The 229,678-nt window shown below is 49.0% G+C and carries 240 protein-coding genes, 2 tRNA genes, 2 pseudogenes and 1 riboswitch (1 of these 245 cut by a window edge); of the genes and pseudogenes, 115 read left to right on the plus strand and 129 right to left on the minus strand.

Annotated elements, in window-relative coordinates; genetic code table 11:
• The 62 genes from H8705_RS04155 to H8705_RS04465 form a co-directional block, all read right to left on the minus strand.
• Positions 1-152 (minus strand): type II toxin-antitoxin system HicB family antitoxin (locus H8705_RS04155; RefSeq protein WP_262394230.1); only part of this gene is annotated, 152 nt, incomplete at its 3' end.
• Positions 153-486: 334 nt separating this feature from the next.
• Complete coding sequence (locus tag H8705_RS04160; RefSeq protein WP_262394606.1) at positions 487-909, minus strand: hypothetical protein; 423 nt, start codon at positions 907-909, stop codon at positions 487-489.
• Positions 906-2,426, minus strand: a complete 1,521-nt coding sequence (locus H8705_RS04165; protein ID WP_262394607.1) for a Y-family DNA polymerase — start codon at positions 2,424-2,426, stop codon at positions 906-908. Before H8705_RS04165 ends, H8705_RS04160 begins: the two co-directional genes overlap by 4 nt.
• 144 nt (positions 2,427-2,570) lie before the next feature.
• Positions 2,571-3,317: a metallophosphoesterase family protein gene (locus tag H8705_RS04170; RefSeq protein WP_262394608.1), complete on the minus strand. Its 747-nt coding sequence runs from the start codon at positions 3,315-3,317 to the stop codon at positions 2,571-2,573.
• Entirely contained in the window at positions 3,314-4,963 is a 1,650-nt protein-coding gene (locus H8705_RS04175) for a recombinase family protein (protein ID WP_262394609.1), read from the minus strand. Before H8705_RS04175 ends, H8705_RS04170 begins: the two co-directional genes overlap by 4 nt.
• 15 nt (positions 4,964-4,978) lie before the next feature.
• Entirely contained in the window at positions 4,979-5,803 is an 825-nt protein-coding gene (locus H8705_RS04180) for a recombinase family protein (RefSeq protein ID WP_262394610.1), read from the minus strand.
• The gene (locus H8705_RS04185) at positions 5,804-7,393 is read right to left on the minus strand and encodes a recombinase family protein (RefSeq protein WP_262394611.1); all 1,590 of its coding nucleotides are present in this window, start codon (positions 7,391-7,393) and stop codon (positions 5,804-5,806) included.
• A gap of 122 nt (positions 7,394-7,515) precedes the next feature.
• A complete protein-coding gene (locus tag H8705_RS04190) occupies positions 7,516-7,671 on the minus strand; it encodes a hypothetical protein (RefSeq protein WP_253100729.1) in 156 nt (51 codons plus the stop codon).
• A 111-nt stretch (positions 7,672-7,782) separates the two neighbouring features.
• Positions 7,783-8,163, minus strand: a complete 381-nt coding sequence (locus tag H8705_RS04195; RefSeq protein WP_262394612.1) for a type II toxin-antitoxin system PemK/MazF family toxin — start codon at positions 8,161-8,163, stop codon at positions 7,783-7,785.
• A 704-nt stretch (positions 8,164-8,867) separates the two neighbouring features.
• Positions 8,868-9,290, minus strand: a complete 423-nt coding sequence (locus tag H8705_RS04200) for a sigma-70 family RNA polymerase sigma factor (protein WP_253100735.1) — start codon at positions 9,288-9,290, stop codon at positions 8,868-8,870.
• A gap of 321 nt (positions 9,291-9,611) precedes the next feature.
• Positions 9,612-10,148 (minus strand): hypothetical protein, encoded by a 537-nt coding sequence (locus H8705_RS04205; protein ID WP_193536902.1) that lies wholly within the window; start codon positions 10,146-10,148, stop codon positions 9,612-9,614.
• A 107-nt stretch (positions 10,149-10,255) separates the two neighbouring features.
• Positions 10,256-10,813, minus strand: coding sequence for an ImmA/IrrE family metallo-endopeptidase (locus H8705_RS04210; protein WP_449355433.1), 558 nt, complete (start codon positions 10,811-10,813; stop codon positions 10,256-10,258).
• A 69-nt stretch (positions 10,814-10,882) separates the two neighbouring features.
• Positions 10,883-11,242, minus strand: coding sequence for a helix-turn-helix domain-containing protein (locus H8705_RS04215; protein ID WP_193536904.1), 360 nt, complete (start codon positions 11,240-11,242; stop codon positions 10,883-10,885).
• A 144-nt stretch (positions 11,243-11,386) separates the two neighbouring features.
• Positions 11,387-12,343 carry a helix-turn-helix transcriptional regulator gene (locus H8705_RS04220; RefSeq protein ID WP_392392067.1) on the minus strand — a complete coding sequence of 319 codons (957 nt, stop codon included), beginning with the start codon at positions 12,341-12,343 and terminating at the stop codon, positions 11,387-11,389.
• A 56-nt stretch (positions 12,344-12,399) separates the two neighbouring features.
• Positions 12,400-13,278 (minus strand): DUF4261 domain-containing protein, encoded by an 879-nt coding sequence (locus H8705_RS04225; protein WP_262394614.1) that lies wholly within the window; start codon positions 13,276-13,278, stop codon positions 12,400-12,402.
• 28 nt (positions 13,279-13,306) lie between these two features.
• Positions 13,307-14,086 carry a hypothetical protein gene (locus H8705_RS04230; RefSeq protein ID WP_262394615.1) on the minus strand — a complete coding sequence of 260 codons (780 nt, stop codon included), beginning with the start codon at positions 14,084-14,086 and terminating at the stop codon, positions 13,307-13,309.
• 24 nt (positions 14,087-14,110) lie between these two features.
• The gene (locus tag H8705_RS04235; protein WP_262394616.1) at positions 14,111-14,416 is read right to left on the minus strand and encodes a barstar family protein; all 306 of its coding nucleotides are present in this window, start codon (positions 14,414-14,416) and stop codon (positions 14,111-14,113) included.
• Positions 14,407-14,760: a hypothetical protein gene (locus H8705_RS04240; RefSeq protein WP_087170149.1), complete on the minus strand. Its 354-nt coding sequence runs from the start codon at positions 14,758-14,760 to the stop codon at positions 14,407-14,409. The genes H8705_RS04235 and H8705_RS04240 overlap by 10 nt, the downstream gene beginning before the upstream one ends.
• Positions 14,761-14,778: 18 nt before the next feature.
• A complete protein-coding gene (locus H8705_RS04245; protein ID WP_262394617.1) occupies positions 14,779-15,987 on the minus strand; it encodes an RtcB family protein in 1,209 nt (402 codons plus the stop codon).
• Positions 15,988-16,022: 35 nt separating this feature from the next.
• Positions 16,023-16,382, minus strand: coding sequence for a hypothetical protein (locus H8705_RS04250; protein WP_262394618.1), 360 nt, complete (start codon positions 16,380-16,382; stop codon positions 16,023-16,025).
• Between the two features lie 18 nt (positions 16,383-16,400).
• Complete coding sequence (locus H8705_RS04255) at positions 16,401-16,913, minus strand: SF0329 family protein (protein WP_117546228.1); 513 nt, start codon at positions 16,911-16,913, stop codon at positions 16,401-16,403.
• Between the two features lie 74 nt (positions 16,914-16,987).
• Complete coding sequence (locus H8705_RS04260; protein ID WP_262394619.1) at positions 16,988-17,476, minus strand: DUF2262 domain-containing protein; 489 nt, start codon at positions 17,474-17,476, stop codon at positions 16,988-16,990.
• A gap of 71 nt (positions 17,477-17,547) precedes the next feature.
• Positions 17,548-18,297, minus strand: a complete 750-nt coding sequence (locus tag H8705_RS04265) for an SMI1/KNR4 family protein (protein WP_262394620.1) — start codon at positions 18,295-18,297, stop codon at positions 17,548-17,550.
• Positions 18,298-18,773: 476 nt separating this feature from the next.
• Positions 18,774-19,883 carry a hypothetical protein gene (locus H8705_RS04270; protein ID WP_262394621.1) on the minus strand — a complete coding sequence of 370 codons (1,110 nt, stop codon included), beginning with the start codon at positions 19,881-19,883 and terminating at the stop codon, positions 18,774-18,776.
• Between the two features lie 22 nt (positions 19,884-19,905).
• The gene (locus H8705_RS04275; RefSeq protein WP_262394622.1) at positions 19,906-20,220 is read right to left on the minus strand and encodes a hypothetical protein; all 315 of its coding nucleotides are present in this window, start codon (positions 20,218-20,220) and stop codon (positions 19,906-19,908) included.
• 15 nt (positions 20,221-20,235) lie between these two features.
• Positions 20,236-26,454, minus strand: coding sequence for an immunity protein Imm33 domain-containing protein (locus H8705_RS04280; RefSeq protein WP_262394623.1), 6,219 nt, complete (start codon positions 26,452-26,454; stop codon positions 20,236-20,238).
• 15 nt (positions 26,455-26,469) lie between these two features.
• Positions 26,470-26,820 (minus strand): DUF6547 family protein, encoded by a 351-nt coding sequence (locus H8705_RS04285; RefSeq protein ID WP_262394624.1) that lies wholly within the window; start codon positions 26,818-26,820, stop codon positions 26,470-26,472.
• 25 nt (positions 26,821-26,845) lie between these two features.
• Positions 26,846-27,694, minus strand: a complete 849-nt coding sequence (locus H8705_RS04290) for a hypothetical protein (RefSeq protein ID WP_262394625.1) — start codon at positions 27,692-27,694, stop codon at positions 26,846-26,848.
• Between the two features lie 29 nt (positions 27,695-27,723).
• A complete protein-coding gene (locus H8705_RS04295; RefSeq protein ID WP_262394626.1) occupies positions 27,724-28,293 on the minus strand; it encodes an RNA 2'-phosphotransferase in 570 nt (189 codons plus the stop codon).
• A gap of 17 nt (positions 28,294-28,310) precedes the next feature.
• A complete protein-coding gene (locus H8705_RS04300; RefSeq protein WP_262394627.1) occupies positions 28,311-28,859 on the minus strand; it encodes a hypothetical protein in 549 nt (182 codons plus the stop codon).
• Between the two features lie 17 nt (positions 28,860-28,876).
• Entirely contained in the window at positions 28,877-29,845 is a 969-nt protein-coding gene (locus H8705_RS04305) for a hypothetical protein (RefSeq protein ID WP_262394628.1), read from the minus strand.
• 11 nt (positions 29,846-29,856) lie between these two features.
• Positions 29,857-30,267, minus strand: a complete 411-nt coding sequence (locus tag H8705_RS04310) for a DUF6966 domain-containing protein (protein WP_262394629.1) — start codon at positions 30,265-30,267, stop codon at positions 29,857-29,859.
• 14 nt (positions 30,268-30,281) lie between these two features.
• On the minus strand, positions 30,282-30,968 hold the full coding sequence (locus tag H8705_RS04315) for a hypothetical protein (protein WP_262394630.1): 687 nt from the start codon (positions 30,966-30,968) through the stop codon (positions 30,282-30,284).
• Positions 30,969-30,984: 16 nt separating this feature from the next.
• A complete protein-coding gene (locus H8705_RS13780) occupies positions 30,985-31,722 on the minus strand; it encodes an Imm51 family immunity protein (RefSeq protein WP_449355332.1) in 738 nt (245 codons plus the stop codon).
• Positions 31,722-32,180 carry a C-GCAxxG-C-C family (seleno)protein gene (locus tag H8705_RS04330; protein ID WP_242972779.1) on the minus strand — a complete coding sequence of 153 codons (459 nt, stop codon included), beginning with the start codon at positions 32,178-32,180 and terminating at the stop codon, positions 31,722-31,724. Before H8705_RS04330 ends, H8705_RS13780 begins: the two co-directional genes overlap by 1 nt.
• Entirely contained in the window at positions 32,168-33,037 is an 870-nt protein-coding gene (locus tag H8705_RS04335; protein ID WP_262394631.1) for an NADAR family protein, read from the minus strand. Before H8705_RS04335 ends, H8705_RS04330 begins: the two co-directional genes overlap by 13 nt.
• Positions 33,038-33,047: 10 nt before the next feature.
• Complete coding sequence (locus H8705_RS04340; RefSeq protein WP_262394632.1) at positions 33,048-33,647, minus strand: hypothetical protein; 600 nt, start codon at positions 33,645-33,647, stop codon at positions 33,048-33,050.
• A gap of 63 nt (positions 33,648-33,710) precedes the next feature.
• A complete protein-coding gene (locus tag H8705_RS04345; protein WP_262394633.1) occupies positions 33,711-34,136 on the minus strand; it encodes a hypothetical protein in 426 nt (141 codons plus the stop codon).
• Between the two features lie 16 nt (positions 34,137-34,152).
• Positions 34,153-35,634, minus strand: a complete 1,482-nt coding sequence (locus H8705_RS04350) for a hypothetical protein (protein ID WP_316248642.1) — start codon at positions 35,632-35,634, stop codon at positions 34,153-34,155.
• A gap of 18 nt (positions 35,635-35,652) precedes the next feature.
• Positions 35,653-35,886: a hypothetical protein gene (locus H8705_RS04355; RefSeq protein ID WP_257340088.1), complete on the minus strand. Its 234-nt coding sequence runs from the start codon at positions 35,884-35,886 to the stop codon at positions 35,653-35,655.
• A gap of 44 nt (positions 35,887-35,930) precedes the next feature.
• A complete protein-coding gene (locus H8705_RS04360) occupies positions 35,931-36,386 on the minus strand; it encodes a DUF4259 domain-containing protein (RefSeq protein WP_117546241.1) in 456 nt (151 codons plus the stop codon).
• A gap of 33 nt (positions 36,387-36,419) precedes the next feature.
• Positions 36,420-37,379: a RhsIA family immunity protein gene (locus H8705_RS04365; RefSeq protein WP_262394635.1), complete on the minus strand. Its 960-nt coding sequence runs from the start codon at positions 37,377-37,379 to the stop codon at positions 36,420-36,422.
• 14 nt (positions 37,380-37,393) lie between these two features.
• A complete protein-coding gene (locus H8705_RS04370; RefSeq protein WP_430734559.1) occupies positions 37,394-38,125 on the minus strand; it encodes a DUF4241 domain-containing protein in 732 nt (243 codons plus the stop codon).
• Positions 38,126-38,161: 36 nt separating this feature from the next.
• Complete coding sequence (locus H8705_RS04375) at positions 38,162-38,509, minus strand: DUF6572 domain-containing protein (protein ID WP_087290225.1); 348 nt, start codon at positions 38,507-38,509, stop codon at positions 38,162-38,164.
• Positions 38,510-38,514: 5 nt separating this feature from the next.
• Positions 38,515-38,841: a DUF5713 family protein gene (locus H8705_RS04380; RefSeq protein WP_262394636.1), complete on the minus strand. Its 327-nt coding sequence runs from the start codon at positions 38,839-38,841 to the stop codon at positions 38,515-38,517.
• Between the two features lie 13 nt (positions 38,842-38,854).
• A complete protein-coding gene (locus H8705_RS04385) occupies positions 38,855-39,856 on the minus strand; it encodes a DKNYY domain-containing protein (protein ID WP_262394637.1) in 1,002 nt (333 codons plus the stop codon).
• Positions 39,853-40,407, minus strand: a complete 555-nt coding sequence (locus tag H8705_RS04390; protein ID WP_262394638.1) for an SUKH-3 domain-containing protein — start codon at positions 40,405-40,407, stop codon at positions 39,853-39,855. The genes H8705_RS04385 and H8705_RS04390 overlap by 4 nt, the downstream gene beginning before the upstream one ends.
• Before the next feature lie 32 nt (positions 40,408-40,439).
• The gene (locus tag H8705_RS04395; RefSeq protein ID WP_262394639.1) at positions 40,440-40,850 is read right to left on the minus strand and encodes a hypothetical protein; all 411 of its coding nucleotides are present in this window, start codon (positions 40,848-40,850) and stop codon (positions 40,440-40,442) included.
• A 16-nt stretch (positions 40,851-40,866) separates the two neighbouring features.
• Positions 40,867-41,370: a DUF2004 domain-containing protein gene (locus H8705_RS04400; RefSeq protein ID WP_262394640.1), complete on the minus strand. Its 504-nt coding sequence runs from the start codon at positions 41,368-41,370 to the stop codon at positions 40,867-40,869.
• Between the two features lie 13 nt (positions 41,371-41,383).
• Positions 41,384-42,223 carry a DUF2262 domain-containing protein gene (locus H8705_RS04405; protein ID WP_262394641.1) on the minus strand — a complete coding sequence of 280 codons (840 nt, stop codon included), beginning with the start codon at positions 42,221-42,223 and terminating at the stop codon, positions 41,384-41,386.
• Positions 42,224-42,237: 14 nt separating this feature from the next.
• Complete coding sequence (locus H8705_RS04410; protein ID WP_262394642.1) at positions 42,238-42,828, minus strand: hypothetical protein; 591 nt, start codon at positions 42,826-42,828, stop codon at positions 42,238-42,240.
• 13 nt (positions 42,829-42,841) lie between these two features.
• Positions 42,842-43,462: a hypothetical protein gene (locus tag H8705_RS04415; protein WP_262394643.1), complete on the minus strand. Its 621-nt coding sequence runs from the start codon at positions 43,460-43,462 to the stop codon at positions 42,842-42,844.
• 4 nt (positions 43,463-43,466) lie between these two features.
• Positions 43,467-44,546 carry an ankyrin repeat domain-containing protein gene (locus tag H8705_RS04420; RefSeq protein WP_262394928.1) on the minus strand — a complete coding sequence of 360 codons (1,080 nt, stop codon included), beginning with the start codon at positions 44,544-44,546 and terminating at the stop codon, positions 43,467-43,469.
• Between the two features lie 26 nt (positions 44,547-44,572).
• Entirely contained in the window at positions 44,573-45,715 is a 1,143-nt protein-coding gene (locus tag H8705_RS04425; protein ID WP_119979891.1) for a hypothetical protein, read from the minus strand.
• Positions 45,716-45,828: 113 nt separating this feature from the next.
• Complete coding sequence (locus H8705_RS04430) at positions 45,829-46,473, minus strand: hypothetical protein (RefSeq protein ID WP_262394644.1); 645 nt, start codon at positions 46,471-46,473, stop codon at positions 45,829-45,831.
• Positions 46,474-46,563: 90 nt separating this feature from the next.
• Complete coding sequence (locus H8705_RS04435) at positions 46,564-47,151, minus strand: hypothetical protein (RefSeq protein ID WP_262394645.1); 588 nt, start codon at positions 47,149-47,151, stop codon at positions 46,564-46,566.
• Positions 47,142-47,537, minus strand: coding sequence for a hypothetical protein (locus H8705_RS04440; RefSeq protein ID WP_262394646.1), 396 nt, complete (start codon positions 47,535-47,537; stop codon positions 47,142-47,144). Before H8705_RS04440 ends, H8705_RS04435 begins: the two co-directional genes overlap by 10 nt.
• Positions 47,534-48,073 (minus strand): hypothetical protein, encoded by a 540-nt coding sequence (locus H8705_RS04445; protein ID WP_262394647.1) that lies wholly within the window; start codon positions 48,071-48,073, stop codon positions 47,534-47,536. The genes H8705_RS04440 and H8705_RS04445 overlap by 4 nt, the downstream gene beginning before the upstream one ends.
• Positions 48,074-48,085: 12 nt before the next feature.
• Positions 48,086-48,310: an Imm17 family immunity protein gene (locus H8705_RS04450; protein ID WP_262394648.1), complete on the minus strand. Its 225-nt coding sequence runs from the start codon at positions 48,308-48,310 to the stop codon at positions 48,086-48,088.
• 18 nt (positions 48,311-48,328) lie between these two features.
• Positions 48,329-49,171 (minus strand): DUF2262 domain-containing protein, encoded by an 843-nt coding sequence (locus H8705_RS04455; protein ID WP_262394649.1) that lies wholly within the window; start codon positions 49,169-49,171, stop codon positions 48,329-48,331.
• A gap of 10 nt (positions 49,172-49,181) precedes the next feature.
• On the minus strand, positions 49,182-50,564 hold the full coding sequence (locus tag H8705_RS04460) for a DUF6138 family protein (RefSeq protein WP_262394650.1): 1,383 nt from the start codon (positions 50,562-50,564) through the stop codon (positions 49,182-49,184).
• A 14-nt stretch (positions 50,565-50,578) separates the two neighbouring features.
• A complete protein-coding gene (locus H8705_RS04465) occupies positions 50,579-51,694 on the minus strand; it encodes a hypothetical protein (protein ID WP_262394651.1) in 1,116 nt (371 codons plus the stop codon).
• A gap of 451 nt (positions 51,695-52,145) precedes the next feature.
• On the opposite strand from H8705_RS04465, the gene H8705_RS04470 reads away from it, so the two are divergent.
• The 3 genes from H8705_RS04470 (at position 52,146) to H8705_RS04480 (ending at position 53,670) form a co-directional block, all read left to right on the plus strand.
• A complete protein-coding gene (locus H8705_RS04470) occupies positions 52,146-52,481 on the plus strand; it encodes a helix-turn-helix domain-containing protein (protein ID WP_055270373.1) in 336 nt (111 codons plus the stop codon).
• A 127-nt stretch (positions 52,482-52,608) separates the two neighbouring features.
• Positions 52,609-53,166, plus strand: coding sequence for a DUF1273 domain-containing protein (locus tag H8705_RS04475; protein WP_262394652.1), 558 nt, complete (start codon positions 52,609-52,611; stop codon positions 53,164-53,166).
• A gap of 168 nt (positions 53,167-53,334) precedes the next feature.
• Positions 53,335-53,670, plus strand: a complete 336-nt coding sequence (locus H8705_RS04480; protein WP_055270369.1) for a helix-turn-helix domain-containing protein — start codon at positions 53,335-53,337, stop codon at positions 53,668-53,670.
• A gap of 148 nt (positions 53,671-53,818) precedes the next feature.
• On the opposite strand, the gene H8705_RS04485 is transcribed toward H8705_RS04480, so the two are convergent.
• Positions 53,819-54,073 carry a helix-turn-helix domain-containing protein gene (locus tag H8705_RS04485; protein WP_081029064.1) on the minus strand — a complete coding sequence of 85 codons (255 nt, stop codon included), beginning with the start codon at positions 54,071-54,073 and terminating at the stop codon, positions 53,819-53,821.
• An 18-nt stretch (positions 54,074-54,091) separates the two neighbouring features.
• The gene (locus tag H8705_RS04490) at positions 54,092-55,903 is read right to left on the minus strand and encodes a type IV secretory system conjugative DNA transfer family protein (RefSeq protein ID WP_055270367.1); all 1,812 of its coding nucleotides are present in this window, start codon (positions 55,901-55,903) and stop codon (positions 54,092-54,094) included.
• 88 nt (positions 55,904-55,991) lie between these two features.
• Between H8705_RS04490 and H8705_RS04495 the strand changes: the two genes are divergently transcribed.
• Positions 55,992-56,168 carry a hydrogenase maturation nickel metallochaperone HypA gene (locus tag H8705_RS04495; protein WP_262394653.1) on the plus strand — a complete coding sequence of 59 codons (177 nt, stop codon included), beginning with the start codon at positions 55,992-55,994 and terminating at the stop codon, positions 56,166-56,168.
• A 28-nt stretch (positions 56,169-56,196) separates the two neighbouring features.
• Here the strand turns inward: H8705_RS04495 and H8705_RS04500 are convergent, their stop codons facing one another.
• From H8705_RS04500 to H8705_RS04725, 46 genes and pseudogenes are all read right to left on the minus strand, one after another.
• Positions 56,197-57,642 carry a DUF3991 and toprim domain-containing protein gene (locus tag H8705_RS04500; RefSeq protein ID WP_262394654.1) on the minus strand — a complete coding sequence of 482 codons (1,446 nt, stop codon included), beginning with the start codon at positions 57,640-57,642 and terminating at the stop codon, positions 56,197-56,199.
• Between the two features lie 158 nt (positions 57,643-57,800).
• Positions 57,801-59,945, minus strand: coding sequence for a MobP3 family relaxase (gene mobP3, locus H8705_RS04505; protein ID WP_262394655.1), 2,145 nt, complete (start codon positions 59,943-59,945; stop codon positions 57,801-57,803).
• Positions 59,946-59,966: 21 nt separating this feature from the next.
• Positions 59,967-60,404, minus strand: a complete 438-nt coding sequence (locus H8705_RS04510) for a hypothetical protein (protein WP_262394656.1) — start codon at positions 60,402-60,404, stop codon at positions 59,967-59,969.
• A 407-nt stretch (positions 60,405-60,811) separates the two neighbouring features.
• Positions 60,812-61,855 carry a hypothetical protein gene (locus H8705_RS04515; RefSeq protein ID WP_055270357.1) on the minus strand — a complete coding sequence of 348 codons (1,044 nt, stop codon included), beginning with the start codon at positions 61,853-61,855 and terminating at the stop codon, positions 60,812-60,814.
• Positions 61,856-62,116, minus strand: a complete 261-nt coding sequence (locus H8705_RS04520; RefSeq protein WP_262394657.1) for a DUF6103 family protein — start codon at positions 62,114-62,116, stop codon at positions 61,856-61,858.
• A gap of 11 nt (positions 62,117-62,127) precedes the next feature.
• Positions 62,128-62,838 carry a hypothetical protein gene (locus H8705_RS04525; protein WP_172711398.1) on the minus strand — a complete coding sequence of 237 codons (711 nt, stop codon included), beginning with the start codon at positions 62,836-62,838 and terminating at the stop codon, positions 62,128-62,130.
• Between the two features lie 30 nt (positions 62,839-62,868).
• Complete coding sequence (locus H8705_RS04530) at positions 62,869-63,954, minus strand: M23 family metallopeptidase (RefSeq protein WP_262394658.1); 1,086 nt, start codon at positions 63,952-63,954, stop codon at positions 62,869-62,871.
• 12 nt (positions 63,955-63,966) lie between these two features.
• Entirely contained in the window at positions 63,967-65,781 is a 1,815-nt protein-coding gene (locus H8705_RS04535) for a VirB4 family type IV secretion system protein (RefSeq protein ID WP_449355345.1), read from the minus strand.
• Between the two features lie 132 nt (positions 65,782-65,913).
• Positions 65,914-66,504, minus strand: a complete 591-nt coding sequence (locus H8705_RS04540; protein WP_262394929.1) for a hypothetical protein — start codon at positions 66,502-66,504, stop codon at positions 65,914-65,916.
• An 8-nt stretch (positions 66,505-66,512) separates the two neighbouring features.
• Positions 66,513-66,794, minus strand: a complete 282-nt coding sequence (locus H8705_RS04545) for a hypothetical protein (RefSeq protein WP_262394660.1) — start codon at positions 66,792-66,794, stop codon at positions 66,513-66,515.
• 11 nt (positions 66,795-66,805) lie between these two features.
• Entirely contained in the window at positions 66,806-67,372 is a 567-nt protein-coding gene (locus H8705_RS04550; RefSeq protein WP_262394661.1) for a hypothetical protein, read from the minus strand.
• Between the two features lie 24 nt (positions 67,373-67,396).
• Positions 67,397-69,215, minus strand: a pseudogene (locus H8705_RS04555) (DNA cytosine methyltransferase).
• Positions 69,215-69,604 (minus strand): DUF7768 domain-containing protein, encoded by a 390-nt coding sequence (locus H8705_RS04560; RefSeq protein WP_262394662.1) that lies wholly within the window; start codon positions 69,602-69,604, stop codon positions 69,215-69,217. The pseudogene H8705_RS04555 and the gene H8705_RS04560 overlap by 1 nt, the downstream one beginning before the upstream one ends.
• Complete coding sequence (locus tag H8705_RS04565) at positions 69,601-70,509, minus strand: conjugal transfer protein TrbL family protein (protein ID WP_262394663.1); 909 nt, start codon at positions 70,507-70,509, stop codon at positions 69,601-69,603. Before H8705_RS04565 ends, H8705_RS04560 begins: the two co-directional genes overlap by 4 nt.
• A gap of 130 nt (positions 70,510-70,639) precedes the next feature.
• Entirely contained in the window at positions 70,640-71,068 is a 429-nt protein-coding gene (locus H8705_RS04570; RefSeq protein ID WP_262394664.1) for a hypothetical protein, read from the minus strand.
• Positions 71,069-71,134: 66 nt separating this feature from the next.
• Positions 71,135-71,476 (minus strand): DUF3852 domain-containing protein, encoded by a 342-nt coding sequence (locus tag H8705_RS04575; RefSeq protein WP_055270341.1) that lies wholly within the window; start codon positions 71,474-71,476, stop codon positions 71,135-71,137.
• Positions 71,477-71,688: 212 nt separating this feature from the next.
• Positions 71,689-72,162, minus strand: coding sequence for a DUF4433 domain-containing protein (locus H8705_RS04580; RefSeq protein WP_262394665.1), 474 nt, complete (start codon positions 72,160-72,162; stop codon positions 71,689-71,691).
• Between the two features lie 13 nt (positions 72,163-72,175).
• Entirely contained in the window at positions 72,176-73,873 is a 1,698-nt protein-coding gene (locus tag H8705_RS04585) for a hypothetical protein (protein ID WP_262394666.1), read from the minus strand.
• Between the two features lie 65 nt (positions 73,874-73,938).
• A complete protein-coding gene (locus H8705_RS04590) occupies positions 73,939-74,496 on the minus strand; it encodes a DUF6550 family protein (RefSeq protein WP_204738068.1) in 558 nt (185 codons plus the stop codon).
• A 192-nt stretch (positions 74,497-74,688) separates the two neighbouring features.
• Positions 74,689-75,234, minus strand: coding sequence for a hypothetical protein (locus H8705_RS04595; protein ID WP_055270334.1), 546 nt, complete (start codon positions 75,232-75,234; stop codon positions 74,689-74,691).
• The gene (locus H8705_RS04600) at positions 75,231-75,626 is read right to left on the minus strand and encodes a DUF4320 family protein (RefSeq protein WP_392392072.1); all 396 of its coding nucleotides are present in this window, start codon (positions 75,624-75,626) and stop codon (positions 75,231-75,233) included. Before H8705_RS04600 ends, H8705_RS04595 begins: the two co-directional genes overlap by 4 nt.
• Positions 75,623-76,219, minus strand: coding sequence for a hypothetical protein (locus H8705_RS04605; RefSeq protein ID WP_055270331.1), 597 nt, complete (start codon positions 76,217-76,219; stop codon positions 75,623-75,625). Before H8705_RS04605 ends, H8705_RS04600 begins: the two co-directional genes overlap by 4 nt.
• A gap of 16 nt (positions 76,220-76,235) precedes the next feature.
• Positions 76,236-77,108: a secretion protein F gene (locus tag H8705_RS04610; RefSeq protein WP_262394668.1), complete on the minus strand. Its 873-nt coding sequence runs from the start codon at positions 77,106-77,108 to the stop codon at positions 76,236-76,238.
• Positions 77,109-77,112: 4 nt separating this feature from the next.
• A complete protein-coding gene (locus H8705_RS04615; protein ID WP_055270327.1) occupies positions 77,113-78,042 on the minus strand; it encodes a type II secretion system F family protein in 930 nt (309 codons plus the stop codon).
• A 14-nt stretch (positions 78,043-78,056) separates the two neighbouring features.
• Entirely contained in the window at positions 78,057-79,463 is a 1,407-nt protein-coding gene (locus H8705_RS04620) for an ATPase, T2SS/T4P/T4SS family (RefSeq protein ID WP_449355350.1), read from the minus strand.
• Positions 79,464-79,750: 287 nt separating this feature from the next.
• Entirely contained in the window at positions 79,751-80,572 is an 822-nt protein-coding gene (locus H8705_RS04625) for a P-loop NTPase family protein (protein WP_193537027.1), read from the minus strand.
• A complete protein-coding gene (gene cpaB, locus H8705_RS04630) occupies positions 80,572-81,426 on the minus strand; it encodes a Flp pilus assembly protein CpaB (protein WP_193537029.1) in 855 nt (284 codons plus the stop codon). The genes H8705_RS04625 and cpaB overlap by 1 nt, the downstream gene beginning before the upstream one ends.
• A 40-nt stretch (positions 81,427-81,466) precedes the next feature.
• Positions 81,467-81,589, minus strand: a complete 123-nt coding sequence (locus tag H8705_RS04635) for a hypothetical protein (protein WP_262394669.1) — start codon at positions 81,587-81,589, stop codon at positions 81,467-81,469.
• Positions 81,586-82,041: a prepilin peptidase gene (locus tag H8705_RS04640; protein WP_193537031.1), complete on the minus strand. Its 456-nt coding sequence runs from the start codon at positions 82,039-82,041 to the stop codon at positions 81,586-81,588. The genes H8705_RS04635 and H8705_RS04640 overlap by 4 nt, the downstream gene beginning before the upstream one ends.
• Complete coding sequence (locus H8705_RS04645; protein WP_392392073.1) at positions 82,031-82,219, minus strand: DUF6133 family protein; 189 nt, start codon at positions 82,217-82,219, stop codon at positions 82,031-82,033. The genes H8705_RS04640 and H8705_RS04645 overlap by 11 nt, the downstream gene beginning before the upstream one ends.
• A gap of 153 nt (positions 82,220-82,372) precedes the next feature.
• A complete protein-coding gene (locus H8705_RS04650; RefSeq protein WP_055270319.1) occupies positions 82,373-82,762 on the minus strand; it encodes a SpoVG family protein in 390 nt (129 codons plus the stop codon).
• A 23-nt stretch (positions 82,763-82,785) separates the two neighbouring features.
• Complete coding sequence (locus H8705_RS04655; protein WP_262394670.1) at positions 82,786-83,340, minus strand: YodL domain-containing protein; 555 nt, start codon at positions 83,338-83,340, stop codon at positions 82,786-82,788.
• Positions 83,341-83,367: 27 nt separating this feature from the next.
• Complete coding sequence (locus H8705_RS04660; protein ID WP_262394671.1) at positions 83,368-84,093, minus strand: DUF3849 domain-containing protein; 726 nt, start codon at positions 84,091-84,093, stop codon at positions 83,368-83,370.
• Positions 84,094-84,105: 12 nt separating this feature from the next.
• Positions 84,106-84,525 (minus strand): AbrB/MazE/SpoVT family DNA-binding domain-containing protein, encoded by a 420-nt coding sequence (locus tag H8705_RS04665; RefSeq protein WP_119346906.1) that lies wholly within the window; start codon positions 84,523-84,525, stop codon positions 84,106-84,108.
• A complete protein-coding gene (locus H8705_RS04670) occupies positions 84,518-85,054 on the minus strand; it encodes a hypothetical protein (protein ID WP_055270313.1) in 537 nt (178 codons plus the stop codon). The genes H8705_RS04665 and H8705_RS04670 overlap by 8 nt, the downstream gene beginning before the upstream one ends.
• 17 nt (positions 85,055-85,071) lie before the next feature.
• On the minus strand, positions 85,072-85,473 hold the full coding sequence (locus tag H8705_RS04675) for a hypothetical protein (RefSeq protein WP_193537039.1): 402 nt from the start codon (positions 85,471-85,473) through the stop codon (positions 85,072-85,074).
• A complete protein-coding gene (locus H8705_RS04680) occupies positions 85,458-86,303 on the minus strand; it encodes a DNA adenine methylase (protein WP_055270477.1) in 846 nt (281 codons plus the stop codon). The genes H8705_RS04675 and H8705_RS04680 overlap by 16 nt, the downstream gene beginning before the upstream one ends.
• A 4-nt stretch (positions 86,304-86,307) precedes the next feature.
• Positions 86,308-86,643 (minus strand): hypothetical protein, encoded by a 336-nt coding sequence (locus H8705_RS04685; protein WP_055270309.1) that lies wholly within the window; start codon positions 86,641-86,643, stop codon positions 86,308-86,310.
• A gap of 152 nt (positions 86,644-86,795) precedes the next feature.
• Entirely contained in the window at positions 86,796-87,830 is a 1,035-nt protein-coding gene (locus H8705_RS04690) for a hypothetical protein (protein WP_262394672.1), read from the minus strand.
• Positions 87,827-88,375 (minus strand): hypothetical protein, encoded by a 549-nt coding sequence (locus tag H8705_RS04695; protein WP_207730448.1) that lies wholly within the window; start codon positions 88,373-88,375, stop codon positions 87,827-87,829. Before H8705_RS04695 ends, H8705_RS04690 begins: the two co-directional genes overlap by 4 nt.
• 120 nt (positions 88,376-88,495) lie before the next feature.
• Positions 88,496-89,713 carry a hypothetical protein gene (locus H8705_RS04700; RefSeq protein WP_262394673.1) on the minus strand — a complete coding sequence of 406 codons (1,218 nt, stop codon included), beginning with the start codon at positions 89,711-89,713 and terminating at the stop codon, positions 88,496-88,498.
• Positions 89,706-90,692 (minus strand): DUF4314 domain-containing protein, encoded by a 987-nt coding sequence (locus H8705_RS04705; protein WP_193537045.1) that lies wholly within the window; start codon positions 90,690-90,692, stop codon positions 89,706-89,708. Before H8705_RS04705 ends, H8705_RS04700 begins: the two co-directional genes overlap by 8 nt.
• Complete coding sequence (locus tag H8705_RS04710) at positions 90,689-91,984, minus strand: hypothetical protein (RefSeq protein ID WP_262394674.1); 1,296 nt, start codon at positions 91,982-91,984, stop codon at positions 90,689-90,691. The genes H8705_RS04705 and H8705_RS04710 overlap by 4 nt, the downstream gene beginning before the upstream one ends.
• A 351-nt stretch (positions 91,985-92,335) precedes the next feature.
• Entirely contained in the window at positions 92,336-93,529 is a 1,194-nt protein-coding gene (locus H8705_RS04715) for an antirestriction protein ArdA (protein WP_262394675.1), read from the minus strand.
• Between the two features lie 22 nt (positions 93,530-93,551).
• Positions 93,552-94,214, minus strand: coding sequence for a hypothetical protein (locus H8705_RS04720; RefSeq protein WP_253100756.1), 663 nt, complete (start codon positions 94,212-94,214; stop codon positions 93,552-93,554).
• Positions 94,215-94,490: 276 nt separating this feature from the next.
• A tRNA-Leu gene (locus H8705_RS04725) sits at positions 94,491-94,575 on the minus strand.
• A gap of 324 nt (positions 94,576-94,899) precedes the next feature.
• Here H8705_RS04725 and H8705_RS04730 point away from each other — a divergent pair.
• The 6 genes from H8705_RS04730 to H8705_RS04755 are packed head-to-tail and all read left to right on the plus strand — an operon-like array spanning position 94,900 to position 97,948.
• Positions 94,900-95,610 (plus strand): TlpA family protein disulfide reductase, encoded by a 711-nt coding sequence (locus tag H8705_RS04730; RefSeq protein WP_262394676.1) that lies wholly within the window; start codon positions 94,900-94,902, stop codon positions 95,608-95,610.
• Positions 95,607-96,206, plus strand: a complete 600-nt coding sequence (locus H8705_RS04735; protein WP_262394677.1) for a TlpA family protein disulfide reductase — start codon at positions 95,607-95,609, stop codon at positions 96,204-96,206. The genes H8705_RS04730 and H8705_RS04735 overlap by 4 nt, the downstream gene beginning before the upstream one ends.
• Positions 96,207-96,353: a CD1871A family CXXC motif-containing protein gene (locus tag H8705_RS04740; RefSeq protein WP_262394678.1), complete on the plus strand. Its 147-nt coding sequence runs from the start codon at positions 96,207-96,209 to the stop codon at positions 96,351-96,353.
• Complete coding sequence (locus tag H8705_RS04745; protein WP_392392068.1) at positions 96,346-97,230, plus strand: 4Fe-4S binding protein; 885 nt, start codon at positions 96,346-96,348, stop codon at positions 97,228-97,230. Before H8705_RS04740 ends, H8705_RS04745 begins: the two co-directional genes overlap by 8 nt.
• Entirely contained in the window at positions 97,230-97,538 is a 309-nt protein-coding gene (locus tag H8705_RS04750; protein ID WP_262394679.1) for a hypothetical protein, read from the plus strand. The genes H8705_RS04745 and H8705_RS04750 overlap by 1 nt, the downstream gene beginning before the upstream one ends.
• Positions 97,535-97,948 carry an RrF2 family transcriptional regulator gene (locus H8705_RS04755; RefSeq protein WP_262394680.1) on the plus strand — a complete coding sequence of 138 codons (414 nt, stop codon included), beginning with the start codon at positions 97,535-97,537 and terminating at the stop codon, positions 97,946-97,948. The genes H8705_RS04750 and H8705_RS04755 overlap by 4 nt, the downstream gene beginning before the upstream one ends.
• Before the next feature lie 38 nt (positions 97,949-97,986).
• On the opposite strand, the gene H8705_RS04760 is transcribed toward H8705_RS04755, so the two are convergent.
• On the minus strand, positions 97,987-98,505 hold the full coding sequence (locus H8705_RS04760) for a nitroreductase family protein (protein WP_262394681.1): 519 nt from the start codon (positions 98,503-98,505) through the stop codon (positions 97,987-97,989).
• 147 nt (positions 98,506-98,652) lie between these two features.
• On the opposite strand from H8705_RS04760, the gene H8705_RS04765 reads away from it, so the two are divergent.
• The 5 genes from H8705_RS04765 (at position 98,653) to H8705_RS04785 (ending at position 102,968) form a co-directional block, all read left to right on the plus strand.
• A complete protein-coding gene (locus H8705_RS04765; protein WP_262394682.1) occupies positions 98,653-99,417 on the plus strand; it encodes a DeoR/GlpR family DNA-binding transcription regulator in 765 nt (254 codons plus the stop codon).
• 170 nt (positions 99,418-99,587) lie between these two features.
• A complete protein-coding gene (locus H8705_RS04770) occupies positions 99,588-100,409 on the plus strand; it encodes a TIM barrel protein (protein ID WP_262394683.1) in 822 nt (273 codons plus the stop codon).
• A 16-nt stretch (positions 100,410-100,425) separates the two neighbouring features.
• Complete coding sequence (gene deoC, locus H8705_RS04775) at positions 100,426-101,073, plus strand: deoxyribose-phosphate aldolase (protein WP_262394684.1); 648 nt, start codon at positions 100,426-100,428, stop codon at positions 101,071-101,073.
• 15 nt (positions 101,074-101,088) lie between these two features.
• A complete protein-coding gene (locus H8705_RS04780) occupies positions 101,089-101,994 on the plus strand; it encodes a dihydrodipicolinate synthase family protein (RefSeq protein ID WP_262394685.1) in 906 nt (301 codons plus the stop codon).
• 20 nt (positions 101,995-102,014) lie between these two features.
• Positions 102,015-102,968 carry a ribokinase gene (locus H8705_RS04785; protein ID WP_262394686.1) on the plus strand — a complete coding sequence of 318 codons (954 nt, stop codon included), beginning with the start codon at positions 102,015-102,017 and terminating at the stop codon, positions 102,966-102,968.
• A gap of 50 nt (positions 102,969-103,018) precedes the next feature.
• Here the strand turns inward: H8705_RS04785 and H8705_RS04790 are convergent, their stop codons facing one another.
• Positions 103,019-103,213, minus strand: coding sequence for a hypothetical protein (locus H8705_RS04790; protein WP_262394687.1), 195 nt, complete (start codon positions 103,211-103,213; stop codon positions 103,019-103,021).
• Positions 103,214-103,317: 104 nt separating this feature from the next.
• Here H8705_RS04790 and H8705_RS04795 point away from each other — a divergent pair, with 104 nt between their 5' ends.
• Together H8705_RS04795 and H8705_RS04800 are read left to right on the plus strand one after the other, a co-directional pair.
• A complete protein-coding gene (locus H8705_RS04795; RefSeq protein WP_262394688.1) occupies positions 103,318-104,049 on the plus strand; it encodes a sensor histidine kinase in 732 nt (243 codons plus the stop codon).
• Positions 104,050-105,657 carry a response regulator transcription factor gene (locus H8705_RS04800; protein ID WP_262394689.1) on the plus strand — a complete coding sequence of 536 codons (1,608 nt, stop codon included), beginning with the start codon at positions 104,050-104,052 and terminating at the stop codon, positions 105,655-105,657.
• Positions 105,658-105,702: 45 nt separating this feature from the next.
• Here H8705_RS04800 and H8705_RS04805 read toward each other — a convergent pair whose 3' ends face one another.
• Positions 105,703-108,399 (minus strand): hypothetical protein, encoded by a 2,697-nt coding sequence (locus H8705_RS04805; RefSeq protein ID WP_262394690.1) that lies wholly within the window; start codon positions 108,397-108,399, stop codon positions 105,703-105,705.
• A 443-nt stretch (positions 108,400-108,842) separates the two neighbouring features.
• Between H8705_RS04805 and H8705_RS04810 the strand changes: the two genes are divergently transcribed.
• The 10 genes and pseudogenes from H8705_RS04810 to H8705_RS04855 all read left to right on the plus strand — a co-directional run bounded on the left by H8705_RS04810 (position 108,843) and on the right by H8705_RS04855 (position 118,191).
• Entirely contained in the window at positions 108,843-109,688 is an 846-nt protein-coding gene (locus tag H8705_RS04810) for a GDSL-type esterase/lipase family protein (RefSeq protein ID WP_262394691.1), read from the plus strand.
• A gap of 15 nt (positions 109,689-109,703) precedes the next feature.
• A complete protein-coding gene (locus tag H8705_RS04815; protein WP_262394692.1) occupies positions 109,704-110,186 on the plus strand; it encodes a DUF4358 domain-containing protein in 483 nt (160 codons plus the stop codon).
• Positions 110,187-110,552: 366 nt separating this feature from the next.
• A complete protein-coding gene (locus H8705_RS04820; RefSeq protein ID WP_262394693.1) occupies positions 110,553-111,491 on the plus strand; it encodes a magnesium transporter CorA family protein in 939 nt (312 codons plus the stop codon).
• A gap of 257 nt (positions 111,492-111,748) precedes the next feature.
• Positions 111,749-112,696 (plus strand): 3-hydroxyacyl-CoA dehydrogenase family protein, encoded by a 948-nt coding sequence (locus H8705_RS04825; RefSeq protein ID WP_262394694.1) that lies wholly within the window; start codon positions 111,749-111,751, stop codon positions 112,694-112,696.
• Entirely contained in the window at positions 112,696-113,793 is a 1,098-nt protein-coding gene (locus H8705_RS04830) for a zinc-dependent alcohol dehydrogenase (RefSeq protein WP_262394695.1), read from the plus strand. The genes H8705_RS04825 and H8705_RS04830 overlap by 1 nt, the downstream gene beginning before the upstream one ends.
• An 88-nt stretch (positions 113,794-113,881) precedes the next feature.
• Positions 113,882-114,346 (plus strand): annotated as a pseudogene (locus H8705_RS04835) (M24 family metallopeptidase); the annotation flags it as partial.
• Between the two features lie 43 nt (positions 114,347-114,389).
• Positions 114,390-115,562 (plus strand): lactonase family protein, encoded by a 1,173-nt coding sequence (locus H8705_RS04840; protein WP_262394696.1) that lies wholly within the window; start codon positions 114,390-114,392, stop codon positions 115,560-115,562.
• A gap of 94 nt (positions 115,563-115,656) precedes the next feature.
• Positions 115,657-116,676 carry a LacI family DNA-binding transcriptional regulator gene (locus tag H8705_RS04845; RefSeq protein WP_262394697.1) on the plus strand — a complete coding sequence of 340 codons (1,020 nt, stop codon included), beginning with the start codon at positions 115,657-115,659 and terminating at the stop codon, positions 116,674-116,676.
• A gap of 117 nt (positions 116,677-116,793) precedes the next feature.
• Positions 116,794-117,486 carry an L-ribulose-5-phosphate 4-epimerase gene (gene araD / locus H8705_RS04850; protein WP_262394698.1) on the plus strand — a complete coding sequence of 231 codons (693 nt, stop codon included), beginning with the start codon at positions 116,794-116,796 and terminating at the stop codon, positions 117,484-117,486.
• Between the two features lie 153 nt (positions 117,487-117,639).
• The gene (locus tag H8705_RS04855) at positions 117,640-118,191 is read left to right on the plus strand and encodes an iron-containing alcohol dehydrogenase (protein WP_262394699.1); all 552 of its coding nucleotides are present in this window, start codon (positions 117,640-117,642) and stop codon (positions 118,189-118,191) included.
• A gap of 45 nt (positions 118,192-118,236) precedes the next feature.
• Here the strand turns inward: H8705_RS04855 and nifU are convergent, their stop codons facing one another.
• From nifU to rnhA, 3 genes are all read right to left on the minus strand, one after another.
• Entirely contained in the window at positions 118,237-118,665 is a 429-nt protein-coding gene (gene nifU, locus H8705_RS04860; RefSeq protein ID WP_262394700.1) for a Fe-S cluster assembly scaffold protein NifU, read from the minus strand.
• A gap of 23 nt (positions 118,666-118,688) precedes the next feature.
• Positions 118,689-119,885, minus strand: a complete 1,197-nt coding sequence (nifS, locus tag H8705_RS04865; protein ID WP_262394701.1) for a cysteine desulfurase NifS — start codon at positions 119,883-119,885, stop codon at positions 118,689-118,691.
• A gap of 131 nt (positions 119,886-120,016) precedes the next feature.
• The gene (gene rnhA, locus H8705_RS04870) at positions 120,017-120,472 is read right to left on the minus strand and encodes a ribonuclease HI (protein WP_262394702.1); all 456 of its coding nucleotides are present in this window, start codon (positions 120,470-120,472) and stop codon (positions 120,017-120,019) included.
• 216 nt (positions 120,473-120,688) lie between these two features.
• Between rnhA and H8705_RS04875 the strand changes: the two genes are divergently transcribed.
• The 10 genes from H8705_RS04875 to H8705_RS04920 all read left to right on the plus strand — a co-directional run bounded on the left by H8705_RS04875 (position 120,689) and on the right by H8705_RS04920 (position 134,992).
• A complete protein-coding gene (locus tag H8705_RS04875; RefSeq protein WP_262394703.1) occupies positions 120,689-123,019 on the plus strand; it encodes a sugar phosphate nucleotidyltransferase in 2,331 nt (776 codons plus the stop codon).
• 346 nt (positions 123,020-123,365) lie between these two features.
• On the plus strand, positions 123,366-125,339 hold the full coding sequence (locus tag H8705_RS04880) for a ribonuclease J (protein ID WP_392392074.1): 1,974 nt from the start codon (positions 123,366-123,368) through the stop codon (positions 125,337-125,339).
• Between the two features lie 200 nt (positions 125,340-125,539).
• Positions 125,540-127,510 carry a DHH family phosphoesterase gene (locus tag H8705_RS04885; RefSeq protein ID WP_262394705.1) on the plus strand — a complete coding sequence of 657 codons (1,971 nt, stop codon included), beginning with the start codon at positions 125,540-125,542 and terminating at the stop codon, positions 127,508-127,510.
• A gap of 20 nt (positions 127,511-127,530) precedes the next feature.
• Positions 127,531-127,977 (plus strand): 50S ribosomal protein L9, encoded by a 447-nt coding sequence (gene rplI, locus H8705_RS04890; RefSeq protein ID WP_262394706.1) that lies wholly within the window; start codon positions 127,531-127,533, stop codon positions 127,975-127,977.
• 25 nt (positions 127,978-128,002) lie between these two features.
• Positions 128,003-129,361 (plus strand): replicative DNA helicase, encoded by a 1,359-nt coding sequence (dnaB, locus tag H8705_RS04895; protein ID WP_262394707.1) that lies wholly within the window; start codon positions 128,003-128,005, stop codon positions 129,359-129,361.
• Entirely contained in the window at positions 129,351-130,733 is a 1,383-nt protein-coding gene (tilS, locus tag H8705_RS04900) for a tRNA lysidine(34) synthetase TilS (protein ID WP_262394708.1), read from the plus strand. Before dnaB ends, tilS begins: the two co-directional genes overlap by 11 nt.
• The gene (gene hpt / locus H8705_RS04905; RefSeq protein ID WP_262394709.1) at positions 130,730-131,269 is read left to right on the plus strand and encodes a hypoxanthine phosphoribosyltransferase; all 540 of its coding nucleotides are present in this window, start codon (positions 130,730-130,732) and stop codon (positions 131,267-131,269) included. The genes tilS and hpt overlap by 4 nt, the downstream gene beginning before the upstream one ends.
• An 86-nt stretch (positions 131,270-131,355) precedes the next feature.
• Positions 131,356-133,281, plus strand: coding sequence for an ATP-dependent zinc metalloprotease FtsH (ftsH, locus tag H8705_RS04910; RefSeq protein WP_262394932.1), 1,926 nt, complete (start codon positions 131,356-131,358; stop codon positions 133,279-133,281).
• Positions 133,282-133,332: 51 nt separating this feature from the next.
• The gene (locus H8705_RS04915) at positions 133,333-134,274 is read left to right on the plus strand and encodes a 1-phosphofructokinase family hexose kinase (RefSeq protein WP_262394710.1); all 942 of its coding nucleotides are present in this window, start codon (positions 133,333-133,335) and stop codon (positions 134,272-134,274) included.
• Between the two features lie 505 nt (positions 134,275-134,779).
• Positions 134,780-134,992, plus strand: a complete 213-nt coding sequence (locus tag H8705_RS04920; protein WP_262394711.1) for a hypothetical protein — start codon at positions 134,780-134,782, stop codon at positions 134,990-134,992.
• Between the two features lie 36 nt (positions 134,993-135,028).
• Here H8705_RS04920 and H8705_RS04925 read toward each other — a convergent pair whose 3' ends face one another.
• The 3 genes from H8705_RS04925 to H8705_RS04935 form a co-directional block, all read right to left on the minus strand.
• Positions 135,029-136,123 (minus strand): hypothetical protein, encoded by a 1,095-nt coding sequence (locus tag H8705_RS04925; protein WP_262394712.1) that lies wholly within the window; start codon positions 136,121-136,123, stop codon positions 135,029-135,031.
• Between the two features lie 152 nt (positions 136,124-136,275).
• Positions 136,276-136,653: a helix-turn-helix domain-containing protein gene (locus tag H8705_RS04930; RefSeq protein WP_262394713.1), complete on the minus strand. Its 378-nt coding sequence runs from the start codon at positions 136,651-136,653 to the stop codon at positions 136,276-136,278.
• A 266-nt stretch (positions 136,654-136,919) separates the two neighbouring features.
• A tRNA-Val gene (locus H8705_RS04935) sits at positions 136,920-136,995 on the minus strand.
• 325 nt (positions 136,996-137,320) lie between these two features.
• On the opposite strand from H8705_RS04935, the gene ruvC reads away from it, so the two are divergent.
• The 13 genes from ruvC to H8705_RS05000 all read left to right on the plus strand — a co-directional run bounded on the left by ruvC (position 137,321) and on the right by H8705_RS05000 (position 150,505).
• Positions 137,321-137,812 carry a crossover junction endodeoxyribonuclease RuvC gene (ruvC, locus tag H8705_RS04940; RefSeq protein ID WP_262394714.1) on the plus strand — a complete coding sequence of 164 codons (492 nt, stop codon included), beginning with the start codon at positions 137,321-137,323 and terminating at the stop codon, positions 137,810-137,812.
• Between the two features lie 20 nt (positions 137,813-137,832).
• Complete coding sequence (ruvA, locus tag H8705_RS04945; RefSeq protein WP_262394715.1) at positions 137,833-138,435, plus strand: Holliday junction branch migration protein RuvA; 603 nt, start codon at positions 137,833-137,835, stop codon at positions 138,433-138,435.
• 23 nt (positions 138,436-138,458) lie between these two features.
• The gene (ruvB, locus tag H8705_RS04950) at positions 138,459-139,514 is read left to right on the plus strand and encodes a Holliday junction branch migration DNA helicase RuvB (protein ID WP_262394716.1); all 1,056 of its coding nucleotides are present in this window, start codon (positions 138,459-138,461) and stop codon (positions 139,512-139,514) included.
• A 36-nt stretch (positions 139,515-139,550) separates the two neighbouring features.
• Complete coding sequence (gene glmM / locus H8705_RS04955) at positions 139,551-140,897, plus strand: phosphoglucosamine mutase (protein WP_262394717.1); 1,347 nt, start codon at positions 139,551-139,553, stop codon at positions 140,895-140,897.
• 18 nt (positions 140,898-140,915) lie between these two features.
• A complete protein-coding gene (locus H8705_RS04960; RefSeq protein ID WP_262394718.1) occupies positions 140,916-141,779 on the plus strand; it encodes a class I SAM-dependent methyltransferase in 864 nt (287 codons plus the stop codon).
• A gap of 107 nt (positions 141,780-141,886) precedes the next feature.
• The gene (locus tag H8705_RS04965; protein ID WP_262394719.1) at positions 141,887-142,738 is read left to right on the plus strand and encodes an energy-coupling factor transporter ATPase; all 852 of its coding nucleotides are present in this window, start codon (positions 141,887-141,889) and stop codon (positions 142,736-142,738) included.
• Complete coding sequence (locus H8705_RS04970) at positions 142,735-143,595, plus strand: energy-coupling factor transporter ATPase (protein ID WP_262394720.1); 861 nt, start codon at positions 142,735-142,737, stop codon at positions 143,593-143,595. Before H8705_RS04965 ends, H8705_RS04970 begins: the two co-directional genes overlap by 4 nt.
• Before the next feature lie 3 nt (positions 143,596-143,598).
• Positions 143,599-144,417, plus strand: coding sequence for an energy-coupling factor transporter transmembrane component T family protein (locus tag H8705_RS04975; RefSeq protein ID WP_262394721.1), 819 nt, complete (start codon positions 143,599-143,601; stop codon positions 144,415-144,417).
• A gap of 10 nt (positions 144,418-144,427) precedes the next feature.
• Positions 144,428-145,177, plus strand: coding sequence for a tRNA pseudouridine(38-40) synthase TruA (truA, locus tag H8705_RS04980; protein WP_262394722.1), 750 nt, complete (start codon positions 144,428-144,430; stop codon positions 145,175-145,177).
• Between the two features lie 40 nt (positions 145,178-145,217).
• Positions 145,218-146,666, plus strand: a complete 1,449-nt coding sequence (locus H8705_RS04985; RefSeq protein WP_262394723.1) for a DUF5711 family protein — start codon at positions 145,218-145,220, stop codon at positions 146,664-146,666.
• Between the two features lie 135 nt (positions 146,667-146,801).
• On the plus strand, positions 146,802-147,485 hold the full coding sequence (locus H8705_RS04990) for a CvpA family protein (RefSeq protein WP_262394724.1): 684 nt from the start codon (positions 146,802-146,804) through the stop codon (positions 147,483-147,485).
• Between the two features lie 27 nt (positions 147,486-147,512).
• On the plus strand, positions 147,513-148,061 hold the full coding sequence (locus H8705_RS04995; RefSeq protein WP_262394725.1) for a CDP-alcohol phosphatidyltransferase family protein: 549 nt from the start codon (positions 147,513-147,515) through the stop codon (positions 148,059-148,061).
• A 143-nt stretch (positions 148,062-148,204) separates the two neighbouring features.
• On the plus strand, positions 148,205-150,505 hold the full coding sequence (locus H8705_RS05000) for an ATP-dependent Clp protease ATP-binding subunit (RefSeq protein ID WP_262394933.1): 2,301 nt from the start codon (positions 148,205-148,207) through the stop codon (positions 150,503-150,505).
• Positions 150,506-150,548: 43 nt separating this feature from the next.
• Here the strand turns inward: H8705_RS05000 and nth are convergent, their stop codons facing one another.
• From nth to H8705_RS05015, 3 genes are read right to left on the minus strand one after another with little or no spacing between them, the layout of a single operon-like run.
• Positions 150,549-151,187: an endonuclease III gene (nth, locus tag H8705_RS05005; protein ID WP_262394726.1), complete on the minus strand. Its 639-nt coding sequence runs from the start codon at positions 151,185-151,187 to the stop codon at positions 150,549-150,551.
• Between the two features lie 13 nt (positions 151,188-151,200).
• A complete protein-coding gene (locus H8705_RS05010) occupies positions 151,201-151,791 on the minus strand; it encodes a chromate transporter (protein ID WP_262394727.1) in 591 nt (196 codons plus the stop codon).
• Positions 151,784-152,371: a chromate transporter gene (locus tag H8705_RS05015; protein ID WP_262394728.1), complete on the minus strand. Its 588-nt coding sequence runs from the start codon at positions 152,369-152,371 to the stop codon at positions 151,784-151,786. The genes H8705_RS05010 and H8705_RS05015 overlap by 8 nt, the downstream gene beginning before the upstream one ends.
• A gap of 117 nt (positions 152,372-152,488) precedes the next feature.
• Between H8705_RS05015 and H8705_RS05020 the strand changes: the two genes are divergently transcribed.
• The 6 genes from H8705_RS05020 to H8705_RS05045 all read left to right on the plus strand — a co-directional run bounded on the left by H8705_RS05020 (position 152,489) and on the right by H8705_RS05045 (position 159,223).
• Positions 152,489-152,971, plus strand: a complete 483-nt coding sequence (locus H8705_RS05020) for a TspO/MBR family protein (RefSeq protein ID WP_262394729.1) — start codon at positions 152,489-152,491, stop codon at positions 152,969-152,971.
• A 104-nt stretch (positions 152,972-153,075) separates the two neighbouring features.
• Positions 153,076-154,404: an AI-2E family transporter gene (locus H8705_RS05025; protein ID WP_262394730.1), complete on the plus strand. Its 1,329-nt coding sequence runs from the start codon at positions 153,076-153,078 to the stop codon at positions 154,402-154,404.
• A 161-nt stretch (positions 154,405-154,565) separates the two neighbouring features.
• On the plus strand, positions 154,566-156,221 hold the full coding sequence (locus tag H8705_RS05030) for a hypothetical protein (RefSeq protein ID WP_262394731.1): 1,656 nt from the start codon (positions 154,566-154,568) through the stop codon (positions 156,219-156,221).
• Positions 156,222-156,434: 213 nt separating this feature from the next.
• A complete protein-coding gene (locus tag H8705_RS05035) occupies positions 156,435-156,692 on the plus strand; it encodes an HPr family phosphocarrier protein (RefSeq protein ID WP_262394732.1) in 258 nt (85 codons plus the stop codon).
• A gap of 30 nt (positions 156,693-156,722) precedes the next feature.
• Positions 156,723-158,387, plus strand: a complete 1,665-nt coding sequence (ptsP, locus tag H8705_RS05040; protein ID WP_262394733.1) for a phosphoenolpyruvate--protein phosphotransferase — start codon at positions 156,723-156,725, stop codon at positions 158,385-158,387.
• 92 nt (positions 158,388-158,479) lie between these two features.
• Positions 158,480-158,577: riboswitch (THF riboswitch) on the plus strand.
• Positions 158,578-158,641: 64 nt separating this feature from the next.
• On the plus strand, positions 158,642-159,223 hold the full coding sequence (locus tag H8705_RS05045; protein WP_262394734.1) for a folate family ECF transporter S component: 582 nt from the start codon (positions 158,642-158,644) through the stop codon (positions 159,221-159,223).
• An 86-nt stretch (positions 159,224-159,309) separates the two neighbouring features.
• Here the strand turns inward: H8705_RS05045 and H8705_RS05050 are convergent, their stop codons facing one another.
• Positions 159,310-160,266 (minus strand): D-2-hydroxyacid dehydrogenase, encoded by a 957-nt coding sequence (locus H8705_RS05050; protein WP_262394735.1) that lies wholly within the window; start codon positions 160,264-160,266, stop codon positions 159,310-159,312.
• 226 nt (positions 160,267-160,492) lie between these two features.
• On the opposite strand from H8705_RS05050, the gene H8705_RS05055 reads away from it, so the two are divergent.
• The 16 genes from H8705_RS05055 to H8705_RS05130 all read left to right on the plus strand — a co-directional run bounded on the left by H8705_RS05055 (position 160,493) and on the right by H8705_RS05130 (position 178,734).
• Positions 160,493-160,777, plus strand: coding sequence for a co-chaperone GroES (locus H8705_RS05055; RefSeq protein WP_262394736.1), 285 nt, complete (start codon positions 160,493-160,495; stop codon positions 160,775-160,777).
• A 33-nt stretch (positions 160,778-160,810) separates the two neighbouring features.
• Complete coding sequence (gene groL / locus H8705_RS05060) at positions 160,811-162,445, plus strand: chaperonin GroEL (RefSeq protein WP_262394737.1); 1,635 nt, start codon at positions 160,811-160,813, stop codon at positions 162,443-162,445.
• 417 nt (positions 162,446-162,862) lie between these two features.
• Positions 162,863-163,360: a 5-(carboxyamino)imidazole ribonucleotide mutase gene (purE, locus tag H8705_RS05065; RefSeq protein WP_262394738.1), complete on the plus strand. Its 498-nt coding sequence runs from the start codon at positions 162,863-162,865 to the stop codon at positions 163,358-163,360.
• Positions 163,361-163,394: 34 nt separating this feature from the next.
• Entirely contained in the window at positions 163,395-164,105 is a 711-nt protein-coding gene (purC, locus tag H8705_RS05070) for a phosphoribosylaminoimidazolesuccinocarboxamide synthase (protein ID WP_262394739.1), read from the plus strand.
• Between the two features lie 24 nt (positions 164,106-164,129).
• Positions 164,130-165,569: an amidophosphoribosyltransferase gene (gene purF, locus H8705_RS05075; protein ID WP_262394740.1), complete on the plus strand. Its 1,440-nt coding sequence runs from the start codon at positions 164,130-164,132 to the stop codon at positions 165,567-165,569.
• 11 nt (positions 165,570-165,580) lie between these two features.
• A complete protein-coding gene (purM, locus tag H8705_RS05080; protein WP_262394741.1) occupies positions 165,581-166,618 on the plus strand; it encodes a phosphoribosylformylglycinamidine cyclo-ligase in 1,038 nt (345 codons plus the stop codon).
• Entirely contained in the window at positions 166,612-167,217 is a 606-nt protein-coding gene (gene purN, locus H8705_RS05085) for a phosphoribosylglycinamide formyltransferase (protein WP_262394742.1), read from the plus strand. Before purM ends, purN begins: the two co-directional genes overlap by 7 nt.
• A gap of 36 nt (positions 167,218-167,253) precedes the next feature.
• A complete protein-coding gene (gene purH / locus H8705_RS05090) occupies positions 167,254-168,798 on the plus strand; it encodes a bifunctional phosphoribosylaminoimidazolecarboxamide formyltransferase/IMP cyclohydrolase (protein WP_262394934.1) in 1,545 nt (514 codons plus the stop codon).
• Between the two features lie 42 nt (positions 168,799-168,840).
• The gene (purD, locus tag H8705_RS05095) at positions 168,841-170,118 is read left to right on the plus strand and encodes a phosphoribosylamine--glycine ligase (protein ID WP_262394743.1); all 1,278 of its coding nucleotides are present in this window, start codon (positions 168,841-168,843) and stop codon (positions 170,116-170,118) included.
• A 244-nt stretch (positions 170,119-170,362) separates the two neighbouring features.
• Complete coding sequence (locus H8705_RS05100; RefSeq protein WP_262394744.1) at positions 170,363-171,325, plus strand: calcium/sodium antiporter; 963 nt, start codon at positions 170,363-170,365, stop codon at positions 171,323-171,325.
• A gap of 115 nt (positions 171,326-171,440) precedes the next feature.
• Entirely contained in the window at positions 171,441-172,460 is a 1,020-nt protein-coding gene (locus H8705_RS05105) for a PTS transporter subunit IIC (RefSeq protein ID WP_392392069.1), read from the plus strand.
• 69 nt (positions 172,461-172,529) lie between these two features.
• Entirely contained in the window at positions 172,530-172,874 is a 345-nt protein-coding gene (locus H8705_RS05110; RefSeq protein ID WP_262394746.1) for a hypothetical protein, read from the plus strand.
• 150 nt (positions 172,875-173,024) lie between these two features.
• The gene (locus H8705_RS05115) at positions 173,025-173,558 is read left to right on the plus strand and encodes an RNA polymerase sigma factor (RefSeq protein ID WP_262394747.1); all 534 of its coding nucleotides are present in this window, start codon (positions 173,025-173,027) and stop codon (positions 173,556-173,558) included.
• 27 nt (positions 173,559-173,585) lie between these two features.
• The gene (locus H8705_RS05120; RefSeq protein ID WP_262394748.1) at positions 173,586-175,862 is read left to right on the plus strand and encodes a beta-propeller domain-containing protein; all 2,277 of its coding nucleotides are present in this window, start codon (positions 173,586-173,588) and stop codon (positions 175,860-175,862) included.
• A 68-nt stretch (positions 175,863-175,930) separates the two neighbouring features.
• Complete coding sequence (locus tag H8705_RS05125) at positions 175,931-176,374, plus strand: YaiI/YqxD family protein (RefSeq protein ID WP_262394749.1); 444 nt, start codon at positions 175,931-175,933, stop codon at positions 176,372-176,374.
• Positions 176,375-176,460: 86 nt separating this feature from the next.
• Positions 176,461-178,734 carry a DUF4097 domain-containing protein gene (locus H8705_RS05130; protein WP_262394750.1) on the plus strand — a complete coding sequence of 758 codons (2,274 nt, stop codon included), beginning with the start codon at positions 176,461-176,463 and terminating at the stop codon, positions 178,732-178,734.
• Positions 178,735-178,836: 102 nt separating this feature from the next.
• Here the strand turns inward: H8705_RS05130 and rpsR are convergent, their stop codons facing one another.
• From rpsR to rpsF, 3 genes are all read right to left on the minus strand, one after another.
• Entirely contained in the window at positions 178,837-179,088 is a 252-nt protein-coding gene (gene rpsR / locus H8705_RS05135) for a 30S ribosomal protein S18 (protein WP_262394751.1), read from the minus strand.
• Positions 179,089-179,155: 67 nt separating this feature from the next.
• On the minus strand, positions 179,156-179,605 hold the full coding sequence (locus H8705_RS05140) for a single-stranded DNA-binding protein (RefSeq protein ID WP_262394752.1): 450 nt from the start codon (positions 179,603-179,605) through the stop codon (positions 179,156-179,158).
• Between the two features lie 16 nt (positions 179,606-179,621).
• Positions 179,622-179,924, minus strand: coding sequence for a 30S ribosomal protein S6 (gene rpsF / locus H8705_RS05145; RefSeq protein WP_262394753.1), 303 nt, complete (start codon positions 179,922-179,924; stop codon positions 179,622-179,624).
• A gap of 253 nt (positions 179,925-180,177) precedes the next feature.
• Between rpsF and H8705_RS05150 the strand changes: the two genes are divergently transcribed.
• From H8705_RS05150 to H8705_RS05185, 8 genes are all read left to right on the plus strand, one after another.
• Positions 180,178-181,716: an NAD(P)H-hydrate dehydratase gene (locus H8705_RS05150; protein WP_262394754.1), complete on the plus strand. Its 1,539-nt coding sequence runs from the start codon at positions 180,178-180,180 to the stop codon at positions 181,714-181,716.
• Between the two features lie 11 nt (positions 181,717-181,727).
• Positions 181,728-182,279 carry a hypothetical protein gene (locus H8705_RS05155; RefSeq protein WP_262394755.1) on the plus strand — a complete coding sequence of 184 codons (552 nt, stop codon included), beginning with the start codon at positions 181,728-181,730 and terminating at the stop codon, positions 182,277-182,279.
• Between the two features lie 216 nt (positions 182,280-182,495).
• Positions 182,496-182,882: a type II toxin-antitoxin system PemK/MazF family toxin gene (locus tag H8705_RS05160; RefSeq protein WP_262394756.1), complete on the plus strand. Its 387-nt coding sequence runs from the start codon at positions 182,496-182,498 to the stop codon at positions 182,880-182,882.
• A gap of 202 nt (positions 182,883-183,084) precedes the next feature.
• On the plus strand, positions 183,085-184,263 hold the full coding sequence (locus tag H8705_RS05165; RefSeq protein WP_262394757.1) for a hypothetical protein: 1,179 nt from the start codon (positions 183,085-183,087) through the stop codon (positions 184,261-184,263).
• A gap of 61 nt (positions 184,264-184,324) precedes the next feature.
• On the plus strand, positions 184,325-184,687 hold the full coding sequence (locus tag H8705_RS05170; protein ID WP_262394758.1) for a DUF4180 domain-containing protein: 363 nt from the start codon (positions 184,325-184,327) through the stop codon (positions 184,685-184,687).
• A 199-nt stretch (positions 184,688-184,886) separates the two neighbouring features.
• The gene (locus H8705_RS05175; protein ID WP_262394759.1) at positions 184,887-186,551 is read left to right on the plus strand and encodes an AMP-binding protein; all 1,665 of its coding nucleotides are present in this window, start codon (positions 184,887-184,889) and stop codon (positions 186,549-186,551) included.
• A gap of 36 nt (positions 186,552-186,587) precedes the next feature.
• Complete coding sequence (locus H8705_RS05180) at positions 186,588-188,573, plus strand: PASTA domain-containing protein (protein ID WP_262394760.1); 1,986 nt, start codon at positions 186,588-186,590, stop codon at positions 188,571-188,573.
• A 41-nt stretch (positions 188,574-188,614) separates the two neighbouring features.
• The gene (locus H8705_RS05185) at positions 188,615-189,427 is read left to right on the plus strand and encodes a sugar phosphate isomerase/epimerase family protein (protein WP_262394761.1); all 813 of its coding nucleotides are present in this window, start codon (positions 188,615-188,617) and stop codon (positions 189,425-189,427) included.
• Between the two features lie 154 nt (positions 189,428-189,581).
• On the opposite strand, the gene H8705_RS05190 is transcribed toward H8705_RS05185, so the two are convergent.
• Positions 189,582-190,568, minus strand: coding sequence for an ATP-binding protein (locus H8705_RS05190; protein ID WP_262394762.1), 987 nt, complete (start codon positions 190,566-190,568; stop codon positions 189,582-189,584).
• A 21-nt stretch (positions 190,569-190,589) separates the two neighbouring features.
• The gene (locus tag H8705_RS05195) at positions 190,590-191,627 is read right to left on the minus strand and encodes a DnaD domain protein (RefSeq protein WP_262394763.1); all 1,038 of its coding nucleotides are present in this window, start codon (positions 191,625-191,627) and stop codon (positions 190,590-190,592) included.
• Positions 191,628-191,831: 204 nt separating this feature from the next.
• Here H8705_RS05195 and H8705_RS05200 point away from each other — a divergent pair, with 204 nt between their 5' ends.
• The 24 genes from H8705_RS05200 to H8705_RS05315 all read left to right on the plus strand — a co-directional run bounded on the left by H8705_RS05200 (position 191,832) and on the right by H8705_RS05315 (position 221,051).
• Entirely contained in the window at positions 191,832-192,668 is an 837-nt protein-coding gene (locus tag H8705_RS05200) for a PHP domain-containing protein (protein WP_262394764.1), read from the plus strand.
• A 40-nt stretch (positions 192,669-192,708) separates the two neighbouring features.
• A complete protein-coding gene (locus H8705_RS05205) occupies positions 192,709-193,893 on the plus strand; it encodes an NAD(P)-dependent malic enzyme (protein WP_262394765.1) in 1,185 nt (394 codons plus the stop codon).
• A 15-nt stretch (positions 193,894-193,908) separates the two neighbouring features.
• Positions 193,909-194,157 (plus strand): TIGR03905 family TSCPD domain-containing protein, encoded by a 249-nt coding sequence (locus H8705_RS05210; RefSeq protein WP_262394766.1) that lies wholly within the window; start codon positions 193,909-193,911, stop codon positions 194,155-194,157.
• Positions 194,158-194,189: 32 nt separating this feature from the next.
• Entirely contained in the window at positions 194,190-194,744 is a 555-nt protein-coding gene (locus H8705_RS05215; RefSeq protein WP_262394767.1) for a hypothetical protein, read from the plus strand.
• Between the two features lie 112 nt (positions 194,745-194,856).
• Positions 194,857-195,981: an exonuclease SbcCD subunit D gene (locus H8705_RS05220; RefSeq protein WP_262394768.1), complete on the plus strand. Its 1,125-nt coding sequence runs from the start codon at positions 194,857-194,859 to the stop codon at positions 195,979-195,981.
• Complete coding sequence (locus H8705_RS05225; RefSeq protein ID WP_262394769.1) at positions 195,978-198,641, plus strand: AAA family ATPase; 2,664 nt, start codon at positions 195,978-195,980, stop codon at positions 198,639-198,641. Before H8705_RS05220 ends, H8705_RS05225 begins: the two co-directional genes overlap by 4 nt.
• A gap of 156 nt (positions 198,642-198,797) precedes the next feature.
• Entirely contained in the window at positions 198,798-201,416 is a 2,619-nt protein-coding gene (gene adhE, locus H8705_RS05230) for a bifunctional acetaldehyde-CoA/alcohol dehydrogenase (protein WP_262394770.1), read from the plus strand.
• 143 nt (positions 201,417-201,559) lie between these two features.
• Positions 201,560-201,805: a (2Fe-2S) ferredoxin domain-containing protein gene (locus H8705_RS05235; RefSeq protein WP_262394771.1), complete on the plus strand. Its 246-nt coding sequence runs from the start codon at positions 201,560-201,562 to the stop codon at positions 201,803-201,805.
• Positions 201,805-203,499 (plus strand): [Fe-Fe] hydrogenase large subunit C-terminal domain-containing protein, encoded by a 1,695-nt coding sequence (locus H8705_RS05240; RefSeq protein WP_262394772.1) that lies wholly within the window; start codon positions 201,805-201,807, stop codon positions 203,497-203,499. Before H8705_RS05235 ends, H8705_RS05240 begins: the two co-directional genes overlap by 1 nt.
• Positions 203,499-204,671: a serine/threonine-protein phosphatase gene (locus H8705_RS05245; RefSeq protein ID WP_262394935.1), complete on the plus strand. Its 1,173-nt coding sequence runs from the start codon at positions 203,499-203,501 to the stop codon at positions 204,669-204,671. The genes H8705_RS05240 and H8705_RS05245 overlap by 1 nt, the downstream gene beginning before the upstream one ends.
• A gap of 41 nt (positions 204,672-204,712) precedes the next feature.
• Complete coding sequence (locus H8705_RS05250; protein WP_262394773.1) at positions 204,713-206,140, plus strand: 4Fe-4S dicluster domain-containing protein; 1,428 nt, start codon at positions 204,713-204,715, stop codon at positions 206,138-206,140.
• A gap of 223 nt (positions 206,141-206,363) precedes the next feature.
• A complete protein-coding gene (gene rbsD, locus H8705_RS05255; protein ID WP_262394774.1) occupies positions 206,364-206,759 on the plus strand; it encodes a D-ribose pyranase in 396 nt (131 codons plus the stop codon).
• Between the two features lie 159 nt (positions 206,760-206,918).
• Positions 206,919-207,812 carry a MurR/RpiR family transcriptional regulator gene (locus H8705_RS05260; RefSeq protein WP_262394775.1) on the plus strand — a complete coding sequence of 298 codons (894 nt, stop codon included), beginning with the start codon at positions 206,919-206,921 and terminating at the stop codon, positions 207,810-207,812.
• Entirely contained in the window at positions 207,809-209,035 is a 1,227-nt protein-coding gene (locus tag H8705_RS05265) for a BaiN/RdsA family NAD(P)/FAD-dependent oxidoreductase (protein WP_262394776.1), read from the plus strand. Before H8705_RS05260 ends, H8705_RS05265 begins: the two co-directional genes overlap by 4 nt.
• A 20-nt stretch (positions 209,036-209,055) precedes the next feature.
• The gene (gene cmk, locus H8705_RS05270) at positions 209,056-209,730 is read left to right on the plus strand and encodes a (d)CMP kinase (RefSeq protein WP_262394777.1); all 675 of its coding nucleotides are present in this window, start codon (positions 209,056-209,058) and stop codon (positions 209,728-209,730) included.
• Positions 209,720-210,316, plus strand: a complete 597-nt coding sequence (locus H8705_RS05275) for a lysophospholipid acyltransferase family protein (protein WP_262394778.1) — start codon at positions 209,720-209,722, stop codon at positions 210,314-210,316. Before cmk ends, H8705_RS05275 begins: the two co-directional genes overlap by 11 nt.
• Complete coding sequence (locus tag H8705_RS05280; protein WP_262394779.1) at positions 210,313-212,361, plus strand: bifunctional 4-hydroxy-3-methylbut-2-enyl diphosphate reductase/30S ribosomal protein S1; 2,049 nt, start codon at positions 210,313-210,315, stop codon at positions 212,359-212,361. The genes H8705_RS05275 and H8705_RS05280 overlap by 4 nt, the downstream gene beginning before the upstream one ends.
• Before the next feature lie 150 nt (positions 212,362-212,511).
• Entirely contained in the window at positions 212,512-214,551 is a 2,040-nt protein-coding gene (gene recJ, locus H8705_RS05285) for a single-stranded-DNA-specific exonuclease RecJ (RefSeq protein ID WP_262394780.1), read from the plus strand.
• 67 nt (positions 214,552-214,618) lie between these two features.
• Entirely contained in the window at positions 214,619-216,814 is a 2,196-nt protein-coding gene (locus H8705_RS05290; protein ID WP_262394781.1) for a RelA/SpoT family protein, read from the plus strand.
• Positions 216,815-216,841: 27 nt separating this feature from the next.
• The gene (gene dtd, locus H8705_RS05295) at positions 216,842-217,303 is read left to right on the plus strand and encodes a D-aminoacyl-tRNA deacylase (protein ID WP_262394782.1); all 462 of its coding nucleotides are present in this window, start codon (positions 216,842-216,844) and stop codon (positions 217,301-217,303) included.
• A 16-nt stretch (positions 217,304-217,319) separates the two neighbouring features.
• Positions 217,320-217,964, plus strand: coding sequence for an MBL fold metallo-hydrolase (locus H8705_RS05300; RefSeq protein ID WP_262394783.1), 645 nt, complete (start codon positions 217,320-217,322; stop codon positions 217,962-217,964).
• On the plus strand, positions 217,948-219,420 hold the full coding sequence (gene hemZ / locus H8705_RS05305; RefSeq protein ID WP_262394784.1) for a coproporphyrinogen dehydrogenase HemZ: 1,473 nt from the start codon (positions 217,948-217,950) through the stop codon (positions 219,418-219,420). The genes H8705_RS05300 and hemZ overlap by 17 nt, the downstream gene beginning before the upstream one ends.
• A 61-nt stretch (positions 219,421-219,481) precedes the next feature.
• Entirely contained in the window at positions 219,482-219,967 is a 486-nt protein-coding gene (locus H8705_RS05310) for a zinc ribbon domain-containing protein (protein WP_262394785.1), read from the plus strand.
• 187 nt (positions 219,968-220,154) lie between these two features.
• Positions 220,155-221,051: a DMT family transporter gene (locus tag H8705_RS05315; protein ID WP_262394786.1), complete on the plus strand. Its 897-nt coding sequence runs from the start codon at positions 220,155-220,157 to the stop codon at positions 221,049-221,051.
• Between the two features lie 327 nt (positions 221,052-221,378).
• Here the strand turns inward: H8705_RS05315 and H8705_RS05320 are convergent, their stop codons facing one another.
• Positions 221,379-222,056: a 5'-methylthioadenosine/adenosylhomocysteine nucleosidase gene (locus tag H8705_RS05320; RefSeq protein WP_262394787.1), complete on the minus strand. Its 678-nt coding sequence runs from the start codon at positions 222,054-222,056 to the stop codon at positions 221,379-221,381.
• 139 nt (positions 222,057-222,195) lie between these two features.
• Between H8705_RS05320 and H8705_RS05325 the strand changes: the two genes are divergently transcribed.
• From H8705_RS05325 to hpf, 11 genes are all read left to right on the plus strand, one after another.
• Positions 222,196-223,941 (plus strand): putative polysaccharide biosynthesis protein, encoded by a 1,746-nt coding sequence (locus H8705_RS05325; protein WP_262394788.1) that lies wholly within the window; start codon positions 222,196-222,198, stop codon positions 223,939-223,941.
• Between the two features lie 40 nt (positions 223,942-223,981).
• A complete protein-coding gene (gene mazG, locus H8705_RS05330) occupies positions 223,982-224,782 on the plus strand; it encodes a nucleoside triphosphate pyrophosphohydrolase (protein ID WP_262394789.1) in 801 nt (266 codons plus the stop codon).
• A gap of 114 nt (positions 224,783-224,896) precedes the next feature.
• The gene (locus H8705_RS05335; RefSeq protein ID WP_262394790.1) at positions 224,897-225,175 is read left to right on the plus strand and encodes an HU family DNA-binding protein; all 279 of its coding nucleotides are present in this window, start codon (positions 224,897-224,899) and stop codon (positions 225,173-225,175) included.
• 73 nt (positions 225,176-225,248) lie between these two features.
• Positions 225,249-225,491, plus strand: coding sequence for an RNA-binding S4 domain-containing protein (locus tag H8705_RS05340; RefSeq protein ID WP_262394791.1), 243 nt, complete (start codon positions 225,249-225,251; stop codon positions 225,489-225,491).
• A gap of 111 nt (positions 225,492-225,602) precedes the next feature.
• A complete protein-coding gene (gene yabP, locus H8705_RS05345; RefSeq protein ID WP_316248643.1) occupies positions 225,603-225,896 on the plus strand; it encodes a sporulation protein YabP in 294 nt (97 codons plus the stop codon).
• 14 nt (positions 225,897-225,910) lie between these two features.
• Positions 225,911-226,456 carry a spore cortex biosynthesis protein YabQ gene (gene yabQ / locus H8705_RS05350; RefSeq protein WP_262394792.1) on the plus strand — a complete coding sequence of 182 codons (546 nt, stop codon included), beginning with the start codon at positions 225,911-225,913 and terminating at the stop codon, positions 226,454-226,456.
• A gap of 38 nt (positions 226,457-226,494) precedes the next feature.
• Positions 226,495-226,749: an FtsB family cell division protein gene (locus tag H8705_RS05355; protein WP_262394793.1), complete on the plus strand. Its 255-nt coding sequence runs from the start codon at positions 226,495-226,497 to the stop codon at positions 226,747-226,749.
• Between the two features lie 86 nt (positions 226,750-226,835).
• Positions 226,836-227,345: a S1 RNA-binding domain-containing protein gene (locus H8705_RS05360; protein WP_262394794.1), complete on the plus strand. Its 510-nt coding sequence runs from the start codon at positions 226,836-226,838 to the stop codon at positions 227,343-227,345.
• A gap of 52 nt (positions 227,346-227,397) precedes the next feature.
• On the plus strand, positions 227,398-228,552 hold the full coding sequence (locus H8705_RS05365) for an amidohydrolase (protein ID WP_262394795.1): 1,155 nt from the start codon (positions 227,398-227,400) through the stop codon (positions 228,550-228,552).
• Positions 228,553-229,392 (plus strand): fumarate hydratase, encoded by an 840-nt coding sequence (locus H8705_RS05370; protein ID WP_262394796.1) that lies wholly within the window; start codon positions 228,553-228,555, stop codon positions 229,390-229,392.
• A 175-nt stretch (positions 229,393-229,567) separates the two neighbouring features.
• Positions 229,568-229,678, plus strand: the beginning of a protein-coding gene (gene hpf, locus H8705_RS05375) for a ribosome hibernation-promoting factor, HPF/YfiA family (RefSeq protein WP_262394797.1). The gene runs 426 nt beyond the window's last position; 111 of the gene's 537 nt are visible here — the first part of the coding sequence; the start codon lies at positions 229,568-229,570; the stop codon falls past the right edge of the window.

The raw sequence follows: 229,678 nt of genomic DNA on the forward strand, positions 1-229,678 counted from the left end.
GCGTCACATAACCACATGGACATTGCGTCTCTAGCCATTTGGATTGCATCTGGCAAATTTTTTCCAAACGTTACACATCCTGGAAGATCAGGAACTACCACGTTATAATCTGTACCCTCTGGTGTAAAGATTACTGGATATACATATTTCATGACATACACCTCTCTAGTTTAGGATATTTCTTGCCGTTCCGATGGGGATATCGCCTTTATACCTATAGAAGATAATTTAATAAGTGGGTTAAAAAGTGGGTTATTAAAAAATAAAAATCCGCATAAACGAACTGTTTATGCGGATTTAGCATGCAAAGGACGGTTAAAATCGATATTTTTGTTTTTGGTGTAAAAGGGTCCACAGCTTATAAAACAGGACCAAGCTACTGGATGCCAGTTTCCTGTGCAGGGTTGATATTTAGTTCAGGCAAATCTTTCAGGCATCATACTTTATCGCTCTCAATTAAATATGAGACTACATCAACATATTGTTTCAAAAAAGACCTTCGAAATATGCGCTTTCCAGCCCGATGATATGGCTGATCGGTATGTTTGATCCGTCTTTCAAAAGCAGCATACACGCGGATTCATCAAACCTTTTCAGCCGTCCAGTAGTCGTAATATATTGGCCGCCATCCTTTTTCTCATCCGGCTGGAACCATGTCACCATGATCTCCGGGTGTTCATTGATATGCCCCAATAGGATGCGCTGCTTTTGATCGAGCACAGCCTTATCATCATCGCTCAACTCGATTTGCTGGTCCGTCAGCCGTGCTGTTTCGGCAAGTGCAGCACTATGGCCGGAGAGAGCGGCAAAGGGTGAAAATTGTGCCGCACGGTTTGAGAGGGACATCCTCGGATGTCTGGCCGAAGTGGGATGCGGCAGCTGGATGATATCATCGTATGGTCCGCTCATGCCTGGTGCCCTCCAATCGTCTGGTTTCGCTCTCTGGCGGTTGCCCCATCCTCCAGGTTCATACCTTTGAGGATGGCATTCTTTCCGAACTTCTTTTTGATCCTAAGCATGGTCTTCTGAATCTTCCGCTCCCGAGCGTGCTCAGCCTCATACTCCGCCTGTTGCTCCTCCCTCGCCACATAGTCGGTGAAAAGATCCAGCTGCTCGGTCTCGTCCTGCTTGGGCGCTTCATCTTCACGAAGCAGGCGATTGGCACTGATGCTGAGACGGCGGATCAGCAGAGTCCTATCCACGATTCGGTCATAGAGAGTAGTGACGGCTTCCAGCAGGTCGTTTGCCGAAGAGGTATAGGAGAAGTTCTCCGTCCCCACTGCATGCTTGGGGATCTTTCGTCCGTAGCAATCCGTGGTGACCGCTCCGGTATAAGCCGCGGTGCCCTGTGTGAATACCAGATTTTCAATATCATAGCCTACGGTCAGCACCAGCTGATTGGTGACCAGCCCCTTGTCCACCAGATCCAACGCCAGTGCATCCGCCATCTCCCGGACAACCAGTCGCGCCTTGTCAAAGGAATAGGGGCACTGGAGTACCTGGCCGGAAACAATGCTCTTATTTTCGGGCTTATATGCCTTCACATCCGCTATGGTACAGGGTTCCCAGCCCCAGGCATGATCAATGAGCAGCTCTGCGTTGACTCCAAAGAGCCGATAGAGCAGCTCCTCATTGTGATAGTCTGTCGGTTTCCCGATGGAGCAACGGGCAATATCACCCATGGTGTATAGGCCATGGGCTTCCAGCTTGGTGGCATAGCCTCTGCCAATCCTCCAAAAATCCGCAAGCGGACGATGGGTCCAGAGCAGTTGCCGATATGTCATCTCGTTAAGTTTGGCGATCCGTACCCCATCCTTGTCTGGATGGACATGCTTTGCCACAATATCCATGGCGATTTTAGCCAAATAGAGGTTGGGACCCATTCCAGCGGCAGCAGTGATCCCGGTGGTTTTTAAGATATCCAGAATAATTGTTCGTGCTAAATCCCTGGCAGTCATCTTGTAGGTATCCAAATAGTTGGTGACATCCATGAACACCTCATCGATGGAATACGGGAAAATATCCTCGGGCGCCAGATATTTCAGATACACACCATATATCTTGGTACTCCAGTCAATATAATGTGCCATCCGGGGCGGAGCGACAATATAGTCCAACGCCAGGGATGGATCGTTCTGTACCTCCGGATCGTTCCAGGACGAGCCGGTCAGCTGCCGGTCGGGGGCTGCCTGCCTGCGTCTGGCATTGACTTCCGCCACCTTCTGTACCACCTCAAAGAGCCGTGCCCGTCCCGAGATACCATAGGCTTTCAAGGATGGAGTGACCGCCAGGCAGATGGTCTTTTCCGTGCGGCGAAGATCTGCCACCACAAGATTGGTGGTCATTGGGTCCAATCCTCGCTCTACACACTCCACGCTTGCGTAAAAACTTTTCAGATCGCAGCAGATGTAGGTCCGTTCCTTCATACCTGGCTCACTTCCTTTCTCCGTATAGTCTTTCCTGCTTGTGCAAGGTTATTGTACCACATAAGAGATTTTCAGTCCATTTTGAATCTGGGAGTCTCCACTCAAAGCCAACAGCGGATGGTCATATACCACCCGCTGTTGATTTTAAAGCTCTAATCCGGAGATTTGCTCCCACTGGAGAATGTATCTATTATCGATGATCCGATTGTCGTGGTAGTGTCCGAAGAACCAGTATATAAACTGGCACCGCTGATTGACCATGTCCAGAAAATTGGTGAGTTGATCACTTCCATAGGAGGGGTCGATTTTCCGCACGATACTGCTGGGGCCGCAGTGGGTTAGGATGCAGTCTACTTTCCAATTCATTCGGTCCAAACTGCTCAGTGCGTCTGCGTATTCTTGACTGTTGGGCATTTCTTCCGCCCACCAGCTCACGCCCTTGACTCGGAACATGGCCCGCATTCGGCGCAGCAGCCAATACCGCTGTTCAAAGTCAGGCTCTTTGGGATCGAGGATGCCATCCCGAATATCGTGGGAGGACGCCCCGCCCATCGTGAACCAAGTGAGGCCACCGAAGGTGAATACCTGCCCCCGCATCAGATGGAGGATATTCTCCCTCACCTCGTGTACCCGGCCTCCATGCCATTCTTTTTCCGGCAGGGCATTCAGTAGGTCGAAATTCTCGTGGTTTCCATCCACAAACAGGGTGGTGAAGGGTTTGCCGGACAGCCAGTCCAGCCAATACCAGTCTTTTGGGCCTCCGTCCCACAGCCCTCCGAAATCGCCAGTGATGATGACATAGTCCTCGCGGCTCATGTGCTTTTGCGGCGGAAAATATTTGTTTCCGAACCTCTGGAATCCACCGTGGGTATCGCCAGTGATATAAATCATGCGGTCTGCCTCCTTTGCATGGCCTGGGTGATCTCCGTTCCGTCCTTGAAGCAGATGAGCAGGCTGTCCTTATCCAGCACCTTGATGTTGCTGACCAGCTGTCTGACCGTAAGTTCATCAAAGTCTGTGAGTGCGCCGCAACTTTGTTCCAGTTCCGCATCCAGTTCCGCCAGCCTTTCTTCGAAGGCTGCCGCGCCACGCTGTTCCTTTTCCAGCTCCGCTTTTTTTGCCATGAGTTTGGTCTTGGCCATGTTGACCTGTCGGAGCTCCTCATCGTAGTCGGTACAGTCGGCGCCGGCGCTGACGATCAGTTGGAACAGCTCCAGCTGGCGCTCCTGCAGGTTTCGGATCTGAAGCTCCACAGCGGGCAGGCTCAGTGTCTGTTCTTCTCCCGCCAGAACAGCCGAAATACTGGCTTTCACCGCATTTCTGGCTGCCTGCGTCCGGAATAATTCATTCATGGCGGAGATAACAGCGTCATGGATGTCTCCCTCATCCAGGGTAGGGGAATGTTTGCAGATCTTCCTGCCATGCTCCAAGCGGTTCTGACACCGCCAGACCACCCGCTTGACCCCTTTCTGGGTCCAGATCACCCGGCGGTAAGGGCTTCCGCATTCCCCGCAGACCAGCAGCTCGCTGAGTACATACTTTCCGCAGTATTTCCCCAGCTGCGTCTTGGCTTTGGAGGATGTTTTCTTGAGACTGGACCGGCGGGCCAGTTCCTCCTGCACCTTTTGGAAGGTTTCCCGGTCAATGATGGCCGGATGGCAGTCATGGACATAGTATTTGGGCAGTTCTCCGTTGTTGATCCGCTTTTCTCTGGTGAACAGGTCCGCGATGTAGGTTTTCTGGAGGAGGGCGTCACCGATGTATTTTTCATTGCAGAGCATCTTCTGGATCACGCTGTCATGCCATACCGTTTTTCCGGTCGCTGTTTTGATCCCGTCCGCCATCAGATCTGTGGTGATCTGCCGGACGCTGTGTCCCAGCAGAAACCGGGAGAAGATGCGCCGCACAACGGCCGCCTGTTCCGGGTCGATCTCCGGCTGGCCATCCGCTCCCCAGCGGTAGCCGAGGAAGTTTTTGCAGTGGTAGTAGACCTTGCCATCCTTGAAGTTTTTCCGGTGCCCCCACTTCACATTGCCGCTGAGGGATTCACTTTCCGCCTGGGCCTGGCTCATCATGAAGGTGAGGATCATCTCGTTATCCATGAAGAGGGTGTTCACATTCTCTTTCTCGAAGTAAACTCCCACGCCATGCCGTTTCAGGCGGCGGACATAGTTCAGGCCATCCAGAGTGTTGCGGCAGAACCGGGATACCGATTTGGTGATGACAAGATCAATTTTGCCACGCTCGCAGTCCCGGATCATTTGGAGAAAATCCTTTCGCTTCTTGGCCGATGTGCCGGTAATGCCCTCATCGGCGTAGAGGCGAACCATCGTCCAATCCGGATTGGCATCGATTTTTTCCGTATAGTATTCGATTTGGGCCTCGTAACTGGAGAGTTGCTCCTCCTTATCGGTCGATACCCGGCAGTAAGGCGCGACCCGCAGGTGCTTTTTTCGGAGATCCCGTTCCGCCATCTGAGGGTCAGCCGGGATCATGGTGACCAGTTTAGGGGTCGGGGCGGTTTGCTGTATGTTCATGAGGCACACTCCTTTTTATCGGTTTGGATATAAGCTGATCTCTCCGCCTTTGCCGATGGATACCTGGGCGATTACCGCCCCGAAAAGCTCCCACAGAGCTTCTTCATCCTCCGGATTCCGTTCCAGCTTTTGCCGAAGCAGCGCCAGCCTATGGGATGGTGTGGGGTCGCTCAGGCCGGCATAGCGCTCGGCAGCAGCGGCCATGATCAGTGTTTTCATATATTCTGCATTGATATCTGCCCTGTTAAAGCAGAGAGCCAGTTCATTCTCAATGCGGAGGGCATCCGTTGAAGCTGGGGCAGCTTGGGGTAGTTGGAAGCGCTCGGGGGATTTTGCCAGCTCTTTGAGTTTCTGAATCATCAGCTCCAGAATGACACTGTCATCAAGATATATGCTGCAACCACACTCCGGATTTTTACACCGCCAGCATGGGCGGCCATGGGATTTGGTATCCCGTGCCATCTTTTCCCCGCAGAGGGCGCAGACCGCTTTGTCACGTATGGGGAGGATCTCGCTTGGGCAGGGGGCATAGGTATTCTGTTCTCCCCGCCGCAGGCGGACGGCGAGGAATTCCTCGTCTGCTATCAGCCGAGGATATCCATCCAGCCCCAGATACCGCTCGTTCTCCAAGATCCGTTTGACCATGTGTTTATTCCACTGGGCAGTATGTTGATGGTAGCGCACACCTTGCTGGGCCATCTCGTCAGCGATTTGGTTGTAGGAACTGCCCAGCAGGTAGTGGGAGAAGATATACCTTACAGACTCTGCTTCCTCTGGGTGACAGGTGATTCTGCCATTCTGAATCTGGTACCCAAATGGTGTTTTTCTTTGCCACGCCATTTACCGCACCATCCTTTCTATGCTTTCCGACAGCTCCAGCCCATTCAGTAGGCGGAATTTTAACCGTGTCGGGCAGATAATAGTGATCCGCTCAATCAGTTCTCTGAACAGATCCGAGGTGACCTCATCCAGCCATTCTGGACTGTCTGTCAGATACTCCAGCATTCGCTCCGTTTCCTGGATCTGCCGGTCTTCACCGGCAGTCTCCAGAAGACGGCGACGGAGCTTTCTAAGCTCTCGCAGCTTGTGTTCGATCTCGTCCATCTGAGATAAATAGAGAGCAGAATCTACATATCCTTTCGACTTCAGCCGGACAAGGACGAGATTCTGCTCTGAGATACGGGCTATTTCATTGTCAATATCGCTGATTTTACGGTTGGAGCGTAGCTCCCGCTCCCGCAGTTCCTGAAGTTGGGTGAGGACGGGCCGAAGGACGGTTTCCTGTCCCAGCTTCAGCTTGTGATAGAGCCGCAGGATCGCCGCAGTGATTTCCAACTCGGGAATCTGAGAAATGGGGCAGTCTGCCTTGTCACTATCATGACGGCGGCAGACCCAGTATGTTTTCCCACCCGTGACCTTCTTGCGGCAGAGAGAGCCACATTCCCCACAGTAAATGCGCTTACTATAGAGGGTTTCCCGTCGCTGTGGGACAGTCCCTCGAAATTGCCCATTTCGGAAGGACATCAGCTTCTGTACACGCTGGAAATCCTCGCTACTTACAATGGCCGGGTGACTGTGCTCCACAAAATAACGAGGCTTTTGGCCGCGGTTTCGAACCTGCTGGAATGGTATCGTATCTGTGGCATAGCTCTTTTGCCAAATCATATTCCCGGTATACGAGATGTTTGTCAGAATGTAGGCCACCGTACTGGGATACCACTTTTCGCGGTTCCGCCCCCGATCCACTCCAAGCTGGTTCAGTTCTTTGGCGATGTCATCCTTTCCTTGGCCGCTCAAATAGGCCGAGAATATGCGGCGGACCACCTCGGCTTCCTCCGGCACGATCTCCAGATCCCTTCCAGCCAGCCGGTATCCATAGGGAACGGAGGGTGGGACGAACAGCCCATTTTCCATCCGCATACGGACGCTGAACCGCATATTACTGGAGTGGCTGGTGGATTCCATCTGGGCAAACGCTCCATAGATCTGGGCGATCTGTTCCGAGGTCATCTTCCCGGTATCGATGTTCTCCTTTTCAAAGTGGATGGAGATGCCCAGCCGGAGCAGTTCCCGCACAAACTGGATGTATTCCTGTGTGTTGCGGGCGAAGCGTGAAATGGACTTGCAGAGAACCCGGTCAATTTTTCCTTCCCGGCAGTCGGCCATCATCCGGTTAAACTCATCCCGGTTTCTGGCTTCCAACCCGGAGATGCCCTCGTCGGCGTAGATGTCCACCATCTCCCATTCCTCTTTTCCCGCGATGTGCTTAGAATAGAAGTCGACTTGGGCGATGTAGGAGTTTACCTGATCTTCAGAGTCACTGCTGACTCTGGCGTAGGCCGCTACCCTCAGCTTTGCTTTTTCAGGGGCTCGTGGATCGATCACGGTGACCCGCGGAGTATTTGTAGCGGTTATGTTTGTTGCGGTCATATCTTTTTTGACCTCCTTTCAGCAACACACACTACCACAGCCCTTCCGCAATAGCTATTACCAACACCAACGAAAAAGGAGCAGGAAAACTGGGTAATAAGCTATTCTCGTACAGAGCCTATTCATGCGAACAACAGCGTGGGGCGGAGTTTTCGTTCCAGCTCGGTGCGGGACTTCTCTGCCTCCTCCATGGTCAGCAGGCCCTTTTCGGTGAGCTGCCCCAGCAGCTTCAGTGCAGAAAGAAATACAAGGTTATCTCGAAGTTCTGTCTTGGTCATAAAACACCCTCCTGTTATGGGGTGCCGTTCACCGGAGCCGATGAACGGCCCCGGTAGTCTATCGTTTGGTCTATCTTCATGGGTATAAGTTGTCCAGAATACCGGGCAAACTCAAACTGTGTTATAGCTTGACAGAAGTCCAACACTGACCTCCAGTGCATGGTCGATCTTAAGCATTTGCGCTTTCCCCAATGAACCGACCTTATCCATCAGTCTGCTCTTGTCAAGTGTGCGAAGCTGCTCCAGCAGAATAATGGAATCGCGGTAGAGTCCAGGCACCGAACTATTCAGGCTTACATGAGTCGGGAGCCTGGGTTTGTGCCTCTGGCCGGTGATGGCGGCTACAATCACAGTGGGGCTGTGCCGGTTGCCAACATTGTTCTGCAAAATGAGCACTGGACGGATACCGCCTTGCTCAGACCCAATCACCGGCCGCAGGTCAGCATAGTAAATATCGCCGCGGCTGATCTCCTGACTGCAATATGTTTTCACGGGATACACCTCCTCAACATCTTTGGCTTAATACCACAAACATAGGGACCGCCTCTACATCTCCCGTATCTGGTCGGAACGGCTGCACACACGGCATATTCCTGTCAATAATGGGTTTTGGACAGAAGCGATCCCCATGGCTTCTGATATTAAGACTTTACATTTGTGTTGTCTTTCTGATGCGCTCGTATTCGACACTACTTCCCCAAGCGCAGAACCAGCGAATACAATGCTGGCTCATAGGGCGATTAGTCTGAACCACGGCTGGCTTCACCGTGTCATGGGAATCTCACCCCCGGCAGGATCTCTGTCGGCCGCCCTCCTTGCGTGATCCCCATTTGGGTGGGGGCTGGGACTGGACGGAAGTATCATTGTCCCTGACGGAATCATTGCGATACAGCTTGCCATCGGCTGTTTTATGAACGGATGGACCCGCTTGGCACCTTATTTGGCCGTCGTTGATAGGTGCTTTTGCAGTCGAGCTTTCGAACTCTTTTTCAGTAAACATTTTCTTCGAGTCGATCCGCAGCACCTACAGGTGGTCTTGGCGCATCCTCCAAAGTCGCTTGCCCCTGGTCAAGGGGCCCCGGCAGGAAAGTATTCAGACAATCGGATATTCAGTTTTCAAGGAGCGCGGGGGGGGCAGATAAATTGACCCCCTCACTACTAAGCCGAGTTCGTGAGAGGGTTGAGAACCAAATTTTTTATTTTGCTTTCATCATGCTCCTGAGTTTATCTAATACCTTCTGACGGCGCTTGTTGACACCCTTCTGAGAAATGCCAATCTGCTTCGCATATTCCCGCTCTGTCAGGCATTCAAAATATAGCGCCTGTATCAACTCCCTATCCTGGGCAGGAAGCATGGCAAGTTGATAATGCAGTTCTTCGCACAGAATACTGCAAATGGCGGAATCCTCAACTCGTTCAGCGTTCCTATCAGGGAGCACCTCCTCGCCCAGCAGCTCATCTGTGTCCAGATCGCTATATAAAACCTTGCCGTTGCGCGTATCCTTCTCGTCCAGGGTGCGAGTGTGGCGTTCGATGCTGTAATATGCGTGATACACTTCTTTGCTGACGTCCACCAAGATTCCATCTACCCGAATCCTGTATTTTCTTTCTTCTGCCATGTGGCAAACCTCCGTAGCTTCAAGATTTTGATTGGAAAATCAAAACCTTGGGGCTACGGGTACCTGGCAATGTACGCCTCCCAGCGCATGCCGGCCCTCCTAATGCCGGGCAGAAAAAAATCCGGGGGCGTTATAACGCCCTCCAGCTCATTCCTGCCGCCATATTTGCGGCAGGAATGAAAAAGGACCCGGTCACCGCGGAAAGCGGTGTCGAGTCCTTATGTTAAGTATTCAAATTTTAGAGCATACCTGCCACTGTAGCCAGTATAGCAGGTTCAAAATCGGAAGGGAGTAGGGATTCCGTCGGGGATGTATCGGGCTTTAGTCGGGATAAAGTCGGGGCACCCCATCCATCAATTCAGGGATAACATAGCCAAACAGACAGATAGAAAACAGATAAATCGCCTCCTTTTTTCGGTCATAAAACACGCTGCGCTCCATATTCAACTCATCCAGAAGCTCTTTTTCAGTACTGTTGAAACGGTAAATGAATTGCTTGCTGAGGATCTCATAGTACAACTCTCCTCGATCTGGATACCGCTTCAGGCGTAGTAATGCACGATTGATTACATCTACCAGCATTTGGCTTTGGATAACGCAGCAGACCTTCTCCTCAAAATCCTGCAAATCTATATCTGGAGCAAAGTTCTCCAGATAGCATAGTCCGGTACTCAGGTCCTGATCGCCCAATTCCCAGGCATACTCCTGGAGCTCTTGGGCTCTCTCACTCAACACCCAGACAACATCCCGATAAATTTTGAGAATCAACTTGCTCTTATGAAAAGCCACCGTGCTGTCCAGACCAAGTGATGAAAGTCTGCTGTGGCATTTGCGGATCGTTGCACTCTCTTTCCTCATGGTTTCCTCCTTCCTTGTTCGCTGGCCAGCGAACATTTTGGGCATAAAAACTTACAAGGGGCAGATATAGGGTCCTGGTGAGGACCCTATATCCAAGGCACCCTTATTTACATTAAATTGTGCGACTGCAAGCGAATTTGCATAGCTTGTTTGGAAACCTCAAATATCTGAGCCATCTCTGCAACTATTTGCTCCATAGTTCTTCCGGAGCGGAGACGATAAAAACACTTTTTGATTTGCGGAAGCGGCATCAGAAGGGCTGTGGCCAACGCATCCGCTTGTCTCTCTATCATTCCATCGCTCTCGTCAGTAGAGCACTGTCCATTGTATGCTGCAATATTCCCAGTCCCAGAATACAGATTCTTATGTAGCACCCAGTGGGCCAGCTCATGGGCACATGTGAAGCGAAGTCGCCCGATACTGCGAGTTTCACAAAGGCGTTCATCAATCAGAATCGTTCCTTTTCTGACAGCAATGATTTTATACGACCGTTCATCCATATCATATAGGATGACGGGGCCGTCATCAAAGATGGTTTCTCCCAATACAGCACCATTTTTGCGGAGAATGTGATACTCCAGAATCAGGTCGAACTTTACTTCGATGATAGCTTCGATAGGGATCGGTCTCGGTTCACCACTCAGAAGCGAGCTGTCATATTCCATCAGGATTTTGCGTGCAATAGCTTCAACTGTCTCCAAGCGAATTCGCGGAACTGACACCGTAGGCCCCCCTTATCGCGGTCGATTTTTCATTTGCTCAATGAATGCCTGCCATTCCTCGTCGGTGGCATTCACATCTTTAGAAACACGAAGTGCTGCACGAACGATATCCTTTTGCATGATATACTCTGGTAGATCGGCAGAAATCCTATTCCGAGACTTTGCAGCTAAGTCAAGCAGCCTTTCATGATCGGTTTTGCTGAGATCCAGATAGCGAGATATCCGTTCTACAAAATCACCTTCTGGTGCGGGACGACGGCTCTGCTCAACATCACTGAGATACCCACATGCAATACCAAGATGCTTTGCGGTTTCTCGCAGCGTTAGCCTAAGTTCTTTACGCTTTGCAGAGATAAACGCTCCAAAAGTCATGGTGACTTGCCTCCTGTTATTGAGGGTGTTCGCTGTGCAGCGAACTCTTAATTTCATTATAGTCAGAACAGGTGTTCTATTCAATGGCAAAAAAAAGAGTTCCCCGCAAGGTGTTAAAATTCTTTAACACCTTGCGGGGGGTTCTCATATAAATGTACGAGCGATATCCTGCATTTTATCTACACAGGATTGGGGTGACAAAATTCGTATTTTTCCCATAAACTTAAATACCCACCCATAAAAGGTTCCGCTGGGTTTGACTTCAATTATCACTGTAAAGTGGGTATCATCATATGGAGATATCTCGATGTCTTCACCATAATGGTCAATGATGACCCGCATCAGCTCATTGGAACAGAGAAGTTTGACCTGCTCTGCATGCTCTGCCGCAAACATATCAACCATTTTGTTCGTATAGGCGGCTACATCAAAATCAGGCATTGGCTGGAACTTGGAATCCAACGGCTCCACGCTGGTCAGACGATCCACACGAAAATGGGCAATTCCCTTATGCTTATGAGAGTATCCAATCAAATAATAATGGTCGTTCTTCCACTCCAAAGCATAGGGGTCCAGAATATAGCGATATCCATCGTGTTTCAGGATTATCTTTTTCTCTGGCGTGTACTCATAGTATTGGAAACTGATTTGGTGTTGATCCAAGATAGCAGTCTGAATGCTATCAATGATGTAATAGACCTTTTCGTTATGCGGCTTCACACGGCTGGAGAGGCTGGCCAACCTTTGGAGCTGTTCCGCCTGTTGGATGCTGGTCAACTGTCCCAGCTTTTGAATTAGTGCCTGAGATTTTTTCGCAGAAATCACCTTGGAGGATGCCACGGCATCTACAAGCATCTTCAACTCAGGATATTCAAAAATTCGGCTGCCAATGAAATATCTGTTTTGTGTGCTTTTGATTTGGACGATATCAATTCCTGCGGCGTCCAGCGCCTCCAAGTCAGTATAGACAGTTTGACGCACAGATGGAATCCCTTTGCTTTTGAGGTACTCTATCATCTCAGATACTGTAACCGTATGTGCTTCATCGGTTTGCTGATAAAGAAACCGCAGCAGCTCAATGATACGGATATTACTCTGCATTGTGATCACCTCCTAAATAGAGTTTTGTGCTCTCAAAATTATGCTCCTGCTGTTTCTCAGCGGCCTCCAGATGCATATTTTCCCATGTTGATGTCCAGCACTCCTCTGGGTGGCTGGATCAGAGCATCCTCATATTGGCACTTCCACTGGATTTCCCTGCTCATCTGACCATTCTCTACGCCGTCTATCGTTTCTCCATCCTGAATGGGGTTGTCATTGGCCAGAATATAGGACGCCACATTGTAGGCGTGGTTTACCACCCAGTTGGGGTCCATATCGTGGAAGTGGTACTGGAGATCCGGCAGAAACAGGGTGCCCATGCCCACCGTGTCAATGAGCATATCCTCAGTGCCCTCAATGTTGAAGAATCGGACATTGACGCCAAAGCGGATGAACCGATCCGGGCCCTCAATCTGATGGGAGCGCACATCCTCTGCCAGAAACAGCTTGCCGCAGTTCTGGAAATAGAATGCTTCGCATGAGGGGTACAGCTCCGCCAGAGCCTCCAAGAAGTTGGCGTCCAGGTTGGCCCGCTCCAGCGCCGGAAGCGCCGCAGCCAGCATATCGGTGGCCACCACCTGATACCGGCACTCCCGGAAAATCCGCTCTCGGTCTTCCTGGCAGTCCCACATCTGGCTCAGCAAAAAGGCATCAAAACCTTTGCCCTTGAACTTGTCGCATTTCATCACCATCAGCTGCACCGGGCATTTGCCGTCCTGAAATTCCGCGATATGATCCAGGGCGGCAAAGCCGGCCATTTTCTTATCATAACAGATGCACTCTGCTGATCCGATGTGTTTCCCCATTACGGCAGTCATTTTATCTTTGTCCGGCATGTCCACCGGCTCTTTGAACAGCATCTGAATGAGATAGGGGCCGCCGGGCTGGGGGCCCTTTTTGTCATCCAGGTTCTGCTGGAATACTTTATCGCTCATTTGGTCTCCACCTCCTGACAAATCCTCTTTAATAATCAAGCAGGATGGGCACCTGCTGTTCCTCGGCAAACCGCATGGCCCGCCAGAACATGGAAAAGGCGAACTTGGCCAGGGATTGGGTATCGTACTGGGTGTGTTCCGGGATGTCCGCTTTGCTGTACTGTCCGTCCGAGCCTATGGTGCCGTCCACCGGGTAGCCCTCGGTGTCGGCCCAATCGAGGATGGTGTCCTCATCCGCCTGCCATGCCAGCTGGTTCAGCTTCTCCAGTTCCTTCCGCAGACCGCCCAGGGTGGCGATCATAGCCTGATCGTCGGTGGGCAGAGGGGCCTGAAAGAAGAAGGCATCCGACAGAGGCAGCCACCAAGTGGCCCCACGGAACAGGGACCAGACCCGCTCCTCATCTGATGCAAGGCGGGAGATCAGAGGATGCTCCCCAAAGTCCCAGTTTTTCTCCACAGTAGGCGGCACCGGCTCTCCATATGTATGGCAGGCGGCCACCAGCAGCATGGCGCCGAAGGCGTCCCAGTCCGGCTTGTCGGTGTAGTAGGGTTTCTCATTGTCCTCCGGCCAGGGGGCGTAGGGCTCCTGCCCCGGCTGGGCGATGGCAGCCAGAATCTGGTCCCGCCAGTTCTCTACCGCCGCCTGAACCTCCGCCGGGGACAGCTCCTCCCCATCATCGGCAGGCTCTCCATCTGGGGTAATCCGGTTGAAGGTATATCCATTTTTCTCAGCCCACTGCTGGACAACGGTTTTCCAGTTGTGAGAGTAGTACCGGGTCAATGTTCCGGCGTAGATGTCAAGTCCCATAGTGATGCCTCCTTTTTTGCTTGGTCAAAGCCGTTCCAGGGTACAGTCGTGCCCGGAATGGTCGGTATCCAAAATGATTTCCACAATGGTGTCCATAGTCTCTTTCCCGAGATTACGGACGCCTTTTTCAAAGGCCAGCCACTGGATGTGGATGGGTTGTCCATACTCATGCCGCCCAAAACCGCCCCGGAGAATATCGTTAAAGGCGTTCAGGTTCCGACCGATCTTCCAGTCCAAACCGAAGGTAAATACCCGCTCCACCTCGTCATAAAAACCGGCCATGTTAGAAAAGCGGCGGCCGTCGATGGTGAACACCTCTCTCATATCCATATAAATGGCTCCTTTAAGTGGTATTTCTCCATGATCTTATTTTCCAAAGCTTCATAGGCATCCATATCCTCTGGCTGCGCCGGAATGCCTTTTTCCCACCAGTAACCGTTCCCATAGTAGAAAGACATAGCCCAGTAATAAGGCAGGTCATGGCTGAATACCGCCACTCCCAAGGCATCGGCCACTGGCGCTGCCAGCGGTGAGCGTTCCACTGTCTGGGAGGCTTCCGCATAGGAGATCCCCACCAGCTCCACCAGCAGATGCTTCACCAGTTCGCAGAAGCTGTACTGGTTGAATATGACCTGACCATCCTCATCTTTGAACACAAGTCCATCTCTCACCATGGTATTTCTCTCCGTTTTTTAATCCTCATCCCCGGCCTTGAAGTTGTAGATGGGGCGGATGATCTTCCTCACCTCCGCCGTGGGGCCGATGTTGTCCAGAATATCCTGCATCCCCTTGTAGGCCATGGGGCACTCATCCAAGGTAGCCTTGCTCACCGAGGTAGTGTAGACCTCTGCCATCTGCTTTTTGAATTCAGACACCGTGAATGACTGTTTAGCGTCCGCCCGGCTCATCAGGCGGCCGGCGCCGTGGGGAGCGGAGCAGTTCCAGTCCTCGTTACCCTTGCCCACACAGAGCAGGCTCCCGTCCCGCATATTGATGGGGATGAGCAGCTGCTCGCCCTCTTTGGCGGACACAGCCCCTTTCCGCAGGATCATGGCATCGGTGTCGATGTAGTTATGGATAGTGGTAAACTGTTCCTCCACATGGAGCTTCATGCCTTTGATGATCTCATCCATCATGGCCTGCCGGTTAAGCATGGCGAAGTGCTGGACGATCTTCATGTCGTGGATATACTGCTCAAACAATTCTCCGGACACATAAGCGAGAGCTTTGGGGATGTTAGTTTGCTTGATGTTTTTCAGTTTCTTCAGTTCTTTCTGGATTTCATTCTCCCGGCCCTCTGCCTTCATCTGAGCCACCAGCGCCTGCAGGGAGGCATCGTCGGTACGGTTGAGCACCTTGTAACCCGCCTCCTGATAGTAGGCGGCCACCTCTACGCCCAGATGACGGCTGCCGGAGTGGACCACGATGTAGAGATTCCCTTCGTCGTCCTTGTCCACCTCAATGAAGTGGTTCCCGCCGCCCAGGGTGCCGATGCTCTTTTCTGCCCGGAGCAGATCCACATGGCGGGCACAGCACAGTTCGCTCAAGTCGATCTGGCTGAGATAGCGGTGGGCCTTATCCCGGATGGAGAAGCCGGAGGGGATCTTCTCATAGATCAACTTGTCCAGTTTCTGAAGCTCCAGCCGTCCCTCCCGGATGCGGGTGGTTTCCATGCCGCACCCAATGTCCACACCCACCAGATTGGGTACCACCTTATCGGTGATGGTCATCGTCGTGCCGATGGTGCAGCCCGCCCCGGCGTGGATGTCGGGCATGAGCCGGATACGGCTGCCCGCCGTAAATTCTTGGTTGCACAGTTCCTGAACCTGTGCGATGGAGGCACTGTCCACCACATCGGTGAAGATCTTGGCCTGATTGTATTTTCCTTTAATTTCGATCATAATTTCCTCGCAATATTCTATGGGGCATGGCTCTGTCAAGTCATTTCGTACAGCAGGGCCGCGTCGCCCTGCACCAGTTCCAGATGGGAGCGCAGCGTTTCAAGTCCGCTTTGTACCGCCTGGGTGGTCAGATCCCAGTCCGGGGCTATTTTAGCGGCCAGTTCCGGGAGGTCCTGCTCCCGCAGAGCTGCCAGCAGTTTAGACGCTAACTCTCCCTCCAGCAGAGCACAGTCCAGGGTGTCCTCCGTCTGGGGAGCAGGAAAACGGACATCCAGATCAAGCTCGCTCTCACACCAGTCCCAGATGGCCATATAGACCGCGCCGGAGCAGTCGCCGTTGGACAGTTCCTGCCGCCGGCCGTCTTTGAGAAGATAAAAGGATGCGATCTGTGACATGGCAATTCCTCCTGAATGTTATTCTTTATCTATCAGCCCTTCTGCCTGCATCCGGATCACATAAAAGGTCCGTACCCAATCCAGCTCCTGCTCCATGGATTTCCCCAAAGCCAGCAGTCGGCGCTTTCCCAGCCTGCGGTCCAGGAGGGCAAAGATGCGGACAAGAGGATTCTCGCTGACAAGGCTTTTCTCGATGCTCTGGTTGTCAAATTCATGAAATGCCTGATAGAAAAAACCGTTGTCAAAACAGCCATCGTTCAGTGTTCCTTCATGGGCCAGCCGGAAAGGGGCCTTTGGATCGTCCTGGCCGATGCCCTCCCGCCGCAGGGCCTGATATCTGTTCCAGTAGTTCTGTTCATAGGCATAGTAGTTACTTCGCAGCACCTCCACGCCGTCCAGTCGAATGGCTGCCCGGCCTGTTTGGTCGTGGCTTTCCCAGTAGCTGGTGGCAAAATACTGGATGTGGCCCCGGAGCGCCGGGCACAGGTAGTCATTCTCCAGTTTGTTTCGGATTCCGCTCCAGGTTGACATAGGTACTTGTTTCCTTTCTGATGCCGTTGCGGGCGTTGCCCTTTCCGCAGAATTTGCCTTTTGTGTTTGAAGTGTTATCCGTTGAATCCGCCGACTTCAATTTTATATTTGCAGTCGACCTCGATACAAACTAAATGTCCCATGAAATAGTCGGGTTCCGCATCCAAATCGATGTAAAAGCCAGTTTCACTTCCATTTACAAATATTGTTACATTGTTTACGAATAGTGCTTTTACAAACTCATCTTCTGAAATCTTCCCATCCGCTTCCAGCGTTCCATCTTCGATCATTTCATTCACGACGTCTATGCAGTCATCGTTCTCATCCAAAAATGCTTGGATAATGGTATCTTTATGGTCATTGACCCAATTTACCTTTTCCAAAACGATATCGCCTATATTTCCCTCTGTGCTCTGAAACTCAAGGAGAATTTTAGTCTTTCTATCCCATACGGTCCATTCTCCAACATGAAAGCCGAGTTTGCGATCAAATACAAATTCCGTATTTCCCAAAATGATTTTATCCGGCATTTCGACCCTTTTCTTCTTTGAAAATAGTCCCATATATACCTCCATAACTTTACATGTATTACTGTGCCCGCCAGTCTCGATAGCGTTTTTCATGGGCGATGTTTTCAGTGTTCATTGAGATACCTCGCCAGTTTCTTCTCCAGCAGTTCTGTCATATCATTGCAGAGGCGCTTTACCTTGTCCTGCTCATGGGCGTAGTACCAGATGGTTTCCTCTCCGGGGCGGAGCAGGAGCTGGTCGCCGTCCGCTTCTTTCCAGAACTCGCCCAGCACACAATACCGCTCTCCATGGATGGTCAGATCAAACATCCCGGAAAGGGTAAGAATCACGCCAGTGGATACATTGATGCCTGCGGTCAGCAGGAAAAACTCCCGCACCTGGGACGGGAGCGTGAAGTCCAGCACGCTTTCTTGATCCCTGATCTGTTCCTCCGTGGCGGCAGGCTTGATCTCATCAGAGGTGTCCAGCACCTTTGCCAGCGCCTTGGAGAACTTGGGGTATCGGCCAAACAGCTCCGGGTGGCTGGCCTTGAATTCCTTTTGCTTTTCCCGCTGCACTCGCTCCTGCTCCTTGCAGAAAGCGTCCAGTTCGGCCAGATACCGCTCCTGGTAGAGATTGCTGGCTTCAAATGCTAAGCCGCTCTTTTCCAGAATGGCGATGGCTCCCTTTTGGCTGCCAAACACCGGGACCCACTGAAAACCGTGTCGGCAGGGCTTCAGTTTCAGAAATTCTCCCCGACTCAGCAGGGCTTCCAACTCCGTCTCATGTTCGTCCCACCAGTTCTGCCAGGTTTCAGGAGTTTCCCGCCCCTCGACCAAGTCCAGAAGTTTTTCAGTCAATGATTCTCTGTTCATAGGTGTCCACGCTCTTTCTCTGCCATCACGATACTTGTGATTCCATGACTTCACCATTATGGTTGATGTAAGTGTAATGAATAAAATCCTCGTCCACAAGCAACAGGTATGGACTGAAAACTTCCCATACATCATGATCGCTCATGATGTCAGAATATTTGCCAAATACATAAATCTCAAATAAGGCGTCTGTTCCCATTAAAAAGCATAAGTAGGCATTTCCATGGGGATATGGGCAAACTTCTTGGACTGCCAGCTGCCCCAGCTGCTCAAAATTGAGTTTTGAGATAAAGGTTTCAATTTTGAGTGCTTCCGTTTCATCCGCATATCGGTATTTTTGAGAAAAATATTCGATACCTTTTGTGAGACGGTCCTTATATTACTGTATCTCTGCTCTTTTCTGCTTTATTTTGAGCTGTGCTTTTTTCTGCTCCAAAAGCAATTTCCTATCATAATCCATCGTCCATTTCTCCGTTTCAGAGGTCGCAGGAATAGATGCTCATGGCCCCGTAATCGGTGTGCAGGACAAGCCCGCTTTGGGTAAAAGCAAAATTCACCTGCCGCACCACAAAGGGGTCATCAATGGTGGCCAACAGCTGGCCACTGCTGGTATCCCACAATTCTATGGGGGAGTTGCCCCGCTCCTGCTGGACAGCCATCAGGCTGCCCCTTGTCCGCACCATACAGGTGTCTGAAACACTCAGCCCCTGCCGGACGGAAAACGGGAAGGGATTGTCCATCTCTTCTCCGGTCTGGGTCAGATAGAACTTCCCGCCCACCGAGAAGCACTGGTCATCCGGAGAGAAGAAGGGATGCCAGCCCGCATTGGGGATCACGACTTTTTGGCCGGACTTCAGATCGACCAGCACATACTCCCCCTCGGTGACGCGGTAAGCCGCTTTGCTCTGCCGGGGAGAGAGCATCCCGAAGCAGTAATAGGCGAAATTCGGGTCTTTTGACTTCTTGCATTTCACCGTTTCCCGCCACACCTCTGCGTTGCTGACAAAGTCAAAGACGACGATCTCCTCTCCTGTGTACCACAAGGTCAGGCTAACGCTCTGGTCCAGCATAGTCCTCATGCTGTTTTTCTTGTTGGCAAAGGGCGTGATCTCATGGGTGCGGAGTGAAAACTGCTGGAGAAGATAGCTGTTGTTCAGCAGCAGGGTATCATTGGGGCAGAGGACCTGCTCATAGGTCATTCGCTTGGCGCCCAAGGAAACTGTTTCAAGGATCTCCCCGCTGCCATCGAAGTGATAAAGGATCTCGTCCTCGAAATCGCCGGCTATCCTTGTCAGGAAGAAGTCATCCCTCTCGGGAGATGTTGCCAGAGGCATGAAGCCGTTGCTGTCCTTTCCGACAAACCGATGGTACCGCGCCTGCCCAACAGCGGCGTCTGGATTCTGATAAACAAAGCCCTTCCGCATCTGGCCCATCATGGCGCTGGACGCCTTGCTCCTGACCTGGAAGGTGGAGTCGCACAGGATCTCCTTGACCTTCCCGCCGTTCAGACAGGTTCGGATGGTATGGCCGTCAAGTTCAATTTGCCACTGCTTGTTTGTGGCGGGGTTGAGAAAGGTTTTTCCCATTGGCGCAGGCACCTCCTTTTCCTCACTCAGAACAAAGCCCAAATCTCTGCATGATCCCCAGCAGCACCTCAGCTTCTCGAATTTCTTCATTGAGCAGATCATCATAGTCATGCTCCAGCTGCTCCGCCTGATCGGAGAGCCAGACAAACTGCTTCTGTGCCTGGTCATACTGCTGATGGACAAACCGGTATTCGCCCAAAAAGCAGCGGACCCGGGCCTCGCTGACGGTGTCTCCGTCCTGACAGGCAAGTGCCGCCGACAGGCTTTCCAGGGCTTTTTCTTCCAGTCCTCTTGCCATCTGCATTTCGGCTTTCTGGAGATATAACTGCGTTGTCATTGGAACCGCCTCCCATCAATCCCACCAGAAGTACCAGACGATGGACTGCCACAGGACATCTGCCAGTGCGCCCACTGTGGCGTCCTCCGGCTCCTGATCCACAATGTCTGGACAGAAACCGTACTGTTCCAATGCCACTTCCATGGCGTTCTTCTTGGAAATGGGCGCCGGAAGCAGGAACTCCAGCTCATCGTGGCTCATGGCGGCAGGCACCGCGCCGTACCGCTCGAACCAGTATTTGGCCGCTGCCATTAGTTGGGGTGTGTCGGGGCACTCGTTCCAGTTTCCGAAGGGCAGATACGCGAAGATCTCCCAGGGGTTCTTCACCGGAATTTTCGCCAGAATGAGAGGATGGGTCATATCGGTGTCGGAATCCCAGTAGCAGGAGATACGGTTATTCTCATAGCCGCCCTCCATCTCGCCCAGGATTTCCTCATCCCAGTCCATATCGTCATCCTCGGCTTCTTCCTTGCGCTGGCCGGTCAATTCCTCCAAAACCGCCTTTCCGTCTTTGACGGAGGTGGAGAGCATCTTCTTCCGGTACTCCGTTACAGTTTTGAGGTCAAATTCGTAAATGTCTGCATCATTCTTCGGGTCGGCGTTCATCACCAGACACTCCAACAGCGTTTCGTCATCCGCCTTGATGAGCACCGGCACAAAGCCTTCCTGGGCGCTGTCCCGCTTGGCATAGTTGTAGGCTGCCATGATGGGGTCATCGTCCTTCATGGAGGGAAAATAGGTGCATTCACAGTCCAGATACTCCATCAATGCCTTGGCCAGTTCAGAAGGCTCCAGCGTGTCCTCATCGAAGTCCTGTCCCTGCCAGTTGGTGAAGCGTTCCTCGATCACCTCTGCCATGGCCTGGTAGTAGTCCTCGTCAAAGGGGATGAACAGATAGGCTTCGTCCTGGATCTCGTCGGAATAATTGCGCTCTTGCCCAATGATGCCAATGGCATAGTCGTCGATGTCGCTGGGGAAATAGGGGCTGTCCGGCTCCCCATAGTAGTAGGAAGCAAAGGCTCGGCCGATCTTGTTGAACATCGGGCCCACCAGCTGCCCATCCAGCTCATCCCGGATAAACGCCCGCAGATCCACGCCGGCAGGATCAGCCTTGACCTTTTCTGCCACCTCTTTGTACTCCGCGAGGAATTCTTCACCCATCAGGTCGTGCTCCATGCACCAGCGCAGGTAAATGGCCATGTGGTTGTAGGCGCTCAGCTCATCCACCGGCAGATTCTTTTCCTGAATGGTTTCCAGGTGCCAGTCAGCGCAATCCATTTCCATCACGCCGCCGTCCTCCACACTGCCAAGTTTGCCCATAGTCATGGCGTTGGGACGGGTATTGTAAGTCACAAAGCTGATGCCGTCCATTTTGTCCAACAGAGCATCTGCGTCATGCTCCATCTTATATTCCAATTCCTCTCGGTAGAGGGGAATCACCTGATAGAAGTTGACCTCCTCGCCACTCGGCAGGATGCAGACCTCGCTGCCATCTTCGGTGTCCTGGGGACCGGTCAGAATGGCGGCGCACAGCTTTGTGCCCTTTGCGAAGTCCTCCTCATTGTCCATGGTATGGCCGAAGCCCAGCCAGGTATCGCTGGCAATGGGCAAGCGGGCCAGGGTTTTCAGCAGGCGGATAGGCCAGTACCACCGCTCATTCTTCGAATCCTCACGCTTCAGCTTCCAGTTCCCCGGCAGCGCGATGGCCAGCTCCGCCCGCTCCAGCTTATATTCCGCCAGTTCCTCCGGCACATTCATCCGGTGAGCGCCCATCCCCATGGTGACCAGAGTGTAGTAGTCCCGCTTCTCGGAGGGCGGCACCACGCAGATATCCACATGGATGTCCGGGGAAGAAAGCTCATGGAACACATTCTCGAACTCACCGAAATACTGCTGGATGTGCCCCTCGACGGCTTCCATTTCTTCCTCGGTGTAGACCTCGGGAACACCGGATTCCTCATCCTCGGGCGCTTCACCGTCCGGGTCATCGCCGTCATCGTCAGGGTCACCGTCCGATGACGCCCAGGAGATTTTCAGGGTCATCTGCTCCTCCGGCAGTCCGACGCCAGGGCTGCGGGTGATGGTGTGCTTATCATCCTCCGCAAAACCGATGGTCTCTCCATCGTGCAGTTCCACATCGTTCTCCAGCACATAGGAGGCAAGACTGGCCAAAAAGTCCCGCAGATCGCCCGGCTCGGCATCGGTGCCCAGCACCTCCATCTCGTCCTTGCCAAACGACGCCATGCCATAGGTGTAGCCGTTCATGCCATGCTCATCCCGCCAAAGACCGAACCAGATCCAGTTGAAGATGGGCAGTTCGTCCTCCTGCATCATATCGGCAAAGCCCTCATAGAACCGGGGCTCAAACACCACGCCGCTGGTGTAGATGCCGGTGGCATATTCCTGGCGGCAGCAGGCGGCTACCACCTTGGTGAACAACTTGCCCTTTTCCAGCAGATCTTCCTCTTTGCCCAGCACTGCTACCATGATGTGGGCGCGGTGCTCCCTGGCAACCTTGACCGCATCCTCCCACATATAGTTGTTTTCCGCGTTGCCCTCGGCCTCGCCGCCGGGGATAGGATAGTTATTCAGGCTGACGGCGGCCAGCATATCGCCTACTTCAAACACCAGCGCGTCGTCGTCCTTTTCCTCGCTGGCATCGTATTCATCCACGGCGATGTCCCACTTTTCTTTCATGTCCCGGATGAACTGCTCCTTATCCCATTTTCCCTTGGACAGCAGTACAAAGCCGGTGAAGATGCCGGTGCGGTCGGCGTCCGTTTCCTCGGAAGGTTCCGTTTCCTCGTCCGCATCTTCATCGAAGGCGGATTCCGGCTCCAGCCCACGGATAAACTCCTCGAAGCTGTCCGCCAGATGGGTGATCTTGTAGTCGTTTTCCTGATCCACATGGACCACCGCCGGCTCCCCCTGGGGGCCGCAGGCCCGGTAGTCCAGGAAGATCATGTCGTGCCCGGCGCTGGGGCAGTCGCAGATGGCCACGCCGATGGCCGGATACCCCCACTCATCGATCATAAACTGGCTCCCCAGTTCTCCGCAGAGGGAGCAACTCTTTTCCCGCCCGATGCCGAGGATGCCGGTGATGGCCACATGATCCTCTGCCCAGCTGGTGGGTTCGTCGGTGGGGTAGCAGTCGTTCACCGGGATGCCGCCGTTGTGCCGCTTCATGAGCCAGATATAGGAGGCGGGCAGCTTGTAGCCCAATTCTTCCTCCACACTGGTGATCAGCTCGTCAGAGGGAGGGTCGCTGACATATTCCTTCAGGGCGTACTCGTTATCGTCCCAGAAGTTTGTAAAGTCGAAGCCCTCAAAGGGAACGGCGCCGGGGACAAACTTGGCCTTCTTTTTCCGTCCGGCCCGGCGCCGGCGCTTTGCGATCTCCTCCTGGCACTCCTGAATCACCGCTGGGGCATTCTCGTCCTCCGGGTCCAGCTCCGCCCACCGCTGGGCGTAGGGGATGGCCTTTTCCTCCTGATGGTAGAGATACTGGTATCCATAAGCCATCCGCATATTCCACTGGGCCTTGTCCTGGCCTTCCTCCCGAACCGATTCCAGTAATTCAATGGCTCGGAGCAGGGCTTTTTCTGCCTTGTAGTAGGGTGGTTCCTCTTGATGGTCGCCCAGGATGGCGTAGTTTTCCAGCGCCTGGGCCATGGCATAGACGATGCGGTAGTTCCGCCAGTCCTCCGGGATGGCGTTCAATGCCTGGATGCAGCGGGTGTACTCGTCCTCGTCATTCCACTGCTCCAGCTGCTGGAAGAATTCTTCTTCGTTCTGCGGGGTGTAAGGGATATAGTCCATGCCCGTCAGCGTCTCGTCCAGTTCGGAGGCCTGATCCTCATCGTCCGGCTCCTCCTCGGACGGCGTTTTCAGGTTCACTGTGCCTGCTTCCCGACGGAAGGTGTGGAAGCTGGCCCAAGGGATGTCGCTGTCCTCGAAGAATTTCTTAGCCATCTGGAGCGCCGTTTGGATGTCCCAGGCGATGAAGTCCACATAGCCGCAGAAAAGGCCGGTGGCTCCACCAGTGAGGGTGAGGATCTCCGGGCCGTCGCCAGTGGTGAACACTTCCTCCAGCTTGTCCCGGAAGTCGAAGATCTTATCCGTTCCTTCCTCCTCCCGCAGGGTATCCAAAGGATAGCAGAAGAAGCCAGCCACCGCGCCGTCGGCATGGAGAGCGTCCATGAAGTCATTGTCGGCATCCAGATAGCCGTTGATGAGCGGCACGCAGTTGGTGGAGCCGGCCATCACATCCAGCCGCCAATCGGCATCCGGGTCCTTGTTGGGTTCCATTTTGTAGCCGAGGTAGCTGTTCAGATAGGCTTCCGGGTCGGTGGAGAGATTCGCTCCCTTTTCCTTCAGCTTGTCCGGCAGCTGGGACATGGGGATGGACGGCTCTGCCCTGGGGGCCTCCAGTACATCAAAGCTGCCTATGTATCTCATGTGGGGGATCTCGCCCAACACCTGGTCGGTGAGGGTGGTGAGCATCCACCAGACCCGGCCTTCTTCTTCCTCCAGCATGGGCAGCAGCTTTTCGCAGTAGGCGGAGAGGGCGAAACTGTTTTTGCCCTGCTGCTCCAGCCAAATCTGCACATCCTCCCCAGAGATGTCCCAGCCATCGTCGGTGCGAAAGCCGATGTTTCGGATGGGCTGACGGCCCACCAGGATGTTCCAGTGCTCCAGCACCTCCTTGGGGGCGTGCTTCTGGAAATAGACCAGCTCAAAGAGCTTGACCTTATCCCCCTCCGGGGTGAGGATCAGCTCGTACTTCTCGCCGCCCACGCCCATCTCGAAAGAGATTTCGTCAAACGCCTGGTTCAGAATCCCTTCCACCCGGTCCACCAGCTCCTGGCCCCGGGTGTGGTCCTTGTCCTCATCCATCATCCGGCGAAGCTGGGCTTCCTGCCGAGCAAAGTCCTTCCATGTAGATTCCGTCCGCTCCCGGAAGCACTCCCAGAACTGCGGCAGAGAAATACCCTTCTTGCACGAGTCAATTAGTTCCTCCATGTCCTGTCGGGTGTTGAGTTTCGGATCATCACCGGGATGCAGTTCCAGAGCTTTTTCAAAATGCCGCAGAGCGCGGCCCTCCTGATCCAGATAATAATAGGCATACCCCATACGGAAATTCCAGGAATAAGTATCTCCCAGTTCCTCCTCATGGGACTGCATCAGTTCCAGTGCCTGGTGAAGCAGCTTCCTTCCCTCCGGCTCGCTGGAGTCCGCCAGATTGTTGTAGGCGCGGGCCAGCTCCATATCCATTTCCGGGGTACGCTCCTCGGCAGAGATTGCCTCCAGTGCGTCAACGATTTTCTGGTGTTTGTCCTCCTCATGCCACTTCTGGCACTGTTTCAAAATGTCCATATCAGGGCCCTCCTCGTCCTCATCCGGTTTCCAGTCTTTGATCTGCTGGAACACGCCGTTCTCATCCCGCTCAAAGGCGCAGGGGGCGGGGGTGTTCAGCAGAGGAATGATGTCGGGATCGTCGTTGCAGATTGTGTTCAGCTTGTAAATCCCGGCATTGTTGGGATCGTCCATGTACGCCTCGCTCTCGTCACCAGCGGTGAAGCGCCAGCCGCTGTCCCAGCCGCCGTCCGGCTTCTCCCGGTAGCAGTAGCTCACCTTACAGCCCTCCACCGTGATGCGGTTGGTGGCGATACAGCCATCGGCGCCCTCCCAGTCGGGAAGCAGATGTTTCACATCTTCCGCCTTTACATGGTAGTCCCGGTTGCGGCCGGAGGCTTCGTACAGCTCTTTCCGCAGCGCCTCCACATCCCGAGCCATCTCCTGGATCTCCTCGTTGTCCATCATCTCACTGAGGTCATATTCCAGCGGATTCTGGGCAAAATCCGCCAGTGCCTTGTTCATGGCGTCATGCTCCTCTGGCGTGACGGTGATGCGGATGCGGCGGGTAGGGGTGTTGTACTCGTCCAGATCCTGAAGGTTTACACTGCCGCTGACGCTGCACTCCAGCAGGATGGCGGCCAGATCAGTGACCACATCGATGGCGAAGTGGAAGTCCATCTCCACGCCATCGGAGTGTGTAAACTCCAGATACTCCACGGTCTGGCGGAAGTCCCAGTTCTGCTTGTCCAGCCCAATCTTGGCAAAAATCTCGCTGAGGGGGATCTCCTCCTTCTTCTGATCTACCAAAAAGGCCACAAGGTTCAGGCTGTCGTCCGAGCCTCCGATAAAGTTGCCCCAGTATTTTTTGATATACATCCGTCACGCCTCCTTTTATTCCGGCCACTCATCTCCGTCACAACGGCTGATGAAGTCATAGTGCAGGCTCTCAAAATAGTCGTTGGGATAGGATTCACCGTCCTGATGAAGCTCCAGCCCCTCCAGATCCATCATCTCATTGATATATGCAAGGGTATCGTGGATACCCGCAATATGTTCGTCCTGAAGCATCTCGGCCAGCACATCTTTCTGCTCCGGTGTCAGTGCGGCGAGAAGATCATTCTTCGCCTTGTTGTCCTCCGTCTTGGGAAAGCCATCACCTTTGACCCACAGGGCCGTCATGCTGCCTTTCCGCTCCACAAGGCCGTCAATGAATGCTTTATACAGTTCCAGCTCCTTGCTCATAGCAGATCCTCCATTCCCAAGCAATTTACTTTCGGATCAAACTCCCGTTATCAATGAGGGCAGCCTCCCGGATGCGCCGGAGGGATTCCGGCTCCAGCAAAAACTCCCGCAGGTTCGGGTCCTCAAAGAAGGACATGGGACGCACCTGCGTCGGCCCGGCAACCGCCCAGAGCCGCGATGTTGCCAACCGCTCCGCTGTCTGGAGCGCCTTCTCCCGTTCGCCCAGATAGAGGTAGCGGGCGATTGCGTCCCGATAGGAGGAGTCAGCCATGGGCACGCCTTGAATCTCCTCAAAGAGATCTACGGCATCCCTGGCGGTTCCGAACATACAGCAGTGGTTATAGAACTTCCGCCTGGCATCGGGATCGTCCTGTGAGAGTTTCTTATTCTGTTCCACCAGCTTTGCCCAGAGCTGCTCCTTCGTCTGGGGCTCCTCCGGCTCATGGTAAGGGTAGTTCTTGTCATTGTCCGCAAAGGGCATCACGCCCCGCTTGAGGTAGTCCATAAGGATGTCACAGAACCGATCCCGCTGGGGGAGGCCGTTCTCAGCCCGGATGCGCGCCTGTTCCTTCGTCAGCGCCTCAATCAGTTCCTGCTCCCGGTGGAGCCGGATGGCCGCCACCGTCATGGCGATCATGTGTTCATCGCTCACATTGCTGTAATACCACTCCTCCAGCCAGGGAAGAATGGCCAGATCCAAAGCCAGGGCCTTTTCATAGTCCATGTTAAAATAGGCAACCTCAGCCTTAACCGCTGCTACCTGATGGGGGTATTTATCGGCAAAGGATTCCAGCGTGTCCAAGGCTTCTTCTTTGCCATCCATGATCTCATAGCAGACCATGCGGACTTTCTTGGGAAGTTTCACGACATCCATGTTGACGCCTCCTTCAGCCTTTTTTACGGTCAATGCTGTTTCAATTCATCCTCCAAGCGTTTCAGATAGGTCGCAGGAACCACTTTTGTCAGCCAGACTCCATTGGCGGACAAGTAAAAGCAATATCCGTCCCGGTGCATCTGGCCGGCATCCACCAGGTAGATCACAGGTTCTCCATGCCGGCGCCCAACTTTCTCCGCTGTTTCCTGATCCGGTGAAAGATGAACATACAGACGGCTCCTGGGGAGTAGTCCCTGGGCCTCGATAGAGGCGGCAAACCGCTGGGCTGTTCCGTGGTACAGCGTCTCCGGAGGTTCAGTCACGGGGAGTTCCACATCCACCTGGACGGAGTGGCCCTGGTTGGCCCGGATTTTTGTCCCGTCCTGGCTGAAGGAATATCGCTGCTTTTCATCACTCCGCACAATTTCATCCAGAATGTCCCGGTTGATGGGGTATTTTCTGCTGATACCCGCCAGCAGCGCATTGACATCCGCCCAGCCGTGGGCATCCAACTTGATCCCAATGACCTCCGGCTTGTGCCGAAGGATCAAACTGATATATTTGCTGATCCTTGTGAGATCGGGCGTTGTTTCTCTCATAAGTAACCTCTCGAAAATTATCTTTTAAGCCATCGTTCCAGCATATTGATTTCTTGAAATGGATGCCACAGCAATTCTGCCATTTGTATCGATTCCTGCTGCTCTGACTCCTCAGAAGGATTAGAGCAAGGCGTTAAGTGCAGTACCAATTCTTTCTCTGTTTGATTTTGGATGGCAATTTGATGACCATGTGTATCCATTGTCAACACCGTGAATTGCCGCTCATACAAATCCAGGAGAAGCAGAGGACACTCCACTCGATTTTGGTCGGATAAGTACACCTGTGACTTCAAACACATATACCGGCCATTCGCAGAAAACACAGGAGTTTGAGGAGGAAAATGGGCTTTGTATGCGTTCAGTAGCAGGAGGGGATGCTCTCGGTTTTCGAAAACGGCCAGACAGCCTACCTCGTTGCACATAGTGACTTCTGCAATGGAATAGATCAAGATGGCGTATTTACCAGTTACAGACTGGGTAAGTTGATCATAGACATAGGGAAAATGCTCCCTAATCCTCCAGTGAGGCAGGTTTTCAAAGAGATAATTCCAGCCGTTGATGTCCATTGTTTCCCTCTATTCTCTCAAGTCATCTCCACCCGGATAATAGGCCGGTAGAAGTCATAATCGCCGTTCAGTTCCTTGTCCTCCTGCACTTCCGGCTTGCAGTGGGGCGAACAGGGCAGAAAACCGAGAAAGATCCCCAGTCCGCCGCAGATGCTGCGCCCGCCATCACCGCCGCAGGTGGTAAACTGCTCGGCCTTCACCACCTCCCGCATATAGGGGTCATAGGCAATGGACAGGCCGAAGAAGTTGGGTTCCTCCATATCGAAGGGCTTGTCCTCATCCTCCGGGCTTTCGAAGTGGTGCAGGTGCATGGAGTAGTCCATTCCATCTCCCCAGGGGAACAGGGTGCGGCACCCACCGCCGCACAGATAGGCCCACTCGTCTGCCGCAGGCAGCGAAAGCCCCTGCTTTTCCAGCCCGGCAAGAAACGCATCGTAGTCTGTGCGGTTATAGATGCAGATCTGAAAGCCCTTTTCCGTCCGCTCAATGCGGGCTGACTGGTGCATAGTAAGGCTGTCAAGGTCACTCCAGGCAAACTCCCGGAACTTCTTCAGCCAGTCAGGATGGGCGGACAGTCTGGGATCGTCCATTGTGACCGGCTCCCAGCAGAGTTCCTCCAGCTCCCGGCCCACCAGCATAGGGCCAATAGCTGCCTGACGAACAGGAGCCATTCTTTCCCGGATCATCTCCTCCGGGTCCCGCTCCAACTCCCATTCCCGGAACAGGTACTCCAACTCATCCCGGCTCTCCTGATTCAGCCCTACAGCAAATTGTTCCCAGCCCAGGGTGATGGTATCACCGGGGACAAAGACGAACTCCCGGCCATCTTTCTCGAATATGCCGGTGGTACAGTTCTTGCCCCAGCGGTCAAAGGTATGCAGGCCAAGAAAGGTCATATCATAACGAGTAGCCAGGCTTTCCATCAGCGCCTGCTTCTCGGTGGTTTCCATTTGATTGAATTGGGTGCGAAATAGTCTTTCGTTCATAGCAAGTCCTCCTACAGCCTATCCAGATTTTCCTGTAGATCGCCTTGCCTCAAGTGTTGGGCAATGGCTTGGTTCAGTGCCTTATGGGGGTGATAGGCTGCCTGCTCTACATCGTGGAGGCACTCCTCCATCAATGCCTCCGGCAAAATGCCTTCCCGTTTGCCATAAAGATGGCCGAAGGCATAGCACACAGACTTTAGAAAGTCAAAAATGTAGTCGTGATTTCCGCGCATACTGGGCAGATCATTGAATGAGCCCATACCACCGTATGCCCGAAGATGATGGGCAACCTCCCGCCGCTGGTTCCAGTCCTGAATGTCCCGCTCCAACCAGTCGATCCAGTTCTTGAATTCCGGATGGTCTGCCTGAAGGATTGAGCGCAGACAGATCAGAGCCTCGGTATAAATATCTGTCTGTTTCATCAGATTCCTCCCAACTATTTTCCGAAATGCTCCAGATACAAATCCCGCACAGAATAAGGGCCTACAAGGTTCGTTTCCTGTCGGCCATCCCAGGAATACACATGAATTTTGCCCTCGTCCCCAATGTACTGTTGTTCCTCAAAGGATGCGGGGAATGGGAAACTTTCTACCATGTTCCAGTTGATCTTGGATTTCAGCTCATCAAACTCCTCGCGCTTGAGCCTTTTGAAGTTAAACACCAGTGCTGCCCCAATCCCATCGAACAGCAAGTCTGCGTATTCTCTGGGGGTGATGCTCTCGCTCACATTGGCGGCATCAATATTGACATCCAGAACCTTGTTGCCGCAGTTTGTCCAGATTTTATCGGGAGAGAACCAGGTGGTGCGTTCCTCAGAGTCTGCAAAGTCCTCACGGGGATACCATCCGTTTGCGCTGTCCGGCTTGACGCCTTCCCGAAGCGGCCCGTTGTACGGGGAAAGTGGATAATATTGGTGCCGCACCGGATCAAATCGGTCAAACGAAGTTTTCAGCAGATACCTATGCTTTTCGCTTCGCATGAGCTTATGGGGCTTCACGATATTTTCTTCGATCAAACTCCAAATGTACTCATCTACACGGATGGATACACGGGGACGGCTGAATAGTGTGATTTTGTTTGTGTCTGTATCCACATTGAGCCAGACACGATTGATTTCAACCATTGTCATTCCTCGCTTTTCAAAACGCTCCGCTATAAAATCGGCTCTCCCAGATGGCCTCAAATTCCGCTTTCTCTATTATACAGGCATGGAACTCCTCGCCCCAGACATGGGCGTTCAATTCCTCCACGGTGGGGATCGGCGTGATCTCGATGGCGCCGTCGTAAAGGTCAGGGATGTTGCGGGTGCGGCCATCCGCAGAGATGTCAATGGAGCGGAGGGCCAGCCGCTCATTTTCGGTATCCACTTCATAGAGGATGACCGATGGTTCACCCTCCGGTGCGCCCTCCCAAAAGAGCTTGATGTACTCGATCTTGCTAAGATAAGTCCGCATCGTTTTTTCATCGGCACAGGCCGCCCGGATCATTTTGGACAGTAGCATCAAATCGTCGATGTATTGGGAGTACACGCAGAACACATCCTCGTCAGAGTCGAAGTGAAACAGACCCACACCGCTGTTGTTTTCCTCGAACTCCCGTATCACGCCCCGGACCAGCCGCTCCCAGTCTCCGCTGCTTCCAGTCAGTCCCAGCCGACGGAATTCTTCCGTCCGGAATCCATCGTTGATTTTCAGCAGAAGGGAGATGGCATAGGGGTGGTGGGGAATGAGAAAGAATGGCGCGATCTGCTCCGGCTTCACCCAGATTTTGAAGGGCGGACGCGGATCGGGTATCCAGGGCAGCATCTCCCACTGGTCGTCCGGTCTGTTTCCGTATTGGGAAAAGTCTTTCATGTAATCCCTCGCTTCCCGGCACATCAGCAGCCCAGTTGTCCTCCGTTTACCGGGCGGAATATCCTTCGGCCCGCCAGCAGTTCCTCCAGCTTTTTGGCCAGCGCCTCCACAATGGCGTGGCAGGGATTCTCAACCCCCACGATCTCCAGCTTTTGCAGCTCGACGCAGTGGAGCGTTCCATAGAAGCCCAGCATGAAGTCCGTCAATTCAGCAATCATCCCATAGCCTTCCATGTTGCTCACATCCGTCTGACCTTCTTTTGCGGTCATCAGCCCAATGATCCCCACCGCCACGGTGAAAGCGCCGCAGCAGGAGTGCTCGGTCTGCATCCCAAGGCCCATGACGGAGAACATTTTCCGGGTCTCCTCGGACAAATTCAGATGGTAATATTCATTGCAGGCCATGAACATCGCCTCGGCACAGGTCAGTTCCGTGCCGATATGGTAGTGGTTGACCAGTTCATAGAGTTTCATTGTTGCCATACCATACTCCAATCGCAAAGCATTTCATTCTGTGTCACTCTGCGCAGCTCGTCCCGCACCTCCATCAGCGCAAAGCCCAGCAGGTTTTGTCCACGCCACTTCATGGGGTCCTGGGCCTCCGGCGAACTGGCCGCGAGGCGGATGCCCCAGATGGCATCGTAGGGGCTGGCCTCCACCAGCACGCTGTCCCCGGTGGAAAGGAGAAACTCCCGCAGTTCGCGGTTCTGGCTAAATTTGTGCCAGTTGCCAAGCAGCACAATGGCGTACTTGAACTTGTCCCATACCTTCTGGTCAAAGCCCCGCACCTTGCGGCCCAGAGACTTGATCTGCTTTTGGTCGCTGCATTTCAAAATCTGGTCCCGGATCTCTTTGTCGACGAACAGCTCGGCCTTAGCAGCCATCATATACTGCTCCATGCAGAGGTAGGAGTCAGCCGTCGTATAGAAGTCCTCCATCCACCACTGGCTGAGGCAGCTTTTTGTCAGCTGGCCGTCCTCGGATAGCTGATGGCCCCAGAACAGGCACAGCTCTCGTGGTTTCCCCGCAGTAAACTCCTGCTGGAGCCACTGGCGGGTGTACTTGGGCCTGCCCTCTGGCTGCCACGCCTCCACCAGGAAGTCGCCGTGTACCAGCACTTCACCAGTGTCCTCGTCCTCCCACCAGCCCTTCCAGGTCACCGGCTCAGGAAAGAGGGTGCGGTATTCCGCCCGCTCCTCCGGGGAGAGGGTGTCCAGCCAATGGCCGAACCGGTCTATGTAATCCTCCCCATAGCCCATGCGCCAGCCGATGGAGTATCGCTCGATCTCCCGGTGAGCCAGCCAAGGTGGAGGCATGATTTTCTGATCTTGTAGTGCCATATTGTTTTCCTCATTTCTCTTGCAGCTTCTTCAGCAGCTTCACGATCCGCTCCCGGTTTTTCGCGGTTTTCATGAAGACGGGGAGATGGTCGGCCTGGGTCATTTTCGCTCTTCCCGGCGGCTTTTCCCGCAGGCCGGCGCTGAGATAGCCGATCAGATAGGCCAGGTGCTCCCGGTTGAGGGCCCAGACCGGCTTCCCCTGGAAGGAGGTCAAAAACCACAGTTCCAGGCCGAACCAGGGGTCCTTGCCGCCCTGAATCTCTGCACCATAGGAGAAAGCCTCCGCCGTCTTGTGTACCGCGCCCGGCATGGTTGCCCCGCAATAGGGACAGGTCACATGGAGAACGGAATAGTGCTGCTTTGCCTCATCTTCAATATCCACCCGGTAGTATCTTCCGCAGTTTTTGCACTGGTTATGGACATCGTAGCGGTAGACCGTCCGATCCTGTGTCATCCGGTGGCCGCAGCTCAGGCACCGGAAATAGGCGTTATCATCGTCCGCTGTCACCACACCCGCCCCATGGCACTTGGGGCATTTTACCTGGATGCCGGTGGTGAAGGCGCTGTAGGCACTGTGGGTGAAATAGGGTTTATCGACAACTCGGCTCATGCGCCCACACACTCCTTTCGGGTAATTACTTTCACAGCCGAAACCGGAATGGGTTCAAATCTTTCACAGTTTCGCAATCTCATCCAACCAGAAAGTATCAATTTCAGAGGTGTAGTCAAGTGATTTTAACAGATGTTTGTATTCACTCAGATTGGGATTTTTCTTATCTGCAATGATGCGGAACATGAGAGCAATTGTGTATTCAGTTGGCTTTCTTTTCAGCGATGCGACCAATTCTTCCTCATAGCCTTCATGGTAAAACTTCTCCATAAAGCTACCCAACGGCCCAGGACCGCCAAAATCAATATTGGGAGAAGATTCAATCAGTTCCAAGATCGGTCTTACAGCATCAAAAGGTGTTTCGCACTGTTCCAGTTCATCAGTTAAATCAAAGACCGGATCTATAAACTGATATTTGTCGCCTGTGGTGGCAGCCTTGTCGATTGCCTTTTTTATCTCTTCCAACAGTTCTGTGATTCTTGTATCCATTGTTTTTTCAACCTCCTCAAAAATCTCGAAGCTCATCAAACTTCTCAATCAGGGAATCTTTCTGGAGTGTGTCGCCTGGCAGGGCATCCAGGATACCCCGCAGGGCCATATAGATTTCATCCCGCTCCTCGGTTTCGATAAAGCCCATCTTGTTGAAGGTCTGGGTGTAGGCGGCCACCGCCTCCAGCGCCTGGGCCTGGGCGTCCCCGCCCGGTTCCGCGGCCAGCTTCATCAGCTGGGCGCGGGTCTTACGGTATTGATTGGCTGCCTTTTTCGCAGCGGAGGCGGGAATATGCTCCGCGCCGTCCCAGCCCCGGAAGGGATTGTCCAAATTTTGCGCCAGCCACTCCGGTTTCCGGGGCTTGGTGATCCGCAGGTCCATGCCCGGCCTGCCCTTCCAGAACCGTTTAGCCGCCTTTGCCGCATCCTCTGGCAGGCTGGTCATCCAGAACCATCTGAGGTTTGGCATCGGCTCCGGGGTGGGGATGTCGTCCGCCCCGAAGCCGAACAGGTCATAGGTGGAGAGGTTCGTCAGTTCCCGGAACCCTCCCACGGCGAAGAAGTTCCCCAGGTTTCCCGGCGCGCCCCAGAGCCTCAGCTCTTTCAGGCGGGGATGGACAGCGGCCAGTCCGGTCAGATCAAAGTCCTTCAGCTGGATGCCATGCAGCCCCCATAGGTTCGGCAGTTCCGTGTGCGGGCGGTATTCCCCGATAAATTGGAGGGTCAAACCGCTGCCATCTTCGGGGGCATGGATGGTACAAGCGTCCGGCCCCTTGTTCTGGAATAGGAGCTGCTCCGTTCCCTCACACAGCCACAGTTCCTCCAGCCCGGTCATGTCCAGCATCAGCTTTCTGATGCTGGTGCCTCGCAGATCCAGGGTCCTCTGGCCGTGGTTTAGCAGGGTCAGCTCATCGAGGAAGGGGGTTCCCCGCAAAAACTCCAGCAGATCCGGGTGCCACCGCTGGCAGATAAGGGCGGAGAGGCAGGGCAGTGCCTCCAGTTCCAGCGCCGAATCGAATGGCTCGTACTGGTCCATGATCCGATGGCTGCTGACCTTCACCGGGATGCCGCCGATCTCCGTCACCCCGTCGCTCTCCATGGCCTCCTTGAAGGCCCGCCGCCGTTCCTCCGGGATGGCCTGCCACCGGATCTGGAGGTACACATCATAGCCGTCATTCCAGCCGCCGTAGGAGCGGCAGGGCTCATCGGTGAAGGGCGGCAGGGTCCCCACAAGCGTGTACTGGGGCGGGACCTCCACCGGCACCCGCAGCAGGTGGAGCTCCCGGGGCCAGTACATGAAGTCCTTGTAGAGCGGGCGGAGATGGGGCAGTTCCTCCGCAGTCAGAGGGGCGTCGCCCACCCAATCCAGAGAGAGGACCACTGCCCAAGATTCTTTGCTCACCGAGTCCGGCGGCGCAATATAGGCCACCTGGCAGGCGGTGTAGCGTTTCAGATATTGGTTATAGACTGTATAGACCTCTCCGGCGGTGGCTTTCATGGTATCACGCTCCTCTCATCAGTTCTTTTCCAGATAGAATCCCCATACGCAGTTGGAGAACTCCCCGGCAGCAAAGCGGTGAATCTGCCCGTTGATCTCCACCTGCCAGACCTCGAAGGTATGGTCTTGGTGATAGATTGGGTCTTTGACTTTTACTCGCTTGCCGGTGGTTTTCCAGTTGTAGTCAAAGATGTTCACACCGAACAATTTACATTGACCGTCTGGGCCAAAGGTTTCATATTCCCAAGCCATGTGATGCCTCACAATTCAACACACTTACCTACAAAGCAACGATTTTATTCCTGCTGTAAGAGTTCTATCAAAGAATCCAAATGCTTATCCCACGATTCCCAGTTATTACTTTCTTTCCAAAGTTCTACGATTTCTCTTTCGCCATCTTCATCAGGAACTTGATTTTTAATACTCCTCAATCGCCTAAGAAGGTCTTTTCGAGCAGTAGCTGAAGCTGAGAAATTCGTTATTGCTGACCAAACATTAGAATCCTCATCATCGTAGTTTAGCTTTCCTGTTTTCTGCCATTCAGAATAAAGTTCTGCGATAGCGATGGCGGTATTATCATAGAGAAAGTCAATTTCGTTCACTGTTTCTCCAAGAAAACCTTCCTCTTTCAGAAAGCCTATCAATCCACCCAAAGTCAGTTTCTTATGTTTGGGTAAATAATCTGTTTTCAAAAGGAAAATTAAGTCTAAGCCATTATCGCTTTCCAATGCTTTTACACCCCATGAACCCATCTTCCTACACCTCCAATCTGATTCTCATGAACTTCACAATCCCGTGCGCTGCCAGCCGTCCAGCCGCTCCTGAACCCCGTCGATCATCCAGTTATCGCCCACACGCCTCATGAGGAAGCGGCGGTCAAAGCCGGTGTTTTTCTCCCTGGTGTAGATGTAGAGTTTGTTCTTGGTGATCTGCTCCGCGTCAAGGAATTCTTCCCCGTTGTAGGTACCCTGGGCACTGTATGAGAGGCCCAGAGGCCGGTAGCCCGGACGGGGCTTTTCGCTCACATACTTTTCCCAGATCGCCAGCAGGCGGGGCACAGCCTCGGCATCTTCAAACCCGGCCTGCTCCATGTACTGCTCCCATTCTGTCATTTCCGAAAAGAAAGCGGACAACACCCTGCGGCATTCCGCCGCCGCCTGTTCGTCCAGCGGGACGGGCTTTTTGGCCTTTTCCCGCTGGAGCTGGGAGAAGTGTTCCATCTGCTCCTTGGTGAATTGCACATGGGCCACCGGCTCGATGCGGTTGTTGCCAGCGATGGCCAGCAGGCCCTCATAGGTAACGGCGGTATGGTCGATCTGGATGTGGGAGAGCTTGGGGATGGAGGCCGCCTGGAGCAGACCGGCATCATCCAGCCCGGTGCGGTTGAGTGTCAGAAGGTCCAGCTTGCAGCCTTGCAAGGCGGGCAGGCCGCTGCCGTGGATGGCGGCGTTGCCGTCCAGCAGCAGATAGCGCAGCTTGGGCATAGCGGAAAAAACGGGGAAACAGGCATCAGTGAGCGCACTGTCCTCTACGCCGAAGTTGGCCATGCTTTTATGCCCAGCAAAGGGGGCAAGCAGTTCATCGGTCACCGGATAGCCTTTCACATGAAAGCCCACCAGGGTGTAAGCGGCCAGCTGCTCCATGATCTCTGCGGTCAGCTCCGGGACTTCAAATTGCTTTTCTCCGTCTAAGGTCAGGACACCGCTCTCCCAGTTCACTGTCCGCGCCCGTTTTGGCCAATCCATCGCTGCTTCCCTCCTTACGCCTGCTCCTTGTAGCTGGCTTCAATGTCGATGAAGCGCACATACACGGCGCAGATTTCACCTTTCGCGTCATAGCCGAAGTAGACCGGATAGTAGCCGTCCCCCCAGCCAGAGGCAAAGATGGGCAGATTGCAGTCCGTGTCAGGCACCGTCCAGTTGAGCCAGTCGCCGCAGTCTCCCTGATATTTGGGGTAGGCTTTGGCGTTTTCCTCCAGGAGATCGCAGAACAGGTCGTTGTAGGGGTCAATGTCCGGGTCTTCTTCCAAACGCTTGGCCCAGTAGGTCTTGAAGGCCGCCTGGGTCTGGATGTCCGCAACACAGCCCATTCCAGCGTCTACGCCAAAGCCAAAATACTCGTCCTCGCCCAATTCCTCGTCCAGATCCTCTTTGCCGGTCATGCCCAGCTCATAGCGGACAGGCTTTTCCCGGCTAACTTCCACCTTGACACAGGCATAGCGGTCACCATATTTCTCACTGGGCACCACACAGATCTTTACAGGATAAGTCCCGGCGGGGATTGTCTGTATAAAGGGCGGTGTGTCCTCCAGCTCCACCAGCGGATCGCAGGCGAAAATTGTTCCGGTAGGAAAGAGGACGGCCCCGATGTCCAGCACATCCACGCCCATATTCCCAATCACTTTCTCAGTGAAATGAGCGTCCAGGTCCGTTTTGCAGGCCAGTTTGTCCTTAACGGATTCATATTTGTTCAGCCATTCTGTTGTCGGCATACTCGTTTCCTCCTGTTGATTTGGTTTGAGCATAGGTCAGCTCTCTACGATGCGAACCTGTTTTCCTCCAATTTCAAATTCCAGCTTTACGCCATAGTCCGCCGCCCAAGCAGGGCACTTGCTGAGCAGGGCCAGGATGTGCTCATCCGGCTCCCGGCCAAGGGTCACACGCAAGATTACGGGCCAGCCACCATATTCCTTTTGAAACTCCTCACTCTGGGTGTGGTTCAGATAGCCCTCCATCTTGTCGAGCAGGGCCTTCTGCGTTTCCGGGGAGCCGTCAATAAAGCCATTGCAGACCAAAACCATTACCACTTCTCCCGTTTTGGTTTCTGCCAGAATGTCGATCTTATCCAGGTCGCCAAACATATTTTCAATGGACATTGTTTTCACCAGTCCCTTTCTCGGATGGCCTCCTCAATATCAATCGGAATGCCGAACCACTCCAGAATGTAGGCCACAGTGACTCCAATACAATCCCGGGCCACCGTTTCGATTTCGCTGTCGTTCTCGTCAAACTCCTCCTGGAGATCATTGATGCCGCAGACCGCCTCGTCCAGCATCTCCTGCACCACTTCGATGTCGGTTTCGCCGCTCTCCAACAGGTCGATGACCTTCTGGAGCTCGTCCTTTACCTTATCCACCAGAAAAGCAGGATAGTAATCGTCCTGATACATCTCGTCCAGCAGTTTGTAATTGGGGTCAAATGTTTTCATGGAAGTGCTCCTTTCATTTTTCCTGTATTACTTGAAGCCTTTCCCGCCACAGCGGTTCTTCAATCATCTCATCGTTTTGGTAAAAATGTTCCTTGTCACGGGCCAGATGATCGGCAAGCGGTGGTGCGTCTGGCGGGGTGTATACCGTAAAACTGTCCCGATCCGCCCCCTTAATCTCCCGGTTGAGGTAGTACACCCGCTTGGCATCGCGGGAATACCAATGACCGAGCAATTCCCATGAGGGCAGATCCGCCTTGGGAAGCTGCTTACCGTAAGCATAGATTCGTTTCTCATCCCTGGCAAAATAGGTGTCGCCCAACGAGAGGAAAGAGGAAACTTCCGCGCCTTTGATGATCTTCACCTTGCCGTCTCCGTTGTGGAAGTAGACCTGCCGGCCGTCCTTTGCATATCCCTGGGGCGCACCAGAATCGTTCTGGCCGTTGTCCAACACCTGGAAGGCTGCCAGCTCTACATCCGGGATTCTCCCGCTGGTAGTGTAGACGGCTGTTTTGTCCATCGCGTAGGCATAGTTTAACACCCGAAACGATGCCGGATCTGCTCCACGCAGGCGAATCCCACCGAGAAAGCAGGCCGTAGAGGATTTGCCCCAGTAATGCCAGCAGCAGAAGTCTTTGGGCGAAACACCCTTCAACAAGCCGTTTTCATATAGGCCAGAGAAATATACGGCTCCATCCTGAAAGAAAAACTCATTGTCCACCGGCTCTATGTTTGTGATCGGCTGCAGCAGTTCCTCGTGATGATCTGTTATGCTCAGTTCGATTTCGTCGTCGCTATAAACTAAGTAGAGCCCATGAGGGGCCTTTCTATCGAAATGCAGTTCAATATCATGATATTTGAGGATCAAAGGTTTCCCGTCGCTTTTCATGGTGGAAACAGCATCGGGATTCCCGAAGATTTCTATGACCTCATCCTGCGATATTCCGAATTTCAGCGGTGAAATGTTCCGCGGATTCTGCAATATTTGATTGCGCCAAATAGTAAAGTCCTGTTTCATAGTTTTCCATCCAGTGCCTCAACCGTTTTCATGGCGGCGGAATCAAATTTGCACTGCCGCAGATCCCGTTCAATCAGGGCAAACACATCCGGAAAGCACTCGATCTCGTCCTGATACTCATATTTCGCATACAGTTTCCCATACTCGGAGATCCAGACCTCTGCCGGGTAGTAGTAGCCGATATGACCGATGGGCTGGCATTTTTCACCGGCAGCTTGTTCAATCTCTGCCAGTTCACAGCCGGACATATCCCGAAAATAGGCTTCTTCCAAATGGTTTTTGATCCCGTTGACCAGGTAAGGGAACAAAGCGAATTGGAAGTCAGCCGCCCAGTTCAGTTTTTTCTGTTCCAGGTACCACTCACAGCACAGGCCGAAATACTTGCGGTAAAACCGCTGGGTGGTCTTCATCATCGGGACACCATGATCGGCGTAATATTGCTCCGCAATGGAGATGTCCACTTTTCGTCCTTCCCGCCATCCGGCGTACTCCATCAGCTGCTTGACCTTGCTTTTAAGATCGCCGGAAATGGGGATGCGTTCTTTGATCATGGTGGTTACCTCCATTACCAGATTTCAGACAATTACAACTCTGCCACAAACTCATAGGAAACTGCAATGATGTTGTAAACATCATCGTATGTAAACAGCCGGTAGTGCCGATAGATGCCTTTGTCAAAGTCCTCCCGCACTGGCAGAGACTTCAGCCAGGTGCTGTCCTCAATTAAATCGAAGGAACTGCCATCCAGATACTCCGTCCCAGCCATATTTTCATAGGTGTCCAATTCACAGGTAAAATAGGCCAGCACCTGCCGGAAGGTGAGTGTGTAGGGAAACCAGTCTTTTTCATCCCTGTGCTGGGAGATTAGATGGCCATTGATGTCTCCCGTAAAGGTCAGATTGTTCAGAGCATCCTGTTTCACCTGATCCAGATAGATGCAGTCCCGTCCCTTCAAAACACCTAAGCAGGTATTAACAGCAGCCGCTTTTTCCATAGGCAATTCTCTTTCATCAGCTTTCATGGGTAATACAGAAAATCTCCTTGTTCAAGTCAAAGTAGATTACCATCAGCTCGTCGGTGATCTCCGGGTTGAAGGACAGATCCATAATGAAAACTTGTTGATCCATCTCGTCATCCACCAGGCTGCCGAACCGCTTGAGCTTCAAAAAGTCCACCATCTCGGCAAAGGACAGCTTGGATGGGTCGGTTCCCGGAAAAAGTTCCGCCGCAATATCCGGGCCTACATCGTCCCGGTGGAACTCCATGAAAAATGTCACAACGCTATGGTAGCGGCTGTCCTCGTCCGCCAGCGCCGCTTTGATGGCGGCTTTGGCCTTCTCCGCCAATTCCTCCGCCTCATCCAGCATTTCTCCCACCGCATCCATGGCAGCAGGATCGCCAGTCAGTTCTTCCTCTACATCGAAGAGAAAGGGCAGTCCCGATTCCTCGGGAAAGTTGAAGATTTCCTCGCCGGGTGTATATGTAAAATCAATGCGTTTACAGTTCAGTTTCATAATGTTATCCTCCTTACCCCTCAATGTTGGCAGTTTTGAGGCCCTTTTTCAAAGAGCCGTAGACCGTCACCGCATGGTCGGTGAAGATCTCGTCGCAGTCAAACCAGGCGGTGAAGCTGCCGCCGGAGGTGACGGACAGGCTCGTCATGCTGATCCGCCGGGCCAGTTCTCCCTCTGTGATGGGGTCGGTTTCCGGGTCACGGGGATTTTCTTCATCTTGGGAGAGCCAGTTGTTGGCCAGCTCGGTCAGGTTCTTGGCTGCAAGCTCCCGCATGGCTTTGTCCCAGGTGTCACAGTCGGCCAGCAGCTTCTTGGCGGCGCTGCGAGCGCGGGTCCAGGAGGGCTTGCTCTCGGCATTGACTTCCAGAGAAAGGCTCACATCCTTTCCGCACCACTGGATTTCGCCCTCGAAGGTATCATAGTCCTTGTCCAGTGTCAGTTCTCCCAGCACCTGGTCCTGGATCACCACTGGCTTGTGGTACTCGTCCAGAACGGCCTGGAGTTCCGGGCAGTCCTCGTGGGCCTTGACCACCTGGGAGATACACCAGGGGCGCACCACCAGATCCTTTGCCAATTCTTCTTTCATCCGGCGGATCTTCAGGCGGCAGATCTGTTCCTTTCCAAAGCGGCCCCAGCCCTTTTCGCTGTTGCGCTCCTCCTCGGTGACCGGCCATTCCAGCCGCTCCTCCTTGGTGGTGACCTCGCCGGTGTCACAGAACACCATGCCCAGGGTCACAACAGTCATTTCCCAAAAGCTGCCTTTCCAGTTATATCCGCCACCGATGCAGCGATTGATCAGAGCCACCACTTCCTGCTCCTCGGGCTCGTACATCTCATAGAATTCTTCAAACATCGGTGTAGCCTCCTTTACAGAAGTTCCAGCACTGCGGCGGCAGGCTCGGCAAACTCCGCCGGGGCTTGCTCCAATACGCTCCGATAGGCCAGCATCGCCTGCCAGGAGTAATAATAGAAACTGTAAAACTCGTCTGCTGGGAAGACCTCGTCCTCCTCGTAGCGCATCTCATCTTCTTCCTCGTCGTATTCCTCCGACCACAGGTATTCTTCCTTCAGCAGATCGGAGAACAGCGTCAGCGGCTCGGCGTGTTCCATCTCATCTCCATCACGGAAGCACTGGAGGATGCAGGAGAAGAAGTCCAGCAGCTCCCCGGCCAGGAAATGGGCTGCGGGGTTCTGCCCGCTGTCTGCGAGGGCCTTCTCCAGAATTCGGCTCAGGAACACCATGCCAAAGGGGGTGGCGTGCCAAAGGGTACTCTGGTGCTCCATGTTGGTGGTGAGCTCGTAGAGGGACTCTTTGACGGACGCCAAATCACGCATCTGCTCCAGCACTGTCAGGTGTGTGGGAAAATCCGTCCCCCGGCCATAGGCGGTGGTGAGCCGGTGCCACGGGACATCAGCGACCTTGAGATGGGTGATGTAGGTTCTGTTCTTCTCTGTCATGTTGCTGCCCTCCTTATCCCGCCGTCTGGCTGAGGTACTCCTTCTCCAGCGCGGTGTACCACCGTTTCAGCATGGTTTCCAGACTGCTTTTCCCGCCTCGATCTGTAAAAACAAGGAACTTTTGCATCAGTCTGGGGAAAAAATATTTGCCCGCTGTTGTCAGATCCTGATTGAGATAGACCATCCGCAGGATACGGCCCTGCCGGTCCAGAGGGTTCTTTTTCAGCAGCTCCTTTTCAAAGCAGAAGCGCAGGAATACCACATTCTCGTCGTAGAAGTCCTCCACCACAGCCGCGCCAATGCTGGTGTATGTGATGTCGTACACCAAACGGCTCCAGTCAAATTTCTCGGCATAGAGCAGTTTCAGCGCCTTTGCCCAGTGTTCCTCCGGGATCACCAGCATCCTGTGCTGGGCGGTACTGGAGTAGCCACGGTAGACGGGTTCCGGCTGCCCCAGGAGTTCACTCACACTGTCGGCGTAGACGAAGCACAACTCCTCATCGAACAGGCCACCGATGAAGTTGCCGTTGCAGTACAACATATAATTCTTGGACTTGGCTGGAGAATAAGAACGGCTATATTCCTGCGAGTCCAGGCTTTTATGTACCTTGTTCAGAAAGTCTATTGATGTCATGGCTTTACTCCTCAAACTCGCCCTCGATCATCCCGTTCAGATACCGACCGGGATCTGCGATGAAGTCATCCCATTTGGCCAGAGGGTGGAATTCCTCATGCTCGATGTCCAGATACCATAGTTTCTTGTCCCTGGGGCTCCACAGCAGCAGATAGTCGCTGTAGTTGTCCATCTGCACCATGAGGGAGAGCAGCTTCTTCCGTTTCCAGGTCATCTCCTGCACATCCATGAAGGAGTAGAGTTCCGCCCACTTCACCCATTCCTGATCCGGGAACTCCAGTCGCAGGGGGCCGGTCTTCAAGTATTCCACCAGCTTGGCGGGCAGCTTGTATGGCATAAGTTGCCGGATCTTTTCCTGCTCGTTGTGCCATTCCTCCGGTTCCAGGGCCTTCAGGTAGTCGGCCAACTCCTGATTTCTGTTCTGTACCGCCACGGTGTAAGGCCGGTCGCCGTATTTGTCAGCAATGGTGATGTCGGCTCCTTGCTCAATGAGCCAGCGCACCATGGGGAGATTTTTGTGTCGGACAGCTTCAGTGACAGCGGTGGAGGCGTTCGGAAACACCATGTCCGGCTTGTGGTAATTGATGTCTGCCCCTTTTTCCAGAAGCAGTCGGGCAAGTTTGGTATTGCCCTCGGACACAGCGGCCCGGAATGCCTCGCCGCCAAACTTTTCCACTGTGATCCCGGCTTGCTCCAGTACCTGGATATTCTCCGCTCGCTGTCCCCAGCGCACTTCCTGGAAGGCACGCTCTTTCTGCTTCGGAGTGAGTTTTGCGGCCTGTCCAGCAAAGAGCGCCACCACCTCCGGCCCACAACAGCGGGCGGCGGTGAGCAGCAGGGGCTGTTCCTCTGCCAGACCGGGATCGGCTCCATGCTCCAGTAGGAAGTGAATCATGGGCACATCATTCCGAAAAACCGCGATCTCCAATGGCATCAGCTTGATGTATTCGCTGAGCTGGATGGGAACATCCAAATCCAGACCGCCCTGAAGCAACGCCTCCAGCTTGGGAGTATCATGGTCACAGATGGCGGCAGCCGTTTCCGGGAGGGTCTCCCAGCGGCCAATATATGCAATTTGGTACATAAGGCACCTGCTTTCTCGACTTGTACTCATTCATCCCCGAACCGCTCAGCAGCGTCTTTGTAAACAGTGATGCTCTTAGCCACCTTCTTTTTCTGGCTACGGATGCGGAAATAGTCCCACAGAACGCGCTTCAGTTCCGGGTTCTCCACCTTGAGGGGTAGCAGGCTGATGAACATTTCGTCGTAGCTTCCATATAGCACACCGCCCCGGTTGTAGGTCTGCCATGTCACCGTAGGTTTGCGGCCCTCCGGGTCCTTGGCCAAATCAAAGAGCCACCGCTCATCCAGATCCACATAGCGTTCAATCATAAACCTTGTGTCATAGGTTCCATAGCTATAATCCCCCCAGAAAATCAGAGCGATCATTCCATCCGGGCCCAGGCGTTCATAGGTCCAGTCTTCCGGATAACAGCGGTAATGGAGCATTCCCAGCGCATGGAACAAATAGCCTTTTTGCGGCGTATCCAGAAGGGGTGAATAGGTCTCGTACACCTGCTCCTTGGGCTGGGTGATGATCGCCTTCATAAAGACCGGCATCAGCCAGCTGCCGCCATAGCGTTCATTCAGCTCATCAGCCAATGCTTGCAGTCGCTCATCCGGGTTGCGGATCAGGGAGGCGGTAAGTACCACAGCGGGAATTTTCTCTTTTTCCTTGGGGGTGGCATCCCAAATGCGAAGCCCGTCCGTGATCCACCAGGAGGTGCAGTCATCATCGGAATAAACAGGCGCGCGTTTCAGCTGGGCGATCCGCTGGGTGTTCTCCGCCAGGAAGCGGTAGACCTCCAGCATTTTAGGCGAGGCTTTCCCCAACATCAAATGGAAACAGAAGTTCAGTTGTTCTATATTCAGTGGCTTTGTGTCCCCCTCGTCCAGCAGCTGGGAGAGAGTCTTCAGAATAACTGGGGCAATCTGCTCCGATACACAGTCGGAACAGGCATCCGACATGATATTGCTGCCCATCCATTTGCCCTTGACCAGCTTGGCCCACAGTGGGGCAGCAGGGGCATACTCCAGCTGCGCCAAAGCCTTTTGAGCAGCCGTTTTGCATTTGCCCTTTTCTGTATTCACAAGCTGGAACAGCAGTTCGCCGTTTGCTTCATCCTTGCCCAGCTCCAAAATGGCCTGTTCTCGCTTTACGCCCTTGGGAGGCAGTTGTTCCAAAGTCATCATTCATTTTTCTCCTATCCCACAATGGTGGTTTCCTTGATGGTCAGATTGTCGTAATTCATGGCGATCAGTTTCCCGGCGGTCTCCGGCTCGGCCGAAGGAGCGACTGCATATACTTACTGCTTTTTCTGGCAAAACTCTTTCACATAATCGTATATGCTCTTTATCCCGCCATCGGTTACTGTATTAAATAGGCCATAAGGTTCGTTTTCCAGCTGCTTTTCTGCAAGGAGCATTGCCTGGCGGAAATTCCCTTCTGCGATTTCACACAGTACGACATTCAATCGTGCGGCCGGCGCAGTATCATGGAGAATCTCCGCTTTGAAGTCGGAGACTGTACTGCATCGGCTATGATGGTCTTGAATGGACTTGTTAAACCGACAAAACGCCTCATTCATGACCAAGGTTGCTGCGTCCACCGTGGGGACAGGTAGTTCCATTTCCTTGATGATATGAGCGGAAGGGGAATGTGCCGCTGTGATATGGAAACTAAATGATTTCTTCCGGGCTACCTCACCCATTTCATATACATCCCAAAAGACATTGTCAATGACGCATGGCTTTGTGGAAACGACTGCTCTTATGGCAGTACCACGCCGGACAGGGGGCGCAGATAGAAACACTTCATATAAGAAATCACCCAGGACCTTATAGGCGCAGTCTGCAACCACTTTGAAGCCATGTTCTCCGGCAACTACTTTTAGGTTTTTGGAAATCATCGCGCTTAATTCCTTGACTGTCTTCTGCTCCTGCCGTGTCATGCTATTTCCACCTTGCCCAGCTCCAAAATGGCATGTTCTCGCTTTACGCCCTTGGGAGGCAGTTGTTCCAAAGTCATCATTCTTTTTCTCCTATCCCACAATGGTGGTCTCCTTGACGACCAGATTGTCGTAATCCATGGCGATCAGTTTCCCGGCGGCTTCTGGGGTACACATGAACCAGGTGCTCACGCCCCAGGCATCCATCCTTGTGACGGTGAAGAAGTCGGTTTCGGCGGGAGAGGGATTTCTGGCGTCAAGATAGCGGTCGGAATAGAGGTAGACCAGATCCACCTCCCGGTCCGGTAGCCACTTGGCCCGGCGCGCACGCGGTTTACCATTTTTCAGAGTCTTTTCTCTGGGGTTCTCAAACCACGCCAGTTCCTTGATCTTCAGACCGGTGAAGGTATCCATGAGCCGCTGGGCAATCTCCCGGTGGGTAAATACTCCGCAGTCCCAGGAGCCCATCAGCCATGTCTGTATAAAGTCGCCCACCTTGCTGCCAGGAGCAGGCGGCCCATAGACGCTCTCGTCCGCCCACATGACCTCCATCTTTTCACATTGATCTGGCCGGGGACAGGACTTCTTGTTGCCGTATCGGTACATGATATTCACATAACCGAAGTCCTTGCCGGTTCGGTCATGACCAACGGCTTCCACTTTATAGGCAGTTATGGACATTGCAGTTCCACCTCCTGAGCCAGTACAAATCCGCACAGCCCAAGGGAAGAGTCGATGACAAATACCCGGATGTGCTCCCGTTCCATGCGCTTCCGCAGTTCCTCGATGCTGCAGCAGGCGGGAAAGCCGTAAGAGATGGTCCCGCCCAGCAGGTCTTTGTACTGCTGGAAAAACCCGTCCACGGTGATCTCGTCCATGCCGAAGAGGATGTTGTCCTGGATCACATTTTCAAACCAGTGGGCCAGCAGGCCGGTGAAGCGAACGGATACTTTCTCTCCGGTCTCGGACTGGGTATCCATGTGCAGTGTGTGGGCTTCAAAGTCAGCGCAGTAGCGAAGGACTCTGTTGTCGTGCAGATTGTCAAAAGATTGAATTACCATACTCATGCCAGCTCTGCGTCCAAAATCTGGACTTGTTTTCCTTCCTCGTTCACATAGTAAAGGGCGATATAGTCGATGCCGTCCCGCTTGATCTGCTCCCAGGGCATCCGCCCGCCGCTGATCAGCTCCACGGTATCGTTCTCGTCCGGCTCGAAGTCCTCTTTCTCATCCTCATAGTCAATGCTGTACCCCAGCTCCAGCACCAGCTTGGAGGCGGGGATCTCATACCGCTTGAGGGGACGGTGTTCCAGCTCGGATGGATCATGTTCTTCGCAGAACATATTGTCGTAGCCATGCCGCCCGCCATCAAAGATCACGAACTCCTCGCCGCTGGCCGGGTCACGGGCCGCCACCAGTCCGGGAGCCTCGTCGCCATCCACAATATAGGATTGGGGCTCTCCCTTCACCGTGAGCAAATCTCCGTAATACCAGACCTCCAGCAGTTCACTGCCGGTGGAAGAACACAATGTCACGGTGGGCAGGCGTTTCTGTGCATACTCCTTCACATGGCCGGTGAGCCAGGTAGGATATTTTTCACTCATCGTTCGTCCTCCTTACAGCACCCAGGACATGATGCTGGTCACAATCAGCACGATTCCCAGTAGGAAGAAGATCACCCGCCTGGAGCCGCGGCCATAGCGGTGAGAGTCCGGCTTGCCGGTGGGGTCACAGAGCCAGTTCCAGTTCATGATGGCCCCAATCAGCAGGACAGCGCCGATGATCAGGGTTACCCAGTTCCAATGTTCCTGTAAAAAAACCGTGATCTGCTCGCTGTTCATTTAGGTTTCCTCCTCTCTTTATCCCTGTATATCAGCGTCAACGGGGCCTTTTTTCAGCGTTCCATTCACCGTGACCACATGGCCCCAGAACATATCGTCGTCCTCATACCAGGCGGTAAAACGCCCACCCGGAGATACTGTAAACTCAGTGAGCAGGATACGCCGGGCGAACTCATCCTCGGTGATGGGGTCTTTCTCCGGGTCCCGGTTAGTCTGGTCATTGTCCGCCAGCCATTCGTTGGCCTGAGCAGTGAGCTTCTGGGCAGCCATCGCTCGCAGGGACTTATCCCAGGTTTCCTGGTCTGCCACCAGTTTCTTCATCACATTGGTGACACGGGGCCAGGACGCTTTCTTTTCAATCTCCACATCCAACGAGATCCGGACTTCTTTTCCCATCCACTTACAGGTCCCCTCGAATATGCTCATCTCACGATCCAGCGTGAGGGTTCCCAGCACTTCGTCCTCCAGAAGAATGGGCTTTGTGTATTCCGCCCAAATCTCCTCCAGTGCCGGACAGGGTACGCCTTCCTCCAGTACCTCCGTGACATACCACTGAGGTTCGTAGAGGGCATCACCTTTCCAGCCGCGGGCTTTGATCCGGTAGATCTGGCCCTTGGTAAACCGCTTGGAATAGTCGCCGGCATCCCGTTCCTTGTCCGTCAGCGGCCAGCTCAGGTAGCATCGACCGGAGATCGCCTGTCCGGTCTGGACATCCGCCATGGCGAGGGCATGGGTATGCGCCGCCCAGTAGGTATCCAGAAAGGTTTTGTCCGCGCTGACACCGTCCTGAATCAGTACCAGTTTTTCCTCATCTTCTGGGGCGTACAGGGCAATAAAGTCCTTGACCGTTCTCTTTTTCATGGCGTTCTCCTTACGCAAATACCTGCTGGTATTTCTCTTTCAGTTCCTTGGGCGCTGTCTTGATGACCTTGCTGCCGCCGTTTTCAGAGGCTGTGCCCCAGATGGCCCAGAGCAGGCTCTGCCAAGCGATGGCCCGGAATTTCGGGTCCTTGTCCTCTTCCGGCAGGAGATAAGCGGAAAAGCGGCGTTTGACTGTCAGCAGCGCATCCAGGCTTTCCGCATTGGCAATCAAGCTGCGGAATTCCTTGGCAGGCTTCAGCCACTGCATAGACAATGCGCCCCGTACCAATACGCCCAGTGTCCATGTTTGGAAACCAAACTTCCGGATCAAGGCATGAAGGAATTTCTCTTGCAGGGAGGAGTGCTCGTCGTCGCAGAGATCCAAATACTCCGCCACCAGCGGCGCCCACTGTTCTCCCTCCAGTCCCAGAGCGAACACAGCAAAAGAGCCGGGCATGGCGCAGGCTTCATCCGCAAGGTTTTGGTACCACTCATACTCCCGCATAGCCAGACGAGTGTATCGCTCTATAGCCGGATGCAGATCGGGGTGCTGCACAGCGCAGGCAAAGAGCTGATTGATGCCCTTCTTGGGCAAGCCGGGAATGGGCAGATAGATTTTCTGCTTTCCTCTGAATTCCACCGAGTAACTGCGGGGGAATTCCTCCTGCTCCAGCACCGCACACAGGTAGTCCAAGATCTCGGCATAGCACTCCTCGGTGGAGTCCTTGGCGGTGATTCGGATGGCAGCAAACGCATCATTGGCCGATGCGGTGAAATGCTCCGTCTTACGCTGCTGGATGTCCTTTGGTAATTTGCCGCTGCCGGCTGTTTTCAGTTGCTTCACCATATCTGGGCGAAGCTGGGAGACCAGGCCGAGGATGTGTTCGGTGGTGAGGGATTCAAAACTCTGCCCGTACACGGTATGGCAGATCGCCACATAGCAGGCAAAGCGCAGCAGACCTTCGTCCACATCCTCCGCTCGCAATTCCGGCAGTACTGTGCAGGGTGGAAAGACGGTAAAGCCATCATCCCGCTCTCCCACAAGGAAGAACCGCTCCTGCACCTGCTTTTCTATGTACTTCTCCAACTTATAGCGAATTTCTTGCCAGCCCACCAGCCGTCGCATGGCGTCGCAGAGAGAGACAGCATCCTCACAGGGAAATCCTTTCAACGGCAGCCTGGTCAGATACCGCTCCAGCAGCTGATCAGGGAGAAATGGCGTCCCGTTGTGGTTTCGCACCACGGTCGGGTAGGCGGAGTGATTTTCACGAGCGGTGCCGTTCAGCACATCCTGAATGCAGAGATCCGCCTCCGCCAGCACCTCCGGGGAAGTGTCCGGCTTGTGGATCAGATAGTAGCGGTTATGCACGCCATCACGCTTTGGCAAACTCATGGCAAGGTCTCCTCTCAGGTCTGCTGATGCTGCATGGATACGATATGGCAGTCCGGGCAGAATTCCACATAGAGCGTGCCCTCCGCACAGTCAAACACCGTATCCCACTGGATCTGCGCCAGATATTTCATAGGTTTCCCGCAGTGGGGGCAGGTCGTATATTCCGCGTCCTGTACCCAGTTGGCAAAGCCACCCACCGTGTTCACATCCTGGCAGGCCGCACCGTAAAACAGGGGCACAGGCGCTTCGCCCAGCACAAAGGGATTTTCCGTGAGGGCCTTGTAGTCCTCGGGACTGACATAGCAATCCGTCTTCTCCGCGCCGTCAAATAACTCAGAGGGAAAGACCTCCACGCCGCCATCCAGGGTAAACCGGTTGAAGGCGGGGCCTTTGAGGAATCCCACGCAGCTGGGGCAGCAGGTGGCAGTCAGGACACCATCCAGCCCCAGGAACCGGAGCCGCTCATCCCGGCCATCCAGCACCAGCATGTCCACCATGCGTCCGCCACAGTGGGGGCATGTGTCCTCCCGTGCCCGGCCAATGCGGACGGGAGATTTCTCGCCGGTGGTTCCTTTGACCATAGGATAGCAGGTATCGAAGTTGAGTTGGATTTTCTGGCCCTCCTTGTCGAAGGTCCAGCCGCCGATCTGTGCATAGCTGGATGGGTCCACATAGAGGCCCTTGCGCCAGGGCCGGGGATTTCGCTCCAGCTCCAGCAGCGTCTCCATTGCCTTGTCATCTCCCTGCATAGCAAGGCAACTCATCAGGTTAGAAGCCGCGCTGGAATATTCCGCAGACAACAGCGCATGAATCAGACCATCCCGCACATCGGCGGGAGCGTGATAATAGATTTCACACGGCCAGAACACCTCTGCGGCCAGTGCCGCCCGCTGAATCTCCGGGGTGATGGCATCATGGTACCCCAGCAGCTGCCAGAAGTCGGTGAACTCCGGGTCCTCCATATCAGCCAGCCGCTGGATGTTCTGAATCAGGTTTCTTTGCTTTTCTGTGATTTGTTCCGGTGTCCAAGCAAGAGCAGCCTTCCGCTCCTGTTCAGATTTGCATTTCCAGCACAATCCCTCATAGCCCAAGGGTGTCCCACAGCCGGGGCAGGTGTACTTCAGGCTCATATTCTTTGACTCCTTTCCAAAGATAGAAAAACGCCCTGCGACACGCTGTCACTTGGACAGGCTGACGCAGGGCGTGAAAAGGCCGCAAGAGAGGAGCCACATCTATTTGCCGATGTGGTTTCTTCAACAACTAAAATAATTCGTTCATATCTAAAAGCGACAAATGGCGCTATTCCATTCTGTGTGATCATACGACTACTCCACAATATTAACAGCCCATAAGATATAAGGGCATAAATTTAAATTTTATTATACCATAATCAGTTTCAAGTTTGATTCTTTTTTATGGAAATTGAGAAGATGTTTACATTTTGTTCACGGAATGTTTTTTATTTTTTTGCCTCAACTCTAACTCGCTAATACACACTCTGCGTATTAGCGTTTCTGTATTGATACCTCGCTAATCCTTATACTAATTTGTATCGACACAGAAAGGGGCGGTGAAAGTTGAATGATTGATAAGCGTATTGGAGAACGAATCAAGCAATGCCGCGAGCAATTAGGTTTGACACAAGAACAGTTTGCCGAGCGTCTTGGTTTGACAACAAACTATATTTCCACCGTTGAGAGAGGCGCCTCTTTTCCGCGCTGCGAAAAATTGATTGCCATCATCAACGGACTTGAAACATCTGCGGATGCGATTTTCTGCGATGTTATAACGCATACCAGTGAGTACCGCTCTGGCATTCTCTCCGAGGAGCTGAAAGAGCTTCCGGCTGAAGAGCAGCAACGGATACTGGAAATCGTAGAATTAATGATTAAACAAGCAAAAAAGAAGATGGATTGACTCATTTCGAGGGCTGCAAGGGTTTCTTGCGGCCCTTCGTTTTATTTCGACACATTTTGCGTAGTGTATGCTATACTATGTATTAGCGATATAGCTTAATATGCTAATACATAGGAGGAGCATCAGCATGAAAATCACAAATCTATTTCGTATGTCTTCTGATAAAGGCCGAGCCTGTGCTTTCACAGGCCACAGACCTCAGAACTTACCATTCCGTTTTAATGAGAATGATGATCGGTGCATTGCGTTAAAGCAAAAACTCCGCGATTGTATCGTGCAGTTGATTGAGCAAGAAGGTGTCCGGCACTTCATTTCGGGAATGGCTATTGGTGTGGACATGTACGCCGCTGAAATCGTTCTTGAACTGAAAGCAGAGTATCCTTTCATCACGCTGGAAGCTGCTATTCCTTGTGAAACACAGGCTGCAAAATGGTCCGAACCTTTGAGAGACCGATACTATAAAATCGCAGAGCTGTGTGATCATGAAACCATGCTCCAGAAACAATATACATCAGACTGCATGCAGAAAAGGAACCAATACATGGTAAATCATGCTGATATACTGCTTGCCGTTTGGGATGGATCATCGAGCGGAACCGGCTCCACTGTAAGATACGCCCGTACAAAAAATAAAGCAGTCTGGATTATTGATCCATGTTCCCTTGAGCTTACCCGTGCAGGTTGATTGTATATTGAGGTCAAAATGTAGTCTCTATTATTGGATATTATAAGATAAATTTCACCAACAATCAATACCATTAGAGTTTATGTCAACGCTAATGGAATGTGTATTCTTTCTTGGACTCAATCTATACTATTAGTGGTACTATATACACTCGCAGGAGGTATCACGATGGAACTTGAGTCCATAGGAAGAAATATACGCAAGTTCCGTTTGATGAGGAATCTGCGACAAGAAGACCTGGCAGAGATGGCTGGGTTGAGTATCAACTATGTCGGTGCGCTGGAGCGGGGAGAAAAAATACCATCACTCGAAACCTTCATTGTACTCTTGAACGCTTTGGAGGTATCATCCGATATGGTGCTGAGCAGTCTATTGGTGGAGAAGCATCAGGCTGATGCTTCTCGTCTGATGGACCGAATGCAAAATCTTCCAGCTTACGATATAGAACGCATTCTTGCGGTAGTTGATGTGCTTATACAGTATTCAAGTATGGATCAAGAGTAAGTTATTGTTTCTTTTCTGAATTAGTGCTTCTTAGAGTGGGCACTTCTGGTTGGTTCATCATGACCCTATCCTTGGTTCACCTAAAAAGCAGACTCTCCCCCTGGCGGGAAGAGTCTGCTTTTTTGCGTTTGATTTTTCAGTGACACACTTAGGTAATCTGGTACAGGTTAGAAGTGTAGCTGCCATTTTCTCGCCAACGAGGATCTTTTCGAAGCAGTCCAGCTCTAACGAGATCATCCAACGCTCGTTTGACAGTAGAACGGGAAAGCCCAAGTTCCAATGCAATGGTCTTAATGGCCGGCCAGCAGCGGCCTTCACTGTCTGCCCGGTCCTTGAGATACATATAGACGCTCTTGGCCCGATGGCTCAGATCCGAAGCATAGATACTGCGAAATCCATTCATGTTCCTATTTCACCTCCGTCAGGGGCGCAATATTGTTTTACGGGAATTTTTCTCAGCCTGCATACCATGATTCATACCGCCGACGGCCGCAGGCACATCCTGCGGCGGCTCCTCCTCAGCCACAGTTCCATAGTGGCGGCGGATGATGGATTCTTCCAACTCCTGCTTATCTGCATAAGCCACAGCCCGCTGTGCCTTCTCCGGCACCTCATAGGGCTCTCCAAACCGGATGCCCCAGTCGAGAAACAATCGCAGTTTGACCTTCATGGGATGAACACCGGTCTTGGCTACAATAAAGCTACCCTTGGGCATGGACTTAAGCTCATCTGGCGTCATGAGGGGGCGCTCTATCATCTGGAGGGACTGGCTGGGGTCATTCTTGCCGCGAGAGATACTTCCGCTCATCACTGTGCGGCTGCCAAGTGCTTTGGACAGCTCCACAGCTGTCTGGCTGGCCGGAGCGAAACCGCCGTAAAGGTTGACCTGGCAGTTATCCACAATCACTTCAGCGCCTTCCGCACCGTAGTTTTTCTTAAGCTGACCTGTGATACTCTGTACAATGGGTACCAGCATGAGTCCTCTGGAACGAGAGGCGGAGAACATCAGCTCCAACGACTGGATGGGAGGGCAGGTGCCCAGCTCATCTGCAAAGAAGACCACTCGATTCTTGAGTCGCCCACCGTTCTCGTCGGCCACGGTGAGGATCTCACGGTACAGATTCTGGAGAATCAGGGATACCATGAAATACTTGGTCTGATCCTCCTCGGGCAGTACGATAAAGATGGCAGATTTCTCATTACAGAATTTCTCAGCATCAATGGCGGTATCAAAGCAGAGAATCTGCTCCATCTCTGAATCGAGGAAGGCATTGAGCCTGGACAGCACTGTGGAGATTACAGAGGCCATGGCCTGTTCCGCAGTATTGAGAGCGGAACCTGCAAACCAGCGTGCCTTGTGGTTGGGCGGGAGTTTCTCCAGTAGAATCTGGAATTGGTTTTTCCCCTTTACCTTGGACGGGGCTAAAAGCTCCTGCACCAGCTTGAATACAGAAACGATGTGCCGTTTCTCAACCGGATTTCCATTCTCATCTTCAGTGGGCAGATATTCTGCCACCAGCAGAAACATGGCTGTCAACAGCCCCTCGGCACTGTCGTAGAAAAAGGCGTTTTGTCCATACTGGGCGCTGTCGCCGCCGCTGGTGTTGATCAGTGTCTTGGCCAGGATCTTGGAATACTTCTCCGCTTTTGCCTTTGCAGCCAAGTCGTTGGGATTGGCTTTGTAGATGTCCATATACTTGTTGATGAGATGGAGTAGGTTGTTACCATCTGACCGAGTGGGATTTCGGAGGTCCAACACAGCAATCTGATAACCATAGAAATCTTTTGCAATGCCTGCATAGTTGCGGTACAGATCTCCCTTGGTATCAGTGCAGAGAAAGGACATCCCAGACGCAAGGGCATATTCAATGTTGGGGTATAAAAAGAACGCTGTCTTACCAGCGCCGCTGGCAGCGGTGACCATGGCATGGATGTCATCAGTGTCCACCAGAGCAGTGACATGATTCTTGGGGCCTTCACATCCGAGGATGAGGCCCTGTTTTTCCGGCAGGTGCTCTCCTTTGCGCCATAGCTCCGGTTCAAAGGGAATGTGGGCGTAAGTCTGGCGAATCTCCTGCTTGGTAGCCCATCGTGCTGTCCCGTGCTGGCCATCGCCTACTGTTTTGGATTTGATTCCGTCCAGCGTATAATAGTGTGAGATAAATGCAAGTCCACCGATTACAAGAAACATGACGGCAGATACCGCAATCAGTGTGATTACTTGAGATGGCATGATTTCCTCCTTTGGTATCAGGAAGACTTAATACCAGAAGGGGGATGTTCAGGACATCATTTGTCTGCTATAATGAGAACATATCGAGGTGATTGATTTGATTTGCGCGTGTGACAACTGCCACTATCTGTTTGACGCACCGGAACTGCCGGAGCAGTGTCCGGACTGCGGGAAGTGGGAGACCCGCTTGGCTACTAAAGACGAACAATCGGAATTTATCAACCGTACCACAAGCGGCAGCGATAAAGAGGAGGAATGGATTTAATCCAGTCCTCCTCTTTGCTGTTTCAGGGTCAGGCCATTGCTTGGCTGGTCTCGCGCTGTGCCTTTTCTTCTTTCTGTTGCCGCTTAAGTTCATCGGCCTCATACTTGACCGGCACTTTGGCGCAGGAAATGGCCAGCTCCAGCCACGCACTGGCAGCGGCTTTCTTCTCCACATCGGTACGAATGCCTTCCATGCCATCTTTGGCCAGTATGCTCTGGAACTCCATGCCAATCTCAGTGGCGCGGGTTTTGAGCGAACCACGATTCTGGTGCGGATGAATACGGCTTTTCAAAAACAATGCGCCCTGTTCCTCTGTCAGTATACTTCCCATCTGCCGACACTCCCGCAGTACAACAGAGAGAGCTAATGCTGACATGGTTTCCATGCGTTCCATCGCTTGTTCAAAACGGCCCCAATGAAGGTTGTGCTGGTACTGCTGGAGCAGGCGCGGGATCTGGTAAGCCGCCTGCTCTGGCCGGACCTCTTTACACTTGGCACCTATCCGCTCACATATCATTCCTGCAACAATAAGCTGAGGGTGTTCCTCCGGTGGTTGAGCCTCCAGACCATGCTGTTCTTTCAAATCTTCGTCCCAATCCTTGTTGATAGAGCGCAGCGAAGCGACCTGTGTGTAACCATGCTCCCGCAGGATGTCTGTGAGCCGCCCCTCTGCCTCGATCCCAGCTGCATCATGATCCAGGCAGAGGATAATCTTTTGTAGCTTTGGATTCTGCTCCAGCATCCAGAGCATAGCGTGTTCCGCTGTACCGCAGAGAGCCACATAGCTGTGGCGTTGCCAATCCTCCGGATACAAGGTCAGAAAGGCCAACAGATCAATGGGGGCTTCGAACACATAGAGTCGGTCGCTGGCACCAACCCAGTGGAAACTGCACCGGGGATCACAGCCCTCCACATTGCCCCGGTAGCTCTTGCCCTGCGTATAGATGCCTCGCTTATGGGCATGACGGGCAACTCCATGCTCATCGGTTCCGACGAATACAGCATTGTGATACTCCTTGGTCTTATCCGTGGACAATTCCCGGCTTTCATAGATCAGCCCTTTCTGGGCAAAGGTATTGAGGATCTCCCGGCTGATATGCCGCTGCTGCAGCAGGTAGGCATACACACGGCGCATTGTCTGATTGGCGGGGGGCAGGGCAAATTCTTTCGGTTCCTCCTGCTCTTTTTTCTGTGCTGGTTGATACACCTCGCCTTTCTCACCGCCCAGCAGGCGTGTTACTGCCTCGGGGTAGCTCAGACCATAGAAGGTCTGCACAAAGGAGATGGGGCCGCCGCCCTCCTCGGCCTCATGGTCGTACCATTCGCTGCCGCGGACGGTGATGCTGTGATCGGAGGCAAGACGCTTATCCCGGCCGGAGGGGATGAGCTTTTCCCCTTGCCGCCGCAAGAACTCCACCAGATCAACGGAGTTTGCGCGAAGCTTTTGCTCATCAGTGAAGTGGATGTAGGGCATACTGCACCTCCTACCGGTTTCTTCCTCGCAGTTTTCGATGGAATAGGATGGGCCTACGGCGGATCGGTTTTTGTTCTTTCAATTTCTGACCATTCTCTTTCTGAGTCCGCCCAGCATGAAGCAGAAATTCATTCGTGCGTTTCAAAAAACAACCTCCTTTATTGCAGACCTATCTTTGGCTCATGGTCATCTGCCTTGTGTCCCTGAGCGATTTTCTTTGCTTTAATTTTTCGTAAAAGTTTTCGGTCGACTGCGACCACAATGCCGCTGGTGGGAAACTGGCTCTGCTCTCGGAAAATATTGGCCAGAGAGTGGAGCAATGTGATCACCGCTGCAGCGGTCGACTGCCCCACAGGGTCATCCATGTGTTTCAGAAAATATTGAGCGTATTCATTCCCCTGATCCGCTGCCATCTGAAACCATTTAGCTGCACTGTCCTTATCTTTCTCTACATCTTTTCCAAGCAGATAGAGTTTTCCAAGCGTGTACTGGGCATATTGGTTTCCATGCATAGCAGAGACAGTCAACCAGTGAACGGCAGTAGCTACATCCTTGGGGGCCTCCTCGCCTTGGAGCATCATTTTGCCCAACTGATATTGTGCGAATTGATTGTCTTGACTTGACGCATGCCGAAGTAGCTCCAGTGCTTTGAGAGCGTCCTTGGGAACAATTTTCCCCTTGAGGTAGGCCATAGCCAAAGCGTATTCCGCATACACATTGCCCTGATCTACTGAGGCACACAACCAACGGAGAGCGGCATTGGTATCTTGGGGGATACCATCTGCTCCCTTTAACAGAAGCTTGCCTAAGTAGCACTGTGCAAACTGATTCCCACGCTCTGATGCGTATGTGATCCAATTCAGAGCGGCAGCCTCGTCCCTGGGTAAAGAGGCGTCATTACTGAGAAACATCTTTCCAAGGGCAAAGGCGGCGAAGCTGTTTCCCTGCTTTGCCGCAAGAGTAAACAGCTCCACCGCCTTCTGGATGTTCCTTTCAACGCCCTGTCCGTCTCGATACTTTTTGCCAAGTGCGTATTGGGCGAAACCCTGCCCAGCATTCGACTCATCTGGCGAATGCCCCTTAGTCTGCTTGGCCTGTTCACCGGCAAATGACGATGCCGCTTCTGCTTGCTCCGCAGGATCGTCATCTTGGATATCATCTGGGTGGAACACCTGCTGGCGCTGTCCAAGCTTCACCGCTTCCTCAATGACGAGATTCTTGAGGCGCTTGAATTCCTTTTGTTCGGAGAGCGGCAGCCGCTCCGGCAAATCATCTTTGTAGGTGCGCAGCACATCTTCCCGCAGTTCATACCACAGATTGTATGCCGAAGCAACACGCGGATCTTTTGCAAGCTCGTCTACGATTTCATCCACAACGGCTTTGAGCGGGGCCTTGAGATAGCCGTATTGCTTTTTGCCGGACAAGAACCGAAGACGGTCGGCCAGATACTGCAGCCACTCCTCAATGTGTGCATTTTGAATGTTTCCGGACTGCATCTCCTCAATCACTCCACGGAGCGCCGCCTGAGCATCTGTATTGAGCTCATTTCGGCGCTGTGTCTGCTTTTGATAGAGTTCCGTCAGATCCTGCCGGAAGATTTCTTTTGCCAACCCCGACTTGATCTGTGCGATGCCTTGCTTGGTCAGAAATCCTTTGGACGGATCTGCACTGAAACAGACCATGTGGACATGGGGGTGGTGCGCCTCATCGTGAAAGGCGGCATACCATCGGAAGTCCTCCCAGGGTATCTTCATCGCCTCGGCCATATCCATGGCGTACTTGGAGAGCAACGCTTTCCATTCATCCGCCTTGTCATAACCGAGTCTGGCAGCATCCTCCCGGCGCAGGGAAATGATAGGCAGCCATACATTGCCGGGGTGCATCGCAACCACTTCCGCTATCTGCGCCAGCACAAGGCTGTCTTCTGCGCCGGTAAACAATCCGTGGGAGCCAATGCGCTGTGCGCGGGGACGAGTCGCAATGTAGTTCAGGTAGTTATCCATTTTTGCAATGCGGTCATAGTTGTCCTCCAGCGCGCGGGTGATAAATTCTGATGCATTGGAGCGGGTAGGTGTTACCAGATAATCTTCATACTCAAATATCCCGCGGCTGAGCGGAAAGTCACGGAGGATCTGTTTTATCATTTCCTTTTGCCGCTTTGTAGCTTGCCACCCATCGCGTCCTGGGTCGATCCGTTCAACGCCATTGCGAGTCGCCATATACTGCACATAGTTTTCCAGGTGTGCGCAAGCGGCAGATGTGCCGCCTTTGATATAGGGGCATTTGAAAATCAGTCGCGGCACAGGCTGTCACCTCGTTTTGATTTATTCATCGCCCCGCTGGTAATCAATTGCATCTTTGAAATTGATGCGGCCGTTGGTCTGCTTGACTTCGCGGATCGCTCGGGCGCGGAGCTGGCGCAGATCCTCATCACTGATCTCCATGCCCGCCGCCAGCACATTCATCATCATGTTGATCTCCACTGCCAGCTTGAAGAGCAGACGGGCGATTCGATTCTCACTGTCCTGCACCGTGCCGCGCATGGCCGCCACCAACGCGGGCGGCAGATAGGCAGTGGCCTCCTGGCCGGAAAGATAGCCCGCATAGAACTGCGCGGCTGTTTCCAGAAAATCACTGCGGCTCTTGCAGTTGTTCTCTTTGACCAATTTGTCGATGGTCTCCAGCGTGGAAGGGTACAGCCACGCTGGGATGCGCTCCTTGGCCTCCTCGCCCTTGGGGGCGGGTCTCCACTCATGTTTCATGTGCAATTCCCTCCAAAACCACCTGCCCCGGCCACCCAAACGCCGACCGAGGCAGGCTGATATTCCTGCTTCCTGTTCTTTTTCCGACCACCTGCCACAGCAAAAAAACGGGAAACCGACCACCTGTCAAAACGCTTCCCGACCCGCATTGCGGGGCGGTGTCAGGAGGCAGGTGGGCGCTTTGCGGCCACCTGCTTTATCCTGCACCGTTTTCAACCCCTTGGTTCACACCCCCAATACGGAGCAGAGCCCGGCCCGCATTTCAGGGCTGACTGCTATCCCTGTCGGCACACCGGCACAAAGCCCGCACACGGCGTTTCAAGCCGGTGGAGGGGTACGGATGCCAGCTCGGCGGCAAAACGCCCCACAGGGGCGCACAGCGGGTCAACAGGGCGTTATCAGGCCGGTCACATCTGCGGCGTTTCCATCGCTGTGATCTCCGATTCCATCTCTGCCGCAAACTCCAGCAGAGATTGCCCGTATTTTTCTCGGCAGTACTGGCCCATCTTGTCCAGGATCGCACTCTTTTCCTCGGCATTAAGCTGGTAAGCCATCTCGTAATCAAAGCCATCCTCACGGCAGAGGATGACTTTGAGAGCGTCGCATACCTGGCTGTTCTCCAGGTCATATTCGGCATAGATATTGAGCCAGTTGTTGTTGTCCGCCGAATCTACATGGGTTCCAAAGACCTCATCGGGATTGAAAGAGCAGTCCATGTAGAAGTTCAATCGGCCGTCGAGCTCGGAGATCTCGTCGGAGAAAATGATTTCCTCTGGACGCAATCTGCGTGAGCCGTGGAGCTCGACCGGGGCTTGCGTATGGCTGGTGAGCTGCTTGCCCTCCAGCCGGGAGAGGAAAATATTCCAGCGAACCTCCTTGTTCACATGGCCGCTCTTGTCCGCAAAGTAGGCGGCGGAGGACACATCTTTGAGCCGGAAGCTCTGCCAGCCATCCATAATATTGAGGGCGGAGAGAAGTCCTTTGTCAAAGTCGATCTCCACCAGACCGGTGACTTTGCCGAAATTCTCCAGCCTCCATGCGGCCAGCTGCTCAAACCGCTGAGGTGAAATCTCCTCTGCACCATAGATACACCGGGCGAATCCCTTTTCTTTGTCACCGAATGTGCCGCGCACATAGCGTCGCATGAGGATCGCCATATCCAAAAATTCCTGGCCGCTTTTGGTGGAGAGATAGTGTTCCTGCCCGTTCTCCGTGATGTGGAGTCCTGCATACCGGGCACTGGCTTCAGCGTTTCGCTGGCTTTCAAGCCGCTCGGCATCCAGCGCCTGTTGGATCTTCTCCTGCTGCTCCAGCGGAACACGCTGAGCGTAAAGTTCATTGAGCTGCTCCTGCATGGTTCTCTCGACGGTGGTTCCGTCTTCGGTCAGAGCCTGCTCCAGTGCGGCAAGCTGGCGCTTGTCCAGCCAGAGTTCGATAGAAACAGAGTCCAATTACACCACCACCTCGCTCACCGCAGTGGGCGTATCGACCGGAGTGCGGGGCTGGCGTTTGGTGCGGGGGCGTGGAGGTTCAGCAGGTTCCTCCATGCTCTCGATATATTCACGGGTCTGAGCCGGAACATACTTTTCGTAGAGCTTGGCGAGAAAATCCTCCAGCTCCGTTTCCAAAGTCGTTTCCTTCTTCTCTGTATAGAACCGGAGCGCCCGCAGCTTTTCCGCTTCCATGTCGATGCTGATACTTGTTTTTTTCATATACATCCTCCTCACATAAACATCTTCATGGCACTCTCTGCTCTGGCACAGTCCGCGATTGCCTGGTCATACTGGACCAACAACTGAGGGTCTACGCCAGCAAGAACCAGTTCTGTCCCGTAGGGACCGGGGCGTACAGCGGAAACCTTGGCATCCAGGAGTTCGGCAAACTGCTCCTTCCCACGGTCGCTCAGCTGGGTCAGTTCTGCCGCAGGCACCCATCCGACATCGGCAGTGGTGTGGACCAGATACACATCATGCTCCGGCAGGCCGAGTTCCAGCAGATTCCTCAGCCGGATGGCAGGCTCTTGCGCGAGTGCTTTCAGTTCCTGTTCGGGCAACGGTTTTGGAGCGAGGAACACCCTGGTCTGCGCGTGTTCGCCGCATTCGTAATCGATGCGCCGCCACTCACCGCCGCTGGCAACCTGCAACTCGCCCAGATGGCTGTACCGCCAATCACGACCAGTTTCCTTGCACCAGCGGATCACATGTTCGCTGACGCTGCCTTCCGTCCATTCAAAATTGAACAGAGTTTCACCCTGTTTTTTCAGTAGGTCCGTCCATTGGTTCCGGTCGGTAAACCCCAGACTATGCGCCACAATGGCCTGACACATGCGAATGGCCCAATCAGAAGGCTCGCTTTTGCTCTCATGTCTTTTTCTGAATTCCTCCAGCTGGGAGAGCAGTGCGAGCTGTTCAGGAGCTATATTTTTCACTTCCATCCTCCTTTCTCATTACTACGACTCGTGATTTTACCCTCCCGCTGTAGGTAGATAAGCACGAGGGTCAGTTTGTTCACCGTCCACACGAACCTCGAAATGCAGATGAGGCCCGGTGGAACGGCCGGTAGAGCCAGAGAGTGCGATGATATCTCCAGCCTCTACGGTCTGGCCTACCTGAACGAGCAGTCTGGAGTTATGACCGTAGAGCGTCGAGAGCCCATTACCGTGATCAATCATCACATAGTACCCATAGCCTCCTGCGTTGTACTGTGATACGGTGACAGTTCCCGGCAGGGCTGCCCGGATAGGTGTGCCAGTGGGAACGGCCAGATCCATGCCGCTGTGTCCTCTTGTTTCTCCGGTAAAGGGATCTCGGCGGTACCCGAACTCTGATGTCACGATGCTTTCCCAGTTTGCACCCACTGGTGAGCAGAATCCGTCTACACTGATAAACGGCACATCCGCACCAGGAAACCAATCGCCGGTCCCAGTGGCTGTGCCGTACAAAACGATGTTGTAAATGCTGTCGGCGTTACTCTGATTCTCCGGGGTGACTGTGATCCCCATAGCCGCCTCGATCCGAGCGTAGACTTCGTTCATATCAGTAACAGGAATGGCCACCGTATAGGTTTCCTCAACCTCCACTTCGTTGCCTTCCTCATCAGTGGTAGTCACTGTGCGAGTCCGCTCCTCGTAGTCTACAAAACAATCTGTAAACGCACGAATGCCACTGTCATCAGGGTGTTCTGCCGCAAAATACAGAGCATAAAAAACAGCCTTGACGCACGTATCATCAAGGCTGTTTCCGTCCTCGCACTGGGCGTTAATTTCCTCTATTGCTCTATCCAGCTGGGCAAAGCTGCCTCTCATATCTTCGATATAGCCTCGGTACTCTGGAGTAGCACTGGAGGAAATTGTACCGCCTTGGAAACATAATTCCACGGCTGATACATTGTGCTGCGACGAGCCGGAGAGAACGGCGCAGATCAAAACCACCAGCACGATCAGCGGAGAGAGTATTGCAACAATGACCCACCCCAATGCCTTGCGGGTCTTCTCGTTTGAGAGGACTGCGACGGCTGCCTTGGCAATGGCAGCAACAGTCGCTGCGCTCATGCCGCCACCTCCTTACCGGCCGCCGGCGGAGCCGTACAGAGCTTCCTTGTAGGCAGGCGCATGCACCTCCAACAGATACCGCTCGTTGCCGCACTTGAATAGGCACACGCCGCGCTGGGGGAAACGGATGAGATTGTATTCCGCCTCCTCCAGCTGAAGCAAGTCCATATAAAACCGCTTGTTGATAGACCCGCAGTTGAAGATGAACTGGTGGGGCGGAATCGCAAACAGGGGCTTGGTCAGCTCTCGGATACCCTCTCGGTCGAAGTCCTCCAGATTCTGTGAGGCCATGATGAGGTTGGACTCTTTCTTTCGCACCCGCTTGAGGATGTTGCGGATATACTCGATGATGGTGGTTCCCACCGTGATGTTATCTGAGAGCCAGACATAGAGTTCGTCCAGCACCGCAGTGGTGTTGCCGATGGTCAGCAGGCGGTCGGACATAAAGGACAGGATATTGAAAAGCATGGCCCCGCGAACGCTGCGATTGGCCTGCAGGAGTCCTTTGACGCCGAAGACAATGAATCGGGACGAGGTCACATTGGTGTGGCCGTTGAAGAATTTCGCCTCCGCGCCCTTACACATGGAGTGAAGACCGAGGAGGATCTCCTGCAGAAGTTCTGCCGTGTACAGCTGGTGAGCGTCTGCATCATACCCCTGATACTCCTCCTCAATAAGGTCATAGAGGTCGGAGAGGATGGGGTAATCCTCCGGCTTTAGGCGGCCAAAGTCGGTAGTATCACTGATGCCCCATTTTTCATACAGACGGCTGACCATAATCTCAATGGCATCGATGTGCCGGTCACTGAAATCTTTATAGGCCCGGAAGAAGTCCTTGAGGAAGGAGATGTGCTGGCTCAGGCGTGTGGATTTGCGGAACGCCTCGGGGGCGTCGGTGTCCTCCGGATCGCCGCCCTCGTCCCAGCACTTGGGTTCCAGCGGATTGATGCGGTACACGCCGCCCATCAGATCCATGAAGCAGCCACCGACCCTCTCGCACATATCCTGCTGCTCATGCTCCACATCCAGCGATATAACGGACTTTCCTGCCTCCAAAAAATTGAGCAGGAGCAGTTTGAGCAGATAGCTCTTGCCCTGGCCGGAGTTACCCAGGATCAGGATGCTGGCGGAAGTTTTGTCGTCGTCCCGCTTATCGAAATCCACCAGAATGTTGGCGCCGTACTTGTCCTTGCCAATATAAAAGCCGTGGGGATCTGTCTTTCCGCTGTAGTTGAACGGGTACAGGTTAGCCACCGAGCTTGCCGGGAGGACTCGTTCAAACTGCTCACCGAAGTGGTTCCAGCCGGACGGCATGACAGAAACAAAGCCCTCCCGCTGGCGGAGAAGCAGCCGATCCACATTGAGCTTGCTCCGCACCAGCTCCGTCAGCACATCTGTCTGTAAAAGTTTCAGTGCATCGTAGCTGGATGCGGTCAATTCCAGAAACACAGCACAGTGGAGGAGCGGCTCACGGTTTCTGTGCATGGTAGAGACCAGGGTGACCACATCCTGTAGGTTGGCCTCGGCGGTGACTGTCTGCTGGAGATCCTCCGTGCTGGAGCGGGACATTCTGTTTCGATTGGCCGCATTATGGATGATGCGTTTTTCCTCGCTGGCAGTGACCTGCCGGGTGTAGATTCGGATGGTCACGCCGTCCATCTCACCCAGATGACGGAGAATGGCCTGTTCGTCGGTCGAGGTGGGATATTCCCGGAGAGCCCAGACGCAGCGGTAGGTGTTGCCGCAGAGGAAGTGATCGACCTTGAAATCAATGACGGAGGGAGCGATCATATCGAGGAAGTCTTTGATACCGCCCGAGTCCGTCATGGGTGCGGGACTTCTTTTCTTTCTGGATTTATTCATGAGATACCTCCTGTCTGCGACCGTGGGAGGTATCCGCTTCCGCCAGATGGCCGTCTAAGGGACTACTCCCACGGCCAATAGGCGTTTATATAAGCGTCAGTCGTTCAGCACGATCCAACGCTCCCCATCAAAATCTTCATACTTTTCGGTGGTGGCATTTTGCTCGAAGTACACCCCCAGCATGCGCTTGGCGTCCTCTTTACCAGCAAGGCGCACCTTGAAGCCTTGGTCTTCCAGGCTTTTCTGAACCCGTGAGAGTTGGGTGTGGAAGTCGGCGTCCTGATCATCCCGGAAGCGGATCAGGACAAAAAACTCACGGGCAGTCGCCATTTGCACCTGCAGCCGGTCCAGGGAACGGGCATCCGCCTCCAGCAGTCGGCTGATCACGGGAAGTTCCTCCATAGCCGCGCGTTCCCGATAGTAACGCTTGTTGTCCTCGAAGGACTCCTTAGAGTTGAGGGCCAGCATCTCGATCTCCGTCTGGCCCTTGAGGACAGTCATCAGGGCATAGATCCGTCCGCCCACCGCCTCCGGCGGCTGCACAGAGAGGTTTGTAGGCTTCACGGAAAAGAAGGCCAGCATACCGCGGGATGTCTTGAGTCCGTAATCGCTGATGTCGTTAATCCCAATCAGCTGGCGGGTTGTTTCTTTTTTCTGTGCCGCTACCTTTTCTTTTTTTCTGCTCATACTCATAATCACCTCTGATTCTGAATTGTCTTGGTCATCCCCCAAGAATAGCTTTGCTGCTGGAGGAGAAAGTAGCGAACCGCATAACGCAGAAAGTCCAGAATGCTGGTGTCGTCCATACGAATGGAAAGGAATGCGTATCCGGCAGTCAGCACGATAGGGACAAAAAAGCCAAGTTGTGAGAGCGCAAAGACAGAGATCAAACTGCCGATTCCGATGATGGCGAGATCCCGCAGCGTCCACAGCCAGAGCATGGCTTTGGATTTCAAGTTATCCGGATAGATATACACTTGCGCTCACCTCACATCGTCATGCTCATCCCGAAGCCCTGTTCATCCTGCTCCGGGTCAAGCTCTTGATCTTGCGTTCCGTCCTGCTCCTGCGCTTCGCCCTGGTATTGTTCCAGTTCCCAGGATCGGAGTTCCTGCGACACCAAGCCCACGACGAAGGCCCGCTTGGATACGCCATTACGCGCCCCGAGATACTGCTCAACGCGCTGGAAAAGAGTCTCAGGCATGGCGATTGCCAGCGTTCGCTCTTTCTTGTTGTCCTGAAGCGTGGCATCCTGAAGCGGCTCCTCGCCCTGCTCCCACTGATCCAGCGCATGGTTCAGAAGGTCCTGGATCAGCGCCTTTTGGGTCATAGGCGCATGGGCGTCCAGGTAGGACTTCAGCTGCTGAAACATGTCCTCTGATATCTGAACGGCCAGGGTGCGCAGTTCCGGCTTCGCTGTGGCAGGCTGGTCCAGATAGGCGGTGAGTATCTTAGTGAGGTACTCACCGTTTGTCATTTCAGGGTCCTTGCCCTCCATCAGCCGCTTATGAAGCGACTCGGGGATCAAGCCACAGAGGTTTTTCATCGGTTCCATGATCGTATCTCCCTTCATAATATTTCAAGCTGTCTGCGCTGTGATGGCCCATGCGATCCCTTGTAAAACATAGTCGACACAAGGAATCGCCACAGAGTTGCCCAGCGCTTTATAGCGAGCGGAATCGGAGGCGCCCTCGATATCCGTCCAGTTATCCGGGAAACCTTGAAGTCTCTCACATTCCAAAGGTGTAAGACGACGAATTAGTGATGGTGATTCAACGACGCACTTATCTTGGCTTACATATTGGTTTCCTGTTCCCTTCTCGTCTCCTTTACATAGAGCGCCAACTACTGTTTGGTATGGTTTGCATATGGCATGATGATCGGTGGCGGTAAGGGTGTAGGCAATGCCTTGCTGATATCCAATTCCATTTCCTCCATTCATAGGTTGACGGTCTATCGCATTACCAGTAATGCAGAAGGTATCATCTCCCTGCGTAACCAGCGGAACATTGTTTCCGCCCGTACCGTAGCGTGCAGACATTGTTGGTGCAACCTTATGGGGACCAGTATATCGAGCGTCAATCCCATGGTTTTCAAATACCAGCGGTTGATGGCCGTGTTCCTGTGCGCGAAGTGTTCCAGCGACATCCTCACTGCAGCCCATCGCACTGCCGCCCTGGTCGTTGAGGCAGAGGATCGAGGGCATACAGTTTCCGCTGGCGGTTCCTTTTAAGGTTGGGGCTACTTCCTCGCCATATCCGATGCTTCCCGCTGAGGAGCCTGCGCCCGCAGAAAAACCAGCTGTCAGAACACATGGATAGCCCTGTCCAGCCTGACCGCCACCGCCGCTGAGTGAGGTATGGCGTTCCGGTGAGAGAAAGCAATCTCCGTTGCCCTTGGCGGTTATGCCTGCAACAAAGGTCTGCTGTTTCATCCCCGGCTGAGCACCAAGTGCTGCGGCCACATCATGGAGGTCGCGCACCTCATCTCTCTGGTTTGCGGCAAAGGCGACTACAGGTCCGCCTGTGACAAAAGTTTGCATTTGCATATTTGTAGTCGCCATGAGTGCGCCGGAAATGCCATGCAAATCAATGCCTTCATCTCTTTGGTTAATGTGATAGGCTTTTAAATCAGACGCTTCCTGATTTGCTGTCATCACTCCTGCCTGTACCTGCAAAGCCTGCTTGAGTTGGGATGGAAGTTCCTTCCCTCTGGCATCCGCTCGGCGCAGGATTCCCAAGCAGGCTGTCCTGCTCAAATAGTATTTGTGGGGCGGATTGTCCTGCAAAATCTGCGACAAGGAAGATTCTTTTGCGACGCTGGGCGACACCCCAGTACTGAGCGTCCAGGACACGCCAAGCCAGGCTGAATTGATCTCCCAGAATGATTGCCCCAGCAGATTCCCATGTCCCGGAGTCAGGTCGAGGCACTGAACAGGTACTGTCTTTAACTCTAACAATTTCCTCCAAGACAATACGGAAGTCCTCGCCTTTGGGGGTTCCGCTGGAGAAGGCTCCAGGTACATTCTCCCAGCACATATATCGAGGTCGAACAGCGTGAGCTGTTCTACCGCGTCGCTCATCTGCATCCCTCATTTCTTTTACAATTCTGATCTGCTCCATAAACAGGCCGGACCGAGCCCCGGCAAGACCGGCTCTGGTCCCCGCCACGCTGAGATCCTGGCAGGGCGAGCCGCCAGTGATGATGTCCACCGGTGGCAGGTCGGCACCATTAAGTTTTGTGATATCCCCGACATGGATCATGTCCGGGAATCTCAACCGAGTGACTTCGATGGGAAACGGTTCGATCTCGCTTGCCCACAGCGGGGTGATGCCGTTATGGATCGCTGCCAAAGGAAAACCGCCGATCCCATCAAAGAGACTCCCCATGGTGGGCATCAGATTATTCCAAGCACCTGCCCTGAAGCAGTGACCTGCTCCATCTCAGCGGGCAGTTGCTTTTTCTGAATGTCGTGAGCGTCGATGTTCTTTACTGGGATGCTCAGCTGATTGGCTTCGGAAATTTCCCGGGCCATGCCGGAACTGATCCTGTCACCGCACACCCACAGTTCATCACACCGCCGCAGAAGCTGTTGTCCAAGCCGGAGCCCAAGCTCTCGCTCGGCGGGATCACCATCGTCCAGCATCTGCGGGTACAGAAGGTGGACCGCAATTGGAACATATCCCTGGTGGATCGCATAGCGGCAGGCTCTCTGTGCGAAGGCTACATTTTTTTCGATATCCCCGGCATAAGGCGAGGCAATATAGATCAACTTGCTTTCTTTCATTTTGCCGCCGCCCCCACTGTTTGAACAACTGTCCGAGTGGTGTTGACTGCTGTCTGCGCGGCATAAACTGCCGACATGATGTTGGCTCGGGTCGAGGTATCCAAGCCAAACGCACCACAGATCCGAGGCACCTCACCGGCAGAAAGCATGAGTCCCAAGCCGAGGAGCGCGTGGTCTTTCAGGACCATAAGCCCGGCAGTGAGGATCGTTGCCTGGAGGAAGGTTGTCAGGCACAGGCCAATGATCTGCTTGCACCACTGCACAAACCCATCCATGTAACCGCGAGGTACAGAGAACATATAGAGTGACCCGACCGCAATCTGGATGAGCAGGATGCCGCCGCGCTTGAGGTTAGAGAAAAAGCACTTGATGATAGCGTAGCCCATCATGATAATGATAAAGATGACCATGATAGGGCTGGTGATGCTTCCGATCCCGCCGAAGACACCAGAGGATGCTGCCGAGCCAATATCAACTCCCTGCAAAGAAGTGATGATATTAGTGGAGAGTACATCAAATCCCTCGCCATATCCCGTGATCCCAGCGGTTAGGCTGGCCTGCAAGGTGACAGAGAGTTTATAAAGCTCCACTGGCACCAGTGTAAAACAGCCCACAGCCATAAATCCCTTGATGGCATTGAGGGCGGCGTCTTTCACATTTGCTCGGCCGGTTTGACACTCGATTCCCACTTCGAATACAGCGACAACCAGACCGACGCCATACAATGCCCAGCCCAGATAAGAAAAGAAGAGAACGATGGACTGCACCCACTCCATATCAAAGAGTTCCACGCCCATGTTTCCCATGGCTGCAAAGAAATTGCCAAAAAAGCCTACGAGCTGACTGTAGATCCAGTCAATGAGTTGGTCCATCAGTCCGCCAAGGAAAAAGTCCAAAATAAACATCTGGTCGTATCACCTCTTTCTGAAAAAGGAGAGGCCGTGCCAGTGGTGATTTTTGACTCCTGACCAAAAGGCGCAGGGGCCGTGACTGAGCACGGCCCCTGTTTTTGTTTACTTCCCGGAGTTTTAGTGGTCAGCACATCTGAGGAATATTCTCCTGCACTTCCTCCTGGTTCTGAAATATCTGTAGATACTCATCCACATCGCCAGCCAGAAGTTTGTAATCTGCCTGTTCCGGCTGGTACACATACCAGCTAACTTTCCCATAATCGTCCCAAAGATGAGGGATCACCCCATCCGAAAAGTTAGGGTTGCTGACCATTTTCTTTCCCAGCAAATCACCAAAACGGAGAATGTTGATATCTACTGCACCGTCAATCCGGTTTAACACGGTCAGTTTGAGCGCGTTGTACTGGTTGGCGATGTTCAGAGAAACAAATTCCAGCTTGGCTCGCAGCTCTGGGGCAACCTGAATATATGCGGCCCTGCCCACATAGGTGGTATGCGCTGCTTCCTTACTCTGCGAAAGGATTTTTTTCAGTTCCATCTCAAATGCATTCATGGTTTGCTTGACACCTCCACATTCCTTTTCGACCATGTCATACCGTTTTCGGACCACCTCATTGACTCACATCCCCAGAATGGTCCACACATAGGTAGGGGCGGTCAGCGTGAACAAGAGGCAGGCAAAGAGGATTGCGGGTGCTGTCCATTCGAACTGGCCATGCTTGCGGTAGTCGAAGTAGGCCATACCCAGCTTGGCGAAGAAGAATACTGCAAGGATCAGATCAATGACCGGGAAAACGACATTGTTTACAACCGTCTTGATCTGATCCGATGCATCGTTCCAGGTACCTTCAATAGCACCCGCCACATCGCCGGTGCCGGCGGCAAAGGCCGTGGTACTGAGCAGGCAAACTGCCAGCAGGAGGATCAGAAACATGCAGAAGAACTTTTTGTACTTGGACATAAAAAACCACCTTTCTTTTGGGAAGAAAGGCCGTAGAATGCAATCCAAGACATTAAATTAAGGCAGGCTGTGGAGCTGCATCCCACGGCCCGCTTTACGGAATTACATGGATATCGACATATCTTTTTCTATTTCATTCACAGCATTTTGCGTATCCTCCTTCTGATTCTGATCCTCAATCTCGGCAATCAAGTAAGTCAGCCAAACTCAGTTTACATAGAAATGGAAAGATTGACGCTCTGAATTTCTTCCGGTGCAAGTAAGGCTTTGACTTCAATGATTTCTGGCTCGGGCCAGGACTTCAGGTCGCCTCGAAATCCCAGCTTGAGATTACTGAAATTCTCGGCGGCCTTTAACAATTCCGGCGGGGTGCCAGGGGGCATTTCCTGCATCCAGCGGACCCACTCGCCGTTCTGATATCGCGGCTTCAAACGAAGAATTACATAGTCCTCCGGCTGAAATTTAGGATATCTGCCAATACTTCCGCCCAGTTTCACATAGGGTTTTCCCTCGACCATAACGGTGGCCCGCATGAGCTCCAGTGTATCGTTCAGCGTTGAACAGAACCAACACTCCGCATCTCCCATGCGTTTGATCCTGCCATCTCGAAGAATGGAGGCAAGGTTATCCCGCCGGGTGTAATGGAACAGTTCCTCGGGCCTGTCAGTTATACGGACATATCCCATGCGGCACCTCCTGTTATCGCATCGGCGCTATATGCCAGTCATCCCAGAGATTCCCGCTGATCGTGAGCGTGTCACTGAGATTGACAGAGAGCATCCCCACCGGCGTCCAGCAGTCGATTACCCATGTGTTGACGGTATAGGCACCGTCCGGATACCAGATAGGTGTAAAATGAGTGCGCCGGTTGTAGGTACTATATTCGTTTGTCTGGAATTCCAAGCGAGAGGAGGATGAGCTGATTGAGACACGATCCAGCAGCCGCCAGAACGAGTCGTAGTTAAATTCCGGGAAGTAGCTGACCGCATTCTGAAGGGCAGTAGTTGCCGAGCGTTGGGAGCTGCTGACTCTGGCGGTGACCACTTCATTGATTCCGTAGCCGGATTTCATTGTGGTTCCGCTGGCAGTGGGATTCATTGTATCGGGGGTAATAGTCATGGAGGCACTCAGACTGGCGCTGTAGCGGTCCAGGTCAAATTCCCACCATCCGTGGTCACACCAGTATCCGCTATCCTTGCCAGTGCTGTGCCACACCCAGTACGCATACCACCACGGTCGCCATATGCTCCACTGGGCTGATGTCTTTTCTGCTCTGGATGGTACTGCAGACGGTGAAAAGGAATCATTGCGGTCATCCGCCACTGGGTTGGGTGGTGGATTCTCATCAAGGTCAACAATCTTGCATTGGATGGTGCCTTGTGCAGATCCTGGACCGGATACGCTTACTGTAATGGTTACATCCTGCGGCGTATCAGGCGTTGTCCACCGCACCCATGCCAATTGGGAATCTCCGTCCGGGTAATAGACATTGCTGACGGTATAAGTCGTTCCGAGAATGTTGAACCGAACGGTAACAGGATTATCGGGATCGCTCTGCCCACCACTGACTTCCACGGCTGTGATGACTTCGGTATTGGTCCGATACTCATAATCGTAGGTGGTGACGGTCGGTTCTTCAGGCTGTTCTTCAAATCGAACAATGCCAAGCCCCAATGAAGATTTGATGGCCGAATTGGTGGCATGCTGGGTTGTAGAGCCGGACCATGCGGGGTACCCCAGGTCTGCCGTTTCCAAAAACATCGAGAGTGGCAGGTTCTTGTGCGTCAGGCTGCCCATCCATGTTCGCAGGTGACCACTGACGACTTCGTCATACATCGCTGCCTCAGTAGCCGTTGTTGCGATCATGACGCCTTCATATTTGTAGTAGGCAATGGGTTCAAGGAGAATTTTATACTCACCGCCAATGAGCGTCTCGTAATCCATTCCTGTCTGTTCGGCAATCAGCTTCACAGCATACTCGGAGCAAAAATACCGTTTGATTGCTTCAATGTTATTGTTTCCATTGGTGCTGATGATTCTGGGAATTGGCTGAGCAGGGTTCTTGTAGGAATATCCACCTTGAACAGGTGACAAAGCTGCTCCACCGTTATACTGGATTTTGCTTACTTTTCCAAAATGATAAATACCTGCAGCTGGTTGCTTATTCGTTAGATCGAAAGGCGTGGTCACAACCGCATGATCACTTGCTCGGACAACGGTAATCCGGACGCCTTCATTGCCGGGATTCCAACTGCCATGGCTCGTTGCATTGCCCATGCTCCCGCCGCCACCGTCTATATTGCCAGATCCACCGGTTCCACCTTCGGCAAATGCCGGGACACAAAGGGCAGTCAACATGATGGCAAACGACAGCAGGACACTGATAATTCGTTTCATTTTGCCTCCTTTCAGGCAATAAAAAAGCACAGCCGAAGCTGTGCTTTTCTGCCATATTGATTGGATCAGCCCATTGTGCCGACCTGTTTGTTGATATCGCCATCGCTGTCGATTGTTCCGCCCTGGTTCCCACCGGCGTTGGGGACATTCTCGAAACCGGGCAACCCACCCCCAGTATTGGTGGACGGCTGCTGGGGCGGCTGGTAGTTGTCGTGGTCCTCAGGAGTAGGGGTTCCCTCGACCGGAGTGCCGTCAGGTTTTTGGCTGGGGTCGGTCAGTGTCTCCTCGTCAGGCTTCTCCGGCACCTCGGGATCTGCTTGGATGGTTTGCTCCGTTCCGCTTGAGATTGCACCGTTTCCAGCATTTGTGCCGGTGTCATTGGGCGAGGTCTGGGGATTGATGGTGAGATCATCTTCACTGATGTCAGAAGAGGCATCAGGATCGGTAGTGGGATTGCTGCCGTCCGGATCAACCACCACCTCACCCTGTTGGGAGCTACTGGTGGGAGGTAAAGCGTCAGTAGCCTTTTCTTTCGTGAACTGCTGGGCAATCACGAACACCAGGATTGCACAGATCACAAGACCGCCAGTAATGGTCAGCCACTTTTTTGTACTGTCTTTCATGGGTATCCTCCTTTTCTGTGAGTCGGCTCTCAGGCCGATTGTTTCATCGGCTAACTTGGTATAGCGGCTGATTGATACACTTGGTATCATTTTCCTACACCGTATACCTCTTGTCAACTCGAACCCTACCACAAAAGAGTGCGGAAGTCTATAATTGCATCGGTTACAAAAGAGAGATTTTTAACCGCCTGGTCAAAAGCGGGGTGTGTACCCGGCGCTTACTTTTACGGTCATCCGCATGGGCGGTAAAAGCCTGCCACCAAAGGAAACTGGCACCTCCAGCTCGATTTCACAGTCAGCAATCAGCCGGTTGCCAGCACTGTCGGCCGATGCGAAGGATGCGTTCTGAAGGTCGACACTTAGATCCCACACGCGAAACTCCATTTTGCCATCCTCTGTATATTGCACATGGTAGCCGCTCTGATTAGTCAGGTTCAAAAGGGCGTCCAGTCGGCCATAGATGTCGCCGTAGTCCAGTGATTCTTCAAAGTCTCCGGCCATAGGCTGATAAGCACCAGAGTAGCCCTCACGCACCCCATGGTACACATCGTCATAGTTGTCGTTGACGGTAGAAATGACCGCCTCCTGAACAGCATCCCGGACCCCCTGCGCCACGATGAGGAGACGGAGGTATTCACTGACACCGCACAGAAGGATCACAAGGGAAAGCGTGACGGCGATAATCAACGGAAAGGAAATGCCCCGGCGGTCCCTGATTGCTTGTTTGAATCGACTCATTTCCAATACACCTCACTTTTTCCCGTCGCCTCGGAGCGGAGGGTGATTGGAAAGCTGCCAAATCCGGCAAAGAGGCCCAGGTTGGTTTCATAGGTCAGGACGACAGTAATCTCTTGGTTGAGCTGGATGCGGCCCGTGCTGCTCCAGCTGATATCTGGGTCCAGACCTGTCTGCTCCCGCAGTGACTGAGCCCGGCGGGTGGTTTCAGTTCCTACGCGGCCATACAGCTCTGCCTCACGCACAAGCTCTGTAGCAAAGGTGTCCAGCTGCTGTTTGGCGATGTAGACAGGCATGATTTTAACAGCCATCGCAATGACCAGCATGGCGCATATCACCAGGACGCAGACATCAATGTAGCCTTCGCCGCGGCGGGAGCGCAAGACTCGTTTCAGCACATGTTCACCTCCATTTCCGGGGGACTCTGCGTCTGCTCAGGGGATTCCGTCAGGAGATACCACACACCATTCTGCCGGTTTGCCGACTTGACCGTCTGTGTGAGGATCTCGTCGGCAGAAACCTCCATAGAAACACCCGCCACACCGGGGTGCGACTTTATGCCGTGTCCATCGAGCAGGCTTTCCGCCTGCGCCTCCGTCATAGAAACATAACCGCAGGGTGTCATCAGTGAAAACACTCCGCCCTTGTGTTCCATCAGGAAATCTCGGACAGTCGCAGGGGCTTGGCCTTCGCCAAAATCCTGTTGAAGCGTCCATACGCAGTGCTGAAGTTCCTCTTTGTGAGAGTTGTCCGCACCGTTTTCCGAGATCCAGCGGTCGGTGACATACCCCAGAGGATCGTCCAGATCAAGCAGGAATTTTGCGTCCTGCGTAGTAATAGCATCGTCGAGATTGTCACGAATCAGTCTCGCAGCGGCAATGGTTTCGGCGGCATCCACCAGCTGCGCCGGATCAGATGACATCCACTGTTTGACCCGCCGCTCATAATCTGCACTGATTTTTTTCTTCAGTTCATTTTTATAGTTCATGAAATGGCCCCCTTTCTTAGAACATTCCGCTAAGGGAGTTCAGAATCTGGAAGATAATGATGGCCAGATAGGTCACCAGGAAGCACATGAGCAGGATGAAGGAGAAAACCCGAATCTTGGGCGGGATCTTCATCGCCTTCGCCTTTAGCCGCTGGAGTTCCAGTTGTTTCATGTCATGGGCGAGCATTTGGAAGTAGTGGACGCCATCGTCTCCTCGCAGCACACCAATGAGTCCTCTAACCACATCGGAGAGTAGCGGCGAATTGAAGCGGGCCTCAAAGCGGGTCAGTGCTGCCTCGTAGGAACCAGAGCGCATATCTGCGGTGAGAATGTCAAGCTCAGCAGCGAAAGTGGCTCCTGCGTTCTGCTTGTAGTGTTCCACCATGCTCAGCACATCACGGCTGTTGGCCAGCTCTTGTGTAATCGTGGCCACAAATCGCGGCAGTTCAGACTCAATCTCATCCCGCTTGCCAGACAGTTTTTCATCTGCCCGGCGAATCTCTTTGAAATAGACCATTACCGCCAAAAGGATCACGACCAAGGCCAACAGCGGGAACAGAAATAAGCAAGGGATCACGCCCAGCATCACCGCTGCGGTTTTCACAATGGCAAAAGCGGTATATTCCTCCGGTGTCATGCCAAGTCCAGCGGCATTCAGTGTGTTTTTCAGACGGCTGTACTTGTACTCATCCATGTGGATATGAGGGGCCAGTTTGACAGCCCAGCCCATGAGCAGTACATCCGTGGTGCGTGCCTGCTTTTTTTCCTGGCGGCCGGCAGAAAGCAGCGCCTTTTGTGTAGCAAGACGAGGCAGCTTGAACAAATCTGCCGCGATAAAAAAGAGACCAAGCGCCAGAGAGGCACCGCACAAAATCAATAAAAACTCCATAGCGTCACCTCTTATATTCGATGGGCTGAGTCAATTTGATGACTGCGGCTGTACTGACAAACAACACAGCCGCACAAACAGCCAAGATGATCTGTCCCATCGGCGTGTGCATCAGGATATCGTACCATTCCTGATTGAGAAAATAGAGCAGTGGGATATTGCCGAGAACGAGGATCTGCATAACAATGAACTCCTTGCGGGGTTCAAAAACCATGTTTTCCAGATCGCCATTGACGATCCGCATATCGCTCAGCTTGGCGACAATAGGCGTCAGAGTAGTCTTCATACCACGATCATAGCGGCATGTCAAAAGTGCGGCCACCCATTCCCGGAAGACTGCATTGTCGATCTTGGTGCTGAGATCCCGCAGGGCGGCATCTACATCCGGATCGACCAGCTTAATTCTGGTCAGAAACTCGGCAAAGGCGTTTTTGACCGGTGGATTGAGGTATTCCAGATTCTCCTCGACTGCGGTCTGGATGTCCTCATTACGGAGATAGGATGTGGTAATGATGGAAAGTGCTGTTTCCAGTTCTGCGGAGATTGCCTTTTTGAAGTAGGCCGCAGTTAGCTTGATATACCAAAATGGGATGAACATCATTCCTGCGGCCAGGACAGGAACGAGGAAGAAGTTGCCGAGGAGAAAAGCGAAAGATGCGCCCACCAGAAAGAGCAGAAGAGACATAGCGCAGATTGCCGGAAACTTTGCCTCTCGCCCTGTCATGCGAAGAATATTTTGGCTCTCCTCGATCTCCCGGCGCAAAACAAATTTTTTCTTGCGCTGCGTGGACTCGTTGATCTCGTCCCGGAGGCTCTTGGGCTTGCTGGTAATCTGCCGGAATACCCCCTCGGTAAAATCCGAGGGGGTGATGCCCAGAAGCACGAAAAAGCCAACTACCATGCCAATGCAGGCCATAAGCTGTATGGTCGTCACACGGGTTCACCTCCTTATTTTTGATGGAATCCCGCCAGGAGTCTGTCCAGCTCCTGTTGCGGCATTCCGTTGTCGATGAAGTGTTTTTGAAGATTGGCGGAGATCGGATGGACTGGCTCATGGTGCCCATCGATATAATACTTGCCGTCCTCCAGCCGGTTGTCCTCAATCGCAAAATGATAGAGGGTATTATACTGGCGTGAGCCATCCGGCTGGATCACACATTCCATGATCTCCATGATCTTACGGCTCTTGTCCTCCAGTTGCTTGGCAAAGGCCACCACAGGAAACGCCTCGGTAACCAGATCCATGAGGGTATCATCGGACATCTCATGCTTGCGCTTACACAGCGTGACCATGCGCCGCCAAGTGGCCTGAGAGGAGTTGGAGTGAATGGTGGTCAACACACCGTGGCCAGTACGAGCAGCTTCTTGCGCCGCATACGCCTCGGCGGATCGCATCTCGCCCACGCAGATGATATCGGGGTGGTAACGCAGCGCCATATCCAGCAGCATGTCCTGATCGATGTTCTGTTTGGCGTTCTCGGACTCACGGGTGATGGTGTGGATGACGCTGTTACAGACCTTGCCGTCCTTCTCACGAACCAGATCCAGCTCACGGGAACCATTCTCAATGGTGAACACACGCTTGTTGTCGGGGATCGTGGTCAGCAGCCATCCAGCCACTGTGGTCTTGCCGCTGCCGGTGGCTCCGGCCACACAAACGGAAACACCGTACCGCAGGCAGGCGGACAGGAAGTCCAGCATGTCCCCAGTAGCGGTGCCGCCACGGACAAAGTCATCCTTTTGCATGTTCTGCGGGTTGACAATACGGATGGAGGCGGTGACGCCCACATCCTCATCGACCAGAGGAGTCTTGAGAACAGCGATTCGAATGTTCTTGCTGAGGTGGCCCAGGACCGCGGGGCTGGCGTTATCCAACACCATACCAGAAACATGAAGCATACGGCGGATCACATTGATGGCGTGGCCGGGGCTGTCAAAGTGCTCATCCAGCTTGACCATTTGGCCGTTGGAGTACAGCACTTCAATGTCCCGCCAGGAGTTGATGTTGATCTCCTCAATGCCGGTTCCGAAGATATACTTGGTAAGGAGGCCAAATTCCGCCATTTCCGTGTAGAGGGCATCCACCAGTCCATCGGCGGAATATCCCTTGACCGCAATACGCTGGTCCTGCACATACTTGGTGATATACCGCTTGATCTGACTTTTGGCATCCTCGTCCCCACCATCGGTGATCAGGGAGGAATATTTGCCGGAGATATACTCCTGCACTTCCTTGAGAACACTGTTGAAGTCCCGGCTGTCGCCCTCCGGTGCAAAGAAAAGTGCATGTGTACGGTTGGCCACCACAGTAGTGCTGGCCAGTATTCTGCGTGGAGAATCATCGGGATACCGCACATCTGAGTCCGGTGAGTTGTCGGCTATACCGGCGGGTGTATCCTGCGGTATAGGCTCGACAGGAATCGTTTCTTCTGTTTTTTCCGCAGTGGCCTCTGCTTGGCAGGCGGACGGGTCATCACTGGGAGAAGGAACAGTATCACCAGTGCCGTTGACGACAGGCCAGTCCGGGCCGAAGTACAGCGGAATGTCCTTCTTTTCACCGTCACGGTCTACGGTGATGTGCTTGACTTGCTTCTCCTCCTGGGCAGGCTGGGAGCCAAAGAGGGACAGGTTACGCTTTTCTCCTAACACCCAAACACCTCCTTGGAAATCTTCTCAATTTCCTTGCGGAAGACCCGGCTATCCTTCATGGAAAGTTCGCCCAGCAGATCACCAGCCAGATACAGGGACTCCACCTCAGCGGAGTACGGCAGTGTAAATGCCACCGTACCCAGCGCCTTTGCCATGTGGTCACCAGCCTGCTGGGGTTTGACATTGCTGGCGGTTTTATACTGTTTGTCCAAGTCCCAGCCAGCATCCTTCAGAAGTGGGAGCTGGCTGGACAGATAACTGATAGATTTCAGGTCTGCATTTGCGAGACGAAGGACAGCGTCAGATTCCATCAGCGCAACGGCAGACAGTATATCGTTGGCAATATAGCTTCCACAATCGATCACCACATAAGGTGCGATGTTCCGCAGGCCATCGATCAACTCACGGGCCTGCACATCGCTATAGGGTGGGTAGGTGTATTCCGACTCACCCTTGACCAGCCCCAATATGGAGAGATAGTCCAACCGTTTATGGGTGGTAAGGTTATTCTTGATTAAACTGTCAGACACATGGGCGGCAGCCAAGACGCTCCCCAGAGATCCTTTGTTTTCGAGATCCCTGGGTGGGCAGATGCAGGGCAGCATGGGGGCGGACATATCGCAGAGGAGAAGAATCGTGTTTTTACGCTTGCCGGCAAGGTGCTTTGCAATCCGTGCGGCGACTGTGGTCTTGCCACTGCCGGGGCTGCCCCAGACTGCCAGCACGCCCCCCTGGTCCTCCTGCTCATATTCCTCGTAGGCATCTTCATTGCCCGCCGAACGGGAGAAGATGCTCCCTTTCTTGAAGTTCAGCATCAGACCACCTCCTCAGACTCTGTGGGAGTTTCCACCTCCGTTTCTTCAGGATTGTCGGTTCCTGTGGGAGTTTCCTCCTGCGTGGTTTCCTCCTGGGACGCTTCCTCGGGATCAGGCTCGGGAGGATAGAGCTCCAACAGGACATCATCCTGTGCGGTGAGGAACTTTTCCGCATTCTCCTTGCTTCCACGGTAGACCAGAGTCAGATGGATTGTACCTTCCTCCTCCAGTTCGGCCAGTACCTTGCTCTGTTCAGGCGTGACAAGCAGTGTGACCGTACTGGGTAGCTCTTTTCCATCCTCATCGTCGGTCTGAGCCTCCCCGGTGTTGGCATCATACCCGGTGGACGCAGTCACGCTGATCACTTCCACATACTGAAGCTCAGGTGGGATGACGGTCTGGCCTTGCTGTTTGTAGTCAGGGGCAACAACAGAAACAATATCGCCGCTCTGCAGCTTGCCCGACAGACCGTTGGCAAAAGAGCGGATTGTAACCGAGATGGCCTGCTGGCTGCCGTCAAGGTCATAGAGATAGGCGTTATCAGCCGCCGGCACATCAGAGAGTTTGGTGTTGATAATATAATCGCCTACAGCAAGGTCAGCCGTAGCATATTTGCCTACGGCATTGCCCTTCTCATGTAGAACATTGTCAGGCAGATTGTACCCACCTACCTGTACCAGCTGAACCATATCATCGGTGATCTGTTCACCAGCGCGTATCGGCTGGGTGACCCGGACGATTTCGACCTTCTGGGATACCGCCCGGTTGAAGAGCGGTGTCAGGCCGAAGCAGATGAGGACGGAGAGCAGAATACAAAACACTCCGATCACAGTACGATTTCTCAGAAAACTCATACAGGGTATAACCTCCTCGTTTTAACTGGAATGGCGATGCTTACACGCGCAACGCGTTCTTGTGACGAATTGCCTTGGGCACAATGATGGCAGCGGCAGCCAAGGGAGCCAGAATGCCGATGCACTTAATGGCGGTCTTTTTCTCAATACGGAACTTTTTCATGTCATAACCTCCAAAACATAGAAAATGGCAAAACCAATGGAAAGAAAGGGAGCCAAGGGGATGGCAATTTCGCCGATTGGTGTTGGTGTGGCAGCGCAGTGCTTTTCAATGCAGGCCCGTGCGGCAGCATAGCCGATGGCGAGTGATAGGCCCAGAATGCCTCCCCACAATGTTGGGAGCAGACCCAGAACAAAGCCTACAGAGGCAACAAACTTGATATCGCCTCCGCCAGCCCTGTCTGGAAAAATCATTGCCACCCCAAGAAATGGCAGAGCAGCAAGTGGACCAAGTATTTGCCCAACAAAACGGGCGGGGCTGATTGCAATCAGCCCCGCCACGGCAGTCAGGATACAAAAGGTGTTTGGAATGAGATGTCGCCGCAGGTCAGCGGCGGATGCCAGCGCAAGCGTGCAGAAAAACCATACGGAACGAACCGCAGCATCAGCCGGCATAGTTGAACATGTCTTCCACCCGCTGGGTCACGGTGGGCAGCACGGTGTCACCGAACAGGGTGTACAGGCCAGCCAGCAGCAGGGCGCCAAGCACCACGGCAATCAGGATCTTCACGGCGGTGTCGATGTAACCCTCGCCGCGGGTGTTGCTCAGGGCGGTGCGGACGGAAAACGCCATAGTGTTGACGGTACCAACGGCCTTGCGGGAAACGGAGTTCATGGTGTTGATCATCTTGTTATACAGCTTCTTCATAGGTTCATTTCCTCCTTGAATTTTGAATGAATGATTGGGATTGGATGATTCAGGTCAGTAATACACAGATACGGCAGGTTACATCGCCATTTCAGGCCCCGGTGCCTGCCGGACCGTAGGGTCCGGGGCAGTTCTTCCGACCTGCTGGCTCTGGGTCAGGGCCTGCTGATAGGCATCGAGAACAGCATTGTCGAACTCTTGCCGGGCCTCTTTGGTGACAGGGAAGCAGATATCCTTGTACTCGCCGTTGCCAGCGCGATAGCTGGGCATAGAGACGAACAGTCCTTTACTGCTCTCCATCACCTTCACTCCACGGATGGCGAAACAACCGTTGATGTTTACCGAGGCGTGAGCCCGACAGTTGCCGTCGAGACGGAGAGAATGGATGCGAACATCATACTGCATGGGGAGCGTCTGCTGCTGAGGGGATTCCGACTGGGTCGTGGCTTTCTGGGCTTTGGTTGCCATGGAAATATTCCTCCTTTCTGGATTTACAGGGTCATGCTCATTGACTGATCCTGACTGGGATGATCCACAAATTCTATAGGCTGGAACCCGTAGCGATCAATGTAGAAGAAGGTACTGCCAGATGCATTGTACAGTTCTACTACATCGGAGATAGCCAGCGGCTGACCGTCCGGCCCAAGAGGAGTACGGCTGAATTTGTTCCAGAGCTTTTCCAGGTCATTGTCCTGAATCCGGCCATCATAGACCACATGATACTGTTCAGGTGTGGGGCCGCCAAACTTCTGCGCCATGGCATCAAGGCCAATGAAGCGCATCTGAATTGGCGTACCGGGCTTGAGCTGCCAGATTCGGCAGGACTGTAACTCGGGCGAGCTGTCACTGACGCGAAAGCCCTCGTTGGAAAGGCGCTCATAGACGCCTTCTTCCCAGCGAGGCACGAGTCCGCGCCGTGCAAGCCAGGATTCCAGCTCCTCACGGCGGAATTGCGGATCAACGGTGACTTCGGTCTGGTTTTTGGCTTGGTATCCAATGAGGTTCCCATAGTAAACCAGACAGCCATTTTTCATTTGAATGCTCACGACGGCATTCCTCCTTTCTTGGTTTCATCAAGTCATTTTCATCACCCCCATATCGGGCTGTTCTGCCTGTAGCTCAGCCAGTTTCTCTTTGGCCCAGTCCGGGAGAAACTCCTCCCGCAGCACCCCGATGAAGTCGGTGCGATTCCACCGTGTCTGTTCTCCATCTCCAAGACAGGTGGATCGGATAGAGCGCCCAATGGCGTGGGGCGAGCAGCCAAATCCATCATGGGCCAGCCAAAGCTGGTTTTCGGGCGACCAGCAGCTCTCCTTCAGGGTGTCTGGTGAAAGCACCAACACTCGGCCTTCGTAGTCGAGGTTTTCGAAGGAGTTCGGCTCACAGTGCTGCGGCCCGAAGAGGCCAAGATTCTTGTAAGCCTCGCGCACCATATTTACGAACCCATCCAATACCGCAGGATGAGATTTGACCATTAACGAGATGTTGTGAGTACCGTCTTGCGGAATGAAGGTGGCTTTCGCCCACTCTTGGTTCTTTCGGCTGAAGCGTCCATCGTAGCTAAGCTCCTGCAGGGTATTGGCAAGGACGAAATTGATTCGCTTATACCCCCACTTATCCAAAAGGGGCTGCAGCATCGAATCATTCAGGTGAGCACCGTCAAAATGAGTGCGAATGTGCTCCTCGATGTCACGGGCACATTCCTCGTTGGCCTGATAGCTCACCCGCCAAAGTGCCAGCTCGTTCCTGGTACGAGCTTCGGCTGCAGAGTAGGGGTAAAGATAGATTTCTTTTTCCATCCTGAAACCTCCTTACGGCAGGCAGCACTTGTTCGGAAGCTGGATGGACAACGGACTGATGCCCAGCTCGTTGAGCAAACAACATAACTCCACCGGTAACTCCAGAAGGTCTTCGGTCGTTGGAACAATGAGCAGCGCACCGTCCGCCACCAGTACGGTGATTTCCTCTCCTACAGGAATCGACGCTTCCGCCAGCAGGTCTGCCGGCAGATTGAGCTCAGGCTCCTCGCTGGTATAGCCGGCGCATCCTGCATCCCCGCAAACACGGCTTACCAGCAGGCTGTTTGCGTCACAGTCGCAGATATACTGATCCGCCGGAGTGGTAATGGGAACTTCCTCACCCGGCGCATAGCCCATCCCGCGCATAACAAAGGCCGGCAGTACCAGAGAGCCATCCTTGCGGATCTTTACAGAGGTGTGTACCTTACTCATCTTCGCACTCCTTTCTGCTACGAGTGCTGCCGCCGTAAATGATATCTCCGACCATCAGCCGCTCCTCCAGTTCGCCCAGGCAGATGCCGGAAAAGGCCATCATCTCCAACAGGTAGGGAGGAATATCCCGCAGGTCGTGATCATATCCGGCCTCGCAGACGGTAATCGTGTGATCCTCCTCGTCCACATAGAGACTCAGTTTGGCATCTGTGGGAATGCCGGCTTCTTTCCGCAGATCATCGTCCAGTTCGATCTTGTCGTACTCAAAATCCCCAAAGGGACATTCGCCCTCACACCCGCTGCAGGCGCCGCAGGTTTTGGCCAAATGGAAAGAGAGATTAATGAACAGCTGATTCAGACTGTCCAGCGCCTGGATCAGTTCCATAGCGGTCATCTGCTGCTTCATAATGACCGCTGTATTCTTCAGCGCATGGATCTCAACCTGACCGCTGTCCTCAAAACCACTGATTTTGAGTGCGGCACTGGGGAGAAAGAGGCCGCCATTCGACAACTGCTTGTTAAATTTCATCTGCTTTTATCCTCCTTTTATATCGTCTGACTCAAAGTTGGGAATGACTTTGCTTCCTGTTCCGCCAACAGTTCTTCCCGAAATGCTGTCAGATCCTCTGTCGTGGGCGTATAGCTCCTTGATTCGAGCGCAGTTAGCAGCGCATAGGTCTGACCTACCTCGGACAGCAGCGCCCTGAGACCTTCTGAGGTCATGTCCGCCCCCATCCGTCGCATCTGAGAGGAGAAGGTCACTCGATAGCGTAGCTGACCTGGAATGCTGTTGATCCGCATATCCAGCCCAAGGTAGGCTTCGTTTTCCGGCCGGATATAGACCTGTCCCACGACGCTGGGGCAAACCTGTAGGCGCCCTTGGCTCATCTCCTCAATCAGTTTCGCCGCTTCACGGAGCTTGTCCAACTCACTCACGACTTCAGCCATGCTGTATCACCTCCAGTCAGGTCAAACAGATTCATCTGAGACGGTGCTACCCGGAGCCGCTCATGCATATCGTAGTTGGCGATGATAAGCTCAGGAAATTGGGCGCCGTTATCATACCGCTGCTTAATGTTGTTGATTCGGGTGGTTTCCATCAGATAGATACCTGGCCGGTCATACAGACTTCGAATGAACTCGTCATCGTTGTAGGAAAGAAGAAACTTACCCTCAATCCGCATCAATGCATCCCGCAAACGGATATGATCCGTTTCTGTAAAGCCATCTTCGCCAATGTTTTGGTAGTAGCCCTCGGTGGCATGGTACGGAGGGTCGAGATAGAATAGGCTTGCCGGACGATCATACTGCCGGATGAGCTTTTCAAAGTCCTTGTTTTCAATGACCACCTTGGCCAAGCGCCGGTGAGCCTGCTCGATAAGGGGAAAATTGCTCCACATATCGTGGGGCTGACTTCCGAAGCTGGTCAGCCCAGCCGCATAGCTGTAACGGATCAATTCATAGAACCATGCAGCCTTCTGAACATCGCTGGCAGGACTGTCACGGGCTAATGTAGCGCGGACCACATCGAAATCCTCCCGCGAGTTCAGCACATATCTGAGTGCTTCCATCAGTTCCTGCGGCTTATCTCTTACACAGCGGTAAAGGTTGACCAGCAAGCTGTTGAAATCGTTGTACACCTCAAAATCATTGCCGGGGGGCTTATGGAACAGCACCCAACCGCCCCCGCCAAAGACCTCGATATACCGCTCATAGTAGACTGGGAACAAAGTGACGATGAGCTCTCGAAGTGCTTTCTTGCCGCCAATCCAGCTCATGAAACTATTCAACCGCATCACCGCCTTCCAATGGCAGCCGGGTCTGTGCGGTATCAAACTGCTCCAGGGATCGGTTCAGGCCGGCAATAGCGGCAGCGATTCCGCTGATCCGCCGTGTCAGATGGGCGATGGTCGCCCGCACCTCCTGTTCCGTAGCGGCGTAGAAGTACCCACTGCCACTGCTGGCGATGGGGATTCCCTTGCGGCGCAAGCGGTTGACCATCTGCCGCACTTCGATTCCCTTGATGGAGAAAACGCACTCCAACTCCCGGCTGGTGGCGGCGTTCGATTCACCGGAGTGATAGCGTTCCAATAATTCCGCCAGCCGTTCTTCCTGCATAGACGCCTCCTTTCCGGGGTGTTTTTCCGAAAAAGGGCATAAAAAAGAGGGGGCCGTTTATCCCTCTCGGAAAAACGGCCCCATTGCTATTTCTGGCTATTTATTTTTCTGTAGGATCACCCCCCCTGCATCAACCTCTGGCATGCTGCTTATTACATGGACATGGTCGGGCTGCTGGGAGGCTGGCTGTACTCATAAAGGATCTCGCTCCCGTTCCAGGACACATACCCATGCTCTGCCGCCGACAGGCCAAGGTTCTTCATTTTCTGATTGGCGTAGCCCTCGGCATCAAAGCATTCAGCAAGAAGAGCATCGTTGGGATATACACCATCCTGCTTAGCCAGCAACCTGCCATACTCCGCTACCTCCATGTCACGGGGCATGAAATTGTAGCAGTGGATGTTCTGCGCCAGATCCAATGCATAGTCCAGCTGATGACAGTCCTCCAGCTCCATGACCGCCTGCCATTTGTCCAGCCATCGGGGTTCGCCCTGGCCCTGTTCCGCCCACACATATCCGAAGTCGATAGCGTGGCGGATGAGCTCTGCGGCAGAATCATACTGGGAGAGGATATCTCTCAGCTGAGGCAGGCAGCAGTCTACATCCACAGCGATGCACTCGGTCAGCGTCTCCGCATCCAACGCATCCAAAGCAAGGAGCAATTCATCCGGGTGGGACGAGTCCATATATTCGCTGGTATCCGGAAACCCGACCCAGATGCCCTCCATATTGTTGCGGCTTGCCAGCTTGACCCGGATGCCGTAGTCGCCCCTGTCGGGAAGCATCGCCGGGTCGCTATTCTGAGAGAGATCAAGCGGCGAGGAAAGTCTGATAAAATTTCCATCGCAGAAAGTATTCCCGTCTTTTTGGCGATACGCCGCTCCTACCTTTGCCGGGTCAAGAAATTCCCGAGTCTGGGAGGAAGGGTAGAAGATATGCTCCATGACGAAGTTACCCAGGGCAAAGTCGTTCCCGGCTCCATAGAGCAATTCGTAGTGCTCCAGCTGATTGGCAATCTGCATTACATCGCAGGTTGCTTGCGGCTGCTCGATCTGCATGGCCCCGCGAAACAGCAGAGCCTCTTTTGCAGTCATGTTTTCAAACCGGCGCGCCAACCACTCATACTGTGACTTGGTCATTTCAAGGCCATCCAGCAAATCAAAAAGTTTGAGATCCTGCGTACTCACTGCGGCATCATCTCCATTCCCAGTTTGTTTTCTTCATTTTCTGCCTGCTCCACGCAGTGGAAGGGACTCCATCGTCCACAGCAGGGACAGGCAATCATACCATTTGCAGATTGGTCGACCTGCTCTTGTGTCACTTCGCCAGGCGTATTACAGCATTCATTCACAACTGTAACAAGATGTGCCGTTTCCAGCACCTCCGGGCGATATTGTCGGTTGAATGGGACAAAGTGGACCCAGAGTGGGTTATCAAACAGCCTGGCTACATGCAATTGCAGGGCCTCTTTTCTGACCACCTCTTTGGAAGCGTGAGCATAGTTGTGGTTCGTCTCCCATTCAATGAGGGACTTGAGCAGAGCAGATTCTCCCTTGCGGTTGATCAATGCCTCAGCAATTTGACACCACGCTTTTTCCTCGATTTCTCCGAGGTCGGTCTTTACCCCTGACCAGGGATGGTATTTTTTGTCGCGGCCAGAGCCGCTGCTGTTGCAGTAGAACACACCATGGAGCCAACGGATATCAGGAAAGTCTATGGATGTTAAATCCACTTGCTCGGGTGCGGTGATCGTTTGCTTGAGTATTAAGAATACCTCCTTTCCATATGCGTAGAGGTGGCTTTATACCATTGGAGGCCGGTCGTACTGATAGTCGCCTCCGGCTCTTACACCTTATCCAAGCTCCATCCCGCCCAGCTGCGGTTCCTGTTTCTGTTGCCCAATGGTTTGAATGGACTGTCCATCCCGGCGCTCCAGCAGCCCGTACTCCGTTTGAATGTTATTGCGGGACGCCAGAATCGCTTGCCCATAGGTGTGAAGATTGATATGAGGACGGATCATCTTGGCGGCCTTCTCCGGAAGAATGAAAGCCAGTTCCTCTGCCGCTGCATCTTCAGGGGATGCGATGCTCGGAGAAAGGATATACTCGTCAAGCTGTTCTGCCAGATCCAGAGCATCTACAATATTCTGACAATGTGTCGCTGTCATGAGTGCCTTGTAGGCAGGGAGAGCCGCGGCCGACATTTGGGCAAGTACATCTCCAAGCCGTTCGATGGTTTCAAAAGGTACTGCGTTGGTAATGTGTTCCGCCAATTGCGGGACTTTGCAGTCCATGCAGGTACACTCAACGGCGCCCCAATCAACATATCCCAGGCAGCGCACTGCCATCTCCAATGCGTTATCTTCGGCAGGAAGCTTCAAATCCACCACATCGGTTCCGGCAAAGGGGAGATTATCATGGTGTGCAGTCAACCGCAGGTGGATTGTATAGGCCGGCTCGACAGGCTGATTCAGCGTGATTTCCGGCGCCGACTTCAAGTCGGAGTGCTGTACTACATAGCCACCCAAGCCGGAGATTCCACTGGGAACATATACGCCGCATTCGCCCATGCGTGCCATTTTCCCGACCTTCTCAAAGTCCAGAAGCTCAAATGCCGCATCTGACATTCCTTCCACTTCCGGAACAAAACCATTCTCTGCGTAAAATCGCCCTAACTGTCCATCTGATACAACCGATTCCACCACATGGCAGCAGTCCACACTTTCTGCCAGATCCCGAAGGCGTTTCAGTGTGATGGATTCTTGTTTCTGGAAATCCACCCGAACCAGTCCTTCGAAGGCGATGCGCTGAACCTCATTCAGCCTGGAGAGGCGTTCTGCCAGGTCATTCAGCTCCAGCAGGTTTGTTGCTGAACATACAAGACTGGAGCGCAGCACCTCAAAGTCACGGTAATCTGTGATCTCCAAATACAAGGAATCTCCCTCTGGGAGCCGCACCTTATCCATCGCGTCCAGCAGTTTCCATGGGCTGGCTGGAAGATCCAGCTTGGCGTAGGCCAATTTGCTGTAGTCGGCGGGGGTCAGGTAGACGCTAAAAATTTCATCACCCAAGAGTCATTTCACCTCCATTTTGTTCCTGCTGCTCCTCATACCACTTAGGGTCTGCCCCCGGCACATCCCAACCGCACATACTGCCGGTGAGCATGGCTTGTTCCTGGGCCGGTGTAATGCCTCGCCGTTGATTGTTGTAGTCCGCCAGCCAGCGGTTCTGCGCTCGATCCTTTGTACTCCAGTCGCTGGGATAGTAGCCGCTCTCGCCACGCTTGATGCAAATAAGCGTCCCTTCACCGGGGAGAACTGACCAGCACAGGTCAGGCAGGCGGGTGAGGGAGTCCGGCGAAAATCTTTCTTCTTCCGTCTGAATGCTCCAGTTGCTGGAGTTCCAAAGGCTCACATAGAGTTCTCCATCGTTCAGTTTGATGGCTCGCTGCTCGAAACCCTCTCCCCAGCCGTCCGATGCCTGACCGGAAATGTACTCAGCAAGGGCCTCCTTTTCCTCCGGAAGAAGTGTCCCATTCACCTTGCATTCGGCCACACCCCACAACTGACCGTCACGGCTTTCCACATCCAGCATCACGGACTGGACTTTCGTGTTTACGCCGTCCGGTTTGTCATACCAGTGCATCAGACCACGGTTTTTTTCTTCAGGCATCTGGTTTTCCAGCAGTGCTTCGTGAATACATGACTGATAGTCCCTCAATTCACGCCCATCCAGGTCGTTGCCATACTCCTCCAGATCTCCCCAGTCGTCGTAAGCATAGAGCTGGGCCGTGAGTGGCATATAAAACTTGATCGTCTGGGGCTCAGGAGGCAGGATTTGAAATTGGTCCTCACCAATGATCAAGGCAAGGCCTCTGCCGTTGTCCCATTTCACATGAAATTGCCCTACATCATCGATATATTTCAGAGTGCCCATGCTGCCGGGTGGAATAGGGTGAGGATCGTTGCCCATCTTCGTCAGCCGAACACGACTTCCTTTGGGATACTGCTCCCGCAGGAATTCCAGCCATTCTCTCGAGACCTCTCTCATGATAGTCCTCCAATCGTTATGCCCTGCTGGGGCGTATTTTGTTCCAGCTCCAATCGGAGCGTTTTCACTGCGGCGGCGATTTCTGGGTCGCGCTTGAACCTGTCCAGTTGCAAGTGATCCGTGAAGAAGTGCTGTTCTCCATTCAGCGACCGAACCAGATCCACTGTGGCGATACCGTCCTTGGTGACGCCCAGCCGTTTCTCTGGCCGGTCACTGTCCAGGTAGGTGCGGATGGCCTCCTCCAAGGTCAAGTCCCGGTAGATTTGCTCTCCGGGGATGTTGCAGTCGGTCATCACGAACCATGCGTAGGTGTGGGGACGGTCGGGATCGGCGGCTTCTCGGAGCGCCTGTTTCCCAGCCTCTGTCAAGCCATAATTGCAGCCTCTCCGGGGGTTCTCCTCCCCAGCAAAGTCCAGCAGAATGTCGTCCACCGCCTTCCGTACTGCGGGATCGTCCGTCAGCGTTTCATAGCGGAAGCCTGTGGTGGCTTGATATGGAAGTTCCTCCCGAATGGTGTCCAAGTATTTCTGGGCATCTGTGAAGGTCTGTTCTTCACCACTGGCGTAGGTGATCCGACCCACAGGCTTTGCCTGTTGGGCCATCCGTTGCTGACGCAGGTCGTAGGAATAAAGGTACCCCTGATATTCCCCAGGGGAAGGGGTGCAGCGCAGGCAGTAGCGGTAGTGCTCCGTCTCCGCGATATAGCCGAAGCATCGGCCGTCCTCGGTGATCTTACCGCCGTGCTGGTAGCAGTAGTTTCTCATCGCAGCCAGATTCGTAAGGGGACCATCCGCCCGGAGCATATCCACAAACTTCTGAAGTTCGTCTTTGAATTCCCCCGTGTTGAACTGGTCGCCGTTGTGGGGCCACCAAGTGTGGTAGAATTCTTTTCCGGAAGCTCCGAAGTCCATCCGTATATGGCCTACCGTTCCCAGCACCGCATCCTCGGCCTCGTCCATCTGAGAATAGAAAAGGCCCGCCTCCTCAATGGAAGCGGGCCTAATGTGAACTGGTGTATTTACTTTTGCTTTCTGCTCCATAGCATTCACCTCTGAATTGGAATTGTAAATTTGCCAATCTGGGTGTCCCATCCTTCCCAGTACTACTCGTTGAAATGCGATGGAAATATCATCATCGCTATAATCTCCACGGTTGAAATTCGATGCACTGATGACATCTTCTCTAATGTCTGCAGCAAATCTTTCATCAAGGCTGGCGATATATGTCCCAAAAACTTTGTGAATATATGCTTTGATGTCACTATCCAACTGCTCCGATAGAGAAATAATCACTTACTTCACCTCCTTATTCGGAACCATACCACAACTCAGTAGCAATAGCTATAGTCAAAAGCGGGTTTGCCAGAGAAGTGATAATAGCCAGCAACAGCAGCTCCCAGTGCCGCCAGGAACGCTACAGTAATCATAGTCTTCTTCGTTTGCATTCCTCCCAGTCATCGAATGATAGATGTTCCGTTCGTTGAAATCCACTAACAATAACGCATTTGACCTCGACAATCTCAGTTTTTCCTGCACTGCTGGCCTGATCAAGGTGGCTGGACATTTCTGTAATGGCACCTCCAAGATGTGGGCAATTGAGAGAGACAAAAACAGAACTCCCACTTCGTTTCATAAAGAGTTGGCTTATGTCATGCCATCCATTTGAAAGTCCAGCTCCCGCTGATAGATTTCCGCAGGGTCGTCCATCATCAGTTCTTCCAGTGTGAGTACCCCATGATAGGAAACATATCCACTCTTTACGACCTGTCCTTCCTCCGCATTCATGCGCTCCAGTCCGTATCGGGCATAATCGTAGTAATCACACAGATTTTCGTCGTACTCAAATCTGCCGGATTTCTGAATCATGTAGCGGCCATATTCCTCCACATTCTGGACACCAGGGGCATAGTCAAACTGCTCCAGATTCTCTGCCAGCTGCCTGACTTGTGCGGCGGTTTCCGGCCGTGCGTATTCCACCACCGCGCCAAGTTTTTTTATTTCATCGGTACTCAGTTGTTGAATCGCCTGGCATAGCTTATTCAGCTCCTCCAGGCACTCTGACTCCATATCCAAAACACAGTCTACGGCATCCGGAAACTCGCTCCCCTGAAATGACAGCCTCATATCCGCCGGATCAACGATCCCTGCCCGAACCAAGGAACGCTTGATATGGAGATCTGGCGCAGGCAGATATAACCAGGTTTTGGGAGCGTCCTTAGTCTGCTGTACCGTCAGGGTCAGCAGGGGAGGCTCATAGAAATACTGCGGAAAATGACGCCCATCATAGAGCTGCGAGAGTCGCATACCGTTGTCATAGACTACTCCGTATGGTGTGATGACTCCATTGCCCTCATCAATGAGGAGCAGGGCGGTTTCATAGCCGTCAAGGGCGTCCAGCTCCTCTTTGCTGGCGCAGCCGCCATTCAGCACCATGTAATGATCTCTGCCGACCTGCTCTAAATCAGAAAAATCTGTGATGACCGTGACCTGCTGGCAGGAAAATGTCAAGTTGATTAGGTCGGTCATGTCGGAATAGTTGTAGCTGACCGCCGCACCCTGGAACTGAGCGCCCTCCTGTGCATAACAGAAGCTGTCCAGCCGCTTGGCCAGATAGTCCAGCTCGTCGATATTTACAGGTTTTCCCTCCAGTCGCTTCAGGATGGGGTACTCACCAAGGATCTCGTCCATTTGGCAGTCCCTCGCCAGGGGATCTCCCATGTCCATCGCATTCAGCGCCTCCATGATTCCGTCATACTGGTTGTGCGGGATTGGGAGGGGAACGGTAAACTGTCCGTACTCGGGATGCTTCGGATTTGATAACACAGCATTCATTCTCATCGTATTCCTCCAATGCCGAGCCCTACATCTCCATCTGAGGGCTATAATCCTGTCTGTGTTCCAATTGGGTGTCCAGGTCAGGGACAGAGAACTCGATTTTGATTCTGGCTTCTTGAATGGCTCTTATCTGTTTGTCATTCAAATTTGGGTCTTCTGCCAACAGATGATCCGTTGCACGATAAATCTCTGTCAACTCCTCATTGGAGAAGAGACTGGCTTTGGGGATCAGACCAGAGCGGACAGCGAAGTCCCGTTTGGCTCCTGCAAAATCATCCTCATAATAGTGCCCATGGCTGACGCCGACCCTTTCATAATCCCAGATCCATGTAACGAACTCATAGCCCCGGCCGCTGCCTCGCTCTCTGCCCGCCAGCACAGCCCCGCCGAAATCCGCAAGCAGATGAAACTTATTGTCAAGACCACGAGCACGGAGCAGGGGGGTGTTTTCCATAGCCTCCACATATTCAAATACTCTGTCGGCTGCAATGGCGACCCTGTGATACAGCTCGTTGGCCTCTGGATTCTTGCTCCCGGACGGAAGCATAAATACTTCGTTCCCAGGAGAAACAGAAAGGACAGGCTGTCCATGGAGAAAAATCTCCAGTCGCCTGTCCTCCTTGTTATAGGATTCAATTTGCTCTTTTCTGAGGCACCGGGATAATTCTTCAAAAAATTGTTGCGCCATATAACAACCTCACATTCTTTTGTTTTCTGGTTTTCTATTTGGGGAATCGGTTTCTACAGCAGAATAAAAAAGGCCGAGATCCTGAAGTAACAAGATCCCGGCCTCAAAAGATATGCCTGATAGAGTAAAAAATGTGTGCGTTCGACTCCTGCCAGAGTGGATGGCACAGGGTAAAATATCGGAAAAATAAGGCCCGTAGATCTGCTGATCTACGGGCCTCGGAAGCCTTGAAAATACTGAGGTTTTGTCCTCAATATCTTTTTTAGCCTCCCTTTTTGGTGCGAGTGACGGGACTTGAACCCGTACGCCATAAGACACACGCCCCTCAAACGTGCCTGTCTGCCGATTCCAGCACACTCGCAAAAAGTGTAGTTTTGAACAACTCGACGAAGTATATCCTAGCATATAGGGCGGTAAATGTCAAGGTGAAAACGGTGAATTTCAGCAAAATACAAGTCATAAAAATGTAGGAAAAATCGAGCTACAACACAGGAATTTTATTTTTATAAGAACTATTGACAAGTTATACTGTAACTGATATAGTTACAGTATAACTATAGGAGGCGCAATTTATGTTTCGTATGCCGATAAAAATATCGGCGGCTGCCGCCGCCCTTTTCCTGCTTGCTTTGTTAATGAGCGAGAGTCTGGGAAACTGTATGCTTTAGAAAGGTATTGAGAATTTATGGATAAAAAACAGCGAAGAATAATCTTCGGGATTGTGGTGGGAATAACAGTTGCTTTTTCCGCTTGCCTTGCGCCTGCACAGGAAGCTCCGAATCAAGAAATTTCTTCCCCGCAGAGTCACCCGGTGCAGGAAAGTACGGAAAGTTCACTAGAAGCGGTAGAGCTTCCGCCTAAATTTAATCCAGGATGCAGAGTAGATCTTCCATACCCCTTAAAATCCTCTGGGAAAAGCGATGCTACAGATTTTTCTCAGTGGACAGCGCAGGAGATAGACGGCAGTACAGTTACACAGGAAATACTAAAGGAAAGTCCGTTGACCTTGGTAGTGGTGTGGAGCACCTATTGCGGCACTAGTATCGAAGATTTACAGATTTTACAGGAAATATATGAAGAATATTCCAGAGAACAGCTAAATGTTATTGGGATTATGGCAAGCGTACAAAAGGAAGACGGTTCCATCAATGAGGATGAAGTTGGGTATATTCGGTATCTTTTGGAGGAGACAGGGGCAGAATTTCCTCAGCTGTTTCCTTCGGATGATCTGATTGCTATTTACTTAAAGAATCTGACCGTTGTGCCTGAGTGGTTTTTCTTAGATACCCAGGGGAATTTCGTAGGGGAGAGCTCTACCGGTCAGCTGGCAGTTGAGGAATTAAAAGTGAGGATAGAGGATAATATGCGGACACAAAAACAGGAGGTATTACAATGAAAAAATGGAGCGTGTTTTTATTGGGAGCACTATTGCTGTTGACCGCCTGCTCTCCAAAAGAAAAGAAAGAAATTTCTTATGATTCTGCCCAATCCCAGCAGGCAGTTGATGAAGCGAAATCTTCCCAAGTGGAGTCAGAACCGGCATTGGGGGAGTTTAGTACCCAGGATTTGGAAGGGAATGAAATCACTTCGGAAATTTTTTCCGATTATGATTTGACGATGGTGAATATTTGGACCACCTACTGTGGCGTTTGTTTATCAGAATTGCCTGAGCTGGGAAAGCTTAATGAAGACTATCAGGACAAAAATTTCCAGGTGGTGGGAATTGTTATGGATGTATTTAATAAGGACGGCACCTATTCAGAGGAGCAAATTGAGGTAGCCAAATATGCGGCGGAGGAAACAGGAGCGACCTATGCTCATCTTTTGCCTTCTCAGGAAATGATAGATGCAAAACTCTCCCAGGTAACAGGGGTGCCGGAAACAATTTTTGTGGATAAGCAAGGGAACCAAGTAGGAAAAATTTATTTGGGAGCTCGTTCGTCGGATGACTGGAAAAAAATAATAGATAGCCTGTTGGCAGAGGTAGAGTAGATGAGGCTGCTGAAAAGAAACTGGAAAGGAATACTCGTTCTCTTTGTAGGAATCGTTTTTCTTGCTATAGGAGTAATGCGGGGAGAGGCGTTTACTGTATTTACCAAAGCGGCAAATATATGTTTGGAGTGTATTGGAATTGGGTAAATTGTTTTCCAGGTTAAAGAATAAAATACGCTTATGTATACAGGTAGCATTCACCGCACTGACCAATGGGTATGCGGTAGGATTTGCTAAGGGGACGATCTATACCGGGCCGACAAAATCCCTCTGTGTTCCGGGGCTTAATTGTTACTCCTGTCCTGGGGCATTAGGAGCTTGCCCTATCGGTTCATTACAGGCAGTACTGGGCAGTCGGGATTATCAATTCACCTTTTATATTGTGGGATTTCTCATGGCGGTAGGCGCGGTGTTTGGCCGGTTTGTATGCGGATGGCTGTGTCCATTTGGATTATTAGAGGATTTATTATATAAAGTTCCTTTTGTGAAAAAAATAAAAAAGCTTCCTGGAGACCGGTGGCTGAAATGGCTTAAATATGTAATTTTAATAGGATTTGTCATATTATTGCCCCTTTACGCAGTGGATTTTTTAGGCCAGGGGGATCCTTGGTTTTGCAAATATATTTGTCCTTCCGGCACTCTCGGAGCGGGGATACCGTTGGTATTGGCTAACGAAGGGATGCGTTCGGCGGTAGGCTGGCTGTTTGCCTGGAAAAATCTTGTGCTGGCAGTGCTTATTTTGCTTTCTTTTCTGGTTTACCGTCCGTTTTGCCGATATCTCTGCCCCTTGGGAGCGATTTATGGATTGTTTAACCCGATTTCTTTCTACCGGCTTAAAGTGGATCAAAAAAAATGTATTTCCTGCGGAGCTTGTCAAAAAGTATGCAAGTTGGATATCGCGGTGTGGGAAACTCCCAACAGTTTAGAATGTATCCGCTGCGGAGACTGCAAAAAAGCCTGTCCTCATGGAGCGATCGGATCCTCTTTTGAAGGTAGGTTTCAGAATAAAAAGGGGGAAGTTTAGTGCAGTTTATATTATCAACCATCCTGTCCTTTGTAGGAATAGGGATAGCGCTGGCAGTAATCATCGTTAATGTCCTAATACTGTTTCGGCCGGGATCAAAGTGGTTGTCCGTTTTATATACCGCTATTTCCCTGTGGTATGGCGGTACGCTGGTTTCTTCGCTTATCCGGCAGAGCAGCGGTATTTATTGCGCAATGACGCCGGAAAAGACGCTGTTGATTTATGGAGGGCTGGTACTACTTCATTTCTATTTTTTGTGGGATTCTGTGAAACTGCTAAAACGTCAGGAGGGCAAAAAAAGGAAATGACAAGCGAGTTTGCAATAGCGGTACATACGCTGGTATTTTTAAATCATAAGAAAACAACCGTATGCAGCCAATCCCTGGCAGAAAATGTATGTACTAACCCCGCCAGGATACGCAAAGTTATGGCGAAATTAAAAAAAGCGGGTTTGGTGGGCACAAAAGAGGGAATGGACGGAGGGTATTACTTTGAAAAAGATCCAAAGGAAGTGACCCTCTGCCAGATTGACGAGGCGATGGACGCAAGGCTGGTATCCTCTTCCTGGAAGCCGGGGAATAAAGAAAAGGAATGTTTAATAGCTTCCGGAATGGGTGAGATATTGGACAACATCTACTTTGAGCTGGATCAGAAATGTAAACAATATCTGAAAGGGATTACCATTTCAGATATCGATAAAAAGATTTTTGGAGAATAAAAAGAGGGCGTCTTTAGACGCCCTCTTTTTATGATTTTCTACAGACTTTCATAAAAGACTTTTTTGGGATCAAAGCGGTCAGGAGTTTTTTTGGTGTCGGCGCAATGTCCTATCGCTACGCCGCACAGCGGGATAATATCCTGGGGCAGAGAGAATGCTTCCTGTACAGCGAGAGTCCGTTCCTTGTTGGGATAAATGCCCAGCCATAGACTGCCCAGACCCAGGTCAGTAGCCGCCAAAAGGATATTTTCTGTAGCGGCGGAACAGTCCAGCGCCCAATAAGGATCCGGGAACTTGTAGGCGGCCTTCCTATCCCCACACACCAGAATAACCACAGGGACTTTTTCCAGCATCTCGGCATTAGCGGGTTTGAACTTCTGGATTTTGGCAATATTTTCTCTCTTGCGAAGGACGAGGAACACATAGTCGTTGCTGCCTACCGTGGTAGGGGCCGCCATGGCGGCTTTAAGTAAAATCTGAACCTGTTCGTCGGTAACATCCTCTCCTGTATAGCTGCGCACGGATTTGCGCTGGAGGATGGCTTCTATTGTTTCCATAATCAACTCTCCTTAAAATGTTAATATTTTTACATTAATTATATCAATTTTGTAAAAAAAGTAAACATATGGATTTACTTTTTTAAAAAATTAAGATACAATAATTGCAAAGAAGGGAAAATTACGCGTATAGGAGCGATAAAATTTATGGGGAAACCGGAAAAAAGAATAGCGCAGATGCTGGAGATATTAAAGCAGGAACGGGGGGTTTCTGTGAAAGACTTGGCGGCGCGATTGGATGTTTCTGAAGTCACTGTGCGCCGGGATATTGAAAAGTTAAAGAAAAATCAACAGGTTAATTTTGTTTCCGGCGCAGTGATGTATGCCAGCAGTGAAGATAAAAGCTATCAGCTGCTGGAAGAAGAAGTAAAAAACTATTCGGAAAAAGATCGTATCGCGCAAAAGGCGGCGTCGCTCATAGAAGAGGACGACGTAGTTATTTTTGATGTAGGAACCACGGCGGTGCAGGTGGTCAAATATATTCCCGAGGAAATCAACATTACAGCGGTATGCTGTACGGTAAACACCTTAATCGAGCTGAGAAAGAAAAAAAACGTTCAGATTATCTTCCTGGGGGGATATTTTCACCGGGGAACGGAGATGTTTGAAAGCCAGGAGGGAATCCGGCTGCTGGAGCGCACCTGTGCGACGAAAGTGTTTTCCACCGCTGCAGGCGTCAGTGAGATGCTGGGGGTTACCTGTGTAAACAATTATGAAATAGGGATAAAAACCGCGGCAATCAAGTCCGCTTTGAAGAAAATTCTCCTGGTGGACTCTACAAAATTTGATCGGGTGTGTTCGGGAAGGTTTGCTTCCCTGGGTGATTTTGACGTTATTATAACGGATCAGGGAATTTCTCCTCGCTGGAAAGAGATTACCCAGGAGTTAGAAATAGAGTTTTATACCGTATAGAACTGTAATAATCAATAAAAAAAGATGAGATGTTTTGAGCATTCTCATCTTTTTTTTATTTTATTATTGACTAAAAATAGTTCAAATGTTAGAATTATTTCAAATAATATAAAAATTATGTAATTATATTAACATTTTAGTGTAATTACACGGCGGAAAGGAGAATTTTAATGAAGTTATCATTTTTCTCAGCGTCAATGGAGCGTTATCCCATCGAGCGGGTATTCCAGGCGGCCCAGGAGTTTGGCTACGAAGCCATGGAACTGTGGGGCGGACGTCCTCACGCGTATGCGCCGGACCTAGCGGACGGAGATGTTAAAAAGGTAAAACAGCTCTCCAAGGATTACCGCCTTCCGATTATCAGTTTTGAACCGGATATGGTGACACTGTCCTGGAAAGACCCCAGATGGCACAAAGAAAATATGGATTACTACAAAGTATGCCTGGATATGATTTCCGAGCTGGAATGTCCTTATATGGTACTGGCCGCCCTTCATGCGGAGTTTGGCAACAATTATAAGGATGATTGGAACCAGCTTATCGATAGTGTGGGTATCCTTGCCCAACATGCGGAAAAACGGGGCGTTACTATCTTATTGGAAACAATCGCTCAGTTTGAAGGGTATCTGATGCACAGGTGCGATGATATTATCCGGGTAATGGACGAGGTAAAATCCCCTTATGTAAAAGGAATGCTGGATATGCTTACCGCAATTACTGCAAACGAGCCTTCTTCCGAGTATTTTGAAAAATTAGGGAAGGATTTGAAACATATCCATCTGGTAGATGGAAAGAAAGACAATGAAGCCCATTTAATTGCCGGGGATGGGGAGCTTCCCTTTGAAGAAGTGCTGGCTATGATCCATTCTTACGGATACGACGGCTATTGTTCTTTGGAACATTTTGATGAATACCGCGGCGAGCCGATTCTCTTTAACCATCAGGCTATCCGGCGTGTACGGGCGGCTTTGCAGAACATCGGACTGGAATAAGAAAGGAAGAAATTTAATGACGAAACAAGGGATGCTACACCATGTGGACCATACCCTGCTGAAAGCTACCTCCAGCTGGCAGCAGATAAAAGCCCTCTGCGACGAAGGGGTCAAATACCAGACAGCGTCTGTTTGTATTCCTCCATGCTATGTGGCCGCGGTAAAAGCCGCATATGGGGATAAATTAAAGATATGCACCGTGATCGGATTTCCTTTGGGATATAATACTCCTCAGATCAAAGAAGCGGAAACCAAACAGGCTATCGCTGACGGCGCGGATGAGGTAGATATGGTAATTAATATCTGCGACGTAAAAAACGGGGAGTTTGATAAGGTAAAAGCAGAAATTGCGCTTTTGCGCAAAGCTTCTGAAGGAAAAATTTTAAAGGTGATTGTAGAAACCTGTTATCTTACCAAAGAAGAAAAAATCAAGCTATGTGAAATTGTTACGCAGGCCGGGGCCGATTACATAAAAACCTCCACCGGGTTTGGAAGCGGCGGCGCGGCGATAGAAGATATCCGTCTGTTTAAAGAACATCTCGGACCAAAGGTAAAAATGAAAGCGTCCGGAGGCATCCAGACTCTGGAAGATATGGAAGCCTTTTTGGATGAGGGATGCGACCGCCTGGGAACCAGCCGGGGCGTAAAATTATTGGCGGAATAATAGGAGGAATGAAGAATGTTTAATACAGAAAATATGTTATATCGGGGCGCCTGCACAGAGATGCCTACTTCTTTTAAAGAAAATGGGGATATCGATCACGAAAATATTGCCAGATGCGTGGAATTTCAGGCACAGTCGGGCGTTACGGCCTTGTTTGTAAATGGCTTCGGTTCGGAAAGCCTTCTGATGAGTGTGGAAGAACGGGCCCAGGTAGTGAAAACTTTTGTGGACGCGGCAGACAAACGGCTGCCGGTGCTGGCAAATTTGATGTCCAATTCCCTGGAAGAAGCTCATAAGGTGATAGAAGGATATGAGAAAGCGGGAGTCACCGCTATTTCCATCGGCCAGCCGGCGGTATATGAATACACGCAAGATGCGATCTATGACTTTTATAAAGAATTGATCACCTCTACCAAGCTGCCTATTTACTTGTATAATTCTCCGGAATCCGGAAATGAAATGTCCCCTGAACTGTCGGCGGCGCTAATTAATGATTTTAGCAATGTAAAGGGATATAAAGACGGAACTCAGAAGATTATTCATCTCCAGGAAGTGATGCGCCGGGTGAAGAAACCGGACATTGAATATGTAGCGGGAAGCGACGGGACTACGTTAGCCACCCTGTTGCTGGGGGGCTGCGGCGTAATTTCATTTATAACGGTAGTTTTCCCAAAACCGGTGATCGAAATGTGCGAGGCTTATTTTGCCGGGGATGTAGCAAAAGCCAGAGAAAAACAGTTTGAAATCCTGCAGATCAGAAAGATATTAAAATCCGCCGCAGATATTTGCGGCTACCGTTATGCCTCTGAACTGATTGGCCATCCATTTTCCGGCACTCGGATGCCCAAAAAGATGACGGTGATCACTGAGGAAGAAAAAGAGGCGATCAAACGCGGCTTAAAAGAGTTGGGTTTGATTTAACATAATAGGAGATGCTAGTGATGAATAATAAGAATAAAATTGCAATATTAAGCAGCTATCATGGATGTTATTGTTTAAGCGCCAACCGTCTTCCGGGACCGGGAGAAACAGTTATGGGTCACACCTATGAAGTGACCGCCGGTGGTAAAGGCGGAAGCCAAGCGATTGTAGCGGCGTTCTTAGGCGGAAATGTGGCAACTTTTGGACGTGTAGGCGCCGATGAATTCGGCCGCCGCGCCATGGAAGAATACGACAGTATCAATATTAATCGGGAACAGATGATTATGGATGATACCGTAAGTACCGGAATCGCCGGCATTTATATTGACGACCAGGGCGAAAATGCAATTATTATCGTCCAAGGGGCCAATGGGAAGGTTAGCCGGGAGGATGTAGATCGGGCGGCGCAAGCGATTTATAAAGATGCTTATATTGCCAGCTTCCAGCTGGAGGTAACTACCGATACGGTGGAATACGCTATCGAAAAAGCGCATTCTATGGGACTGATTACGGTGTTGGATCCAGCGCCTGTGATCGACTTTAACCCGAAAATTTATAAATATTTGGATTATATTAAACCCAACGAACACGAGGCTTCCGTATACAGCGGAATTGAGGTTACAGATTTTGACAGCGCTGTAAAAGCAGGAAAATGGTTCTTGGATCAAGGAGTAAAACAGGGTGTCATTATTACTATGGGAAAAGAAGGGTGCGCTTTGATTACCCGAGAGGAAAGCAAATTCTTTAAAGCGCCTTATGTAGAGGCGATTGATTCTACCGGTTCCGGCGACGCTTTCACCGGAGCATTGCTGATGGGGCTGGCGGAAGAATGGTCGATTGACGACGCTATCCTATATGCTAACTGTGCTGGAGCGGTTATGGCTACCAAAGGGGAAGAGGGGACAATTTTTGAATGCTTCCCTCAGAAAGAAGAAACCGACGCCCTGCATAAGGAATACCTAAAAACGCTATAGTAAACTTTATCATATTTAAACTGGCCGCCTCCCTAAAGGAGGCGGCCAGTTTAAATATGATAAAGTCGGGCGGCGTTCCCATAAAACAGATCCTCAGCAATCTTTTCCGCCTGGGATGAGGTGAAAAGCCCATCCTCCATCTTTTGAGAAAGCACCAATGCCACCTGCTTGCGGGCAAGAACCTGATGACCATAAGCCTCGTCTGAAAAATTGCAATCCCCTCCAAAAGCAAAGATTTTAGTCAAGGGGACATTTTCCAGCTATTCACTAAGACTATCGCGGGCGGATTTTGGAGAAATACTATGTGCCCAACACATATTGAGATAGACGTTAGGAAACATTTTACATAATGCTCCTAGCTCATGTTGATACGGATAGCCTAAGCTACCGCATACTGCCCGCGCATATAGCTAAGTCCCACGGGAATGGTAAACTATCCGCCTTACAAGCGCAGATACAACCACACTTTTTGTATAATACGCTGTTTGCTATCAAACAACTGTGCGAATTGGGAGAAACGGAAAATGCCAACGCCATGGTCAGCGGTCTTGCGAATTTTTATCGTATCGGTGTCAGCGGCGGACGAGAGATTATTCCTATCAAGGAGGAGATTTCCCATGTGGAAAGCTATCTGAGGATCCAGCAGATGCGTTATGAAGAGGATTTCTGCTATAGTATCCAGGTGGATGAAACTGTTTTATCCAATACTATCATCAAATTGACCTTGCAGCCACTGGTAGAAAATGCCATCTATCATGGAATTAAAAGCAAGCGTGAGTTTGGAAGGATAGTCATATATGGCAGGAGGGAAGGGGAGAATGTTATCCTGGAGGTTCGGGACAACGGTGCCGGGATGGACAAGGAAACCCTTTTGGGGATTCATAGAATGTTGACAGATACTCAGGTCCATACCAGCCAAAGTTACGGTTTGAAAAATGTCAATACCCGACTGAAACTTCAATACGGGCAAGAATATGGCCTATCGGTGGAAAGTGAAATAGAAAAAGGTACTACAGTACGGGTAATTATCCCAGTGCAGGGAGCACAGCCTCCGGCAGTTCCCCAAGAGGAGGAAGAATAAATGCATAAAGTGATTTTAATTGATGACGATACGATCATCTGTCGTGGAATCAGCCAAACCATCGATTGGCAGGGTAATGGGTTTATCCTATGTGGCGTGGCCAAGGACGCGATTCAAGGTCTGGAGCTAGTGGAAGAATATCGGCCAGATATTGTGATCACCGATATAAAAATGCCGCTGATCAGCGGCATAGAATTGTGTGAGATACTCCAACAAGATTATCCTAATATTAAGGTTATTCTTCTCTCCGGACATGAAGAATTTCACTTTGCCCAGAAGGCAATTGAACATAAAGCATTTTCTTATCTTACCAAACCTATTGAAAGCGAAAATCTATTAAAAGTATTAAAGGACGCAGTGGCCCAAGTGATCAAAGACGCCCAGGTGGAAACATTGCTCAAGGAAAGTATCCCTTTACTTAGACAGAATTTTTTAATCAGCCTTTTGACAAACCGATATGACCGATCAACCCTTTCGGAAAAAATGAGTTTGTTTTCCATTCCTTCTGGGCACTACTGTGCGGTGACTTTATTTCGTATCTGTGATTATGGGGAGAAAGAAAAGTATGAAAGAGAAAAAGCAAAGATGTCTGCCCTTGTTTATTGTGGGAAGGTGTTCTCCTCTCAAAATAATACCAGCCTGGTGGACTATGGAGAGAATGAAATTGTAGCGATCCATGTGACCGATAACCCAGATCAAATGCAAGTGAAAAATTGGCTCCAGGAAAGAGGAGAAGAGATCGTTCATTACTTTCATGATTTCTTGGGACTTACTTGCATAGCTGTTATTGGAAATATTTATGATATGGGAATAAAACATGTTTTCCGCTCTTATGAAGATATTTTGCGGGTGCTCAATTATGATTACACGCTGCAAAAAGGAAAAGTAGTATTCTCCAGCGATTTTTCTTATCCCAGCAGTACGCAGAACCCGACTTACAAAATGAAACAGCTGATCGATAATGTGGTGAAAGCGACTCTTTACCATTCCTGCGAGAATGCGCAGTCGGCAGCACAGAAACTGCGGCAATACTTTGGCAGATACTATCTTCCATTGGATCAAATACGGGCGGAACTAGTCCATTTAGCATTCAGCATTATTGCGCAAGCGGATGATTCAGATCTGCCGGAATATTTGACAGGGCATGGGGAAAATCCAGAGCAAATGGTATCCCAACTTTATAATTGCTCCCATATAGATGATATTTTCCTTCGGCTCCGGCAATTTATTACAGCGGTTTCCCATTATATTCAGGACAAGCAAACCAGCTATCATCAGCGGATGATTATGAAAGCGGTACAGTTTATCAAATGTAACTATCGCGATCCATCGCTTTCTCTAAAAACAACAGCCTCTTTTGTCGGTATCAGCCATTCCTATTTAAGCTTGCTTTTTAAAAAAGAAATGGGCGTCAAATTTTTTGATTATCTGTTGGAAATACGTATGAATACGGCACTGGACTTAATTAAGACCACGGACTATAAAACCTATGAGATATCCGAACTGGTGGGTTATGCCAATCCTCACTACTTCAGCGCCAGTTTTAAAAAATATTTTGGGGTTACTATTTCCGAGGTGAAACGACTAGATACAGAACCTTCCTCATAAACAAAGAACCGGCAGATACCTGCCGGTTCTTTATTGTTGATTGTATTATCTGCCAGTGTTGGGGATCGGTTTACTCGAACCGCCGCCGTTATTGCTATTGCCCCCATTATTATTTTTGTCTGGCAGTTTGTCGCCATCGGCGTCATAGATGATTTTTGGATTGCCGGCACAGATAATATAGTGTCCCAGAGTACGTACACGGGTACGGAACACCGGCTCGTCATTATCATTGGTAGTATATTCAAACAAAGAAGTCACTTTTGCAATTTTACCGTCTACCACCTGATAAATCTGGATTTTATTGGGGGATACGGTTTCCTCCCCATCCTCATCAATGAATGGATTGTTCAAATCCAATACCGCACGGGAAGTACTGTCAATAGTGGAACTGCCTACGAAATTACGAACATAAACGTCATAATTATCAAAGGTTTTTCGAAGTCCAGCTTCCAGTTTGGTTCTCAGTTTAGGATAGAAAGCGGAAGGATTGCTATCCGCTTTAAAGGTTAACGTGGCCAGGACATCACCGTTGTTATTAGACCAGGTGACAATGTTTTTCTCGTTTTCTGTAGGAACGATTACAATACCGCCCTCTCCTATCGTGATGTCATTATCTCCGTTCAGATTGGTATTTTGAATATAGAGACGGATCGGGACGGAAATTCTGTTGCCTTTTTTCAGATAACCGGCAGGCTGCTCTCCCATAAGTTCATAGGCTTCCAGCGTCAGCGCGGATTTCATATAATCGATTTTCGCCCGATATTCAATCCCTCTAGGAGAAGTGGTGCTTGCATTGCTATAAGCGGTATTAGAATCTATCGGAGCGCCCAGGTCATAATAATCCTTGGATAACACTTTGGCTGCCGCCGCCTCTTTGGAATATAATTCATTTGCGCTTACTGTCAAGTTCTTATATACAGAATCCCATAGATCATTACTTTCAGTAGGCTTATTGTTGCCTGTCGGACGGTTGTAGCCGGCAATAGGCTGCCCCAGCTCAGATTCTTTTTGGGCAACATTCTTACAAGCGGCCAGAGCATCCAAGAACTCCTGGGAACCGGTTTGAGTTCCTTGGAAGAGGGCGTTGTTGATATCGCCGTAGGCGATAGCTGCCAACTTGTTGTATTCCTCTGAAGTGGAAGAGGAAGGGGCGTCCTTGTAAGCTTTATAGGCCTCTCGTTCGGCAATCGCTGAGGCGATATCGTTCTCAATGGTTTTTAATTGAGCGAACAAGCCTTCGTTTCCTTGATTAGAGGTCCCTGTCACCAATGGGGTTATTGCAGTAGTGACTGTTATAGCCATTGTTTCCGCAGCAGGTACGACAGCGGGTACGGGATCTAACGTATTAAATGCGCCAGGGACAGTAATATTAGGGGTGTTCACAGCGTTATAGACGGCATAATTAAAGGTAGTGCCTTGATACTGAGCCGGACGCTGGGAAGGGGTTGCGGAAAGGATATTGCCGTTTAGAGCTGTTTTTGTCCCTTCGTAGGTATTCAGGGCGCTGGTGTAGTTTGTCAGGGCAGAATCAAACGTGTTTTTGGAAGCGGTATAATTGTTCAGCGCCTGGTTGTAAGCGCCAGTCAACTGGTTATATACCTCCGCTGTTACTTGACCCGGAATCGTGTTTCCTGCCTGAGCCGCTATATTTTGCGCTGCGGTCTGAAGCTCTGTGAGTTTCGCGCTAAGATCGGCGGCAGCGCTGTTATACGCTTGTACCTGAGTATCAAGAGCGGCGTAGGCATTGTTCAGGGCTGAAATTTTCCCATCCAGTCCCGCAGCGGTAATGCTTTCCGCCTTTGCCGCCCAGTCAGCGCCTAAACTTCCGTTGGCGCTGGTAAAAGGGGGAGTAGCTCCCAGGGCGGTATCTCCTACTTTATTAAAGGCCTCTACATATTTGTTGTGGTTCTGCTGGTAGGTAGGATCGATAGTTGCAGAGGCATTTCTCAAAGCTTCCATCTTAGCAGCCTTGATAGCCGCAAGGGAATTAGCCGCTGGGGAAGAGGAATTCATACTTTCTCCATACAAGGCTTTTAAAGCGGCATCCACCTCTGCGGTAGCGGAATCTAACGCGGATTTATGAGGGGAAACCGTAGAATTTAGCACAGCATCTATATTAGCGGTAGCTTCTTTCAAGGCCTGCTGGAGACGGGCGGTTTCGTTTTTCAGAGCAGTCAGGTCTCCGGATGTAGGCGGAGTAAAATTTTTAGCCTCCACAAACCAGTAGCTTTTGGACAGATTAGGAGTATTCCCCCTATAATAGACTTCCAGCTTGCTTAAAGTATCAAGATTTGCAAAAAGAGTAGGGTCCAGAGCTTCATTGACCAAATTTTTTCTGGCGGTAAAGATCAGCTTAAATTCCGCCTTCAGCTCTTTGTCTGTAGTGGTATCTTTGATAACGATCTCAATACAGGGAATACGTTTGCCATTAAATTTTTTCTCCACAATTTTAGCGGAAGAGATCATACTCCCATTTTTGTCACGATCCAGGGTCATGGTCATTAAATTTTTATCTGTCAAATATTCATATTTGTCATTCAGCTTAATGTAGACGGTCTGGCCGGGCTGAAGCACATCGTTGTTGTTGTCGATGAGACGATCACCGTCACTGCTATAGATACCATAATCAGCGATCAGTTCGGCGGCGTCATTTTTATCCCAAGGGAATGTGGCTGCATAGGCTGGCATACTCAGTGATATGAGCATAACCAAAGCCAATAGTGCGGATAAAATTTTTCTCATTGGTCTACCTCCTTTGAAAATAGAGCATCACAATTCTCTCATAATAGTAGTGTACACAAATGCGGAAAATAATGCTTCTATTTACAAATAATATTATTTTCTTTTACTTTTATAGGCAACATAAAAAAGTTATGACTTGGCGTATAATTTTTCCTAATTTACGACACTAATGGAGTAGTTTGAAGAGCGAAAGGATGAATATTCATGTGGAATAGTTGTTGAAATTAAGATGAAAGTCGGGGGAAAGACCATAAAATCGGAGAATTGTTTTGTGGAAAACTTGGTGGAAAGTGTTTATAACTTTGCGTATATTCATCTTAATCCGGTCGAACTGTGTCGAAAAAAGAGAAAAAAATCAATGGGAATTTGAGTCTTTTATTTTGGAATTAATTGAGGTATAATAAAATTTAATTAAACTTTCCAACGCGAGGAGTCATATAAAAATGGACAAGCCTTTTAAAATAAATCGCGGTCATAATGGCAACAAAGTATGGGTAGTCATAGGCATGGTTGTTTTGGCTGCCTTGTTTTCCTTGGGCGCCGCCGCTTTGTGGCAGAATTTTCAGCAGGAAGATCAACTTGCTCCTTCCCAGCCCGCGCAGCCGTCAAGTTCTGTTTCCGAACCGGAACCGGAACCTGTATCAGAACCGGAGCCGGAACCTGAACCGGAGCCGGCCCTTCCTCAAATCGAAGGAGCTGTGCCGGAAAGCGAACGAGTAAAGAGCAGCTATTTTGACGACGCAGTATTTGTAGGAGATTCGATTACCACAGGCATCCCTCTTTATCAAATTATGGATAACGCTGAGGTTTTGGCAGGGACGGGAATCAACCTGTCCAGTATTTATACAGAGGCCGTAGTCAAACAGGAGGACGGGGAGCGCATTACCATTATGGATGGACTGAAAAAGAAACAGTTCGCTAAGGTATATCTTCTCCTGGGAGGAAATGAAGTGAGAGATATGCCCAAGGATTCTTTTATCCAGAGGTATTCCAGCTTTTTGGACGACGTACGGGAGCTGCAGCCGGATAGTATTATCTATGTACAGTCTATTACCCCGGTGACGGCAGAAAATAATTATAATATGGATAATAACCGCATTAATGAGTATAACGAGGCTTTGGTTGAGTTGTGTGGAGAAAAAAAGGTGTATTTTGTCAACATCGCGGAAGCGCTGAAAGATGACAAGGGAGAATTGCCTTTGGAAGCTTCACCAGCGGACGGGATGCATTTCAATGCGGATTATTATAGAAAATGGTTCGAGTATCTAAAAACGCATACTGTAAGTTAAGGAGATTTTATTTGTATGAAAAAGAGTTTAGCAGCGATTTTAACAGTGGTGATAATTTTGGCGGCGTTTGCCGGATGCGGCGGAAAAGACACTGAGACTTCGGTGGAGCCCCTTGTAAACGACGTAGCCAGTGCGGTCGTGGAAGCCACCGCCTTTAAGGATTCCCTGTCCCAGTTGGAAGGGGATGCGGTTTTCAATATTTATAATTTGGAAGAGAGCCAGCTGGAGGACAAAGCGGTTTATGTGGGTACCGGCGCTACCGCGGAAGAGGTTGCTGTATTCAAGGCAAAAACTGCTGATGATGTGGAAAAAATTAAGGCTGCTATCCAGGAACGGCTGGAGGATCAGACGTTTAACTTCCAGAACTATGTCCCCGGGGAGATGACCAAAATTGAAAATCCGTTGATCGCGGCCAATGGAAATTATGTGATGCTGGTATTAGCGGATGACAGTGCTGCGGCGCAGCAGGCGTTTGACGCTCAGTTTACAGAGAAATAAGCGGCACAAAGGGGAACGGGAACCATTTCCGTTCCCCTTTATTTGTTTTAAATAGAGCGTTTGGAACCAAATACGGCCTTTAAAGACCGTTTTGATAATTTAAGGAGAAGTAGTTCTCGGTAACGTAAAATTACGCTTGCAATCGGCGGATTATGTGATATACTGATTAAGATGGAGAAATAGGCAATACTAAGTAAAAGTGCCTCGTTTCCTCCATAAAAGTATCATAAAAATAAAAGGTATGGAGGTGTCGTTGTGAACCCTGACCCTGGAAGTTGCCCGAGTAGAAACAGCATTTTAAAAAAATTAATACAGGCAGGGGGAGACAGCGGTTTTTGCCCCCTGTAAAAGAAGGGGGTAAGCGCCATGCTTAACTTTTATAAAACGGTGGATAACCGTATTATTAAAATTGATGCGCCTGAAACCGGCTGCTGGATTTCAGTGATAAGCCCTTCGGAGGCGGAAATTGCTTATCTGACAGGGGATCTGGGCGTAGAACTAGATTTCGTCAGAGCCGCTTTGGACGAAGAGGAAAGTTCCCGTATTGAAAGCGAAGAGGACCAGACCCTGGTTATTGTGGACTATCCTGTGGCGGAACAGGATACGGATGAGAATAATACTATTCTTTATACTACGGTGCCAATGGGGATTATTATGACCCACGACTATGTGATTACCGTATGTCTCAATGAAAACCTGTTGATTGGGGAGATGAGCGAAGGCCGGGTAAAGGGGCTTCAGACGTCCCTAAAAACCAGATTTTTGCTGCTGACGCTGCTGCGGGTGGCCGCGCGCTTTTTGCAGTACTTAAAGCAGATTGATAAGATCTCCTCTACCACGGAAATGCGCCTGCATCAATCTATGAGGAACAAAGAGCTGATCCAGTTGTTGGGCTTGGAAAAATCTTTGGTTTATTTCTCCACATCTTTAAAATCAGATGAGATTACCTTGGAAAAAATTCTGCGGGGCCGGATTATCAAATTGTATGAAGAGGACGAGGACCTGCTGGAAGACGTACTTATCGAGATTAAGCAGGCCATCGAGATGTGTAATATTTATTCCAATATTTTGTCAGGAACCATGGACGCCTTTGCATCGGTAATTTCCAACAACCTGAATATTGTAATGAAGGTGCTAACTGCGATTACCATTGTTATGGCCATTCCCAATATTGTCTTTGGTTTTTATGGGATGAATGTAGCAGGGCTGCCTGTGCCGTATGTGTGGATGCCGCTGGTAATCTCGCTGGTATTGTGTGGAATTACGGCGATCATTCTGGTGAAGAAAGATATGTTTAAATCGTGAAGATGTGCTGAACGCACAGAAAAGAAGGTATTCTTTTCTGTGCGTTTTTTGATGTAAATATGTATACGTATTCTTAAAAAGAAGTACAAACTGTACAAATTTTATTTATATCTGATTTAAAAACAACAAAATTGATAAAAAATATTTATTTATATTGTCTTATTGACAGAGGGGGACGAAGATGTATAATAAAAACAAATGAATACGTAATCATATTTGGGATAAATGGCTTTTTCCATGGAAGAATAGGAGGAATTATGAGAGACAGCGTTTTAATTGTGGGCGGCGGAAGGATGGGATGCGGTATCGCAGCTATAGCCGCCGCCGCTGGAAACCGTGTGATTGTAGTGGAAACTTCTCCGGCAGGCCGGCAGGCCGGTCCAAAACAGGTGAGCGCGCTGTTAAAGGAACTGTGCGAAAATCAGCTCATTACTTCCGCGCAAAAGGACAAGGCCTTAGGCGCTGTAAGCTTTGCGGAGGAAATTTCTCCAGCATGTGAACGAGCTTTTTTTGTCATTGAGGCGATTGTGGAAAATTTGGAACAAAAGCAACGGCTGTTTCAGCAGCTGGACAGTTTACTTTCTCCGGAAATTCCCATTGTGAGCAATACCTCCGGACTTCGGATCACCGAGATAGGAAAGTTTGCGGTACATAAAGAACGCCTGGCGACCGCCCATTTTTGGTTTCCTGCCCATTTGGTGCCGCTGGTAGAGGTTGTGATGAGCGATGAGACCAGCCAGGAAACCGCCGTATGGGTAAGAGACACCCTAAAATCCTGGGGAAAAGCCCCGGTCATCGTAAAAAAGGATTTGCCGGGACAGCTTGCAAATCGAATTTTACAAGCGGTGATCCGGGAAGCGTCCAACATTGTGGAAATGGGGCTGGCAAGTCCGGAAGATGTAGATACTGCTGTAAAAATGGGAATGGGAATTCGTTTCCCCGTATGGGGTCCGCTGGAACATGTAGATGCGGTTGGCGTAGATTTATGCTGCAGCGTACAAAATACAGTGCTTCCCGGAATCAGCGATAAAAAACAGGCAAATTCTCTGTTCCATGAAATGGTAGATCAGGGAAACCTGGGATATAAAACCGGAACAGGGTTTTATGATTGGAAAGTAAAGGACATGAAGAAACTGGAAAAACTGCGCAATGATTTTATTATCAACGCAGTAAAGTTTATTAAAACCAGGGAGGAAAAAGATTGATGAACCAGGTTTTTAACATTCCACAAAAGGCTCAGGCATGTGTACTGACTGGTCCGGGGACATTTGAAATCCGGAAAGTACCGGTGCCTAAACCCGGTCCTGGAGAAGTATTGTGCAGAATTGGCGCGGTTGCTATCTGCGGAAGCGACCCGGAAATTATCCGGGGTGATCTGGCGGGCACATGGCCGCCTTCCTATCCCTTTACCGCCGGACATGAATGGGCTGGTACGGTAGTAGTGGCAGGCGAGGGAGTGGACGAATTTAAGCCTGGGGATCGGGTAGCTGGGGAGGCCCATAAAGGCTGCGGCTACTGCCGTAATTGCAAAGAAGGGCGGTATACCATCTGTTTGAATTACGGCAAGGTAGAAACCGGGCATGAACATTATGGATTTATTGTCAACGGCGCGTATGGGCAATATCAGAAATATTCGGTGCGCAGTATTACCCGGATGCCGGACAACGTAAGCTTTGCGGAAGCGGCTATGTGTGACACCACTGGAGTAGCCCTCCATGGGGTGGAGCTGGCAGGAATAACGCCGGGCGGCGCCGTTGCAGTGATCGGTCCGGGTCCTATCGGACTGAGCGCCATGAGAATTGCAAAACTTATGGGCGCGGCAAAGGTGATCATGGTCGGCCGGGGCGTACGTTTGGTAGCGGCTGAAAAGCTAGGCGCGGATGCCTGTGTGGATTTCACTAAATGCGATGATCCGGTGGAAGAAGTGAGGAAGCTTACCGGAGGTATAGGGGTGGACGAAGCGTTTGAATGCTCCGGAGCAAAAGGTACGTTTCATCAGGCGGTGCGCATGGTAAAAAAAGGCGGTAAAGTATCCCTGCTGGGGGTAGCCACCGACGGAGTGATGGAAGAGCTGCCATTTAAATATATTACCCACAATGAAATTGCTATTTTTGGTTCTCGGGCAAATCCAAATACCAGTCCCAAGGTACTGTCTTTAATGAGCAGCGGTCAGCTTCAAGTAAAGGATATGATTACCCATAAGTTTCCCTTAGAACAGTTTGCAGAGGCGTTGGATACTTTTATCCATAGAAAAGAGAACGCCATTAAAGTAGTACTCTTGCCAAATGGCGAAGAGGGCTAAAAAACAGGAGTAAAAGTATTGATTTTGCCTTCGGACATTATCCGGAGACGGAGACTGGTTTTAAAAGCGCAACCCTTACTTTGTTGCCAGCGACCATGTTATGAAAGAAGGGGAAACCACTCTAATTGAGCTGGACGCTTATGTGGACGGCTATTTCTGCGATATGACCCGTACCATGGCAGCGGGCAAACCGTCCGAAAAAGCGGTAGAGCTGTGGGAGATCGTATGTGAGCAGTTAAAGGGCATGATGAGTTTGGTGAAGGCGGGTACGCCGGTGAAGGAGATTTGTGGGTTGGCCCGAGAGATTGCCGTCAACCATGGATACAGTGGGAAGGACAATTTTGTTCATAATCCAGGACATGGAACAGGGCTTCAATTACATGATCTTCCTACTATACATGTGCTCAGCGACGAAGTATTGGAGGAAGGTATGGTATTGGCGCTGGAACCTCATGTGTACATTCCGGATGTAATTGGTATGCGCATGGAGGAGGACGTTGTAGTAACAAAAGATGGATTTGAGCTATTAACCCACTTCCCGTTGGAATTATAATCTGTATAAGAGTGCGGTGATGTTACCGTACGAGGAGGATAAGGTGACAAATAAAGTAAATTTTTATATAGGCACCTATACCCAGCCTATCCTGTTTGGCACAGGGGAGGTAATGTGCGGTAAGGGAGAAGGTATCTATCAAGTAGAAATGGATTTGGATACCGGCAGATTGACCCAGACCGGTTTAATAAAAAATGTCGACAATCCCTCCTATTTAAACCTATCACAAACGCAGAAAACCATATATGTGGTTAACGAACTCAAAGAATATGGAGGGATAGAGAGCGGGTCTGTGAGCGCTTTTTCTGTAGACCCGGATACAGGGAATTTAACCTTGTTAAGCCGTCAGCCCACCTATGGGACCGACCCTTGTCATGTGGCGGTTAGTCCCCAGGACAGCCATATTGTCGCAAGCAATTTTATGAGTGGAAGCATCTGTTTATACCCGATTTTGCCAGATGGAGGCTTGGGAAAAGCGGCACAGTTTATTCAGCATCATGGGAGCGGGCCGGATCCTCGCAGGCAAAGAGGGCCGCACGCTCACTCCGCTACTTTTGATAAGTCAGGAAAATATGTGCTGGTGCCGGATTTGGGAATTGATAAAGTGATGATTTACCAATTCGACCCCCAAAAAAACAGTTTGACCCCAGCGTCACCATACCAGGCTGCCCCCGGGGCTGGTCCCAGATATTGTGAATTTCATCCTTCCCTGGATATTTGTTATTTAATCAATGAACTGGCCTCTAGTATTTCTGTACTGGAATGGTCCAATGAGACAGGTGCTCTGCGCCATCTGCAAACGCTTTCTACCTTGCAAGAGGGGAAAAAGACAGAGAATATCTGTGCGGATCTGCATATCACTCGGGACGGAGAATTTCTGTTTGGCTCCAACAGAGGGGATGATACGATTGCTATGTATCATCTGGAACCAGACGGCCGGATGGAATATTTAATGAATGTTTCAACCGCAGGGAAAACGCCCCGTAATTTTATTATCGATCCTACGGACCGATATGTAATCGCGGCCAATCAGGATAGCGATAACTTAGTGGTATTTGCGCTTGATAAACAGCGGGGCAGACTGGATAAGGTATCTGAACTTTCTATTCCAACCCCTGTATGTATCCGCATCGCCTGCGAATCATCTAAGCAGGTGAAACCGGTGGAAGAATCCCAGCTCGCCGCAGGAGAAAACCTGAGACTACATATGGCGTAAATCACGAGAATATAGAGGTATATAGGCTATTTGAGGGCGTTGACACCCCTATTCATTATTTGGTATAATTTGACTGAGCTGGAAGGTGTTAAAGATGAAACTGGACGATAAAAATAAAAAAATCTCTGTTACTTCCAAAGATGTCGCTAATTATGCCAAAGTGTCCCAGGCGACGGTATCCCGCGTTTTTAGCCGTCAAAGCTATGTGAAGGAAGAAACGGTAAAACGTGTTATGGATGCGGCGCGGGCGTTGGGATATACTCCCAATTTGATTGCCCGCAGCCTTAACAGCCGTCAAACGGATTTGATTGCTGTAGTGACCGTGCATTTTGACAATCCATTTTATCAAACGCTTATTACCAAGCTTTCGGAAATGATTTCCGCTTTAGGCAAACAAATGCTGTTTATTCAGTCGCCCTTTGAATCCGATCTGGATGAAATTCTCGACCGGGTGCTTCAATACCAGGTGGATGGGGTTGTGGTCCTTTCAGCGGCGATCTCTTCTCAGATGGTGGATAAATTTATTCAGATTAAAAGTCCGTTGGTCATCTTTAATAAGCAGTTTGACAGCCGGTATTTCTTCTCTGTGTGTTCGGACAACGTGGATTCAGGCGCCATGGTAGCAGAATTTTTTGTGGAACAGGGATATGAAAGTTTCGGCTATATTTCCGGGGACATGCTCAAACAGACCAGCGGTAACCGGTATAAGGGGTATACCCAGCAGCTGGCAAAAAGAGGCTATCATAAATGCAGCGTTGTCAATGGGGACTATAGTTATCAATCGGGTTATGAGGCTATTTTAAAAATGAAAAAGCAAGAGGGAGGCATATTGCCCCAGGCGGTGTTCTGCGCTAACGATTTGATGGCTTTTGGAGCTATGGATGCAGTGCGGCATGAACTCGGTCTGCGTATTCCCCAGGATGTGGCTTTTGTCGGATTTGATGATCTGGAGCAAAGCAGCTGGGAGGGCTACCAGCTTACCTCGGTAGCGCAGCCAGTAGATGAAATGGTAGAATACACGAAAAATTATCTGTATAAAAAGCTTAACAGCATCGAAACCAGTGGAGGATATGTGTTGTTAAAGTGTAATATGGTAAAAAGAAATTCCGCATGAGGTGTTTAAAAATTCCGAAGGCGCTGCAGCGCTTTCAGGATTTTTATTGAAAAAAAGAAACGGTATGATAAGATAATCAAAAATGGCGACGCAGGTTGGCAATACAGGAGGGGCCGTATGTTAAAACACTTAAAACAAGAGGTATACGAAGCGAATATGCTGCTGCCCAATTACTCGCTGGTCACTTTCACCTGGGGAAATGTATCTGGGATCGACCGGGAACGAGGCCTTGTTGTGATTAAGCCCTCCGGGGTGGAATATGACAAAATGACTCCGCAGGATATGATAGTGGTGGATTTGCAGGGAAATGTGGTGGACGGAACCTTGCGTCCTTCCTCTGATACGGCCACTCATCTGGAGTTATATAACCATTTTCCAAATATCGGCGGGGTAGTGCATACCCACAGCCGGTGGGCCACTATTTGGGCTCAGGCGGGAAGAGGGATTCCCGCGTATGGGACTACCCAAGGGGATTACTTTTATGGAGAGATCCCTTGTACTAGGGCTATGACGAGAGAGGAAATTGACGGAGAATACGAGCTGGAGACGGGAAAAGTTATTGTTGAGACATTCACCCGCAAACAGCCAGACCATGTTCCGGCGGTACTAGTAAAAAGCCATGGGCCTTTTACCTGGGGGAAGAACCCTAAGGAAGCGGTGCATAACGCGGTGGTGCTGGAAGAAGTGGCCATGATGGCGTGGCATACAGAAATGCTGAAAGGCGCCGTGCAGACCCCGATGCAGCAAGAGCTTTTGGATAAACACTTCCTGCGCAAACACGGGCCAAATGCCTACTACGGACAGAAATAATTTAATAAAAACTTAACTTGACGTTGCCATCCCTGTCTATTAAAATGTTAATAGACAGGGATGATTTTTGTACAAAGCGCCCAAACAAAAAGAGGCTTATGTGGAAAGTTGGGTGATGAGGATGAATGTAGAATTAGAGGCGTTAAGGGGAAAATGTACATGTACGCCCTTTTGCTTTCTGGACTTGAAATGCAGATGGCTGGAAATTTCCGTCCATCTTCCGGTGCGGAGCATCACATTTCCCATTTGTGGGAGATGGAGGGGATCAATCCCGCCTTGGACGCATTGCATGGGGAAAAGGTAGGGGTGGCGTTAAGCCTGGTGTGCGCAAGATATAAGAAAATTGCATCTATAGAAGATATCGCCGGCCGGATAGTGGAAAATTATCCGGGGATTCCAGAAAACTCCATGTGGTGTATTTTTGGGAAACTGTTCAATGCGGTGATGGATGAGAATACCCCAGATCCCCTGTCTGATGTAGACCCGCAGGTTTTAGTAGAGAAATTTCCGCAGATTCAAGAGGTGATCGATAAAATTCCCGACGGCTGCTGGATTCAGCAGCTTCTTACCCGCGCGGGGTGTAAGGTCACCCTGACGGATCTCGGGCTCACTGGTGAAATTGTGCCTTTGACGCTGGAACTTTCTCCTTTCGTAAGAAGAAGGATGACACTGATGCGTCTGAGCAGGCTGATCAACCTGGATTAAATAAAAGAAAAAGCCGTGCTTTTTTTAAAGCACGGCTTTTTCTTTTTACAGATTATGACAAGCTTCACATTCACCGATTTCACCAACAATGGGAGTGGGATCCACCCCTTGTTTTCGGTAATAATCCGCTAAGGCGGCCTTTACCGCTTGCTCCGCTAATACAGAACAGTGAACTTTCGAAGCGGGAAGTCCGTCCAGAGCCTCCACAACCGCGCTGTTGGTCAGCTTGAGGGCGTCCTCAATGCTGGCGCCTTTAATCATATCGGTGGCAATTGAGCTGGTAGCGATGGCCGCGCCGCAGCCGAAGGTTTTGAATTTCACATCGGAAATTTTACCATCGTCCACTTTAATGTACATTTTCATAATATCGCCGCATTTGGCGTTTCCCACTTCACCAACTCCATCTGCGTCTGGCAGCTCTCCTACATTGTGAGGAGCGGCGAAATGCTCAAGAACTTTATCTGAATATAACAATTGAAAGCACCCTTTCTACTCTATTATAATTTAACCTCTTTTTTATTTTTCATCAGATCTTCCCACATAGGAGACATGGCCCGAAGTTTTTCCACTACCTGGGGGACCGTCTGGATAATATGATCGATATCCGCCTGATCGTTATCTTCATTGATAGTAATACGCAACGATCCGTGAGCCACTTCATGGGAAAGGCCAATCGCCAGAAGTACATGACTGGGATCCAAAGAACCAGTAGTACAGGCGGAACCAGAGGAAGCGCAGATGCCGGCAAGATCCAGGGAGAGAAGGAGAGCCTCTCCTTCAGCGCCTATAAAAGACATGTTGACGTTGCCGTTTAAGCGGCGCTCACGGTCGCCGTTTACACGGCTATAAGGAATTTTAGAAAGCGCATCGATGATCTTATCCCGCATAGGGGACACCTTGGCAATCCTGCCCGGAATATCTTCACAGGCAAGTTCGATGGCCTTGCCCAGCGCTACGATACTGGCTACATTTTCCGTACCGGCGCGCCGGCCCCGTTCCTGTCCGCCGCCGTCAATCAAGTTGGGAATAACAATTCCCTTTTTCATGTACAGTACACCTATGCCTTTGGGCGCGTGGATTTTATGCCCGGACAAGGAGAGCATATCAATATTCTGCTCTTTTACATCGATAGGCACATTTCCCACCGCCTGCACCGCGTCGGTGTGAAACCAGACGTTTTTTTCCCGGCAGAGAGCGCCGATCTGTGAGATCGGCTGAATAGTACCTATCTCATTGTTGGCGTACATAATAGTTACTAAAGCTGTGTCCTCCCGGATGGCGTTTTCGACATCCTGCACACGGACAATCCCATTTTCGTACACCGGCAGATAAGTGACCTCAAAGCCTTCTTTCTCCAGCGCCTGACAGGTATGGAGAATAGCGTGATGTTCGAAAACGGTAGTAATAATATGTTTTTTACCTTTCGCGGCCAGTTTATGGGCAGCGCCTTTGACCGCCCAGTTATCGGATTCGGAACCACAGCCGGTAAAATAAATTTCCGACGGCTGCGCCCCCAGAGCGTCCGCTACCTGTTTTCTGGCCCGTTCTACTGCGAAGCCGGCCTCCCGGCCTAAAGCATAAATGCTGGAAGCGTTTCCATAGCCTTCTTTAAGCCAAGGGAGCATTTCGTTAAAAACAGCGTCTGATATTTTTGTTGTGGCAGAATTATCCGCATAAACAAAACGTTTCATCATATAAAGACTCCATTCTTTTCTATACATAAACGGTGAGTATTTTTTTGAACAGCTATATTCTATACCATTCTGGTATGAATTGCAATACTCTTGAGAAAAAATTCACAAATAAATTGAAATTTTTTGCAATTTTAGAACATTTTCTGTTCTTTTATCCGCTTAATTTCCCCTACAGCCATCTGATCGCACCGCTCGTTTTCCGCATGTCCGGCATGCCCTTTTACCCAAACAAAAGATACCTCATGTTTTTTTAAGAGAGGAAGAAGCTCTTTCCAAAGGTCCGTATTTTTTGCCGGCTCATGGGGGGTGCGCATCCAATTTTTTTTCTCCCAGCCGTATACCCAACCCTTTTCGATGGAATCTACCACATATTTGGAATCGGTTGTCAAGTTCACCGCGCAGCTTTCCTTCAATGCCCGCAGGGCCTCGATAACCGCCATTAGTTCCATTCGGTTGTTGGTAGTTTCCTCTTCGCCGCCGCAAAGGGATTTTTCCCGGCCGCCGTAACGAAGGATCGCTGCCCAACCGCCCACGCCGGGATTGCCGGAACAGGCGCCGTCCGTAAAAATATCCACATGTTTTTTCATCTAGTATGTCCTCCGCTTCGGAAAATATTGCCCATCTTACAAGAAAAAACCATACTTATGTATTGTATAGTGTTTATATGGATTTTACAAGGGCTTTCTTTGATTGAACAGGCCGTTTTCCCTGGTATAGGCAACCTGCTGGCGGTACATACTATTTTGTAGGACAAACTGGGTGCTATTTCCAGTCTGGGAAAAGGAAAGGAACGAAGTTACAAGATGAAAGCAGTCATTATGGCGGGCGGAGCGGGCAGCAGGCTGCGGCCGCTGACATGTAATTTGCCCAAGCCGATGGCCCGTTTATGCGGGCGTCCGATTATTGAATATATATTGGAGCTTCTCAGTAAAAATCAGATTACCGAAGGAATACTCACTTTGCAATACCTTCCTCAAACGATTATTTCCCATTTTGAGAAGGAAGAATATGCCGGAATAAAACTGATCTTTTGCGAAGAGGAGATCCCCCTGGGCACGGCGGGCAGTGTAAAAAACGCCTTATGGGAGATCCGCGAGCCGGTACTTGTTATCAGCGGAGACGCCATGTGTGATTTTCCCCTTGTGAAAGCGATGGAAGCTCATAAAAAAAGCGGTGCGGACGTAACGATTGTGACAGCCCGGGTAGAGGATCCCAGAGAGTATGGTTTGGTGATTACTGACAAAGAAGGCAGGATTACCGGGTTTATTGAAAAACCTTCCTATTCCCAGGCGGTCAGCGAGCTGGCCAATACGGGAATTTATATTCTTTCTCCATCGGCGGTGCATATGATTCCCGAACGGGAAAAATACGATTTTGCTTCCCAACTGTTTCCCAAAATGCTGGAAAAGGGGATGAGACTTCAGTCTTGTACCCTGGAGGGCTATTGGTGCGACATCGGGGATTTAAAAATGTACAAGCAATGCCAGAGGGATATGCTGGCGGGAAAGGTAAACTGCTTTATTCCTGGAAAACGGGACAGCGAAGGAAACATCTTCGCCGAAAAACGTCCTGCCGGGGAATATGAAATCATCCCTCCGGTGTATTTTGGAGAAGGGGTGCATATTGGAGAAAAGTCTGTTATTGGGCCGTATACCGTCCTGGATCAGGGGGCCGCTATCTGTACAGGAGCTACTGCGGGCAGCAGCGTGCTGCTGCCTAGGGCGATTTTGGGGGAAAGGGCGGGAATACTGGATTCCGTGCTGTGCGCAGGAGCCTCTGTCAAGTCCAAGGCTACCTTGTTGGAGGGCTGCGCCGTAGGAGAAAACGCAGTGATTGGAAGCAGAGCTGTCGTTCAGACGAATGTACGGATTTGGAAAGATGCTGTGGTGGAAGACGCAGAGGTGGTATGTGAACATATTACCGAAAAAGGCAAGGCGGCCAACGGGTTTGATGAGGAAGGAATCCGTGGAGAAGTGGGCGTGGAGCTGACGCCGGAACTGGCTGTAAAAGCCGGATGCGCCATAGGAACCTTGGCTAAGGGGAAAACGGTAGGAATTGCCTGCAATGAAACCAGGTGTTCCTCGGTACTCAAAAGCGCTATGATCGCCGGTATCCGTTCTACCGGGGCCAATGTGATGGATTTCGGCTGTGTTTTTCGTTCTATGTTCAGTTTTGCCATGGGATATAACGCCCTTACCGTGGGATCATATATCGTTTCCGGGGAAGAGTGTGCTATTCGGTTGGTAAGCGGGTCAGGGCTTCCCGCTACCCGGAAGATGGAACGGGAGATTGAAATACTCCTTTCCCGGGGAGAATTTTCCCGATGCGGCAGAAATGGTTTTGGGGATTTAATGGACATGTCAGGAATCGGAGTGATGTATATTACCGAACTGCTTAGGCTGGCTCCGGAAGGGCTTAGCGGCATGTCCCTGAATATTGCCTGCACCAACAAGGCGGTACAGCGTATAGCCAGCGATATATTGACAAAGCTGGGCTGTGAATTGGGGGATGGCCCTACTTTTATATTATCGGACGATGGGACCTGGCTCTGTGCTACACAGGGGAATGTCTCCCTGAACCGCTACCGCACAGTGGCGGCGTATGGGCTGAGCTTGTTTGAAGAAGGCAAGGACATTGCCGTGGAAAATGATTTTCCCCAGACACTGGAACTCCTTGCTCAAAAATACGGGCAAAAAGTTTACCGGTATCTGATCTGCCCGGCAGATAACTGCGATGAGCAGAGCAGACGCCTTGCGGCGGCGCAGCCGTTTGTAAGGGACGGGTTGATGCTGCTGATTTTACTGCTTGACCGGATGAAAAAGAAAAACCTTACCGTCGAGCAGCTGGATTGCCTGCTGCCCGATCTGGAAGTAGAAGAAAAGATAGTATCGGTGGATGTTAACCCAGCCAAAATTTTAAATGATCTTTCCCAGCTTCCTATTAGGAAACAGGCGGCGGGAGAAGGGGTTTTGGTGGAGGACAGCAAGGGAATTGTTCATTTGCGTTCGCTCAAGCGAGGGAAGGGAATCAAGATTTTCGCCCAGGCGGCCAGTTCGGAAACTGCGAAAGAGCTATGCGCAGATTTTACAAAGATACTAGGTGGTTTGCTTGACAATGAACACAATAAAGGTTAAAATATACAGTAATGATGTGTTCGGTTTTCGCATATTTCATAAAAAATTTCCGATTCCCCATAAGTTCTCACCTTATTTGTGGGCGTCGGTATCCGTATCAGAAAAGGAATGTCATGTATGCTGGATGATGTTCAGAAACTTTTTTGTCGGAAAAATTAGGAAGTGTTCGGCTAACTGAATAAACTTGCCTATCTGCTGTTATTCCTACGACAACAGAGATGGGTTAATATGTTTATGTTCAAAAAAGTGTACATCAGCAATTGAAATTGAATGTACGGAGGTAAATTTAGTGACAGAGGAAAAAGGTGTCGGCGTTAGGCTGACAGAACAACAGCTTGAGCGGGGAATGGAGCGCCTGGAAAAAAGACAAGCGGCCCCGGAAAATTCCCCGCCGGCAAAACAGAGAACGAAGAGGACTTCTTCCACAGGAAAAGGGCCGGCAGCTCCCCCGGAGAAGCAGCCTGGCAACAGCCAGAAAGGCAGGCAGACGCAAAATCAAAGCCAGCAGCCGCGGCAGGTAAAACAGCAGAAAACGCAGCCTTCTAAAGCCCAGCCCCCAAAAACTCAGCAGAAAAAGGCGCAGGCAAAAACAGAGGAGGAATTAGTACATCAAGTTTCCAAATCCTCCCGGCGCAAACGGGGACAGACAGCGGACAAGAAACGTACGCCGCTGCGGATTATCCCGCTGGGCGGACTGAACGAAGTGGGAAAAAACCTTACGGTATACGAATACGGAAACGATATGTTTATGGTGGACTGCGGGATGACCTTCCCGGATGAACAAATGCTGGGGGTAGACCTGGTAATTCCGGATTTCACCTATATTTTAAAAAACAAAGACAAACTGCGCGGCATAGTAATTACCCATGGGCATGAGGATCATATCGGCGCGCTTCCGTTTTTTTTAAAGAATGTAAATGTCCCGGTATACGCTACGAAACTGACTATCGGGCTTATTGAGAACAAACTTCGGGAACATGGCCTTTACGGGAAGGTAAAGCTTACCCAGATCACCCCGAAAATGACTATTAAGCTGGGCTGCATGTCGGTGGAATTCATTCGGGTAAACCATTCGATTCCAGATGCGGTAGCGGTAGCGATTCAAACACCGGTAGGCGTTGTGATCCAGACAGGGGACTTTAAGATCGACTATACTCCCATCTTAGGAGATATCATTGATTTGGCCCGTTTCGGCGAACTAGGGAGCAAAGGAGTATTGGCCCTGCTGTCTGATTCTACCAATGCCGGGCGTCCAGGGTTTACCCCCACGGAACGAATTGTAGGGGACAGCTTTGACAAACTGTTTAAGCAGGCGGAGAAGCGGCGGATTATTATTGCCACCTTCGCCTCCAATATTCACCGTATCCAGCAGATATTTGAGGCTGCCCACCGGTATAAGCGCAAGGTAGCGGTTTCCGGACGAAGCATGGTAAACGTAGTGGCGGTAGCAATTGAACTTGGATATTTGAAAATACCCAAGGGCGTATTTATCGATATTGACGAGATCAACCGTTATTCCCCGGAACAGATCGTGCTAATCACTACAGGAAGCCAGGGCGAACCAATGAGTGCTTTAAGCCGGATGTCTACAGGGGATCACCGCAAGGTTACCGTTGACCCTAACGACTTTATTATCATCAGCGCCACTCCAATTCCGGGAAATGAAAAGACCGTTTCCCGGGTGGTTAATGAGCTGATGCGTTTGGGCGCGGATGTTATTTATGAGAAGATGTATGAAGTCCATGTTTCCGGCCATGCTTGTCAAGAAGAACTGAAAATTATGCTGGCCCTGACGCGGCCGAAATTCTTCTTCCCAGTTCATGGGGAATATACCCATCTGAAACATCACGCCAATTTGGCTTTGTCTATGGGAATGGATAAAAAGAATGTTATCATTGGTGAAATCGGGCGTGTGTTTGAGCTGGATGGCAATACAGTAAAATCCGATGAAACCGTGCAGTCTGGACGGGTGTTGGTAGACGGACTAGGCGTGGGCGACGTAGGAAGCATTGTACTGCGGGACCGCCAGCATTTGGGACAGGACGGTTTGATTGTAGTGGTGTGCACTATAGATCAGGCTACCGGAGAAATTGTGGCGGGTCCGGATATTATCTCCCGTGGATTTGTTTATGTGCGGGAGGCGGAAGTCATGATGAACGAAGCCAGGGATATTGCCCGGCAGACGATTGAGGACTGCACTAGAAATAATGTCCGGGAATGGGGCAATATTAAACAGCAGGTGAGAGACGCCCTCAGCTCCTATTTCTATAACAGGACCAAGAGAAGCCCGATGTTATTGCCGGTAATTCAGGAAATTTAACGATGAAAAATGCCCGTCTCGACGGGCATTTTTACTTTTTCTTATGATCCCAGGAGAAAATTTTAATGTGGAACTGTTACTTAAATGTAATTGCTATCATATCTTCAAGATGCTATAATAAAAGACACATATGCGGTTTTTCTTCATGAAAAGCCGATAAAAATTTATGCTTTTCATAATAAGAGGTTTTAAGTAGACAGATGAAGAAAAATAGAAATTTAATCCGGCCGCTGCTATACGTTTTTGTCGCCAGCATGGCGATAATGACCCTGCTGTCGCTTTATTACAGTTTACAGCTGTTTTATATCGCAGCGGGGATTACCGTGGTTGGAATTATTGTTTCCCTGCTGTTGATGCGCAGAATAAAAAAATATATTAATTCTTTCCTGGTACACATGGGACAATCGCTGACTACGGTACAGCAGGACGCGCTGATTGATTTTCCGATACCAGTCTTTGTAGTGGACAGGGACGGAGAGATTTTATGGTACAATCAAAAGGCTTCCGGCAGCGTATTGGAAGGGGAAAATTTTTACAGTAAAAATATCAATACAATTTTAGCGGGGGTTAATGTTACCCGCAGATGTCCGGATGCAGGCTATGAGACCGAGTATAAAAACCGGCAGTTTGTGGCGTATGTTTCCGCGGCGGCAGGGGAACACGACCAGCTTTATATTGTCTACTTCTTTGAAAATACCGAGCTGAAAAAATATGCGCGGGAATATTTCGAAACGCGTCCATCTATTATGCTTATGCTGGTGGACAACTATGAGGAACTTTCTCAGAGCTTAAAAGATAATGAACGCTCCCGGGTAATGGGGCAGATTGAGTATCTGGTAAACAAATTTGTTACCGAAAGCGGCGGCTTGGTGGTAAAGACCGAACGGGATCGTTTCGTTGTTATTATCGAGGAAAAAAATCTGCGTGGAATTATCTCCTCCCGTTTCCCTATTTTAGAGCAGATACGCACCATAGAAGGGGATGGAAAAATGGCGGCCACCCTGTCTATTGGTGTGGGACGGGATGCGGATACCTTGGGAGAATCCGAGCAGTTTGCCCGTCAGGCACTGGACATGGCTTTGGGCCGCGGCGGTGACCAGGCGGTGGTACGCAGCGCCTCCGGCTATGAATTTTTCGGCGGCGTTTCCAAGGGAGTTGAGAAACGTACCAAGGTGAAAACCCGCATTGTGGCTACTGCTTTGGCGGAGCTTATCGGCGGCAGCGACAATGTAATTATCATGGGGCATCATCTGGCGGATTTAGACTGTTTCGGCGCTTCGATAGGGGTGCTTAAAGCGGTCAGGGAAATGGGCAAGGAGGCGGTCATCGCTATCCGCCGGGAGAAAAATTTGGTTATGCCGCTTTTGGAGCGGTTGGAGGAAAATGGTTATTCGGGCTTATTTGTAGAACCAGAAGCGGCGATGCAGATGGTGACAAAGAAGTCGCTGTTGATTATTTTGGACACTCATATTAAACAGTTTTTGGAATCAGAGCAGCTGTATGATATGGTGAAAAGCGTGGTCGTAATTGACCATCACCGCAAAATGGTAGGACATATTGACAACGCGGTCATTTTCTACCACGAGCCGTATGCTTCCAGCGCTTCAGAAATGGTAACGGAATTAATTCAGTACTTTGGGGACAAATACCGGATAGAGCGTATGGAGGCGGAGGCGCTGTTAGCCGGGATTATGCTGGATACTAAAAACTTTGTGATTAAAACCGGAGTGCGTACCTTTGAGGCGGCGGCATATCTGCGCAAGATCGGCGCCGATACAGTAGAGGTCAAACGGCTGTTTGCCACACCGATGACATCTTACCAGCTGAAAACCCGGCTGGTAGCCAATGCCAAGGTATATAAAGGCTGCGCGATCGCATCGTCCTCCGATCACATGGGGGACATCCAGATTATCGCCGCTCAGGCGGCGGATGAACTGCTGAATATCAGTGGAGTAAAAGCGTCCTTTTTGATTTTTGAGATGGACGGCGGCGTCTCTTATTCCGCCAGAAGCATGGGAGTGCTGAATGTTCAGCTGATTATGGAAAAGCTAGGCGGCGGCGGCCATCATACCATGGCGGGCGCTCAGATCAAAGGGATTACTTTGGAAGAGGCCCATGCTCGGTTGATGGGGGCAATTGATGAGTATTTTGCAGAGAATAACAGACAGTAATTATAGATAGGAGAATAAGAATGAAAGTAATTTTAAAAGAAGACGTTCAGGGAAGCGGAAAAAAGGGAGATCTGGTAAATGTATCTGACGGGTATGCCAGAAACTTTTTATTAAAAAGAGGGCTTGCTATAGAGGCCAACGCGCAGGCGATGGCGGAACTGAAAGCAAAGCAGGCAGCCGCAGACCATAAGATAGCAGTAGAAAAACAGGCGGCGGAAGATTTGAAAAAAAATCTGGAAGGCAAAACGGTGAAAATGGTCGCGAAAGCCGGGGCCAATGGGAAGTTGTTTGGTTCAGTTACCTCTAAGGAAATATCTGAGGAGCTGAAAAAACAGTATCGGGTAGAAGTGGATAAACGAAAAATTGTGTTGGACAATGATATTAAAGCGTTCGGAAGCTATACTGTACAGGTGAAGCTGTACGCTGGGATTTCCGCCAATATTTATGTAGTGGTAGGCGAGGAATAATTTTATTAATTCAGGTGGTGCAGCCATGGCTTCCTTTTCTATGGGGAACACAGAATACAGCCAGCAGATGCCTTATAACCTGGAAGCAGAGCAGTCGGTATTGGGCGCGGTGCTTATTGACAGCAGTTGTTTTCCTTTGGTGTTGGAAAATCTAAAGGCGGATAATTTTTATCGTCCTCAGCATCAGCAGATATTTGAGATAATGGTTACTATGTTCAACACATCCAAAGTAATGGATTTTATTACTATTTTGGATGCGGTGAAGGATGAACATATTTTTGAAACAGATGAGGATGCGAAAATTTATTTGACAAATCTCGCACAGATTGTACCTTCTTCTACCAATGTGGAGGCGTATGCGAAAATTGTGCGGGAGAAGTACTATGTGCGCCGTTTAATCACCGCTTCTCGGGATATAATTGATATGGCCCAGGAATCCCAGGTAGAATCTGATATACTGCTGGACAGCGCTGAGCAGAATATTTTTGATATCCGGCAGGGGCGCAGCACCAGCTCCTTTGTGCACATTAAAACAGCGATTACCCAAACATATGAAGTGCTTCAGCGCTTGAGCGGCGCTGACCGGGATAATTATCGGGGAATTTCCACTGGATTTTCCTCGTTGGACCGGGTGATTACCGGGCTGAATAAGAGCGACCTTATCTTAATTGCAGCTCGTCCTGGTATGGGGAAAACATCCTTTGCTTTAAATATCGCAGAGAATGTGGCGACCAAATCCAATAAGACTGTGGCGGTCTTTTCTTTGGAAATGAGCAGTGAGCAGCTGGCCCAGAGGTTGTTGTCCTCACAAGCGTCTATCGAAGGAAAATCTTTGCGTACCGGGGAACTTACCGGAGACGACTGGGTGCGCATCGCGATGGCTTCCCAGGTGCTGAGCAAGGCGGATATCTATCTGGATGATACGCCTGGGATCACCATTGGGGAAATGAAAGCCAAGCTTCGTCGTCTGAAAAAAGTAGATTTAGTGATCATTGACTATCTGCAGCTGATGTCTTCCGGCCGCCGGATTGAAAACCGTGTCCAAGAGGTCAGCGAAATTACGCGTAATTTGAAAATCTTGGCTAAAGAGATGAATGTTCCTGTAATTACGCTTTCTCAGCTTTCCCGTGGGCCGGAATCTCGTGCAGGACACAAACCGATGCTTTCGGACCTGCGTGAATCCGGCTCTATCGAGCAGGATGCGGATATTGTTATGCTTCTTTACCGGGAAGATTACTATGAGAGAGAAGAAGCGCAGGAACATAACATCGTGGAATGTGACGTTGCCAAAAACCGTCATGGAGAGGTTGGCACCGTCAAGCTTGGCTGGGATAATCGATATACAAGATTTGCGAATTTGGAGTTATCAAGAGATGAACCGTAAAGCATTAAGTACCGTAGAAAAGTATGAGATGTTAAAGCGGGGTGAGACCGTAGTAGCCGCCCTTTCAGGGGGTGCAGACAGTGTCGCCCTGCTTGCTTTTTTATGTTCTCTGGACAGTCTTGACCTGCATATCATCGCCTGTCATGTCAATCATAACCTTCGGGGACAGGAGAGCGAGCGGGATGAAAAATTTGTACGGGACTTGTGCCAGCGTATGAGAGTGCCCTTGGTGGTGGAAAGCGTTGATGTGGCAGCGGCCGCCGCCGGCCTCAAGAGTTCTCTTGAGGCGGCCGCACGCAGCGTGCGGTACCGTATTTTCGCAAACGTTTGCGAAAATGCCGGCGGCGGAAAGGTAGCGACCGCCCATACATTATCCGACAGTATGGAAACCGTCCTTTTTAATATGGCGCGGGGTACGGGCCTTCAGGGATTATGCGGAATTCCCCCAGTGCGGGGAAATATTATCCGTCCGTTGATTGAAGTGACCAGAGCAGAGGTGGAGGCCTATTTAAAGAAGCAGGGACTGAGCTTCGTTGTAGACAGTACGAACCTTTCGGATGACTACACCCGCAATTATATCCGCCACCATATCATTCCAGAGCTTTCTCAGATCAATGGGGATGCATCGCAGGCTATGGGGCGGATGATGGAAATTCTGCGGCAGGAAAACGCCTATTTGGAAAAAGAAGCTCAGCGGGCGCTTTTTAGTGTCCGTAAGGATACTGATATTATCGACATAGAAAAACTTACAAAGCTGTCTCCAGCGTTATATTCCCGGTGTATCGCTCTACTTTTAAAAGAATATCATGTCCAATGCAGTACTCAGAGGATACAGCTGCTGGAAGATATTTTAAGGGAAGGAAAAGGAGCGCTTCAGGTTTCGGACGAGCTTAGATTCCGAGTGAGGAACGGGGTATTGTCAGTAGACAGAAGCGAAAGAAGCAGTACGCCGGTACCACTGAAAATGCAAAGTTATAAAAAAGAAGATTTAAATGGTCAAGTTTTTACATTGGCTGATGGAAAAAGCATGAAAATTTTTACTATGAATTGTGCAGATTATGAAATTTTTGATAACAATTCAGAATCAGTGTTAAAATATGCGGTGGATTATGATAAAATAATGGTTGATGTTTTTTTGCGCAATCGCCTGCCAGGAGATCGGTTTACTCCCCTGGGGCGGGGATGCACAAAAACATTAAAAAAACTGTTTAATGAAAATAAGCTGCCAGCCCTTCAAAGAGAAAAAATTGGGATCCTCGCCGATAGAGAAGGTATTATTTTCATAGAGGATTTCGGGGTGTCTGAACGGGTAAAGATAGATCATACCACAAAAACTGTGGCGGTGATTGAAATAACGGAGGATTGCAAATGAAAGAGGATATTTTAAAAGTTTTAATCAGCGAACAAGAAATCGCACAAAAAGTTGCCCAGCTAGGAGCGCAGATATCAAAGGACTATGCCGGCAAGAAGCTGCTTGTACTGGGGGTGCTCAAAGGCTCGTTTGTCTTTATGGCGGATCTGATGCGGCAGATTACAATCCCCTGTCAAATTGATTTTATGGCGGTTTCAAGTTATAGTTCCGGGGTAAAAACCTCCGGTGTGGTTAAAATAATCAAGGATATTGACATTGATCCTCTGGATTTTGACATACTTATAGTGGAGGATATTCTCGACAGCGGTCTAACTTTAAGTTATTTAAAGGATCTGTTGGTGCAGAGAAACGCATCTTCCATCCATATTGCGACGTTATTGGATAAGCCGGCCCGCCGGGTGGCGGACATCAAACCGGACTATACCTGCTTTGAGGTGCCGGACGAATTTGTAGTAGGATACGGCTTGGATTATGCAGAAAAATATCGTAATCTTCCTTATGTAGGGGTACTCAAACCGGAAGTCTACGAAAAATAAAAGATACATAGCATATTTTTAAATGTAATTGACAGGAGTGAACTTATTTGAACAAAAAGTCAAAAGGCATTGGCATATATATTTCTATGTTCATACTGCTGATGCTTATGGCGGTGATGCTGTTTTCGTTTCAGGATACGCCCAACACCGTAAAATATTCTGAGGTAGTAGGATATTTTAAAACGGAGCAGGTAAAAGAGTTTGAATTGGATCTTGGCACGGGGGATTTATCGATTACCTTTCTGAACGACAGCAAAATGAGCTATAAAACCCCCAATGTGGTTATCTTTTTAGACGATGTATCTGAATATGTGAAGAGTTATAACGAAAAGCATCCGGACGCCCAGATGTCTTATAACTATATTCGTCCAAAAGAAACTCCCTGGTGGGTCAGCATGCTTCCGACCCTGCTTTTGTTGGGGGCACTGGTATTTTTCTATTATATGATGATGAAACAGGCGCGCGGCGGCGGCGCCGGCGGTGTTATGAGCTTTGGGAAAGCCAAGCCCAGGATGCCGGAAGAAGGAGGAAAGGTAACTTTCCAGGATGTGGCTGGTGCGGATGAGGAAAAAGAAGAGTTAGTGGAGATTGTGGAATTTCTCAAAAACCCCGCCAAATTTAATAAGTTAGGCGCCCGTATCCCTAAAGGCGTGCTTTTAATGGGCCCTCCGGGTACAGGTAAAACATTGCTTGCCAAAGCGGTGGCCGGTGAAGCGGGAGTACCGTTCTTCTCTATTTCCGGTTCCGACTTTGTAGAGATGTTCGTAGGCGTAGGTGCGTCCAGGGTAAGAGATCTGTTTGAACAGGCGAAAAAGAACGCCCCTAGTATTATCTTTATTGATGAAATCGACGCGGTTGGCCGTCAAAGAGGAGCCGGCCTGGGCGGTGGCCATGACGAAAGGGAACAGACCTTAAATCAGCTTCTAGTTGAGATGGATGGCTTTGGAACCAACACAGGCGTTATTATTATTGCGGCTACCAACCGCCGGGATATTTTGGATCCGGCGCTTTTGCGTCCGGGACGTTTTGACCGGCAGATTGCGGTAGGTTATCCGGATATCAAAGGCCGTGAAGCGATTTTACGCGTGCATACCAAGAATAAGCCGATTGCTCCAGACGTTAATTTGAAAACCATCGCGGCTACTACCGTTGGCTTTACCGGGGCGGATTTGGAAAACCTGGCCAACGAAGCGGCTCTGCTTGCGGCAAAGAAAAATTTGAAGGCTATTACGATGGTGGAAATCGAAGAGGCTACAATCAAAGTAATTGCGGGACCGGAAAAACGATCCCATGTAATTACCGAGAAGGATAAAAAACTGACGGCGTACCATGAGGCGGGCCATGCGGTATGTACCTATTATCTGCCCACCCAGGATCCGGTACACCAGATATCGATTATTCCCCGAGGTATGGCGGGCGGTTATACCTTGTCTTTGCCGGGAGAAGATAAAAAATATGTGACCAAGCGGGAAATGAACGAGGACATTGTTACCCTGCTTGGCGGACGTATGGCGGAACGGCTGGTGCTGGATGATATTTCCACCGGCGCTTCCAATGATATTGAGAGGGCGACGAAGGTTGCCCGCAGCATGATCACCCGGTATGGATTCAGTGAAAAGTTAGGGCCTATTGTGTACGGCCACGATGAAAATGAAGTATTCTTAGGCCGCGATTTTTCCAGCACGCCCAGTTATTCTGAAAATGTAGCGGCAGAAATCGACGCAGAAATCCGTGAGGTTATTGATACAGCTTATGAAAGAGCAAAAGATATCCTGACGGAGCATATGGATCAGCTGCATAAGGTGGCTGCATATCTGTACGAACACGAAAAAATGGAAGAACAGGAATTTGCAGCTCTGATGAGAGGCGAACCACTTCCGACGGATCCGGTAGAAGAAGACGTCATTGAACAGGCACAGGGGAAGGAAGCTTCGGGAGAAGAATTACCTCATCCTGCTGATGAAATGGCTTCTGATTCGAAAGACGCACAGCCGGCGGAGGAGCAAGAATAAAGCCGTCGGGGCACAGCGAGAATAAAATTCCATAGGATTGGGGTAGTTCGTATGCTTTTTAATAAGATTATTACACTTTCTTTAAATCCGGTGGCGGATATCACCTGTTATCTGAATGAATTTCAAATAGGGGAAGAAAACAGGGTTGAAAACGAACTGTATGACGCGGCCGGGAAGGCCGTGGATGTTTCTCGTGTGCTGCAGAGCTACGAAATTCCCAACACAGCTTTAATTGTAGCTGGGGAGGAGAACAGCAAACGGTATTTTGAACGCCTCAAGGATGAAAACGTAACTACTCGGATTATTTTCACTCAGGGCCGTCTGCGCGAGAATATCACTATTATTTCTGCAAACGGCGTCCAAACCAGATTGATGCGTCAAGGACCCAGGCTCAAGCATAAAACTATCGATGAGTTGGAAGTAGCTTTATCAGAGGAAATTCGTCCTACTACGTTGGTGGTGGTGGCCGGGAAAATGCCGGAAGGCATTACCTCGCCGATCTTATGTGAAATTTGTGCTTTTATTAAAGAGGCCGGCGGCATTATCGCCCTGGATACCCAATCGGTTACCATGGAAGATATTGCAAAAATCCGGCCTTGGGTAATCAAGCCTAATTTTGAGGAGTTAAGCAATCTGGTAGGGCGGGAATTGGATACGATCGGCAAGGTAAAGCAAGCAGCAATCGAAATTGCCGATCAAGGGGTTCGCCATGTGCTGGCAAGTCTGGGCGGAGAAGGAATGGTATACACTGATGGAAAGGTTACATACAAAGCAGATGTACCAGAACTTTCTGAAATCAAATCGACGGTAGGCGCTGGTGACGCGGCGCTGGCGGGCTTTATTATTGCGCATGATTATAAATATGACGTTCCTCGTTCCCTGCAGTTTTCCGCCGCTTTCGGGACGGCGTCTTGTCTGGTAGAGGGAACCAATCCTCCCCGCCGTATTTCTGTGGCTATGGTAAATAATCAAGTAAACGTATATGAAATATAAAAAGCAAGAGGGCGGATTATCCGTCCTCTTGCTTTTTTAAGGGAAAAGTATTAAAGGGAATGGCAATTTATCTTATATGCAGTTTTAGGTAATATCGAAAGCTATAGTAGATCAAAAGCGGAACGCCAATCATAATCAGGACTTTCACAATACTTGCGATAATATACATATTGTTCATCCTTTCCTCGATGGCTATATTGTACCAGAAAGGAAATAAAAATAATATTAAACGTAAAATGGGATAAATTAATATTGTATTAAAGTAAAAAATGTAAACCTCCACCTGTTTTGAGTCAGGTGAAGGTGAAACGTTGATTTTATATTAAGCAAGCTACAGCAGGCCTTATTTTTAAAATGGGATGTTGTAAGATATGGGGACCCAGGAAAAGGGACAGTTGATATTCTCAACATTCTTATAATATGAAAAAGTCCGTTAGATGGTGCAGGAAACTACTGTTGAGAACTCACATAGGATAGAATAATTTCGAAGCTAGGAGGAATGAAGATGGATTTAAGAAATAACCGAATAACGGTAAGGGAAATTCTGGCTAATCCCAAGGCAAAAGCTATCTTTTATCGGGAATCACCGGTTCCCATTAACCATCCTATGATTGTAAAATACCAAAATCTTCCATTGAGTACAGTGCTCATGTATGCCAAAAGATATGTGCCTCAGCGTAAAATCAACGCTCTGATGGAAGAATTACGCAGTATTTAAAAAAGGAGAAGGCCGAGGCCTTCTCCTTTTTTCGTTTTATACAGGAACTTCAGTTTCCGCAATAATATAAGTTCCTAAAGTATGTGTTTTGCCCTGCCAGGCATCCAGTATATTGCCGTCAGCGTCGGTATCTATGTAGGTGAAGCGTTCGGTAACATTTTCCAAGCTCCCGTCCTCTGCCAACTTATAAATTGCTACCTTTGAGATATCCAGATCCTCTGGAAACTCATCGGGAAAATAGAAGGTCAGAGTAGGACGGGAAGCGCCGTCGATTGTCCGGGATGTTTTAAAGCTGCGGACCACCGCTTCCACACCAGAGAATTTTTGTGCTAGCGGATCATCCAGCCATTTGGTAGTCATTTTAGGGTAAAATCCACTGGGATCGTCGCTTGCAGAAAACGTAAGCTTGGCAAGATCGCTATTTTCATCCTCCCATACTAACTCGTTGCGATCGTTCTTATTGGGTTTTACATATACTCCGCCAGTACCTGCTTTTACAGTATTGTCCAAAGAAAGGACGCCGTTTTTTACCCATAGTGTATGAGTAACTTTAATTTTTCCGCCTTTTACTAAATAGAAGTGATCCCGTGCAGTATCAAAAGTGATATCTTCTTTTGCCGTGTAGGTAACGGTAAACTCCACTTGGGTTTCCTCATCGCTGTCATCGTCGTTTAATTTTACTTCCAGGTAGGACAAGCGAGTATGGTCGCCAGTTGTATTAAAGATAAAATCTCCGGTTTTTTCGGTGGCCTTTATGGATTTGATCACCTTAGAGCCAGCTTCCTTTTTGATAGAGATTTTGAAACGCTGGGAACACTCGGGAGAGGACAAAACATTAAAAATATTGCTGTTTTCCAAGTCCGTCAGGGAGATTTCACTGCCATCCAAAGCGGTAGCAGCCTGAAAATTCTCCCGCGCGCTTCCCACGGGAAAAAGATAAAGGGTAGTGTCCGGCGAAAACTCACTTCCAAAGATAAACTCATGATTTGAAAAAGCTACCGTATTATCCGAATTTGCCAAAATTTCCTTGGTAGTAACACTTTGCGCATTTTCTGGTATCTGTGCAATACCCACAAGGGGGAAAGAGAAAATCATTCCCAAAACAAGAACAGCCGCAAAAATCTTTTTCATCTACTATTTCTCCTTGCTGTTAATATTTTTTAGTTTTTGCTATTTGTCGAATTTTGTCGAAATAGCACTAAAATTATACCATCATCCACAGAGAAAAAGCAACCGGGAACAAATAAAAAGATACACTCAAAACAAATTTGTTTTGAGTGTATCTAAGCTTCGTCGTCCAACGGCCATTTAACTAACATGATATCTAACACGGCCAGCAATTGTTGTTGCCGGGAAGGAGGTAATTTTTCAAAATAAGAAGCGTAATTATTAAAAGAAGAAGAGGGAAACGAAAGAACCGTTTCTTTCGTTTGTTCCTGGGCTGGGGTGAGCAGCTGCGACAAAGGGACATTTAACACCGTAGCGATGCGGTTTAACGTATTAATTGTGGGATTGCCCTCGCCCCGTTCAATATTGCCGATATAAGCGGCGCTGGTTTGTGCATAAAACGCAAGGCCTTCCTGGGTAAGCGCCTTTTTCTCACGAATAGCTCTTAAATTTTGACCGATAATCTCATTTATATCCGGAGAAAAATTCCCCATATTACTACCACCTCAGATGTTTTTCGTCAAGAAATTCATTATTTTTATTTTATCCGGGAAGAAAAATTTCGTCAACATCATATATGATATATTTTGTTTAAAATTTATGATTTGCCCCCAATCTGGAAGTATTAAACGAATACTATGACAAAACGGGAGGCTAGGGAGGAGATTAATAAAAAATTTAATATCCAGTATCATTGAACTTTGTTCTTCCTTTTTCGGGCAAAAAAATGCCGCCCCCGCTATTGCAGGAACAGCACCCCTGGTGGACGATAACGGAGTCGAACCGCTGACCTACTGCACGTCAAGCAGTCGCTCTACCAGCTGAGCTAATCGTCCATATTATTTTGTAACGACTAGAATATTATATTACAAACTATTATAAAAATCAAGTAAATCCGACAAAAAAATAAGATTTGTTTTCCGTTTCTCCGTCTTCAGGACAAGAGAAGTATGCAGCAAAGATTCGCGGTTTATGCAAAACTGTCAAAAATTGCTCCCTCGAAGCTAGGAAAACTAACCTAAGAGGTATTGTTAGTTTAGGGGGATTTGTGATATAATTAATACCATCATTTGCAGTTGGCTTCAATGATTAACCTCCCTTACGGCGGTATTTTAGGCAGGGTCCTGGATGCCCCGACAAAAGACGAAGGACGGATAAAAGATGGTCATATTAGGGGTAGACCCAGGATATGCAATTGTCGGCTACGGGGTAGTACATTACGAACGCAGTAAATTTACCCCTGTGCGCTTTGGCGCGATTACAACGCCGGCGGGAATGGCGTTTGAGGACCGGCTGCATATTATTTATGATGATATGTGCCAGGTGATCGCAAAGGCCAAGCCGGATGCTCTGGCGATTGAACAGCTGTTTTTTACCACCAATCAAAAAACTGCCATCGACGTGGCCCAGGCCAGGGGAGTCATTGTCCTTGCCGCCCGTCAGGCAGGAATAGAGATTTATCAATATACCCCGCTGCAGGTAAAACAGTCGGTGGTAGGCTATGGGAAAGCGGAAAAAAAACAGGTGATGGAAATGACCCGGATTTTATTGGGACTGGAAAAAGTTCCAAGGCCGGACGATACCGCAGATGCGCTGGCGATTGCCATTTGCCATGGACACAGCGCGGGATCGCTTCTAAGCCGTTTGCGTTAAAAGGAAAAAGGAGATCAAAGATGTATTATTCTCTTACAGGGGAGCTTATCCATATGGACGCCTATCTTGCGGTGGTCAGCTGCGGCGGAGTAGGATATAAGTGTATGACTACGATGACCACCCTGTCCTGCTTGCCTCCGGTAGGCAGTACGGTGACCCTTTATACCCACCTTAACGTCCGGGAGGACGCGTTGGACTTGTATGGATTTTATACGATGAACGAGCTTAACGCCTTTAAGATGCTGGTTTCAGTTTCTGGGGTAGGCCCCAAGTCAGCCCTGTCCTTGCTTTCAGATATGACGCCGGAAAATCTGGCCCTTTGTATTGCATCCGGCGACACAAAAACTCTTACCCGGGCGCAGGGAATCGGCCCAAAAGCAGCCCAAAGGATTGTGCTGGAGCTGAAAGATAAGGTGTCCAACAGCGATGTAGCGGCCTCCATTGGGGATGTGGCGCTGCAGCTAAATAAGGATAGCTCCAATATGGGTGAAGCGGTGAGCGCTCTGGTGGTGCTTGGCTACAGCCAGTCCCAGGCGGCGGCCGCCTTAGCGGGACTTGCCCCGGAGACGCCGGTGGATGAAATGATTAAGTACGGTCTGAAATCTTTAGCGGGGAAAATATAATGGGGAAAAGGGGAGAGGAATAAATGTTCGATAATGATATGGATTTTGAAAACCGGCTGGTTACCCCTGAGTATGCCCCCCAGGATTCAGACGTGGAACTTTCTCTGCGCCCTAAAACCTTAGATGAATACATTGGCCAGGAAAAAGTAAAAGAAAATATGAATATTTTTATTCAGGCGGCGAAAGGCCGGGGGGAGGCGCTGGATCATGTGTTGCTGTATGGCCCTCCTGGGCTTGGTAAGACAACGCTTAGCAATATCATCGCCAATGAAATGAATGTGAATATTCGTGTAACCAGCGGCCCTGCCATAGAAAAACCGGGAGATTTGGCTGCTTTACTCACAAATTTAAATCAAAACGATATACTGTTTATAGATGAAATTCATCGTTTATCCCGAGCGGTGGAAGAGGTGCTGTATCCAGCCATGGAGGATTATGCACTGGATATTATTATTGGAAAAGGTCCGTCCGCCCGTTCAATCCGCATCGATCTGCCCCATTTTACATTGATTGGAGCTACTACAAGGGCAGGACAGCTGACCTCCCCTTTGCGGGACCGTTTCGGTATGCTTCAGCGTTTGGAGTTGTATACGGTGGAGGAGCTGTCCACTATTGTAAAACGAAGCGCCGGGATTTTGGAAATTCCTTGTGATGAAAAGGGTGCGTACGAACTCGCCAGGCGAAGCCGCGGAACCCCCCGTATTGCCAATCGGCTGCTGAAACGGGTGCGGGATTTTGCCCAGGTGATGGGGGACGGAGTAATTACCGAAGATATCGCGGCGATTGCTTTAAACCGGATGGAAATTGACGCGCTGGGACTGGACAGTATCGACCGTAGAATGCTTACCGCCATTATTCGTAATTTTGGCGGGGGGCCGGTAGGGGTGGATACCTTGGCGGCGTCGGTAGGAGAAGAAGCGATTACCCTGGAAGACGTATACGAACCATATCTAATGCAGCTGGGCTTTTTAAGCCGAACCCCCAGGGGCCGGTGCGCTACCCGGCTGGCATATGAGCATTTGGGACTTTCTGTCCCAAAAGACGCAAGCCTTCCCAAACAGCTTTCTTTGGAGGAATAGCGTTAGTAAATACATAGATTGGAGTTTGTGCTTTTAATGGGCAGAATTTTTGGTACCGACGGGGTGCGCGGCATCGCCAACGGTGATTTAACAATTGAGCTTGCGATGAATATCGGCCGCGCCGCCGGAATGGTAGTAGAGGAAGCGATTGGGCGGCGGCCGACCTTTTTGGTAGGAAAGGACACCCGAATTTCTTCCGATATGCTGGAAGCGGCAATGGCGGCGGGGTTGTGCAGCGCCGGCGCCAATGTGATACATTTAGGAGTGGTTCCTACCCCGGCGGTAGCTTTGCTGGTGAAAAAATACCAGGCGCACGCTGGCATCATGCTTTCCGCCAGTCATAATCCGTTTGAATACAATGGAATTAAAATTTTCAGCGCGCAGGGCTATAAGCTGCTGGACGCCCAGGAAGAGGAAATCGAGCAGATTGTGCTGGATAATATTAAACCATATGGTATTAAAACTGCCGATGAAATTGGAACTATCTCTTACGCAGATAGCGCGGTAGAAGATTATGTGGAATATTTGAAAACTACGATCCCTTGCGATTTAAGCGGGCTGAAGGTGGCAATCGACTGTTCTAATGGAAGCGCCAGCGTTACCGCGGAAAAATTATTTGGCGGACTGGGGGCCCGATGCCATATTCTAAACTGTACCCCCGATGGGAAAAATATTAATCAGGGATGCGGCAGTACGCATATGGAGGGCCTTTGTTCTGTAATGCGCCAGGGAGATTACGATGTGGGGCTGGCGTTTGATGGGGATGCAGACCGCTGCTTGGCGGTGGACGAAAATGGGGAATTGGTCGATGGGGATAAAATGATCGCCCTGTTTGCCCACCACATGAAAGGGCAGGGCAAATTAAAAAATAATACGGCAGTGGCTACAGTAATGAGTAATCTTGGGCTTTTCAAATTTGCAGAAAAGCATGGAATATTAACAAAAGCGACAAAAGTTGGCGACCGGTATGTGTTAGAGTGTATGTTGCAAGAAGATTATCGAATCGGTGGGGAGCAGTCAGGGCATATTATTTTTCTGGATCATATGACTACCGGCGACGGCCAGCTCTCCGGATTGCAGCTTCTTTCCATTTTAAAAGAAACAGGACGGCCTCTTTCTGAGGTGGCGTCTATTATGGAAACATATCCTCAGACGTTGGTTAACGTACACGCCACACCGGAAATGAAAGCGGCGTTGGATAGGGATGCGGACATTAAAGAAACGATACAGCGCTTGGGAGCGCAGTTGGGTGATAACGGCCGAATTTTGGTACGGCCTTCAGGAACAGAGCCTTTGATCCGTGTCATGGTGGAAGGCCAGGATCAACAAGAAATCAGTGCTATTGCAGAAGAAATTGCAAGGACGATACAAAGCAAAGGATAAACTAAAAGGGGAAAAGACATGAGAATTGCCGATCAGTGGACGGATTTTAAGGTCATAGATACCAGCGGCGGAGAAAAATTGGAACAGTGGGGAGATATTGTCCTGATCCGCCCGGATCCGCAGGTTATCTGGGATACCCCAAAGGACGGGGCGTGGATGAAAGCCAATGCCCGATATAACCGGTCTTCTTCTGGCGGCGGCAGTTGGGAAATCCGCAAGCTGCCAAAAGAAGAATGGACGATTGGCTACAAAGATTTGCGGTTTCATATCCGTCCCACAGGCTTTAAACATACCGGTTTATTTCCGGAGCAGGCAGTCAACTGGGACCTGATGGAGAAAATTATTACGAACAGTTCGCGCCAACTCAATATTTTAAATCTATTTGCGTATACAGGCGGAGCGACCCTTGCCTGCGCAGCGGCAGGGGCAAAAGTTTGCCATGTAGACGCTTCGAAGGGAATGGTTGCTTGGGCGCGGGAAAATGCTGTGCTTTCCGGGCTTTCACAAAAGCCTATTCGTTGGATTATTGACGACTGTAAAAAATTTGTGGAACGGGAAATCCGCCGGGGTGTACGGTATGACGGCATTGTTATGGATCCGCCTTCTTATGGCCGCGGACCGGGAGGCGAAGTGTGGAAACTGGAGGATAACATCTATTCTTTGGTGGAACTGTGCTCCAGGGTACTTTCTGAGCAGCCGGCATTTTTTCTGTTAAATTCATATACCACGGGGCTTTCGCCCTCGGTAATGGGGTATATTTTATCCGTCACAGTGGGAAAACAGTATGGTGGAAAGGTGCAGGCGGATGAAATCGGTCTGCCGGTGGCTAAAACCGGACTGACTCTGCCCTGCGGCAGCACAGCTGTGTGGACTCGGCAGTGATCGGGCGCCGTCCGGCCAAAGCTGGGCTTTGGCCTGGGGCCGCTTCGCGGCGTCGGCCCAGAATGGGCCGTGACGGCGCCAACTTTCGATAGAAAAGAGGACAAACCATGCCAGAAATTCTTTCGGCAAAGGGCGTAACATTTGGTTACCTCAAAGAGGACAACGAACTTAATATTGTTCTGAAAAACATCAGTCTTTCCATTCAAGAAGGAGAATTAGTGGCCATACTAGGACATAACGGCTCCGGGAAAAGTACGATTGCCAAGCATTTTAACGCGATCCTTGTCCCTCAGGAGGGAAAGGTGACCGCCTGTGGAATTGATACTAAAAATGAGGAAGAAATATATCGGATTCGCCAGCAGGTAGGGATGGTGTTCCAAAATCCGGATAATCAGATAGTGGCGACGATTGTGGAAGAAGATGTGGCTTTCGGGCCGGAAAACTTAGGAATAGCGCCGGCGGAAATTCGCAGAAGAGTGGATGAGGCGTTAAAAGATGTGGGGATGTATGAATATAAGGATCATGCTCCTCATCAGTTGTCCGGCGGGCAGAAACAGCGTATTGCCATCGCTGGGATCATTGCTATGCGCCCCCGGTGTATCATTTTGGACGAGCCGACGGCGATGCTGGATCCAAAAGGCCGTCGGGAAGTGCTTACTACCATCCGCAAGCTGAATAAGGAGCATAATATTACCGTCGTTTTAATCACTCATTATATGGAAGAAGCCGCTCAGTGCGACCGGGTAGTAGTGATGAATGATGGGGAATTGCTGTTTGATTCGACCCCAAGGGATGTGTTTTCCCATGTACAGATTCTCAAGGAGGTAGGGCTGGATGTACCTCAGACAACCGAACTTTGCCATGAACTGCGCCGTGCCGGGATCAATCTTCCGGATGATATTCTTACCGAAGAAGAATGCGTGGAGGCGCTGACTTCGCTCTTGGAGGGCGTGCGATGATAGCAATTAAGACAGAACAGCTAACGTATACTTATTCTCAGGGAACGCCGTTTGAGAAAACGGCGGTAGACCATATTGATTTAGAAATAGAACAAGGGGAGTTTGTGGGAGTCATCGGCCATACCGGGTCGGGAAAAAGCACCCTGATTCAGCATTTTAACGGACTGTTAAAACCATCCTTTGGCCGTGTTCTTATTAATGGAACAGATCTTTGGGCTCCTGATACAAATATCCGCGACTATCGTTTTAAAGTGGGACTGGTATTCCAATATCCAGAATATCAGCTGTTTGAAGAAACGGTATTTAAAGATATCGCTTTTGGCCCCACCAATATGGGAATGAACCCGGAACAAATAAAAGAAAGCGTATATCAGGCCTGCCATTTTGTAGGGCTGAAAGAAAAATATTTGGAAAAGTCGCCTTTTGAGCTATCAGGAGGGCAAAAGCGCCGGGTAGCGATTGCAGGGGTGCTGGCCATGAATCCGGATATTTTAATTCTGGACGAGCCTACGGCGGGTCTGGATCCAAAGGGCAGGGAACGAATTTTAGGACAGATTAAAGAGTATCACCGCGCCCGGCATACCACAGTGCTTCTGGTTTCCCATAGCATGGAGGATATCGCTAAATATGCCCGTAAGGTACTTGTGATTAATCAATCCAAAGTAGCGATGTATGATGATGTTGCAAAGGTGTTTTCCCGCGCTCAGGAGATTACCGAAATGGGGCTTTCTGTTCCTCAGATCACCCGGGTATTTATGCAGTTGCGCGAACGGGGCTTTGATGTAAATGAAAGTGTATACACCATGGACTATGCCAAACAGGAAATTCTTCGCCTGCTGGCAGAGAAAGGGGTGTAGGCGATGCTGCGAGATATTACTATTGGCCAATATTTCCCCGGCAGCTCGGCAATTCATAAATTAGATCCGAGAATGAAAATTGTTCTTACTCTCGCTTATATTGTAATGCTGTTTATCGCGAGCAATCCCATTGGGCTTCTTATTGGTATTTTATTTTTGGTATTTACCTATGGAATTTCTAAAATTCCTCCGCGGATGATCTTAAAAAGCTTAAAACCGGTAGTGCCTATTATCATTTTTACTTCCGTGCTCAATATGTTTTTTATTGACGGTACGCCGCTGGTTGCCTTTTGGATTATCAAGATTACGCTGGAGGGGGTCACTACCGCAGTTGTCATGTCCATAAGAATAATCTGCTTGATTGCGGGGACCTCTCTGTTAACCTATACCACGTCTCCCATCTCTTTAACCGATGGCATTGAACGGCTGTGCAACCCGCTAAAGCGTTTCAAATTGCCGGTGCATGAGCTGGCGATGATGATGACTATCGCACTTCGCTTTATTCCTACTTTGATTGAAGAGACGGATAAGATTATGTCCGCCCAGAAAGCCAGAGGGGCGGATTTGGAAACCGGCGGTCTGATGCAGCGGGCGAGAGCGCTGATCCCGATTTTGATCCCTTTATTCGTCTCGGCTTTCCGTCGGGCGGATGAACTTGCCCTGGCGATGGAATGTCGCTGCTATCGGGGCGGGGAAGGAAGGTCCCGAATGAAACAACTGAAAATCCACAGCAGGGATATCTTTTCCGGCATATTTGTAGCGATTTGTATTGTTGGAGTTATTTTAATCAACGTATACGCTCCGGTGATTTTGCCTATGTAGGAGAAACGCAATGGAACAACAAACACAGCGGCAGCTGTTTTTGCTTTTAAGTTTTAAAGGGACTAATTATCATGGGTTTCAGGTGCAGGAGAATGCAGTAACCATAGCGTCTACCGTGCAGGACGCGGTGGAAAAGGTGTTTCATAAGCGCCTGGATATCAAAGGCTGTTCCCGTACAGACGCGGGGGTTCACGCGAACGCTTTTGGACTGACGCTGAAAACAGATCAGGCGATCCCCTGTGACGCTTTAGTACGTGCGATGAACGTAAATCTTCCGGCGGATATTGCTGTATTTGACTGCTATGAAGTGCCTTTGGATTTTCATCCCCGCTATAGCTGCAAAGGCAAACAGTATGTGTATAAAATTTGGAACTGTTCGGTGAGAAATCCTTTTTTAACCGACCAGCTGTATCATTTCAAATATCCGCTGGATGTGAATCTTATGGACCAGGCGGCAAAAGCGTTTTTGGGAGAACATGATTTCAGCGCTTTTTGTAGCTCCGGCTCTTCGGTGCAGGATCATGTGCGCAGGATTACTCAGGCGGATGTTACCCGGGAAGGGAATATTGTTTTATTCTCTGTCACAGGAAACGGTTTTCTTTACAATATGGTGCGGATCATGGCAGGGACACTGCTTTTAGCCGGCCAGGGAAAGCTGGATTATGCCGGCATTGTAAAGATTATTGAAGGCAAAGACCGCGCTCTTGCTGGGCAGACGGCTCCAGCACATGGACTTTGCCTGAATATGGTATATTATTGACACAATCGATTAGATTTTTTTAGGAAAGGCGGGCGGCTTAATGGCCACACTGACCGACCTTGAAAAGGTACGTAAAAGCCGGGCGCGCCGGCGTACAATTAGAAACCTACTGGCATTAGCGGTGGTTGGAATATTGGTATATGGAGCGGTGATCCTAGTAGAAAAGGCCAGCGAGCTGGACCTACAATCTGCGTATGGGGATTTAAAGGCAGAGCTTGCTACTGGCGCCGGGTATCCGGTAGATTTGCCGGGGGGAAAAATGAGCAGGCTTGCGAATGTGGAAGATTCTATCGTCTTGCTCAGCGACACCAACATCTATACCTATAACTCCACTGGAAAACAGCTGATGAACGAGCAGCACGGGATGGGAAAACCAGTGCTGGTCACTGGAAAAAAGAAAATGATCCTTTATGATCGGGGCGGGAAAAAATTTGCCCTGTATTCCCGTACGGGCTTAGTGAATACCATAGATATGGAGAATATGATCTATGCCGGGGATCTGGCGGAAAACGGAAATTATGCGGTAGCCACCGGAGCCAGCGAGTACGCGGCGCAAATTATAGCGTTTAATAAAAACGATGAAGAGATTTTTCGCTTTTCCAGCAAAGAGCCAATTATTGATTTTACTCTGTCGGATAACCGCAATTCTATGGCGGTAGCCACTGTGGATGTACAGGATGGACAATTTAAAAGCACCCTTTCTCAGTATCAATTTAATGTGGAGCAGAAATTAAATTCTTTTGATCTGATGGATGAGCTGATACTTTCAGTAGAAGCGTTGGAAAACAACATGATCCGAATAATTACGGATAAACGTGCGATTTTGATGGATGATAATTTGAAAGAATTGTCCGATGTCAGCTATAATAACAAACCTTTGGACCGGATTGCAGGAGAACTGGGGTCCAGACTCGTATTCGTGCTGGGAAGTTACGATCAGCAAAAAGAGCTTAGCTGCGAAGTGTATGACCAATGGCTGAACCTGCTGGGTGAATTTCCGATTGACCACAGCATCACCAACATTGAGGTGGATGAGCAGTATATTTATCTGCTCTCCAAAGACCAGATTGAGATTTGCAGTTACGACGGACAGCCTGCTGCGCAGATAAAGATGAATAACGTCTATCATATTCAACCTATTGGTGAAACGCTGTACTATTGCACCAATGATATTATCGATACGCTGAATATTACAAAGCTTTGTACGCCGGCGTCTTCCGACGGGGAAAAATCTTCCCAGAAGGAGGACTCCTCCTCTCAGAGAGATGAAGAAGAGGAAAAATCACAGATAGAAGCGTCCTCGGAGGATGTTTCTTCCTCTGAAGAGCAAAGCAATTCTGGAGAGGACCCCTCTTCCCAGAGGGAAAGCTTACCTGAGCCTGCAAGCGCCCCCGAACAGGAAAACAGCGATACGCAGCCCTCATCTTCCCAGCAGGAGACCTCCTCAGGGCCGCTGCTTGACTATGACAATCTGGAACCTGAAGCATAAATGAGAGATATTTTCTCCACTGTATAGGAGAGGGCAGACATTCTTATCTGTTAGGATCGATTGAAAAGGAAGGAAAAGTTTGCTACAATAAAAATAGCCTTAAGCGGGCTGTGGCTGTACAGGAAAGGATTTGTTATGGAAGTTCTTATCCCTTTGGTGTTTGATATTTTAGTAATTGGTGCTGTGTGGTTTTACATGCGCCGGGCGTCAAAGCGTGGCTTTTTGCGCACAGTAATCCAAATGGCTGCATATATCGCGGTAATTATAGCATCTTCTTTAATAAGTCAGGCGGCGGCGCCGATGATTTATCAGCGGATAGTAGAGCCGTCGCTGCAAAACTCCATCCAGGAAAAAACGCAAGAAACCGGGGAAACCATTTATGAGTTGATGCCGGATAAATTTCTTAGCCGCCTGGGAGTAACCCAGGAAGATTTGGATAACTTATTAGAGTCTGTGTCCCCAGAAGAATTGTTGGAAAAAGCGGCGGATGAAACGATTGCTCCGCTGGTAACGTCTATTATCGGGATGCTTGTATTTGTCGCATGTTTCGCCCTGTTATCCATGGTGGCATCGGGGATTTTAAGCGCCTTGAATATTATTAATTATATTCCCGGACTAGGGGCGCTTAACTCCCTATTAGGAGGGGCGATAGGAATTTTACAAGGTTTGTTAATGGTTTATGTATTCGCTATTTTACTTCATGCTATTTTTGGCATGTATCCTGATGGCTGGTGGCTGTTTACAGAGCAGAGCGCGCAAAATTCCTATCTGTTCAGCCGTTTTTACCGACTAAATTTGTTAGAGGCTTTTTATCTATAGAAAGTTTTGTCATTGGAGGAAATGGCAATGAATTTTAATATTCCCAACAGCCTTTCCGTAATGCGGATATTATTGATCCCAGTTTTTTTATGGACCTATTTGACAGCGTCGGGTCCAGAGGATTATTATATTGCGGCAGGAATATTGGTTTTTTCGGGCTTAAGTGATACGGTAGATGGATTTATTGCCCGCCGTTTTCATATGATTACACAGTTGGGGAAAATTCTCGATCCTATGGCGGATAAGTTGACCTTGGCATCGGTGATCTGCGCTTTATGGATCAGAAAACCTCAGTGGTGGCCGCTTTATGCGCTTCTTATCGCCAAGGATGTTCTTATGCTTCTTGGCGGGATTCGGTTGATGAAAAAGAATATCACTATCGAAGGGGCAAAGTGGTTTGGCAAGCTTTCTACGGTGATGTTTTATGTGATCATGGTTATTATCATCGCGCGCCCGGACCTGCCGGATACGAACATCTTAGTGATGCTGATGGTGCTTGCTTTATTTATGATTTTTTCTTTCGCAAGATATTGTTTTTTGTTTTTAAGGATGATCCGTTCTTCCAATGGAAGATAGTGATAACTTTGTTTTTTGCGAAGAAAAAATTACATACTCTTCATATGCAGTTCATAAGAAATAAGTAGAATGGGTATCAATTGTATTGTAGTGTCCCTAGTCTTGTGGATACTGAGAAAATAAGGTGATTAAGTTAAATGGATATGTTATGTTCTAGATGCAAAAAACGCCTAGCGGTAGTTTTTATGACCCGCCTTGAAGGAGATAAAACCATCAATGAAGGCCTGTGCCTGAAGTGCGCCAAAGAGATGGGGCTAAAGCCCGTGAGCGATATTATGGATAAAATGGGAATTACCGAGGACGATTTAGAGTCCATGTCGGATCAGATGATGGATATCTTAGGAGGCGAAGGAGAAGAAGGGTTCGAAATGGGAGGCGCCCAGCAGCTGCCGTTTTTACAGAACCTGTTAGGCGGTTCCGGATTGGTTGCCTCAGAAAAAGATTCGTCCGGCGAGGTTCCAGTCAAGCCAAAGGAACGTCCCGCGTCAAGAAATTCTGATAAAACTTCCCGCAAAAATGTGCCGGAAAAAAAGTATAAATATTTGGATGCTTACTGTGAAAACCTTTCTCTAAAAGCGGAAAAAGGGAAGATTGACCGGATTATCGGCCGTGAAAAAGAGATATACCGCGTGATGCAAATTCTCAACCGCCGCACCAAAAACAATCCCTGTCTCATTGGAGAGCCGGGTGTGGGAAAAACAGCGGTTGCGGAAGGAATTGCTTTGCGATTGGCAAGCGGCAACGCGCCTTTTCGTTTGGCGGATAAAAAATTGTATCTGCTGGATTTAACTGCTCTTATCGCGGGAACCCAGTTCAGGGGGCAGTTTGAAAGCCGAGTAAAAGGACTGGTGGAAGATATCAAGGCCGCCGGAAATGTTATTTTGTTTATTGACGAGGTGCACAACCTTGTAGGAGCGGGAGATTCAGAAGGTTCCATGAATGCCGCCAATATTTTAAAACCGGCGCTGTCCCGGGGAGAAATCCAGGTGATCGGGGCGACCACCTTTAACGAATACCGAAAAAATATTGAAAAAGACGCGGCTTTGGAACGCCGTTTCCAGCCAGTTACTATTAATGAACCGTCCATTGACGATACCGTGGATGTGATCAAAGGCATTAAAAATTATTATGAAGCGCATCACAGAGTCAATGTCACCGATGAGATCGCCAGAAGCGCCGTAGTCCTTTCCGAGCGGTACATTACTGACCGTTTTTTGCCGGATAAGGCGATTGATTTGTTGGATGAAGCGTGCTCCTGCGCGGTTCTTCGCAATCCAAAGCTGGCGGAATATGACAAGATGTTCAAAGAGCTTGGAGATGTGAGTGAAGAACTGGATGAAATGGAAAACAGCACCGATGAGATCGATTATGAAGCGGTAGCAAAACTGCGGGCGGATAAGATTGTATTGGATGAAAAGCTCAAAGAGTTAGCCCCCGCCGCCTTAGGACAGCCGGTAACGCAGGAGGATCTGGCCAAGGTAATCGAACTTTGGACGGGGATTCCCGCCAGCAAAATCCAAGAGACGGAGCTTCGCCGGGTAGCCGGGCTGGAGGATGCTCTTAAAGAAAAAATTATCGGCCAAGACGAAGCGGTTCATCTGGTAGCTGCGGCAGTCCGCCGCAGCCGGGTACAGATCAGCTCCAGACGCCGTCCAGCGTCCTTTATCTTCGTAGGACCTACCGGCGTTGGAAAAACTGAGCTGGTCAAGGTACTGGCCAAAGAACTGTTTAACGATACCGATCCGTTGATCCGGCTGGATATGTCTGAATTTATGGAGAAACATTCGGTTTCCCGAATCGTAGGCTCGCCTCCGGGATATGTTGGGTATGACGAAGCGGGACAGTTGACAGAAAAAGTACGCCGCCGGCCCTATTCGGTAGTACTGTTTGACGAGATTGAAAAGGCTCATCCGGATGTGCTGAATATTCTGCTGCAGATTTTGGATGAGGGTAAAATTACCGATGCTCATGGTCGGGTAGTTTCTTTTGAAAATACGGTTATTGTTATGACTTCCAACGCAGGAAGCCAGTTTAAGGAAAGTTCCCTTGGTTTTAACCGCACCCAGGGGGAGATGGCCAAAGAGAAGGCCATGAAAGCGCTCAGTGATTTCCTGCGGCCAGAGTTTATAGCCCGGGTAGACGAAGTGGTGGCTTTCCGGCCTCTGGACGAAGAGGACTTTAAGCGCATTGCTGCTTTGATGCTGGATGAGCTGAAAGGACCCTTGGCAGAAAAAGGAATTAAATTTGCGTATACGGAAGAGCTGCTGGCCTATATTGCGAAAAAAGCGTATGGCAAAAAGAGCGGCGCCCGGGATTTGCGCACAGTAATCCGTAAGGAGCTGGAAGATGAAATTTGCCTGATACTGGTACAGGATCCGGATCATCCCCCGGCTTTAATGAAAGCGGGTATTGAGGAAGATAAAATCAAACTTTATACCAATTAAAAAAGCGTCTGATAACTTTTTAGTTATCAGGCGCTTTTTATTTTTACTTTTTTATGTCTGCATAGTGCTTGCAGCACACATTTAACACGCAGGCCTCGCAGTTGGGACGACGGGCAACACATACCGCTCTGCCGTGAAGCACCAGCCGGTGACAGAAATTATTGGATTCTTCCGGCGCAAGCAGGGGCCGGAGCTGGTTTTCCACTTTGAGGGGATCTTTTGAATCTGTCAGCCCCAGCAGGTTGGTAATGCGGATGCAATGAGTATCGCACACAATAGCCGGCTTATGATAAATATCTCCCACTACTAAATTTGCGGTTTTGCGTCCGATTCCCGGCAGTTTGGTCAGTTCCTCCACTGTATCCGGAAGCTGGCCGTTATATTTTTCCATCAGCATCCGGCACATAGCCACGATATCTTTTGCTTTGGTTTTATAAAGCCCGCAGGATTTGATAATTTCTTCTACATCGGTTACTTGTGCCTTAGAAAAATCCTCTACGGAGCGATATTTTTGAAACAGGTCCTTACATACGATATTGACTCTGGCGTCGGTACATTGGGCCGCCAAACGGGTGGCGATCATCAGTTCATGGGGCTTTTCATATGTAAGGGAACATCCTGCATCCGGATATTCCTGCTTTAACAGTTCCACCGCCTGTTGAGCGGCCTTTTTCTTATTCATACCAATCAACCTCCTAATTTAAGAAGGGGAGCGCAAGATGCAAAACAACTCCCAGCGCGCCGGAAATTAAAATTAAGAAAATAGGGTGAAGTTTTGGTTTCCAGCGGGCGATCACCAAAATAGCGGCTACGATAATCAGACCTCTCCAGTTGACTGCCGGAAGCGTATGGGAAGCCAGCAGGCCCTCAAGAGACACGCCATGGAAAATATTGACTACAAATATAGAGAGGGCGGCAGAAGCGATCAGCCCAACTACCGCAGGACGCACCCCGGTAAGCACCGCTTTCACCCAAGTATTGTCCTGAAATTTTAGGAAAAACCGGGCGATCAGCAAAATAATAATAAACGAGGGCAGCACCACCCCTAAAGTAGCGGCCAGCGCCCCGGAAATACCGCCTCTGGTCATCCCTATAAAAGTGGCGATATTCACCGCGAAGGGACCAGGAGTAGATTCACTGATGGCGATAAAATCGATCATATCCGTAACTGTCATCCACCCGTGAGCCAGTACACTCTGCTGTATCATAGGTATCATCGCATACCCGCCACCGATAGTGAACAGACCAATTTTAAAGAAAGTGGTAAACAAAAGAAGATCAAACATTGCCGTCACCTCCTCCTTTAGAAACTTTCTTTAAGAGAAGCATCTGGCGGACTACACCGGCGGCAGCGGCGGCGATAAGGATAAGAATGACGTCCATATTGATAAACGCCGCTGCGGAAAAAGCCAAAATCATAATAATGGAATTAAATTTATCTTTGGCGCACTGATGTTTTATTTTTATTACCGCATTGACAATTAATACTACTACCCCGGCGCGGATACCGTCAAATACCCAAGTGAGCCATTTGATCTGTTTGTACTGCATAATAAATAGGGAAAGGATGGATATAGTTACAAAAGAAGGAAGAACTACCCCTAAGGTAGCAACCAAAGCGCCAAAAAAACCAGCCACTCGATACCCGATAAAAGTAGCGGAATTGACAGCGATTACTCCAGGAGTGGCTTCGGCAATAGCGAGCAGATCCAAAATATCGCTGTCTGTAACCCAATGATGATGCTCTACCGTTTCCCGCTGGATCAAGGGGATCATAGCGTACCCACCGCCGAATGTGAAGGCGCCGATTTTCATAAAAGTTAAAAATAAAGTGATACATTTTTTTATACGCAGATTATTTTTCATGATGACTCCTTAAAAATCTATATTGTCTTTATGAATTATACCTTTTTTCCAGGGATTAATCAATCTAGAAAGTTCATATATTTTATTATTGGCAAAAATGCAGAGGAGGAAACATTTATGTCTGGTATGATTAAATTAAAACCTTTGGCCGTATGCCTAGTGATTCCTATCCTGGGGGGATTTTTAAGTTCTTGGCTGTCGGGAGACATTAAGGAAGTTTATTCCCGGCTTATTTTACCGGCGATCGCTCCGCCTGACTGGGTATTTCCCGTGGCCTGGACGGTCTTATACCTAATGATTGGAACTGCGTCCTATCTGATCTACATGTCAAGATCGGTCCCGGAAGAAAAACGAGTGGGAGCGCTGACCTTTTATGGGGTGCAATTGGTGCTTAACTTTTTATGGACACCGCTGTTTTTCCGTTTTCTGTGGCTCAAGCTGGCGTTTGCGGAGCTTATAGCATTAATTGTAATTGCTTTGTTTACAACCATCGCCTTTTATCGTATTAATAAGCGGACGTTTCTTTTAATGCTGCCTTATCTAATCTGGCTTTCTTATGCAGCGGTGCTGAATAAATTGATTATCGGGTTAAATTACTGATAAAAATAAGATAATTACTATTCTATAAAAATAAAAGATATGTTACAATAACTAAAAAGGATAATTTTTCGATAGGCAGAAAAAGGAAGGAAATATTTTTTGACATGAAGTTGGAATTTAACAGAAAATATACCACTATAGCAATTTATGCATTTTTAGTACTGGCGGCGGTAGTGCTTTTTTTAGGGCTGGTGCTGAATATTGAGTTTTTTACCGACCTTTTAGGAACAGTCGGTGGCTTGCTGACCCCGTTTATCTATGGATTCGGGTTGGCGTACATACTTAATCCGGTGCTGAAATTTATTGAAAATAAATTGATGGTTCCCATTTTTAAGGAGCATATCAATGAACGTCTGCGCCGGGGAATTTCCATTTTTCTTACCTTTGTTTCCTTTACCGCGTTTTTAACAGTGTTTATTGTTATTGTGATTCCTCAACTGATTGCCAGTATTAGCGGTTTAGTGGCTTCTATCCCTCAGTATATCGAGACGCTGGATATTTTGGCCAACAAATTGGTGCTTATGATCCCCTGGGAAAGCTTGGATACCCAAGCAATCCAGCGGGTGCTGGAACAGTATGTGGGTCAATTAATGCAGTCTGCTTACGAGGTGTTGCGTCAGTGCTTGCCGTGGCTGGTGCGTTTTACCGCCCGTATCGCATCCGGGATGCTCACCATTATCATTGGTGTAATTATCTCGATTTATATGCTGTTTGACAAAGAAAAATTTTATGCCGGAGCAAAAAAAATCTGGTATGCTATCCTGCCTAATGAAAAAGCGGACTTTGTAATCGAACTAGCGAACGATGCCAACCGGATTTTCGGCGGTTTTATCAACGGGAAACTTTTAGATTCTCTGATTATCGGAATTATCTGCTTTTTCGGCATGTCGCTATTAAATATGCCCAACGTAATGCTGGTCAGTGTTATCGTAGGCATTACCAATGTGATCCCTTATTTCGGCCCGTTTATCGGAGCTATACCATCTTTCTTTATTATTTTAATCGAAGACCCGATCAAATCTCTGTGGTTTATTGTATTTATTATTATTCTCCAGCAGTTTGATGGAAATATCCTGGGACCGAAAATTCTAGGGGATTCTACCGGACTTTCCGCGTTATGGGTGATTTTTTCCATCACTTTGTTCGGCGGGCTGTATGGATTTGTCGGCATGTTTTTAGGAGTGCCTACCTTCGCGGTAATTTTTATGCTGTTTAAGCGTTTTATCGACAGCCGGTTGGGAAAAAAGGATATGCCGCTTTCTATAGGGGATTACTGCGCGCCGGAATTTCCAATTCCAAAGGCGTCTCCAAAGAGGATGGGAGAATCCAGAAAACGGATGAGAGCAGAGCAGAGGAGCCGCTTGAAAGGATTGGCCCATCTGGCAAAACCCAAGGAGGAGCCTACAAAAGAAGAGGAAAAAAAGAGCAAGTAGTCTTTAAAGGAGACTCCCGAAATATGGCTGTGATATTAAGATTGTATTAAATCTTGTGAATTTATAAGGAAATAAGGGAAGATTATGATATAATCATCCTATTGTCAAAAGAAACTATGGAAAATAGAGATCTTTTTATAGGGGAAAGTAGGGAGTCAAAAATGAAAAAGTACAAACTGTGGACCTATATCGGAATGGTTGTACTTATCGGCGTTTATATGTTTATCGAAGTTCCAAATTTAAATCCGCTGTTTTTTGACGGCGCGGTCTTTTGGGCGGTGATTATTACCGGGTTTGTGGCTGTATGGGGGATGTTCCGTTTTGGGGAGATCATTATTCAGCTTAATCCGGATGTAAGCCAGGGGGAACGTCCGGTCAATTATGTGTCCCGGCGTAAGTTCCCCAAATGGACAAAATTTTTACTGGCGGCGCCGTGGATATTTATTGTGCTGACGTTAATTTTTTCTTCGGTATTTATTCAGTGGAAGGCCTACCGCGATCAACTGGGAACCTCACAAGTAATGGAATTTGCCAGTGATATGCAGGCGGTGGATTTACGTCAAGTGCCGGTGGTAGATAAAGAGTTGGCGCTTAATCTGGCGGATAAAAAGCTTGGGGAGCGTCCTTCTCTGGGCAGCCAGGTGGTCAAAGGAGAGGCTACTATTCAGCGGGTGAACGGCAAATTGGTATGGGTAGTTCCGCTTCAACATTCCGGCGTATTCAAATGGCTGACCAATCTTTCGGGTACGCCTGGGTATGTGATGGTTTCTGCAACTGACGTCAATGATGTGGAGTATGTGGAAAATTTTAAGATCAAATATCAGGAAAATAGCTATCTGCTCCATGATATTACCCGCCATGTTCGTTTCCATGGAGGATGGTTTACTGGGATTGCCGATCCTTCTTTTGAGCTGGATGACAATGGCCAGCCTTATTGGGTCTATACGACTTATAAAAATTTAAGAGGATTTTCCCTTCCGGAGGCAACAGGCGCATATGTAGTAAATGCCACTACCGGGGAAATGAACCGCTATACCATTGATACTATCCCAGAGTGGGTGGATCGTATCCAGCCGGAAAGCTTTATTATTAACCAGATTGATAATAAGGGTGAGTATGTCCGGGGTTGGTTGAACTTTGCGGATAAGGACAAATTCCGGTCGTCTGAAGGGCATATGATCGTGTACAATAATGGGCGGTGTTATCTGTTCACCGGCATGACCAGCGTAGGCTCGGATGACAGCGCTATCGGCTTTATCATGGTGGATATGGTTACCAAAGATTCCATGGTCTATCAGATGAGCGGCGCTACCGAAAGAGCGGCCCAGCAGTCTGCAGAAGGTAAGGTGCAGCATCTAGGCTATCGGGCAACCTTCCCGCTGATTATTAATTTAGGCAACGAGCCCACCTATTTTATGGCCCTGAAGGACAAAGAAGGACTGATTAAACAATATGCGTTTGTTTCAGTCACCAACTATTCCATAGTGGGTACGGGAGAAACTATCCAGCTGGCGGAACAGGATTACCGTCTGGGACTGAAAAGTGCTGGAATTTCCGCAGGAATTGCCGATACAAGCACACAGACCAAAGCCCAAGGGGTAGTTTTGCGTATTGCCAGCGAGATTTTAGGCGGAGATACGGAGTACAAGATTATTTTGGAAAACCAGCAGGATAAAATTTATCTGTTGGGAGCAGTACTCAGCGACGAGCTGGCGTTGACTCAGGTAGGAGACAAAGTCGTCATCGAATATATGGATAGCGGGGATGGCGTTTTACAGGCAGTTAGCTTTGATAATTTGAGTTTTTCACAAAAATAAGTATAAAAAGCCCTCGTTCCTTACATAAAAGGGACGAGGGCTTTCATATGAATGAGGTGGGAATAATGACACAGATTATTGACACATAAGTTTTAGTTAAGATATAATCAGGGAGTCTAAGAATAGTTTTATGCTGGAAAAGACCGTTTTCTGTGTCCCGCTGCCGGGGTGAATGAAGAAAATTAGAATTTTATAACAAAAGGGGATTTTTATGTGAAAAGCTTTGAATATACCGCAAAAGATAAACTGGGATTGCATGCCCGTCCAGCGGGCCTTTTGGTTAAAAAGGCGGCGACTTATGAAAGCAAAATTTCCCTTACCAAGGCGGAAAAAACGGCAGATGCCAAACGACTGTTCGGTATTATGAGTCTGGCTATCAAACAGGGAGAAACGATGATCTTTACTATTGTGGGACCAGATGAGGAAAGTGCATGTGAACAGCTTCTAAAATTCTGTGAAGTCAATTTTTAATAAGGAATAAGGGACGCCAGAGGTGAAAGTATGAAACGTTTTAACGGGATTGGCGCATCCAAGGGCGTAGCCATAGGAAGATTACAGTTTCTGGGGAAAAAACAGATGAGAGTGCAGATGCGCCTAGTTGAGGATGTATCTGCGGAGCTTGAGCGGTTAAGGCTGGCGCGGCAGCAAGCCAATGAGACCTTGATGAAGCTCCATGCCAAGGCGCTGAAGGAAGTGGGAGAAGCGGATTCGATGATCTTTGAGATCCATCAGATGATGCTTCAGGACTTGGATTATGTAGAGACAATCCAGGGGTACATTACCAATAACAAGTATTGTGCGGAATATGCAGTACAGCTTGCCGGGGAACAGTTTGCCCAGATGTTCTCTTCCCTTGACGATGAGTATATGAAGGAACGCAGCGCTGACATTATAGATATTTCCAACCGGCTGGTAGGTCTGTTAACCGGCCGGCTTCAGGATGATTTAAGCGGTTATGAGCGGGAGATAGTGATTGCGGCCGAAGATCTGCTGCCAAGCGAGACTATCCAGATGGATAAATCCAAGGTACTGGCGTTTGTGACCAGCGCGGGAAGCAAAATTTCTCATTCGGCAATCCTTGCTCGGACGATGGGTATCCCCGCTGTCGTAGGGGTGGGAAGTCAGCTGCAGGAGCTGCTGTCCGACGGGGACAAGGTAATTGTAGATGGATTTTCCGGTCTGCTGATTGCGGACCCGGATGAAAAGACAGTGGAGGAATACTCTGCGAAACGGCAGGAATATTTGGCTCATTTGGAAAAGCTAAAAAAGCTCAAGGGTACCGAGAGCAAAACAAAAGATGGTATAAAAATAGAAATAAACGCTAACATCGGCAATCCGGCGGATGTGGACCTTGTATTGGAAAACGACGGGCAGGGCATCGGTTTGTTTCGCAGTGAGTTTTTATATTTGGAAAGTGATGACTTTCCCACGGAACAGGCCCAGTTTGAAGCCTACCGCACAGTACTTCAACGCATGAAAGGAAAACGTGTAATCATACGTACCCTAGATTTGGGAGCGGATAAGACCGCCCCGTATTTTAACATGCCCAGGGAGGATAACCCAGCTATGGGATACCGGGCAATTCGCATTTGCCTGGACCGCAAAGACATTTTTAAAACCCAGCTGAGGGCTCTTTACCGGGCTTCGGTATACGGAAAACTGGCAATTATGTTCCCGATGATTACCCAGGTGGAAGAGATCAGGGAAATTAAAAATATGATAGAAGAAATAAAATTGGCACTGGACGCAAACGGAACACCGTATGCAGACCGCATAGAACTGGGCGTCATGGTGGAAACTCCGGCGGCGGCCCTTGCCAGCGATTTGCTGGCAAAAGAGGTGGATTTCTTTTCTATTGGCACCAACGATCTGACGCAGTACACTTTGGCGGTGGATCGGATGAATGGAAAGATCGGGCATCTGTACGATCCTCATAATATTTCCGTACTGCGCCTGATAAAGCTGACGGCACGAAACGCACAGGAGAACGGAATTTGGTGCGGAATCTGCGGTGAAAGCGCGGCGGACGTCAGCCTGACGGAGATATTTTTGACTATGGGAGTTACTGAGTTTTCGGTAGCGCCGGCAGCTATTTTGGAAATGAGGGAGAAGATACAGTCTATTAGTCTCTCTGAGATAAGGGAAGAGATTTTAACAAGGTTATAAAGGAAAAAAGGCGAAGAATGATCTTCGCCTTTTTTTTAAAAGAAAATTTGCCTCTTGCAATATAGCATGGGATTGCGTATAATAAATTCAAATGCAGAGTAGAAATTTGTGCGTTAAGTGCCGCCTGGAACGGGGAGTTGTCCGGTGGACGAAAAGGAAACTTGCGGTACAAATTTCGCATCCCGCTGCTACATTCAAAGAGTAGCCATCCTCTTTCATGTAGCGATTTTTATGCGTGAAGGAGGATTTTTTGCGTGGAAAAACAGGTAAAGAAATCCCTGCCCGCTGAAATCAAGGATCTCCCAGGCCTTGTGAAGCGTTCTTGCGGGGAAATAAAACGAATAGGGTCCCTCACCGGAGCGGCCATGCTGGCGGCGCTGAATGTGATTTTGCACCAGCTTACGGTGATCATCAGTCTGACTCAGCAGATTTCTTTTGCCTTTATTACGGTGGGAATTTCCGGTATGCTGTACGGACCGATGCTCACTGGAATGATCGGCATAGCCACAGATATTCTGAAATATATTGTAAAACCCAACGGCGGCTTTTTTCCAGGGTTTACCCTTAGTGAATTTGTGTTGGGATTTATTTACGGCCTTTTTTTGTATAAGAAGGAAGTTACCCTGGCAAGGGTGTTCTGCGCCCAGCTGACGGTGACTTTGGTTATCGATTTAACCCTGACTTCCCTTTGGCTGTCTATGATGTATGGCCAGGCATTTATTGTATTGGTGGGGGCCAGGCTTGTGAAAAACATTGTAATGCTCCCTGTTAAAACAGCAATTCTATATTTCCTAGCTAAGAAAGTAAGCGAAATCCGCGTACGGCGTTTGGCGTAAGGAAAACGGCGATGGATGGGATGGCTTTGCGTCCATAAGAGCTGAGAAGGGCACAAGGAATGGTATTCCTTGTGCCCTTTTTTTATTTATTCGCCTACCACGTTGACGGGGTTTCCGTTGAGATAAGCCAAAAAGTTTTTAGAAACCACATCCAAGAGGCGGATACGGGTTTCTTTTGGCCCCCATCCCATATGAGGGGTAAGGATAGTACGGGGATGCAGAGTCAGCGGGTTGCCGTCTGTGGGAGGCTCCACAGTGAGAACGTCCAGTCCCGCCATATACAACTTTCCGCTGTCCAGAGCGTCTGCCACATCCTGATCGTTAATGACCCCTCCCCGGGAGGTGTTGATCAATACTGCGCCGTCTTTCATTTTAGCGATAGTATCTTTATTGATCAGTTGAGTGGTTTCAGGATTGAGAGGACAGTGCAGCGAAATGATATCTGATTTCGCCAACAGTTCGTCCAAACAGGCAAAATGAAGCTGGCTTGTTTCCAGAGATTTATCCGGATGACGGCGGTAGGCCAGAACCTCCATTCCCATAGCGTTGGCGATTTTTGCCACCGCCTGACCAATATGGCCAAAACCAATCACTCCCATTGTTTTTCCGGCAAGCTCGAACATGGGTTTATCCACTAGTTCTTCATCAGGGACTTTGTTCCATTTTCCCGCTTTCACAAACTCGTTGTGTTTGTAGGTCATAAAAGAGATATTCAGCAAAAGGGAAAAGACGCACTGGGCCACAGCGTTGGTGCTGTAGGCAGGGACATTGCAGATAGTAACCCCCGCCTCTTTCGCGGCCTCCAGGTCGATCATATTAAAACCGGTGCCTAAAACCCCGATATATTCTATGTTGGGGCAGGCCTTAAAAACTTCTTTTGTAATGGCGTGGCGGTTGACAAATACCGCCTGGGCGTCCCCAATGCGGGAAATGGTATCCTCCGGTTTTGTAGCGTCATACCATGTCACGTCGAACATATCCGCAAGCTCCCAGGGAAGGTTGTCATGATTTACCAAAAAACCGTCAAGCACTACCAATTTCATATATATCACCGCTCCATCCTTATCAAATTAAAGATATTGTAACAAAATCAGCCGATAGTTTCAATCAGGAAATGGAAGGATGATTGTTACGAAAATGTAAAATTAGAGAATTTTTTTAAAAAAGACTTGATTTTTTTTTATTATGTATTAAAATAGTCTTAGCACTCAAGGTTAATGAGTGCTAAAATTAAGTTTCTAATAAATACTTTTATATGGAGGAATTATCATGACTATTAAACCACTTGCAGACAGAGTCGTAACAAAGATGGTGGAAGCGGAAGAAACCACTAAAAGTGGTATTATTCTTGCTGGCTCCGCAAAGGAAAAACCCCAAATTGCTGAAATTGTAGCGGTAGGCCCGGGCGGCGTGGTGGATGGAAAAGAAGTCACCATGTATGTAAAAGCAGGGGATAAGGTTTTACTGAGCAAATACTCCGGCACTGAAGTAAAAGTGGACGGCGTAGAATACACCATTCTTCGTCAGTCGGATATTCTTGCAGTTGTAGAATAATTATTATCTTAAATTTGAAAGGAACTGATTATTATGGCAAAAGTAATTTCCTATGGCGAAGACGCCAGAAAAGCGCTTCTGGCCGGTCTTGATAAATTGGCCGATACTGTAAAAATTACATTGGGACCCAAGGGCCGCAATGTAGTGCTCGATAAGAAATTCGGCGCTCCGCTGATTACCAACGACGGTGTGACCATCGCCAAAGAAATCGAACTGGAAGATGCGTTTGAAAATATGGGCGCCCAGTTGGTAAAAGAAGTCGCTACCAAAACCAACGATGCCGCCGGCGACGGTACCACCACTGCGACCTTGCTGGCTCAGGCATTGGTTCATGAAGGAATGAAAAACGTAACTTCCGGCGCCAATCCTATGGCGGTAAAAAAAGGTATCGGCAGAGCGGTTGACGTGGCGGTGGAAGCCATTAAAGCCAACTCCAAAAAGGTAAAAGGCAGCGAGGATATCGCCAGGGTTGCCGCTGTTTCTTCCGGTGATGAATTTATCGGAAAACTGATCGCGGAAGCGATGGAAAAAGTATCCGCCGACGGTGTTATTACCATTGAAGAATCCAAAACTGCAGAAACCTACAGCGAAGTGGTAGAAGGCATGCAGTTCGACAGAGGTTACATCACCCCGTATATGGTAACCGATACTGAAAAGATGGAAGCGGTTATCGACGATGCTCTGATTTTGATCACTGATAAAAAGATTTCTATTATCCAGGATATTTTGCCGCTTCTGGAACAAATTGTACAGGCCGGCAAGAAACTGGTTATTATCGCTGAAGATGTAGAAGGCGAAGCTCTCTCCACTTTGATTGTAAACAAACTGCGCGGCACCTTTACCTGTGTAGCGGTGAAAGCCCCTGGCTTCGGCGACAGAAGAAAAGATATGCTTCGGGATATTGCGATCTTGACCGGCGGTCAGGTAATCAGCGAAGAACTGGGCTTGGAACTGAAGGATACTACGATGGCGCAGCTGGGCCGCGCTCGTCAGGTGAAAATCACCAAAGAAAACACTATTATCGTGGATGGCGCAGGGGATTCGGACGAAATCAAAGCCAGAGTTCATCAGATCCGCACTGAAATTGAAACCACAACCAGTGATTACGATAAAGAAAAACTGCAGGAAAGACTTGCTAAATTGGCAGGCGGCGTAGCGGTGATCAAAGTTGGCGCAGCGACAGAAGTAGAAATGAAAGAAAAGAAACTGCGTATCGAGGACGCCCTTTCCGCGACCAAAGCGGCGGTAGAAGAAGGTATTGTAGCAGGCGGCGGTGTTGCTCCGCTGAATGCAATCCCGGCAGTAGAAAAACTCATTCCGACCTTGGATGGAGATGAAAAGACCGGTGCTAAGATCGTGCTGAAAGCTCTGGAAGCCCCGATCCGTCAGATTGCCATCAATGCGGGAGTAGAAGGTTCCGTTATTATTGACAAGATCAAACGTTCCCGTAAGGTTGGTTACGGCTATGACGCGTCCAAAGACGCTTACGGCGACATGATTGAGCTTGGTATTGTTGATCCTACCAAAGTTACCAGAAGCGCTTTGCAGAACGCTTCCTCCGTAGCGGCTATGGTGCTTACCACTGAAGCGCTGGTTGCGGATGAAAAAGAAGAAAATCCGGCTCCTATGGGCGGCGGCGCCCCGGGCGGTATGGGCGGTATGTATTAATCTGCCCAGAGAGAAAAGTCACAAAAAGCCTCTCCTTTTCCAAGGAGAGGCTTTTTTCTCACTATATTCACGAATTTTTATTTCTCATGTTGTTAATATCGACAAAAAGCCAACGAGCGGTTCTCGGGTTTTCGATCATTGTTCCAATCTTTTGAATTATAGCGAAGAATCGTTGAAAAGTGAAGGCTTTTAATGTAAACTTTAGATGTAGTATTTATGCGGAGGTAAGATAGCTATGTGCATTAGCATGGGTATTTGTCGTTCCCAAATTAATTCCTGTTCCTCCTATAAATGCGTCTTTGGGCACCTGGTGGGTGTTATTGTAGCAGGATAAATGTATAGTTGCAGGCGGCGCTGTCAGCGCAGCCTGCTTTCATTTTGCAAAAAACAGTTGTTATACAAAAAGGAGTGTTTATCATGGCGGAAAGAAAAGTAGCGGTTGTCATGGGAAGCGACAGCGATTTGCCTACGGTGCAAGGGGCGATCGATACGTTAAAAGAATTTGGCATTGCTACAGAAGTTCATGTGATGAGCGCCCATCGTACCCCGAAACAGGCCTGTGAGTTTGCTGCGGCTGCGCGGGAAAATGGTTTTGCGGTAATTATTGCCGCTGCAGGAAAGGCTGCCCATCTGGCGGGGGTACTGGCGGCTCACACTACATTGCCGGTAATTGGTATTCCTATTAAATCCTCCACGTTGGATGGATTGGATGCTTTACTTGCCACAGTGCAGATGCCGGGGGGCATTCCGGTGGCTACTGTAGCTATTGACGGGGCGCAGAATGCAGGTCTGCTGGCAGCGCAGATTATCGGTGTATATGATGCGGAAGTTGCGTACAAGCTAGGGATCCATAAATTGGAAATGGAAAAGAAAGTAATGGAAAAGGACGCAAAAATCCAAGAAATGTTTAAATAAACAGTGAAAATAAAAAAATTGGGAGAGTGCAGTTATGAAAAAATTACAGCAGCTTTATGAAGGAAAGGCCAAAAAAGTATTTGCCACGGATGACCCGGAAGCTTATATTGTAGAGTATAAAGACGATGCCACTGCGTTTAACGGATTGAAAAAAGGTACTATCAATGAAAAGGGAATTATTAATAACAGAGTGAGCAATCATTTGATGAAAATGCTGGAATCACATGGGATTCCTACCCATCTGATCAAAGAGCTTTCCGACCGTGAAACCCTGGTTAAGAAAGTTACGATTGTTCCGCTTGAAGTGATTGTTCGCAATATTGCCGCTGGTTCTCTTTCCAAACGGCTGGGGCTGCCAGAAGGCAAAAAGCTTGCCAAAACCGTATTGGAATACAGTTATAAAGACGATGCGTTGGGAGACCCGATGGTCAATGATTACCACGTATATGCCATGGAACTTGCGACTCCGGAAGAATTGGCCACCATTGCCGGTTACGCTTTTAAAATCAATGAGCTTCTGACCAATTATCTCAAAGACTTAAATATCGAGCTGATCGATTTCAAATTGGAATTTGGTAAAACCTCGGATGGAACCATTATTCTGGCAGATGAAATTTCTCCAGATACCTGCCGCTTCTGGGACAGCGTCACTGGAGAGAAATTGGATAAGGACCGTTTCCGCAGAGATCTTGGAAATGTAGAAGGCGCCTATCAGGAGATTATGAAACGGCTGTTGGGCGAATAGGCCGGAAAAGGAATGTAGGAGTTGATGAATACTTTGTTTGATAAACTGCACGAAGAATGTGGCGTATTCGGTATTTATGACAAAACCTGTGATAATGTGGCAACCAGCGCTTATTTGGCTCTGTATGCTCTGCAGCATCGGGGACAGGAGAACTGTGGGATAGCAGTAAATGACGATGGAGTAATTAAATGCCATAAAGATGCCGGACTGGTGCCAGACGTATTTAATCGGGAGGTTTTAGAAAAGCTGGGGCAGGGGAGTATTGCGGTAGGTCACTGTCGTTACTCCACTACTGGAAACTCCTCCAGTATTAACGCCCAGCCTTTGGTGGTACGCCACTGCAAGGGGCATATGGCGCTTGCCCATAACGGCAATTTGGTGAATGCTGCCCAGTTGAGGGAACAGCTGGAAATGAACGGCGCTATTTTCCATACCACAAATGATACGGAAGTAATCAGCTATATTATCACCCGGGAACGATTGATGTCCTCCAGTATTGAAGAAGCAGTGGAAAAGGCTATGCATACCATCAAGGGAGCATATTCTTTAATTGTTATGTCGCCTAAAAAGCTGATCGCCGCCCGGGATCCCAATGGGTTCCGTCCTCTTTGTTTGGGACGTACGGAAAGCGGCGGCTATGTATTCGCTTCAGAATCCTGTGCATTGGATAGTATAGGAGCTGAGTTTGTGCGGGATATCGAGCCGGGAGAAATTGTTGTGGTTGAAGATAATGAGATGCGCAGCATCCGTACCCACTGCGGCGGAAAAAGCTCTTTCTGTGTGTTTGAGTTTGTATATTTTGCCCGTCCGGATTCGATTATCGAAGGGGCCAGCGTCCATGACGCACGTCGGGAAGCGGGAAGAATTCTTTATCAGGAAAACCCGGTGGAAGCGGATGTAGTTATCGGCGTTCCGGACTCCGGTCTGGATGCGGCCCTGGGTTATTCTCAGGAATCGGGCATTCCTTATGGAGTTGGCTTTGTGAAAAATCGCTATGTGGGACGTACGTTTATTCAGCCGTCCCAGGGACAGAGAGAAAATTCTGTTCGGATTAAATTAAATGTAATTTCAGAAACTGTCAAGGGCAAGAGGGTCGTTTTAGTAGATGACAGCATTGTACGCGGAACCACCTGCGCTCGGATAGTGAAGCTGATCCGTGATGCGGGGGCAAAAGAAGTGCATTTTGCCATCTCCGCGCCGCCTTTTAAAAATCCGTGTTTCTTTGGTACGGATATTGACAGCCGGGATAAATTGATCGCCTGCCGGATGAGTGTGGATGAAATCGCAAAAAGCATCGGCGTTGAAAGTCTGACCTATCTGAGTGTGGATGGGGTAAAAAGGATTGCGAAGGATGCAAAATGCGGATTCTGCGTGGGATGTTTTACTGGAGAATATCCTATTGCCGTGCCGGATGTGGTGAAAAAAGATAAATTTGAACGTAAACTCAGCGAAAAAGCAAAATAGGGGGCAGAACAATGGAGAAAAGTTATTCCGATTCCTATAAAGCGGCAGGGGTAGACGTTACTGCTGGTTATAAGGCAGTGGAACTGATGAAGGCGCACGTAGCCCGCACTATGACGTCGGGAGTTCTTGGCGGACTGGGAGGATTTGGCGGGCTGTTTGAACTGGATATAACCGGGATTGAAAAACCCGTATTGGTTAGCGGTACCGACGGTGTGGGGACCAAACTGAAAGCGGCCTTTTTAATGGATAAACATGATACCGTAGGGATCGACTGTGTGGCGATGTGTGTCAATGATATCATCTGCTGCGGAGCAAAACCTTTGCTCTTTTTGGATTATATAGCCGTGGGCAAAAATTACCCGGAAAAAGTCGCTCAGATCGTTTCCGGTGTGGCGGAAGGCTGTGTACAGGCGGGCTGTGCTTTGTGCGGCGGGGAAACGGCGGAGATGCCGGGATTTTATCCGGAAGACGAGTACGACCTGGCGGGGTTTTCTGTAGGCGTGGTGGACAAATCCAAAATTTTGGACAATTCCTCCATTAAAGCCGGCGACGCGATTGTAGCGATTCGTTCCAGCGGCGTACATTCTAATGGTTTTTCTTTGGTGCGAAAGGTATTTGATATGGATAAGGCGGCGCTGGAGACCTATTATGAAGAGCTGGGGATGAGTTTAGGTGAATGTTTGCTCACCCCTACTAAAATCTATGTAAAACCCATGCTGGCCTTATTGGAACAGATCAAGGTGAAAGCTATTTCCCACATTACCGGCGGCGGATTTTTTGAAAATATTCCTCGCTCTTTGCCGGAAGGGAAAAAAGCGGTTATCTCTAAAAAGAGTGTGAATCCTCTTCCTATTTTTGAACTTATTCAGAAAAAGGGAGGCATTCCGGAACGGGATATGTACAACACGTTTAATATGGGAGTAGGCATGTGTCTGGTAGTAGACCAGCAGGACGCGCAGAAAACAGTGGAAATTCTCACCGACTGCGGCGAACAGGCCAAGGTCATCGGTTTTGTAGATGACGGAGAAAAGGGCGTAGAATTATGTTAGCACATAAAAATGTAGTGGTATTGGTTTCCGGCGGCGGAACCAACCTGCAGGCGCTGATCGACGCGCAAAACCGGGGGGAAATCCTTCCGGGAAAGATCAGCTGTGTGATCAGCTCCAATCCTCAGGCATATGCCTTGACTCGGGCAAAAAACGCTGGAATTTCTACTCTGGCAGTGCCCAGAAAAGAATATGGCAGCCGGGAACAATACGACGAGGCGATTTTAGCAGTGCTGGAAAAACAGCAGGCGGATTTAATCGTCTTAGCGGGATTTATGTATGTGTTGGGAGAAAAGGTAATCCGCCGGTATGAGCGTAGGATTATCAACGTGCATCCGGCGCTGATTCCGTCTTTTTGCGGCGATGGATTTTATGGTTTGCACGTCCATGAAGCGGCTTTGAATTATGGGGTAAAAGTGACCGGCGCTACGGTGCATTTTGTTAATGAGGTGACCGACGGCGGACAGATTATCCTGCAAAAGGCAGTGGAAGTGGAAGAAGGGGACACTCCCCAAACCCTGCAGAAGCGGGTTATGGAGCAGGCGGAATGGGAACTGCTTCCCAAAGCGGTTTCTTTATTCTGCCAGGGAAAGATAAAATAGGAAAAGTGTAATATACGTGATACAGGGAGGAAAATGATGAAAAAACGTGCGTTGATCAGTGTCTCTGATAAAACAGGCGTTGTGGAATTTGCAAAGGCATTGGAACAACTGGATTTTGAAATCGTATCTACCGGAGGTACCGCCAAAGCTTTGGCCGATGCAGGGATAAAAGTAACTGGAATTTCAGAAGTAACCGGTTTTCCGGAGTGTTTGGACGGCAGGGTAAAAACCTTGCATCCGTTGGTACATGCAGGTATTTTGGCAATGCGGTCCAATCCGGAACATATGCGTCAGGTGGATGCGTTAGGAGTTACATTGATCGACGTGGTGGCGATCAACCTTTATCCTTTTAAGGCGACTATTTTAAAACCGGACGTTACCTTGGAAGAAGCGATTGAAAATATTGATATCGGCGGGCCTACCATGATTCGTGCCGCTGCCAAAAACTGGCAGGATGTAGCGGTTGTTGTGGATCCGGCGGATTATGGCAAAGTGATCGAAGAAATGAAGGCCGGGGGCGTTACCAAACAAACAAAATTCGTGTTGGCGGGAAAAGTATTTGAACATACAGCGGCGTATGACGCTCTGATCAACAACTACTTAAGAAAACAGCGGGGCGAGGATCCTTTTCCTGAGCAGTTTACTATGACCTACGAAAAGGTGCAGCAGATGCGTTATGGGGAAAATCCTCATCAGAAAGCGGCGTTTTACCAGGAGGTAGGCAACTTTGACAATACCCTGGCGGCGGCGCAGCAGCTTCATGGAAAAGAACTTTCTTACAACAATATTAACGATGCTAACGGCGCGCTGGATGTGCTGAAAGAATTTGGCTATGACAAGCCGTGCGCAGTAGGAGTAAAGCACGCGAATCCCTGCGGCGTAGGTGTGGGGGATACTATTTACGACGCGTATATGAAGGCGTATAACTCCGATCCGGTTTCCATTTTTGGCGGAATTGTAGCTCTTAATCGTGAGGTAGATGAGAAAACCGCGCAGGAGCTGGCTAAGATTTTCTTAGAGATTATTATCGCTCCCTCCTTTACAGAGCAAGCGTTTGAAATTCTTTCTAAAAAGAAAAATATCCGCCTTCTGAAGCTGAAAAATCCAGCGGGCGCCAATAGTGAGGACATGCTGGACATGAAGAAGGTAGCGGGCGGACTGCTGGTGCAGCAGCTGGATACCAAACTGCTGGATGGGGAACTTAAGGTAGTTACCAAGCGCGCGCCCACCGAAGAGGAGATGCAGCAGCTGCTGTTTGCCTGGCGGATTGTAAAACATGTCAAATCCAATGGTATCGCGCTGGCGAAGGATTTCCAGACGGTAGGCGTGGGCCCGGGACAGACCAACCGGGTGACCGCCTTAGACCTGGCTATCAAATACGGCGGCGAGAATGTTAAAGGTTCGGTAATGGCGTCGGATGCGTTTTTCCCTTTCTCTGACTGTGTGGAACATGCGCAGGCTGCAGGAATAACAGCGATTATTCAGCCGGGCGGCTCTATCCGAGATGAGGACAGCATCAAAGCCTGTGATGAAGCGGGAATTGCTATGGTATTTACTGGTATGCGTCATTTTAAACATTAATATAAATTCGCTTTTATTTGTATATAAGTGTTGGAGGTTATCATGAAACTATTGGTAGTCGGCGGGGGCGGGCGAGAACATGCCTTAATCCGCGAACTGAAAGAAAGCCCCAAAGTAGAAGAAATTTATTGCGCTCCGGGAAATGGCGGTATTTCGGCGGATGCAACTTGTGTCCCTATCAAAGCGGTGGATATTGAGGGCATAGTAAATTTTGCCAAGGAAAAGGCGATTGATTTTGTTGTAGTGGCCCCGGATGATCCGCTGGTATTGGGAATGGTGGACGCCCTTAATGAAGCGGGAATTAAAACCTTTGGCCCCAATAAAGCGGCGGCGATAATTGAGGGAAGCAAGGTGTTTTCCAAAAATTTGATGAAAAAATATGGAATTCCCACAGCGGACTATCGCACCTTTGATAAACCCCATGAAGCGATTTCCTATATTATGGCGAAGGGCGCTTTCCCGGTAGTCATCAAAGCGGATGGTCTGGCGTTGGGAAAAGGAGTCATCATCGCTCAGACAGTGGAAGAAGCCGTTGATGGGGTGAACTCCATTATGGAGGATAAAATTTTCGGCGCAAGCGGAAATCATATTGTGGTGGAAGAATATCTCACCGGTCCGGAAGTTAGCGTCTTGGCTTTCTGCGATGGGAATACAGTGGTTCCCATGGTTTCTTCTATGGATCATAAACGGGCATACGACAACGATCAGGGGCTCAATACCGGCGGTATGGGAACGGTGGCTCCTAATATACACTACACACCGGAAGTAGCCAAAGAATGTATGGAAAAGATTTTCCGTCCCACCTTGGATGCTATGAAAGCGGAGGGACGCCCCTTTTCCGGCTGCTTATATTTTGGACTGATGATTACGCCAAACGGTCCTTATGTGATTGAATACAACTGCCGGTTCGGCGATCCGGAAACCCAGGTGGTGCTTCCTCTGTTAAAAACGGATCTGCTGGAAATTATGCTGGCCATTTGGGAACAGAAACTGGATCAGATATCTGTGGAGTTTTCCAACCGATATGCAGCATGCGTGGTGATGGCAAGCGGCGGCTATCCGAAGAAATACCAGACCGGCTACCAGATTGACGGCTTGAATGCCGCTGGGCAGCTGGATGAAGAGAAAGCGGTTATTTATCATGCGGGCACTGCCCGGGACGGCGAAATGTATAAAACAGCCGGCGGCCGGGTGCTGGGGGTAACCGCTACCGCCAGCGTAATGGACCGCGCAGTGCGCCGGGCGTATCGCTGTGTGGATAAAATCCACTTTACCGACGCTCACTTCCGTCAGGATATTGGCAAAAAGAACATGCCTTGACAGCAATGCCTAAAATATGGTAAGATAGGCAAAGTTGAAAGGGAGTAGTTTAATGTAAAGTCAACATGCTCGAAGCGTTGCTTCGTGGCTTTGCAGCCAAACTGTTCATTTTGGTTACGAGACTTTCGGCATAGTAATAACCTATGCCGGAAGTCTTTTTATTTTATGCCAAGAGAAGATCCAAGCATTGCCGGACGGATAGTTGACATACTATTAGTTAGACGGCTGAAAGGAAGAAAACGCAATGAGTTTTGTTTTGCCTATTATAATGTTTGCCATAGGAGTGGCGGTAGTAGTATACGGCGGGGATGCGTTTGTAGACGCGTCTACCTGGATAGCGGAAAAGACAGGGATTCCTAAGTTTGTAATCGGAGCGACCGTAGTCAGCCTAGCGACAAGCCTGCCAGAAGTAATTGTATCCATTATGGCCACCGCGGAAGGTTCGGTAGACATGGCGGTGGGAAACGGTATAGGTTCCGTATCTGCTAATATTGGGCTGATTATGGGGATTTCTCTGACCGCGCTTCCAAGTAAAATTGATGATCAGATTTTCTGGGCCAAAGGGACCCTTATGTTGGCTACCACGCTGCTTTTAGGCATATTTGTTATGGATGGACAGCTCAACGTGCTGGAAAGCTTTGTTATGTTGGTGCTTTTATGCCTGTTTATTTATTTAAATCTTCATTCTTTAAAAACGGCGGATTCTTCTCGCGAAGGCCGTATAAGGCGGGAGAAGGTGCCGAGAAAAGATATTTTTGTAAACCTCATGAAATTTTTGTTAGGGGTTGGGGGCATATTAGTAGGCGCTCAGCTGCTGGTCAATAACGGTTCCACTCTGGCCAGACTGATGGGAGTGCCTGAAGTACTCATCGGAATTACCTTAATCGCGGTGGGGACCTCTTTGCCGGAATTGATCACCACAATTTCAGCGATCACGAAAAAGGAATCGTCGCTATCCATCGGTAATATCATTGGAGCCAATATTATTGATATTACCCTGATTTTATCCTCCTGTACTTTAATATCCAAAGGACCTCTGCCAGTGGCTAGTCAGACGGCAAGTTTGGATATTCCGGTAACCTTTATGTTAATGGTGATAGCCGTACTTCCGGCCATTGTAAAAAAACGTTTTTACTGCTGGCAGGGAATTGCACTTTTAGGGGTATATGTAAGCTATATTGTGTATATATCTATTTTGCTGAAATAAAGTACGTTTAGAAAAAAGTACATGGTGATTATAGCCATGGACTTTTTTGATGTTTTCCTGTATTCTTAGTAAAGTGAAAGTTTATCCAATTAAACTTGCATATTTTGGGTAGGGAGTGTTGACGTTGGAGTTTATTAAAAAGGTGTTTAAACGGTATTTTATAGACGCCATGAGCGCTATGGCTCTGGGCCTTTTTTCCTCACTAATTATCGGGTTGGTAATCTCCCAGATCTCAAAAATTCCTGGATTGGGTTTTTTGGATGTGGTGTCCGAAGTGTTGGGCGCATCTTCTCCGGTGGTCGGAGGAGCGATTGGCGCGGCAATTGCATGGGGGCTTAAAGCCAGACCTCTGGTGATTTTTTCCAGCGTGGCCTGCGGAGCTGTAGGATATGCCGCCGGAGGACCGGTAGGTGCTTTTGTGGCGGCGATTATGGGAAGCGAGATTGGTTCTCTGGTCGCGGGCAGAACTGGGGTGGATATTGTACTTACTCCCATTGTAACCATTGTATCCGGTGGGCTGGTGGGAGATTTTGTAGGACCGTATGTACAGAATTTTATGCAGTTTTTGGGAAATGTGGTCAATCAGGCAACGGAAATGTCCCCCCTGCCTATGGGGATCATTGTTTCTGTGGTGGTGGGAATGGCGCTGACTGCACCAATTTCTTCGGCAGCACTGTGTATTATGCTGGATTTAAGCGGACTGGCGGCGGGCGCCGCCACAGTAGGCTGCTGCGCTCAAATGGTAGGATTTGCCGTGGCCGGTTTTCGGGAAAACGGCTGGGGAGGACTGATCAGTGTTGGTCTGGGGACCTCCATGCTTCAGTTCTCCAATATCATGCGTCGTCCCCAGCTGTGGATCGCTCCCACTTTGGCAGGCGCCATTTTAGGGCCGGTTTCCACCTGCCTGCTTAAGATGACCAATACAGCGGCAGGCGCGGGAATGGGGACCTGCGGATTAGTGGGACAGTTCGGCACCATCGCGGCTATGGGAGATACGACAGGAATGCCTGTGCTTTTAGGAGTGATGGCAGTAATGCACTTTATCCTTCCGGCGCTGCTTACCTGGGGATTTACTGTATTCTTCCGAAAGAGCGGCTGGATCAAAGACGGAGATATGAAAATTACTGTGGGCTAACCCAATAAGGAATTTTGGCATACAATAAAAATATACGGAAACGGATTTTTTTATTGGGATGGTGATAGAGTGGCCAACAAAAAAAAACGAGGACAATTAAGCGCGGTAGTAGCGGGGACAGGATCCGGAGGCCAGCAGATTAGCTATATCCCAGATCCGAATAGCTCTTTGTCGGATGTGGCCGCTGCAGGCGCGGGCGTGGATACCGCCGCCCAGCCGGTGACCGCCAATCACGTAGGTTCTTTAGGGGAAGGATCTATGTTTGTTTTTGCGGCGGCTACAGTTGCCAATATTCTGTGTGATAATTTGTCCCAGACCCAGATTAATCTTTTGGGAAATTTTCTCTCGGTGGTTACCACTTGTGTATTTGCTATACTAACTGTCGAAAGTCCCAATGATATATTGGAGAATTAATATATTGCATAAATAGGAAAATATGGTATAATAAGTGTACTAAGACGATTAGTACACTTATTGTTTTTTTATAAAAGATTACAAATTGATGCAGTAAAATAAACGGTGAGGCCCACTATATGGGTGAACCGTTTGTAGACGAAAATGGTGATGAAAATGGTAGTAGATGTAGCGACAGTAAAACAAGCTCGGCTTGGTGATAAAGAAAGTTTTGCGATGGTTTATGAGCAGGTTGCTGATGACCTTTATAAAGTTGCGCTCTACAGCCTGGGAAATGCTTATGACGCACAGGATGTAGTCAGCGAAACGTTTATTGAAGCGTACAAAGGCATAAAGAACCTTCGTGATGACAACAGTTTCAAACCTTGGATCATGCGCATCCTTTCCATACGCTGCAAACGGAAAATCGGACAGTACATAACGGGAAGAAATCAGCTGGATATTGAGGATTTCATGGGCTTAGCGGAAGGCGGGGACAGTATGGAGGAAAAATCCTCCCGAAAGCTGGAACTGCTGCGCGCGCTGGAAACTCTCACCCCTCAGGAACGTCAGATTGTGGCGCTTGCGGTGGTGCAGGGATACACCGTCCGTGAAACCGCGGAAATTTTGGGCGCCCCTCAGGGAACAGTAAGCTCAAAACTTCACCGCACACTGAAAAAACTGCGTGCCCAGCTTGAAAAATAAATTCTCCCGGGAAAGGAGCGACAGCCGATGCGCGAACATAACGAAAAAGAAATAACCAGCGATATAGAACTGCTGAAAGACCGATTTTTGGAACTGGACGAAGATATAAAACGGCCTTATGCTCTTTCCGGGGAGGTGTTAAGGCAGAAGCTTACCGATGTGCAGGCGCAGGATCCCCAGCCTTCTAAACGGGCTTGGTGGAAACCGGTTTTGGCCTGTGCGGCCACCTTTGTTGTAGTGATCGGAGCGGTATATGCTTTTGATGCAAGCCAGCAGGAGGTTCCCCTCATACAGAAGAGCAATCCGGAAGTATCCGGTCAGGTGCAGAGCACTGCCGTTTCAGCACTTCAAAGCGCAGCGCAGGAGGATTCCGATCAACCGGAAGAAGGGCAGGCTTACTATGCCGAAGATTATACCCAGGTTCGGGATATCATCTTTGAGAAAATGGGCGGTGTGGAGAGCTTAACGCCGCCGGAGGCGGAATATAAGGGCAGTTTTTTCGATCGGATTTTAGGAGGTATTTTTAATAAAAGCAGCAACTCTACTTCTGCCGGCGCCGCTGTGGATATGGCTGCGGCGGATGGCGCAGTTGCACAGGAAGCAGAAATAGCTATGGACGACGCTATGGCTATGCCGAATACGGCGGGCAGCGGTATGGATTATTCCCAGACCAATGTCCAGGAGACTGGTGTGGACGAAGCGGACATAGTAAAAACCGATGGAGAGTATCTGTACAGTTACGTATATAAAAATTCTTATACTCGCGGGCCTACTATTTTTATTACGGATGCTCAGGATATGAAAGTAACTTCCAAAATTATATTGGAAGATATGAATGTGAATGAGTTTTATCTCAGCGGAGATTATTTGGTAACTGTAGGTTACGGTTATGCAGAAATTCCCATCACTCCTTCCACTATTGTGGAAGAAACGGACGATACGATAATAAAAGAGGCGGAGAAGGCGGGGGCGACTTATTCCCAGGACTGGTCGGAAGCGGATATTTACCGCAACAGTACAGTGCAAGCGGTGGTATACGATGTGAGCAACAAAGCCCAGCCGAAAAAGGTACGTACCTTTAACCAGGATGGAGACTATATTTCTTCCCGGGTAAAAGACGGAGTGCTTTATCTGGTAAGCACCCGGTGGATCTATCCGGATTTTACAAATAAGAACACTCCTATGAGTGAAATGGTTCCGATTGTTTATGACGGCGCTTCTGGGGCGGCGAAACTAATCCCGGCGGACCAGATCGCGGTGGCACCCAAATCTCAGGATTATAACTATGCTATCGTTTCTTCTTTAGATATAAAAGGCGGCGGTGCGAAAACACAGGCGGTGTTGGGCGGAGGACAGGGAATTTACATGTCCAATGACAACTTGTATGTGTACTATACTACTTATAATGACCGGGTAACTTCCGATCAGCAGACAAAAAATTTCGGAAGCTATTCGGGAACCAATATTATTAAATTTGCGGTGAACGGCCTGAGTGTGAATTTGAAAGAAACCGCTTATGTTGACGGTTATACGGATGGTCAGTTTGCCTTCAGTGAACATCAGGGAAACCTGCGTGTAGCAACCACGGCAGAACTGCTTACGGGTTACAGCTCAAACAATGTGTATGTGCTGGATCAGAATATGAAGCAGATTGGAAAGCTGGAAGATTTAGCACCGGGCGAAAGAATTTATTCAGTACGTTATATGGATGATATGGCATATGTAGTTACCTTCCGGGAAACCGATCCGCTCTTTGCCATCGACCTGTCCGACCCAACCTCTCCGAAGGTTATGGGCCAGTTGAAGATACCGGGATTTAGTGAATATCTGCATCCGATTGATGACCATACTCTCATTGGGATCGGACAGGACACTGATATCAACCAATGGGGCGGCGTTTCGACTACCGGGCTAAAGGTGAGTATGTTTGACGTCAGCGATCCGCTCAACCCCAGGGAGCTGCATGTATATAACCTAGGGGTAGAAGGAAGTTATTCAGAAGCGCTTTATAATCATAAGGCGGTTATGTTTAATCTAAAGCGTAATTTGATGGCATTCCCTGCCTCTGTGGCAAACACTTCTGGTTATTCTCAAAACGCTTATTATGTACTTTCTTACTCTGTGACAGATGGATTTGAACTGAAAAAATCTATTACACATGGAGAGGCGGATACCTATAACGGTTTTAACGAAGTCAACCGGGGACAGTATATTGGCAATATCCTGTATACTTTTTCTCCAGAACAGATTGTAAGCTATGATATGGACGCTTTCACAGAGAAAGATTCTGTTTTGCTGAAATAATCTAAAATCAAAAAATTAGCCGCTGTTAATAACAGCGGCTAATTTTGACTGGAAGGAAACGGATAAAAATGGAAATCTATGTGGATGCGGATGCCTGTCCGGTAAAAGAAATCATTGTACGGGAAGCGAAAAAACGAAAAATTCCTGTGACCATGGTGATTGATACCAGCCATGAACTCAGCGATGGCTACAGCCGGATCATTACGGTAGACAAAGCAAGGGACAGTGTGGATATTAAACTGATCAACTTAGTAAGCCCAGGGGATCTGGTGGTCACCCAGGATTTTGGCGTAGCGGCGATGGCGCTGGGGAAAAGGGCGGCGGCTCTCAACCAAAATGGGTTGATCTACACCTCGGAAAATATGGATCGATTACTGTTTGAGCGCCACATTGGACAAAAAGTACGCCGCAGCGGGGGAAAAACCGGAACAATGAAGAAAAGAACGTCAAAAGAAGACGAAAATTTTGAAATTTCTCTGAAAAAGCTGCTAAATGAGCTGGAAAAATGTTGAAAAATTTTTGCATAAATTGTATAATATATTTGTGGAAGTTTACCTATTAATATAGAGTTGAGATGATGGACAAGGAGGGGATAAGGGTGAAAATGGCGATAAAACGGATAGTGGTTCTTTTTCTGTCTCTTGTAATGGTGCTTTCCGTAAGTGGGGTAGTGCTGCTGGCGCAGGATCAGACACCGGAGGAAACCTTGCCGTCTATGTGTACGGTGTGCGGGCTGGCAAGAGGAGAATGCACCTGTGAAAAATGTACTGTTTGTCAGAATTGCGTCGCTGACTGCATCACTTATCAGGTATGCCAGCGGTGTGAAGTTTGTCATGCCTTGCTTGCGGACTGTCTGTGCGAACGCTGTTCCGCGTGTCATCTTCTGCGAGCGGATTGTACCTGTGACAGATGTTCTGTTTGCCAGGAGCTTTTAGCAGACTGCCTGTGCGACCGCTGTTCTGCGTGTCATCTTCTGCGGGCGGATTGTACCTGTGAAAAATGTACGTCCTGCCAGCAGTCTTTGGCGGACTGCACCTGCGAGCGGTGTACAGTTTGCGGAAAACTGATCGCCGACTGTCAGTGCGAACGGTGTCAGACCTGCCATAAATTGACGGAAGAATGTATCTGTGAAAAGAGTACTCTTTGCGCTATTTGTGGAAAGGATCCCTGCGAATGTCCGACTAATTCTATTTTACGTACTCCAGGAACAGATATGATGGAGGTATATGTAAGCGTCTCTACTGGCAATGATACAACCGGAACCGGGCTTTCGGATGCTCCGTTAGCTACTTTGGGGGCGGCTGTCAATGCGGTTGCCAGCGGCGGAACGATCCATCTTGTGGATGGAAGTTTCAGCGCATCTTCCCTTACCCTTAGTAAATCAGTCACTTTAGCCGGCACAGGAAGTGTAGAGCTTACCGAAAGCACCATTACCGGGACGCTGACAATTGCTACGACTGGCGGTGTAACCATTCATAAAAGTACCGTTAGCGGTCAGATAAAACTGGCGGTATCGACCTCAGCCACTATTGATCTTTCCCGTAATTATGGCGGCGTAGTTTCGCTTGTGATGGATGGCGGCGCGTTTACTGGCGGCGGAAAACTGGTTAATACCCCTTATTATAACAGTTCCAACCTGCTGGTTTATCCGTCTCTTTCAGAAATTCCTTCAGAGATTTTAGAACTTAGTCCGAGCGGTGATCTTTCCAGATACGAAGAGGAGATTACGGCTGCGGTAAATACGGTGCGGGGAATTACGGATAAAAGCACTTTAACCAGTTCCGCAAATCAGAAAATTTTGGAAAAGCTGCTGCCTCTGCATAAAAAGCTTAACAATCTGGGCAGTGTAACGATAACTAACAATAACTCCCGCTGGGTAGAGAATCCTTCTGTTTTGGGCGCTGAACTATCAGCGGACGCCGGAGCGGGAATGGAAATTGTTTTTTCCCGTCTTACCTCCGATGTGGTTATCCCCAGCGATTATCGGGAGAGCGGCTTGGAATTTGAAGTGGATTTGAAAATAAACGGCAGTGACAAGGAGCCGGATGCGCCGCTTACTGTTTCTATCGACCTTCCCAGCAGCGTATCTACCTCCCGTCTGAAAGTGCTGGATTTCCATGGGGGCAGAAGGGATCCGGATGTGATTACTCCGTCCAGAAGCGGCGACCGCATTACTTTTACGCTGCCATATACGGGGCCGATTGTGGTAGTAAACGCAAAATCAGGAGGGTCTTCCGGCGGTTCGTCCAGCAGCAATAGTACGGAAAAAGAAATCGACCGTCTGTGGCAGAAGACTGTCCGTTCGATTAAAAATGCTTCCAGCGGCGATACAGTGCGGGTAAGCTCGAAAATTACCAACTATATGCCTACCACTGTGCTGGACGCGTTAAAAGGAAAAGACGTCACCTTAAAAGTTGCTTTTAAAAAGGACACAGTAGAAATTTATGGGAAAGATATTGGCACTATCCCAAGAAACCAGGCCTATTACTCTTATGCACAGTTGAAAGAATTGTTTGGGGAAGGCGGTTCCTCCTCTGATTCTGACTCTGCCTCCAAACCAAGCAATCCGACGACTGGCGGAACATGGTATAACCCGCCGGCTGTGGTTTATCCCTCTGTGCCGTCGCAGCCATCCGGAACCACCGACGGTTCTGCGGGGACTACCGTACCATCCTTGGACAATCAGCCGACTGCTCCGTCTCTGCCTGAGATAGAACAAAAGGAAGAAGAGGTGGAGATTATCCCTGGTACTCCGGCGTCCCAAATACGGCCGTTGTCCAGTCCGATTGTGATTTTGGTAATCGTGTTGTCCTGCGCTGTGGGAGCTGGCATTATCACCTATGTTATTTGCAGAGGTAAACGCGAAGCATAAAAGAATATTTAAATAGTGCACCCCCTCACTCTGTTGTATCAAGAGTGAGGGGGATTATACAAAAAGGCCTCGGCGTAAGCCGAGGCCTTTTTTCAATCATTATTAATCGCTGATATAAGGCAACAACGCCAGATGGCGGGCGCGTTTAATCGCAATTGTTAACTGGCGCTGATGACGGGCACAAGTGCCGGTCACACGACGGGGCACAATTTTAGCGCGTTCGCTGAGATATCTTCTCAGGCGGGGAACATCTTTATAATCGATAGGGCCCAGTTTGTCAACACAGAAGGAGCATACTTTTTTTCTGCCTTTTCTGTTGCCGCCGCGAGGGCCTCTGCTTTCGGATCTTTCCATGCTTAAAACCTCCTTGTAATGATAAGTGTCAAAAGATACACAAAATTTTGGATGAATAACTTGTTAATTAGAACGGCAGATCGTCACTGTCCGCAGCCATCTCAGAAAAATCACCCACATCGCCGCTGGCATAAGAAACCGCAGGTTCCGCAGGGGAGGGCGCAGCAGTAAACGCAGTAGGCGCAACACCGCCGGCAGGCTTGCTGTCAGCGAAGTAAGCGGCGTCTACAACCACTTCTACAGCAGTACGCTTATTTCCGCTTTTATCCTCATAGTTTCTAGTCTGGATAGAACCTTCCAAAGCGATCATTCTGCCCTTGGCAAAATATTTAGCGATAAATTCCGCTGTCTGGCGCCAAGCGACACAATTAATAAAATCGGTTTGGCGGTTTCCGTCCCGGCCGCCGAAATTACGGTCTACAGCGACGCTAAAAGAAACAACGGAAACTCCATTAGGGGTTTGCCTTAATTCTGGGTCGGCAGTAAGTCTGCCCATAAGAATAGCTCTATTTAACATATCAGTCTACCATCCCTTACGCTTCTTCGTCTTTGGCAATAATCAAAGAACGAAGCACGCCGTCTGTGATTTTGTAAATACGGTCCAGCTCAGCAGGAAACTCTGGAGCAGCCGAAAACTCAACCACTACATAGTAACCTTCGGTTTCATCATTAATCGGGTACGCAAGGCGTCTTTGACCCCATGTGTCCACATTGTTGATAGTACCGTTTTCGCTGATAAGGCTGTTGAATTTTTCAACCAGAGCATTTACGCTCTCCTCACCGTCTTTGACACTGAAAACCATCACAGTTTCATAGTTGGCTATAAGCTTTGCCATTTATTGAACACCTCCTTTTGGACATTAGGCTCTGCCGCGAGGGCAGGGCAAGGATGTATGCCGGAAGTTATTATCCGACTAACTAGGTTATTATACCAGTCTTAGAACAATTAGTCAATAGACAACCAGCTGTTTTATCTATTTTGAAAATACCAGAAAAGAGCGGAGATAGGCAAATTCTCCACAAATTCGCTGTTATCCATAAGGAAATTGTGGTATACTTATTCCATTAAAAAGACAGAGGTGACACAAAATGGTAGTAGTGACCAATAGCCAGATGAAACAGATCGAAGAAAATTCTTTAAAATATTCAATGAGCATGAAACGACTGATGGAAAACGCGGGAAGCGCCGCCGCGATGTTCATTCGGCGGACTATGGAGGTGGACGGGAAGTTCTGTACCGTCTTTTGCGGCCGTGGCAACAATGGAGGCGACGGCTTGGTAGTGGCCAGAAAGCTTTATGAAAGCGGAGCAAATGTGGTAGTAGTTCTTACCGATGGGGATCCGGCGACGGACCAGGCCAAAGAAATGATGGAATTGATTGCGCCCATGGATGTTGCATTGGTGTATTATGAAAAAGAAGATCCCGCCTATCTCAAAGAGCGCTTAGAAGCTACCGATATTATTGTGGATGCTATTTACGGCACAGGATTTCATGGGCAGTTGGATGAAAAACACCGGAAAATCTGCGAACTGATCAATGGTACAACCGCCCAGGTAATTGCTTTGGACGTCCCCAGCGGGGTAACCTGCGACACTGGTTTTGCAGATGAATACGCGGTGATCGCGGATATGACCATTGCGTTTGACAGTTATAAGCCTCTGCATGTCCTCCCCGTTTCTGTGGGTTACTGCGGGGAAATTAAAACTGCGGATATCGGAATCCCGCCGCAAGCACATGAAGGGATTGAAGGCCAGTTTATTTTGGTGGATAATGAGTTTGTTTTTTCCCGTCTGCCTAAACGCCGGCGGGACAGCCACAAGGGAAGTTATGGTAAATTGCTGAATATTGCTGGCTCTCAGAAATATATGGGCGCCGCTATTCTTTCCACTATGGCGGCGATGCGTGCTGGGGCGGGATATGTAACCCTGGCTTCCACCAAGGAGGTCTGCCGCACCGCTCTGCCCAGCCTTTTGGAAGCTGTGATGCTTCCTCTTAAACAAGGAAAAGAAGGACATATTTCCTATGAATCTCTGCCGGAGATTTTAGAAGCGTTGGAAAACAGTACCGCCCTGCTGATCGGGAATGGGCTGGATGTGACTCAGGATACTTGCCGGCTGGTGTATGAAGTGCTGAAAAATGCGAAATGTCCGGTGATTGTGGATGGGGATGGAATAAATGTAATTTCCAGGAATATAGATATACTAAAGCAGACAAACTGTAATATAGTGCTTACTCCGCATATGAAAGAGCTTTCTCGGCTGACGACATTACCTATCGAACAGCTCAAGCAGGACAGATATACCATCGGAGCGAATTTCGCCCGGGAATATGGCTGTACTGTGGTGATGAAAGACGCTTACACTGCTACGGCAGGCGCGGATGGGCGTATGTATATCAACACCACAGGCAACGCTGGCATGGCGAAAGCCGGAAGCGGGGATGTACTTGCGGGAATAATCGGCGGGTTAGCCGCCCAGGGAATTGATCTTGTGACCGCGGCGGCGGCAGGGGCATATCTTCATGGGCTGGCCGGGAATTACGCCGCTTGCAAATATTCCCAGTATGGTATGCTTCCCCGAGAGATTATCGATCAGCTGCCCAAAGTGTTTCTGCACAATGACAGATAAGGGGAGATACTATGAAAAACCGTGGGCTAAAACGGATTGTTTGCGTATTGCTCGTTATAGGAATAATTATTGCGGGGCTGGTCTCCTGCAAATCCAAAGAGGATACGGCAACGCAGGAAGCCCAAAAGCAATTAATGGCGGAATCTTTTCAAACCACGGCGAAAATCAAATATAAAGATCTGGAAACGGTGGCAACTATTTATAAAAAGCCGATGAACTGTGCCCAAGTGACCTTTGAAAGTCCGGACAGTTTAAAGGATATGAAACTCACCTTTTTTACCGACCGGGTGGATATGAAATACAAAGAAATGGACTTTACCTTTGATCCGGACGGTATTCCGGGAAAAGCGGCGGCCAAGTTGATTTTATCCGCTTTTAATACAGCGATGGAAGAAGAAGGAATGTCTATAGAACAAACAGATACGCAAGTGATCCTCCATGGTCAGATGGAAGAAGGGGAGTTTCAGCTGGTATTAAGTCGGGAGACCGGAAATATTTTAAAATTGGTTATTCCTGAAAGCCAGCTGGAAATGGAGATCATCAATTTTAAAATACTAGAATAAAACTGGAATAGAGTATGGGCCTGTACCTGTAGGTACAGGCTTTTTATTTTATCAAAAAACCGGATAGTTTAATAGTATATTAGGGGGACGTAAGACCAGCTGCGGGAAAAAAGGAAAAGTTTTTCCCGCAGAGTGTTTAAAAAACCAGACAGCCGTCCAGAATATAAGTACAAAAGAACTGAAAATTTTTCAACAAATTCACGGAGAGTGATAGATGTGACTGTAAAAAGAGGCGAAATATATTACGCCGATCTTTCCCCTGTAGTAGGATCCGAACAAGGGGGAGTGCGTCCGGTATTGATTGTGCAAAATGATGTGGGGAATAAATACAGTCCAACGGTAATTGCTGCGGCGATTACCAGCCAAAAAGAAAAATCCAAACTGCCCACCCACATTGAAATAGACAGCCAAGTGTGCGGACTGTCCAGAGATTCTGTTGTGCTGTTGGAACAGATTCGTACCATCGATAAAAAAAGGCTGAAAGAAAAAATGGGACGCTTGGATGAAAATTCTATGGGAATGATCAACCATGCTTTATCTATCAGTTTTGGGCTGGGGCTGGGAAACGATCATGGAAATACAAATATAAATACACTTACATAGGATGAAAGGCGGGAGAAAGATTTTCTCCTGTAATATTCTCTATGTAAGTAATTGGATGATTAGCGGCGGCATGGAACCCATGCCGCCGCTTTGTTTATGGCGAATTGAGGATGAAAAGAAAATATGATATACTATTACAAAATTCGACAAAAATCGACAAAAACTCCACGCGGAAAATAACGGTATAGTGAGGGGAAGTAAAATGACAAAGGTAAGATATTTTATCCTCTTTTCTTTAGCAATATTATCAATTTCTCTGAATATTTATGCGTTAGATAGTTATGTGGATGACTTTACCCGGGCAGACAGCCATTTGCCGGTAGTTTACACCGGTTTCTCCAAGTCCATATCTGATTTTCGGACATTCTCAGCTGCCTCTTGGATAACGGACAGTTCTGTTATCAATTTAGCGGTTCCATCCAAGACAGGTACGGCGGACTATTATATTCAAGGCGCTGAGACGTTGGAACTGGAGATATATTCCATGAGGGGAACTTATGCTTCAATGGAGAATGGGATTTGGCGGTTAGGGAGCAAAGAGTCAGTCTCTTATGAGAATATCGTGCGCTGCTATTATGACAGTCAGAAAGATATGCCGTTTTTTGAAAAGGGAGGAGCTGTATATGCCCTGCGTCTGTATCAGGGAAACTATGTATTTGTAGAAACAGAGGAGCAATATGCGAAAGATCAATTTTATGGAGTGAATATTTCTGGGTCCAGTGATGGAACCTCCTTTCAGCCAATAACAACAATCCGCTGTGAAATAACCGCCAGCGGGGAGAAGTATATCCGGGAAGCCTACACAGTATCGCTTCCCCAAGGGATAAAAGTGATCCGGATCTCCCTTACGGATTGTGTAACTTTTAAAGAGATTACCGGTCCCTTACATAAAAACGATCAGTCAGCGGCTATGGTGCTTGGGAGACTGACTATTTCAGGAGACCGCTTGGAATATGAAAAGCCTGGGGCATCCTCTTCCCAATCGCCATCCTCTTCTCAGTGGCCGCAAGAAAGCTCGTCTTCCTTTGAGGCAACAAATTCCGAGAATTTTGCCACTAAAGAAAAGACGGGGAGTTCCAACAATAAAGCTACCCATACCGTTACCCGGGAATATGATGTTACCGGCAAAGAACCCGCCGGTCAATGGGAGGCAGGCATGCGCGGTTCCGCGGGAATGCGGCGAACGCAGGTTTTAGAAAATGTGAGCGCCTCTTCTTCATCGACGTCTGTTAGCATTTCACAGACGCCGCCGGACAGGGCGGCTGCGGAAAGTCAGCCTCAAGAAGATGAATCCAAAGAAAACGGGGGCGCTTTTGCAGCGGCAGCGATGGGCGCAGTGGGAATTTTGCTGCTGGCAGCTGTGCTTTCCCGAAAAAAATAAACGTCTTAAAAGGGCAGGCCGTCCGCCGGGAATAAATCTATGAAGCGGGGAATATAAAAATATGACAATTAAAACAGTAAAAAATAACAACATAATATGCGCTGTTATCGAAAGCGATGATACCGTTATCACAGATACGCAGTCTGCACTGGATATCTTAATGAGTGCAAAATATGAAGCAAACACAAAAAATATTGTGATTGATAAGAAACTGATAAAGGAAGATTTTTTTATACTCAGTACGGGATTTGCAGGTGAGATTTTACAAAAATATATTAACTATGGTGGACGGATTGCTATTTATGGGGATTATTCTCACTATACAAGTAAACCGCTTAAAGACTTCATTTATGAAAGCAACAATGGAAAAGATGTGTTTTTTGTTTCAACCCGAGAGGAAGCGATCCATATGTTGACTCAGTAAGTGATAATTTATTGACTTTATTTTCTTATCATTACTGAAGTATCCACGAAAAGAATTGCTTGTGAAACCGCTAAAATTTCTCCCAAGCTCTCGCGGGGTCAGGCAGGGATAATTATTGACAAATGTGGGCTTGGGCCTATAATAGAACATATATAATTATGAGTTTTTATTATAGTAGCGATACGGGAGGAACGGTCGAGTGAATGAGTTAGTGAGCATTACGGTAGGAAAGCTGCTGGAACAGGTGGCAAATACTTATCCAGACGATCAGGCGGTAAAATACATAGATCGCCCCTTTGATACAACCTGGCGGGAGTTTAACGAGAAATGCGATCAGATTGCCAAGGGCTTTTTGCGCCTGGGAATTAAAAAAGGGGATCATGTGGCTATTTGGGCAACCAATGTACCGGAGTGGCTGCTTACCTTTTTTGCCTGTGCAAAAATGGGCGCGGTGCTGGTGACGGTGAATACCAGTTATAAGGTGTTTGAATTGGAATACCTGCTTCGGCAGTCGGATTCCAAAGCGATGGTTATGATTAGCGGCTTTAAGGATGCAAACTATGTGGATATTGTCAACGAGCTGTGTCCGACCTTAAAGGACTGCGAGCCGGGCAACTATGTAAACCCGATGCTTCCTTTTTTAAAGGATATTATTTTTGTAGGGGAAGAAACCCCCGCGGGAATGATCCCCTGGAACGATCTGTATACCCTGGCCGAAGAGTACCCGCAAGAGGAGTACCGGGCTATTTTTGAAAGCATTGATCCACACGACGTGGTAAATATGCAGTATACCTCCGGAACCACAGGATTTCCTAAAGGAGTTATGCTGACCCATTATAATATTGTGAACAACGGAAAAGCCATCGGTGACTGTATGAAATTTTCCCATGACGATAAACTTTGTATTCCGGTGCCTTTTTTCCACTGTTTCGGTATGGTGTTAGCGGTAATGGCGAGTCTTACCCATGCTACTGCCATGGTGCCCATTGAATATTACCGCCCTACATCGGTCATGCAGGCGCTGCAGGAGGAAGAATGTACAGCGGTGCACGGGGTGCCTACCATGTTTATTGCTATGCTGGAGCACCCAGATTTTAAGACGTATAAATTCCCCAGACTCCGCACTGGCATCATGGCGGGATCTCCCTGCCCGGTAAAGGTAATGCAGCAGGTGGTGGAGGAGATGGGAATGAGGGAGATTACCATCACTTACGGCCAGACCGAAGCGTCTCCGGCTACTACTATGACTACTACCGACGACAGCATTGAGCTGCGGGTGACCACTGTAGGACGGTCTATGCCCTTTGTGGAAACCAAGATTGTGGATCCGGATACCGGAGAAACTTTAGGCCCCAATCAGCCGGGAGAGTTCTGTTCCCGGGGATACAATACGATGAAAGGCTATTATAAGATGGAGGAGGCCACCCGACAGGTGATTGATGAGGACGGCTGGCTTCATTCGGGCGATTTAGCGATGGTAGATGAAAACGGGTATTACAAGATCACCGGAAGAATTAAAGATATGATTATTCGCGGAGGCGAAAATATTTATCCCAAGGAGATCGAGGAGTTTTTATATACTCATCCCATGGTAAAAGATGTCCAGGTAATCGGTGTTCCCAGCAAACAATATGGGGAAGAAGTGATGGCCTGTATTATCCTTCGTGAAGAAGCAAAGCTGAGTGAACAGGACGTGAAAGATTTCATAAGAGCGAATATGGCAAGGCATAAAGTACCTAAATATGTGGCTTTTATGGATGATTTCCCCATGACGGCAAGCGGTAAAATTCAAAAATTTAAGCTGCGGGAAATGGCGGTGGAAATGCTGCATTTGGAAGATGCGGCTTCCATAGAAACTGCGTAAGCGTCATGGATATGAAAATTAGGAGTGGTTACAAACATGGCAAATAAAATAAAGCTTTGTATGGGCTGTATGTCGCCGCTGTTTGATGAAAATAAATGCGGAGTATGCGGTTATGAAGCAGATACGCCCTATAGCTTGGATTTTCTGCCTCCTGACAGCCTGCTTGCAGACAATTATATTGTGGGCAAGGTGTATTCCTATGACCCGGAAGGGGTATGGTACGTAGGTTATGACCAGGCAAATCAGGTACGGGTATGGCTCCGGGAATATGCCCCGGCGAATATCATCCGCCGCGACCATGAAACTTTTGAAATTATTCCTCTGGAAAGCTCCCAAGCGCAGTATAAAGCTCTGCTTTCGGACTTTGAGGATCTGTGCCACTCAATACAGAGGCTGAATCCCAGCGAAAAGGTGATCCCCATTGTAGATATGTTCCGGGCGAACAATACAACCTATGCGGTATATGCTTATATAAAAACAATTACTTTGGAAGATTTTCTTCAAAGAAGCGGTGGAAAGCTCTCTTGGCGGCATACCAAAAAACTGTTGATGCCCTTATTCCATACCGTTTCTAATATTCATAAAACAGGGCTTATCCATCGGGGACTTTCTCCAGAGACAATTTTGTTGGATCAGTCGGGTGCTTTGTGGCTGAGTAATTTTACTATCGCGGCTGCCCGCACACATAAGAGCGAGCTTTCTGCTCAGTTGTTTGAAGGCTATGCGGCCCCGGAGCAGTATTCTCTTAATAGTTGGCAGGGCACTTGGACGGATGTTTATGCTCTAGGAGCGGTTACCTATCGGGCAGTCGTTGGCAAAAATCCGCCGTCGGCTCAGGATCGGATCTATGGCGATGATCTTCTGGATGCAGGCGATCTGCAGGCGGAGATGACGGAAAATACCATTTATGCGATCAATCATGCTTTAGCGGTGGAAGTGGAAGACAGAAGCCAAACGGCGGAGAGCTATATCGCCGAACTTTTGGTATCCACTACCGGCTCGGACACAGCTGTTTACACCGCCCCTGTTCCCAAACGCAGTTATGCCGGGGATACCAATGAGGTGCATCGGGATGAAATTCGCAGAGCGGTTGCTGCCCGAGAGCTGAGAGAGCAGGCGCAAGGAGCTCCTAGAAACAACGGCCGATTTGATGAATATGAGGATGGAATTGACTTGATCCCTATTCCCAACAGTTCAAAACAGACGGTAGCCGTGAAAGAAAGAAACAATCCTTCAGATAGACGTAAGAAAAAAGAAAAACGCCCGCATACTGTATTAATGGTAATTTTAGCTTTTTTGGTAGCAACCGTTTTTTTAGGCGGCGGTATGTGGTGGTTTGCCAATGCATTCCTTGGGGATTTGATCAGCCCTGATAAGGAAAAGGATAATAGCAGCGGATCAGTTAACATCGCAGGGGAAGATTTTGACAGCGAGGCATTTGCTTCCGCCGACGATAATAAAGTTCCCGGATTTATTGGAGTAACCGTATCTTCCATTAAATCCAACGAGGAGCTTCAGGCAAAATACCATTTTGAGTATGTGGAAGACTTTAACGCGGAATATGATGAAGGTGTGGTTTATGATCAGAATCCCGCCAGTGGAGCTCAGATTAACGACGGAGCTACAATCACCTTATCTGTATCAAAAGGAACAGAAAAGGTGGAAATGCCGGAAGTAGTAGATCTGGAACTGGAGGAAGCGATTAAACTGCTCAACGACCTTGAAATAGAGTACCAGGTAATTGAAGTGTTTAACGATTCTTATGAACCCGGATTAGTAGCGAGAACGGATAAAGAGGCTGGAACTATGCTGTCTAAAGGAAAAGATAAGGTTATCCTGTACACTCGGCTAATGCCGGAGGACGAACAAGAGGAAGAAGAGGAAGACCGAAAATCTTCCAGCAGTAAAAACAGCAGCAGTGAAAATTTAATAGGCAGAGAAGGTTATATTGCTCCAAAGCCTGGCAAACCGGGCGGCTTTTATGATGAAAGCGGCAATTGGATTGTAGTATTTGATGATTAATAAGTTTATGCTGGTAAATGACGAAGGGTGGTTGTTAGCATATGAAAGTAGCTTTTTCGACCTTGGGATGTCCCGGATGGTCCTGGGATGAGATATTCGCTACGGCCAAAGATTTAGGGCTGGACGGTATTGAGATCCGCGGAGTGGAAAATCAGATGTTTGCTCCGGAAATCAAGGTGTTTAAAGAAGAAAATATCCCGGCGACCTTGGATCGCTTTCAAAAAGCAGGAATGGAAATCCCGATGCTTACTTCTGGCGCTTGCCTTGGGGTTTCGGGGTCAATTGAAGATTACATGGACGAAGCGAAGGATTATATTGATCTTGCCGCTAGGCTGGGAACGCCTTTTGTGCGTGTGATGATCACTCCAGTGCCGGAACCGGGCAAAGCGGATATTGCGCAGGCAAAGAAGCTGTATCTGCAGCTTTGTGAGTATGCAAAAGGAAAAAATGTTTGCGTGCTGATTGAAACCAACGGGCCTTTGGCTGAGAGCCGTGTGTTAAAGGAGTTTATGCAGGGAGTAGATGAAACCAGCGGCGGCGTTTTGTGGGATTTGCATCATCCTTACCGTTATTTCCAGGAATCTCCGGAAACTACTTACGCAAACCTGAGCCCTTGGATAAAGTATCTTCATGTGAAAGACAGTGTCATGGAAAATGGAAAAGTCTCTTATCGTATGATGGGGTACGGCGACGTCCCGATTTTTGATACTATCCGTATGCTCTCCCAGCATGGTTATGAGGGATATATCACTTTGGAATGGGTAAAACGGTGGTGTCCGGACCTGCAGGAACCGGGAATTGTATTCGCTCATTTCGCCAATTATATGACATTTCTGCTAAATCAGTTAAAATAATCTTATCGTCAATCAAATTAGCGGCGAAGCTGTCTGAATGAGAGAAGGGCCTGTAGGTACTTTTGCCATAGGGCCAAAGATTGTGAATATTCGTGTCAATTTAATGTTGCAAAATAATAAACCGCCCGGTGTCGAAAGCACCGGGCGGTTTTATTTACTTTTGGTAGCGCTTTAACATCCGAATATCCCGACCATAGAATTTCAGCGGCCGGTAAGCGCACAACAAACGCGAAAGGATGCGGTCTCCATATCTTTCCTTCATTACCGAAGTATCCAGATTGGTATTGATAATCGTAGGCTTTTTTTCAATGATACGGGTATTGATAATATTATATAGAGCGGCTACGGTAAAAGAAGTAGAAAATTCCGCGCCTAAGTCGTCGATAATTAAAAGATCGCATTCTAAGGCCAGCGATTGATAATCGGTAGTTTCCCCTCTGGAAAACTGCTGAGCTTGAAGCTGATCCATTAACTTTTGGGAGGTAGTATATACCACACCATATTCTTTCTGGGTGATCTCATAGGCCATCGCCAGGGAAAGATGAGTTTTGCCAAGTCCGGTACCGCCGCATAAAAGCAAGCTTTCACTGTTTTGGGAGAAGGTATCCGCGTAGACGGCGCAGTAATGCACCACATCCCGCATAGCGTTTCTGGGAACAATCTGATACTCGCCTACAGGTTCCATGGGGTAATAGTTCAGGCTGAAGTTCTCAAACCGGCATTGATCCACATCGGAGATGGAACACATTTTTTCATAAGCCACCTGCCGCAGAAGTTTTTGCAGGCAGCTGCAGACCCTTTGTCCAATATATCCAGTATCCTGGCAATGGGGGCAGATATATTTCAAATCCAGATAATCTATGGGCAGACCCAAGGAAGCTAAAATATGATATCGATGCTGCTGCAGCTGCTGGTTTGCCTGTTTAAGCAGCTGAATTTGCTTCAGGGCGTCGTCACCGCCGCCTACGGCAGCTGCCGCCGCCGCCGCACCCGTTGCCGCTAAGGACTGTTCCAGCTCCAGCAGCTGAGGAACTTTGCTGTAGAGCTCCTGTTTATGCTGCTGCTGAATACGCTGTGCTTTTGCCCGACGGGAATCTAATATTTCATACGCTTGCTGATAAACATCTTTGGAGTATCCCATGATTTACCACCTTAATTGTAATTATTCCTGAGAGAGCTGATGGAGCAGCTTGTCCAGTTCATCCGCGTCCAGGGAGGAATATTTTCCTGTTTGGGCGGATTTATTAAGTCCTGCATTATTTTTTTTCCCAGGGGCGCTGTTTAACTCTTCTATTGCCTGGGCGGGAGTTTTAATTCCTTTTTCACTCCAGGAAGTAAGAATTTTATCCGCATATGCAAAAGAAATTTTACCAGTATTTTCCATACTTCTTTGACAGGCAAGGGTAATAAGGGATTCGCTAAGCCCCAGATGATCAAACCATTTGTTTACCAGTTCTTTTTCCTTTGGAGTCATTGACCGGTTATAAAGGCCAAATGCTTCGATGACTATCTTCTCCTGTTGGTTATTGCGGGTAAGACGGGTAATCTCCAACTCTGCCAGCTCATGGGTGTTAATTCCCTTTTCCAGCCAGCTGGCGGCGGCCTTTTCTACATAGTTCATACTTGCCTTGCCGATGGAAACACAATATTGAAGAAGCATCAATAGTACGTCGATCTCCATACCATAATAGCTGACAATAGCGACTAATATCTCGCTTTCTATCGGGGTAAGAGGCGAACCGATAACCGATTGAGCCTCAATCAGCAGCTGGGAAATCGCCGGATTATCCTGCGACATCTGGGCAATATCCGACCGGGTAATTTTTGGCCGTGCGGAAACGGTAACAATTTTTTGACCGGAAGCGGAAAGGGTTTCCTGGGTAACGGGAGCCGCTGAGGGAGTTTTTTCAAAAGCGGCGGAACTTTCTTCCCGGGCCGGCGCACAATGAATTGCCGGACGGTCGGTGTCAAAAATAATCCCGGCGTTTATCCAATAATGCAAAGCGTCCGAGATATCCGCCGGATCCTTGCTAAGATGCTGAGCAAGCCAGGCTTCGTCCACCGGCTGACCGGGATACCGAAGCATCAGAAGAAGCACTTGTAAGCAAAGGCGGGAACATATTTTTATATGTTGATCCACTATTGCGCTGGGAACAGCAAAAACAGAGGACCAAATACCGTTATCAACTATGTAAGCCATAATACACATCCAATTTCAAAAATAATTAACATCCGGCTTTGCCGGTGCGCAGCATAAAACAAAGCGGTGTCCTTCACCGCGCGGTACGATATGTTAGTTATTATATCATAAAAATATTTCCTTTACAAAATATAAGTTGCACGCATAGCGCAAATCGTTGTATAATAGATTGTAATATGGATGACGGATAGGGGTGGGAAAAGGATGATAGGAGATTTACATTGTCATACAAGATTTTCTGACGGCTCTTTAAGTGTAGACGACCTGGTATTTTATGCAAAACGGGCCGGACTGGACTTTGTAGCGGTAACAGACCATGATACGATGTCCGGTATCAGCCGCGCGGAACTGCTGGGAAAAAGATATGGAATCGGTGTGATCGGCGGGGTGGAAGTTTCCGCCTGGGATTATAAGCGTCAGCGTCGGGTGCATCTGTTGTGCTATCTTCCGGCCAATCCCGACCGTTTGGAAGGGATGTTGAAACACACCATCGAGGACCGGGATAAATGTATCCGGGAAAGTTTAAAAAAAGTAATGCAGCTTTTCCCTGTGACAGAAGAACATGTCAGCCGGTTTATGAAAGGCGCCCCTGCCTTATATAACGTACATATTATGCTGGCGCTGATGGATTTGGGATATACCGACTGCATTTATGGAGATCTGTTTCAGGAGCTATTGAGCCCTAAGGGAGGAAGCTGTTTTGTTCCCAGGACATATATAGACGTGCTTGAAGCGGCGCAGATCATTAAAAGCGCTGGGGGCATATGTGTTCTGGCACACCCTTCCGTATATGATTCTATCGAGATTATGAGGGAACTGGCGCAGGCCCAGGCGATTGATGGGATTGAACAGTTCCATCCCAGAAATAAGGACGAGGACGCGCAGGCAATTGCCGATATAATACGGGAATATGATCTTATTCCTACTGGCGGCACTGATTTTCATGGAGCGCATACCAAAATTCCCCATCCTATTGGAACCTGTGTCACACAGAAAGCTTCGTTGGAACGGCTGTTTAAACTCTCAAAAGCCAGGCAATAAAGGAAATTAAAAAAACGACGCAAAAAACGTAGGAGGCAGCATGGATATTAAAGAGCTAGCGCTGAAAAAGCATTACCAATGGCAGGGGAAAATAGAAGTAATTTCTCGGGCCCCGATTAATTCGCGGGAGGATCTTTCCACTGCGTATACCCCGGGAGTCGCCCAGCCTTGCCTTGAAATAGAAAAGGATGAAAGTCTGTCTTATGAACTTACCCGCCGGGGGAATATGGTGGCGGTGATTACCGACGGCACCGCGGTATTGGGGCTTGGAGATATTGGTCCGGCGGCGGCGATGCCGGTGATGGAAGGGAAGTGCGCTTTATTTAAAGCGTTTGCGGATGTGGACGCATTCCCTTTGTGCATCGACAGCAAAGATGTGGATACCATCGTAAATACAATCCTTCTTATCTCCAAAAGTTTTGGCGGGATTAATCTGGAAGATATTTCTGCTCCCCGGTGTTTTGAGATTGAGCGGCGGCTCAAGGAAAAGTGTGAAGTGCCAGTGTTTCACGACGACCAGCATGGCACAGCTATTGTGGCTTCGGCGGCCCTGCTCAATGCTCTGAAGGTGACCGGGCGAAAGATGGGCGAGTGCAAAATCGTTATCAACGGGGCCGGCGCCGCTGGTATTTCCGTGGCGAAGCTATTGCTTTCCATGAATTTTGGAGAGATTGTCATGTGCGACATAAAAGGGATTATTTATGAAGGCGCCGATTGGCTGACCGAACCGCAGATGCAGATGGCGAAAGTGACCAATCCCGGCAAGAAAAAGGGTACCCTGGCAGACGCGCTGGTAGGTGCGGATGTGTTTATCGGGGTTTCCAAGCCTAACCTGGTAAGCCAGGAAATGGTCGCGACTATGGAAAAGGACCCAATTATTTTCGCTATGGCAAACCCTATGCCGGAGATTATGCCGGAGCAAGCGAAGGCCGGCGGAGCGGCGGTAGTAGGAACCGGACGCTCCGACTTCCCAAACCAGATCAATAATGTCCTGGCGTTTCCTGGTATTTTTAAGGGGGCTTTAAAAGTGCGGGCTTCCAATATTACCGAGGAAATGAAGGTAGCGGCGGCGTACGCTATCGCGTCCATGGTAAAACAGGAAGAACTGACGCCGGAATATATTTTGCCGGACGCTTTGAATAAAGAAGTAGCGGATTGCGTCGCGAATGCTGTTGCGGCGGAAGCGGTAAAATTGGGAATTGCTAGAATTTATAAAGAAAAATAAGGATTGATAAAACAGATGATCTATACCTATAAAACACACGGAGTCTGTTCCAGAGAAATGCGTATCGAATTGGAAGACGGCGTAATTAAAGATATTGAGATTATTGGGGGATGCAATGGGAACCTGAAAGGGATTTGCGCCCTGGTAAAAGGTTGTAAAGCCGAAGAGGTAATTCTAAAATTAAAGGGGCTTACCTGCGGATACAAAAATACTTCTTGTCCTGACCAACTGGCAATTGCTTTAGGTCAGGCGCTGGGAAAATGAGAAATCCCAAGAGGAAGAGCGGAGGTGACAAAATGACGTTTGATGACAGCGATATTAAAATTATGCCCGACGACCCGTCGGAAGTATTTGACATGTCCGAAGGCGCGGCAAACGCTTTTGTCAGAGAAACGAATAACGGAAATATGGAAAAGGCAAAAAAGCTGGGGGCGCAGTTCGCCGCGGGACTGATCGATCCCAACTGCGTTTGTGTATTTGGCGTAGGGGAGCTGGATACGGTCAATACCATCTCCCAAAGAAAAGTACTGTTTGCCTATGTGGTGAATCAGGTGATTGAAGAGATGGCGCCCAACTCTATTGTGGCACAATCGGCACTGTCCAGTTTTTATGATGCGGTTCAGCAGCAGGATGCCAAGACCTATGAGCTGATTAATGATTCTGCCGCTTTTACGATGTATATCCTTCAGGCCCGTCTCGTTCCCAACGACGGACAGGGGATGGGAGAAGTATTTGCCAAACTTTGCGGACAGGAAGGGCAGCGGTTGTATATCAATTATGGAAAGGAATTATACAACTATTTTACTATTACCTGTACAGAGCAGGTTCTGGCCGCGGATATGATACGATAGTTTTATGTAAGAATAATCCTCCTGTTTTCAGGGGGATTATTTTATTGTAAATTGATAGCGGTTAGGGTAAAATAAAAAAAGGAGATTATTTTGATGATTCATAGGAGGAGCTATGCGGATTCTACATACCTCTGACTGGCATTTAGGTCTTAACTTATATAGTACCTCTTTGCAGGAAGATCAAAACGCTTTTGTAGATGAGATTTTAAAGATCATCAAGGACAAGCGTGTGGGAGCGGTAATTATTGCCGGGGATATTTTTGATCGGGCGGTAGTAAGTTCCGGGGCGATCGATATTTATAATCGGGCAATGACGCAAATTTGCATCGGCCTTCAAACGCCGGTAATTATGATAGCGGGCAATCACGACGGGGCCGCCCGCCTTGCTTCCTGTACCCAGCTTCTGGAGAAAGCAGGGCTATATGTGACAGGAAAACTGCGCCGGGAAGGGATTCCGGTGATTATTGGGGATACAGCGTTTTACTGTATTCCCTATTTCAGCATTGACGAGGTGCGTTATCTTTTCCCGGAGGAAGAGATAACTTCTTACTCCCAGGCGATGGAAAAGCTGACGCAGACGATCCGAAAAAATTTTCTCCCAGGGAAAAAACATGTTTTAATTGCCCATTGTTTTTCTATGGGCGGGCAGCTCAGTGACAGCGATCGCAGCGCTGCGGTAGGAGGAGCGCTGGCAGTGGATACGGATGCTTTCCGCGGGTTTGATTATGTGGCTTTGGGCCACCTGCATCGGGCGCAGAATCTTGGGCCCCAGATCAGATACAGCGGCGCTCCGCTCAAATATTCTTTTGAAGAGGCAAAACAAAAAAAATCTGTAACTATTTGGGACAGTGAAACTATGAAAATAGAAGAAGTACCCATCCGCCCTCTGCATGATTTAAAAGTGGTGCGGGGAGAATATGAAAGTCTTTTGATAGAGGCGCAGACGCATCCCGGTGCAGAAGAATATATAAAAGTAGAACTAACCGATAGCTATGCGGGCTTGGAAAAGCTAGACGCTTTTCGCGCTTGCTATCCCAATCTGCTTGCCCTGACAGGAAAGTCTTATGAGGCGGAGGAAAAAATGTTCACCCTTACTGCAAAGGAAGCGGCAACTTTTTCAGAAGAGGAAATATTGCTGCGCTTTTATGAAGAGATCGCAGGCGGCCGGCCGGAAAAAGAAATGTTAGACTGGTTTCACAAAGCCCAGGCTGCGATAGAAAAGGGGGAATTGCAGTGACGCCGGTTACCCTTATTTTTTCTGCTTTTGGCCCTTATGTAGAAGAACAGAGAATTGATTTTTCTAATTTCCAAAAGGAAGGTTTATTTTTAATTCGCGGGGAAACCGGTGCGGGAAAAACGACTATCTTGGATGGGATTACCTACGCCCTATATGGAAAAAGCAGCGGGGGAATGCGGGGGGAGATGTCCTCCATGCGCTGCCAATTCGCTCAATTGCAACAGGAAACCAAGATAGAATTTATCTTCTCTGTAGGCGGAAAAACTTATAAATTTTTCCGGTCGCTTCGTATCCGTAAAAAACGCGGTACAGGAGAAATTGAATATATTCCTCAACAAAATGCCTTTTTTCTGGACGAGCAGGGACAGTGGGCGCCATTTTTTGAGAACCCTGGGATTAAAAACATGGAGGCCAAGGCGCAGGAATTGTTAGGGCTCAGCTATGAACAGTTTTGCCGGGTGGTTATTCTCCCTCAGGGGCAGTTTGAAAATTTTTTGATAGCGAAAAGCGATGAGAAGGAAAAAATCCTCGTAACCCTTTTTAACGCGGAAAAATGGCACAAAATCGCCGATTGGCTGTGTTCTCAAGCCAACGACCAGCTCTCAAAGATTACCGCTCGGCAGACGGCAATGTTAGAATCCCTTCGTCAATGGGATTGCGACACCTTCACACAAGCGCAGGAAAAGCAAGCAGCGCTGCTAAAAGAAGTGCAGCAGCTAACGGAAAAATCTCTGGTGGCGCATAAAAATTTGGAGGAGCAAAAACAAAGATTTGATGAGGATAACCGGTTATTTGAACTGTTCTGCCAAAAGGAGAAGGCTCAAATACAGTATGAAGTACTGACGCAGCGGCAGGAGGAAATCCAGCATCAGACGGATAAGCTGGAGGCCGCTCGGAAGGCGTCGGCGCTTAACGGAATGTGGGAGGAGCTTAGCCGGGCAAAACAAGAGCACGAAAACCGTATTCATCAGGAAAGGCAGGCGCAGGAAGCGTTTGTAAAGGCGCGGGAACTATTGAAGCTGGCGGAGGCTGGAATGAAGGAGATACAGGAGCAAAAACAGTCATGTACAGAGATAAACCAGCGATTATTAAAGCTCAAAAGCCTGCGGGAAATATATAAGACATTAGAAGAGACAAAACTTCAATTACAATTGATCGTTCGCACCGTGGAAAACGCTAAAAAGCAATGGGAAGAAGCGCAAGCGAACATGGAGAAGTTAGCCGCAGAAAAAGAGGCGGTTCTGGTAAAAAAAGAAAAGATTTCTAAAGAGCATATCAGGCTTTTATTTGAGAATGCGGCTGAGGCTCTTGCCCGGGAGCTCAAGGAAGGTATGCCTTGTCCGGTATGCGGAAGTATTCACCACTCGTCCGCTGTGAAAAGACAGGAGAGGCAAACGGAAAATTTTGCCTTGTCACAGATAAGTGAGCGGCTGGAGCATCTTAGCTCGCGCTTGCAATCCCTTGAAACGGAGTTGCAGCGTCAGCAGGAGCAGGAGCGCGTCCGGCGCGGCGAGTGCGAAAGGGCGCTGAGCGCTCAAGCGGCGATCGCCGCGCAGCTGAACGCTTTAAGCGTTCAGCTGGATGGAGACATCCCGGACGCGCCCGCCTTAGAAAAGACCATTTCTTTGCTGGAGGAGAAAACCGTCGGGACCGAAGAGCGGTATACTGCCGCCCAAGAGGAGCTTCTCCAGGCACAGCTTGCCTTTGAACGCAGAAAAACCATTGCCCTTCATGAAGCACAGGAATTGGAAAAAGAGAAAGAGACATTTCTCAGACGGGAAAAACTGTTTTATCAGTCCCTAAGCTTCAACGGCTTTTTGGGAAAAGAGCAGTTTATACAGGCGCGCCTGTCAATGGAAGAGATTGCCGATTTGGAAAAACAACTTAAAGAATACGAGGTTTTAAAAAATACCATAAAGGTAACTTTGAGTGGTTTGGAAGAGCAGCTTGCGGGAAAGAAAAAGCCGGAAATAGAAGCGGCAAAAGAAACTCTTGCAGCTTTAGAAAAAGACTGTAAAGAATGTGATACTTCCCTGATTTTATGCCAGGAGACCAGCAAACGGATGCAAAATTTCTGCCAGGAGTATAAAAAGCGGCAGACGGAGCTTTCCAAAGAGAGAGAAAGCCAGGAGAGGCTTCGTATATTCGGTGTGATTTTACGGGGAGATAAAGGGATCAGTTTGCGCAGATACGTGCTGGGAGTAATGCTCACCTCTATTGTTAATGAAGCCAACCGGCTGCTGAAAAAGGTACACGGCGGACGCTATCAGTTGGTACGCACCTTGGAGGGAGTGGGACGAAGCCGCCATGTGGGACTGGATTTGGAAGTGTTTGATGCTAATTCCGGGGAAAAACGGCCGGTAACCGGACTTTCCGGAGGAGAAAAGTTTCTAGCGGCTCTGTCGCTGTCCCTGGGGCTTTCTTCTGTAGTTCAGTCCCGGTCGGGGGGGATACAGATCAATTGTATGTTTATTGACGAGGGATTTGGCTCCTTGGATGAAAACTCCATCTATGATGCATTAGAGGTGCTTTCTACTGTCCGAGGAAGCCACCGTCTGGTTGGAATTATCTCCCATGTGGCAATGCTCAAGGAAAATGTCCCCTGTGCCATCGAAGTGAAAAAATCCCGTCGAGGAAGCAGTTTAGCTATACATGGATAAAGTATTTGGTAAGATGCACAAAATGACTGACGATCAACAGGGATGTTTAGAAGATTTACCAATTGTCAAAACTTTAACAATATGATATTATATTGACAAAGAATTAACAAACAAAATAAAATAAGATCAATTCAGACAATAGGAGGTTATGTAAAAATGGAAAAAACGAAAACCCCCGCAAAGACAAAAGAGCAGACGGTGGACATTAATGCGATGATCAACGAATTGGTTGAAAAAGCGGACAAAGCTCTTCGCGAGTATATGAAGCTGGATCAGGAGCAGGTGGACAAAATTGTGCATGCAATGGCGCTGGCGGGCTTGGACAAACACATGTATCTTGCCAAGATGGCGATAGAAGAAACCGGCCGAGGCGTATATGAAGATAAGATCACCAAAAATATTTTTGCTACCGAATATATTTATCACTCCATCAAGTATGAAAAGACAGTAGGAATCATCGATGAGAATGATTTGGAAGGCTATGTGGAAGTTGCAGAGCCAGTGGGAATTGTGGCGGGAGTCACTCCGGTAACGAACCCCACTTCTACCACGATGTTTAAGGCTTTGATCACCCAGAAAACCAGAAATCCCATTATTTTTGGTTTCCATCCTTCCGCTCAGAAGTGTTCTGTGGAAGCGGCGAAAGTTGTCCGCGATGCGGCGATTAAAGCGGGAGCGCCGGAAAACTGTATCCAGTGGATTGAGTTTCCTTCCATCGAAGCTACCTCCGCATTGATGAACCATCCAAAAGTAGCGCTGATTCTGGCCACCGGCGGTGCCGGTATGGTAAAATCGGCTTACAGTGCGGGAAAACCCGCTTTAGGCGTCGGCCCTGGAAATGTACCCTGCTACATTGAAAAATCTGCCAATCTGGAGCGGGCCTGTACCGACCTGATGCTTTCCAAAACCTTTGACAATGGTATGATCTGTGCTTCTGAGCAGGCGGTTATCGTAGATCAGGAAATTTCCAAAGATTTTGAAGCCTTTATGAAAAAATACTCCTGCTATTTCTTAAATAAAGAAGAAATTGAAAAGGTTACCAATTATGTTATGCCGGCGGAGAGGGGAGCGGTCAATCCGGTTGTCGTAGGGAAATCCGCGTATTGGATCGCCAAAGAAGCCGGTGTAAAGGTTCCGGAAAATACAAAAATTCTGATTGCCAAACTGCCCGAACCCTCTAGAGAATATCCTCTTTCCTTGGAAAAACTTTCTCCGGTGCTGGCATACTTTACTGTAAAAGATTCCAAGCAGGGATTTGAATATGCTCAGCATATGCTGGACTTAGGCGGCCTTGGACATTCCGCAGTTATTCATTCCGCCAATAACGAACTGTGCAACGCTTACGGCGAGGCTATGAAGGTAGGGCGGGTTATTGTAAACTCTCCTTCCTCTCAGGGTGCGATCGGTGATATTTATAACACCAATATGCCCTCTTTGACTCTGGGCTGCGGATCTTTTGGACGCAACTCAACCACTTCCAATGTATCCTCGGTCAACCTGATCAACAAAAAGAGAATCGCCAAGAGGAGGGTCAACATGCAGTGGTTTAAAGTTCCGCCGAAGATTTACTTTGAAAACGATTCTATCCAGTACCTGGAAAAAATGCCGGATATCAAACGTGCTTTTATTGTTACCGACCCGATCATGGTGCAAATGGGATATGTGAATAAAATTCTTTATTATCTGAGAAAACGTCAGGAATACTGCCACAGTGAAATTTATTCTGAGGTAGAGCCGGATCCTTCTGTAGAAACTATTATGAAGGGCGTAAAGGCTATGAACCAGTTCCAGCCGGACGTGATTATTGCTTTAGGTGGGGGTTCTGCTATTGATGCCGCCAAGGGAATGTGGCTGTTCTATGAACATCCAGATACTTCTTTTGACGGTTTGCGCCTAAAGTTTATGGATATCCGCAAACGTGCTTTCGCTTTCCCGAAACTGGGAGAAAAGACACAGTTTGTAGCGATCCCGACCACTTCTGGTACGGGTTCTGAGGTTACTGGCTTCTCGGTAATTACCGACAAAGAGAATGGGAACATCAAATATCCTTTGGCGGATTATGAGTTGACCCCGGATGTTGCGATTATCGATCCGCAGTTTGCTGCTACTATGCCGAAATCTATCACGGCGGATACCGGTTTAGACGTTTTGACCCATGCCATTGAAGCGTATGTGTCCGTATTGGCTTCCGATTATACCGATGGTCTCGCCATGAAAGCTATCGAATTAGTATTTGAATACCTGCCAAGAGCATATAAAGATGGAAATGACATGGTCGCCAGAGAGAAGATGCACAACGCATCCGCTATTGCGGGTATGGCTTTCACCAACGCATTCCTGGGGCTGAACCACTCTATGGCCCATAAATTAGGGGGAGAATACCATATTCCTCATGGGCGGGCCAACGCTATCCTGCTTCCCTATGTGATCGCTTATAATGCGTCTGAGCCCACAAAGTTCACCATCTGGCCGAAATACGAAAAATTCGTAGCGGATGAAAAATATGCGAAAATCGCCCGCTATCTGGGACTGCCGGGCAGCAATACCCAAGAATGGGTACAGAGCCTGATCAAAGCGATCCGCAAACTGATGAAAGAGGTCAATATGGTGTGTTCTGTCAAAGACTGCGGGATTGACGAGAAGGTATTTATGGCTGGCCTGCCTGGCTTGGCAGACAGAGCGTTTGAGGATCAGTGTACCACTGCAAACCCAAGACAGCCGCTGGTATCGGAGATCGAAGAGATTTATAAAAAAGCATATTACGGCAAGGAATAATTCCCTTAGTTTTCTAAGGCATTCACCTTGAAAAAATTCGCAAAATGTAGTATGCTCATATCGTACTAAGTAACATTGAGAGCCGCATTATATTTATATAATTATGATGCGGCTCTTTTGTATGATGATGGAGGAAATGGTCTATGGAGATTTATGTGTGTATTGGAAGTTCCTGTCACCTGAAAGGTTCTTATGCGATTATCAATGGGTTCAAGGACCTGATCGCCCAAAATCAACTGGAGGACAAAGTAAATTTAAACGCTTCCTTCTGCCTGGGCAGATGCCAGGACGGAGTTACAATCAAAATCGACGATCAGATTGTAACCGGACTTAACCCGGATAATGTAAAAGAGGTATTTGAAGAAAGGGTACTTAAGGAGATAAAATAATGGACGTTTTGAGCTTAAAAAAAGCGAACTGTAAAAACTGCCATAAATGTATCCGTGCGTGTCCGGTAAAATCCATTCGTTTTGTGGATAATCAGGCAAAGATTATTACGCAGGAATGTATTTTATGCGGCCGATGCGTAGTTACCTGCCCACAGAATGCAAAACGGGTCCGCAACGACCTGACAGAGGTGATGGGGGCGATTGGTAGCGGAAAACGGGTCATCGCAAGCGTCGCGCCATCGTTTATTGCCCATTTTCCGGTAGCGGGGATAGAAGAATTTGAGACATATTTGAAACAACTTGGTTTCTTTGCGGCCAGGGAAACTGCCCAGGGAGCGTACATTGTAAAATCGGAATATGAGAAAATGATCAAAGAGAAAAAACAGGATGTGATTATTTCATCCTGCTGCCATACGGTGGTGACGCTGATTCAAAAGTATCATCCCATGGCAATATCGGCAATCGCGCCGGTACTTTCTCCTATGATGACACATGCCAAAATGATTAAAGAAGAATATCCTGACGCCTATGTAGTGTTTATCAGTCCTTGTATTTCTAAAAAGGACGAAATGTGCAAGGTGCCGGGGGTTGTGGACTGTGTACTGACATTTGATGAAATGGAGCAGTGGCTGCAGAAAAAAGAGATCGTTCTTGAAAAACACAGTGTCCAGGAAGAAGAAGGGAGAGTTTCCCGTTTCTTTCCACGCACCGGCGGAATCATCGACTGTATGTACACTCAGGGTACCAATTATAAATATCTTACAGTAGATGGTATCGAAAATTGCATGGAAGCGATCAAAGAGATTGAAAACGGAGGGCTCAAGGGTTACTTTATTGAGATGAGCGCCTGCGAGGGAAGCTGTATCAACGGTCCGTCCACCAAGGCTTATAGAGAAAATATTTTGGGAAGCAGAGTAAGGGTAAACGACTATGCCAAGCCGAAAGAAAATATCCGGGCGGACTTTGATCTGCCGTCGGTGAAGTTTAATCTTTCCCGTCAGATCCCAAGCGAATTTGTAGTGGAGCAGGAACCGCCCCAGAGCGCGATTATAGAAATCCTCGCTAAAATGGGGAAAACCAAGCCGGAGGACGAGCTTAACTGCGGGACCTGCGGTTATCCCACCTGCCGGGAAAAGGCGAAAGCGGTATATAAGGGAAAAGCGGATATTACCATGTGTCTGCCGTATATGAAGGAACGGGCGGAGAGCTTTTCGGATAATGTATTTAACGTCAGCCCAAATGCAATTTTCGTATTGGATGACAAGCTGTGTATTCTGCAGATGAACAATGCCGCTTGCCACCTGTTTAATATCGGCAATGAAAAGGCTGTCAAAGGTTCTATGATCGTGGAGCTGCTGGATCCTACTGATTTTGAGCAGGTATTGGAAAGCGGAAATGATATTATCGATAAAAAGATGTATCTGGCGGAATACGACAAATATGTGGAACTTTCTGTGGTTTTGGACAGCGAGCATCACTCTTTGTTTGGGATAATGAAAGATATTACCCAGGAGCATCGGCGCAATGAGAAATACAAGGAACGCCGGGCAAAGACGATCGATATTACCGATAAGGTAGTAGAAAAACAGATGCGTATCGTCCAGGAGATCGCATCCTTGCTGGGAGAAACTACGGCGGAGACCAAAATTGCCCTGACATCCATAAAAAGTACGGTTCTCTCGGAGGATGAATGATGGATAGATTATTCATGGAAAACAGCTACATCTCCTTAAATAAGGTAGGGGAAGAGCTGTGCGGAGACCGGGTAGAAACTATGACCAGTCCCAATGGGGATTTTACTATGGTGCTGGCAGACGGTCTGGGAAGCGGAGTGAAGGCCAATATCCTTTCCACCCTGACTTCAAAGATTATTGCCACCATGATGGAAAGCGATATGCCAATTGAGGAATGTGTGACCACCATCGCTCAAACCCTGCCGGTATGCTCGGTGCGCGGGGTTGCCTATGCGACCTTTACGATTGTAAAGGTATATCGGAATAAAGATGTATACCTGATTCAGTATGACAATCCGGATGTGATTATGATCCGGGACGGAAAAAGCTATGATTATCCCAAGGAAGAAAAATTGATAGCGGGAAAGAAAATTTTCGAATCCCGTTTTAAGCTTCAGTTGGGAGACATGTTTATTCTGATGAGCGATGGAGTTATCAACGCCGGGGTCGGCCAGGTGCTCAACTTTGGCTGGCAGCGGGAAAATGTACTTAATTACGCCGTGGAGCGGTATCATCCGGAGATTACTGCCAAAGCCATGGCGGGTGTGGTTTCTGACGCCTGCAAAGATTTGTATATGGGAAAACCGGGGGACGACACCACTGTGGCGGTGCTGCGTATCCGGGAACGGGAGCTGGTGAACTTGATGATCGGTCCGCCGGTCAACAAGGGCGACGATGAAAAGGTCATGGAGCTTTTCTTTTCCAAAGAGGGCAAGAAGATTGTATGCGGGGGAACCACTTCCACCATCGTAAGCAAATATCTGGGCAAAGAGATTAAAACCAAGATTGATTACTTCGATCCGGATATTCCCCCTATCGGCTATATCGAAGGAGTGGATCTGGTCACCGAAGGGGTGCTTACCATGGGCAGGGTAGTGGAAATTGCCCGGCAGTACGCATCCAATTCTGATTCCAGCTGTGAATGGATTGGAAAGAAGGATGGAGCGTCGCTGATCGCTCAGCTTCTGTTTGAGGAGGCCACCGACGTAAACCTATTTGTAGGCAGGGCAATGAATCCGGCCCATCAAAATCCAAACATGCCCATTGATTTAAGCATTAAGCTGCGGCTGATTGACGATCTGGCGGAGTATCTTGAAAAGATGGGAAAACATGTGAAAGTAAGTTATTTTTAATTTTGATAGCGGCGGGGTCGCCCTTAGATACGGGAGGAACTATGAGAAATTTTGATACTAACGTACAGCTTTTAAAATATAATGTTTTGAAAGGCGTGGCCAAACACGCCTATGAAGGGACCTTGAGAGAGTGTTACCACGACATTCCCATAGAGATTATCCCAGGACCGGAACCGACCATGCGCTGTTGTATTTACAAAGAACGGGCGATTGTAAGCGAACGGATAAAATTGGCTATGGGAGGGGATAAAAACAATCCCAATGTCATTGAAGTGCTGAATATCGCTTGTGATGAATGTCCAGTCAACCGTTATACGGTAGGGGAGGCTTGCCGCGGGTGTATCGCCCATCGCTGCCAGCATGTATGCCCGGTGGGAGCCATTGAAGTTCACGGCACAAAAGCGCATATCAATCCAGATAAATGTATTGAGTGCGGCAGATGCGCCAGCGTATGCCCTTACAGCGCGATTATAAAGTCGGTTCGTCCCTGTGAGAATGCATGTAAAATTAACGCTATTAAAATGAACGATGAGAAAAAAGCTCAGATTGACAATGAAAAATGTATCTCGTGCGGCGCCTGTGTCTACCAGTGCCCGTTCGGCGCCATTGTGGATAAGTCCTTTATTTTGGATGCGATCAATATTTTAAAAGAGTCTCAGGATAATAAAAAATATCGGGTCTATGCGGTCATTGCCCCATCGATTTCCAGCCAGTTTGCATACGCTAAAATTGGGCAGGTAGTAACCGGATTGAAGCATCTGGGCTTTCACAGTGTGGTAGAAGCGGCGTTAGGCGCGGATATGGTGGCGTATCAGGAAGCTTTGGAGCTGAAAGAAAAAGGATTTTTGACCTCCTCCTGCTGTCCGGCGTTTGTACAGTACATTAAGACTGCGTTTCCAAAAATGGTAGAGCATATTTCTCATAATCCATCCCCCATGGTAGCGATCGCACAGTTTATTAAAAAATTGGATCCGGGAGCGAAAACCATCTTTATCGGGCCGTGTACCGCCAAAAAGATGGAATTTCAGCAGGAACCTACCCACGCTATCGATTGTGTTATTACCTTTGAAGAACTGCAGGCGTTGCTGGACTGTCGTGATATCACCATTGAAAATTTAGAAGAGGGCGTATTGGATAACGCTTCCTATTATGGAAGAATTTTTGCCCGCAGCGGCGGCCTTTCGGACGCGGTGGCACAGGCGTTGAAAGAACATGGGATTACACCCCAGGAGTTTGAGGCGAAGCCGGTGGCCTGCGACGGAATAGAGCAGTGTAAAATCGCCTTGCTCAAAGCGGGGAAAAATATGCTGGACGCAAACTTTATTGAGGGTATGGCTTGTGTTGGCGGCTGTATTGGCGGCGCGGCATGTATTACCCATGGACCCAAGGATAAAAATGAAGTGAATAAGTATGGCGAGCTGGCAAAAGAAAAGACCATTTCCGACGCCGTGGCCATTACCAGAATGTAGGGAGCTGTTTGTTATGGCATGCGAACATGTAAAGGTATGTCCCTGTACAAATAGAGACTGCGAATATAACCGGCATTGCTGCAAGTGTGTGGCTTATCATCGGGACAGGGGAGATCTTCCCATCTGTCTGAGAAACCTTAAGAAAAAAGAAAAGGAATAAGATCCGTGTCTCCCAAAAGGCCGTTCCTTTTGGGAGACTGCCTTTACGGGAAGGAAGAGGACAATGAAAAAGGCAAAACTTTTAAACAGCGAGATCAGTTATGAAATTGCAAAGCTGGGCCACACCCAGACACTGACTATTGGAGACGCAGGCTTGCCGGCGCCTGCTGGAGTGAAGAAGATTGATCTAGCGGTGAGCGGAGGGGTACCGGGACTGCTGCAAGTACTGGATGCGGTGATCAGCGAAATGTGTGTAGAGCAGATTTACTTGGCGGAGGAAACCCAGGAACAAAGCCCGCAGATGCATGAGGAGATTGTAAAACGGTTTCCTGGGATAAGGGTGGATTATATACGCCATGAGCAGTTCAAAGTGATGACCAGGGATACAAGAGCGCTAATCCGCACTGGAGAAACGACGCCTTACTCCAATGTTATCTTGGTTTCAGGCGTGACATTTTAATATAATATTCCATATAAATGCAGGATTTTTTTCAAAATCCTGCATTTGTTGTTGAAAAGTCCGGAAATTTTCTTGATTTTTGCAGGAGATTACGCTATCATTAATGATGTATCATTAGCATTTGTTAAATAATAAATGAAAATAGAAGAGGGAATGAATATGGAAAAGGATCTGTTGTCAGTCATTGAACAAATGACTCCGCAATTTTCCAAAGGCCAACGTTTGATTGCCGGATATATCATCCATCATTTTGATAAGGCGGCGTTTATGACCGCTTCCAAACTGGGCAGTACTGTGGGGGTAAGCGAATCCACGGTAGTGAGGTTTGCTTCGGAGATTGGGTTTGAGGGCTATCCCCAGCTTCAGAAGGCTCTTCAGGAATTAATACGCAATAAATTGACTACCGTTCAGCGTATGGATGTTACCAACGACCAGATGGGCGATACGAATATTTTGGCGAAGGTGCTTAATAAGGATATTGATAAGATCCGCCACACGCTGGAAGAAACCAGCATGGATGATTTTTCTAAAGCGGCGGATACGATTGTATCCGCCCGGAATATTTATATTATCGGCGTACGCTCTTCTTCAGCGCTGGCGCAGTTTTTAAGCTTTTATTTCAATCATATTTTTCCAAGTGTGCGTCTGATCAATACTACCAGCACCAGTGAAATGTTTGAACAGATTATGCGTATCGGGCCGGAGGATGTGTTTATCGCTATCAGCTTTCCCAGGTATTCCAAGCGCACGGTAATGTCCTGCCGTTACGCCAGAAACAATGGCGCCAAAGTAATCTCTATTACCGATTCCGGGAAGTCGCCTATTGCCCAGTATGCGGATTGTGTCTTGATGGCCCGCAGCGATATGGCTTCTTTTGTGGATTCCCTAGTAGCGCCTTTGAGTTTAATTAATGCATTGATTGTGGCGGTAGGAATGAAAAAGCGGGAGGAAATATCCCAGACTTATGCCCGGCTGGAACAGATTTGGGATGAATATGAAGTATATGAAAAACGCTCAGATGAAAACCGGGCGTTAAAAGAGGAAGAGCAGTGAACAAAAAAGCAGTCATTATCGGCGCTGGGGCCGCTGGACTTCTCTGCGGAGGGTTTGCCGCCCGCCGGGGATTGGAAGTCACAATTGTAGAAAAGAATGCGCGTGCGGCCCGCAAGGTGATGATTACTGGAAAAGGCCGCTGCAATGTTACCAATGATTGTTCCCCGGATGATTTTATTAAAAACGTGCGCACGAACTCCCGTTTTATGTATGGAGCGATCAACAGCTTTCCTTCCAGTGAAGTAATGGCCTTGTTTGAAAGCTTAGGAGTAAAATTAAAAACCGAACGGGGAAACCGGGTGTTTCCAGTTTCGGATAAAGCGGTAGAAATTGTGGACGCATTGGTAAAATTTGCGAAATCCGGCGGGGCAAAGATTGTTCAGGGACAGGCAAAAGAAGTCCTTACACAAGATAGGAAAGTGACGGGCGTTTTGCTGGAAGACGGGCGGGTTTTGCCGGCGCAGGCGGTAATGATCGCTACAGGAGGTCTGAGTTATCCATTAACCGGCTCCACAGGAGATGGTTATCGTATGGCGGAAAAACTGGGGCACAGGGTGGTGCCTGCCCGTCCATCGCTGGTGCCGATTGTAGTAAAAGAACCCTGGTGCGCTCAGCTGATGGGACTTTCATTAAAGAACGTTACCTTGAGCCTGAAAGAACAAGGCAAATCCAAACCCATATTTTCTGAACTGGGAGAGATGCTTTTTACTCATTTTGGCGTATCCGGACCGCTGGTATTAAGCGCGTCTGCCTATATGAATGAGAATCCGGAAAGGTATCGGCTGTTTATTGACCTAAAACCGGGACTGGACGAGGCCCAGCTGGACGCAAGGCTGCTTCGGGATTTTGAAGGGGAGAAAAACAAAGATTTTATCAATTCTTTGTCGATGCTTCTTCCGAAAAAAATGATTCCCGTAGCGGTTCGTTTATCAGGGATCGATCCGCAGACGAAGGTAAACAGCATTACAAAAAAACAGCGCAGGGAATTTGCGGCTTTGCTTAAAGCTCTTCCGCTGACTCCCAAAGGGTTTCGTCCCATGGAAGAAGCGATTATTACTTCCGGCGGGGTGGATGTGGGACAAATCAGCCCAAAAACGATGGAATCCAAACTGGTGGAAGGATTATTTTTTGCCGGGGAAGTGATTGATGTGGATGCCTTTACCGGCGGGTTTAACCTGCAGGTAGCCTTCTCCACAGCCTATCTTGCGGCACAGAACATGTAGCGGACAAGGAGGAATGCAATATGGTATCAATCGCGATCGACGGGCCGGCGGGTGCGGGAAAAAGCACCATTGCCAAACACCTGGCAAAAAAGTTTGGCTATATCTACGTGGATACCGGCGCGTTATACCGTGCCATCGGCTTATATGCTTATGAAAAGGGAAAGAATACCGCCTCCGAGCAAGAGGTTGTTCCTTTGCTGGAGGAAATAGAAGTGAAACTTGCGTTTGTTCAGGGGGAACAGCGGGTTTTCTTAGGGGAGCGGGATGTCTCCCAAGCAATCCGTCAGCCGGAGATTTCCATGGCGGCGTCCAATGTAAGCGCTATCCCAAAGGTGAGGGAATTTTTGTTTGATTTGCAAAGGGATATAGCCAAACAAAACAATGTGGTGATGGACGGCCGGGATATTGGAACCGTAGTGCTTCCGGACGCCCAGGTAAAAATCTTTTTGACGGCGACTCCGCAGGACCGTGCCCGCCGTCGTTATGAAGAACTTATCCAAAAGGGTCATAAAGTGGATTATGATCAGCTGCTGGAAGAAGTGATTCAGCGGGATTACAACGACAGCAACCGGGCGATTGCCCCCCTTCGCCAGGCCAAGGACGCCACGCTTCTTGATACAACTAATTTTACATTGGAGCAGGCGGTGCAGGCTATGACGGAGCTGGTAGAAGGGAAGCTGAAAGATGTTTTATAAGATCATTCGCGGATTGGCGGTTGTGCTGTGGCGGCTGTATTTCAATATAAAATGTGTCGGAGAAGAAAATATTCCTGAAAGCGGAGGATATATTCTGGCGGCAAATCATCAGACCATGAACGATCCTGTATTTGCAGCCGAAAAAGTAAAAAGACAGATGTATTTTATGGCGAAAGCAGAACTGTTTGAGAATGGGTTTCTGCGGTGGTTTTTCAACAAACTGGGGGCTTTTCCTATCCAGCGGGGAAAAGGGGACAGCGGGGCCATCCAGTGGGCGGCCAAGCTGATTGAAGAGGGAAAAATTCTCGCTATGTTCCCAGAAGGAACCCGCTCAAAAGACGGAAAGACTCTGCGGCCCAAATCGGGAGTGGCGGTCATCGCCCATCAGACCAAGGCGAGCGTCCTGCCCTGCGGGATTAAGCTTGTGGGAGGAAAGGCGCATTTTCGCAGCAAGGTAATAGTTTCTTATGGAAAATTGATAACATACGAAGAACTGGGTTTTCACGAAGGGTCCACCCATGAGATTAAAGAAGCAAGCATTAAAATCATGAACAGCATTAACCAGTTATTGGAGGAACAGCCGTGATAACCATAGCGCAAACAGCAGGTTTTTGCTTTGGAGTACAGCGGGCGGTGGACACGGCTTTCGCCCAGGCAAAAAAACCGGAAAAGACCTGCACCTTGGGAGAAATCATTCATAATCCCCAGATTGTAGAGAGCCTGCAGGAGCAAGGGATAAAGACGATTGAAACGATTGAGCAGGCGCCGCCTGGGAGCACGGTGATTATCCGTTCGCACGGGGTGCCTAAAAAAGTATATGAACAGTTGGCGGCCTCCGGTCATAAGGTGATCGATGCTACTTGTCCTTTTGTAAGGAAAATTCATCTGACAGTAGAGAAATACTCTAAAGATCATACGATTTTAATTGCCGGAGATATTTCCCACCCGGAAGTGGAAGGAATTGCAGGATTTTGCCAAGGGAGTTATTTGGTGTTTCCCTGTGCGGATCAGTTGGATTCTCTAATAAACAAACAAATGTTACCGGAAGATTGCCCATATATACTGGTAGCTCAAACAACTTTTTCTACAGTAGAATGGAAAAAATGTGTAGAAAAACTAAAAAAGGTGTGTACAAACCTAAAAATATTTGATACAATATGTATTGCTACTGAAAAAAGACAGCAAGAAGCGATGGAGTTAGCCGCGAAAAGCGACGCGATGATTGTTATCGGCGGAAAACATAGCTCCAATACGGCTAAACTTGCGAGCTTGTGCGGCGGACTATGCGATACCTTTTCCATTGAGCGCCCACAAGAGGTGTATGACCTGGATTTGATGGGTTATACTAATATTGGTGTCACAGCGGGCGCCTCAACGCCGGCTTGCATAATTAAGGAGGTACATAAAACAATGAGTGAGATTTTAAAAGATCAGGACGAGCTTTCTTTTGAAGAGATGTTGGATCAATCCTTCAAAACAATATATAATAGGGAGAAGGTAACCGCTGTAGTTACCGGCATAGCGCCGAATGAAATTTCGGTTGATATCGGTACAAAACATGCGGGATATGTTCCGTTATCAGAACTTACGGACGATCCGAATGCAAAACCGGAAGATATTGTTAAAGTCGGCGATGAGCTGGAGTTGCTGGTCATTCGCGTAAACGATGTGGAAGGTACCGTAATGCTTTCCAAAAAGCGCTTGGATGCGGCTGCCGGTTTTGAAAAAGTTATGAACGCGGTAGATACCCAGGAAGTCTTGGAAGGCGTTGTTGTAGAAGTAATCAAGGGCGGTATTTTAGTGCTGACCAATGGGGTAAAGGTGTTTATTCCTGCTTCTCAGGCAACCTTGTCCCGTTCGGACAATCTGGAGGACCTTCTCAAGAAGAAAGTTCAGTTTAAAATCCTGGAGGTCAACAGACAGCGTAAACGCGCGGTTGGCTCCATTAAGGTGATCCTTAAAGAGCAGAGAAAAGAGTTGGAGGAGAAATTCTGGGCGGATGCGCAGGTTGGCAAAGTGTATACCGGCGTTGTAAAATCTCTGACCAGCTATGGCGCGTTTGTTAACCTTGGCGGTGTTGACGGTATGGTGCATATTTCCGAATTAAGCTGGAATCGGATCAAACATCCGTCTGAAGTTGTCAATGTGGGCGATACGATCGAAGTATATATTAAAGATATCGATGCGGATACCAAGAAAATTTCCTTGGGTTACAAAAAGTCCGAGGACAATCCTTGGGAAATCATGAAGAAAGATTATCCTGCAGGCGCTGTAGTTACTGTCAAGATTGTTTCCATGACTCCGTTTGGGGCTTTTGCTCAGATTATTCCCGGGGTAGACGGCTTGATTCATATCAGCCAGATCTCCAACGAGAGAATTAATAAACCTTCCGATGTGCTTGCTATCGGTCAGGAAGTTCAGGTAAAGATCACAGAGGTTGATTTGGAGAAGAAACGTGTCAGCCTTTCGATGAGAGCGCTGATCGAGCCTGAACAGAAGGAAGAGAATGTTGCTCCGGTGGAAGAAAAAGACGAAGTAGTCTACGAAGCGGCTCCGGCTCAGGAAGGGAAAACCCAGGAAGCTCCTGCAGAGCAGACTGCCGAGGAAGAAGCGCCCTCTAGCGCGCAATAATAAATTTCATCCCCTGTCTTTTGACAGGGGATTTTCTTTTATAAAAACCCCTGTCAAAAGGCAATTTAGGGGTTATATTGTAATTTGGAGCAAAAAGTGGTAAAATAATACCACTTTAAGAATCTCTTGGGAAACACGGAGGAGTATGGCGTGCCGATAAAACATTGGAAAATAAAAAGCCCAGAGGAAGCTCTTGTGACATCTTTAGCGCAGCAGGCAAAACTTCCGGTTGTAATGACAAGAGTGTTGACATCCAGGGGATACGATACACCTGAGAAAATACAGGCGTTTTTTTCTGTAGAAGAAAAACTTTCCGATCCCTTTGCGCTTAAGGACATGAAAAAAGCGGTGCAGCGTATTGTCAGAGCGGTCAACGAAGGCGAAAAGATTGCTGTATACGGAGACTATGACTGCGACGGCATTATGGCAACCGTACTGGTATATTCTTATTTGGAAACTATCGGCGCTGATGTGTGTTATTATATCCCTCAGCGTGACCGGGAAGGATATGGACTTAATAAGGAGGCCCTAAAGCTGATTTTTGACAGCGGGGTTCGCCTGGTGATTACTGTGGACAATGGTATTACCGCCATAGAAGAAATTGAGTACGCCTCCCTTTTAGGATTGGATGTGGTGATTACCGACCACCACAAACCCCGGGAGGTGATCCCGCAAGCGGTGGCAGTTGTAGATCCGCATCGCTTGGAGGACGAGAGCGGCTGTGAATATTTGGCCGGCGTGGGAGTTGCATTTAAATTGGTATGCGCTCTGGAAGGGGAAGATTCCCATATGATGCTGGACCAGTACGGCGATTTGGTGGCAGTGGCGACCGTTGCGGATATTGTACCGCTTATAGGAGAAAACCGCTTAATTGTTCGCAGAGGGCTGCAAATTCTTCAGGAAACTGAAAATGCGGGGCTGGCGGCGCTTGCCAAGGTGTGCGGCTTGGGCGAAAAAACGCTCAGCTGTGAAAATATTGCCTTCACTCTGGTGCCGCGGATCAATTCTGCCGGCCGATTTGATCAGGTGGATAAAGCGGTTGAACTTTTATTATGTGATGATCAAGAGCGGGCGGAGGAACTGGCCGTACAGATCAACTCCCTTAATGAGAAACGGCGTCAAATAGAGGATCAGATCGTTGTACAGATCTTGGAAAAATTAGAACAAAGCCCGCAAATTACTAAACAAAGGGTAATTGTCATTTATGGGGAGAACTGGCATCATGGGATCGTAGGTATCGTAGCGTCCCGGATGGTGGAGCGGTTTGGAAAGCCGTGTATTGTTTTGTCGGTGGAAGGGGAGATAGCCCGAGGTTCCGCAAGAAGTGTGGATGGATTTTCTATTATTGATGCGATTCACGCCTGCTCTCAACAGCTTACCCGTTACGGAGGACATAACCAGGCGGCGGGGCTGACGCTATATGCCAAAGACCTGGATCAATTTATTTCTTCTATCAACGCCTGGGCCCAGGAACACTATCCCCAGATGCCGCTGCAATCGCTGACGGTAGACTGTGATATTCTGCCCAGCGAGCTTACGGTAGACGCGATTGCTCCGATTTCTATGCTGGAGCCGTTCGGTTCAGGAAACGAGGCTCCTCTTTTTCAAATCAGGCAGGTTCTTTTGCAGGGGATTTATCCTATCGGCGACGGAAAACATCTGCGTCTGCGCTTTGCGGGAGGAAATACGGTGTTTTATGCGGTTTATTTTGGTATGACGCAGCAGAGTTTTCCTTATACTATAGGAGAAACGCTAGATTTGGCGGCCTCTTTGGAAGTAAATGAATATAATGGAGAAGAGCGCTTATCTATAAAGATTAAAGATATTCATCTGTGTGGGTTGGATTATGATCGTATTCATCAGTCCGAACAAATTTACCAACAGGTGATGCGTAAGGAAGAATTGGAGACTTCAGAAAAAGAAGAGATTGTGCCAAGCAGGGAGGATATTGCGGTAGTCTATCGCTACCTTCGTTCCAAGCGCCAGCTGCGCCTGAGCGACGAGGTGCTTTATTCTAAGCTGCGGCCCAATATTTCCTGTTTATGCAAGATGAAAATTGCTATTGACGTGCTTTCAGAAATGGAGTTGATCCAATTGACAGCGGATGGCAGTAATAAGAATGTGACGGTAGTCGAAAATCCGCAAAAGGTGGATATTTCTACTTCTAAAATATTACAGAGCATCAGCTGATGCTTTCGTTTGTTTTTCTTTTTAAATTCTGATGGTTGCGGCCAATAGGCTGTGATGGAGGAGCAGAATGAAATATTATACTATCGACGAACTGATGGACGCCATCGATAAAAGTGGCAAAGCATACGAAAAAGAAAAGATTATGGTCGCCTACGAGCTGGCGAATAAGGCGCATGTAGGTCAGTGCCGAGTTTCCGGCGAACCTTATATTTCTCATCCAATCGCTGTTTCGATTATCCTGGTAGATCTTGGTATGGACAGCGAGTGTATTCAGGCTGCCCTGCTGCATGATGTGGTGGAAGATACAGATACCGCTTTGGAGTCTATTGAGAAACAGTTCGGTCAAGATGTGGCCCTTCTTGTCAACGGTGTTACCAAACTGGGAAAAATCAGCTTTTCCTCCCGGGAAGAACAGCAGGCTGAGAATGTTAGGAAAATGCTGCTTGCCATGGCCCAGGATGTGCGGGTAATTATTATTAAACTGGCGGATCGGCTCCATAATATGCGTACCATTGAAGTAATGCCGGAGCAAAAACGCCGGGATAAGGCCCTGGAAACAATGGAAGTGTATGCTCCCTTGGCGCACCGGTTAGGTATCCGGGCGGTAAAGGAGGAACTGGAGGATATTTCACTTCGTTATCTGGATCCGGTCGCATACAATGAAATTGAGCGGATGCTGGAACTGAAAAAGGCCGACCGATTGAGATTTCTTGAGAAGATTAAACAAAAAATCAGAGAACGGTTAGCGGATGAATATTCGGATATTTATATTGAGGGCCGGGTAAAAAGCGTTTATGGCATCTATCGGAAGGTGTATGTCCAGGGGCGGGCGTTTGAAGAAATTTTCGATATTTATGCAGTGCGTATTATCGTAGATTCCGTTTTTGAATGTTATAACATCCTGGGAATTATCCACGATCTGTTCCGGCCGATACCCAACCGGTTTAAAGATTATATTTCCACTCCAAAACCAAATATGTACCAATCGCTGCATACTACGGTGATCGATAAGGAAGCGATTCCTTTTGAGGTCCAGATACGGACCTGGGATATGCATCATACGGCGGAATACGGGATTGCCGCTCACTGGAAGTACAAAGCGGGTATTTCCGGCCGGGATAAGTTGGAAGAACGCTTGGCATGGATCAGGCAGCTGATTGAAAATCAGAAGGAAACAGACGATGTGGAAGATATCGTCCGTTCGATAAAAAGCGACCTTTCCCCGGAGGAGGTGTATGTATTCACCCCGAAAGGGGATGTGATCAATCTGCCGGTAGGCGCCACTGTGATCGACTTTGCCTACGCTATCCATACGGAAGTAGGTAACCGGATGGTGGGAGCGAAAATTGACGGACGAATAGTATCGCTGGATACCCAGGTGCGTACCGGGATGATTGTGGAGATTATCACCACCAACGCCAAGGATCATTCTCCCAGCCGTGACTGGCTGAAAATTGTCCGTACTACCGAGGCCAGGAATAAAATTCGCAACTGGTATAAAAAAGAGCGCCGGGAAGAAAACATCGCTCAAGGAAGAGCAGAACTGGAAAAAGAGTTTCGCCGCAATATGATCACTTTGACTGAAACGCAAGGAGTAGAGTTTTTACTTGCTATTGCGAAGCGTCAGCATTTTGAGGTGGTGGATGATTTTCTGGCCGCTATCGGTTACGGCGGGGTGCTGCTCTCTAAAATTATGCCTCGGGTCAAAGAGGACTACAATAAAATGTACCGTGCGGCGGAAGAGCAAAACCCAGCGGATAAAGTGCTGATCGCTCAAAAACCTAAAAAGGGAAAGAGCGTGTCCGGCGGGGTTATTGTGGAAGGGCTGGACAGCTGCCTTGTAAAGTTTGCCCGGTGCTGCAATCCCCTTCCTGGAGACGATATTATTGGATTTGTCACCCGCGGCTATGGGGTATCCATTCATAAAAAGGACTGCTTAAACGTAGTAAACTCTTTAAATGATCCTAACAATGCGGAACGTTGGGTTCATGCGGAATGGGCGATGGAAGCGGCCAAAAAAGAACATTTTAAAAGTACAATTGAAATTGTTACCGACGGCCGATTTGGTATTCTGGCAGATGTAAGCGTGGCGCTCAGCTCGATGCGGATTGCGATCTCTACCTTAAACGCCAGGGAGCTGAAGGTTGGAAAAAATGAGATATCTGTGACATTTCATGTCACAGATATTGAGCAGCTGAATTTTATCATTAATAATCTTAAAAAAATTGACGGCGTGGAGAGCGTTACCCGTTCTATCCAATAAAACCGCCGCATAGAATGGAGGCACAATATGAAGGCGGTCCTTCAAAGAGTATCTAAGGCATCAGTGACCATTGATGGCAAGATTGTGGGAGAAATCGGACAGGGACTGATGGTGCTTCTAGGCGTCACAGAGCAGGACGATGTGGAACAGGCAGATTTTTTAGCTGCAAAAACAGCAGGCCTTCGTATTTTTTCGGATGAAAAGGACAAGATGAACCTTTCTTTACTGGATGTTGGAGGCGGAATGTTGGTGGTGTCTAACTTTACCTTGTGCGCCGACGCTAAAAAAGGAAAACGTCCCTCTTATACCAAAGCGGCCCCTCCTCAACAGGCAAATGCCCTTTACCAGCGATTTATCGCAGCGGTAAAGGACGAAGGGGTAGCTCTTGTTCAAACTGGGGAATTTGGGGCGGATATGCAGGTAGACATCAGCAATGACGGCCCGGTGACAATCCTTCTGGATACGGAAGAGATTATGCCGAAGAATTAGATGGGGGTGCGGCTTTATGAAACTCTATATCAAACCAGTAGGTCCCATAGGGACTAATTGTTATATTGTGGCGGATGATAACAACATCGCGGTGATTATCGATCCCGGCGCCCAGGCAGAAAAATTGATGGAGTTTATCAAAAAGATGCAATTAAAACCGGAATATATCCTTTTGACCCATGGCCATTATGACCATATTGGGGGCGTAAAGTGGCTAATAGAGGATTATGGCTGTAAGCTGGTAATAGGCGAAAAGGATGCAGAGCAGCTTGCGGACCGGGAAAAAAGCCTTGCCACCATGCGGGGTATGACCCCGGATATTTATATTTTGCACCCGGATATCTTAGTAAAAGAAGGGGATGTGCTTACTGCGGGGGAGCTCAGCTTTGAGGTAATCGACACACCGGGCCATACAAAGGGCGGCGTTACCTACCGCTGTGGGGGGCTGCTGTTTACAGGTGATACTCTGTTTGCCGGCGATATTGGACGTACCGACCTGTACGGAGGAGATTATCATACCTTATTGGCTTCGGTAAAAAAACTAGCGGAGCTGCCGGGGGACTACCGAGTATTGCCAGGGCATGGTTCGGACAGCACTTTGGATATGGAACGAAAATTAAATCCCTATATAAGGAAGCCAAAACATGACGATTTTTATTGATCGCCATCCCTATCGGTATGAGATGGAGCGGGTGTCCCAGATGTTTTTTCCGGGAGATAAAATCCAGGTAAAAGAAGGGGTGCCTGATCAGCAGGAATATATTTATACCGGAATGAATCAGAATAAAATTCAGGTTGCTGTTTGTATAAGCGGCAGCCTTTTTACCCGTGAAGAAGAAATCTCTCCTCAGGATGAGAAAAATGAGATCGAACGGAAAATGGCAGTAGCAGTTTATAAACTGCTTTCTCCGATTACAAAAATCAAGCCAAAATGGGGCATTTTAACAGGGATTCGTCCAGTAAAGCTTTTGGCGGCCCGTCGGATGGCGGGACAGAAACCACAGGAGATAGAAAAGCATTTTAAGGAAACCTGTTTGGTGAGCGGCGAAAAATTTGCATTGGCGCAGCGTACCGCCTGTCTGGAAGAGAAAATATTGTCCAGAAATACGCCGGATAGTTTTAGTTTGTATGTCTCTATTCCTTTTTGTCCTACCCGGTGCGCATATTGTTCGTTTGTCTCCCATGCCATTGAGAAAACACAAATCTTGATACCGGAATATGTAGAGCTTCTCTGCCGGGAACTGGAATATACAGGGAAGATTGCCAGAAAACTGGGCCTTTCGCTGCGGACGATTTATTTTGGCGGAGGAACTCCCACCGCCTTATCCGCGGAGCAGTTAAAGAGAATTTGCGGTGCTATCCGGGAAAATTTCAGTTTTGAAAATCTATGGGAATATACTATCGAGGCCGGCCGGCCGGATACGATTACCCGGGAAAAACTGTTAGCTATGAAAGAAGCCGGGGTAGGGAGGATTTCCATCAACCCCCAAACGCTAAACGATCGGGTGCTGGAGATTATCGGCCGCCGTCATACTACAGCGCAGACGTTGGACGCGTTTTATTTAGCAAGGCAGTGCGGCTTTGATAATATCAATATGGACCTGATCGCAGGGCTTCCGGGAGATACCTTGGAAAGTTTTCAGAACACGATTGACGGTGTTCTCTCCCTTTTACCGGAAAATATTACGGTACATACGTTGACGGTAAAGCGTTCCGCCAGCCTTTCTTATAATCAGGAGTTGGTGGAGCGTACCGGCGAAGTGGAGAAGATGGTCGATTACTCCCAAAGCAAAATTATGAACAGCGGCTATGAACCGTATTATCTTTACCGGCAGAAAGGCACCATTGGAAATTTGGAGAATGTAGGGTATTGCAGGCCGGGAAAAGAGGGGGTCTATAACGTATATATCATGGATGAGACTCACTCCATATTCGCCGTGGGCGCCGGGGCGGTAACGAAGCTGCGGGAGCCTGCGGGGGAGGATATTCAAAGGATTGCCAATTATAAGTTCCCTTATGAATATCTTGGCCAATTTGATGAGATGCTCGCCAGAAAAGATAAAATTCTGGAGTTTTACGATAGGAAAGGCAAACATCTTGCCAGCGGGAAAGAATAGGTGTATAATTTAGACCAGTAGCATTGGTAAAGCGCTATAAGATAGATGGAGGTAATGGTTGATGAATCGGTTTGATGAAATTATCAATAAAGCAAAAGAGATTGTCGATGTTGCGGGAAATAAAACAAAAGAAATGGCAGAGCTGACAAAACTTCGCTTGCAGGCGTCTCAACTTCGCTCGGAAATAGATAAAAACTATTTGAAATTAGGAGAGCTGATCTATCAGCTTAACAAAGCGGGCACGCAAAATCAGGAGCTAATCGACATGTCGGTAGCGGAAATTGAAAGCCAGCTGGTAGCGTTGAGCGAGTTGGAAGATAAGGTCAACGAGATGAAAAAGGTAGTTAAATGTCCGCAGTGCGGAGCGGCCAATGTCATTGGCTCTTTGTATTGTTCCCGCTGTGGAGCCTCCCTGGAAAACTGCGAAGCATGCAGTGAGGAAGAGGCAAACGAGCAAGAAGACTGCGGCTGCCATGACGGGCAGGATAATCAGATTTGTGAGAGCTGCCAGTCGCAGGAAGTCAGCGAAGAAAAAACAGAAGAATAAACAGTAAAAGCTCCTGTCCAGACCAGGAGCTTTTTTAATTATAAAACCTTGTTCTGCCTTATCTTCCGAATGAAAAAGAACTTGCGTATCCTGCCCGGCCGTGTTGTTTTATAAGACCTTTTCCCATGGACAGGAGAAAATATATGATGTATAATATCCTTCGTATGAAGAAAAGAGGACAGGACGTATGAAAAAAACACCATACATCAGCATTATTGCGGCAGCTGCTTTGTGGGGGCTGATAGGAGTATTTGTACGGGATTTAAGTTCCCGCGGCTTTACCTCCATTGAACTAACTTCCCTGAGGGCGTTTGTGTCCGCGCCGGTGCTGACTATTCTTTTACTGATAAAGGACCGCAGCCTTTTAAAAATCAGACCGAAGGACTGTTGGTGTTTTATAGGTACTGGACTTTGCAGTTTTGTGTTTTTTAATGTCTGTTACTTTATTTCCATCAGCTACACTTCCTTGGCGGTATCTTCTATTTTACTGTATACAGCGCCGGTTTTTGTGATGCTCCTGTCCCTTGTGCTGTTCCGTGAAAAGATGACCTTGCAAAAGACGATATCCTTAGCGTTGGCTTTTGTAGGCTGCGTTTTAGTGGCTGGGATCGGTCAGGCAGCGGCGGCGCAGGTGACGGCCGCAGGTATTATTGCCGGGGTTCTGTCCGGCTTTGGCTATGCGCTTTACAGTATTTTTGGCCGGTATGCGTTGGATAAAAAATATGACTCTCAGACCATTACCGCCTATACCTTTGTGTTTGCGGCGATAGGGTGCAGTTTTTTAGTGGACTTTGGCGGACTTTGGGAAAAGATCGGTATGAATTTGCCGCTGATTTTAGAAATTTTAGCTTTCGGGCTGCTTTCCAGTACAATACCATTTTTATTGTATACCTGGGGACTGACCTATGTGGAATCCAGCAAAGCGTCTATTACGGCCACAGTGGAGCCTATGGTAGCTACGCTGGTAGGAATCTTTGTTTTTCATGAGGAAATGACGGCTGCCAGCGGAATTGGAATTTTATGTGTATTAGCGGCGCTGATTTTACTTAATATAAATCCCAATTCGGGAAAGCGTTCCCGATGAAGAGATGCGACCAATTTCAGTTTGTCTGCGAGGAAAATCAAATGAGTAAGAAATCTTATTGGTCAAGTATTAGCGCGTCTGTGTTAGTGCTGACATGGACAATTTATTATTATGCAAAGCAATACACGGGAGGATTTGCAGATCTAAAGGATACTGTTATTTGCGGTATTGTAGGTTTGATATGTGTAGTATTAATCGTGAAAAGAACGATTGACTTTTTAAAAAATTAGAAGCTGTGAAATTTCCATTTATCGGTGGGAACACAAAAGGAAAATGGGATTAATATAAAAAGAAAGAAGCCGGTTATTAGTTAACCGGCCTCTTAATTTATATACGTTCAATTAGCCCCAGCGTGATCTGCGCGCAAAGCTGAGCCGCTTTAGAAGAAAACTCTTCATAAGTAATATCACCCTGGTCGTCCGCGTTGTCTGAAATGCAGCGAACTACTAAAAAAGGGATGCTGTTAAGGTAGCAGACATGTCCGGTGGCGGCCCCTTCCATTTCCACTGCGACCCCGCCTGTACGGGAGATAATATCCTCCTTTACCTTGCTGTCAGTGATAAACCGGTCGCCGGAAACAATCCTGCCGCTTATACAATGGATATTTTTTTCCCGGCAGATCTCCTGTGCTAAAGCGGACAGGGCTTTATCCGCACAAAAGATGCTGCGGAAAGGGAGGTAATCCTCCAGTACACCTTGCTCTATATCGTGTTCTGTCACTTCGTCTGAGATAGCCACATCAAACACATTTAGTTCCTTTGAAAGAGCGCCGGCAACTCCGCTGTTGATCACAACGTCTACGCCAAAATGGGAGATTAAAATTTGAGTATATGCGGCGGCGTTCACTTTGCCTATGCCCGATTGTCCTACGATGATATTTTTATTCCCCCGTACGGCGATATAAAAGGAAAAAAAACCGATCTTTTCCATTCGGCCATCAGAAAATTCCTCTTTTAAAAGGGCGAGTTCACTGTCCATAGCGCAGAGCACGCCAATTTTTGTCATATTTTCTTCCTCCTGCATAAAACTATGATTTTTATTTTACACTAAGGCTGTAAAGATTGCAATAATGCTATAGTAATAAAACCTGTACCATGATAATATAGTATACATATCGATAATTGACAGAAAAGGAGAAGCCCGGATGACGCGACGTTCCAAAAAACAAGGCTATTTGTACGGTACGGTGGTTCTTGCTTGTGCCATGGTTGTGGTAAAGCTGATTGGCGCTCTCTTTAAAATACCTCTGACCAATATTTTAGGCGGCGTTGGAATGAGTTATTTTAACGTAGCGTATGATTTGTACTATCCGTTGTATGCGTTATTTGTTTCTGGGCTGCCGATCGCTGTATCTAAACTTGTCAGCGAAAATATAGCCCAGCGCCGTTATCATAACGTGAAAAAAATACTGCGCTTGTCCAGTTTTGTTTTTGTCGGAGTAGGGCTGCTAGGCTCGGTGCTGATGTTTGCAGGCGCCGGATGGTTCAGCGAGGTAGTGAAAAATCAGCAGGCGAAGCTGGCGGTAATGATGCTGGCTCCTGCTTTGTTTTTTGGCTGCGTTATGGCCGCGCTGCGGGGATATACTCAGGGAATGCAGAATATGACGCCGACGGCAATGTCCCAGGTGGTGGAAGCAGCGTGCAAGATGATTTTCGGCCTGGCACTGGCCTATGGGATTACATCCTATGGTCTGCGCCAGTTTGAGGAAAGCAGGCGGGTATTTTCTATTACCTGTGACAGCCTGCAGCAGGCTCAGCTGGCGGTGCTGCCTTTCGCGGCGGCAGGAGCGATTTTTGGAGTGACGCTAAGCACCTTATGCGGCAGCGTCTATTTGCTGTTGCGCCAAAGGATAAAAGGGGATGGCATTTCCAAAGAAATGTTAAAAAGTTCCCCCCCTTCGGATACCTCTCGTCACTTGACGAAAAAGCTGTTGGAGATTTCCATACCGGTATGCGTTGCCTCGGTGATCACCAACTTAACCTCGTTTATTGATTTGATCTCGGTGATGAATCGTCTCTCAGCGGCTATTGTCGCATCGCCTCAAACCATCCTTCAAATGTATGCAGGGGCGATTCCCCAGGGGATTGACACCTCTATGCTGGGTTCTTATCTGTATGGCTGCTACAGCGGTCTGGCGGTGCCTATTTATAATTTGGTACCTTCTCTTACCACCACCATCAGCGTAAGCATCCTGCCCGCGGTAGCAGGGGCTTGGGCGGCGGGAAATCGGAAAGGCCTGCAAGACAATGTGGAATCATCCTTGAGGATAGCCTCTCTCATTGCGTTTCCTGTTGGGATCGGTATATTTTCTCTTTCCCAGCCAATATTAAGTTTACTCTACTTTACCAAGCCAATGGAAGTAGCCGTAATTGCCCCCGCCTTAAAAATAATGGGGATCAGCGCGATTTTTGTAGCGCTTACTCTTCCTATTAACGCATTGCTTCAGGCAGTAGGCAGGGCAGACCTTCCGGTAAAATTTTTGATAATCGGCGGGCTGATTAAGCTTTCTCTTAATTATCTATTGGTGGCGGTTCCTGATATAAACATTCAGGCCGCTCCTATAGGAACGCTGGTTTGCTACTTATTTGTTATGGTGGCGGGGCTGGCGGTACTGATTAAGACAACCGGAATTTCTTTTCACTTTTACCGAGTGATAATAAAGCCTTTGTTTGGGGCCGTGGGATGTGGATTAGGAGCTTGGGCGGCCTATGGTTTATTATCCCGAGCGATCGATTCCAAGTTTTCTACGCTGGTTGCAATTGGAATTGGAGGAATAATTTTCCTAATTATTATCCTAACTTCCAAAACCTTAACAAAAATGGATGTTTTAATGTTGCCAAATGGAGAAAAGTTTGCTAAGATACTTGAAAAAATGAACCTAATAGGGTAATATATGTAAAGTAATCAATTAGTCGGCGGAGGTAAGGGATATGTCTGTGCAGTATCCAAAGAAAGAGCGGTATGGAATAGACGACCTTATCGAGATTATGAAAATTTTGCGAAGCGAAGACGGCTGTCCCTGGGACAGGGAACAGGACCATAAATCGATCCGTAATAATTTTTTAGAAGAAACCTATGAAGTACTGGACGCCATCGATCGGCAGGACCCGCAGGATCTATGTGAGGAACTGGGGGATGTGATGCTGCAGGTGGTTTTTCACTCCAGGATGGAGGAGGAAGCCGGCGGTTTTGATTTTGGCGATGTATGCGATGGGATTTGTAAAAAACTGATCATCCGGCATCCCCACGTGTTTTCCACTATTGAGGTAAGCGGCTCTGAGGAAGTGCTGAGCAACTGGGATAAGATAAAACAAAAGACCAAAGGCCAGACAACGGCTGCACAGACGCTGCGCAGCGTGCCCGCGGTATTTCCGTCGCTAATGCGCAGTGGAAAAGTTCAGCATAGAGCGGCAAAGGCGGGTTTTGATTATCCGAATGTCCAGTGGGCCATCAACGACCTTAAAAGCGAGATGGACGAGCTGGAACAAGCGATCGCGCAGCAGGACAAGGAAAATATTCAGGAAGAATTAGGAGATCTGTTGTTTTCTGTGGTGAATGTTTCCCGGTTTGTGGGTGTGGATGCGGAGGAATCGCTGGCTGCCTCCTGTGAAAAATTTATCCGTCGGTTTGAGCAAGTGGAAGAAATGGCAAGTCAGCAGGAAATAAATATGAAAGAAAGCTCTATTGAGCAATTGGACGAGCTTTGGAAACAAGCAAAGAAAAAGCTCTGATATTTTTATTTCGCACCTGATAGTTTATCATCGGCCGATTATCGGCTGATAAAAAGGTACCCGCCTTTTAAACTATGGTATAAATTAAAATAAAATATAATGGAGGTCACTAACATGACAAAAGCAGAACTCATTAGCGCAGTAGCTGAAAAATCCGCCCTTTCTAAAAAGGACAGTGAAAAAGCGGTATCCGCAGTAGTGGAGGCCATTACAGAGGCTTTAAAAGCAGGCGAAAAAGTAGCTCTAGTTGGCTTTGGTACCTTTGAAACTAAAAAACGCAACGAGAGAAAAGGTATCAACCCTATTACCAAAGAAGAAATCACGATTGCTGCTGCTACAGTTCCCTCCTTTAAAGCTGGTAAAGCCCTGAAAGATGCTGTTGCTGGCAAGTAATTTTTAAAAACTAGAAGCAGTCTGCCGTGTTTTTTATGCGGCAGGCTGTTTTATATCACAAAGGAGTTTCTTTATGAGACTGGATAAGTATTTAAAGGTAACACGGCTGATCAAACGGCGTACAGTTGCCAATGAAGCCTGCGATGCTGGAAGAATTGAAGTGAACGGAAAAGTGGCCAGAGCTTCTTATGATATAAAAGAAGGCGATATTATCTCTATTAACCTGGGAAGCAAACCTTTAAAGGTGAAGGTGCTGAAGGTAGATGAATACGCCACAAAGGATACTGCCGCCGAAGGGTACACAGTGATAGAATAAAACCTTCCCCCGCAAAGACAACGTCTTGCGGGGGAAGGTTTTATAGCGCATAATGTCCCTGCCAGGTGCATACACATATATGGACAATATCTATATCTGGGAGGTACAAAAATGCTGATGAATGAAAGAGAAGAAAAAATGACGGTAAAAACACCTCATAATATTATTATGGAACAGCGCAATAAATTAACAATTACCGGAGTTACAGATATTGATAGTTTTGACGAGCAGACGGTGCTGCTTTTTACTGGCCTTGGGGAACTGGCGATCCGAGGGGAGAATCTGCACATCAACCGCATTGATGTGGATACGGGAGAAGTAAATTTGGAGGGAGAGATTGACAGCCTAACCTATGCGGATAACCAGCCGAACAAAGGCGGATTTTTTGGTAAGCTATTCAAATAGAAATGAGGGGGACCATGGAGATAACCATTGCGGGGCAGACATGGATGTTTTTAATGGCGATCGCCTTGGGAGCGGCGCTAGGGGCATGCTATGATGTTTTTCGGGTTATAAGGATTGCGGTTGTACATCCGCCTGTAATCGTAATGGTACAGGATATTATTTATTGCTTTGTGTGTGCGGTTGCTACCTTTCTTTATATGATCAGTGTGGATTGTGGGCAAATCAGGATGTTTGTATTAATCGGAGAAATTATCGGATGGGTATTGTATTATTTCACTCTGGGGACGCTGGTGATTGGAATTTCCAAACATATTATACAAGGTGTGAAATATATTTTAGGACTGCTGTACAAAATTTTCTGTGCACCTATTTTTTCGATTTTAAAAAAAATAAAAGGAATTTTGTTAAAATTAGTAAAAAATTTGGGAAAATATCTAAAAAAGAAGGCAAAAATTTCAAAAAATCACTTGAAAAAGCCCTATAGTTTATTGTATAATTTAAAAAAGCGACATAAAACAGGTGTTATGACAGAAGAGAATAATAATATAAGGAACGCCTAGTCATGAAAAATAATAGAAGTAGAAAAAAAAGCCTTATAATGAGAATATGTATATTCTGTTTTGCTGCCTATATTGTAGTATCGCTGGTATCGTTACAGGTGGAAATCTCCTCCAAGCGCAAGGAGCTCACCCAGGTGCAACAGCTGGTAGAGGAGCAGCGCTTAGCGAACAAAGAAACGGAACGGCTGCTTAATTTGGGTGACGATAGGGCCTATCTTTCCCGTATTGCCAGAGATAAATTGGATATGGGAAATTCTGACGAGCGGGTTTTCCGTGATGCATCCGGCTCTTAAAGAATTGTTGCCGCAGTGTTGTTGATTGACCCACAGAGGGAAAAGGATAAAGATATAAGGATTTTAAGGAGGCAACATTTCAGATTATGCAGCTTGAGGTAGGAAATATTTTAGAGGGCAAGGTTACAGGCATTACAAAATTTGGTGCTTTTATTGAGTTATCTGGCGGAAAAACAGGGATGGTACATATCTCGGAAGTAGCGTCTTCCTATGTAAAAGAGATTTCGGATCATCTTACTCAAAACCAGGTAGTAAAGGTAAAAGTAATCGGAATCAGCCCTGAAGGAAAGGTAAGCTTGTCGATTAAGCAGGCGAATCCTACACCGACCCCCCAGCCGGCACAGACTTCCCCCCGCAGTTTTAATAACAATGCGCAAGGAAGCGGCGCGCCGGCCCGTAACAATGCTCAATCCCGCAGACCTTCTCGTCCGGTGTCTTATGGTTTTGAGCGGCGGATGAATGAGAATACCCAGGAGATGTCCTTTGAAGATATGATGGCCCGTTTTAAGCAGACCAGCGACGATAAGATATCGGATCTTAAAAAGTATACCGATGCTAAACGTGGTTCTGCAGGACGGCGCGGACAATCAAAATAAGAGCGAAAAGGGTGCTGCGGCACCCTTTTTTAATGAATAGAAGGAGAGTAGCATGTTAATTATTAACGCGGATATCCGAACTATGGCAGAAAAGAACTATCCATGCGGATATATCCAAATAGAAAAGGATAAAATTACTGGCGTTGGTCCTATGGAAAACTGCCCAAAAGAAACAGGGGAGCTGCTTGACGCCCGGGGGGCGATAGCGATCCCTGGCTTGATCGATTCCCACTGTCATATTGGTATGTGGGAAGACGGCATGGGATTTGAAGGGGACGACGGAAATGAAGATACCGATCCTTCCACCCCGCATCTGCGCGGGATAGACGGAGTAAACCCTATGGACAAGTCGTTTAAAGAAGCTCTGGAATGGGGAGTTACTACAGTGGTTACCGGTCCGGGCAGCGCCAACCCCATCGCAGGTCAAATGTGCGCTTTGAAAACCTATGGCCGTCGGGTGGACGACATGGTTCTACGGGAGCCGTTGGCGATTAAGATGGCGATGGGGGAAAATCCGAAAACCAGTTATCATGCCCGCAGTCAGTCGCCGGTGACTCGGATGGCCATTGCAGCCATCATCCGGGAACAGCTGATGAAAGCGAAGAAGTATCAGGAGCTTTTGGAAGAGGCAGCTCAGGACGATGAAATGGAGGAACCGGAATATGATGCGAAATGCGAGGCGCTGCTTCCTTTGTTAAAAAGGGAAGTGCCCGCCCACATCCATGCCCACCGGGCAGACGACATTTTTACTGTGCTTCGCATCGCCAAAGAATTTCAGTTTGATTATGTGATTGTCCACGGTACGGAAGGCCATTTAATAGCTGACTTATTGGCACAGGAACAAGCAAGAATAATCGCAGGTCCGATTATTGGAGCCAGAACGAAACCGGAGCTTTCCAATGCGAGCGCTCAGGGCGTTGGAATATTACACAAAAGCGGGGTGTCGGTGGCGATCTCTACCGACCATCCGGAAGTGCCCTGTTATTATCTGCTTCTCAGCGCCCAGATTGCAATGGACGAGGGACTAGCTCCCCAAGCGGCCCTACGGGCAATTACCATTGACGCGGCGAAGATTTGCGGAATTGATGGACGGGTTGGTTCGATTGAAGTGGGAAAAGACGCGGATATTCTTTTATTCGAAGAGGAGCCGATGACTACCCGGCATCCGCCGAAAAGCGTAATTATCAATGGGAACAAGGTGAAATAAATGAGGATCATTCATAGTGATGATATAGTAATGTCGGTAAAAGAACTATGTATCCAGGCGAACAGGATTTTACCAGAGGACTTAAAAACTTGTCTGCGCCATGCTTGCCAGCAGGAGGTCTCTCCTTTGGGAAAGGAAGTATTGGGGGATATTGTGCGCAATTACGAAACCGCGGAAAAACTATCGGTTCCTGTTTGTCAGGATACGGGTATGGCGGTAGTGTTTGTTCAGTTGGGACAAGAGGTTTCTATTCAGGGACAGGATCTTGTCAGCGCTATTAATGAGGGAGTACGCCAGGGATATACACAGGGACTTCTGCGCTGTTCGGTGGTAAGAGATCCCTTGCGCCGGGAAAATACCAACGATAATACCCCGGCGGTAATCCACATGACTATGACGCCGGGGGACAAGCTTTCGCTGACGGTGGCGCCTAAAGGCGCAGGCAGTGAAAATATGAGTTCTATCAAGATGATGACCCCTGCCTGCACTGAGCGGGATATTATCGATTATGTAGTACAGGCGGTAGAAACCGCAGGAAGCAATCCCTGCCCGCCGGTTGTGGTTGGAGTAGGGATCGGCGGAAATTTTGAAGGATGCGCCCTTTTGGCTAAAAAAGCTCTCTGTCGGGAGCTTTCAGGCAGCCAGGACAGTTTTTATCGGGAGATGGAGAAAAAAATACTCGAGGAGATTAACCGCACAGGGATTGGTCCTCAGGGATTTGGAGGCAAAGTAACGGCTTTGGCGGTAAACATCGAAGCGGGGCCGACCCATATTGCCAGTTTGCCGGTAGCGGTGAATATGGGATGTCATGTGACGCGTCATGCTACCCGGGTAATTTAAAACAAAGGATGAAAAAAGATAGGTTTTCTTGTTAAAATTTTCATTTTACAGGAAAACCTATTGTAAATTCATACAAAATGCAGTATAATATATTCAACAGACAAACAGAATTTGTTACTTTTCACTGTAAAAAACGGGGAAACCTGTTTTTATACAATATAAAGGGGTTGAATATATGAACATCACCATCACAGCTCGAAAAACCTCCGTAAGAGATTCTTTTAAAGAGAGAATCGAGAAAAAACTCTCAAAGTTGGATCGTTTTTTTGACGATAATGCGAAAGCT

Origin of the sequence: Youxingia wuxianensis (assembly GCF_014385085.1) — a bacterium.
Lineage (GTDB): Bacteria > Bacillota > Clostridia > Oscillospirales > Ruminococcaceae > Youxingia > Youxingia wuxianensis.

What these genes read in the sequence shown, in the direction of transcription:
- H8705_RS04160 (WP_262394606.1), bottom strand. Translation starts at nt 909, where the DNA reads ATGAGCGGACCATACGATGATATCATCCAGCTGCCGCATCCCACTTCG.
- H8705_RS04165 (WP_262394607.1), bottom strand. Translation starts at nt 2,426, where the DNA reads ATGAAGGAACGGACCTACATCTGCTGCGATCTGAAAAGTTTTTACGCA.
- H8705_RS04170 (WP_262394608.1), bottom strand. Translation starts at nt 3,317, where the DNA reads ATGATTTATATCACTGGCGATACCCACGGTGGATTCCAGAGGTTCGGA.
- H8705_RS04175 (WP_262394609.1), bottom strand. Translation starts at nt 4,963, where the DNA reads ATGAACATACAGCAAACCGCCCCGACCCCTAAACTGGTCACCATGATC.
- H8705_RS04180 (WP_262394610.1), bottom strand. Translation starts at nt 5,803, where the DNA reads ATGGCGTGGCAAAGAAAAACACCATTTGGGTACCAGATTCAGAATGGC.
- H8705_RS04185 (WP_262394611.1), bottom strand. Translation starts at nt 7,393, where the DNA reads ATGACCGCAACAAACATAACCGCTACAAATACTCCGCGGGTCACCGTG.
- H8705_RS04190 (WP_253100729.1), bottom strand. Translation starts at nt 7,671, where the DNA reads ATGACCAAGACAGAACTTCGAGATAACCTTGTATTTCTTTCTGCACTG.
- H8705_RS04200 (WP_253100735.1), bottom strand. Translation starts at nt 9,290, where the DNA reads ATGGCAGAAGAAAGAAAATACAGGATTCGGGTAGATGGAATCTTGGTG.
- H8705_RS04205 (WP_193536902.1), bottom strand. Translation starts at nt 10,148, where the DNA reads ATGAGGAAAGAGAGTGCAACGATCCGCAAATGCCACAGCAGACTTTCA.
- H8705_RS04210 (WP_449355433.1), bottom strand. Translation starts at nt 10,813, where the DNA reads ATGGAATATGACAGCTCGCTTCTGAGTGGTGAACCGAGACCGATCCCT.
- H8705_RS04215 (WP_193536904.1), bottom strand. Translation starts at nt 11,242, where the DNA reads ATGACTTTTGGAGCGTTTATCTCTGCAAAGCGTAAAGAACTTAGGCTA.
- H8705_RS04220 (WP_392392067.1), bottom strand. Translation starts at nt 12,343, where the DNA reads ATGCAGAGTAATATCCGTATCATTGAGCTGCTGCGGTTTCTTTATCAG.
- H8705_RS04225 (WP_262394614.1), bottom strand. Translation starts at nt 13,278, where the DNA reads ATGAGCGATAAAGTATTCCAGCAGAACCTGGATGACAAAAAGGGCCCC.
- H8705_RS04230 (WP_262394615.1), bottom strand. Translation starts at nt 14,086, where the DNA reads ATGGGACTTGACATCTACGCCGGAACATTGACCCGGTACTACTCTCAC.
- H8705_RS04235 (WP_262394616.1), bottom strand. Translation starts at nt 14,416, where the DNA reads ATGGATATGAGAGAGGTGTTCACCATCGACGGCCGCCGCTTTTCTAAC.
- H8705_RS04240 (WP_087170149.1), bottom strand. Translation starts at nt 14,760, where the DNA reads ATGGTGAGAGATGGACTTGTGTTCAAAGATGAGGATGGTCAGGTCATA.
- H8705_RS04245 (WP_262394617.1), bottom strand. Translation starts at nt 15,987, where the DNA reads ATGATCGAAATTAAAGGAAAATACAATCAGGCCAAGATCTTCACCGAT.
- H8705_RS04250 (WP_262394618.1), bottom strand. Translation starts at nt 16,382, where the DNA reads ATGTCACAGATCGCATCCTTTTATCTTCTCAAAGACGGCCGGCGGCAG.
- H8705_RS04255 (WP_117546228.1), bottom strand. Translation starts at nt 16,913, where the DNA reads ATGTCAACCTGGAGCGGAATCCGAAACAAACTGGAGAATGACTACCTG.
- H8705_RS04260 (WP_262394619.1), bottom strand. Translation starts at nt 17,476, where the DNA reads ATGGGACTATTTTCAAAGAAGAAAAGGGTCGAAATGCCGGATAAAATC.
- H8705_RS04265 (WP_262394620.1), bottom strand. Translation starts at nt 18,297, where the DNA reads ATGAACAGAGAATCATTGACTGAAAAACTTCTGGACTTGGTCGAGGGG.
- H8705_RS04270 (WP_262394621.1), bottom strand. Translation starts at nt 19,883, where the DNA reads ATGGGAAAAACCTTTCTCAACCCCGCCACAAACAAGCAGTGGCAAATT.
- H8705_RS04275 (WP_262394622.1), bottom strand. Translation starts at nt 20,220, where the DNA reads ATGACAACGCAGTTATATCTCCAGAAAGCCGAAATGCAGATGGCAAGA.
- H8705_RS04280 (WP_262394623.1), bottom strand. Translation starts at nt 26,454, where the DNA reads ATGTATATCAAAAAATACTGGGGCAACTTTATCGGAGGCTCGGACGAC.
- H8705_RS04285 (WP_262394624.1), bottom strand. Translation starts at nt 26,820, where the DNA reads ATGAGCAAGGAGCTGGAACTGTATAAAGCATTCATTGACGGCCTTGTG.
- H8705_RS04290 (WP_262394625.1), bottom strand. Translation starts at nt 27,694, where the DNA reads ATGGATGTCGTGAAACTTCCCAAGAAAGTCCGCATGGTCTGCTATGAG.
- H8705_RS04295 (WP_262394626.1), bottom strand. Translation starts at nt 28,293, where the DNA reads ATGAGAGAAACAACGCCCGATCTCACAAGGATCAGCAAATATATCAGT.
- H8705_RS04300 (WP_262394627.1), bottom strand. Translation starts at nt 28,859, where the DNA reads ATGGACATCAACGGCTGGAATTATCTCTTTGAAAACCTGCCTCACTGG.
- H8705_RS04305 (WP_262394628.1), bottom strand. Translation starts at nt 29,845, where the DNA reads ATGAACGAAAGACTATTTCGCACCCAATTCAATCAAATGGAAACCACC.
- H8705_RS04310 (WP_262394629.1), bottom strand. Translation starts at nt 30,267, where the DNA reads ATGAAACAGACAGATATTTATACCGAGGCTCTGATCTGTCTGCGCTCA.
- H8705_RS04315 (WP_262394630.1), bottom strand. Translation starts at nt 30,968, where the DNA reads ATGGTTGAAATCAATCGTGTCTGGCTCAATGTGGATACAGACACAAAC.
- H8705_RS13780 (WP_449355332.1), bottom strand. Translation starts at nt 31,722, where the DNA reads ATGTGCCGGGAAGCGAGGGATTACATGAAAGACTTTTCCCAATACGGA.
- H8705_RS04330 (WP_242972779.1), bottom strand. Translation starts at nt 32,180, where the DNA reads ATGGCAACAATGAAACTCTATGAACTGGTCAACCACTACCATATCGGC.
- H8705_RS04335 (WP_262394631.1), bottom strand. Translation starts at nt 33,037, where the DNA reads ATGGCACTACAAGATCAGAAAATCATGCCTCCACCTTGGCTGGCTCAC.
- H8705_RS04340 (WP_262394632.1), bottom strand. Translation starts at nt 33,647, where the DNA reads ATGAGCCGAGTTGTCGATAAACCCTATTTCACCCACAGTGCCTACAGC.
- H8705_RS04345 (WP_262394633.1), bottom strand. Translation starts at nt 34,136, where the DNA reads ATGGATACAAGAATCACAGAACTGTTGGAAGAGATAAAAAAGGCAATC.
- H8705_RS04350 (WP_316248642.1), bottom strand. Translation starts at nt 35,634, where the DNA reads ATGAAAGCCACCGCCGGAGAGGTCTATACAGTCTATAACCAATATCTG.
- H8705_RS04355 (WP_257340088.1), bottom strand. Translation starts at nt 35,886, where the DNA reads ATGGCTTGGGAATATGAAACCTTTGGCCCAGACGGTCAATGTAAATTG.
- H8705_RS04360 (WP_117546241.1), bottom strand. Translation starts at nt 36,386, where the DNA reads ATGGGTTCATGGGGTGTAAAAGCATTGGAAAGCGATAATGGCTTAGAC.
- H8705_RS04365 (WP_262394635.1), bottom strand. Translation starts at nt 37,379, where the DNA reads ATGGATTGGCCAAAACGGGCGCGGACAGTGAACTGGGAGAGCGGTGTC.
- H8705_RS04370 (WP_430734559.1), bottom strand. Translation starts at nt 38,125, where the DNA reads ATGCCGACAACAGAATGGCTGAACAAATATGAATCCGTTAAGGACAAA.
- H8705_RS04375 (WP_087290225.1), bottom strand. Translation starts at nt 38,509, where the DNA reads ATGTCCATTGAAAATATGTTTGGCGACCTGGATAAGATCGACATTCTG.
- H8705_RS04380 (WP_262394636.1), bottom strand. Translation starts at nt 38,841, where the DNA reads ATGAAAACATTTGACCCCAATTACAAACTGCTGGACGAGATGTATCAG.
- H8705_RS04385 (WP_262394637.1), bottom strand. Translation starts at nt 39,856, where the DNA reads ATGAAACAGGACTTTACTATTTGGCGCAATCAAATATTGCAGAATCCG.
- H8705_RS04390 (WP_262394638.1), bottom strand. Translation starts at nt 40,407, where the DNA reads ATGATCAAAGAACGCATCCCCATTTCCGGCGATCTTAAAAGCAAGGTC.
- H8705_RS04395 (WP_262394639.1), bottom strand. Translation starts at nt 40,850, where the DNA reads ATGGAAAAAGCGGCTGCTGTTAATACCTGCTTAGGTGTTTTGAAGGGA.
- H8705_RS04400 (WP_262394640.1), bottom strand. Translation starts at nt 41,370, where the DNA reads ATGAAACTGAACTGTAAACGCATTGATTTTACATATACACCCGGCGAG.
- H8705_RS04405 (WP_262394641.1), bottom strand. Translation starts at nt 42,223, where the DNA reads ATGTTTGAAGAATTCTATGAGATGTACGAGCCCGAGGAGCAGGAAGTG.
- H8705_RS04410 (WP_262394642.1), bottom strand. Translation starts at nt 42,828, where the DNA reads ATGACAGAGAAGAACAGAACCTACATCACCCATCTCAAGGTCGCTGAT.
- H8705_RS04415 (WP_262394643.1), bottom strand. Translation starts at nt 43,462, where the DNA reads ATGACATCAATAGACTTTCTGAACAAGGTACATAAAAGCCTGGACTCG.
- H8705_RS04420 (WP_262394928.1), bottom strand. Translation starts at nt 44,546, where the DNA reads ATGTACCAAATTGCATATATTGGCCGCTGGGAGACCCTCCCGGAAACG.
- H8705_RS04425 (WP_119979891.1), bottom strand. Translation starts at nt 45,715, where the DNA reads ATGATGACTTTGGAACAACTGCCTCCCAAGGGCGTAAAGCGAGAACAG.
- H8705_RS04430 (WP_262394644.1), bottom strand. Translation starts at nt 46,473, where the DNA reads ATGACACGGCAGGAGCAGAAGACAGTCAAGGAATTAAGCGCGATGATT.
- H8705_RS04435 (WP_262394645.1), bottom strand. Translation starts at nt 47,151, where the DNA reads ATGTCCATAACTGCCTATAAAGTGGAAGCCGTTGGTCATGACCGAACC.
- H8705_RS04440 (WP_262394646.1), bottom strand. Translation starts at nt 47,537, where the DNA reads ATGAGTATGGTAATTCAATCTTTTGACAATCTGCACGACAACAGAGTC.
- H8705_RS04445 (WP_262394647.1), bottom strand. Translation starts at nt 48,073, where the DNA reads ATGAGTGAAAAATATCCTACCTGGCTCACCGGCCATGTGAAGGAGTAT.
- H8705_RS04450 (WP_262394648.1), bottom strand. Translation starts at nt 48,310, where the DNA reads ATGAACAGCGAGCAGATCACGGTTTTTTTACAGGAACATTGGAACTGG.
- H8705_RS04455 (WP_262394649.1), bottom strand. Translation starts at nt 49,171, where the DNA reads ATGAAAAAGAGAACGGTCAAGGACTTTATTGCCCTGTACGCCCCAGAA.
- H8705_RS04460 (WP_262394650.1), bottom strand. Translation starts at nt 50,564, where the DNA reads ATGAGTTTGCCAAAGCGTGATGGCGTGCATAACCGCTACTATCTGATC.
- H8705_RS04465 (WP_262394651.1), bottom strand. Translation starts at nt 51,694, where the DNA reads ATGAGCCTGAAGTACACCTGCCCCGGCTGTGGGACACCCTTGGGCTAT.
- H8705_RS04470 (WP_055270373.1), top strand. Translation starts at nt 52,146, where the DNA reads ATGATTGATAAGCGTATTGGAGAACGAATCAAGCAATGCCGCGAGCAA.
- H8705_RS04475 (WP_262394652.1), top strand. Translation starts at nt 52,609, where the DNA reads ATGAAAATCACAAATCTATTTCGTATGTCTTCTGATAAAGGCCGAGCC.
- H8705_RS04480 (WP_055270369.1), top strand. Translation starts at nt 53,335, where the DNA reads ATGGAACTTGAGTCCATAGGAAGAAATATACGCAAGTTCCGTTTGATG.
- H8705_RS04485 (WP_081029064.1), bottom strand. Translation starts at nt 54,073, where the DNA reads ATGAATGGATTTCGCAGTATCTATGCTTCGGATCTGAGCCATCGGGCC.
- H8705_RS04490 (WP_055270367.1), bottom strand. Translation starts at nt 55,903, where the DNA reads ATGCCATCTCAAGTAATCACACTGATTGCGGTATCTGCCGTCATGTTT.
- H8705_RS04500 (WP_262394654.1), bottom strand. Translation starts at nt 57,642, where the DNA reads ATGCCCTACATCCACTTCACTGATGAGCAAAAGCTTCGCGCAAACTCC.
- H8705_RS04510 (WP_262394656.1), bottom strand. Translation starts at nt 60,404, where the DNA reads ATGAAACATGAGTGGAGACCCGCCCCCAAGGGCGAGGAGGCCAAGGAG.
- H8705_RS04520 (WP_262394657.1), bottom strand. Translation starts at nt 62,116, where the DNA reads ATGAAAAAAACAAGTATCAGCATCGACATGGAAGCGGAAAAGCTGCGG.
- H8705_RS04525 (WP_172711398.1), bottom strand. Translation starts at nt 62,838, where the DNA reads ATGGAAGTGAAAAATATAGCTCCTGAACAGCTCGCACTGCTCTCCCAG.
- H8705_RS04530 (WP_262394658.1), bottom strand. Translation starts at nt 63,954, where the DNA reads ATGAGCGCAGCGACTGTTGCTGCCATTGCCAAGGCAGCCGTCGCAGTC.
- H8705_RS04535 (WP_449355345.1), bottom strand. Translation starts at nt 65,781, where the DNA reads ATGACGGACTCGGGCGGTATCAAAGACTTCCTCGATATGATCGCTCCC.
- H8705_RS04540 (WP_262394929.1), bottom strand. Translation starts at nt 66,504, where the DNA reads ATGAGCAGAAAAAAAGAAAAGGTAGCGGCACAGAAAAAAGAAACAACC.
- H8705_RS04550 (WP_262394661.1), bottom strand. Translation starts at nt 67,372, where the DNA reads ATGGAACCGATGAAAAACCTCTGTGGCTTGATCCCCGAGTCGCTTCAT.
- H8705_RS04560 (WP_262394662.1), bottom strand. Translation starts at nt 69,604, where the DNA reads ATGAAAGAAAGCAAGTTGATCTATATTGCCTCGCCTTATGCCGGGGAT.
- H8705_RS04565 (WP_262394663.1), bottom strand. Translation starts at nt 70,509, where the DNA reads ATGTTTATTTTGGACTTTTTCCTTGGCGGACTGATGGACCAACTCATT.
- H8705_RS04570 (WP_262394664.1), bottom strand. Translation starts at nt 71,068, where the DNA reads ATGAATGCATTTGAGATGGAACTGAAAAAAATCCTTTCGCAGAGTAAG.
- H8705_RS04575 (WP_055270341.1), bottom strand. Translation starts at nt 71,476, where the DNA reads ATGTCCAAGTACAAAAAGTTCTTCTGCATGTTTCTGATCCTCCTGCTG.
- H8705_RS04580 (WP_262394665.1), bottom strand. Translation starts at nt 72,162, where the DNA reads ATGGGATATGTCCGTATAACTGACAGGCCCGAGGAACTGTTCCATTAC.
- H8705_RS04585 (WP_262394666.1), bottom strand. Translation starts at nt 73,873, where the DNA reads ATGAAACGAATTATCAGTGTCCTGCTGTCGTTTGCCATCATGTTGACT.
- H8705_RS04590 (WP_204738068.1), bottom strand. Translation starts at nt 74,496, where the DNA reads ATGAAAGACAGTACAAAAAAGTGGCTGACCATTACTGGCGGTCTTGTG.
- H8705_RS04595 (WP_055270334.1), bottom strand. Translation starts at nt 75,234, where the DNA reads ATGAGTCGATTCAAACAAGCAATCAGGGACCGCCGGGGCATTTCCTTT.
- H8705_RS04605 (WP_055270331.1), bottom strand. Translation starts at nt 76,219, where the DNA reads ATGAACTATAAAAATGAACTGAAGAAAAAAATCAGTGCAGATTATGAG.
- H8705_RS04610 (WP_262394668.1), bottom strand. Translation starts at nt 77,108, where the DNA reads ATGGAGTTTTTATTGATTTTGTGCGGTGCCTCTCTGGCGCTTGGTCTC.
- H8705_RS04625 (WP_193537027.1), bottom strand. Translation starts at nt 80,572, where the DNA reads ATGCTGAACTTCAAGAAAGGGAGCATCTTCTCCCGTTCGGCGGGCAAT.
- cpaB (WP_193537029.1), bottom strand. Translation starts at nt 81,426, where the DNA reads ATGAGTTTTCTGAGAAATCGTACTGTGATCGGAGTGTTTTGTATTCTG.
- H8705_RS04635 (WP_262394669.1), bottom strand. Translation starts at nt 81,589, where the DNA reads ATGAAAAAGTTCCGTATTGAGAAAAAGACCGCCATTAAGTGCATCGGC.
- H8705_RS04640 (WP_193537031.1), bottom strand. Translation starts at nt 82,041, where the DNA reads ATGCCGGCTGATGCTGCGGTTCGTTCCGTATGGTTTTTCTGCACGCTT.
- H8705_RS04645 (WP_392392073.1), bottom strand. Translation starts at nt 82,219, where the DNA reads ATGGCGTTTTCCGTCCGCACCGCCCTGAGCAACACCCGCGGCGAGGGT.
- H8705_RS04650 (WP_055270319.1), bottom strand. Translation starts at nt 82,762, where the DNA reads ATGGCAACCAAAGCCCAGAAAGCCACGACCCAGTCGGAATCCCCTCAG.
- H8705_RS04660 (WP_262394671.1), bottom strand. Translation starts at nt 84,093, where the DNA reads ATGGAAAAAGAAATCTATCTTTACCCCTACTCTGCAGCCGAAGCTCGT.
- H8705_RS04665 (WP_119346906.1), bottom strand. Translation starts at nt 84,525, where the DNA reads ATGAGTAAGGTACACACCTCTGTAAAGATCCGCAAGGATGGCTCTCTG.
- H8705_RS04670 (WP_055270313.1), bottom strand. Translation starts at nt 85,054, where the DNA reads ATGAAATTTAACAAGCAGTTGTCGAATGGCGGCCTCTTTCTCCCCAGT.
- H8705_RS04675 (WP_193537039.1), bottom strand. Translation starts at nt 85,473, where the DNA reads ATGGCTGAAGTCGTGAGTGAGTTGGACAAGCTCCGTGAAGCGGCGAAA.
- H8705_RS04680 (WP_055270477.1), bottom strand. Translation starts at nt 86,303, where the DNA reads ATGAGCTGGATTGGCGGCAAGAAAGCACTTCGAGAGCTCATCGTCACT.
- H8705_RS04685 (WP_055270309.1), bottom strand. Translation starts at nt 86,643, where the DNA reads ATGCAGGAAGAACGGCTGGCGGAATTATTGGAACGCTATCACTCCGGT.
- H8705_RS04705 (WP_193537045.1), bottom strand. Translation starts at nt 90,692, where the DNA reads ATGAGAGAGGTCTCGAGAGAATGGCTGGAATTCCTGCGGGAGCAGTAT.
- H8705_RS04715 (WP_262394675.1), bottom strand. Translation starts at nt 93,529, where the DNA reads ATGAGAATGAATGCTGTGTTATCAAATCCGAAGCATCCCGAGTACGGA.
- H8705_RS04720 (WP_253100756.1), bottom strand. Translation starts at nt 94,214, where the DNA reads ATGGCGCAACAATTTTTTGAAGAATTATCCCGGTGCCTCAGAAAAGAG.
- H8705_RS04730 (WP_262394676.1), top strand. Translation starts at nt 94,900, where the DNA reads ATGGATAAAAAACAGCGAAGAATAATCTTCGGGATTGTGGTGGGAATA.
- H8705_RS04735 (WP_262394677.1), top strand. Translation starts at nt 95,607, where the DNA reads ATGAAAAAATGGAGCGTGTTTTTATTGGGAGCACTATTGCTGTTGACC.
- H8705_RS04740 (WP_262394678.1), top strand. Translation starts at nt 96,207, where the DNA reads ATGAGGCTGCTGAAAAGAAACTGGAAAGGAATACTCGTTCTCTTTGTA.
- H8705_RS04755 (WP_262394680.1), top strand. Translation starts at nt 97,535, where the DNA reads ATGACAAGCGAGTTTGCAATAGCGGTACATACGCTGGTATTTTTAAAT.
- H8705_RS04760 (WP_262394681.1), bottom strand. Translation starts at nt 98,505, where the DNA reads ATGGAAACAATAGAAGCCATCCTCCAGCGCAAATCCGTGCGCAGCTAT.
- H8705_RS04765 (WP_262394682.1), top strand. Translation starts at nt 98,653, where the DNA reads ATGGGGAAACCGGAAAAAAGAATAGCGCAGATGCTGGAGATATTAAAG.
- H8705_RS04770 (WP_262394683.1), top strand. Translation starts at nt 99,588, where the DNA reads ATGAAGTTATCATTTTTCTCAGCGTCAATGGAGCGTTATCCCATCGAG.
- deoC (WP_262394684.1), top strand. Translation starts at nt 100,426, where the DNA reads ATGACGAAACAAGGGATGCTACACCATGTGGACCATACCCTGCTGAAA.
- H8705_RS04780 (WP_262394685.1), top strand. Translation starts at nt 101,089, where the DNA reads ATGTTTAATACAGAAAATATGTTATATCGGGGCGCCTGCACAGAGATG.
- H8705_RS04785 (WP_262394686.1), top strand. Translation starts at nt 102,015, where the DNA reads ATGAATAATAAGAATAAAATTGCAATATTAAGCAGCTATCATGGATGT.
- H8705_RS04795 (WP_262394688.1), top strand. Translation starts at nt 103,318, where the DNA reads ATGCTCCTAGCTCATGTTGATACGGATAGCCTAAGCTACCGCATACTG.
- H8705_RS04800 (WP_262394689.1), top strand. Translation starts at nt 104,050, where the DNA reads ATGCATAAAGTGATTTTAATTGATGACGATACGATCATCTGTCGTGGA.
- H8705_RS04805 (WP_262394690.1), bottom strand. Translation starts at nt 108,399, where the DNA reads ATGAGAAAAATTTTATCCGCACTATTGGCTTTGGTTATGCTCATATCA.
- H8705_RS04810 (WP_262394691.1), top strand. Translation starts at nt 108,843, where the DNA reads ATGGACAAGCCTTTTAAAATAAATCGCGGTCATAATGGCAACAAAGTA.
- H8705_RS04815 (WP_262394692.1), top strand. Translation starts at nt 109,704, where the DNA reads ATGAAAAAGAGTTTAGCAGCGATTTTAACAGTGGTGATAATTTTGGCG.
- H8705_RS04820 (WP_262394693.1), top strand. Translation starts at nt 110,553, where the DNA reads ATGCTTAACTTTTATAAAACGGTGGATAACCGTATTATTAAAATTGAT.
- H8705_RS04825 (WP_262394694.1), top strand. Translation starts at nt 111,749, where the DNA reads ATGAGAGACAGCGTTTTAATTGTGGGCGGCGGAAGGATGGGATGCGGT.
- H8705_RS04830 (WP_262394695.1), top strand. Translation starts at nt 112,696, where the DNA reads ATGAACCAGGTTTTTAACATTCCACAAAAGGCTCAGGCATGTGTACTG.
- H8705_RS04845 (WP_262394697.1), top strand. Translation starts at nt 115,657, where the DNA reads ATGAAACTGGACGATAAAAATAAAAAAATCTCTGTTACTTCCAAAGAT.
- araD (WP_262394698.1), top strand. Translation starts at nt 116,794, where the DNA reads ATGTTAAAACACTTAAAACAAGAGGTATACGAAGCGAATATGCTGCTG.
- H8705_RS04855 (WP_262394699.1), top strand. Translation starts at nt 117,640, where the DNA reads ATGTACATGTACGCCCTTTTGCTTTCTGGACTTGAAATGCAGATGGCT.
- nifS (WP_262394701.1), bottom strand. Translation starts at nt 119,885, where the DNA reads ATGATGAAACGTTTTGTTTATGCGGATAATTCTGCCACAACAAAAATA.
- rnhA (WP_262394702.1), bottom strand. Translation starts at nt 120,472, where the DNA reads ATGAAAAAACATGTGGATATTTTTACGGACGGCGCCTGTTCCGGCAAT.
- H8705_RS04875 (WP_262394703.1), top strand. Translation starts at nt 120,689, where the DNA reads ATGAAAGCAGTCATTATGGCGGGCGGAGCGGGCAGCAGGCTGCGGCCG.
- H8705_RS04880 (WP_392392074.1), top strand. Translation starts at nt 123,366, where the DNA reads ATGGAGCGCCTGGAAAAAAGACAAGCGGCCCCGGAAAATTCCCCGCCG.
- H8705_RS04885 (WP_262394705.1), top strand. Translation starts at nt 125,540, where the DNA reads ATGAAGAAAAATAGAAATTTAATCCGGCCGCTGCTATACGTTTTTGTC.
- rplI (WP_262394706.1), top strand. Translation starts at nt 127,531, where the DNA reads ATGAAAGTAATTTTAAAAGAAGACGTTCAGGGAAGCGGAAAAAAGGGA.
- dnaB (WP_262394707.1), top strand. Translation starts at nt 128,003, where the DNA reads ATGGCTTCCTTTTCTATGGGGAACACAGAATACAGCCAGCAGATGCCT.
- tilS (WP_262394708.1), top strand. Translation starts at nt 129,351, where the DNA reads ATGAACCGTAAAGCATTAAGTACCGTAGAAAAGTATGAGATGTTAAAG.
- hpt (WP_262394709.1), top strand. Translation starts at nt 130,730, where the DNA reads ATGAAAGAGGATATTTTAAAAGTTTTAATCAGCGAACAAGAAATCGCA.
- ftsH (WP_262394932.1), top strand. Translation starts at nt 131,356, where the DNA reads ATGTTCATACTGCTGATGCTTATGGCGGTGATGCTGTTTTCGTTTCAG.
- H8705_RS04915 (WP_262394710.1), top strand. Translation starts at nt 133,333, where the DNA reads ATGCTTTTTAATAAGATTATTACACTTTCTTTAAATCCGGTGGCGGAT.
- H8705_RS04920 (WP_262394711.1), top strand. Translation starts at nt 134,780, where the DNA reads ATGGATTTAAGAAATAACCGAATAACGGTAAGGGAAATTCTGGCTAAT.
- H8705_RS04925 (WP_262394712.1), bottom strand. Translation starts at nt 136,123, where the DNA reads ATGAAAAAGATTTTTGCGGCTGTTCTTGTTTTGGGAATGATTTTCTCT.
- H8705_RS04930 (WP_262394713.1), bottom strand. Translation starts at nt 136,653, where the DNA reads ATGGGGAATTTTTCTCCGGATATAAATGAGATTATCGGTCAAAATTTA.
- ruvC (WP_262394714.1), top strand. Translation starts at nt 137,321, where the DNA reads ATGGTCATATTAGGGGTAGACCCAGGATATGCAATTGTCGGCTACGGG.
- ruvA (WP_262394715.1), top strand. Translation starts at nt 137,833, where the DNA reads ATGTATTATTCTCTTACAGGGGAGCTTATCCATATGGACGCCTATCTT.
- ruvB (WP_262394716.1), top strand. Translation starts at nt 138,459, where the DNA reads ATGTTCGATAATGATATGGATTTTGAAAACCGGCTGGTTACCCCTGAG.
- glmM (WP_262394717.1), top strand. Translation starts at nt 139,551, where the DNA reads ATGGGCAGAATTTTTGGTACCGACGGGGTGCGCGGCATCGCCAACGGT.
- H8705_RS04960 (WP_262394718.1), top strand. Translation starts at nt 140,916, where the DNA reads ATGAGAATTGCCGATCAGTGGACGGATTTTAAGGTCATAGATACCAGC.
- H8705_RS04965 (WP_262394719.1), top strand. Translation starts at nt 141,887, where the DNA reads ATGCCAGAAATTCTTTCGGCAAAGGGCGTAACATTTGGTTACCTCAAA.
- H8705_RS04970 (WP_262394720.1), top strand. Translation starts at nt 142,735, where the DNA reads ATGATAGCAATTAAGACAGAACAGCTAACGTATACTTATTCTCAGGGA.
- H8705_RS04975 (WP_262394721.1), top strand. Translation starts at nt 143,599, where the DNA reads ATGCTGCGAGATATTACTATTGGCCAATATTTCCCCGGCAGCTCGGCA.
- truA (WP_262394722.1), top strand. Translation starts at nt 144,428, where the DNA reads ATGGAACAACAAACACAGCGGCAGCTGTTTTTGCTTTTAAGTTTTAAA.
- H8705_RS04985 (WP_262394723.1), top strand. Translation starts at nt 145,218, where the DNA reads ATGGCCACACTGACCGACCTTGAAAAGGTACGTAAAAGCCGGGCGCGC.
- H8705_RS04990 (WP_262394724.1), top strand. Translation starts at nt 146,802, where the DNA reads ATGGAAGTTCTTATCCCTTTGGTGTTTGATATTTTAGTAATTGGTGCT.
- H8705_RS04995 (WP_262394725.1), top strand. Translation starts at nt 147,513, where the DNA reads ATGAATTTTAATATTCCCAACAGCCTTTCCGTAATGCGGATATTATTG.
- H8705_RS05000 (WP_262394933.1), top strand. Translation starts at nt 148,205, where the DNA reads ATGTTATGTTCTAGATGCAAAAAACGCCTAGCGGTAGTTTTTATGACC.
- nth (WP_262394726.1), bottom strand. Translation starts at nt 151,187, where the DNA reads ATGAATAAGAAAAAGGCCGCTCAACAGGCGGTGGAACTGTTAAAGCAG.
- H8705_RS05010 (WP_262394727.1), bottom strand. Translation starts at nt 151,791, where the DNA reads ATGTTTGATCTTCTTTTGTTTACCACTTTCTTTAAAATTGGTCTGTTC.
- H8705_RS05015 (WP_262394728.1), bottom strand. Translation starts at nt 152,371, where the DNA reads ATGAAAAATAATCTGCGTATAAAAAAATGTATCACTTTATTTTTAACT.
- H8705_RS05020 (WP_262394729.1), top strand. Translation starts at nt 152,489, where the DNA reads ATGTCTGGTATGATTAAATTAAAACCTTTGGCCGTATGCCTAGTGATT.
- H8705_RS05025 (WP_262394730.1), top strand. Translation starts at nt 153,076, where the DNA reads ATGAAGTTGGAATTTAACAGAAAATATACCACTATAGCAATTTATGCA.
- H8705_RS05030 (WP_262394731.1), top strand. Translation starts at nt 154,566, where the DNA reads ATGAAAAAGTACAAACTGTGGACCTATATCGGAATGGTTGTACTTATC.
- ptsP (WP_262394733.1), top strand. Translation starts at nt 156,723, where the DNA reads ATGAAACGTTTTAACGGGATTGGCGCATCCAAGGGCGTAGCCATAGGA.
- H8705_RS05050 (WP_262394735.1), bottom strand. Translation starts at nt 160,266, where the DNA reads ATGAAATTGGTAGTGCTTGACGGTTTTTTGGTAAATCATGACAACCTT.
- H8705_RS05055 (WP_262394736.1), top strand. Translation starts at nt 160,493, where the DNA reads ATGACTATTAAACCACTTGCAGACAGAGTCGTAACAAAGATGGTGGAA.
- groL (WP_262394737.1), top strand. Translation starts at nt 160,811, where the DNA reads ATGGCAAAAGTAATTTCCTATGGCGAAGACGCCAGAAAAGCGCTTCTG.
- purE (WP_262394738.1), top strand. Translation starts at nt 162,863, where the DNA reads ATGGCGGAAAGAAAAGTAGCGGTTGTCATGGGAAGCGACAGCGATTTG.
- purC (WP_262394739.1), top strand. Translation starts at nt 163,395, where the DNA reads ATGAAAAAATTACAGCAGCTTTATGAAGGAAAGGCCAAAAAAGTATTT.
- purF (WP_262394740.1), top strand. Translation starts at nt 164,130, where the DNA reads ATGAATACTTTGTTTGATAAACTGCACGAAGAATGTGGCGTATTCGGT.
- purM (WP_262394741.1), top strand. Translation starts at nt 165,581, where the DNA reads ATGGAGAAAAGTTATTCCGATTCCTATAAAGCGGCAGGGGTAGACGTT.
- purN (WP_262394742.1), top strand. Translation starts at nt 166,612, where the DNA reads ATGTTAGCACATAAAAATGTAGTGGTATTGGTTTCCGGCGGCGGAACC.
- purH (WP_262394934.1), top strand. Translation starts at nt 167,254, where the DNA reads ATGAAAAAACGTGCGTTGATCAGTGTCTCTGATAAAACAGGCGTTGTG.
- purD (WP_262394743.1), top strand. Translation starts at nt 168,841, where the DNA reads ATGAAACTATTGGTAGTCGGCGGGGGCGGGCGAGAACATGCCTTAATC.
- H8705_RS05100 (WP_262394744.1), top strand. Translation starts at nt 170,363, where the DNA reads ATGAGTTTTGTTTTGCCTATTATAATGTTTGCCATAGGAGTGGCGGTA.
- H8705_RS05115 (WP_262394747.1), top strand. Translation starts at nt 173,025, where the DNA reads ATGAAAATGGTAGTAGATGTAGCGACAGTAAAACAAGCTCGGCTTGGT.
- H8705_RS05120 (WP_262394748.1), top strand. Translation starts at nt 173,586, where the DNA reads ATGCGCGAACATAACGAAAAAGAAATAACCAGCGATATAGAACTGCTG.
- H8705_RS05125 (WP_262394749.1), top strand. Translation starts at nt 175,931, where the DNA reads ATGGAAATCTATGTGGATGCGGATGCCTGTCCGGTAAAAGAAATCATT.
- rpsR (WP_262394751.1), bottom strand. Translation starts at nt 179,088, where the DNA reads ATGGAAAGATCCGAAAGCAGAGGCCCTCGCGGCGGCAACAGAAAAGGC.
- H8705_RS05140 (WP_262394752.1), bottom strand. Translation starts at nt 179,605, where the DNA reads ATGTTAAATAGAGCTATTCTTATGGGCAGACTTACTGCCGACCCAGAA.
- rpsF (WP_262394753.1), bottom strand. Translation starts at nt 179,924, where the DNA reads ATGGCAAAGCTTATAGCCAACTATGAAACTGTGATGGTTTTCAGTGTC.
- H8705_RS05150 (WP_262394754.1), top strand. Translation starts at nt 180,178, where the DNA reads ATGGTAGTAGTGACCAATAGCCAGATGAAACAGATCGAAGAAAATTCT.
- H8705_RS05155 (WP_262394755.1), top strand. Translation starts at nt 181,728, where the DNA reads ATGAAAAACCGTGGGCTAAAACGGATTGTTTGCGTATTGCTCGTTATA.
- H8705_RS05165 (WP_262394757.1), top strand. Translation starts at nt 183,085, where the DNA reads ATGACAAAGGTAAGATATTTTATCCTCTTTTCTTTAGCAATATTATCA.
- H8705_RS05170 (WP_262394758.1), top strand. Translation starts at nt 184,325, where the DNA reads ATGACAATTAAAACAGTAAAAAATAACAACATAATATGCGCTGTTATC.
- H8705_RS05180 (WP_262394760.1), top strand. Translation starts at nt 186,588, where the DNA reads ATGGCAAATAAAATAAAGCTTTGTATGGGCTGTATGTCGCCGCTGTTT.
- H8705_RS05185 (WP_262394761.1), top strand. Translation starts at nt 188,615, where the DNA reads ATGAAAGTAGCTTTTTCGACCTTGGGATGTCCCGGATGGTCCTGGGAT.
- H8705_RS05190 (WP_262394762.1), bottom strand. Translation starts at nt 190,568, where the DNA reads ATGGGATACTCCAAAGATGTTTATCAGCAAGCGTATGAAATATTAGAT.
- H8705_RS05195 (WP_262394763.1), bottom strand. Translation starts at nt 191,627, where the DNA reads ATGGCTTACATAGTTGATAACGGTATTTGGTCCTCTGTTTTTGCTGTT.
- H8705_RS05200 (WP_262394764.1), top strand. Translation starts at nt 191,832, where the DNA reads ATGATAGGAGATTTACATTGTCATACAAGATTTTCTGACGGCTCTTTA.
- H8705_RS05205 (WP_262394765.1), top strand. Translation starts at nt 192,709, where the DNA reads ATGGATATTAAAGAGCTAGCGCTGAAAAAGCATTACCAATGGCAGGGG.
- H8705_RS05210 (WP_262394766.1), top strand. Translation starts at nt 193,909, where the DNA reads ATGATCTATACCTATAAAACACACGGAGTCTGTTCCAGAGAAATGCGT.
- H8705_RS05215 (WP_262394767.1), top strand. Translation starts at nt 194,190, where the DNA reads ATGACGTTTGATGACAGCGATATTAAAATTATGCCCGACGACCCGTCG.
- H8705_RS05220 (WP_262394768.1), top strand. Translation starts at nt 194,857, where the DNA reads ATGCGGATTCTACATACCTCTGACTGGCATTTAGGTCTTAACTTATAT.
- adhE (WP_262394770.1), top strand. Translation starts at nt 198,798, where the DNA reads ATGGAAAAAACGAAAACCCCCGCAAAGACAAAAGAGCAGACGGTGGAC.
- H8705_RS05235 (WP_262394771.1), top strand. Translation starts at nt 201,560, where the DNA reads ATGGAGATTTATGTGTGTATTGGAAGTTCCTGTCACCTGAAAGGTTCT.
- H8705_RS05240 (WP_262394772.1), top strand. Translation starts at nt 201,805, where the DNA reads ATGGACGTTTTGAGCTTAAAAAAAGCGAACTGTAAAAACTGCCATAAA.
- H8705_RS05245 (WP_262394935.1), top strand. Translation starts at nt 203,499, where the DNA reads ATGGATAGATTATTCATGGAAAACAGCTACATCTCCTTAAATAAGGTA.
- H8705_RS05250 (WP_262394773.1), top strand. Translation starts at nt 204,713, where the DNA reads ATGAGAAATTTTGATACTAACGTACAGCTTTTAAAATATAATGTTTTG.
- rbsD (WP_262394774.1), top strand. Translation starts at nt 206,364, where the DNA reads ATGAAAAAGGCAAAACTTTTAAACAGCGAGATCAGTTATGAAATTGCA.
- H8705_RS05260 (WP_262394775.1), top strand. Translation starts at nt 206,919, where the DNA reads ATGGAAAAGGATCTGTTGTCAGTCATTGAACAAATGACTCCGCAATTT.
- cmk (WP_262394777.1), top strand. Translation starts at nt 209,056, where the DNA reads ATGGTATCAATCGCGATCGACGGGCCGGCGGGTGCGGGAAAAAGCACC.
- H8705_RS05275 (WP_262394778.1), top strand. Translation starts at nt 209,720, where the DNA reads ATGTTTTATAAGATCATTCGCGGATTGGCGGTTGTGCTGTGGCGGCTG.
- H8705_RS05290 (WP_262394781.1), top strand. Translation starts at nt 214,619, where the DNA reads ATGAAATATTATACTATCGACGAACTGATGGACGCCATCGATAAAAGT.
- dtd (WP_262394782.1), top strand. Translation starts at nt 216,842, where the DNA reads ATGAAGGCGGTCCTTCAAAGAGTATCTAAGGCATCAGTGACCATTGAT.
- H8705_RS05300 (WP_262394783.1), top strand. Translation starts at nt 217,320, where the DNA reads ATGAAACTCTATATCAAACCAGTAGGTCCCATAGGGACTAATTGTTAT.
- hemZ (WP_262394784.1), top strand. Translation starts at nt 217,948, where the DNA reads ATGACGATTTTTATTGATCGCCATCCCTATCGGTATGAGATGGAGCGG.
- H8705_RS05310 (WP_262394785.1), top strand. Translation starts at nt 219,482, where the DNA reads ATGAATCGGTTTGATGAAATTATCAATAAAGCAAAAGAGATTGTCGAT.
- H8705_RS05315 (WP_262394786.1), top strand. Translation starts at nt 220,155, where the DNA reads ATGAAAAAAACACCATACATCAGCATTATTGCGGCAGCTGCTTTGTGG.
- H8705_RS05320 (WP_262394787.1), bottom strand. Translation starts at nt 222,056, where the DNA reads ATGACAAAAATTGGCGTGCTCTGCGCTATGGACAGTGAACTCGCCCTT.
- H8705_RS05325 (WP_262394788.1), top strand. Translation starts at nt 222,196, where the DNA reads ATGACGCGACGTTCCAAAAAACAAGGCTATTTGTACGGTACGGTGGTT.
- mazG (WP_262394789.1), top strand. Translation starts at nt 223,982, where the DNA reads ATGTCTGTGCAGTATCCAAAGAAAGAGCGGTATGGAATAGACGACCTT.
- H8705_RS05335 (WP_262394790.1), top strand. Translation starts at nt 224,897, where the DNA reads ATGACAAAAGCAGAACTCATTAGCGCAGTAGCTGAAAAATCCGCCCTT.
- H8705_RS05340 (WP_262394791.1), top strand. Translation starts at nt 225,249, where the DNA reads ATGAGACTGGATAAGTATTTAAAGGTAACACGGCTGATCAAACGGCGT.
- yabP (WP_316248643.1), top strand. Translation starts at nt 225,603, where the DNA reads ATGCTGATGAATGAAAGAGAAGAAAAAATGACGGTAAAAACACCTCAT.
- yabQ (WP_262394792.1), top strand. Translation starts at nt 225,911, where the DNA reads ATGGAGATAACCATTGCGGGGCAGACATGGATGTTTTTAATGGCGATC.
- H8705_RS05355 (WP_262394793.1), top strand. Translation starts at nt 226,495, where the DNA reads ATGAGAATATGTATATTCTGTTTTGCTGCCTATATTGTAGTATCGCTG.
- H8705_RS05360 (WP_262394794.1), top strand. Translation starts at nt 226,836, where the DNA reads ATGCAGCTTGAGGTAGGAAATATTTTAGAGGGCAAGGTTACAGGCATT.
- H8705_RS05365 (WP_262394795.1), top strand. Translation starts at nt 227,398, where the DNA reads ATGTTAATTATTAACGCGGATATCCGAACTATGGCAGAAAAGAACTAT.
- H8705_RS05370 (WP_262394796.1), top strand. Translation starts at nt 228,553, where the DNA reads ATGAGGATCATTCATAGTGATGATATAGTAATGTCGGTAAAAGAACTA.